This is a genomic window from Bacillus sp. PK3-067, from assembly GCF_056738645.1.
On record NZ_CP096491.1, the window covers coordinates 1 to 230,686 of the forward strand.

Annotated in this window: 172 protein-coding genes, 22 pseudogenes and 3 riboswitches (1 of these 197 cut by a window edge); of the genes and pseudogenes, 110 read left to right on the top strand and 84 right to left on the bottom strand. The window is 31.7% G+C overall.

Features of this window, described 5'->3' with window-relative positions; translation table 11 throughout:
• The first annotated feature begins 4,992 nt into the window (after positions 1-4,992).
• On the top strand, positions 4,993-6,180 hold the full coding sequence (locus M1D73_RS27910) for a ParM/StbA family protein (protein WP_000157618.1): 1,188 nt from the start codon (positions 4,993-4,995) through the stop codon (positions 6,178-6,180).
• Between the two features lies 1 nt (position 6,181).
• Entirely contained in the window at positions 6,182-6,619 is a 438-nt protein-coding gene (locus tag M1D73_RS27915; RefSeq protein WP_061660634.1) for a hypothetical protein, read from the top strand.
• 69 nt (positions 6,620-6,688) lie between these two features.
• Here M1D73_RS27915 and M1D73_RS27920 read toward each other — a convergent pair whose 3' ends face one another.
• Positions 6,689-8,356, bottom strand: a complete 1,668-nt coding sequence (locus tag M1D73_RS27920) for a helix-turn-helix domain-containing protein (RefSeq protein ID WP_349917453.1) — start codon at positions 8,354-8,356, stop codon at positions 6,689-6,691.
• Between the two features lie 1,102 nt (positions 8,357-9,458).
• Between M1D73_RS27920 and M1D73_RS27925 the strand changes: the two genes are divergently transcribed.
• From M1D73_RS27925 to M1D73_RS27945, 5 genes are all read left to right on the top strand, one after another.
• Positions 9,459-11,150 carry a hypothetical protein gene (locus M1D73_RS27925; RefSeq protein WP_098212959.1) on the top strand — a complete coding sequence of 564 codons (1,692 nt, stop codon included), beginning with the start codon at positions 9,459-9,461 and terminating at the stop codon, positions 11,148-11,150.
• Between the two features lie 1,119 nt (positions 11,151-12,269).
• A complete protein-coding gene (locus tag M1D73_RS27930; RefSeq protein WP_098212958.1) occupies positions 12,270-12,578 on the top strand; it encodes a hypothetical protein in 309 nt (102 codons plus the stop codon).
• 251 nt (positions 12,579-12,829) lie between these two features.
• Positions 12,830-15,427, top strand: coding sequence for a bifunctional acetaldehyde-CoA/alcohol dehydrogenase (gene adhE / locus M1D73_RS27935; protein ID WP_349917503.1), 2,598 nt, complete (start codon positions 12,830-12,832; stop codon positions 15,425-15,427).
• A 180-nt stretch (positions 15,428-15,607) separates the two neighbouring features.
• Positions 15,608-15,769: an aspartyl-phosphate phosphatase Spo0E family protein gene (locus tag M1D73_RS27940; RefSeq protein ID WP_098212957.1), complete on the top strand. Its 162-nt coding sequence runs from the start codon at positions 15,608-15,610 to the stop codon at positions 15,767-15,769.
• Between the two features lie 218 nt (positions 15,770-15,987).
• Positions 15,988-17,106 carry a TIGR04053 family radical SAM/SPASM domain-containing protein gene (locus tag M1D73_RS27945; protein ID WP_142292992.1) on the top strand — a complete coding sequence of 373 codons (1,119 nt, stop codon included), beginning with the start codon at positions 15,988-15,990 and terminating at the stop codon, positions 17,104-17,106.
• Positions 17,107-17,226: 120 nt separating this feature from the next.
• On the opposite strand, the gene nrdG is transcribed toward M1D73_RS27945, so the two are convergent.
• Both nrdG and M1D73_RS27955 read right to left on the bottom strand, forming a co-directional pair.
• Positions 17,227-17,676: an anaerobic ribonucleoside-triphosphate reductase activating protein gene (gene nrdG, locus M1D73_RS27950; RefSeq protein ID WP_098212956.1), complete on the bottom strand. Its 450-nt coding sequence runs from the start codon at positions 17,674-17,676 to the stop codon at positions 17,227-17,229.
• Positions 17,673-19,538, bottom strand: a complete 1,866-nt coding sequence (locus tag M1D73_RS27955) for an anaerobic ribonucleoside triphosphate reductase (RefSeq protein ID WP_098212955.1) — start codon at positions 19,536-19,538, stop codon at positions 17,673-17,675. Before M1D73_RS27955 ends, nrdG begins: the two co-directional genes overlap by 4 nt.
• A gap of 542 nt (positions 19,539-20,080) precedes the next feature.
• On the opposite strand from M1D73_RS27955, the gene M1D73_RS27960 reads away from it, so the two are divergent.
• The 6 genes from M1D73_RS27960 (at position 20,081) to M1D73_RS27985 (ending at position 25,494) form a co-directional block, all read left to right on the top strand.
• Positions 20,081-20,806 (top strand): YwiC-like family protein, encoded by a 726-nt coding sequence (locus M1D73_RS27960; protein ID WP_098212954.1) that lies wholly within the window; start codon positions 20,081-20,083, stop codon positions 20,804-20,806.
• 112 nt (positions 20,807-20,918) lie between these two features.
• Positions 20,919-21,626, top strand: coding sequence for a class I SAM-dependent methyltransferase (locus M1D73_RS27965; RefSeq protein ID WP_098212953.1), 708 nt, complete (start codon positions 20,919-20,921; stop codon positions 21,624-21,626).
• Positions 21,627-21,771: 145 nt separating this feature from the next.
• On the top strand, positions 21,772-23,007 hold the full coding sequence (locus tag M1D73_RS27970) for an FprA family A-type flavoprotein (RefSeq protein WP_349917455.1): 1,236 nt from the start codon (positions 21,772-21,774) through the stop codon (positions 23,005-23,007).
• A 21-nt stretch (positions 23,008-23,028) separates the two neighbouring features.
• Complete coding sequence (locus M1D73_RS27975) at positions 23,029-24,243, top strand: NAD(P)/FAD-dependent oxidoreductase (RefSeq protein WP_098212951.1); 1,215 nt, start codon at positions 23,029-23,031, stop codon at positions 24,241-24,243.
• 25 nt (positions 24,244-24,268) lie between these two features.
• Complete coding sequence (gene rd / locus M1D73_RS27980) at positions 24,269-24,433, top strand: rubredoxin (RefSeq protein ID WP_000759867.1); 165 nt, start codon at positions 24,269-24,271, stop codon at positions 24,431-24,433.
• 353 nt (positions 24,434-24,786) lie between these two features.
• On the top strand, positions 24,787-25,494 hold the full coding sequence (locus M1D73_RS27985; RefSeq protein ID WP_098212950.1) for a Crp/Fnr family transcriptional regulator: 708 nt from the start codon (positions 24,787-24,789) through the stop codon (positions 25,492-25,494).
• Between the two features lie 339 nt (positions 25,495-25,833).
• On the opposite strand, the gene M1D73_RS27990 is transcribed toward M1D73_RS27985, so the two are convergent.
• Positions 25,834-26,766 carry an FAD-dependent oxidoreductase gene (locus tag M1D73_RS27990; protein ID WP_098212949.1) on the bottom strand — a complete coding sequence of 311 codons (933 nt, stop codon included), beginning with the start codon at positions 26,764-26,766 and terminating at the stop codon, positions 25,834-25,836.
• 629 nt (positions 26,767-27,395) lie between these two features.
• Here M1D73_RS27990 and M1D73_RS27995 point away from each other — a divergent pair.
• The 3 genes from M1D73_RS27995 to M1D73_RS28005 all read left to right on the top strand — a co-directional run bounded on the left by M1D73_RS27995 (position 27,396) and on the right by M1D73_RS28005 (position 31,600).
• Positions 27,396-28,244, top strand: a complete 849-nt coding sequence (locus M1D73_RS27995) for a formate/nitrite transporter family protein (RefSeq protein ID WP_349917456.1) — start codon at positions 27,396-27,398, stop codon at positions 28,242-28,244.
• 787 nt (positions 28,245-29,031) lie between these two features.
• On the top strand, positions 29,032-29,976 hold the full coding sequence (locus tag M1D73_RS28000; RefSeq protein WP_098212948.1) for an L-lactate dehydrogenase: 945 nt from the start codon (positions 29,032-29,034) through the stop codon (positions 29,974-29,976).
• A 571-nt stretch (positions 29,977-30,547) separates the two neighbouring features.
• Complete coding sequence (locus M1D73_RS28005; RefSeq protein ID WP_349917457.1) at positions 30,548-31,600, top strand: Fic family protein; 1,053 nt, start codon at positions 30,548-30,550, stop codon at positions 31,598-31,600.
• A 175-nt stretch (positions 31,601-31,775) separates the two neighbouring features.
• Here M1D73_RS28005 and M1D73_RS28010 read toward each other — a convergent pair whose 3' ends face one another.
• Positions 31,776-33,131 (bottom strand): APC family permease, encoded by a 1,356-nt coding sequence (locus M1D73_RS28010; protein ID WP_349917458.1) that lies wholly within the window; start codon positions 33,129-33,131, stop codon positions 31,776-31,778.
• A 663-nt stretch (positions 33,132-33,794) separates the two neighbouring features.
• Here M1D73_RS28010 and ald (M1D73_RS28015) point away from each other — a divergent pair.
• From ald (M1D73_RS28015) to scfB, 10 genes are all read left to right on the top strand, one after another.
• On the top strand, positions 33,795-34,907 hold the full coding sequence (ald, locus tag M1D73_RS28015; protein WP_016083477.1) for an alanine dehydrogenase: 1,113 nt from the start codon (positions 33,795-33,797) through the stop codon (positions 34,905-34,907).
• The gene (gene tdcB, locus M1D73_RS28020) at positions 34,904-35,905 is read left to right on the top strand and encodes a bifunctional threonine ammonia-lyase/L-serine ammonia-lyase TdcB (protein WP_100655249.1); all 1,002 of its coding nucleotides are present in this window, start codon (positions 34,904-34,906) and stop codon (positions 35,903-35,905) included. The genes ald (M1D73_RS28015) and tdcB (M1D73_RS28020) overlap by 4 nt, the downstream gene beginning before the upstream one ends.
• Positions 35,906-35,998: 93 nt before the next feature.
• On the top strand, positions 35,999-37,381 hold the full coding sequence (locus tag M1D73_RS28025; RefSeq protein ID WP_349917460.1) for an amino acid permease: 1,383 nt from the start codon (positions 35,999-36,001) through the stop codon (positions 37,379-37,381).
• Between the two features lie 435 nt (positions 37,382-37,816).
• Complete coding sequence (locus M1D73_RS28030) at positions 37,817-38,842, top strand: alpha/beta hydrolase (RefSeq protein ID WP_349917461.1); 1,026 nt, start codon at positions 37,817-37,819, stop codon at positions 38,840-38,842.
• A 558-nt stretch (positions 38,843-39,400) separates the two neighbouring features.
• The gene (locus M1D73_RS28035) at positions 39,401-41,641 is read left to right on the top strand and encodes a M60 family metallopeptidase (RefSeq protein WP_349917462.1); all 2,241 of its coding nucleotides are present in this window, start codon (positions 39,401-39,403) and stop codon (positions 41,639-41,641) included.
• 132 nt (positions 41,642-41,773) lie between these two features.
• Positions 41,774-44,140: a putative mucin/carbohydrate-binding domain-containing protein gene (locus M1D73_RS28040; protein WP_349917463.1), complete on the top strand. Its 2,367-nt coding sequence runs from the start codon at positions 41,774-41,776 to the stop codon at positions 44,138-44,140.
• A 104-nt stretch (positions 44,141-44,244) separates the two neighbouring features.
• Positions 44,245-46,563, top strand: a complete 2,319-nt coding sequence (locus tag M1D73_RS28045) for a putative mucin/carbohydrate-binding domain-containing protein (protein ID WP_481158047.1) — start codon at positions 44,245-44,247, stop codon at positions 46,561-46,563.
• 674 nt (positions 46,564-47,237) lie between these two features.
• Complete coding sequence (gene scfA, locus M1D73_RS28050; RefSeq protein WP_000821352.1) at positions 47,238-47,387, top strand: six-cysteine ranthipeptide SCIFF; 150 nt, start codon at positions 47,238-47,240, stop codon at positions 47,385-47,387.
• 232 nt (positions 47,388-47,619) lie between these two features.
• Complete coding sequence (gene tnpB, locus M1D73_RS28055; RefSeq protein WP_349917466.1) at positions 47,620-48,741, top strand: IS200/IS605 family element RNA-guided endonuclease TnpB; 1,122 nt, start codon at positions 47,620-47,622, stop codon at positions 48,739-48,741.
• Positions 48,742-48,840: 99 nt separating this feature from the next.
• Positions 48,841-50,247, top strand: coding sequence for a thioether cross-link-forming SCIFF peptide maturase (scfB, locus tag M1D73_RS28060; RefSeq protein ID WP_349917467.1), 1,407 nt, complete (start codon positions 48,841-48,843; stop codon positions 50,245-50,247).
• A gap of 144 nt (positions 50,248-50,391) precedes the next feature.
• Here the strand turns inward: scfB and M1D73_RS28065 are convergent, their stop codons facing one another.
• The gene (locus tag M1D73_RS28065; RefSeq protein ID WP_349917468.1) at positions 50,392-50,787 is read right to left on the bottom strand and encodes a DUF3221 domain-containing protein; all 396 of its coding nucleotides are present in this window, start codon (positions 50,785-50,787) and stop codon (positions 50,392-50,394) included.
• A 313-nt stretch (positions 50,788-51,100) separates the two neighbouring features.
• Between M1D73_RS28065 and M1D73_RS28070 the strand changes: the two genes are divergently transcribed.
• A complete protein-coding gene (locus M1D73_RS28070) occupies positions 51,101-52,006 on the top strand; it encodes an Rpn family recombination-promoting nuclease/putative transposase (RefSeq protein ID WP_000167466.1) in 906 nt (301 codons plus the stop codon).
• A gap of 144 nt (positions 52,007-52,150) precedes the next feature.
• Here the strand turns inward: M1D73_RS28070 and M1D73_RS28075 are convergent, their stop codons facing one another.
• From M1D73_RS28075 to M1D73_RS28090, 4 genes are all read right to left on the bottom strand, one after another.
• Complete coding sequence (locus M1D73_RS28075) at positions 52,151-53,125, bottom strand: NAD(P)H-dependent flavin oxidoreductase (protein WP_271044396.1); 975 nt, start codon at positions 53,123-53,125, stop codon at positions 52,151-52,153.
• A 444-nt stretch (positions 53,126-53,569) separates the two neighbouring features.
• Positions 53,570-53,800 carry a helix-turn-helix domain-containing protein gene (locus M1D73_RS28080; protein WP_000467334.1) on the bottom strand — a complete coding sequence of 77 codons (231 nt, stop codon included), beginning with the start codon at positions 53,798-53,800 and terminating at the stop codon, positions 53,570-53,572.
• Positions 53,801-55,239: 1,439 nt separating this feature from the next.
• Positions 55,240-56,718, bottom strand: coding sequence for a sensor histidine kinase (locus M1D73_RS28085; RefSeq protein WP_271044395.1), 1,479 nt, complete (start codon positions 56,716-56,718; stop codon positions 55,240-55,242).
• A gap of 13 nt (positions 56,719-56,731) precedes the next feature.
• Positions 56,732-57,397: a response regulator transcription factor gene (locus M1D73_RS28090; RefSeq protein ID WP_271044394.1), complete on the bottom strand. Its 666-nt coding sequence runs from the start codon at positions 57,395-57,397 to the stop codon at positions 56,732-56,734.
• Between the two features lie 163 nt (positions 57,398-57,560).
• Here M1D73_RS28090 and M1D73_RS28095 point away from each other — a divergent pair, with 163 nt between their 5' ends.
• The 4 genes from M1D73_RS28095 (at position 57,561) to M1D73_RS28110 (ending at position 62,148) form a co-directional block, all read left to right on the top strand.
• Positions 57,561-57,737, top strand: a complete 177-nt coding sequence (locus M1D73_RS28095) for a hypothetical protein (protein ID WP_271044393.1) — start codon at positions 57,561-57,563, stop codon at positions 57,735-57,737.
• 599 nt (positions 57,738-58,336) lie between these two features.
• The gene (locus M1D73_RS28100) at positions 58,337-59,530 is read left to right on the top strand and encodes a S1C family serine protease (RefSeq protein WP_271044392.1); all 1,194 of its coding nucleotides are present in this window, start codon (positions 58,337-58,339) and stop codon (positions 59,528-59,530) included.
• A 489-nt stretch (positions 59,531-60,019) separates the two neighbouring features.
• Positions 60,020-61,450, top strand: a complete 1,431-nt coding sequence (locus M1D73_RS28105) for an ABC transporter permease (RefSeq protein WP_271044391.1) — start codon at positions 60,020-60,022, stop codon at positions 61,448-61,450.
• A gap of 11 nt (positions 61,451-61,461) precedes the next feature.
• Positions 61,462-62,148, top strand: coding sequence for an ABC transporter ATP-binding protein (locus M1D73_RS28110; protein WP_271044390.1), 687 nt, complete (start codon positions 61,462-61,464; stop codon positions 62,146-62,148).
• Between the two features lie 153 nt (positions 62,149-62,301).
• Here the strand turns inward: M1D73_RS28110 and M1D73_RS28115 are convergent, their stop codons facing one another.
• Together M1D73_RS28115 and M1D73_RS28120 are read right to left on the bottom strand one after the other, a co-directional pair.
• On the bottom strand, positions 62,302-62,574 hold the full coding sequence (locus M1D73_RS28115) for an HU family DNA-binding protein (protein WP_016083288.1): 273 nt from the start codon (positions 62,572-62,574) through the stop codon (positions 62,302-62,304).
• 391 nt (positions 62,575-62,965) lie between these two features.
• Positions 62,966-63,208, bottom strand: a complete 243-nt coding sequence (locus M1D73_RS28120) for a hypothetical protein (RefSeq protein WP_016083289.1) — start codon at positions 63,206-63,208, stop codon at positions 62,966-62,968.
• Positions 63,209-63,485: 277 nt separating this feature from the next.
• Here M1D73_RS28120 and tnpB (M1D73_RS28125) point away from each other — a divergent pair, with 277 nt between their 5' ends.
• Complete coding sequence (gene tnpB / locus M1D73_RS28125; protein WP_271044389.1) at positions 63,486-64,607, top strand: IS200/IS605 family element RNA-guided endonuclease TnpB; 1,122 nt, start codon at positions 63,486-63,488, stop codon at positions 64,605-64,607.
• Positions 64,608-64,833: 226 nt separating this feature from the next.
• Here tnpB (M1D73_RS28125) and M1D73_RS28130 read toward each other — a convergent pair whose 3' ends face one another.
• The 8 genes from M1D73_RS28130 to M1D73_RS28165 form a co-directional block, all read right to left on the bottom strand.
• Entirely contained in the window at positions 64,834-66,249 is a 1,416-nt protein-coding gene (locus tag M1D73_RS28130; RefSeq protein WP_271044388.1) for a phosphatidylinositol-specific phospholipase C, read from the bottom strand.
• Positions 66,250-66,979: 730 nt separating this feature from the next.
• Positions 66,980-67,543, bottom strand: a complete 564-nt coding sequence (locus tag M1D73_RS28135; protein ID WP_166572517.1) for a methyltransferase — start codon at positions 67,541-67,543, stop codon at positions 66,980-66,982.
• A gap of 1,168 nt (positions 67,544-68,711) precedes the next feature.
• Positions 68,712-69,359: an ABC-2 transporter permease gene (locus M1D73_RS28140; protein WP_271044387.1), complete on the bottom strand. Its 648-nt coding sequence runs from the start codon at positions 69,357-69,359 to the stop codon at positions 68,712-68,714.
• The gene (locus M1D73_RS28145; protein ID WP_086401849.1) at positions 69,349-70,215 is read right to left on the bottom strand and encodes an ABC transporter ATP-binding protein; all 867 of its coding nucleotides are present in this window, start codon (positions 70,213-70,215) and stop codon (positions 69,349-69,351) included. The genes M1D73_RS28140 and M1D73_RS28145 overlap by 11 nt, the downstream gene beginning before the upstream one ends.
• Positions 70,212-70,595: a GntR family transcriptional regulator gene (locus M1D73_RS28150; protein ID WP_000691660.1), complete on the bottom strand. Its 384-nt coding sequence runs from the start codon at positions 70,593-70,595 to the stop codon at positions 70,212-70,214. Before M1D73_RS28150 ends, M1D73_RS28145 begins: the two co-directional genes overlap by 4 nt.
• A gap of 699 nt (positions 70,596-71,294) precedes the next feature.
• On the bottom strand, positions 71,295-72,290 hold the full coding sequence (locus M1D73_RS28155; RefSeq protein WP_086401850.1) for a DUF4046 domain-containing protein: 996 nt from the start codon (positions 72,288-72,290) through the stop codon (positions 71,295-71,297).
• 261 nt (positions 72,291-72,551) lie between these two features.
• A complete protein-coding gene (locus M1D73_RS28160) occupies positions 72,552-74,555 on the bottom strand; it encodes a fibronectin type III domain-containing protein (protein ID WP_086401851.1) in 2,004 nt (667 codons plus the stop codon).
• 943 nt (positions 74,556-75,498) lie between these two features.
• Positions 75,499-76,629: a glycerol dehydrogenase gene (locus M1D73_RS28165; RefSeq protein ID WP_166572516.1), complete on the bottom strand. Its 1,131-nt coding sequence runs from the start codon at positions 76,627-76,629 to the stop codon at positions 75,499-75,501.
• Between the two features lie 513 nt (positions 76,630-77,142).
• On the opposite strand from M1D73_RS28165, the gene M1D73_RS28170 reads away from it, so the two are divergent.
• From M1D73_RS28170 to M1D73_RS28215, 10 genes are all read left to right on the top strand, one after another.
• On the top strand, positions 77,143-77,526 hold the full coding sequence (locus M1D73_RS28170; RefSeq protein WP_086401853.1) for a sigma 54-interacting transcriptional regulator: 384 nt from the start codon (positions 77,143-77,145) through the stop codon (positions 77,524-77,526).
• A gap of 93 nt (positions 77,527-77,619) precedes the next feature.
• On the top strand, positions 77,620-78,618 hold the full coding sequence (gene dhaK, locus M1D73_RS28175; RefSeq protein ID WP_086401854.1) for a dihydroxyacetone kinase subunit DhaK: 999 nt from the start codon (positions 77,620-77,622) through the stop codon (positions 78,616-78,618).
• A gap of 10 nt (positions 78,619-78,628) precedes the next feature.
• Positions 78,629-79,282 (top strand): dihydroxyacetone kinase subunit DhaL, encoded by a 654-nt coding sequence (dhaL, locus tag M1D73_RS28180; RefSeq protein WP_086401855.1) that lies wholly within the window; start codon positions 78,629-78,631, stop codon positions 79,280-79,282.
• 371 nt (positions 79,283-79,653) lie between these two features.
• Complete coding sequence (locus tag M1D73_RS28185; protein WP_086401856.1) at positions 79,654-79,905, top strand: HPr family phosphocarrier protein; 252 nt, start codon at positions 79,654-79,656, stop codon at positions 79,903-79,905.
• A 17-nt stretch (positions 79,906-79,922) separates the two neighbouring features.
• Positions 79,923-80,627, top strand: coding sequence for an MIP/aquaporin family protein (locus tag M1D73_RS28190; protein ID WP_243341271.1), 705 nt, complete (start codon positions 79,923-79,925; stop codon positions 80,625-80,627).
• Between the two features lie 1,201 nt (positions 80,628-81,828).
• A complete protein-coding gene (locus tag M1D73_RS28195; protein WP_086401859.1) occupies positions 81,829-82,815 on the top strand; it encodes a mannose/fructose/sorbose PTS transporter subunit IIA in 987 nt (328 codons plus the stop codon).
• Between the two features lie 35 nt (positions 82,816-82,850).
• Positions 82,851-83,651, top strand: a complete 801-nt coding sequence (locus tag M1D73_RS28200) for a PTS mannose/fructose/sorbose transporter subunit IIC (RefSeq protein WP_000103758.1) — start codon at positions 82,851-82,853, stop codon at positions 83,649-83,651.
• 21 nt (positions 83,652-83,672) lie between these two features.
• The gene (locus tag M1D73_RS28205) at positions 83,673-84,584 is read left to right on the top strand and encodes a PTS system mannose/fructose/sorbose family transporter subunit IID (protein WP_086401860.1); all 912 of its coding nucleotides are present in this window, start codon (positions 83,673-83,675) and stop codon (positions 84,582-84,584) included.
• Between the two features lie 200 nt (positions 84,585-84,784).
• Entirely contained in the window at positions 84,785-85,162 is a 378-nt protein-coding gene (locus M1D73_RS28210; RefSeq protein WP_086401861.1) for a DUF956 family protein, read from the top strand.
• Positions 85,163-85,944: 782 nt separating this feature from the next.
• The gene (locus M1D73_RS28215; protein WP_086401863.1) at positions 85,945-87,558 is read left to right on the top strand and encodes an S-layer homology domain-containing protein; all 1,614 of its coding nucleotides are present in this window, start codon (positions 85,945-85,947) and stop codon (positions 87,556-87,558) included.
• 287 nt (positions 87,559-87,845) lie between these two features.
• Here M1D73_RS28215 and M1D73_RS28220 read toward each other — a convergent pair.
• A pseudogene (locus M1D73_RS28220) lies at positions 87,846-88,025 on the bottom strand (LD-carboxypeptidase); the annotation flags it as partial.
• 246 nt (positions 88,026-88,271) lie between these two features.
• The gene (blaIII, locus tag M1D73_RS28225; RefSeq protein WP_243341274.1) at positions 88,272-89,222 is read right to left on the bottom strand and encodes a class A beta-lactamase BlaIII; all 951 of its coding nucleotides are present in this window, start codon (positions 89,220-89,222) and stop codon (positions 88,272-88,274) included.
• Positions 89,223-89,979: 757 nt separating this feature from the next.
• Here blaIII and M1D73_RS28230 point away from each other — a divergent pair.
• From M1D73_RS28230 to M1D73_RS28245, 4 genes and pseudogenes are all read left to right on the top strand, one after another.
• On the top strand, positions 89,980-90,363 hold the full coding sequence (locus tag M1D73_RS28230; protein WP_166572514.1) for an alpha-ketoglutarate permease: 384 nt from the start codon (positions 89,980-89,982) through the stop codon (positions 90,361-90,363).
• A gap of 242 nt (positions 90,364-90,605) precedes the next feature.
• Positions 90,606-90,739, top strand: a pseudogene (locus M1D73_RS28235) (histidine kinase); the annotation flags it as partial.
• 829 nt (positions 90,740-91,568) lie between these two features.
• On the top strand, positions 91,569-91,751 hold the full coding sequence (locus M1D73_RS28240) for a hypothetical protein (RefSeq protein ID WP_166572513.1): 183 nt from the start codon (positions 91,569-91,571) through the stop codon (positions 91,749-91,751).
• A gap of 197 nt (positions 91,752-91,948) precedes the next feature.
• Positions 91,949-92,374: pseudogene (locus tag M1D73_RS28245) on the top strand (Rpn family recombination-promoting nuclease/putative transposase); the annotation flags it as partial.
• Between the two features lie 35 nt (positions 92,375-92,409).
• On the opposite strand, the gene M1D73_RS28250 reads toward M1D73_RS28245, so the two are convergent.
• Positions 92,410-93,327 carry an endonuclease/exonuclease/phosphatase family protein gene (locus M1D73_RS28250; protein ID WP_243341275.1) on the bottom strand — a complete coding sequence of 306 codons (918 nt, stop codon included), beginning with the start codon at positions 93,325-93,327 and terminating at the stop codon, positions 92,410-92,412.
• 658 nt (positions 93,328-93,985) lie between these two features.
• On the opposite strand from M1D73_RS28250, the gene M1D73_RS28255 reads away from it, so the two are divergent.
• The 4 genes from M1D73_RS28255 (at position 93,986) to M1D73_RS28270 (ending at position 99,384) form a co-directional block, all read left to right on the top strand.
• Positions 93,986-95,728 carry a patatin-like phospholipase family protein gene (locus M1D73_RS28255; protein WP_243341277.1) on the top strand — a complete coding sequence of 581 codons (1,743 nt, stop codon included), beginning with the start codon at positions 93,986-93,988 and terminating at the stop codon, positions 95,726-95,728.
• A gap of 561 nt (positions 95,729-96,289) precedes the next feature.
• A complete protein-coding gene (locus M1D73_RS28260) occupies positions 96,290-97,300 on the top strand; it encodes a S8 family peptidase (protein ID WP_166572511.1) in 1,011 nt (336 codons plus the stop codon).
• A gap of 336 nt (positions 97,301-97,636) precedes the next feature.
• Positions 97,637-98,341 (top strand): DUF2278 family protein, encoded by a 705-nt coding sequence (locus M1D73_RS28265; protein ID WP_166572510.1) that lies wholly within the window; start codon positions 97,637-97,639, stop codon positions 98,339-98,341.
• Positions 98,342-98,676: 335 nt separating this feature from the next.
• Positions 98,677-99,384 (top strand): hypothetical protein, encoded by a 708-nt coding sequence (locus M1D73_RS28270; protein WP_166572509.1) that lies wholly within the window; start codon positions 98,677-98,679, stop codon positions 99,382-99,384.
• A 332-nt stretch (positions 99,385-99,716) separates the two neighbouring features.
• On the opposite strand, the gene M1D73_RS28275 is transcribed toward M1D73_RS28270, so the two are convergent.
• A complete protein-coding gene (locus M1D73_RS28275) occupies positions 99,717-100,316 on the bottom strand; it encodes an HD domain-containing protein (RefSeq protein ID WP_208105327.1) in 600 nt (199 codons plus the stop codon).
• 227 nt (positions 100,317-100,543) lie between these two features.
• On the opposite strand from M1D73_RS28275, the gene M1D73_RS28280 reads away from it, so the two are divergent.
• The 6 genes and pseudogenes from M1D73_RS28280 to M1D73_RS28305 all read left to right on the top strand — a co-directional run bounded on the left by M1D73_RS28280 (position 100,544) and on the right by M1D73_RS28305 (position 107,570).
• Positions 100,544-101,134: a TetR/AcrR family transcriptional regulator gene (locus tag M1D73_RS28280; RefSeq protein ID WP_166572508.1), complete on the top strand. Its 591-nt coding sequence runs from the start codon at positions 100,544-100,546 to the stop codon at positions 101,132-101,134.
• Positions 101,135-101,702: 568 nt separating this feature from the next.
• A pseudogene (locus M1D73_RS28285) lies at positions 101,703-102,647 on the top strand (metal ABC transporter substrate-binding protein); the annotation flags it as partial.
• Between the two features lie 27 nt (positions 102,648-102,674).
• Positions 102,675-103,304: pseudogene (locus M1D73_RS28290) on the top strand (metal-binding protein ZinT); the annotation flags it as partial.
• Between the two features lie 1,022 nt (positions 103,305-104,326).
• Positions 104,327-105,496, top strand: coding sequence for an RES domain-containing protein (locus M1D73_RS28295; RefSeq protein ID WP_243341280.1), 1,170 nt, complete (start codon positions 104,327-104,329; stop codon positions 105,494-105,496).
• Positions 105,497-105,931: 435 nt separating this feature from the next.
• On the top strand, positions 105,932-106,591 hold the full coding sequence (locus M1D73_RS28300; RefSeq protein WP_166572505.1) for a GntR family transcriptional regulator: 660 nt from the start codon (positions 105,932-105,934) through the stop codon (positions 106,589-106,591).
• 1 nt (position 106,592) lies between these two features.
• On the top strand, positions 106,593-107,570 hold the full coding sequence (locus M1D73_RS28305) for a DMT family transporter (protein WP_208105325.1): 978 nt from the start codon (positions 106,593-106,595) through the stop codon (positions 107,568-107,570).
• Positions 107,571-107,895: 325 nt separating this feature from the next.
• Here the strand turns inward: M1D73_RS28305 and M1D73_RS28310 are convergent, their stop codons facing one another.
• Together M1D73_RS28310 and M1D73_RS28315 are read right to left on the bottom strand one after the other, a co-directional pair.
• The gene (locus M1D73_RS28310) at positions 107,896-109,326 is read right to left on the bottom strand and encodes an IS4 family transposase (RefSeq protein ID WP_166572503.1); all 1,431 of its coding nucleotides are present in this window, start codon (positions 109,324-109,326) and stop codon (positions 107,896-107,898) included.
• Between the two features lie 139 nt (positions 109,327-109,465).
• On the bottom strand, positions 109,466-109,939 hold the full coding sequence (locus tag M1D73_RS28315; protein ID WP_166572502.1) for a DUF1203 domain-containing protein: 474 nt from the start codon (positions 109,937-109,939) through the stop codon (positions 109,466-109,468).
• Positions 109,940-110,831: 892 nt separating this feature from the next.
• On the opposite strand from M1D73_RS28315, the pseudogene M1D73_RS28320 reads away from it, so the two are divergent.
• The 6 genes and pseudogenes from M1D73_RS28320 to M1D73_RS28345 form a co-directional block, all read left to right on the top strand.
• Positions 110,832-111,305, top strand: a pseudogene (locus M1D73_RS28320) (enoyl-CoA hydratase/isomerase family protein); the annotation flags it as partial.
• Positions 111,306-111,471: 166 nt separating this feature from the next.
• Positions 111,472-111,750, top strand: a complete 279-nt coding sequence (locus tag M1D73_RS28325) for an AbrB/MazE/SpoVT family DNA-binding domain-containing protein (RefSeq protein WP_000648344.1) — start codon at positions 111,472-111,474, stop codon at positions 111,748-111,750.
• A 290-nt stretch (positions 111,751-112,040) separates the two neighbouring features.
• Positions 112,041-112,319 carry a transposase gene (locus M1D73_RS28330; RefSeq protein ID WP_166572501.1) on the top strand — a complete coding sequence of 93 codons (279 nt, stop codon included), beginning with the start codon at positions 112,041-112,043 and terminating at the stop codon, positions 112,317-112,319.
• A 78-nt stretch (positions 112,320-112,397) separates the two neighbouring features.
• Positions 112,398-112,586, top strand: a complete 189-nt coding sequence (hfq, locus tag M1D73_RS28335) for an RNA chaperone Hfq (RefSeq protein WP_166572500.1) — start codon at positions 112,398-112,400, stop codon at positions 112,584-112,586.
• A 261-nt stretch (positions 112,587-112,847) separates the two neighbouring features.
• Entirely contained in the window at positions 112,848-113,057 is a 210-nt protein-coding gene (locus tag M1D73_RS28340) for a hypothetical protein (protein WP_098212848.1), read from the top strand.
• 466 nt (positions 113,058-113,523) lie between these two features.
• Positions 113,524-113,697, top strand: a complete 174-nt coding sequence (locus M1D73_RS28345; protein WP_166572493.1) for a hypothetical protein — start codon at positions 113,524-113,526, stop codon at positions 113,695-113,697.
• A gap of 1,247 nt (positions 113,698-114,944) precedes the next feature.
• Here M1D73_RS28345 and M1D73_RS28350 read toward each other — a convergent pair.
• Positions 114,945-115,715 (bottom strand): class I SAM-dependent methyltransferase, encoded by a 771-nt coding sequence (locus M1D73_RS28350; protein WP_166572499.1) that lies wholly within the window; start codon positions 115,713-115,715, stop codon positions 114,945-114,947.
• Positions 115,716-116,093: 378 nt separating this feature from the next.
• Between M1D73_RS28350 and M1D73_RS28355 the strand changes: the two genes are divergently transcribed.
• Positions 116,094-116,342, top strand: coding sequence for a SunI/YnzG family protein (locus tag M1D73_RS28355; RefSeq protein ID WP_166572498.1), 249 nt, complete (start codon positions 116,094-116,096; stop codon positions 116,340-116,342).
• 226 nt (positions 116,343-116,568) lie between these two features.
• On the opposite strand, the gene M1D73_RS28360 is transcribed toward M1D73_RS28355, so the two are convergent.
• Entirely contained in the window at positions 116,569-117,729 is a 1,161-nt protein-coding gene (locus M1D73_RS28360; RefSeq protein WP_166572497.1) for a tyrosine-type recombinase/integrase, read from the bottom strand.
• 349 nt (positions 117,730-118,078) lie between these two features.
• Here M1D73_RS28360 and M1D73_RS28365 point away from each other — a divergent pair, with 349 nt between their 5' ends.
• Positions 118,079-119,056, top strand: coding sequence for a DNA-binding protein (locus M1D73_RS28365; protein ID WP_100655254.1), 978 nt, complete (start codon positions 118,079-118,081; stop codon positions 119,054-119,056).
• A 287-nt stretch (positions 119,057-119,343) separates the two neighbouring features.
• On the opposite strand, the gene M1D73_RS28370 is transcribed toward M1D73_RS28365, so the two are convergent.
• On the bottom strand, positions 119,344-120,390 hold the full coding sequence (locus tag M1D73_RS28370) for a Fic family protein (protein ID WP_100655255.1): 1,047 nt from the start codon (positions 120,388-120,390) through the stop codon (positions 119,344-119,346).
• 262 nt (positions 120,391-120,652) lie between these two features.
• Here M1D73_RS28370 and M1D73_RS28375 point away from each other — a divergent pair, with 262 nt between their 5' ends.
• The 16 genes from M1D73_RS28375 to rfbD all read left to right on the top strand — a co-directional run bounded on the left by M1D73_RS28375 (position 120,653) and on the right by rfbD (position 138,132).
• A complete protein-coding gene (locus tag M1D73_RS28375) occupies positions 120,653-121,675 on the top strand; it encodes a glycosyltransferase WbsX family protein (RefSeq protein WP_000848168.1) in 1,023 nt (340 codons plus the stop codon).
• 34 nt (positions 121,676-121,709) lie between these two features.
• Positions 121,710-122,657 (top strand): ABC transporter ATP-binding protein, encoded by a 948-nt coding sequence (locus M1D73_RS28380; protein ID WP_000129820.1) that lies wholly within the window; start codon positions 121,710-121,712, stop codon positions 122,655-122,657.
• Between the two features lie 19 nt (positions 122,658-122,676).
• Positions 122,677-123,834, top strand: a complete 1,158-nt coding sequence (locus M1D73_RS28385; RefSeq protein WP_000649290.1) for an ABC transporter permease — start codon at positions 122,677-122,679, stop codon at positions 123,832-123,834.
• A gap of 9 nt (positions 123,835-123,843) precedes the next feature.
• A complete protein-coding gene (locus M1D73_RS28390) occupies positions 123,844-124,263 on the top strand; it encodes an acyl-CoA thioesterase (RefSeq protein ID WP_065229867.1) in 420 nt (139 codons plus the stop codon).
• Complete coding sequence (locus tag M1D73_RS28395; protein ID WP_086401059.1) at positions 124,260-125,210, top strand: ACP S-malonyltransferase; 951 nt, start codon at positions 124,260-124,262, stop codon at positions 125,208-125,210. Before M1D73_RS28390 ends, M1D73_RS28395 begins: the two co-directional genes overlap by 4 nt.
• On the top strand, positions 125,203-125,949 hold the full coding sequence (gene fabG, locus M1D73_RS28400; protein WP_086401058.1) for a 3-oxoacyl-[acyl-carrier-protein] reductase: 747 nt from the start codon (positions 125,203-125,205) through the stop codon (positions 125,947-125,949). The genes M1D73_RS28395 and fabG overlap by 8 nt, the downstream gene beginning before the upstream one ends.
• A gap of 55 nt (positions 125,950-126,004) precedes the next feature.
• Complete coding sequence (locus M1D73_RS28405; protein WP_100655256.1) at positions 126,005-126,301, top strand: acyl carrier protein; 297 nt, start codon at positions 126,005-126,007, stop codon at positions 126,299-126,301.
• A complete protein-coding gene (fabZ, locus tag M1D73_RS28410; protein ID WP_100655257.1) occupies positions 126,298-126,783 on the top strand; it encodes a 3-hydroxyacyl-ACP dehydratase FabZ in 486 nt (161 codons plus the stop codon). Before M1D73_RS28405 ends, fabZ begins: the two co-directional genes overlap by 4 nt.
• A complete protein-coding gene (locus M1D73_RS28415; protein WP_100655258.1) occupies positions 126,780-129,896 on the top strand; it encodes a GNAT family N-acetyltransferase in 3,117 nt (1,038 codons plus the stop codon). Before fabZ ends, M1D73_RS28415 begins: the two co-directional genes overlap by 4 nt.
• Positions 129,893-131,197, top strand: coding sequence for a DUF6365 family protein (locus M1D73_RS28420; RefSeq protein ID WP_086401055.1), 1,305 nt, complete (start codon positions 129,893-129,895; stop codon positions 131,195-131,197). Before M1D73_RS28415 ends, M1D73_RS28420 begins: the two co-directional genes overlap by 4 nt.
• The gene (locus M1D73_RS28425; RefSeq protein WP_100655259.1) at positions 131,190-132,233 is read left to right on the top strand and encodes an aminomethyltransferase family protein; all 1,044 of its coding nucleotides are present in this window, start codon (positions 131,190-131,192) and stop codon (positions 132,231-132,233) included. The genes M1D73_RS28420 and M1D73_RS28425 overlap by 8 nt, the downstream gene beginning before the upstream one ends.
• Positions 132,234-132,245: 12 nt before the next feature.
• Positions 132,246-134,702, top strand: a complete 2,457-nt coding sequence (locus M1D73_RS28430; protein ID WP_100655260.1) for a beta-ketoacyl-[acyl-carrier-protein] synthase family protein — start codon at positions 132,246-132,248, stop codon at positions 134,700-134,702.
• A 124-nt stretch (positions 134,703-134,826) separates the two neighbouring features.
• On the top strand, positions 134,827-135,693 hold the full coding sequence (gene rfbA / locus M1D73_RS28435) for a glucose-1-phosphate thymidylyltransferase RfbA (RefSeq protein ID WP_100655261.1): 867 nt from the start codon (positions 134,827-134,829) through the stop codon (positions 135,691-135,693).
• A gap of 25 nt (positions 135,694-135,718) precedes the next feature.
• The gene (gene rfbC / locus M1D73_RS28440; RefSeq protein ID WP_100655262.1) at positions 135,719-136,285 is read left to right on the top strand and encodes a dTDP-4-dehydrorhamnose 3,5-epimerase; all 567 of its coding nucleotides are present in this window, start codon (positions 135,719-135,721) and stop codon (positions 136,283-136,285) included.
• Positions 136,282-137,238, top strand: a complete 957-nt coding sequence (gene rfbB, locus M1D73_RS28445; protein WP_086401050.1) for a dTDP-glucose 4,6-dehydratase — start codon at positions 136,282-136,284, stop codon at positions 137,236-137,238. Before rfbC ends, rfbB begins: the two co-directional genes overlap by 4 nt.
• A 45-nt stretch (positions 137,239-137,283) precedes the next feature.
• Positions 137,284-138,132: a dTDP-4-dehydrorhamnose reductase gene (rfbD, locus tag M1D73_RS28450; protein ID WP_086401049.1), complete on the top strand. Its 849-nt coding sequence runs from the start codon at positions 137,284-137,286 to the stop codon at positions 138,130-138,132.
• 271 nt (positions 138,133-138,403) lie between these two features.
• Here the strand turns inward: rfbD and M1D73_RS28455 are convergent.
• Positions 138,404-138,730, bottom strand: a pseudogene (locus tag M1D73_RS28455) (ATP-binding cassette domain-containing protein); the annotation flags it as partial.
• A gap of 76 nt (positions 138,731-138,806) precedes the next feature.
• Between M1D73_RS28455 and M1D73_RS28460 the strand changes: the two are divergent.
• From M1D73_RS28460 to cypX, 4 genes and pseudogenes are all read left to right on the top strand, one after another.
• Positions 138,807-138,971: pseudogene (locus tag M1D73_RS28460) on the top strand (YxeA family protein); the annotation flags it as partial.
• A gap of 274 nt (positions 138,972-139,245) precedes the next feature.
• The gene (locus tag M1D73_RS28465) at positions 139,246-140,976 is read left to right on the top strand and encodes a methyl-accepting chemotaxis protein (protein ID WP_100655263.1); all 1,731 of its coding nucleotides are present in this window, start codon (positions 139,246-139,248) and stop codon (positions 140,974-140,976) included.
• A 354-nt stretch (positions 140,977-141,330) separates the two neighbouring features.
• Positions 141,331-142,050: a tRNA-dependent cyclodipeptide synthase gene (locus tag M1D73_RS28470; RefSeq protein WP_086401047.1), complete on the top strand. Its 720-nt coding sequence runs from the start codon at positions 141,331-141,333 to the stop codon at positions 142,048-142,050.
• Between the two features lie 35 nt (positions 142,051-142,085).
• Positions 142,086-143,306: a pulcherriminic acid synthase gene (gene cypX, locus M1D73_RS28475; RefSeq protein ID WP_100655264.1), complete on the top strand. Its 1,221-nt coding sequence runs from the start codon at positions 142,086-142,088 to the stop codon at positions 143,304-143,306.
• Positions 143,307-143,429: 123 nt separating this feature from the next.
• On the opposite strand, the gene M1D73_RS28480 is transcribed toward cypX, so the two are convergent.
• Complete coding sequence (locus tag M1D73_RS28480; RefSeq protein WP_086401045.1) at positions 143,430-143,900, bottom strand: MarR family transcriptional regulator; 471 nt, start codon at positions 143,898-143,900, stop codon at positions 143,430-143,432.
• Between the two features lie 292 nt (positions 143,901-144,192).
• Between M1D73_RS28480 and M1D73_RS28485 the strand changes: the two genes are divergently transcribed.
• The 3 genes from M1D73_RS28485 (at position 144,193) to M1D73_RS28495 (ending at position 147,489) form a co-directional block, all read left to right on the top strand.
• The gene (locus M1D73_RS28485; protein WP_044585258.1) at positions 144,193-144,669 is read left to right on the top strand and encodes a MarR family transcriptional regulator; all 477 of its coding nucleotides are present in this window, start codon (positions 144,193-144,195) and stop codon (positions 144,667-144,669) included.
• 57 nt (positions 144,670-144,726) lie between these two features.
• Positions 144,727-145,941: an MFS transporter gene (locus M1D73_RS28490; RefSeq protein WP_086401044.1), complete on the top strand. Its 1,215-nt coding sequence runs from the start codon at positions 144,727-144,729 to the stop codon at positions 145,939-145,941.
• 603 nt (positions 145,942-146,544) lie between these two features.
• Positions 146,545-147,489, top strand: coding sequence for a nucleoside hydrolase (locus M1D73_RS28495; protein ID WP_086401043.1), 945 nt, complete (start codon positions 146,545-146,547; stop codon positions 147,487-147,489).
• A gap of 231 nt (positions 147,490-147,720) precedes the next feature.
• On the opposite strand, the pseudogene M1D73_RS28500 reads toward M1D73_RS28495, so the two are convergent.
• Positions 147,721-148,056, bottom strand: a pseudogene (locus M1D73_RS28500) (FAD-dependent monooxygenase); the annotation flags it as partial.
• Positions 148,057-148,063: 7 nt separating this feature from the next.
• On the opposite strand from M1D73_RS28500, the pseudogene M1D73_RS28505 reads away from it, so the two are divergent.
• Positions 148,064-148,990, top strand: a pseudogene (locus M1D73_RS28505) (serine hydrolase domain-containing protein); the annotation flags it as partial.
• A 218-nt stretch (positions 148,991-149,208) separates the two neighbouring features.
• Here the strand turns inward: M1D73_RS28505 and M1D73_RS28510 are convergent.
• Positions 149,209-150,336 (bottom strand): FtsW/RodA/SpoVE family cell cycle protein, encoded by a 1,128-nt coding sequence (locus tag M1D73_RS28510; RefSeq protein WP_086401041.1) that lies wholly within the window; start codon positions 150,334-150,336, stop codon positions 149,209-149,211.
• Positions 150,337-150,522: 186 nt separating this feature from the next.
• Positions 150,523-150,699: riboswitch (M-box (ykoK) riboswitch) on the bottom strand.
• Positions 150,700-151,204: 505 nt separating this feature from the next.
• Positions 151,205-151,370, top strand: a riboswitch (M-box (ykoK) riboswitch).
• A gap of 281 nt (positions 151,371-151,651) precedes the next feature.
• On the opposite strand from M1D73_RS28510, the gene mgtE reads away from it, so the two are divergent.
• A complete protein-coding gene (gene mgtE, locus M1D73_RS28515) occupies positions 151,652-152,980 on the top strand; it encodes a magnesium transporter (protein ID WP_481158041.1) in 1,329 nt (442 codons plus the stop codon).
• Positions 152,981-153,139: 159 nt separating this feature from the next.
• On the top strand, positions 153,140-154,234 hold the full coding sequence (locus M1D73_RS28520) for a phosphodiester glycosidase family protein (RefSeq protein WP_086401039.1): 1,095 nt from the start codon (positions 153,140-153,142) through the stop codon (positions 154,232-154,234).
• A 170-nt stretch (positions 154,235-154,404) separates the two neighbouring features.
• On the opposite strand, the gene xerS is transcribed toward M1D73_RS28520, so the two are convergent.
• The 15 genes and pseudogenes from xerS to M1D73_RS28595 all read right to left on the bottom strand — a co-directional run.
• Positions 154,405-155,481, bottom strand: coding sequence for a tyrosine recombinase XerS (gene xerS, locus M1D73_RS28525; RefSeq protein WP_086401038.1), 1,077 nt, complete (start codon positions 155,479-155,481; stop codon positions 154,405-154,407).
• Between the two features lie 952 nt (positions 155,482-156,433).
• Positions 156,434-157,021, bottom strand: a complete 588-nt coding sequence (folE, locus tag M1D73_RS28530) for a GTP cyclohydrolase I FolE (RefSeq protein WP_086401037.1) — start codon at positions 157,019-157,021, stop codon at positions 156,434-156,436.
• Between the two features lie 43 nt (positions 157,022-157,064).
• Positions 157,065-157,781 carry a 7-carboxy-7-deazaguanine synthase QueE gene (gene queE / locus M1D73_RS28535; RefSeq protein WP_086401036.1) on the bottom strand — a complete coding sequence of 239 codons (717 nt, stop codon included), beginning with the start codon at positions 157,779-157,781 and terminating at the stop codon, positions 157,065-157,067.
• A complete protein-coding gene (gene queD, locus M1D73_RS28540; protein WP_016513434.1) occupies positions 157,774-158,265 on the bottom strand; it encodes a 6-carboxytetrahydropterin synthase QueD in 492 nt (163 codons plus the stop codon). Before queD ends, queE begins: the two co-directional genes overlap by 8 nt.
• The gene (gene queC / locus M1D73_RS28545) at positions 158,265-158,930 is read right to left on the bottom strand and encodes a 7-cyano-7-deazaguanine synthase QueC (RefSeq protein ID WP_086401035.1); all 666 of its coding nucleotides are present in this window, start codon (positions 158,928-158,930) and stop codon (positions 158,265-158,267) included. The genes queD and queC overlap by 1 nt, the downstream gene beginning before the upstream one ends.
• A 12-nt stretch (positions 158,931-158,942) precedes the next feature.
• Positions 158,943-159,731 carry an ABC transporter permease gene (locus M1D73_RS28550; RefSeq protein ID WP_000621954.1) on the bottom strand — a complete coding sequence of 263 codons (789 nt, stop codon included), beginning with the start codon at positions 159,729-159,731 and terminating at the stop codon, positions 158,943-158,945.
• Positions 159,732-159,733: 2 nt separating this feature from the next.
• Positions 159,734-160,525, bottom strand: coding sequence for an ABC transporter permease (locus tag M1D73_RS28555; protein ID WP_016083415.1), 792 nt, complete (start codon positions 160,523-160,525; stop codon positions 159,734-159,736).
• Positions 160,522-161,520 (bottom strand): ABC transporter ATP-binding protein, encoded by a 999-nt coding sequence (locus M1D73_RS28560; RefSeq protein WP_086401034.1) that lies wholly within the window; start codon positions 161,518-161,520, stop codon positions 160,522-160,524. Before M1D73_RS28560 ends, M1D73_RS28555 begins: the two co-directional genes overlap by 4 nt.
• A 17-nt stretch (positions 161,521-161,537) precedes the next feature.
• Positions 161,538-162,194 (bottom strand): PIG-L deacetylase family protein, encoded by a 657-nt coding sequence (locus tag M1D73_RS28565; protein ID WP_016083417.1) that lies wholly within the window; start codon positions 162,192-162,194, stop codon positions 161,538-161,540.
• 131 nt (positions 162,195-162,325) lie between these two features.
• On the bottom strand, positions 162,326-163,120 hold the full coding sequence (locus M1D73_RS28570; RefSeq protein ID WP_086401033.1) for a class I SAM-dependent methyltransferase: 795 nt from the start codon (positions 163,118-163,120) through the stop codon (positions 162,326-162,328).
• A gap of 11 nt (positions 163,121-163,131) precedes the next feature.
• Complete coding sequence (locus tag M1D73_RS28575) at positions 163,132-163,911, bottom strand: glycosyltransferase family 2 protein (RefSeq protein ID WP_016083419.1); 780 nt, start codon at positions 163,909-163,911, stop codon at positions 163,132-163,134.
• Complete coding sequence (locus M1D73_RS28580) at positions 163,877-164,635, bottom strand: DUF5591 domain-containing protein (protein WP_016083420.1); 759 nt, start codon at positions 164,633-164,635, stop codon at positions 163,877-163,879. Before M1D73_RS28580 ends, M1D73_RS28575 begins: the two co-directional genes overlap by 35 nt.
• A 13-nt stretch (positions 164,636-164,648) precedes the next feature.
• Positions 164,649-166,316 (bottom strand): carbamoyltransferase family protein, encoded by a 1,668-nt coding sequence (locus tag M1D73_RS28585; protein WP_149287786.1) that lies wholly within the window; start codon positions 166,314-166,316, stop codon positions 164,649-164,651.
• A gap of 20 nt (positions 166,317-166,336) precedes the next feature.
• The gene (locus M1D73_RS28590; protein ID WP_349917488.1) at positions 166,337-167,371 is read right to left on the bottom strand and encodes a bis-aminopropyl spermidine synthase family protein; all 1,035 of its coding nucleotides are present in this window, start codon (positions 167,369-167,371) and stop codon (positions 166,337-166,339) included.
• 943 nt (positions 167,372-168,314) lie between these two features.
• Positions 168,315-168,484 (bottom strand): annotated as a pseudogene (locus M1D73_RS28595) (MFS transporter); the annotation flags it as partial.
• A gap of 132 nt (positions 168,485-168,616) precedes the next feature.
• Here M1D73_RS28595 and M1D73_RS28600 point away from each other — a divergent pair.
• Positions 168,617-168,982, top strand: coding sequence for a hypothetical protein (locus M1D73_RS28600; protein ID WP_481158042.1), 366 nt, complete (start codon positions 168,617-168,619; stop codon positions 168,980-168,982).
• Between the two features lie 874 nt (positions 168,983-169,856).
• Here the strand turns inward: M1D73_RS28600 and M1D73_RS28605 are convergent.
• Positions 169,857-170,096, bottom strand: coding sequence for a cupin domain-containing protein (locus tag M1D73_RS28605; protein WP_000997182.1), 240 nt, complete (start codon positions 170,094-170,096; stop codon positions 169,857-169,859).
• Between the two features lie 293 nt (positions 170,097-170,389).
• Positions 170,390-171,214: pseudogene (locus tag M1D73_RS28610) on the bottom strand (helix-turn-helix transcriptional regulator).
• An 84-nt stretch (positions 171,215-171,298) separates the two neighbouring features.
• Here M1D73_RS28610 and M1D73_RS28615 point away from each other — a divergent pair.
• Positions 171,299-171,924, top strand: a pseudogene (locus tag M1D73_RS28615) (aminotransferase-like domain-containing protein); the annotation flags it as partial.
• A gap of 121 nt (positions 171,925-172,045) precedes the next feature.
• Here M1D73_RS28615 and M1D73_RS28620 read toward each other — a convergent pair.
• From M1D73_RS28620 to M1D73_RS28635, 4 genes and pseudogenes are all read right to left on the bottom strand, one after another.
• Positions 172,046-173,956 carry a M56 family metallopeptidase gene (locus M1D73_RS28620; RefSeq protein WP_121868769.1) on the bottom strand — a complete coding sequence of 637 codons (1,911 nt, stop codon included), beginning with the start codon at positions 173,954-173,956 and terminating at the stop codon, positions 172,046-172,048.
• On the bottom strand, positions 173,956-174,357 hold the full coding sequence (locus M1D73_RS28625; RefSeq protein WP_086401812.1) for a BlaI/MecI/CopY family transcriptional regulator: 402 nt from the start codon (positions 174,355-174,357) through the stop codon (positions 173,956-173,958). Before M1D73_RS28625 ends, M1D73_RS28620 begins: the two co-directional genes overlap by 1 nt.
• 528 nt (positions 174,358-174,885) lie before the next feature.
• Positions 174,886-174,993: pseudogene (locus tag M1D73_RS28630) on the bottom strand (polysaccharide deacetylase); the annotation flags it as partial.
• Entirely contained in the window at positions 174,993-175,499 is a 507-nt protein-coding gene (locus M1D73_RS28635; RefSeq protein ID WP_121868770.1) for a DUF3902 family protein, read from the bottom strand. The gene M1D73_RS28635 and the pseudogene M1D73_RS28630, both read right to left, overlap by 1 nt.
• A gap of 269 nt (positions 175,500-175,768) precedes the next feature.
• Here M1D73_RS28635 and M1D73_RS28640 point away from each other — a divergent pair.
• A pseudogene (locus tag M1D73_RS28640) lies at positions 175,769-176,156 on the top strand (helix-turn-helix domain-containing protein); the annotation flags it as partial.
• 44 nt (positions 176,157-176,200) lie between these two features.
• On the opposite strand, the gene M1D73_RS28645 reads toward M1D73_RS28640, so the two are convergent.
• Both M1D73_RS28645 and M1D73_RS28650 read right to left on the bottom strand, forming a co-directional pair.
• Positions 176,201-177,022: a peptidoglycan-N-acetylglucosamine deacetylase gene (locus tag M1D73_RS28645; protein WP_086401810.1), complete on the bottom strand. Its 822-nt coding sequence runs from the start codon at positions 177,020-177,022 to the stop codon at positions 176,201-176,203.
• A 46-nt stretch (positions 177,023-177,068) separates the two neighbouring features.
• On the bottom strand, positions 177,069-177,572 hold the full coding sequence (locus tag M1D73_RS28650; protein ID WP_086401809.1) for a DUF3902 family protein: 504 nt from the start codon (positions 177,570-177,572) through the stop codon (positions 177,069-177,071).
• A gap of 654 nt (positions 177,573-178,226) precedes the next feature.
• Between M1D73_RS28650 and M1D73_RS28655 the strand changes: the two genes are divergently transcribed.
• Complete coding sequence (locus M1D73_RS28655) at positions 178,227-178,781, top strand: helix-turn-helix domain-containing protein (protein WP_086401808.1); 555 nt, start codon at positions 178,227-178,229, stop codon at positions 178,779-178,781.
• Positions 178,782-178,925: 144 nt separating this feature from the next.
• Here the strand turns inward: M1D73_RS28655 and M1D73_RS28660 are convergent, their stop codons facing one another.
• Positions 178,926-180,353, bottom strand: coding sequence for an S-layer homology domain-containing protein (locus tag M1D73_RS28660; protein ID WP_349917494.1), 1,428 nt, complete (start codon positions 180,351-180,353; stop codon positions 178,926-178,928).
• Positions 180,354-180,992: 639 nt separating this feature from the next.
• Here M1D73_RS28660 and M1D73_RS28665 point away from each other — a divergent pair.
• The gene (locus M1D73_RS28665; protein ID WP_100655271.1) at positions 180,993-182,741 is read left to right on the top strand and encodes an S-layer homology domain-containing protein; all 1,749 of its coding nucleotides are present in this window, start codon (positions 180,993-180,995) and stop codon (positions 182,739-182,741) included.
• Positions 182,742-183,029: 288 nt separating this feature from the next.
• On the opposite strand, the gene M1D73_RS28670 is transcribed toward M1D73_RS28665, so the two are convergent.
• Complete coding sequence (locus M1D73_RS28670; RefSeq protein WP_171053860.1) at positions 183,030-183,197, bottom strand: exosporium leader peptide-containing protein; 168 nt, start codon at positions 183,195-183,197, stop codon at positions 183,030-183,032.
• A gap of 235 nt (positions 183,198-183,432) precedes the next feature.
• Between M1D73_RS28670 and M1D73_RS28675 the strand changes: the two are divergent.
• Positions 183,433-183,765: pseudogene (locus M1D73_RS28675) on the top strand (phosphatidylinositol-specific phospholipase C); the annotation flags it as partial.
• A 194-nt stretch (positions 183,766-183,959) separates the two neighbouring features.
• Here the strand turns inward: M1D73_RS28675 and M1D73_RS28680 are convergent.
• Positions 183,960-185,336: a lytic polysaccharide monooxygenase gene (locus M1D73_RS28680; RefSeq protein WP_121868748.1), complete on the bottom strand. Its 1,377-nt coding sequence runs from the start codon at positions 185,334-185,336 to the stop codon at positions 183,960-183,962.
• A gap of 1,478 nt (positions 185,337-186,814) precedes the next feature.
• Between M1D73_RS28680 and M1D73_RS28685 the strand changes: the two genes are divergently transcribed.
• The 5 genes from M1D73_RS28685 (at position 186,815) to M1D73_RS28705 (ending at position 193,478) form a co-directional block, all read left to right on the top strand.
• Complete coding sequence (locus tag M1D73_RS28685; RefSeq protein WP_086401804.1) at positions 186,815-187,858, top strand: Fic family protein; 1,044 nt, start codon at positions 186,815-186,817, stop codon at positions 187,856-187,858.
• An 855-nt stretch (positions 187,859-188,713) separates the two neighbouring features.
• Complete coding sequence (locus tag M1D73_RS28690) at positions 188,714-190,207, top strand: spore germination protein (RefSeq protein ID WP_098212717.1); 1,494 nt, start codon at positions 188,714-188,716, stop codon at positions 190,205-190,207.
• 1 nt (position 190,208) lies between these two features.
• Entirely contained in the window at positions 190,209-191,312 is a 1,104-nt protein-coding gene (locus M1D73_RS28695) for a GerAB/ArcD/ProY family transporter (protein ID WP_098212716.1), read from the top strand.
• Entirely contained in the window at positions 191,309-192,436 is a 1,128-nt protein-coding gene (locus M1D73_RS28700; protein ID WP_098212715.1) for a Ger(x)C family spore germination protein, read from the top strand. Before M1D73_RS28695 ends, M1D73_RS28700 begins: the two co-directional genes overlap by 4 nt.
• A gap of 667 nt (positions 192,437-193,103) precedes the next feature.
• Positions 193,104-193,478: a hypothetical protein gene (locus M1D73_RS28705; RefSeq protein ID WP_086401800.1), complete on the top strand. Its 375-nt coding sequence runs from the start codon at positions 193,104-193,106 to the stop codon at positions 193,476-193,478.
• Between the two features lie 483 nt (positions 193,479-193,961).
• Here M1D73_RS28705 and M1D73_RS28710 read toward each other — a convergent pair whose 3' ends face one another.
• The 4 genes and pseudogenes from M1D73_RS28710 to M1D73_RS28725 all read right to left on the bottom strand — a co-directional run.
• Positions 193,962-194,225: a hypothetical protein gene (locus M1D73_RS28710; RefSeq protein ID WP_238599711.1), complete on the bottom strand. Its 264-nt coding sequence runs from the start codon at positions 194,223-194,225 to the stop codon at positions 193,962-193,964.
• Positions 194,226-195,245: 1,020 nt separating this feature from the next.
• On the bottom strand, positions 195,246-195,794 hold the full coding sequence (locus M1D73_RS28715; protein ID WP_086401798.1) for a fascin domain-containing protein: 549 nt from the start codon (positions 195,792-195,794) through the stop codon (positions 195,246-195,248).
• 771 nt (positions 195,795-196,565) lie between these two features.
• Positions 196,566-199,295 carry a putative bifunctional diguanylate cyclase/phosphodiesterase gene (locus tag M1D73_RS28720; RefSeq protein WP_481158043.1) on the bottom strand — a complete coding sequence of 910 codons (2,730 nt, stop codon included), beginning with the start codon at positions 199,293-199,295 and terminating at the stop codon, positions 196,566-196,568.
• Positions 199,296-199,731: 436 nt separating this feature from the next.
• Positions 199,732-199,893 (bottom strand): annotated as a pseudogene (locus M1D73_RS28725) (ArsR/SmtB family transcription factor); the annotation flags it as partial.
• An 848-nt stretch (positions 199,894-200,741) separates the two neighbouring features.
• Between M1D73_RS28725 and M1D73_RS28730 the strand changes: the two are divergent.
• A complete protein-coding gene (locus M1D73_RS28730) occupies positions 200,742-201,146 on the top strand; it encodes a DUF3221 domain-containing protein (protein WP_003254435.1) in 405 nt (134 codons plus the stop codon).
• Between the two features lie 890 nt (positions 201,147-202,036).
• Entirely contained in the window at positions 202,037-202,456 is a 420-nt protein-coding gene (locus tag M1D73_RS28735; protein WP_000709194.1) for a hypothetical protein, read from the top strand.
• Positions 202,457-202,525: 69 nt separating this feature from the next.
• On the opposite strand, the gene M1D73_RS28740 is transcribed toward M1D73_RS28735, so the two are convergent.
• From M1D73_RS28740 to M1D73_RS28750, 3 genes and pseudogenes are all read right to left on the bottom strand, one after another.
• Positions 202,526-202,741: an alpha/beta-type small acid-soluble spore protein gene (locus M1D73_RS28740; RefSeq protein ID WP_001167052.1), complete on the bottom strand. Its 216-nt coding sequence runs from the start codon at positions 202,739-202,741 to the stop codon at positions 202,526-202,528.
• A 153-nt stretch (positions 202,742-202,894) separates the two neighbouring features.
• Positions 202,895-203,097: pseudogene (locus M1D73_RS28745) on the bottom strand (methyl-accepting chemotaxis protein); the annotation flags it as partial.
• Positions 203,098-203,394: 297 nt separating this feature from the next.
• Complete coding sequence (locus M1D73_RS28750) at positions 203,395-204,174, bottom strand: hypothetical protein (RefSeq protein WP_098212711.1); 780 nt, start codon at positions 204,172-204,174, stop codon at positions 203,395-203,397.
• A 136-nt stretch (positions 204,175-204,310) separates the two neighbouring features.
• Here M1D73_RS28750 and M1D73_RS28755 point away from each other — a divergent pair, with 136 nt between their 5' ends.
• Positions 204,311-204,838 carry a matrixin family metalloprotease gene (locus M1D73_RS28755; protein WP_001011319.1) on the top strand — a complete coding sequence of 176 codons (528 nt, stop codon included), beginning with the start codon at positions 204,311-204,313 and terminating at the stop codon, positions 204,836-204,838.
• Positions 204,839-204,861: 23 nt separating this feature from the next.
• The gene (locus tag M1D73_RS28760) at positions 204,862-205,635 is read left to right on the top strand and encodes a cardiolipin synthase (protein ID WP_086400845.1); all 774 of its coding nucleotides are present in this window, start codon (positions 204,862-204,864) and stop codon (positions 205,633-205,635) included.
• Positions 205,636-206,232: 597 nt separating this feature from the next.
• On the opposite strand, the gene M1D73_RS28765 is transcribed toward M1D73_RS28760, so the two are convergent.
• Positions 206,233-207,891, bottom strand: coding sequence for a S8 family peptidase (locus M1D73_RS28765; protein ID WP_098212710.1), 1,659 nt, complete (start codon positions 207,889-207,891; stop codon positions 206,233-206,235).
• Positions 207,892-208,224: 333 nt separating this feature from the next.
• Here M1D73_RS28765 and M1D73_RS28770 point away from each other — a divergent pair.
• Positions 208,225-208,693: pseudogene (locus M1D73_RS28770) on the top strand (RsfA family transcriptional regulator).
• A gap of 172 nt (positions 208,694-208,865) precedes the next feature.
• On the opposite strand, the pseudogene M1D73_RS28775 reads toward M1D73_RS28770, so the two are convergent.
• From M1D73_RS28775 to M1D73_RS28810, 8 genes and pseudogenes are all read right to left on the bottom strand, one after another.
• Positions 208,866-209,042 (bottom strand): annotated as a pseudogene (locus M1D73_RS28775) (MDR family MFS transporter); the annotation flags it as partial.
• Positions 209,038-209,157: pseudogene (locus tag M1D73_RS28780) on the bottom strand (helix-turn-helix domain-containing protein); the annotation flags it as partial. The pseudogenes M1D73_RS28775 and M1D73_RS28780, both read right to left, overlap by 5 nt.
• Before the next feature lie 468 nt (positions 209,158-209,625).
• Entirely contained in the window at positions 209,626-210,603 is a 978-nt protein-coding gene (gene mmuM / locus M1D73_RS28785; RefSeq protein WP_098212708.1) for a homocysteine S-methyltransferase, read from the bottom strand.
• A complete protein-coding gene (mmuP, locus tag M1D73_RS28790; RefSeq protein WP_098212707.1) occupies positions 210,578-211,987 on the bottom strand; it encodes an S-methylmethionine permease in 1,410 nt (469 codons plus the stop codon). Before mmuP ends, mmuM begins: the two co-directional genes overlap by 26 nt.
• Positions 211,988-212,071: 84 nt before the next feature.
• Positions 212,072-212,179, bottom strand: a riboswitch (SAM riboswitch).
• A gap of 302 nt (positions 212,180-212,481) precedes the next feature.
• Positions 212,482-213,426, bottom strand: a complete 945-nt coding sequence (gene manA / locus M1D73_RS28795; protein ID WP_098212706.1) for a mannose-6-phosphate isomerase, class I — start codon at positions 213,424-213,426, stop codon at positions 212,482-212,484.
• A gap of 17 nt (positions 213,427-213,443) precedes the next feature.
• The gene (locus tag M1D73_RS28800) at positions 213,444-215,399 is read right to left on the bottom strand and encodes a fructose-specific PTS transporter subunit EIIC (protein ID WP_098212705.1); all 1,956 of its coding nucleotides are present in this window, start codon (positions 215,397-215,399) and stop codon (positions 213,444-213,446) included.
• Between the two features lie 150 nt (positions 215,400-215,549).
• Positions 215,550-217,496 carry a BglG family transcription antiterminator gene (locus M1D73_RS28805; RefSeq protein ID WP_481158044.1) on the bottom strand — a complete coding sequence of 649 codons (1,947 nt, stop codon included), beginning with the start codon at positions 217,494-217,496 and terminating at the stop codon, positions 215,550-215,552.
• 327 nt (positions 217,497-217,823) lie between these two features.
• Positions 217,824-218,273, bottom strand: coding sequence for an arginine repressor (locus M1D73_RS28810; RefSeq protein WP_098212703.1), 450 nt, complete (start codon positions 218,271-218,273; stop codon positions 217,824-217,826).
• Between the two features lie 333 nt (positions 218,274-218,606).
• Here M1D73_RS28810 and M1D73_RS28815 point away from each other — a divergent pair, with 333 nt between their 5' ends.
• The 3 genes and pseudogenes from M1D73_RS28815 to M1D73_RS28825 form a co-directional block, all read left to right on the top strand.
• A complete protein-coding gene (locus M1D73_RS28815; RefSeq protein ID WP_098212702.1) occupies positions 218,607-219,590 on the top strand; it encodes a glycerophosphodiester phosphodiesterase family protein in 984 nt (327 codons plus the stop codon).
• 642 nt (positions 219,591-220,232) lie between these two features.
• Positions 220,233-220,670: a hypothetical protein gene (locus tag M1D73_RS28820; RefSeq protein WP_121868756.1), complete on the top strand. Its 438-nt coding sequence runs from the start codon at positions 220,233-220,235 to the stop codon at positions 220,668-220,670.
• Positions 220,671-220,816: 146 nt separating this feature from the next.
• Positions 220,817-221,205 (top strand): annotated as a pseudogene (locus M1D73_RS28825) (IS4 family transposase); the annotation flags it as partial.
• Between the two features lie 265 nt (positions 221,206-221,470).
• On the opposite strand, the gene tdcB (M1D73_RS28830) reads toward M1D73_RS28825, so the two are convergent.
• From tdcB (M1D73_RS28830) to M1D73_RS28855, 6 genes are all read right to left on the bottom strand, one after another.
• Positions 221,471-222,472, bottom strand: coding sequence for a bifunctional threonine ammonia-lyase/L-serine ammonia-lyase TdcB (tdcB, locus tag M1D73_RS28830; RefSeq protein WP_100655272.1), 1,002 nt, complete (start codon positions 222,470-222,472; stop codon positions 221,471-221,473).
• On the bottom strand, positions 222,469-223,581 hold the full coding sequence (gene ald, locus M1D73_RS28835) for an alanine dehydrogenase (RefSeq protein WP_121868719.1): 1,113 nt from the start codon (positions 223,579-223,581) through the stop codon (positions 222,469-222,471). Before ald (M1D73_RS28835) ends, tdcB (M1D73_RS28830) begins: the two co-directional genes overlap by 4 nt.
• Positions 223,582-223,988: 407 nt before the next feature.
• Positions 223,989-224,114: a hypothetical protein gene (locus M1D73_RS28840; RefSeq protein WP_098213286.1), complete on the bottom strand. Its 126-nt coding sequence runs from the start codon at positions 224,112-224,114 to the stop codon at positions 223,989-223,991.
• A gap of 83 nt (positions 224,115-224,197) precedes the next feature.
• Positions 224,198-224,809, bottom strand: a complete 612-nt coding sequence (locus M1D73_RS28845) for a replication-relaxation family protein (protein WP_098213285.1) — start codon at positions 224,807-224,809, stop codon at positions 224,198-224,200.
• Positions 224,799-225,965, bottom strand: coding sequence for an FtsK/SpoIIIE domain-containing protein (locus M1D73_RS28850; RefSeq protein WP_098213284.1), 1,167 nt, complete (start codon positions 225,963-225,965; stop codon positions 224,799-224,801). The genes M1D73_RS28845 and M1D73_RS28850 overlap by 11 nt, the downstream gene beginning before the upstream one ends.
• Positions 225,966-225,977: 12 nt before the next feature.
• Positions 225,978-226,172: a hypothetical protein gene (locus M1D73_RS28855; RefSeq protein WP_016513385.1), complete on the bottom strand. Its 195-nt coding sequence runs from the start codon at positions 226,170-226,172 to the stop codon at positions 225,978-225,980.
• Between the two features lie 204 nt (positions 226,173-226,376).
• Between M1D73_RS28855 and M1D73_RS28860 the strand changes: the two genes are divergently transcribed.
• Positions 226,377-226,622: a helix-turn-helix domain-containing protein gene (locus M1D73_RS28860; protein WP_043308935.1), complete on the top strand. Its 246-nt coding sequence runs from the start codon at positions 226,377-226,379 to the stop codon at positions 226,620-226,622.
• Positions 226,623-226,739: 117 nt separating this feature from the next.
• On the opposite strand, the gene M1D73_RS28865 is transcribed toward M1D73_RS28860, so the two are convergent.
• The 3 genes from M1D73_RS28865 to M1D73_RS28875 all read right to left on the bottom strand — a co-directional run.
• A complete protein-coding gene (locus M1D73_RS28865; RefSeq protein ID WP_098213283.1) occupies positions 226,740-226,979 on the bottom strand; it encodes a hypothetical protein in 240 nt (79 codons plus the stop codon).
• 719 nt (positions 226,980-227,698) lie between these two features.
• A complete protein-coding gene (locus M1D73_RS28870; protein WP_086400833.1) occupies positions 227,699-229,678 on the bottom strand; it encodes a DUF3472 domain-containing protein in 1,980 nt (659 codons plus the stop codon).
• A gap of 332 nt (positions 229,679-230,010) precedes the next feature.
• Positions 230,011-230,686, bottom strand: the 3' portion of a protein-coding gene (locus M1D73_RS28875; RefSeq protein ID WP_098213282.1) for an arylamine N-acetyltransferase family protein. The gene runs 131 nt beyond the window's last position; the window shows 676 of its 807 coding nt (coding positions 132-807); its start codon lies beyond the right edge, outside the window — the gene reads right to left on this strand; it ends in the stop codon at positions 230,011-230,013.

Genomic DNA, 230,686 nt, shown 5'->3' on the forward strand with positions numbered 1-230,686 from the left:
CTACTGAATTAGAAACCGTTTGGCTTCTGTACTTAGGTATCCATTACCTCAAGGATACTAAGTACCCAGTTATCCAATATATTTTTCTTAACATATCTTATTGGACCTTTCTTATGGATTCCAAAAACTCTCTATATCGCTAATAAAAACATGTTAATCCTATTTCCTAAAATTAGTTAAGTGTTTACTTTGTCAATTTTTAGGGAAGATTGAAAAATCCTCTAATTTCTTAACCACATAATAAACCTGTATAGGAAACTCCATGCTTTTTCTAGTCTTCTTTAATTCATTTTGCCAGACTAAATTTTTTCATATAAATGTCATCAATCACAGCATTCATTATTATTAAATCCTATGCGTTATAAACGCTATTATTAAAGGCCATATCTTTACTTCTAAAGTTACATTATGTCGTCCTTAAAGGAAAATCACTATATTTATGCACTGAATCTCTAATGAACGCTATGCGTTCATTAGTTACAAAACGTTAAATTAACGTTTTGTAAGCGCTCATATCGTTTTTTTATTGTATTAAAATACTTGCCATCTAATATCCTTACAGATCGTTTCAAGTTCAAAACACTAAACACAGAAAATTTTCCATTCTTTAATTTGTTAGGCCGCTATCACATAGCTCCTAGGCCTTTTAGACGATTCTTATCGCTCTTATAATTTAAAACTTTGCTAATAAGATATGTACCACAGGAAGAACACGCCAATTAATGTCTATATTTCCGTAATCATACTTTGAACATAGTCTACTAACATCAACTATTTTTAATTTAGCAACTACTTTATTTCATACCACTTGCTTAAAATACTTTATGACATATATAGCATAGTCAGGGTCGTTATTATAACGTTCATTATTTAGTACAACCTAGAAACATACAGCTTTATTATGGACTATTAATTGATACACCCTATCAGATTTTATATATTGCTTTAACATAAATTATATCCTTTAAACAACTCAGGATATTGATATTAAAGAGGTAAACGCCAAAAAAACGGGTAGTGTTCACATGAAAAACTCTCAATAACACTTAAGTTAAAAAAGATTTTAGCATAATCACAACTACTTATCTCTTTGTCCTGCCTTATGGATTCCAAAGATACTTCATATATCTCCAGCCTACTTTAATAAATTTATCAGATTTTATTTGTTATATTAAGCTTAACATTAACTTAGGATAAATCTTAAGATTTGTAATAATAAAAAAGCACCATACCATCGCAGCGTTCATTATTACTAATTTATACGCGTTATCAACACTGTTAAATAAGACATATCTATCCTAAAGCCACATTATACGTTTAGATATAAATATATCTAAACGTATAATATTAATGTACCGAATTCCTTGTGAACGCATAGCGTTCACGTTTTACGAACCGTTAAATTAACGTTTCGTAAGCGTTCATTTTTTTATTCCTACAGTATTAAACATCTTGCGCCTCAAACAGCCTGTAAGGATGTTTGGAGACGCAAGATTACTAAATAAAAAGACACTCCATTTCTTATTTGTTAGGTGGCTATTCTCGTAATTCATATACTTTATAAATAAAATACTTCGTTCTTATGATTTAAACTTGTGTTAATACCTTTATCATAATGTGTGTTATAAGAATGAAACTCTCATGAACATCTATAACACGGCTAAAATTAGGAGATTTCTTGAAATACGCCCTTGGAAGATTATGCTTTGCTTCTTGCAAGTTGATCCCTGTTTAAAGAATTTAATACGATATATTTTTACTTCATTTAGTTGAAATTGTTTTTATAACATTTAGTACTAGTTATAAAAACAATATATTATATCATAAGAATTAAATAATATATAGAATACTAATTTATATATAGATATATTTTATTTTTATCATTCAAATGGAACAAAACATCATATGAATACTTATTTTATTTATTCATACATCTGTTAGTTATAACGCTCTTTAAATAACTCCTAACGTTGTAGTTAAGGGATTAGTCGGTAAAATAACGGATAGCGTTCACGTGAAAATAAACACTAAAATAACACTTTGATAACGTTTAGATTCTCCAAGAATCCCGATACCTTAAAATATTCACTTAACCTTTATAGATTATAGTTAGGATCAATAATTTAAATTTATAACGTCTTCGATTTGGTAACATCATTTAAAAGCATAGTTGCTTAAAAGTAGCATTCTCAAAATTATTGCATAAATTTTATCAATCTCTGACAAAGAATTATTTCCTCAAAAATGTGAACGGGGTAGGTGTATGCCAATTGACGTAAGCCAAAATGCTTGGCTTGTTATCATATAATTGTAGATATTGCTTTTTATGAATTCTTAAGATAGGATGTTGGTTGCAGAAAACTCATTGCAATTGTAAACTATCGTCCCATGTTTGACGAAATTATGAAAAACAGGATAAAACAGTAATCTCATATATTAAATAGATCGCAATATTGTTAAGAGGTCACAGTTTCACATAAATAGTATTCTCATATTAAATACATCCTATACAAAAAATTGTTAGTAGTGTTAAAAATATTTTCTGAGGGTTTCATGACCGTTTTTATAACGTTCATGAAACCCTCATTGTGTGATAGTAACTTTCGTTACACTCATAAATCCCATTATAAAATTTTTCTATTTTTTTATAATTATATTGTAAAGCTAGAAATGAATTGATTTATTTTTTAGTTAATCCTTGATTAATATATCTATTATGGAATATGCCATAATAATGAACAATTCATTCGTAAAACCTCTAAAATAAGTGCCTAAAGCATGCGATTAAATACAACTATAACTTTCACCTCATTACATTTTGCCTTCGACTCCAACGTTATTGAAATTATATCAGATACATCAAAAAATTATTGCCTTCTTTAGACTACATATGCCAGTTCAAAGTATCATTCGTTCTTCTGAAAAGAATACGTTTTGTTTTTATTAGCTAGTTTCTACTGTTGGAACAAATTTAGCTTTTTTATAAATAAAAAGACTTCTTTAATTCCTAATCCCACATCATTCTCAACAGAAGTACCAATTTTCATTAATTCTTTTATGTATCATTTAACAGTCGTACTAATTCATAGGCTTTGCAAACAGCGTTCCACTATAGATTATAGATATTTTTGTTTGATCACCTATTATAACCATATTTCCGTTCGTTTGTTTCTTTTGTAGAATTTTATTTTGTTTGGACTAGAGTAATTCATTTCAAAAAACATATGCTTATATCCATCGTACTTCTCTCCGGACTAAGATTTCTATCTTGAATCTCCTTATATAAAAAAAAGATTCTTTTAAATTACACTCATATTATCTCTTTACCAAAGCTTCTGCTCTATCCATCAAAAACATCCAATTAATTAATATGTAAATATGCAACTAAAAATTGATTCAAGTAGGCCCCATTACAAAATAACAACACCTAAATAACACTTCTAAAACGTTCATATAATAAAACTATTGTATTTAATGTAACTTAAGAAACTTAAATATATAATTTTGGTTAAAAAATTTGATGTCTTACCATAAAAATTTAGAGTTAATTTCAAAAATAAAACAAGAGCAATAAAGGTTATTCATTATCTATTTAAATATCTTACTTTTAAACTTTAAGCCAGCATTCCTGCGATTCTCCGTGAACGCATAGCGTTCACGGAGAATCAATTACTACATTCCTACTATAAACAGTAAAAGTATACCAACCAATCAGCAGCCTAGATATATAACCAATCCTAAATCATATTATATTAGTTGCTTCAGAAAGAAGTTTTATTTTTTAAGTATGTTACCAATGGATTTCCTAAAAAAACACCTTTTCAACATAGCTTTATATTGCCACTATGATCTAAGTATGTATGTAGAGACTACTTTGATATCTATGTGATTTTTTATATAGAAATACTTCAATTGAAATTCTTTACAGCCTATACAGACTTCTTTTTTTATTATTGAGCTCGAAAAATAAATTTATAGGTTTTATCATTACGTAAACCATTTTCTCTTTAAAACCACCTTTAAATGTTGCTATTACAATGTTTAACGCTTTAAAAACGCCTAGTGTTCATCTGGTAAGTTCGCCAGATAAACACCATAATAACGTTTGTTTAGCAAATATATATGAATCTGTAATTAATCCTGCTCAATTTTTATATTCAAATCAAATTTCATAGATTCTCTATTCTTTTAAAGGAGTGCTGCAGATACAAATAGAACATATACAACAAAAATACATATTGTAACTTGATATGTAGAGAATTAATTTGCATACTACTTTTTTAGTCTTTTAGTTATAGTTATCATCAAAATACCCAAAAACAAACTTATATAATAGAAATTTCAGTTTAAAACCGTCTTTCAATGCGTTACTACACCAAAAAACATCTAATCTTCCAATCTCATTTCTTTTATCAGCTATTTGTTTATAAAAAACATTGAAATCGTTGATTTAAAGGGGTTTAACGCATTAATAACGCCTAGCGTTCACATAATATCAAACACCAAAATAACACCTTTATAACGTTTATTCGGCTAACCATTTTAACTATTCAAGTATGTATAAGTCATATTCGTAATTAATCTTATTTGCATTCTAATTTTCTTCCTCCTGATTAAAATGTATACCTCATTCCACTAGATATCCCTTGGATTCCCAAAATATATCATCAATAGTCTATCCGTAAACCATAGAAACAACATGATATTTTAAAAGGCATCTTCGACAAACGTATTCCTCCCACCAATAACGCTTTTTATATTTTATAGATATTTAAAAGATATCTAATATATATCCAAAAAATACAAAGGACCAGAAATATCCTGAAATAACCCAACCCATCTCGATTTATTATCTAGTATATATTTATTTTATATCTTTTTTATATTTTTTTATTCATAAACCTTATAAAACCCTTGTTGTTAAAGGTTTTATAGGTTATAATATATTTATTAGATATAAATTAGAAATAAATTTCATAGAGGTGATGTATAATGGCAAGTTTAAAAGGCAAAACTCTTCATATAGACATAGAAGGTGATATTGGGAACGATTCATTTAAAGGTTACATCAATGGTGAATACATAAAAATGAAAAATGTATATCAAAGTGTTTACTCAATGCCTAATGTTACAGAGACAAACATCCAAAAAAACGTAGTTAATTTAGTAGATAATATGTTCGTGAATATTGCTAGTAAATCAATTCGAAGATCCGGGATGTATTTCATAGGAAATCGTGCGATGTTAACAGGTAAAAACCCTAAAAACATGAACATTAAAGTCGGTCAAAAATACAATGATGATTTACCACTAATTAATATGCTAGGATTAATCGCAAACAAATCAGTTCAACTTGAATGGGAACGAACAGAACAACTGCCACAATCAATCAATGTGACTGTTGACCTTATTTCAGCTATCCCAGCAAGCCAATGGACACCCGTAAACGCTAAACATTTAGAACAACGTTTTACTAATTCAAATCATGTTGTAGTGGTTTATGTAGGAGAAGAGCAGGTAACGGTGAGCTTAACATTTAATAGTGCAAACATTACACAAGAGGGTGTTCCTCCGTTATTTGCAATTCTTGAAGGGGAAGAGGAGATGTTTACTGATTTCACTAAACTATATGCAAAAAAACTTGAAATCAAAAAAATTGACGGCTCCTTCTTTAAAAACAAAAAGATTTTACATTCTGATATTGGGGATGGAACAACTGAGTATATCTATACAGTTGGCGTGAACCCTGTAATTGATGCTTGTAGCGGTGAAAGACGTGGTGTCGGTCATGCTACAGAAGAAGCTGTAAAATTATTAAATCAAGAACGTGGCACAAACATTAAACGCCAACAATTCTCTCAGATTCTTCAAGATATAGATCATAAATACCATGAAGAGGCAACAACACACTTTAATATTACAAAAGTGGAACAAGCTGAACTAATCCTAGAAGATACAGATGAAAAATATGTAAACAATACAGCCAGTGAAGCTGAAGTTTTATGTGTGTATGGTGGGGGAAGTATTACTTTTAAAGATGAATTATATAATCAATTATTAGAGTATTGTGAGCGAGTGGGAATGTACTTATTGTGGATTCCAGAGAAATACGCTGTAGATATGAATGCTAAGGGGATGCAAATTATCAAGAAAATTCTTTCTCGAAAAAAGGTGAAATAGTATGTCCGACAAAAAAAGAGAATCCTTCTTCTGGAACCTCAAGAAGATTGAGAATGAAGAATTCTTTAAATGGTTCGAGTCACAAAGCAATATAGCCGATTCTTTGTATAAACTTGTTTGCTATTTTATTGATAAACACGGATTACAAGACGTGGCTGATTATAAGATACAGCAACAAATGCAAAAAGAAATTTTACTTCAAGATAAAGACTTTTTAAATGATGTTAAGCGTATACTTTTAAATAATTCAAACCTTACTATTCAAAAAGAAAGCCAAGCAAATGAAGAAGAGGTAGCCGATTCAAATAGAATAATCTCATCTAATGAAAAAAATTCTACTTCTAAAGATACACATATAGAAAATGAATCAACAGCTGAAAAAGCGGTACTAAAAGATGAATATGAAGACCTGGATACAGCCAATTTATTTGGTAACTAATGTTATAAATCCATGATAAAAAAGAGTCCCTAAAATAGGGACTCTTTTTATCATGGATTTAAGCTTTTTCTACATCTTATCAATAATAATTTGTCTTTTATACCACTGATTTAATTTATCTTTAGCCATGCCTGAAAGGCGTTTTGTTTTCTTATTATAAAACCTAGAAAGGGTAGGTTGTGATATACCTATTTCTTTTGAAAGTTCTCGCATTGTAATATTTTTATTCATATGGAAGAATGATATTTTTTCTCTAATTGAATTTTCATAATCATCAATATCTAAAGTGTTATTTTCTATTTTCACTGGAGACTCTTCTTGTATGATTTCTACTGTTTTTTTCTTCGCTATTTTTTCTATTGAATTCATTAATTCTTTCGGCGGTAAAATTATTATACCTATCTGAGCATAATAGTTCTTAAACCAATTCTTCTTTGTTAACATTTCCTCTTTTAAATCTTCACTGTACTCCCAATGTGATATTACCTTTTCCTTCTCTAAATCAATAAGAACATTTTCTAACTGTTCACGAATACGATTTGGCTTTTGATTTTGATTTATACCCATGACAGCCAGTAATCCCTTATCTCCTCCTATAGAGTAAGGCCTTTTTAAACTAGAGAACATTTGACGAATTCTCCATTGCCAAGTTAAATAACGAATCAATCTCTTATGATATTTATGTCTATAACTATTATATTCTAACGCTTTTTTTGATAATAGTGCCGTTGTACTACTAGAACCATATAAATAACTTGATAAGAAGCTCCCTGGCTTAATCCTGCAAGATTCTATCCCCATATATTCGTTAGTGTTAGTATCTCTCCAGAGTACCACAGAATCTAATACAAAAAGCCTCTTTATAACTTCTCGCTTTACTTCATAATGTTTACCTGCTTCAGCTCGATCATTTAATACAACTACCTCATTATCATCATTTAAATAGATAAAAATACTTGCTAAGGCAGCAATACGTTTGGCAACCTTTATTTTATCTTCTGCTCGATAATATTCTGTATTATTAGCCTTTGCTTTAGGTATGCTACACATTTCTAATACCTGATTATATGAAAAATCTATGAATTCATCAGGAGACTTTGCCTCTTTTAACCACTGAATAGTAATTGCATCTAAACAGTCAGCAGTTAAATCATCCATATTACTCATTACACCATCAACCAATGTATTCCAACGAGCAGCTTCTTCAATATTTATTAATCTTAAATCTTCATCTTTATGTGAAGAAAGTTGTGCAACTCCACTACTATCTTTCGTTTCAATTGGATAAGATTTCAACTTTGTATTTTCATCTTCTTCAAATTGATTCTTTGCTATGCCATCTCTTAATTTATAATAAACCGCAGAATTATTCACTTCATAGTAATTCTCGTGCTCTAAACTTGTATTAGATTCCTTTGGTTCCTGCACAGTTTCATTGTTAGCTCTTGAAAACTCTTGCTCCACAAATAATCCTATCGCCACATCAATTTCAATTTGGTAAGCTTCTATGTTAGTGAATATTTCCAAAGAGGAGATTCCCTTTTTTTGTTGCTGTTCAAGCCACTGTACAAGCATTGAAAATGATGGGGAAAAATAGTCCGAAGTTACGATCCTACTAGTATCTTCTTTAACTTCTAAGTAATAAGCATTCCATTTATACCACAATTGTTCATTATGTTTATAGATAGGTGCTGATATTACTAATGCATCTTTAAACAATTGTAGAACATTATCCATATACATCCTTCTCCTTATTTAATTTACAATTGAGAATGATTTAAACTTAAATCTATATAGCCTTATGATGTTCCTATTCATGAAAATAAAAAAGAATACAGTAAGTTCTATCCAACCATCCTTTAGTGATAATCTAGCACGTATGCTTATAACCACTTCTTTTACTGATTATACAAGACTGTATCCATTTGGAAAAGGTAAGACGTTATAAGAAACCTAATATTTTTCAAGGAATTAGCTGAAACATGAAATTCTTTTGCGGTATCATGTCCCTTTTGATTAAACATGAAAAAGCTAGGTTATTCATGTTTAAAAATTGCCCTTGTATATATGGTAATACTCATTAAAGTTTGCATACAAAGTGAAAATTTATAGCGGTATCATGTCCCTTTTGACTAAAACATGAAAAAATCCTGTCTTAAATGTTTCATGAAATTAAACTATATATTTTTTTCATAATCTTTTTTACCCTTGATACAAAAGGGTTTCTTCTATATTCAAGGTATGAAACAAGAAAATTTATAGCGGTATCATGTCCCTTTCTTGTTTCATAAATCCTCCTAAACCCCTTATATACCATACATTTATACAACATCTTCTCAAATTTCAGGGAATTATAAAACATGAAAATTTATAGCGGTATCATGTCCCTTTCTATCTGAAAAGATGAATCACCCCTAGCGGTATCACGTTCCTTTTATAAATACCAAATTTCATATAAATCCCTTTAACATCAATGTTTATTGACGATTTTCATGTAAATTATAATAAATAGAAATATGAAAATCCACAGCTCTATCATGTCCCTTATATTTTTATGAAAATAAGCTTCCAACCCCATTAGAACAACGTTTATTAGCATTTTACAACTCATTTTCTTATTTATTCGGAACATGAAAATCCATAGTGATATCATGTCCATAAAAAAAATAGAACAAAACCCGAAACCCCTTGGTATGAAAGGGATTAACGTACATTTCATTTTTTCATGTTGGCTCTTAAAGGGGCCCATTTCATCAATTTTTGATTTGCTATAATTATAATCGGTATATTTTATATTGTACGGATAAGTATATTTTAATTTGTATAGGAGGTGAAAAAGATGAGCAAATCATTTGTTATTCGTAATCAACGTAGTCTAGATGGACAATCTACTAATGCGGTTATAGTTACATTAAAATCTTGGCAAGCACTTGTTGATGCATTAGAAGGAAAATACTATAGCTATAAAGATACATACCTTGAAGATATTATTAATCAAATGTCTTATGAAGAACGTATTGCGGATATCGATGGATTTGTTGCACAAGCAAAGCCATCTTTTTCACGTCATACTATTTCAAAAACAATGGGAAGAAAACATAAATTGTACGGTATTACAAATGCAGATCTTGAAGTATTCCTTTACCTACATAAAAAATGCTATACGAATGGTATTATTCCAAACGTAACAGTACATATGCTTTGGGAAGACTATAAGCGATACAAAGAAGAATTGGCATGTATACAGCATTCTCAATTCTATATTGCATTAAAAAAATTAAGCCTACATAACATTATTACGATTGAAAATGAATTAGATAGTCGATACACAATTAAAATAACTCATTTTATGAATGAAGAAACAGAAAAAGCAAATCCTTATGTTTACATTAGTCCTGTAGTCTTTACAAAAGCTTTCTTTGAACTTTCAGTAGCATCTAAGAAGCTATTCTTGGATATTGCTATGCAACAGCATAGAGAAACTACATTAAAACGTTCTTTAGACAAACAGGATGAAAGAGGTAATAAGACTCACTTTGGTGGGATGTACCGCTTTCTACATAAGAAGTATCCACATCAAATTCGTGCAGTTATGAAAGAACTAACGACTGTATTGCCTTGTACAGGAACTCCACTATTCAAAATCTGTAAACTACAAAAAGGGGTTCAAAACAAGAAAAAATACACGACTTTATTTTTATCTATTCATCCAGACTTCTTATGTGGAAAAGAATCAGGCGAACTACAGTATCGTGATCCTTTTACTCCAAAGGTTACGTATGCCCGTAAAGCCCGATTTATTGAATCTACACTACAAGAAATGCATATTGGGGAATTTACACGAGACATGAATAAATTTATTCATGTACTCAAAAATACCTGTCATCGACAAATCCGTAGTGTAATACATAGTTTGCGTGACATGATTGATCGCACTGAAAAATATCCAAGTAAGTTAGTATATACACTGAAAAAATTACTGAATCAAACATCACAGTATCATATTCTTGATACCGCAGCTAAAGAAGGGATTTATCCTCTTATTACACAGCACGTACCAGCAAAACAAAAAGAACAAGCTATATTTGATTTCGGATTGCATTTCTCTATGTACTCTCGCCGAAGCATCAAGAAGCTGTTCCGTAAAACATTTGAATTATTAAAGAACAAATTTGCCGTACCTGTTACAGAGGAATCTTACCATCGTAATTATCTAAGATATCAAGAAGAAACATTATTTAGAAAATACGCTTATGAACAAGGTGCAAATCTAAATGCTTATATGGCTTTAGAAATAGAAATGCGTGAACTTCTAAAAATAAAAGGACATAAAGAACGCTTTATTCCTAGTGATGTACGTGAATTGTTCATTGAAAAGATAGATAAATTACCAAAAGAAAAGCTAAGGGTAATTGAAGTACCTGGTAGCATAAATTTAATTACCTTTATACGTGCCTTGGAACAGCTGATACGTGCTGGAATTCAAGTAACATCAACTGAACAGGTATTAAAAGTAATGGAAGAAATGTAATCATTTTCAGCTCTCTATATTTGAAAAAAATCAAAGTAGAGGGCTATTCGTGTTGGCTCTATCATTCAAAGTCTTTCTATTAGATCCATTTATATACTTTTCTAAAAGATTCTATTGAAAATAGAATCTTTTTTTATGCACTTCTATACAATAAAAGTTATTCATCATTGTTAATTTCCACAATAGTAACTTGAAAAGGCATCCAATACCTATATAAATAGAGATTTTACTCTACATAAAATCATAAGAAAAATTATATTTTTAGTGGATATGTTTATAAAAAGTGTCATTTGTGAATAAAAATATCATACTATTGTTGCTATATAAGGGTTCTATAAGTAAATCTACTAAAATTCATCAAGTTTTATGTGATTAAATATGAATAACTGAATTAAGTGGATTAAATAATGATCATTGTGTATAGCTTGGGGACAAATGAATACAAATTGGGGACAAATATCGAGAATGTTTTCTTATTTACGAATGAATAAATATACTCACTTATGAATTATTTTTCTTCATTTTTTATGTAGGTATAGTGGTATTATTTTATGATTTTATGTAGAAAGGGTGGTACAACAAAGTCTATTTTTACACTCCCATTACATACCATTTATGATTTTTTACAGTAGGGCATGTTAAAAACATTGTCATAGCAAGCTTTATTCTATATTTTATGAACCTATAAAAGTTTTATCTTTATATTTTTAATATATATAAGATATATATTTATATAAGATTTTAAGGAAAGGGGGAATATTTTAGAGAGGATGGGGACAAACAATATATTTTTAAATAAAAAAATAATTTATATTATATATACTAATGTTTTCAAAATTTATTAATAAAAAGTTCTAACTACTATACGCATAAAATACTACTAGATAAATTATATATAAGTGTTAAGAGTCTTCTTTAGTAGAGTTATCACAACAAAGAGATTTACATACTATAACAAATTAATAGTCCTTTACAAAGAGATGAATTACTGTTGCTTTAGGAAATTAATAGTTATAAACTTATAGGCAAAGTCGAGATCCTCGCTATAAGTTTGTAAAAATAGAGTATAAATTTATTATACTCTATTAAATTTTTGATACATGAATAGGAGTGATATTTATGCAACTAAAAAATGTAACACCTATGGGATTAAATGATGATGTATTCAAAACAATTATTAATAAAACTGAAAATACATCTCCATCATTTTTTTTCATAAATCCGTCAGGTAATGTTGTCATACCAAAATATTTGAACAAGGATATATGTATGTATGCAGTTTTCGGTGAAACAATGGTTATAATTGATAATGAAATTGAGATATTAAGGCATCAACAAATATTGTATTTTAATGCTGAGGTGTACATTGAATTGAGAAATAATACAACTGAGAATGTAATTGTATATATTGATGGTGTAAATAAGTAGTTATTGATTATAATTATTATAAATATTTGTGAAATACTTCACAAAAAATACACAATAAAAAATAGTCATTTCATGTATAGTAGGAGTAGTTGAAAATTTCATATTATTATTTGTGAAATACTTCACATGATTTAAGCTTTTAATTAATAGGCAAGATGAAAACAATAAGTTCCAACATTTTAAATCTATTTTTATAGTGATCTGGAGGCTTTAATATGACAAACAAGACAGATGAAAAAGAAGTACAAGCAATGGTCAACGTAGTAATTAAAGATGAAAATGATGTACAAGAAGTTGTTAATACTTTAGTTGAAAATGGAAAAGAAGCACTAAAAGCACTAGAATCTTATACGCAAGAGCAAGTAGATCATATTGTTCATGAAATGGCACTATCTGGATTAGATCAACATATGCCATTAGCAAAAATGGCAGTTGAGGAAACTGGTCGAGGTGTGTATGAGGATAAATGTACAAAAAATATATTTGCGACTGAATATATTTGGCATAGCATAAAAAAAGATAAAACTGTAGGAATTATTCATGAAGATCCATATGAAGAAGTCATTGAAATTGCCGAACCAGTAGGTGTAGTTGCTGGTGTGACACCAGTAACGAATCCTACTTCAACTACTATGTTTAAAGCAATTATTGCAATGAAAACAAGAAATCCAATTATTTTCGCTTTTCATCCATCTGCTCAGCGATGCTCTGTTGCAGCGGCTAAAATATTAAGAGATGCTGCAATTAAAGCAGGGGCACCGGAGAATTGCATTCAATGGATCGAAAAACCTTCTGTTGAGGCAACAAAAAGATTAATGAACCATGAGGGGATTGCACTTGTTCTTGCAACCGGGGGTGCTGGAATGGTGAAATCAGCATATTCTACAGGGAAACCGGCCTTAGGAGTAGGACCTGGGAATGTACCTTGTTATTTAGAGAAATCAGCACATGTAAAACGAGCTGTAAATGATTTAATTTTATCAAAAACATTTGATAATGGTATGATTTGTGCTTCTGAACAAGCAATCATTGTAGATAAAGAAATCTATAATAGTGTAAAAAAAGAAATGCAAGACAACAATTGTTATTTTGTTACTGAAGAAGAGAGAATAAAATTAGAGAAGCTTGTTATTAATGAAAATACATGTGCAGTAAATAGTGATATCGTTGGGAAATCAGCACATTATATTGCATCATTAGTAGGCATTAAGGTACCAGAAGATACAAAAATACTTGTAGCTGAAATTAAGGGAGTGGGTGCAGAATATCCACTATCACGTGAAAAATTGAGCCCAGTATTAGCTTGTATCAAAGCAAATTCACGAGAAGAAGGATTGAAATACTGTGAAGAAATGTTAAATTTAGGTGGCTTAGGGCATTCAGCGGTTATTCATTCTACAAATAAAGAAGTACAAAAACAATTTGGTTTAAGAATGAAAGCTTGTCGCCTTATTGTAAATTCACCGTCAGCACAAGGTGGGATTGGTGATATATATAACGCATTTATTCCATCTTTAACATTAGGTTGTGGATCATACGGTAAAAATTCTGTTTCTCAAAACGTAACAGCTACACATTTAATAAATGTAAAGCGTTTGGCGAATAGAAAAAATAATATGCAATGGTTCAAATTACCACCTAAGGTTTTTTTTGAAAAACATGCGACACAATATTTAGCTAAGATGCCAAACATTTCACGAGCATTCATTGTAACGGATCCAGGAATGGTAGAACTGGGATATGTGGACACAGTTACACATTACTTACAACAGCATTTAAATGATGTAAAAATAGGTGTTTTCTCAGAGGTAGAACCAGATCCATCAGATGAAACAGTATTCAAGGGTGCTGAGATGATGAGAAGCTTCAAACCGGATGTAATTATTGCATTGGGCGGAGGTTCAGCAATGGATGCAGCAAAAGGAATGTGGCTATTTTATGAATATCCAGAAACAAAATTCTTTGGAATCAAACAAAAGTTTTTAGATATTAGAAAACGTACATGTAAATTTCCAACACTAGGGCAAAAAGCACAATTTGTTGCGATTCCAACAACATCAGGAACAGGGTCAGAAGTGACACCATTTGCGGTTATTACAGATAAAAAAAATAATATAAAATATCCACTTGCTGATTATGAATTAACACCAGATGTAGCGATTATTGATCCACAGTTTGTAATGACAGTGCCACCTCATGTAACAGCAGACACTGGAATGGATGTGTTAACACATGCAATTGAAGCATACGTGTCTATTATGGCAAATGACTATACAGATGGATTGGCTTTAAAAGCCATTGATCTAGTATTTAAATATTTACCGAGAGCATATAAAAATGGAAATGATGAAGAAGCACGTGAGAAAATGCATAATGCTTCTGCAATTGCAGGTATGGCTTTTGCAAATGCTTTTCTTGGTATTAATCATAGTTTGGCGCATAAGCTTGGACCAGAATTTCACATTCCACATGGACGCGCTAACGCAATCTTAATGCCGCATGTAATTCGCTATAATGCTATTAAGCCGAGAAAACATGCATTGTTCCCAAAATATGAGCATTTTGTGGCAGATGAACGTTATGCATATATTGCAAGAACATTGGGGCTGCCAGCAAGTACAGTGGAAGAAGGGGTAGAATCTCTTGTGCAAGCAATTATCAGCCTTGGAAAAGAATTGAATATTAATATGAGTATTGCAGGACAAGGAGTAAAACAAGAAGCATTTGAAAAAGTTGTGGATGTCTTATCAGAAAGAGCATTTGAAGATCAATGTACACCAGCAAATCCGAAACTTCCATTGATTTCAGAATTAAAAGAAGTATATAAACTAGCATATAAAGGTGTGTAATAAGTTAAGTAGATATAACTTTTTTAGTTCATAGATTTTGTATTTGATATTTGTAAATATATTGTATATGGGTGTTAAGGGGAAATAAATATTATAAAGAGCTGTGTTCTAAATAGAGCATCTAACAAAAATGCTGCCTAGATGACCTGTATGTAGGTAAGACGGGATTGTACAAAAACTATGTCTAATTATAAGAAGTTAAATCAAGTAATTGAAAAAAAAGAAGAATTAATATCGCTTGTTAAGCAGTATGGATTCACTCATGAAAAGGTAATTTGTTATAGTAGAGAATTGGATTTATTAATATATTATTTGATGAAATCTAATAGAAATAATAAGTAAATCAAATTTATATAAAAAAGAAATAAAATATAAATATTTAAGATATTTTTAAAATAAAAAGCACTCACCTATAAATAGGAGAGTGCTTTTTTATCTTAATTTCATCTATTTTGGTTATGGATTTTTAAATGCTAAAAACTTATGCGTGATAAATCTCACAACATAAATGCACATATAATTTTACAATATAGTATGTAAGTTGATGGGAGGCTTTCTTTTTGATAAATCGTGATTATAATAAAAACCCATTTATTGTAATATGGGAGTTAACAAGAGCATGTGAATTAAAATGTCTACATTGTCGTGCTGAAGCTCAGCATTATCGTGATCCTTTTGAGTTAACATTAGAAGAAGGAAAAAAACTAATTGATGATATATATGAAATGGATAATCCGATGCTGGTTTTTACTGGTGGGGATCCATTAATGCGTTCGGATATATATGATATTGCTGAATATGCGGTGAAGAAAGGTATTCGGGTTTCCATGACACCCAGTGCTACTCCAAAGGTTACTAAAGAAGCGATAAAAAAAGCAAAAGATGTTGGGATTGCTAGATGGGCATTTAGTATAGATGGACCAACAGCTGAAGTACACGATCATTTTAGGGGAACAGAGGGGTCATTTAAATTAACAATGGATGCAATTCATCATTTAAATGAATTAAAAATCCCTATTCAAATTAATACAGTTGTTTCTAATTATAATTTGAGTGTACTTAAAGATATGGCAAATTTAGTAGAAGAATTAGGTTGTGTGTTGTGGAGTGTATTTTTCTTAGTCCCAACAGGACGTGGTAAAGAGAAAGATATGATTTCACCAATTCAACATGAAAGAGTGTTCCGCTGGCTATACCAGCTAAGCAGAACTGTTTCTTTTGATATAAAAACCACAGCTGCTCAGCACTATAGACGCGTTGTTCTTCAAGAAAAAATGAAGGGAATTAAAAAGATAGATCAAATTATTCAATATAGAGATGTATTGATGGAAGGGATGACGGACGGAATTAATGAATTTGGACGCGCTCCAAAAGGAGTAAATGATGGAAATGGAGTTGTATTTATTTCTCATATTGGAGATGTATACCCAAGTGGGCTATTACCGATTAAAACCGGGAATATTAAATCAACACCGATAGCTGAAATTTATCGAAACTCTCCTGTTTTTCAAAGCCTTCGTAATCCAGACAATTATAAAGGCAAATGCGGTGTTTGTGAGTTTCGATATGTTTGTGGGGGATCTCGTTCTAGGGCATTTGCGATGACGGGGGATTACATGGAAAGCGAACCTTTTTGTGTATATGTTCCAAAAGCATTGCAAAAAAAGTGTAAGAATTGAGCATGGCCCTTTTTATAAATTTTTTTATTGTGTATTTCCAGTATTTATGAGCAAATACTTTCTGCTCATAAATATTGGATTAGTGATAACGAATAATCGAAAAAAGCAAGGGAATTATATTTATTTTAGGCGTATAATACGTTGATTTGAGCTTCCGCGAAATGGAAGAGTCAAATCTCTTTTTTCGATTTCAAATCTTCCATCAACTAAAACATCCCCATAATGTAACAGCTCAATCATATCTTTGTTTTGTGAATTCTGTATCTCTTCTAGTGTATAACCAGTGTAAATCCAAAGATTTTTGTTTAAGCTTTTTACAGCTTTTGCAACTTCTTTGACCTCGATAGTTTGAAAAAATGGGTCACCCCCTGAAAATGTTACATCAGTTAGAGGATTTTTGGAAATTTCTTTTATAATTTCTTTCACACTCATCTCGGTCCCATTATAAAGATTCCATGATTTGGGGTTATGGCAACCTAAACAATGATGCGGACAACCGGCAAAAAACACAACTGTCCGTAACCCTTCACCATCTACTACACTATCATGAATAATATTCATTACCTTCATTTATGTTTCACACGATCTGCTTCTTCACTACGCTTTGCATTGTTCCATTTTGACATGTCCCCTACAAGATATCCAGTAATACGGCGAATTCTTTCAATATGATGATCTTCTATATTTCCACAGCTAGGGCACTCATTTTCAATCACTCCATTATAGTCACAACATTTACAACGATCCACTGGGTGATTAATTGAACCATATCCTACTTCATACTGTGCCATTGCTTGAACAATCTGTTTTAAAGCCATTTGATTATGCGCTGCCGCCCCATCTAGTTCAATATACGTAATATGACCACCGTTGCAAAGAGCATGAAACGGTCCTTCTAAACGTATTTTATTAATTGCTTGAATAGGATAATAAACTGGAATATGAAATGAATTTGTATAGTAATCATGATCGGTTACACCTGTAATAGTTCCAAAATCAGCACGATCCTTTTTGATGAACTTCCCTGATAGTCCCTCGGCAGGAGTTGCAATTAAGGTAAAATTCAAGCAATGCTCTTTTGTTGCTTGGTCCATCTTATTTCTCATAAAGGTAACAATTTCTTTTCCAAGTTGCCATGAATCTTTATCTTCCCCATGGTGTTTTCCTGTTAAGGCAACCAAGCATTCCGCAAGTCCAATAAAACCAAGGCTCAATGTTCCTTGCTTTAAAATCTCAGTAACTGAGTCTTCTGGTTGTAGTTTTTCTCCATTGCGCCAAATCCCTTGTGAATATAGGAATTGAAAATCTCTTGCTTTTTTTGTACATTGATATGAATATCTTTCTAGCAATTGACGAATGCCAAGTTTGATATAATGATTTAACGATTTGAAAAATCCTTCTTTTGAATCATTTATTAAAGCCAATTTTACTAGATTAATAGAGGTAAATGATAGATTTCCTCTGCCAATTGCTGTCTCCTCACCATGAATATTAGACATCACACGAGTACGACACCCCATATAACATACTTCACTTTCTGGGTGCCCATTATAATACGCTGCATTAAATGGCGCATCTAAAAATGAAAAGTTAGGGAACAATCGCTTCGCTGTTGTTTCTAATGCAAGTTCAAATAAATCATAATTTGGATCTTTTTCTTCAAAATTTACACCTTTTTTTAACTTAAAAATTTGAATGGGGAAAATAGGCGTTTCGCTTTTTCCTAATCCCGCTTGTGTTGCCTGTAGTAATTGTTTAATTAATAGTCTTCCTTCCTTTGATGTGTCCGTTCCGTAATTAATTGAAATAAACGGAACTTGTCCACCACCACGGCTATGCATACTATTGGAATTATGAATAAATGCTTCACATGCTTGATATGTATCGTTTTCTGTTTCTCTCCATGCAAACACTTCGATTTGTTCCTTTGTTAGCGGATAGTCTATTAACTTTTTCTTGTTTTTTTCAAATGTTTTCCTCACATAGGGTGCTAAATCTATATCAAACATGGCAAGAGATTGCCCACCATGCTGCATATTTTGATTAGCTTGAAGAATAATAGACGAGAGTGCTAATGCACTTTTAATATCTTGTGGTTGTCTCATATGGCCATGTCCAGTGTGGAACCCTTTTTTCAGCAATTGTGCTAAAGGGATTTGTGAACACGTGGTTGTTCCTGTTGCATAAAAATCTAAATCGTGTGGGTATAAAATATTTTGATTAATAGCTTCTTTTACTTGTTTAGAAAGCAAATGTTCCCTTACATAAAGTTTTGCACTCTCTGATGCAAATGTTCCCATCATTCCCATTGGAGATCGACCATCAACATTTGCATTTTCTTGCATTAAGTCTTGATCGTTACTGTTTATAATTTTATCAAAAGTTGTCCATAAAGTATTTTTTTGCTGTTTTACATTGTCTGAGTTGTTCATCAAATTCACTCCCTCTCAATATATAGTGTCTGATATCGATAAATGATACTATATACAGTGCGTTTCTGCAATGGTACTAATAAATGAAGTATGTAATCTTTTCTGTTTAGAAGAGACTAAATCTAGAAGTTTATCGTATTACCTTGCTCATAAAAAATGAAAAGATATAGAATGATTCAATTATTTATAGATAAAAATTCTTTTGTTTTAGGTTCAAAGAGTGAGGATATCAATAGAGAGTAAAAACACACTGAACAATGTTTTATTTTATAAAATAAAAGGAATAAAAATAGAATGCAGTGATTTCACGCACAGTATTTTTTAAAAACATAGTTTATCTTATAAGAGAAGAGTGAGTATGAGAAATTCATTATATTTTACTATTTGGGATGCGTATTCCCTAAATTGGTGGAGTATGATTACCAGTGGGGGGATTCTCTCACTGGTAAAGTTTTTTATCTATAAATTTAATGATATATATGCTACTTATTATCATTCTTACGTAACATTTTGATAAAAAATTAAATGTGAGGTGTGGAAGAATGAAGTTAATTATTCCAAAGCAGCATGGAGCCTGGGGAATGCTGCTTATTCCATTTGTTTTAGGTATTTTAACTGGTAAATGGACATGGTATCATATACCTCTTTTTTTAGCGTGGTTTTTTGTGTATTTAGCTACATATCCCTTATTAATGTATGTAAAACAGCCGCGAAAGAAGTATTATTTATATTATTTTTTTCTTTACTTTGGTGAGGCTTGTATATGTGCAGCTATTGCTCTTAGTTATGAATGGCGTATAGTTTACTTTTCTATTATTATGCTCCCGTTTTTTTGTATAAACATTTATTTTTCTAGCAAAAAAAATGAACGAGCCTTATTAAATGATGTATGTGCAATTCTTTTGTTTTGTATAGGGGGCATTATAAGTTATTACTTCACAATGAAAACAGTCGATAAAAATATATTGATAATAGCGACTATAACATTTTTATATTTTATAGGAAGTACGTTTTATGTAAAAACAATGATACGTGAAAAAAAGAATCCAACGTATCGCATTCTGTCATGGTGGTACCATTTATTACTTGTGATTGTTACGCTTATTTTATCACCAACGATTACCATTATTTTTATCCCAAGTTTGATACGGTCTATAGTACTGTATGGAAGGAATATTTCAATCTTAAATGTGGGGATTTTAGAGAGTATAAATGCTATTTACGTTTTTATTACAACAATAATAGTATTTAAATATTTTGTCTCGTAAAGACTAATAATGATTCATATTGTTTATATTATATTCATATATTAATTAGTTCGGATTAATTGTTGTATTAATGTTTTCTCCAATCCTGGATGTAGAAAGGAATGTATAAATAATGACTTTTTACCAAAAATTAATGCCGTATTATGATGAAATTTTTCCAGAAAATGAAAAACAATTGAATTTTATTGCTTCATATTTACAAGAGGGGGACTCCGTAATTGATGTAGGTGCGGCAACAGGGAATGTGGCTAATGCATTAGTTGAAAAAGGAATGATTGTAACTGCGATGGAACCAGAGAAGAAAATGGCTGATAAAATTTCTGAGAAGGCTATAACCCATAAGGGAAGACTTTTTGTAAATACACTTAGAATGCAGCAAATAGACGATGTGCCTGGGATATTTGATGGTATTTATTGTATTGGAAATACGTTGGTTCATTTGGACAATGTACAGGAAATTACTGATTTCATTCAACGTTCTTTTAAAAAACTTAAGAAAAATGGAAAGTTCATAGTTCAAATTGTAAACTATGAAAAAGTATTAAATCAAAAAAATTTCATATTTCCAGTAATTAAGAAAGAACATTTCTCATTCAAACGAGATTATGTAATAGAGAGAAACAAGGTGCTATTTACTGTAACATTAAATACAAGTGGTGAAGAATTCTCAAATAGTATAGAGTTATATCCAATTACAAAAAAACAATTACTTCCCATATTAATAGATTGTGGATTTGAGTCAGTAGAAACTTACGCTAATTTTGATAAAAAAATATATTCACTTGATGGTCCTGCATTAGTAATTGTAGCAACAAAATAAATTAAAAAAACACCTGAGTAGAAAACTGTTACTCAGGTGTTTTTTTATTAATTTTTTAAAATGTGATTCTAGTCCTCTTTTAATTATAAAAAAGTTTATATAATTCAGTGGTAAATCGAATCTGATTGAGGAGGAATTGAGTTATATGGGCAAAGAAATTAAGTTAACTAAAGATATATATTGGGTAGGAAAAGTTGATAATAGAGAAGTTCCATTTCATCGTTTAATCTTAGCAAAAGGAACAACTTATAACGCGTACTTGCTAAAAACGGAAAAACCAACAGTGATTGATACAGTTGATATAGAGTTTGGAAGAGAATTTGTAGAATCATTAAGTAAATTAATTGATCCACAAGAAATTCAGTATATTGTAGTGAATCATACAGAACCCGACCATTCAGGGGGATTGGCAGCATTAGCATCAAGAGCTACTAATGCAACGATTGTATGTACAGAAATTGCAGTACCAGAAATACAAGAGATGTATAAGCTGCATAATCGAAAGTTTTTAATAGTAAAAGACGGTGATACATTAGATATTGGTGGAAAAACATTGAAATTTAAAGAAACGCCATATCTTCATACTGAAGAAACAATGATTACCTACTGTGTAGAGGATAAAATTTTATTTCCTTGTGATATTTTTAGTACTCATATAGCAAATGACGAGATTTTCAGTGATAAAGCGAATGTAGATATTACGGAAGATTTTATTGGCTATTATAATGCCATTATCCATCCACATAGAAGATATGTAAGAACATTAATAGAAGCTCTAAAAGATTTGGATGTACAAATGATTGCACCATCTCATGGCTACATTTTACGTCAGGATATACAGAAGTATATTAAATTATATGCGGATATGAGTAGAGATACGAATCAAGATAAGAAAGTAACAATTGTATATACAACAATTAAAAATAATACAAAAAAAGTAGCAAATATTATTAAAGAAACTTTAGAAGCAGATAATATTCATGTATCAGTATTTAACGTTGATAAATCAAAAAAATTAGAGGTTTTAAAGAGTATTCAAGAAGCAGATGCAGTCTTTATAGGATCTTCAACTAGATATGCAGATATGATTGGTAATTTAGAAGACATTTTAAAAGAAATGACAGAAATGAACCTAGAAGGGAAAATTGCAGCTTCATTCGGTTCATATGGTTGGAGTGGAGAGGCAATAGAGGTGATACAAGATTACCTCAATGAAACAAATATGAATGTACAAAGCACATCAAAAGTTATCAAATCTACAGGTATGACTCATGTTGAATTTCCTATTCGGATTAGATTCTCTCCAAGAGATGAGGGAAAAGTAAAGAAAATCCAACATGCAACAACATTTGTTACAGATTTATTATTGAGTTCTATTTAATAGAAAAATGGAGGTGAAAACATGGAAAAGAATTTTGTTATTATTGGAAGTGGTGTAGCCGCTGTAAATGCCGCTAAAACTATTAGAGAGTATGATAAAGGATCAAATATATTTATTTTTGGTGAAGAGCCATCACTACCGTATAAAAGAATTAAATTATCAAAGGATCTGTATTCAGATTTACACAATGAAAAAGTGTTAATTAAAAAGAAAAAGTGGTATCAAGATAATCACATATCAGTTTTTATAAATACAAAGGTGGTAAAAATTAATACAGATGAGCAATTTATTGTTACATCCAATGAAGCGGTATTTTCTTATCATAAACTATTAATTTGTACAGGAGCGAATAATAGAAGATTAGAGATAAATGGAATTAATAAAAAAAATATTTTTACTATTAGGGACATGAAAGAAGCAGATGAGCTTAAAAGTCATTTAGAGAACAAAGAAAGTGTTGTGACCATTGGTGGGGGTGTACAAGGGTTAGAAACAGCATGGTCTATTCTGAAAGCTGGTAAAAAGGTATCCATTGTAGAAGTAGCTCCTTTATTAATGAGAAGACAATTAGATACAAAATCTTCGCTTCTCTTGAAACGAAAAATTGAAAAGGAAGGGGTAAAGGTGTATTTAAATACTTCTATTGATTCTATTCTCGGGAAAGAATCTGTAACTGGCATAAAGATGAACGACAATTCTCAAATTAATTGTGATAGTATTGTTTACTCAATTGGCGTTACTCCGAACACTAAACTTGTACATGATACTGCTATTAAATTAAATAGAGGTATTGTTGTAGATGAGAAGATGAGAACAAATATAGACTCCGTATACGCTGCGGGAGATGTTGCAGAAGTAAATAATGAAATTGAAGGCTTATGGGGGACTGCCTTGGAACAAGGAAGAGTAGCAGGTAGTAATATGGTCTCTAAAACTGCCATTTATAAAAAAGAAATTCCAACCACTATTTTTAACGCATTCAATGTATCTTTATTTTCAATTGGAGTTGTTAATGAAGAGCAATGTGATAAAACAATTGTTGAAGAAGACGGTAAGGATAAGTATACAAGGTTATTTATTAAGGATAATAAAATAGTCGGTTTGATTTCATTAGAAGGAGTTGCTGCATCTATTCCTTACAAATCTGCGATTGAAAAGCATGTATCGTTAGAAGGAATAGATTTATTAAATACAAACATAAGTGAAATAATGAGCAAGTTAAAAGAAAAAATATAAAGCTGTACAAAAAGGAGAGGAAATCATGAAAAAATACATTTGTTTACCATGTGGATATATTTATAACCCAGAGGTAGGGGATCCAGATGAGGATATAGAACCAGGAACAAGTTTCGAAGATTTACCAGAGGACTGGGTTTGTCCTGTGTGCGGAGAAGATAAAAATCATTTTGCACCACTAGATGAATAAGAAGGAAAAAACAATGAGAATACTGCACAGTATTCTCATTGTTTTTTATATTTTTGAATGTGATTCTGGTCACAGAAATATTCTTTAAAAAATTCTATAATAATTATGTAGCAGATACTTATACCGATTCAGCCATTCTCGGTACACTCTATATGGCCCTGGCGCCACCCTTTCTCCTCAGGGACATATTTTTCTATGCCATATCAAAATATGTTTATGAGGATAGTGTATATCACTGTCTTCATAAACATATAGTTGTGATTTGGGTCACTGCAATATTTGATAAAAATGTCTATAATAACCTTGGATATCATTATATTTTTAATTCTATAGTTAGAGTAAGGTGAGAAAATATGGACGATAATCATAAAAAATCAAGAGAGCTTTGTCCAAGAAAAGTACTAATTTTTAAGACCCTTTCCGAAGAGGAAATTGGTAATATAGCTTCAATGACAAAACATAGGAAGTTTAAAAAGGGCCAGCCATTAATTCTTGAGGGAGATAAATCAGATACATTATTTATTATTAATAGTGGACAAGTAAAGCTATGTACATTAACTCTTCAAGGGAAAGAGCAAATATTGCATATACTAACAAGTGGTGAATCCTTTTGTGAATTAAATATATTTAATTATGATGAAAAAAGTAATTTTAGTGCATATGCTATAGAAGATACTCATATCTGTATGCTAAAAAAAGAAAATATGGATTATATAATGGAACGAAATCCAAGTATTGCATTAAAGTTGTTAAAAGTTGTCACAAAACGTTTAGCTAAGATAGAGAATTTAGTGCAAAATTTAGCTACAAACAATCCTGAAGTTAGAATTGCTCACATACTATTGGAGTTTTGTGATAAATATGGAAAAAGTACTGAGGATGGAATACTTATTAACTTGCCATTGACACGAGAGGAATTGGCAAATTATGCGGGTGTAACAAGAGAGACTATTAGTCGTAAATTGAATAAGTTTGAAAGTTTAGGACTCATGGCCTCTGTTGGAAATAAGAAAATAATAATAAAAAATCAGTTAGCTATTAGAAGACTTATCAGTTTCTGACAAAAGCCCCCTTTCTCAGAATATAAAAGAGGAGTTATTACAAATTAGCAAGTATTTTAATTGTATAAATTCTTAAAATCATTATATATGAGGAAATCACAAAAAAGGGAATATGTGTTACCAATCGGTTTAATTGATAAGGTATGGATTTTTTGAGCCACAAAATATCACATGCCTTATAATCAAACTTAATTTAATACGTAACGGGGTTGCAAATGTGTCAATATTAAAGTGTTCTCTTTAACACGTTTTCAAAGGTTTAAAACTCTTCTTAAACAATGATTAAGAAGAGTTTTTTAGATAAAAGTTATAAAGAATTAGTTTTAATTAACTAAGAAATTATGCAAAAAGAGTATTTGTCTGTACATTTGTTATATGCTCGGCTAATACAGTAGCTTGTGCATGGAGGGGGGCTGGAAATCCTAATGTAATCCCATTGTGTTCAGTGCATTCACCAATTGCATAAATTAATTTATCATTTGTTTGCATATGCTTATTAACAACTATGCCACGTTTAACATGTAAGCCAGCTTTTTCTGCTAAATGTGTATTAGGTCGCCTACCAATAGGTATTACAATTAAATCATATTTTTTAATAGTGCCATCTTCGAATTGAATCCCCTCTGCGTAGTCTGTACCTAGGATTTTAACCGTGTTTTTTTCCATGAGAAATTGAATTCCTTTTGCTTTTAGCTTGTTACATAGTGATGAACAATCCAATATATCTTGTTTTGCCATTAAGTGTGAACTGAAATGAACTACGTGGACGTCTATTCCAAAATCAAATAATTTTTGTGCAATTTTTAGACCGAGCATGCCATTGCCAATAATAATAGCTTTCTTTGCATGCTTCTTAATATTTAATAGAAATTGGATTTCTTCAGTTGTTCTAAGTTTATTTACTCCAAATAATTGTAGTCCTTTAACGGGAAAAATAAAAGCAGTAGATCCTGTTGCAATGATGAGTTTATCGTAGAAAACAATACGGCGTTTATCTGTAACAATGACCTCGTCCTCACGATCAATTTCTATTACTTTTTCGTTTGTAAAAAGCTTAATATTATGTTGTTTGTACCAATTATATTGCTTTTGTATTCTATTTTTAATATCTAAATTTAAAGAAATAGTGTTTATTTGATTGTAGAGAGGATAGAGTTCATCACTGAAAATAGAAATGCTATACATATTAGGATTTTGTATTAAAATCTGTTCAATACAACGTAAACTAGATATACTATTACCGATAATTACTAAGCGTTTTCGTTTTCTCATATCAATTTCTCCTTTTTATTGTGAAGTATTGAGCAATGATGTTCGTTCATATTATAACAATTTTAAAAAGCAGATTGCTTGATATATAGTTTATTTTAAAATATGTCACAAATTATCTTTATTCGGGTAATGAGATACAAAGATGATCCCATTAAACTCATAGGTTAGAGGCAAATTTTAAAAATGTTACTAAGATATTTCAGATGGAAAATGTTGAATATGTTTGCTGATAGTAGTATTTCTTCAATTTTTAAAGAATAACGCATACAAACACACTGTAACCTTATAATTAAAGCTTTTTTATGTATAAATGCGAATAATTTCCTGATAGGTCCCTATACAAGTAAGTAAAAATTAAGATGGAGTGTTTTTCCTAAACATGATAAATTAAAACTTTCTATACCAGATTAATTATTCTTTTATTCTATATTGACTAGGTATATTCGTGTATTATGCACCTTCTAGGATTTAGTGAATATAGCAGATTGCACATCATTTGAATCATTTTGTAAAGTGAGTATGTTTATTTTGTGAAATATTGAACAAAATCTTGAAAGTGAATATTGAAACATGTAGTTTATTCTTAGGATTATTTATAAAAACCATGAATTAAAGGAGTGTGTAATTTTATGTTAGAACAAGGGATAGCTGATGCTATAAAACTTGCACAAAAGAAGAAACAAATATTAGATATAACCCCAATACAATATTTTGTTCGTGCATTACTAGCCGGCATCTATATTGGATTTATTATAGTATTATGTTTTAAATTAGGGGATTTTTTTCACGTTGTAAATTCACCTGCAACTTATTTAAGTGCTTCTTTATTTTTTGGAATTGCACTTATATTAATAATATATGGTGGAGCGGAATTATTTACTGGGAATACAATGTATTTTACAATTTCGACCTTACGAAAAAAAACAACGGTCTCAGATACTTGTCGTAACTGGGGTGCTTGTTTTTTAGGTAATCTGGTAGGTGCAATATTTTTTGCGTTATTATTTTATGGTACTGGTATTTTTGATCAAATTGAATATGAACATTTGATAAGTAATGTTGTTGAAGTAAAAATGAATACACCGACAATACAGCTATTTTTCAAAGCTATTTTATGTAATTGGCTTGTTTGTCTAGCATGCTTCCTTCCTTCTCAAGTAAAAGGGGATACAGCAAAAATAATTGTTATGATGTTATTGGTTTTTACATTCTTTTTATCTGGATATGAACATAGCATTGCAAATTTATCGCTATTTGCAATCTCCCTGGTATCGCCACATCCCAATACTATTTCTTTTAGTGGGGCTATTTATAATTTAATTCCAGTTACAATTGGAAATATTATTGGTGGATCTGTATTTGTTGGCATGGTATATCATTATATAACCCAAAACAACCCTACAGCTGAACAGAAGGGCGATTTAGTTGAATCTCAATGTGAGGAAAACATCCCATTACAAACACAAATAAAAATTTGAGCTACTAATATAATCATTTTCGTATAAAAATAACATAATTATTTTGAATGTTATTTTTATATAAGTTGGCTTAATTAGCTGGAAATACCGTTTTAATAATTCTTTTAAATATATTTTTTTCTTTTATAAAATATATTATTTGTTTTTGTTAGACATATAAGGGAAGAGAAATATACAAAAAACATTCACAACTTATGTGACTTAAATTTGTTAATATAAAATGCAAGATCACATGTCAAATTTATTACAGAAAACTCTAAAAAATTAGTGGGGGGTTTATTAGAAAATGAATTTTGAAAAAGTTTATTTGGTATAGAAGTGCTTTTAGGGGGTTATTGCTAAAATAGGTGAGATAACCTTCGATATAAAAAATAAAAATTTGCAGTAATTAGATTTGAATGAAGATAATATAAGCATGAATGTCATTATGAGAAGTGATAATCAATTAATGAATCTTAATAAAAATGTAAGCGCTAACAATTTTATTTAACTAGATGTATAAACTAGATTTTCCACAGCATATCAATGAATCTTTGAAATATAGATAAAGAAAAATCATCTTATCTAGTGAAGCTATACATAATATTTTTTTGAGTTAAATAAGAAATAATGTTGGAGCAATATTTGCTGGAAATACATATGAAAAGGAATTTAAGTTTAACTATTTGGTATTGAACATTAATGTATTTCGAGTTCATTATTTGTTTATTCAAAATCAATTAAATCTCTTTTTATTAGAATAACAACAATGCACAAAAACATAACATAAATAGTGAGGGATCTATAAATGAATAAAAATATTAATCGTGTAGTTTTAATTGGTACAGGGGCCGTAGGGTGTAGTTATGCATATTGTATGATTAATCAGGGGTTGGCAGAAGAATTCGTTCTTGTAGATGTAAATGAAGCAAGAGCAGAAGGAGAAGCAATGGATTTAAGTCATGCAATTCCTTTTTCACCATCACCAACAAAAGTATGGAAGGGTAGCTGTGAGGACTGTAAAGATGCACAAATTGTTGTAATAACGGCCGGATTGCCACAGAGACCAGGTGAAACACGTTTAGACTTAGTTGAAAAAAATACTAAGATTTTTAAAGAAATTATACGTAATGTCATGTCAAGCGGATTCGATGGTATTTTCTTAATTGCAACAAATCCAGTGGACATTTTAACATATGTAACTTGGAAAGAATCTGGATTGCCGAAAGAACGCGTAATTGGTTCAGGTACAACACTTGATTCTGCACGTTTCCGTTACATGTTAGGAGAATATTTTGAGATCGATTCTCATAATGTTCATGCTTATATAATTGGTGAACATGGTGATACGGAGCTTCCGGTTTGGAGTCATGTGTCAGTGGGCGTTCAAAAGCTACAAACCATTTTAGAAAATAAAAGTCAGTATAATCAAAGTGACTTAGACGAAATTTTTGTTCGTTCACGTGATGCGGCCTATCATATAATTGAACGTAAGGGAGCAACCTGTTATGGAATTGGAATGTCTTTATTACGTATAACAAAGGCAATTCTACATCATGAAAATAGTGTATTAACAGTATCTGCATACCTTGAAAATGAATATGGTCATAATGATGTATATATAGGAGTTCCTGCTGTTATTAATCGCGAAGGTATTCGAGAAATTATAGAAATTGAGTTAAATGCGGAAGAAAAGTTTAACTTTAATCATTCTGTACATACATTAAAAGATACCATGTCACCAATACTATAAGATGAATTTATCGTATAAAATTATGTCGAATATATAAATACTTAGCAACAGTTTAAAGGTACCTAATCTAATATACTCAGAAAGCAAATAGTATAGAAAAAATGTTTGTTTAAATAGAAATAAAGTACTTTCATCTTGTAAAGAATCATTTTATAAACATTATTAAGAAATTAAGATTCTGTACGACATTAGTTCATAACATATCAAGATTGAACGTTTTTAGAAGCGACATAATTATTTATAGCTAAATATGTTATGATTTTCACAAAATGTTGATACCTTTTGTGCATAGTTTCCTTTAAGTCACTAAGGACAGATATATTTGATTAAATAAGAAGCACTTTTTTAGAAGTTTAAGGAAGTGCTTTTTTATTTGTTAATAAACATTAGAAATCTATTAAATTACATACATTTATGGAAGAGAGTGATTTCTATGTGCATCTGGCTATCGTTTGATTACATTCTTATTAGACGTTTATAAAATAACGAGCATACAGTAGGTAATGTGAAAATTAGGGGATAATGGAGCATACAAATTTGGTAATAAACCTTAGGGATAGGAGGGAACGAGATGAGAAATTTCTTTGAAGAAAAATATACAAATTTAGAATTTAAAAGAGAACTAATAAATATTATAAGTAAAATCAGTGAATATAAAGGAGCAATATCAGCATATCAAACTCAAAAACCAGAGATATTTAATCTTTTGGAAAAGAGTATATCACTGCAATATATTAAAACTTTTCCTAATATATATGAAAAGTTTACATTCTCAAATAAACAGTTAAAAAAATTAGTTGATCATCATGCTAGCCCTCAAACATTGGAAGAGGACGCTTTATTTTGTTATTGCAAAACATTAGAACTTGTGCAAAAAGAAAACCACAAATTACCTATTAAACCGCAAACAATTCAAGAATTGCACTTCCAATTAATGAATTATTCAACTTCTGAAAGTGGTAATTGGAGAAAAAGCGAACTTGTATTATCTTCTATTCCAAAGTTAAAAGATCAACTTAAATTACGTACAGTTGTTTTATATGATATGGTTCCGCAATATTTGTATCATCTATGCGAACAGTATAATGCATTAAGGGCTAAAGGGAATTTTCATCCGCTCCTACTAATTCCTCAATTTATCTTAAATTTCCTATGTATTTATCCATTTAATAAAGGAAATGGCAAGTTAGCAAAAATATTAATTCAATGGTTATTAATTGAAAGTGGATTTACATTTGTAAAATATACATGTATAGATAAATATTTCAAAGAATATGAATCAGATTATTATGATGCTCTGTATAAATCTGCAGCTCACTGGTATCAAGGCGATCATAATGTAGTTTTCTGGATGAAAATTTTTTTGGACATTGTTTTAGTTGCATATAAAGAATTATATTGTGTAATAAAAAATTGTATTAGCACTCATACTAAAAGAAAAAGAATTGAAAAATACATAGACAGACAAGATAATCCTTTTACTAAAGAAAATATTCGGAACATGTATCCAGACATAAGTGAAAGTACTATAAATAAAACATTACACGCTTTAAATTCACAGGGATACATTAAATTAGTTTCTAAAGGTAGAAATGCAACATGGATAAAGCATAAATTAACTTAGGGTAAAGAACTAGAACACTGGCAAATAATAAACAAGGAGAACCCAAAAAGGGTTCTCCTTGTTTATTATTTGTTAGACTAATGTATCTTTTAGAAGGATAAAGAAGTAAAATAGACTATTTATTAATTGCAATCTAATCATAAAATTTTGTATCACATCTTTAAGAAAGACTGGTCTACTCGTTATGATTTTCTAAACCAAATTGTCCCTTTTTACGCATAGTGTAATAAATAGGGAGGCCGAGTGCAGTTAGACCTATTCCACATAAAGCTAGCAGAGGTTGAGTGAATAAGGTATTAATAACAATGAACAATCCGCCAATAATAGCAACTAATGGTATAAAAGGATACAATGGAACTTTATAAGGTCGCACAAGTTCGGGTTCCCTTTTTCGTAAGATGAATACAGCAAGGAATGTCATTGTGTAGAATATCCATATTACAAATACCAACATATCAGTAAGAGTATTGAATCCGCCGACGGCCATCATAATAATTGAAATAAATAGCATAAATAGACCAGAATTATAAGGGACCCGACTAGTTTTAGATAATGTAGCAAACCATTTACTAAATGGTAGTTTGTTCTCAATAGCCATGGCATAAGGAATTCGCATTCCTGTCATAATATAACCATTAATCGTTCCAAATACGGAAATTAAAATGCCAATGGTAACTAGTTTTCCTCCCATAGCTCCAAAAAGAATTGTAGCTACTTGAGAAGCGGGTGTATCAGTACCTGCGAGCGATGTTGCAGACATGACCATTAGAAACGCGACATTAATTAATAAATAAACAACCATTACTGTTGATAATCCTAATACGATTGCTTTAGGCAAGTCTTTTTTAGGGTTTTTCATTTCTCCAGCAATATTCCCTACATGAATCCATCCATCATAGGCGAACATTGTTGCGAGTAAACCAGATCCAAGGGCAGATATCATAGATTTGTTCGGCCCTGCCTCAATTGGAAAAAGCTGAAAAGTAACGTCACTTTTGTGTAGTAAACCAAAAATAATAATTAATGCTAGTGGAAGCAATTTACATATAGTCGAAGCCATTTGGATACCGCCAGCCGCTTTAGCTCCTAAAAAGTTCATAAGAGTTACAAATGTTGCTGTGATAATTGCAATTGCGATAATTAGCATTTTGTGTTCATTAACATTTAGGCCAAATAAACTAATCGTTTGTGTCCCGAAAATAATAGCAAGAGCTGCAATATTTGCAGGGAAGTATATGACAGTTTGTGCCCAGCCAAGCAAGAAAGCAGTTAAGTTTCCATAAGTCCTCTTTAAATATGCCATCATCCCCCCCGTTTCAGGAATAGCGGCAGATAGTTCAGCAGCAGTTAGTCCTGCGCAAACGGTCAAGATACCACCAATTACCCATGCAAGTAATCCTAGGCTAGCTGTTCCTGTTACTCCATATAATGCAGTGGGCTTGAAAAATACTCCGGCGCCGATAACGGTACCAATAACTGTGGTTAATGCTGCAAAGAAACCAATATCCTTTTTTAGTTGTTGTTGTGACAAAATAATCACTCCCAATTAGAAAAATATATAAATTCTCTTATGAATTCTTTATCCTGTTTGTTAAATTATTTGATAGTATATCCTGTATCCATACAAATAGCCGCCCCTCATCCTTACCAGCTAGAGAATTTGAATACATTTCAGATACTAAATAAAAAAGAAATTAAACGTATAAGTAAAGAAAGTTTAATTTCGCCTCAAATCATGTGAAAATTTTCACATGATTTGAGGCGAGTAAAATTCCATGAATTATACATTAAAAGAAATTCTTTAATTTAACCCGAAACATGAAGTTAAAAACGAGATTTCTTTTATATGAATAATAAGGATAAACGAGGTATTTTAATATTTTGATATAGTAAAGTGGTAAATCGAAATTCAAAAGAGAAGATATATTCTTGTGAAGAATATCACAAAGTATTGAGGGATTCAATCATATTTTCGATATAAAATACAGAAAATCAACTAAATAAAACATTTTGTGAAATGTTTCACAAAATTGTTGACCTCTTATTTTTACTAATGGTATCTTGTAGGTGCAATCCAATGTTATAAATTAAATTATATTTGAAAAATATTGTAAGGATGAATATTTTGAATCTTATATTTATCTGACAATAATTAATTTAATTTATAACTCACTCTAAAAAAGGATGTGTAGATATGAAAATTGGTGTAGTGAAAGAGATAAAAAAAGGGGAAGCTCGTGTAGGGATGACTCCAGAAAATGTTCAAAAATTAGTTTCAGCTGGAAATGAAGTTTTAGTACAAAAAGATGCTGGATTAGGTTCTGGTTATACAAATGATGAATATATAAATGCAGGAGCAAGCATAGTAAATCAAGGCCAGGCATGGGATGTTGATATGGTAGTAAAGGTAAAAGAACCACTACCTGCAGAATACCATTACTTTAAAAAGGATCTAATTGTATGGGGCTTTTTACATCTGGCTGCGTCGAAAGAGTGTGTAGAAGCGATGAGAAAAGCTGGAACTACTGCGATTGCTGGTGAAACTATTAGTGAGGATGGAAATTTAGCATTATTAAAACCTATGAGTGCAATTGCTGGAAGACGTGCGGTATTTATGGGAGCTTATTATTTAGAGAAACAACATCAAGGAGAAGGGATTTTATTATCAGGTATTGAGGGAATCCCAGCCGGAAAAGTTGTAATCCTAGGTGGAGGGAATGCTGCAACTAATGCTTGTGATATGGCAATTGGAATTGGATGTAGTGTTACAATCCTAGAGGTTAATCAAGAAAGAATTGCATATTTAAGAAAGCAATACGCAACAGAAGAAGTAAATATAATTGAATCTAATACTGAAAATCTAGAGCGAACGATTAAAGAAGCAGATTTATTTATTTCAACAATTTTAATACCAGGATCTCGCCCTCCTAAAATTGTTAAAGAGTATATGGTTCAATCTATGAAGCCAGGAAGTGTCATTGTGGATATCGCAATAGATCAAGGTGGTACAGTAGAAACTATTGATCATTATACAACTCATGATAATCCTGTATTTATTAAACATGACGTAATTCATTATGCAGTACCAAATATGCCTGGTGCCACCCCACGTACTTCAACTATGGCGCTGGCAAATGGAAATATTGAGTATTTACTAGCAATTTCTAAAGATGGATTAGAAAATGCAATTCAAAATAAATCATCATTAGCATCTGGGGTAAATGTATATAAAGGTATTATTACCTATGAAAATTTAGGTATGACGCTAGGTTTGGACTTTAAACAATTGAAAGAAGTGTTAGTATGATTACCAAAAACGTATTGTTAGATATCACTGACATTAAAAAAGCCAAAGAAATTCTTGATGTAAATGCCCGAAAAACACCTTTGGTTAAATCTTTCTATTTAACTAGTAAAACCGGTGGAGAAATTTATTTAAAGTTGGAAAACATGCAGTTAACAGGTTCATTCAAGTTTCGTGGTGCATTTAATAAAATTTCTCAACTTACAAATGAAGAAAAAGAACGTGGTGTAATCGCCTGCTCAGCTGGAAATCATGCACAAGGTGTCGCATTATCTTCTCATTTACTTGGAATCAAAAGTAAAATTGTGATGCCAACCTCTGCACCGCAAGCTAAAGTGGATGCGACGAGAGGATATGGTTCGGAAGTTATTTTATACGGTGATACGTTTGATGATGCAAAAGCGAAATGTGAAGAGATTATAAAAGAAACAGGGGAAACATACCTACATCCATATGATGATGTAGAAGTAATGGCTGGTCAAGGGACAATTGGGTTAGATATTCTGGATGATATGTGGGATGTTGATACTGTTATTGTACCTATTGGTGGAGGAGGAATTATTTCAGGGATTGCTGTAGCACTGAAATCATTTAATCCTTCCATTAATATTATTGGGGTTCAAGCTGATAATGTTCATGGAATGAAAGCTTCTTATGATGCGGGGAGAATTTTGGAACACTATCAAGCACCAACAATAGCGGATGGTTGTGCAGTAAAAATACCTGGAAATTTAACCTTTGAAATTGTAAAAGACCTAGTAGATGAAATTGTAACTGTATCGGAAGAAGAATTAGAAGTAGCAATGAAAGACTTAATGCAACGCGGAAAAGCTGTCGTAGAAGGCGCGGGAGCATTAGCCACAGCCGCTCTTCTTGCAGGCAAAGTTGATAAATATGTACAGGGTAAAAAAGTAGTAGCGGTTATTTCAGGTGGCAATGTGGATTTAAAACGTATTTCAAGTGTATGTGAGCATTTCTTTGTTGCCAATGAGGTAAAATAACGATTGAATAATCTTATAAAATAAAATTATTTACTTAAGGGGAGCTAGGAGACGATATCTTAGCTCCTTTTTAAATAAATGGAGGCGTGTGTTATGGCCAACTTATTTAGGAAAAAATCAGTAAGGAAATTGTTGCAAGATAGTGAAAGTAAGACTTTGACAAAAACATTGGGCGCATTTGACCTTACCATGCTAGGGATAGGTGCAATAATTGGTACAGGAGTACTTGTATTAACTGGATTAGTAGCCGCAAGAGATGCGGGTCCAGCAGTTATTTTTTCATTTATGATTGCCGCAATTGTTTGTGGGTTTGCAGCCCTATGTTATGCGGAAATCGCATCTGCTCTTCCAGTCTCGGGTAGTGTATACACCTATTCATATGCGACGATTGGTGAGTTTGTAGCCCACTTAATGGGATGGACTTTATTGTATGTATATATAGTTACAACTGCCGCAGTAGCGGGTGGATGGACAGGCTATTTTCACAACTTAGTAAACGGATTTGGGATTGAGATACCAAGATCACTTTTAACAATTCCAACACAAGGTGGAATCGTTAACTTACCAGCAGTAATCATTACTTTGGTATTAACTTGGTTATTATCAAAAGGCACGAAAGAAAGTAAGCGAGTGAATAACGCAATGGTATTAATAAAAATTGGTATTGTTGTTTTATTCATTTCAGTTGGTATATTTTACGTAAAACCAGAAAACTGGATTCCGTTTGCACCTTATGGTATAAGCGGAATCTTTGCCGGAGGAGCTGCAGTATTTTTTGCCTTTTTAGGATTTGATGCGTTAGCAACGTCTGCTGAAGAAGTAAAAAATCCACAACGTGATTTACCGATTGGTATTATTGCTTCGCTAGTTATTTGTACAATTATTTATGTTATAGTTTGCCTTGTTATGACTGGTATGGTTTCTTATAAGGAATTAGATGTACCAGAAGCAATGGCCTACGTATTAGAAGTTGTAGGACAAGATAAAGTAGCGGGTATAATCGCAGTTGGAGCTGTAGTTGGTATTATGGCTGTAATTTTCGCTTACATTTATGCAACAACACGTGTATTCTTTGCGATGAGTCGTGACGGTTTATTACCAAAATCGTTTGCGAAAATTAATAAGAAGACAGAAGCACCAGTATTCTCAACTTGGTTAACAGGTATTGGTAGTGCTTTAATTGCTGGATTTATCGATTTAAAAGAACTATCGAATTTAGCGAATATTGGAGCGTTATTAACATTTGCGATGGTTGGTGTGTCAGTTATTATTCTTCGTAAAACACATCCAAATTTAAAACGTGGTTTCATGGTACCACTGGTACCAATCTTACCGATTATTTCAATAACATGTTGCTTATTTTTAATGGTAAATCTTCCTTTAAAAACTTGGGTTTATTTCGGTATTTGGTTATTTATAGGGGTAATAGTATATTTTATGTATTCTAAAAGACATAGTCAATTAAACAAACTATAAATGAGATATATCAGAGACAAAGGGTACCATGCCCTACATGTTTGGACAAGTTGGATTCTTCTCATTTGGGATGTACCTTTTCTTTTTATAAAAAATTTAATCAAAAGAACTTGAAAGTTTATGTTATACGTAAAAAAACGAATCTATTTTTAAAATAGATTCGTTTTTTTAGGGACATTCCATATTTAAAAGATGCTTGGTTAATATCCGCTTATATTTTTCCTTTGGGATAGTGAAAATTCTTAAATCTATGAGCAAGAAATCTATCTAAACGCTATCAAGGTGATATTTTGAAATAACAAATAGATATAAAGTACAAAGCATGTACACAATAAGAACAAATAACCTTTTGTATACAAATACACATCAGGAAGCAAAAATATATTTATTTTCTTGTATAGTTAGTTACTAAAAACGAATGGAGAGTATGTGTTTATGAAAATAAACCAGTCAAACCTTAAAGGGGTATGGAAAAAAAGAATATTAATATTTCTTTTGATTGTTTTCGGATTGATTATTGCAGGAGTTAGTTATTGGAACCTTTCACCTACTCCAAAAGCGTTTCTCATAAAAAAAGCATTTGAAGGTGGAATGTTTGTTCAATCGGATAATTATCAAAACGCTTTAAAAGAAACAAAAATTGTTAAGGACATCAATTATAATTCTAAATTTCCCGATGGTATGTTAGACATTATTTATCCGAAAAACCATACTGACAAAACACCTGTTATTTTTTGGGTTCATGGGGGTGGATTTGTAGGTGGGGATAAATCCGATATCACTGGTTATGCAGTAGAATTGGCTGCTAAGGGGTATGCAGTAATAAATATAAATTATGCTCTTGCACCTAAGATGAAATATCCTACACCAGTATTCCAACTTGGTGAGGCTTATGAATATATAAAAGAAAATGCAAAGAAATATAATTTAAAACTTGAACAGGTTTATTTTGCAGGAGATTCTGCTGGAGCACAAATATCTGGACAATTCGTTAATATTCAAACATCTGCCAATTATGCAAGGTTAACTAAAATTGATCCTGTTGTTGAGCCTGCTACAATTAAAGGTACTTTACTATTTTGTGGTCCATATAATATGCCTGCATTAGCTAAAATGGAAACAACTAAAGAAGTACAAGATTTTATGCGTACCACTGGTTGGGCTTACTTTGGGAAAAAGGATTTTGAAACATTACCTGAAATAGAAATTGCTTCTATCATTAAACACGTTACAAAAGATTATCCACCAACATTTATTACAGATGGAAATACTGCATCATTCGAAGATCAAGCCAAAGCACTAGCGTCTGAGTTAGAAAGTAAAGGAGTACCTATAGAAAAACTCTTCTTTGATAAAAATATTTCTGGTGAGTTGGCTCATGAATTTCAATTTAAAATGAACACACCAGCAGGGCGAGAAACTTTTAATAAAGTTCTTGAATTTTTAAATGAAAATAAATAGTTTGCCTAAAATCGAATACAAAAGTTCAATCATCATTTTAAATTATAAGAACTACGCTATCTTTTTTGTGGAATCCTAGGAAAAGATAGCGTTTTTTCTCTTAATAACTTACAAAATTAAACTGAAATAGAAAAAAGGAATGAATTATTCGGATGATAGTAAATGTCTTAGTGATTTCAATGTATATATAACAAATCAGTTTATATTTATTTCCTTGATAGGATTTTACATAATATTAAATTTTTGTGAATTATTAATCTGAAAATAATTTGATTTAAAGTATTATTCATACGAAATGAATACCTTTATGTAATTTATTTGATTTATAAGATAGTTAAGAATAACAAATAAAAACATAAAAGCTCATTATTGATTGATATTTTATAAAGTTGTATTAATATGTGTCATAAAATAATATCAAAATATAATCATAAATAGAATAAGGGAGGACTATGTAAAAAAGTAATAAATACAAGTTCATGAACTGTTTTTGCACGTAAGTACATGCTAAAGAAACCAAAACTATTAAATTTATTAAGGAAATGAGAGGGAGATACTATGGGGAATAAATCAAAGCATAAAACTAAAAGAATACTTGTAGCTACTGCAACATTAACTATAATTGCTTCTGGAATGGCTTCTTCATCAGATGTCTTTGCAGAGGAAACGCAACAGCAAAAAAGTTTATCGACATCACTGCAAAGTGAAAAGTCAGTTAAATCAGAAAATAGAACATTTACAGTCCCAGGAAAAGGGGATGTTGAGGTACTGAAACAACAGGAGAGAAAAAGTATGGCATTTAGTCCATATGAACCAACGGGTTTATATGCAAAGCCAAATGAACAAATAACGATTAATGTAGAAGGTAATCAAGATATTCAAGCATACATTGGAACGTATTCGTATGATGCTTCTTGGAGAGAAGATTCTAAGATAAAATCATTTACATTAAAACCTGGTGTAAACACAATCCAATCTCCAAATGGGGGGCTGATTTATTTTTATAATAAACAGCAAGGTGGTACCATTCGAACAACAATTACAATAGGTGGAACGACTACTCCTTTCTTTGAACTAGGAGAGCATACGAAACAAGATTTAATAAACATGCTGGACCAGTATCCTAATGCACATGCAGTGGAGTTAAAGGGAGAACGTGTATTAATTACGGCCAGCCCTGCACGTGTTAAGAAATATTTGTTGGGTTCTAATACAGATCCTGTAGAACTCTTAAAAAAGATGGATGAAGCTACTCGAATTCAAGACAAAGTAGCTGGATTATCTGAAGAACAAGTAGATAAACATTATGTTCATTACGTAGAAGAAAATCATTCTCCCGATTATTATATGTATGCAACTTCTTATCGAACCGCATATGTAGGAGATGCAATCCAATACGTGTTAGATATTAATAAATTTGTAACAGATGGATGGGGTCCTTGGCATGAGGCAGGACATTTGAGACAACAATCACCCTGGAAGTTTTATAATATGACAGAAGTACAAAATAATATATACAGCCTTTCTGTAGAAAAAGCATTTAATCAACCATCCAACTTAGAGAAAAGTGGAGTTTATCCAAAAGCGTTTCAATATCTAGAACAAACGGATAAAAATTATGACGAAATTAGTGATGTTTTTGTAAAACTTGTTATGCTTTGGCAACTACAGTTAGCGTATGGAGAGGATTTCTATCCTAAATTGCATCAATTGTATAGAGACATGCCTTCAAGTGAACTTCCACAAACTGATGAAAATAAAAAACAATTATTTATGATTTCAGCATCAAAAGTAGCCAAACAAAATTTGATTCCTTTCTTTGAGAAGTGGGGATTACGTCCAAATAACGATACCATTCAAAAAGTAGCTGCATTAGGATATCCAATTTTAACAGCAGAGATTTGGAAGGGTACGGATTCTAATCCAATTAAGCCAGATATGTCTAATGTAAACAATATTTTAGAAGGAAACCAGTTTGAATGGTCACTAAAAGGAATTGGTGATTTCGAGTTTGCTAAAATTAATTTCAATAAATCGACAGAAGAAATGCAAGTGGACTTAAAAGCAGGCGTACCGCATCATTATTTTAATGAAACATATGCGAGTATTAAAGTACAAAATGCATCAGGGAGAGTAGTATACAATAAAGACATTTATGGAAATAAACAACAAAATGCTGAATCGCAAAAAGTTTCAGTCAAAGTAGGAGATTATATAGAGTTAACACATCTAGAAGGTGTGCATAGAGCTACTCTCACAAATGTAGATAATAGTAAACAAGAGAGCTTTGGAAAAAAAGTAATATACGAAGTTACAAAGGAAGGTCTGAAGAAAGTAAATCAAATTGTTAATCCGAAACCGGACACAGAAGCTCCAACACAGCCACAAGGATTATATGCAAGCAACCTTACTTCTAACAGTGTAGAGCTAAAATGGAATTCTTCTACAGATAATGTAGGTGTAAAAGAATATCAGGTATTACGCGATGGACAATTGATTCAAACGGTACAAGGAACGACGTTTACTGATCAAAACTTAACAGTTAATAAGGAATATAAATATGCAGTGAAGGCTGTAGATGCAGCTGGAAATACATCAATCCAAAGTGAAATTCTTCTTGTAAAAACCAAAGATCAAAATGTATCTTATGAAAAATGGGATCCAAAGAAGGCATATACAAAGGGCGATAAAGTAGAACATCAAGGGACAGTGTATGAAGCTGTTCAAAATCATCAAGGAAATGGTGACCCGAATTGGATATTTGCACTATCGTTATGGAAAACCATTACAATCAATTAATATGTAAGAATCAGATGTGAAGATAGAACAACATCCAGTAATTTAAAGAATTACTGGATGTTATTTGAATTTTGATAGATTTCTCTACTAAGTTATTATTCAATAATAAAAATTAGAAAAGGATGTAGATTAGTGATTAGTCAGAAAACGAAGAAAAGATTTAATAAAGTTATTATAATGACCGCAGCATGTAGCATGTTTTCTATGTTTGGAACGTCTATTTTACACACTAAAGCTGCAACACATTCAGCTGCTCCAGCAGTTTATGTGAGTCCCCAAAATATACCTGCCTCAGATATTATTAGTATAGACTGGTCACCAGTTCAGACACCACCTTATACGTACTGGGCTGTACACAACTGGAATGCAGGTGGTGAAGCTGGAGGATATGCTGGTTTTCAACAACAAAGTGGGTTTGATGAAAATGGAAAACGTACTTTACATTTTGCCTTATGGGATCCAATTTCCTCTAAAGAAGCAATAAAGGCCGAATACTTATCTCCGAATTCGCAAGCCGGACCCTTTGGAGGAGAAGGTACAGGAATGAAGGTTCAAACAACTTATGGTTGGAAAGACTACAATTGGTACACAATGACAATGCGTTCATGGCAAGAAAATGGTCATACTAAATTTGGACAATGGATGAAAGATGTAACAAAGAATAAATGGCATCAAATTGCAATTATGGACTTTCCGGTTGCTAATGTTGCATTTAATCATGGATTAGGAATGTTTCAAGAAGACTGGGCTGATAGTGGACAGAATGTTCGAGAAGCGCGCCTGAAAAATGGTTATAGCCGAAAATTAGTTGATAAACAATGGAGTTCTTGGAATAATCAAAGTATTTCTGGAACGCATGATAACACTTATCAATATGATGGGGGATCTACTTCAGAATATGTATGGGTCAAAGCAGGAGGTAATACGCAGTCTACTATTGGGTCAGGAAAAACATTCACGTTAAATCAACCTAGCCAACCTGAAATAGGAAAACTAGATTATGATATAAAGTCTATGTATTATGAAAATGAAAAATTAAATATATCTTGGCAACTAAAAGATAGTAGTACACCTCAATTTAAGGGGAAAATTGAAATTTATAATAATGAAAATATGACGGGCCAACCTATTAACGTAATTGATGGCATTAAATCTTATCAAAATGGAATCAGTCAATCTATATCATTACCAACAAATGCTTATGCAAAAATTGGATTAACGGATATATTTGATCAAACTGTGGAAAAAAAGGTGCAAATCAAAAATGAATCTCTAAACATTTTAGAAGGGGATAAATTTGCATGGTCGATGAAGGGTATAGGAGATTTTGAATTTGCAAAACTTGATTTAAATAAATCAACAGAAGAAATGCAAATTGATCTAAAAGCAGGTGTACCACATGACTACTTTGATAGTACATATGCAAGTATTAAAGTGCAAAACACATCAGGTAAAGTGGTATATAACAAAGAGATTTATGGAAACAACCCGCAAAATGCTGAATCGCAAAAAGTTCCAGTTAAAGTAGGCGATTATATAGAGTTAACACATCTAGAAGGTGTACATAGAGCTACTCTTACAAATGTAGATAATAGTAAACAAGAGAGCTTTGGAAAAAAAGCTATATACGAAGTTACAAAGGAAGGCCTGAAGAAAGTAGAAAAAATGCCAGAAGCAACAATTTTAGAAGGAAACAAGTTTGCATGGTCATTAAAAGGATATAGTGATAGAGAAATTGCAAAAGTAGATTATGATAAAACGGTAGAAGAGATGAAGGTAAAACTAGAAGCAGGTGTACCACATTCCTATTTTGCTAGTACGTATGCGAGTATTAAGGTCCAGAATTCTTCTGGTAACGTTCTGTACAATAAAGAGATCGTAGGAAATAAACAACAAAATGCTGAAAGCCAAAATGTGCCCGTCAAGGTAGGGGATTACATTGAATTTACCCATATAGAAGGAGAAGCAACAAAGGAAAAAACGCGAGCAACTTTAACTAACCTTGAAAATAACAAAAATGAAACCATTGGAAAAACGGCAAGATATCAAGTTACAAAAGAAGGCCTGAAGAAAGTAGAAAAAATGCCAGAAACAACAGTTTTAGATGGAAATCAATTTACTTGGTCTCTAAAAGGATATAGTGATAGAGAAATTGCAAAAGTAGACTATAACAAAACAACAGAAAAAATGCAGATTAAATTAGAAGCGGGTATACCACATTCCTATTTTACCGATACGTATGCAAGCATTAAAGTCCAGAATTCATCCGGTAATATTTTGTACAATAAAGAAATTTTAGGAAATAGACAACAAGCTGCTGAGAGCCAAACTGTACCCGTCAAAGTAGGGGATTGTATTGAGTTTACTCATATAGAGGGAGAAACACAAAAGGAAAAGACACGTGCCACACTTACTAATCTTGAGAATAGTAAGCAGGAATATATAGGGAAGAAAAAAATATATCAGGTTACCTCTATGGGATTAGTAATAAAGTCATAGATTTCATTACAAAACTTAAATTATTAATTTATATATTATATAAAAATCTTAACTATTATACGTATTAAAAAATTTTCAACAGAAAATAGATTGGCGGGTATAGTATGAACATATTCAAAGGGTTTCTAATTTCATCAATTGCAATGACCACATTTGTAGGAACAGATCTAATCCTACAAAATGATAGTATTCATAATAAAGTTTACGCTGAATCTTATAATGTCACATACAAAGAAAGAGATTCACAGGAAGAAAGATTAATTGTAAAGTTTAAAAATCAAATTGACTTACCTTATGAAGATGGTATTGAGAAACGAATAAAAAATGGAGATTATGATAACAATTTAAAGAAGTTATTTTCCGAAAATACAGAACTTACTTTGAATCGTCTGTTCTCATCTGTAAATCCAATAGAGATTCAAAAGTTATCAGTACAATCTAAATCAGTTGCTAATGAATCAGCTAATAATTTATTAAATTATTATATTGTACAAGCTCCTAATAACATAGAAATAGAATTATTACTGAAAAAATTTGAAACATCTCCTCTCGTAGAGGAGGCTTATATACAAGAAAAACAAATTTTGACACCCCCTGAAATACAGTTACCAAATTTATCTGTTAATCCGTACGATGATCCTAGATTTAAAAATCAAGGATATCTTGAAGCGGCACCAAAGGGAATTAATGCCTCGCATGCTTGGAGCATTAAAGGTGGTGACGGGAAGGATACAACTTTTGTGGATATGGAATATGGATGGTTATTGAACCATGAGGATTTAGTTAATAAAAATATTAAGCTTATGTCGGGACAAAATATAAGCCAGCATAGAGCTCATGGGACTTCTGTATTAGGAATTGTTTCATCTGAAGATAATCAAATTGGAAATATTGGAATTGCACCAAAAGCAAATGTAAAAGTAATATCCCAGATCAGGGATAATGGAATTTATAATACAGCGGATGCTATTTTAAGTGCTGTACATAATTTACAAGCGGGAGATATTCTTTTATTAGAGGCACAAGCTTCGTATGATGGATATGGGGATAAATATTTACCTGTAGAAGTACATCCAGATATTTTTGATGCAATTCGTGTTGGTGCAGATAAAGGGATTATTATTATAGAAGCTGGCGCAAATGGTTCAAACGACTTAGATAATTTTAAAGATCGTAATGGAAAAAAAATCTTAAATCGAAATAGTCCAGACTTCAAAGATTCAGGTGCTATTATGGTTGGGGCGGGATCATCAACTGTTCCACATAAACGTTTATGGTTTTCAAATTATGGAAGCCGATTAGATGTATATGGATGGGGAGAAAATGTTGATACAACATCAGCAAATCCAAGTCAAAATACTACAAATTTATATACATCAACATTTGGTGGAACATCAAGTGCTTCACCAATTATTGCTGGAGCAGCAACTTCGATTCAAGGTATTGCTAAAGAACATCGAGGTTCTCCTTATACACCAGCCGAATTAAGAAATATCTTAAGTAATCCAAATACAGGAACAAAATCTCAAGATCCGTGGAATGATAGAATAGGTGTTTTACCTGATCTAAAATCTATATTAGATAACTTAGGTTTTAATTCAGATATACCAAACTCTTCTAGTATTTTAGAAGGAAAGCAGTTTGCATGGTCGCTGAAAGGGATTGGAGATTTTGAATTTGCAAAAGTAAATTTAAATAAATCAACAGAAGAAATGCAAATTGATTTAAAAGCAGGTGTACCACATAACTACTTTGATAGTACATATGCAAGTATTAAAGTGCAAAACACATCAGGTAAAGTGGTCTATAACAAAGACATTTATGGAAACAAACAACAAAATGCTGAATCGAAAAAAGTTTCAGTCAAAGTAGGAGATTATATTGAGTTAACACATCTAGAAGGTGTGCATAGAGCTACTCTCACAAATGTAGATAATAGTAAACAAGAGAGTTTTGGAAAAAAAGCCATGTACGAGGTTACAAAAGAAGGCCTGAAGAAAGTAGAGAAAATGCCAGAAACAACAGTTTTAGATGGAAATCAATTTGCGTGGTCTTTAAAGGGATATAATGATCGAGAAATCGCAAAAGTAGAGTATAACAAAGCAACAGAAAAAATGCAGATTAAATTAGAAGCGGGTATACCCCATTCCTATTTTACTAGTACGTATGCAAGCATTAAAGTTCAAAACTCATCGGGCGATATTTTGTATAATAAAGAAATTGTAGGAAATAGACAACAAGCTGCTGAAAACCAAACCGTTCCCGTCAAAGTAGGAGATTATATTGAGTTTACTCATATAGAGGGAGAAGCACAAAAGGAAAAGACACGTGCCACACTTACAAATCTTGAGAATAGTAAACAGGAATTTGTGGGTAAGAAAAAAACATATCAAGTTACTCCTACGGGATTATTAATAAAATAGATTAAAAGGATGTCTAAAAAAATAGAATTTTTTTGGACATCTTTTTTATTAGTAAAAAAGCATTAATTATTGATAGTGATGTATGATGAATTCTATAGGCCTATTAAATATTATATATATCTATACATAATCAAAAAATCAAGTTATAACTAATGTTCCAAGGATCGACACATCTATTTTTGTTTAATCATGTTATACTTTTCACAAGTGAAACGCTACAATATCAAACCCTAGTTTTATGACATCCTTCTGTTGCCACAGTCTATAAAAGGTCAATTCCATTGGGGTTGACTTTTTATAGTTGTAGCAGAAAGCTATAAACGTCCATATTTTTTTATAGGATAAACGTTGTAATTTCACGTACCGTACTTATGAATATATAAATAATTACAACAAACATTAGTCTATATGTAGCTTTTATGGTATATAACTTTTAAATAGATAATATTTGATATTCTCGTAATATTTTAAATTATGGTTAAAAGAAAAGACAGTAAAAGTAGTTTGTTAATACATAAAGTTATTGGTAATATTTAGTGGTTAATTGAAGTGTTGTTAAAAGCATGAATAGAATTAATACACCAAAATTGAAGAACTAAGGCATATCATTGTGAATATTTTCACAATGATATGCCTTAGTTCTTCAAAATTATTTCAAAAGGAGGTTATAGGTAATGAAAAGAATTATAACACTGAGCACTTGTAAACTGCAAGATACTATAAAACATGGTGGATGTGGTGCATGTCAGACATCTTGTCAGTCCGCTTGTAAAACCTCATGTGGAGTTGCAAATCAAAAGTGTGAAAATACAATAAATAGATAGGAAACAAGTAGTATTGTACGCAGTTATATTTTATCATTTTAGCCAAGAAGACTCCTTCCTCAAGGAGCGTGAAGGATCACAGCCCAGTGAGTAGGTGGGAGATGAACTGGCTTCGAACAAGGGATGGCAGGAAGCCATCTTAATTGTTCAACTTACAGAAAGTTTTACTCCACTACCTATCGAATGTACGTTTGGTATATAATAGTCATATACCGAAATGGAGGTGAATCAAATGATAATTAATAAAGCCTATAAGTTTCGTATCTATCCAAATCAAGCACAAGCAATTCTAATTAACCAAACGATAGGTTGTTCTCGCTTTGTATTCAATCATTTCCTATCCCTATGGGATCACGCATACAAAGAGACTGGAAAAGGTTTAACATATGGTACATGCTCTGCCAAACTTCCTGCCATGAAGAAAGAGTTTGTTTGGCTCAAAGAAGTGGATAGTATTGCGATTCAGTCGTCTGTTCGCAACCTTGCGGATGCATATACACGATTTTTCAAAAAACAAAATAGTGCCCCGCGTTTCAAATCCAAGAAGAATAACGTACAATCTTATACCACAAAACAAACAAATGAAAATATTGCCATTGTAGGGAACAAAATAAAGTTGCCGAAACTAGGCCTTGTTCGATTTGCCAAAAGTCGCGAAGTAGAGGGACGTATTGTAAATGCGACTGTTAGACAAAACCCTTCTGGTAGATATTTTGTGTCACTATTAGTTGAAACAGAAGTACAAGAACTTCCGAAAACACATTCTTACATTGGGATAGATGTAGGACTAAAAGATTTTGCTATTTTGTCAGATGGAACACACTATGAAAATCCGAAGTTTTTCCGATCATTAGAAGATAAGTTGGCGAAAGCACAGCGTGTTCTTTCTAGAAGAATGAAAGGATCTTCTCGCTGGAATAAACAACGAGTCAAGGTAGCTAGAATTCATGAATACATATTAAATGCTAGAAAAGATTACTTAGACAAAATCTCAACTGAAATCATCAAAAGCCACGATGTTATCGGTATAGAGGATTTGCAAGTATCGAATATGTTAAAGAATCATAAGTTAGCAAAAGCAATTAGTGAAGTATCTTGGTCACAGTTTCGAACCATGTTGGAATATAAAGCAAAATGGTATGGCAAACAAGTCATTGTCGTATCGAAAACATTTGCTTCCAGCCAATTATGTTCTTGTTGTGGATATCAAAATAAAGACGTTAAAAATCTAAACCTACGTGAATGGGACTGTCCTTCTTGTCGTACACAACATGATAGGGATATTAACGCAAGTATCAATCTAAAGAATGAAGCGATAAGGATTCTAACCGCAAGGACTGCGGGGTTAGCTTAATCAATTAGAGTTCGATAGAACTCTTTACTTAGGAATCCCTCACTTCTAAACGAAGTGAAAGTGGGGGTAGTTCAAGAAAAAGGAGTTTGATTATCCAGTATGATTCATCAATATAAATTAAATGGATACAATATTGTATTAGATACTTATAGCGGGTCGGTACATGTTGTTGACGATCTTGCTTATGAAATAATTATGCTATATGAGAATACTACTATGGAAGAAATCTTGTCAACGATACAAGAAAAGTATAAATATGATTTCCACGTTTCCGAGAAGGAAATTCGAGAAACAATTGCGGATATTGAAGAACTAAAAAGAGATGGGAAGCTTTTTACCGATGATGATTATAAGGATCTTTCAATTGATTTGATAAATCGTCCTACTTATGTGAAGGCTCTTTGCCTTAATGTCGCGCATACATGTAATCTGTCGTGTGAATACTGCTTTGCTAGCCAAGGAAAATACAATGGAAATAGGGCCATCATGAGTTATGAAGTTGGAAAAAGAGCCATCGATTTTCTATTAGAAAACTCAGGTAATCATCGAAATCTCGATGTTGATTTTTTTGGTGGGGAGCCACTCATGGCGTGGAAGACTGTCAAACAGATTGTCGTCTATGCAAGAAATAAAGAAAAAGAGTACAAAAAAACCTTTCGTTTTACCTTTACTACAAATGGTATGCTGCTTAATGATGAAATTACTGACTTCTTGAATCAGGAAATGCACAATGTTGTATTAAGCCTTGATGGAAGAAAAAAAGTTCATGATTATCTACGTAAAACTGTCAATGGAAAGGGTAGCTACAATCATATTGTTCCAAAGTTTCAGGAATTTGTTGAGAAGCGTGGAGATAAAGAATATTATGTACGTGGAACCTATACCCATAATAATGTCGATTTTACTAATGATATTTATCACATCGCTGATCTAGGTTTTAATAAGATATCAATGGAACCAGTTATCTGTAATCCAAGAGAACCATATGCGCTCGGTGAAGAAGATCTTTTGGAAATTTACAATCAATATGAAATTCTCTCGAAGGAAATGCTAAACCGTGAGGAAAAAGGAAGCGGTTTTACTTTCTATCATTACATGCTTGACCTTTCAGAAGGTCCATGCGTTCAAAAAAGAATTTCTGGTTGTGGTTCTGGGACTGAATACCTTGCTATTACCCCATGGGGGGAGATATTTCCTTGTCATCAGTTTGTTGGAGAAGAAGAATATAGTATGGGGAATATCTGGGATGGCATTACAAAAACAGAGATACAGTCTCAATTTAAGAAGAGTAATTGCTATTCAAAACCGGAATGTCAGGAATGTTGGGCACAGCTTTACTGTAGCGGCGGTTGCTCAGCTAATACAATACATGCAACGGGTTCCCTTAAGGGAACACATGAGTTCAGCTGTAAAATCTTCCGCAAGAGGATAGAATGTTCTATGATGGTTAAAGTAGCTCAATCCATTAGAGCTATGAAGAAGGAAGAACAAGCCATAGTTCAGTAAATACAAAAGTGCACAAGCGTTGTTATAGCATAAATTTATAAAGATAGTTACAAACAAAAATTCTTTAGTCCAATTTAGAATAAATGAGTTTAAAAGAAGATAGCCATTTGTAATGGCTATCTTCTTTTATAAAAAATATATAATTTATTCAATTATTTTTTCGATAACAGGCATAACAGCGATTGGTGGAATAGAGTAAGTCCATCCTACGGAAAATATATTTAGTTTTTCACCTACGCTATAGTTATCTTTGCTAGTAATAGGAACACGTAAAATTTTATTCTGAGAAGCTAATTCCCACCAATTATTTTGATAAGAAAGTGCCTCCTCTTTTGTATTAGTGTCAGCTACAACCAAATAATTATCATCTGTTGAAATAACATATCCAGTGAAAGGTATCTGCATTCTTACTTGTTCTTCCTTAATAGGAGTAGGATTACTTATAGAATCTGCCGAAGTAGGAGTTAATCCGAAAGCTAATCCACATCCTAGCGTCAGAGTGGTAACCCCTGCTACTAATTTTTGTTTTTTTGAAAACATAATATAAATCCCCCTTATATTTTATCCGTACACCATCACCTTTCTATTTTTTATATAGAATGCCTTTTTAAATCCCTAGATTTAACAATTATGTCACAAATAATCCATTGTTTTTTTGAATGGGTATTATTTAAAGATAATATATGTTATAATTTACCAAATTAACTATTAATTGTACCTTTATCTTCTAGTGAATATATATTTTTGAAAAGAATGATAGCGTTATCTTTTGTAAATGTTCCTATTTGCATGATTACCTAATTTTTATGTACAATAAAGAAAAGAGAGTTTTTTAGACAGGAAGAGGAAAGTCATGACCAAGTCATTAGTAAATTTACGAATTGATTTTGCTTTTAAGCAATTATTTGGGACAAGTGGTAGTGAGGATATTCTTATCACATTTTTAAATGCCATGTTAAAGAATTCATTAGAATCACCTATTATGTCACTACAATTAGAGGATCCACATTTACATCGAGAACACGAGGATGATAAATTATCAATTTTAGATGTCTCAGCCACATTAGACACAGGTACTAAAGTAAACGTAGAAATTCAGCTGAATAATAATCACGACATGATTAAACGAAGTTTGTATTACTGGGGTAAATTATATACTTCACAGTTACAAAAAGGGATGCCTTACAGCTCTCTTAGTAAAACAATTACTATTAATTTGTTAAACTTCGTACTTTTTCCCGAATATGAGGAATTTCATACAACGGGAAAGCTATGGAATGTACAACAGCAAAAGCAGTTTAGTGATGATATAGAGATTCATGTTATAGAACTTCCTAAATTAATGGAACAATGGCGGGAAGAGAAAGTTAATCCGTGGGAAGATTCATTTGTTCGTTGGCTGTTATTACTTCCGGCAAATGAAGATGAACACTTAACTCAAACATTGGAGGACATTGCGATGAATCAAGATCCGATTTTACAAAAAGCAATGAATAAGTGGGAGCGAATGAGTCAAGATTCGACTTTCCGACAAGCCTATGAAGCGAGGGAAAAAACCCTAATGGATGAAGCTGCAAAGTTTGCTCACGCAGAGGAGCAAGGAATCAAAAAAGGTATTGAAAAGGGTATTGAAGAAGGAAAAAAAGCCGAACGTATACAATTGGTATGTGGTATGTATAAAAACGGAATGTCTGTAGAGGATATTGCGAAATTTACGAAGTTACCTATAGAAGAAATAAGAGAAATTATCCAATTATAAATAAAAAAGAACACCTACAGCATTTGTAGGTGTTCTTTTTTATGACCAATAATGTCCAGAGTATAATTATTAGTTGATGTATCGTCAGGAAAATAAAAATTTTCAACATTAAATATTTTTTAAAGAACTTACATGGATTCTACCTTAGATACATGCTCTATATTCCATCATAATATTGTTAATAATTGTTTGAACGGGCAAAATCTCTTTGACTTCATTTACTCGTGCACCTGCGAAAACAAGACCATTTTCACAATCACCATCCATAGAGTTTATCAAAGAATCTAGCGTGCAGAAACGATAAGAACAGTTTTTTAAGCAATTTATACACTTTTTTATTTTTATCTTTTTATTATTATCAGCTATTAATTTAGTAAAGTTATTTTTAACCGCACGACCTTGGAGTCCGACAGTTGTTTTGACTAATATAGTATCTTCTAATCGAGCATTTATATATTTTTCCTTAAAGGATAGTGGTGCGTCACACTCATTACTTGCAACGAATCTTGTACCCATTTGCACACCAGATGCACCCATTTTTAAGGCATGCGCAATATCTTTTCCAGTCATAATTCCTCCAGCAGCAATTACGGGAATTTCGACTGCTGCAACTACTTCCGGTAATATATCGAATAAAGGTCGATCGGTACCCAGATGTCCTCCTGCTTCATGACCCTCTACTACAACAGCGGCCGCACCCAAGCGTTCAGATAATCTAGCGAGTTTGGCTGAGGATACTATTGAAATAACTGGTATGTCGGCATTTTTTCCCCAAGTATACATATCTCGTGAAATACCAGCACCAGATATGATGAAATCAACTTTTTCCTCAATAGCTGCTTTCATTTTTTCAGCAAAATCATTCATTGCAAAAAGGACATTTACTCCAATATAACCAGTATTCCGGATCTTTTCTTTCGCCTTCCTAATATGCATTCTCATTTCATCTATGGAAATACCAGTTCCTGATATAATCCCAATTCCTCCAGCATTTGCAACTGCAGATGCAAGTTTACTTAATGAAATGCCTACGCCCATTCCTCCCTGCATAATTGGGACCTTTGGCATCATATGACCGATTTTTAATTGTGGAAAGTTCAAGTAAATACCCCATTTCATTAATGTTATTAGAGTAAATCTGTTAAACCCTCTCAGTTTAACACAGTGCTTGGAACAAACACTAGGAAATCAATACCTACTACTAGTAGTTTATAATGTTTTTTGCTGATTTTCACAAAATGTTCGAATAGTGCGCTATAAACTTTAGAATAATATCAAATGTATATTTAGGATTCTGGATAAAAAAACAATGAAATTTAGATTTTCTAATAAAAAATGTCTTTAAAGAATTGATTTGTCAAAAATGAAGTGGGATGTAATCATTAATTATTTTGAGTGGGGATATGAACAGAGCTAAATAGAAATTTATATCCTTTTTAATAAAAGGATTTTTTGTATTATAAGTGTTAAATAATCATTAGTTATAAAGGGAAAAATCTATGTTTTTAGTAATCTACATAATTGGATTAGAGACAATTAGATGTGCAGTACATTTTAGAGGTATTAAATATCAATATTCCAAAAATCTTGATAATCAATATGCTTATCAAATTTTTTTAGTATTCTAATGATTTTAGTTGCAGATGTTAAAGTGGGAATACGATCCTTTTTATTTGCTAAATCACTTATCAGAGATTTACTTAATCCAGTTCTTTGTACAAGCCATTGTTGTTTGATTCCTCTGTGATCTAAATACTCACCAAATGGAGTCCTTTTTTTTCCTAGACCAAACATAAAGAATCCCTCCTAATTAAGAATGACGTATAAATAGCTTGTACAAAATTCCATAAATTTAAACTTTTGTCCATAAATATGGAATTATAATTTAGAACAAAGCATAGAATAATATAAATAAAATGAAAAAATATGGAATAATTTTGAGGAATCTAGCATTCATAGTAATAGCTACAAGTTGCTGATACACTATCCTAATGGCAACTTGTTGCAAAGGGTATTACTAAAATAAAAAAATCTGAAACTCCTTACGTCAGAAGGATCTTCAGATTTTTTCTTTTTTAGATCTTTAATTTATAGATACGTATTTTATATATAATTATGCATAATATGGCGAATGAGTAAAATGGATCATCTGCTTATATAGTTTGATTGACCTTGTCACTAAGCATATAAATCTGTTTTAGATATGATGAAAGGAAATAATAACAAAAAATGTGAAATTCGAAATCAGTCATATCTGGTCTAGTATACTTATAACTTTCTACCCAGCTGCTAAGTTACCAGTTTGTAGTGAAAAAAGTACAGTCGGCCAGTTTGTGTAACAAAAAATATTTCTATCCCGTTTACAAATGGTTCATTAATATATAATTCAGGGATCATACTTATATTACAACCACTATGAATACTTTTTTGTTTCATAAATACTCTTCGGTTAATACACTTGCAAGTGTATTATTTTTGATCTTTATGTGTCAAATGAATAATGTTTTTATTTGAATTTTCTTCATGCATTTGTATAAGAACCAGATCATTATAACAGTTCTCACAATAGTAATCAGTTTCTTCATAGGGTAAAAATGTAAAAGGGTGAGTGCCTTTTTTTCTATTACAGCAATTACAAATCACAATAATTCCCATCATATATACCTCTTTATAAAATATAATGTTTTATTTATAGAATAGATTAACTGGCTCATTCCCTTACCCCTTTACTTATAAGCTTTCTTCAAATGATTTATAAGTGAATCGAATTGCGACCTTATTCTAACGGGAAAATAATTCTTATAATAAAGAATACACTATTTATTCTGTTTTTTAACATCGACTTTCTAATGAATAAAAACATTTCTATATTAACAGAAATGTTTTTATACAAATAAATTGTGTATTGAATGCATATTAGTTACTTTTTCACTGATATGACTAGGCTTGTAGGATTCATATTATTTTTTAATAGATGCTCTACATGCAAAATACCAAAAAAGCCCGTCAACGCCAAACTTACTGTCAGTGTGAAAGGATAATAGGTCTTATTGCCGCGGTAAAGCTAATTATAATAAAACAACTTTATTATTTTTCAAAGAATTTTAATGTAATTTAAACAACTTTAATATCTCTGTACCCCATATTATGTTTGGGTTGCCATACCCAACATAATATGAAAAATCTCAATCTCATTTTTATAGGATGAAATGAGATTGAGACTCTTTTGTTGTTTATTTGCTGGATAATGGAATGGTAACTAAAAATTCTACGCCTTGTTTGGTATTATTTATAGAATACGTGATAAAAAGGGATTCAAAAATTTGTTTTACAATATATAATCCTAAGCCACTCCCTCCCGTATTTCGATTTCTTGACTTTTCGATTCGATAAAATGGTTTGAAAATATGTTGTATATCTTCTTCTTTTATTTTGACACCTGTATTGATAACTCGCATTTGGATGTTGTTTTGTTTAGAATCCTTTGTTAACTTTATATAGACTTTTTCGTTATACGGTGAATACATAATCGCATTATGAATGATGTTTTTACAAGCTTTTTCTAAAAGAACATAATCCGTATAAACAAAAATATCAAGATCAACTTCTTTTATTATTTGAATGCCTTTTTGAGAAGCAAAAAATTCGAGTTTTTTTGTGATTGTATCTATTGATTTGGAAAGATTTACTTCTTCCACTTGAAGTTTAAAGGTATGTTGTTCTAATTTTGACATGCTTAAAATTTCGCGAACCAGTTGTTCCAGACTTTCAATTATTTGATAATTTTTCTTTAAATACTGGTCACGATTTTGATAAGGGCCGATATTATATATCATCCCTTCTAAGTATCCTTTCATAACAGTAAGAGGAGTTTTTAATTCATGTGCTACAATAGCAAAGAATTCCCTTCGCTTTGTTTCTAATTCTCTTTCTTTTTCAATATCACTTTTTAATTGCTGATTCGCTTTTTGTAAATCAAAAATTGCCTGTTGTAAATTTATGGACATATCATTCAAGCTATTGGACAATTCCCCTAATTCATCCATAGAACGAACCTCAATTTTTTCGGAGAAATCCAAGTTTGCCATCTTTTGTGCACCTTTATTAATATAAATAAGTGGCTTAGTAATAAACCTTGAATAGAGATAAGCACTTCCTAAACCAATAACCAGTACAATGATACTAATATAGGGTAGAAAACGTACCAAGACCTGTGAAGCTTCATCGATTGGTTGAAATGTTGCGAACACCACAAGTGTTAAGTTAACATCTTGGAATTGTATTGGCTTGGTAGCCTCATATGAATTACGAGATTGAGCCAAACCCTTTATTGGTACTGTTGTAATAAAACCTTTTGCTGGAGTACCCCCCTGAACAGTACTCCCCCGAACAGTACCCTCTTGTATAGTACTCCCTTGAACAGTACTTTGAAGAAAGGGATAATAAATAATCCTTCCCTCATTATCTTGAAGGTATATCACTGCATTATTTTTTTGTGAGTATTGATCAACAAGTGGTGTTGCATTTTGAAGCGTAAGATCTTTAGATTTATCAATTATTTCTTCGATTCCCGTTTGAAGCTGATCTGTTTTGTATTTCTCATAAAATTTAGGGAGAAAGAAGTATAAAGTTACATAAATTAAGGTTGCAAAGGCTAATAAAATGAGGGATGTAGTCATAAAGAGTTTATAGGTAATTCTTTTCATCTTCATGATTTTTACAATCCTATTCATCGATTTTATAACCAATGCCCTTTACTGTTTTAATATAAGGTGTATCTAATTTTTTTCGTATGTTTTTTATATGCGTATCAATCATTCGTGTGTCTCCGGCATACTCATATCCCCAAATTTTTTCTACGATATTTTCTCTTGTGAGTACCTTTTTTTCATTTTGAATTAGTAGTTGTAAAATTTCAAATTCCTTTGTCGTTAGGGGAACTTCAATTTTATTTACATATACTTTATATGCATCGCTATCCACATGTAGTTCTCTAAATACAAAATGATTATCTGTACTTTGATTATTACTTCTTCGCAGTACTGCTTCGACTCGTCTCATCAAAACATGAAAAGAAAAAGGTTTCGTAATATAATCATCGATTCCAAGATCAAATCCTTTCATTTGATCTTGTTCTTCTTCTAGCGCAGTTAGCATAATAATTGGTATATTTGACTGATTTCGAATCATTTTGGCAACTTCAAATCCATTCAGGTTTGGCATCATCACATCTAGAAGAATTAAATCGAAGGATTGCTTATTAAATTGTTTCATGCCCTCTAATCCATCTGATGCAACTATAACTTTATACTGTTGTGTCATTAAAAATTGTTTGATTAATTCTTGTATTTCTTGATCATCTTCTACCACCAGAATGTGATAGTTCTTCATAATATCACCTCTTGTAGTCATTATAACCTTCCAATCTGGAGTTGATGTGGAGAAGTATTAGAAACAATATAAAAACTTCACAAGAAAACTATATGTATTTCAAATTAGCTCCAGATGCATGAGATAGTTTATATACATAACAAGACAGAGGGAGGTAATTAAGATGTCACTAGAAGCAAACATCATTCTTTCTTTATTAGATGTACAACTGTGGATGGCCCCTCATTCGAATAATAGACGCATAAAAGAGAAAAAACAAAAATTGAAACCAGCACCGGGCTTAAACAAATACACAAGTTTAAATAATAGAAAGCTATATAAGTCTAGTGAACAAAAATAGGGAGGATTAAATTGATTCTCTCTATTTTTGTATTCCATAATTAGGTACTGAAAATCTTTACTATAACTCTAGATTAGCTCCATATAGAATACAGATTAAGTTTGTATGATACATGTACCAAATAGAAAGGAATGATACATGATGTTGACGACTTACACAATCTATCAAATTTTATCCCTTCCTTCTTATTTACACACAAACCTATTACCATCCATTCTCACGAGAATGCTAGAATCTAAGTTTATAACAAAAGAATAAATAAGCTAATGGATGTTTATTTTCCTTTGTTTCCACTTTTTGCAAAACACCTGTATAAACACGTATCCTACTTTGTACATTGAATACTCTATTTGTTGAGAGCCAAATAGGCTCTTTTTTTAGAGACAAGCTCAAAGTGGGTTTGAATATCGTCATACATATATTCATAGGAAATTTCAAATATAATGTTACCCCTACGAAAAAACAGTTGATTTATGTTTAAACATGCCTAAAGGTGAAATTTTCATTTTTTGAAATGTTGATTCTTAAATATTTCATTCATAAATTGGATTTCAAATATTAAGATAAAAACATTCAATTGTAAATTAAAGGAGAAAGGGATGTTCATAATGGGACACGATGATACAAATCAAACAGAAAGCAATAGGCGTAAAGTCTATAAAAAAACAGGGTATTTTTTCACAGGAATAATTGGTGCAGTGATTGGTGCAATTACCATTGGATTGGCCACTCCTTATATATATGAAATCAAAGGAAGTGCAGATCAACCTCCTAAGCACAACGAAGTAAATCAGGCTACGCCGATCTCTTACAAACCAGAAGATGTGAGCAATCCTCAAAATATGATTGAATCTGCAAAAGAAGTTGTCGTAGGTGTCATTAACTATAAACAAAATGCAGATTCATTTAATGGGCAAGTTCAATCAGAAGAAGCTGGTTCGGGATCAGGGGTCATATATAAAAAAAACGGCAATAAGGCTTTCATTGTTACAAATAATCATGTGATAGACGGTGCGAATAAAGTAGAAGTGAAATTGAATAATGGTAAAAAAGTTCCCGCTAAAGTAGTAGGGACAGATCCATTATTAGATTTAGCAGTATTAGAAATTGATGGGGCAGATGTAAAAAGAGTCGCAACACTTGGAGACTCAGAAAAAATTCGTACAGGGGAAACGGTAATAGCTATTGGGAATCCATTGGGGTTAGAAGGTAGTGTAACAAAGGGGATTATTAGTAGTAAGGAACGAGAAATACCTGTTAGTACTCTTGGAGATCAACAAGTTGATTGGCAAGCACAGGTAATTCAAACAGATGCAGCTATTAATCCTGGGAATAGTGGGGGAGCTTTGTTTAATGAACAGGGTGAAGTCATTGGAATTAATTCGAGTAAAATTGCACAACAAGCTGTTGAAGGAATTGGATTTGCAATTCCGATTCATATAGCCAATACGATCCTAGAGTCTCTTGAGAAAGATGGAACAGTTAAACGTCCGATGATGGGTGTACAGTTATTAGATGTGGAGAAAATGACAGATTCTGCACGCAATCAATTAAAGTTACCAAAAGAGATATCAAATGGTGCAGTATTGCGGAATATCTCATACCAATCACCAGCAGAAAAAGGTGGATTGCAACAATATGATGTTGTGATTGCATTAGATGGACAAAAAATAGAAAATCTCGTTCAATTCCGAAAATATTTATATGAAAAGAAAAAGTTGGGGGATACAATTAAAGTAACAGTTTATCGAAATGGTGAAAAACTAATAAAAAACGTGAAATTAGCGGATTAAACAAGTGCCGCTTAAAACTATAGCCACCTTTCGGTGGTTTTTTAATATGTATTTTTCGTGTGGGTACTAGATATATCAGAGGTGGTAGATGCCATGAGGCAAAAAGAATGCCCACATTGTTATTCCGTGTAGGAGGCTAATTTTTCTAGCGATAGTATCTCATCTTGTACTGTATGGGTCATAAATAAAGGGAGTTATCCCGTGTTTGTATTCCTTCCTCAAGTTAATTGGTTGGTGACTAATATTTTATACCTATTATTATTATTATTCCGTTTGTCCTCATTTCACATTAAATGGACTGACTCTTTACCAATGTTCAAAATCGATTACATATTTTAATTTGTGTTCCAGCTTTTCTTGACTATATTAACAAATCACTACATATGCACTCCAGATAAACCCTAATATCTTTAGATAATCTACTGAATATCTTCATATAAACTCCAGATAGTGTATTTAGAATAACAACTATCAAGGAGGTTAGGAAAAATGAATTTTATAAAACGCGCAATTCTCAGTATGAAAAAAAGGATAGGAACATCGTTAATTTTGATGGCGGTCTTTCTGATTGTTACAAATTTAGTATTGGCAGGATTCACAATTCAAAATGCATCAAAAAAAGCTGCGGATGCAGCAAGAAAAAAACTAGGCGCAGATGTCACTTTAGGTCTTGATTTTGATAAATTAGGTCAACAAGCTAGGGAAACTGGAGAGATGCCTAAACCACCAAAGCTCAACACAAAAGAAGCAGATCGATTAGCGAAGTCCAAGTATGTAAAAGATTATAACTACATAACCAATACTTTCGGAATTTCGGATGGATTTAAACTAGTAGGTGCTTCAGAAGGTGAAGAAGGAAAAGGTAAAGCAGGAATGGTGGCAGTAGCAGGTGGATCAGGTTCGGGTACAGAAATAGATATGAATTCTTCTCTTGTGATGGAAGGAGTTCGCAAAACTGCATTACACGAAAGTTTTAAAAATGGAAAAAGTAAAATCATTGATGGAAAACCAATTACAGAACAGGTAAAAGATCAAAATGTAACTTTAATGGAAAAACGATTAGCGGAACAAAACAATTTAAAAGTAGGAGATAAGGTAAAAATTCAATCAGGGGATAAGAAGAAAACTCTCGAATTTGAAATTATTGGTATTTATGAAACGAATGAGAAGCCAATGGGTGAACATGCCCCTCCTATGATGGACCCAGCTAATAAGCTATATATGCCTTATTCTGCATTGAAAAAATTAGAAACAGATGACGGTATGGGTAGTGGTATTCAAATCGTGTATTTCTTGAACGATCCACAAAACATTGATTCATTTAAAAAAGAAGCAAAGAAATTTGATATTGATTTTAATTATTTTAAGTTAGACGCAAATGATTCGTTGTACAAACAAATGATTGGCCCTATCGAAAATATTTCATCTACTTCTCAAATGATTATTTATATTGTATCAATTGCAGGTGCGATTATATTAGGGTTAATTATTATGTTATCGATTAAAACACGTCGTAAGGAAATGGGGATTCTATTGTCCATTGGAGAGAAAAAGTGGAAGCTGATGGCACAGTTCGTAGTAGAAGTAGTATGTATCGCTATTTTAGCATTTGGATTATCCATAACAACAGGAACTAAAGTTTCTCAATATATAGGAGATAATTTACTTTCAAGTGAAATTGCTACAGCAGACGAAGAAACAGACACCTCTCAAAATGGAACTGTAATGGTGGCTGGACCAGGTGGTACTGTACAAAATCAAAAAGAGAATCCAATTGATAAAATTAATGTAAGTGTAACAGGAGAAGACGTAGGGAAAATGGGGGGGATTGGACTAGCTATTGCTATATTAGCAACACTTCTTCCTGCATTATCTATTCTACGCTTAAATCCAAAACAAATTCTTTTAAAAGATGAATAAGGAGGCTCGATATGGAGACAATTTTACAATTTAAAAACTTAGATTATTATTATGAAAGTAATGGAAAAAAAGTAACAATACTAGATAATGTGAATTTTTCTTTTCAAAAAGGGCATTTTTACACAATTTTAGGACCATCTGGATCTGGTAAAACCACAACTCTAAGCTTAGGTTGTGGGCTGGATATACCTAAAAATGGTTATGTACTGTATAATGGCAAGGATATTCGAAAAATAGGTTTGGATCGATACCGTAATCAAAATGTATCTGTAATTTTCCAATCTTATAATTTGATTACCTATATGACTGCTCTTCAAAATGTCCTAACAGCAATGGAAATTACAGGTGTGAAGGTACAAAATAAAAAAGCAAGAGCATTAGAATTATTAGAAAAGGTAGGAATCACAGAAGTAGAAGCTAAGCGAAATGTCTTACAACTAAGCGGCGGGCAACAACAACGTGTAGCAATTGCTCGAGCACTATCTTGTAATGTTGATTTACTGATTGCAGATGAGCCGACAGGAAACCTTGATGAAGAAACAGCAAATGATATCATTAATTTGTTCCAGGGGCTAGCGCATCAAGAAGGGAAATGTGTAATTGTTGTAACGCATTCCCAAGAAGTTGCAAAAAAATCGGATCGAGCTGTTTATTTAAATAAGAAAAAATTAGCAGTAAAAGATGCATCTAGCATCTAAAAAACAAATTCTATGATTAGAAGAGTTTGCAGGGTATGGAAATCGTGAAAATGATAAAAAATTAGTTAATTATTTTCCGAAAAAATATATGATTAATCTAAAAAGGAATGGAGATAAAAATCTCCATTCTTTTTTAGATAGATAATTTAATCCTTATTTAACAGCCTCTTTTAAAGCTTTCCCAGCTTTAAATGCAGGTACTTTTCCTCCTGGGATATGCATTTCTTCGCCCGTTTGGGGATTGCGCCCAGTACGTGCAGAACGCTCACGTACTTCAAATGTACCAAATCCAATTAACTGTACGGATTCCTCTTTTTGAAGAGATTGTGTAATTTGATCTAGGATAGCTTGTACAGATGCGGTAGCATCTTTTTTAGTAAGTGATGTTTTCTCAGATACTTGGTTAATTAGTTCTGTTTTATTCATTATGAACCTCCATTAAATAATTTTTGTTAATTTAATTTTATAGTATAGTATGTTTTCAAGAAAGGGTAAATTTTATATAAATTATAATATTAAAAGGTTGAAGATACTTTTACAGTTTTGTATAGGGGGATTAGGTATGTTTACTTTTAAATCTATACTATATAAATAGTTAAATAAGGGGAATTGTATTGTAGAGAAGATACAGGCTACCCATTTGCATAATTTTAAACTAGAAATAAAAATTAATTAATTGAAGTAGTATCACTTAACTATAGATTTAAGAGCAAATAGACCCAAACAAAAAAATCACACCTTTTAATTAAAAGTGTGTGAATTTCTTGTTTTGGGTGCTTAAAATTTTTAAGTCAATGATTAAACGTCGGAAATTAAGTTATATATTAGACTTCTCAGCAATATTAAACATATATGGCGTAAAGATTAAAAAGAAACCCAATATCACCATCAAAGAATTTAATGAAAATAAAGAAGAGTTGTTAATGAAAGATGATCCAAAAATAATTACAAAAGTCATACCAGTTCCACGCAAAATAGATTTAAAAGAAACAGAATTTGTCATCATTTCAAATGATTTCAATTGCAAATTTTGAATTGATTTAGCTACTTTGGTTTTCATGTTCAATCCTTCTTTCTAAAAAATAAGGTATATACTATATTCATTGTATTCCTGGGTGTTTTGAAATTCAAATTTTTATCATTTTAGCCAAGAAGACTCCTTCCTCAAGGAGCGTGAAGGGTCACAGTCCAGTGAGTAGGTGGGAGATGAATTGGCTTCGAACAAGGGATGGCAGGAAGCCATCTTAATTGTTCAATTTACAGAAAGTTTTACTCCACCACCTATCGAATGTATGTTTGGTATATAATAGTCATATACCGAAATGGAGGTGAATCAAATGATAATTAATAAAGCTTATAAGTTTCGTATCTATCCAAATCAAGCACAAGCAATGTTAATCAACAAAACGATAGGTTGTTCTCGCTTTGTATTCAATCATTTCCTATCCCTATGGGATCACGCATACAAAGAGACTGGAAAAGGTTTAACATATGGTACATGCTCTGCCAAACTTCCTGCCATGAAGAAAGAGTTTGTTTGGCTCAAAGAAGTGGATAGTATTGCGATTCAGTCGTCTGTTCGCAACCTTGCGGATGCATATACACGATTTTTCAAAAAACAAAATAGTGCCCCGCGTTTCAAATCCAAGAAGAATAACGTACAATCTTATACCACAAAACAAACAAATGAAAATATTGCCGTTGTAGGGAACAAAATAAAGTTGCCGAAACTAGGCCTTGTTCGATTTGCCAAAAGTCGCGAAGTAGAGGGACGTATTGTAAATGCGACTGTTAGACGAAACCCTTCTGGTAGATATTTTGTGTCACTATTAGTTGAAACAGAAGTACAAGAACTTCCGAAAACACATTCTTACATTGGGATAGATGTAGGACTAAAAGATTTCGCCATTTTGTCAGATGGAACACCCTATGAAAATCCGAAGTTTTTCCGATCATTAGAAGATAAGTTGGCGAAAGCACAGCGTGTTCTTTCTAGAAGAATGAAAGGATCTTCTCGCTGGAATAAACAACGAGTCAAGGTAGCTAGAATTCATGAATACATATTAAATGCTAGAAAAGATTACTTAGACAAAATCTCAACTGAAATCATCAAAAGCCACGATGTTATCGGTATAGAGGATTTGCAAGTATCGAATATGTTAAAGAATCATAAGTTAGCAAAAGCAATTAGTGAAGTATCTTGGTCACAGTTTCGAACCAGGTTGGAATATAAAGCAAAATGGTATGGCAAACAAGTCATTGTCGTATCGAAAACATTTGCTTCCAGCCAATTATGTTCTTGTTGTGGATATCAAAATAAAGACGTTAAAAATCTAAACCTACGTGAATGGGACTGTCCTTCTTGTCGTACACACCATGATAGGGATATTAACGCAAGTATCAATCTAAAGAATGAAGCGATAAGGCTTCTAACCGCAAGGACTGCGGGGTTAGCCTAATCAATTAGAGTTCGATAGAACTCTTTACTTAGGAATCCCCCACTTCTAAACGAAGTGAAAGTGGGGGTAGTTCAAAATCCTAAAGATATGTCACATGAAATTTTTTTAAGTTCACTGGATTCTTTATTTCCTTTAATATAGCATACCTGGAGAGAATGCTCTTTTGATACATAAGGTAATTGAACTTCTTAAGCCGACGGAGGGATAAAGAAATCCTTTAAAAAATTTAATTGGTGATAGCATATACTTTTACTGTAAATGGGTGATTCACACCACTTGGATTTGCGATATAATATTTAGAATTTGTATCTGCTGCAGTCCTGGACTCATTTGAAATATTGCTCCAACTAACACGATCTAGACCCAGAGAAACATCGACCATAATATTGAAAGAGATACTGTCAGAAGTCTCTCCCTGGGTAGGCTCAATAATCCATTTTAAACCGATTGTCCCTGGGGGTAAATTATTTATACTAAAGTTTTGGCTGGATCGGTTCTTTTCTCCAGGCAATGGCTTAGAGTCAGAAGAAATTTGGGAAATTAATATCTCTTTTTCATTAACGTTTATCCCATTTAATTTAATGATGCTATCTATTAAACCTGGACCTGGAAAATCAGCTGCAATGATACCAGAATGTCTGATCCCATCTTGTAGTATGAAATCTGTCCCCATTGTATTCATTCCACCATAAAATACTTGACCATTTGTATCACGAGGGAAGTCTTTCCATTCATTTGTTGTGTTTTTTTGGATTAACTGTGGGTTACTACCAGTATCTCTATTTTCTTTTCCACTTGCAACAAACCAAGGATAATAATTATTCCATAATGCTGTAGCGCCACCTGTACCACTAAAATGGTTGAGATAGATATGATTATTGTTAGAGTCGTTATTTGCCTTTAGAAGCTGGTTTTTTACTGTACTCCATTTCTCATACATTCCATCCGCTCCAGCGCTAACTTCAAAATTATCTTGGATATTTAATGATTCATAATTAATTCCGTATTCTTCAACTGCTGAGAAGTTTTGTAGTATTACAATTTTTCCGCGGATATCTCCTAACTTAGGGTTATTTCTTTCTGAAAATGGCACAGAATTAGGTTCCCAAAAATAGGACACATTACGGTCTTTATAACTTTTAAATATCTCCTCGAATGACTGTGAGCCGTTCTCTGGATCAGTTTCCTCTTTTAAGCGCATTAAAATTGTTTCTTGAGGGTTTTCTCTTAAAAATTGGATTGTTTCTTTTAATACATCTTCAAACATTGCTTTTTGATTCACAATACCATGCTGCATGGCAAAAGAATTTTTTACACGTTTAACACGCATGTCTACATACCGTATTCCTGCATTGAACTGCTGAGGTAGGGGCATTGTTTGATTTCTTGTCAAATTCTCATCAATAAAACTCGCTCCATGTAAAGCCATTGAACCATGAGTACCTGGAATAGATAATTCGCTTATTCTTTTCGTATCTTCTAATTTTGACATCCAGTTTGGATTTCGATAACCTAAATCGGACTCATAGGAATAACCTGGATGTCTATCAGCAAATACTATTGAAGTTGTACATAAACTCGCTAGTGTAAAATAAGTAAGAATCCCAAATTTTAAATGTTTTATTATCTTTATTTTCTTCATTATATTTCTCCTAATCTTAAACAGATAAGCCTTATATAATAATTTAGGTGATTTTACCATATGCATGAAGTCCAGCATGAGAATAATAGACTGTATTAATTTAAAAATTTAGTTTTTATAAATAGTGCCAAATTTATAATAGGTAACAAAAGGTTTATAAAGTTAAAAAGAAAGTAAGTCAAATAAAATAATATGTTAGCTACCATCAGAGTTACTATTGTCATTTACTTTAAAATATTGTGCCAGCTTTAAAATCTAGAGAGGGATATTCTCATTTAGATTTGCTCAAAAGCCATTGTGCACTGGGAACATAAATTTAGAAATGTAATCATACAAGGGTGGGAAGGCCAAAATAATCATGTGTAAGTTTAGTGAAATGATGTCAAAGTATATTATCATACTTCATGTACTTTATAGGTCATACAATTCAAATCTAATATTATACAAAGAAAACAGAAGTCTTAAACTAGACGTCTGTTTCCCGAAGTACAATGAATTATTGAAATTAGTAATATTTACATAATTATTAATGTAAATTAACGTAGATTTTTTTGTTAAGGTATTATGTGCCAAAATTATATGAATTCCATATCTGAGAGCAAAAGACTTTTGGGGAGAGTCTCTCTCTTATTACTGCATTAAAGTTAGAAATGGATTTGTTACATATAATATCATTTTAGAAAAACTTACGAATAATACTTCTCTGTAATCCTAAATAATGCCTATAAGCTTATTTCTCATTAAAGCTTAAACTAACTGCAGTAGCAATAGATTGTCCTGCATGTTCCCAACTACCATCGATAACTTTTCCAAGTTGTTGACCGAGTGAGGTTAAATCATTTGGATTAACAGGAATTCCGTTATATGCAGCAAGAATTGATAAAAGTGGAGCTACAATTGGTGTCCAACCCCCTCTATCAATATGGAATTCGAACCCTGTTACCTCACCATCTTTTTTTGTGAATTTATAGTAAAGTTGATCATCTGGACGGAAGCTTAAATGATGAGAGATTTGTCCGTATACATCTTTACCAGCTGTACCTCGATCCACAACTTCAATTTCTTTTACATTAAATTCATGCTCAAATACTTTTATTTTTTTTACTTCGGGACCATTTAATGCAGCTTGAACAGCCGTTTCTAGGTTACTTTGTGCAAATGGTTGAATACTAACTTGTGATTCCTGTTGTTGGATAGGAGCAACTGTCTCAGCAGCAAATACTGATGTTGTAGGTAATGCAGCTGTAGCTAATGTTGCAGCCAGAGCAGTTGCTGTAATGATTTGCTTCTTCATAATTTTACTTCCTCCTTTTTAATGTATGATAATAAACTATAAATTACTGACAGATAAATTATTTCTATACATAAATAGAAAAACATTATTGTGGGTAATGGAAGTTAGTCTGACAGATAATTTATATCATAATAGTATCAATATGCACTTGATTTCTCAATTTTCAGTCAATGTATTCAATACTAACCAATTTTAAGTAAGTTTTAGAGGGTAAATCTCTAATAGCAATCTAGAAACATGGCAATATTAGAGTGAAAATGAAATGATAATCATAAAATATTCAATTAATATCAAAAAAAATATAAAATATTTCACATATATTTTTAGGTTATTTGATTTTATTGTAATGTGCAGAATGATAAATGTTTATGTAAGTTAAAAATCAAGAATATTAAGGTGATGGTTAAAATTAACGAAATGTTCAAGGTTTCAATCTCAAAATATGAATATTAGTTATATAATCATTTTAAGGGGACAATTCACCCTTCCTCTAATGTTGTTGTTTACAAGTTTATAGTTCCAATGTGTTGAAGATACGATAAAAATAACTTGTAATTATATATTACAAGTTATTTTTGTTTCGATTTTTTTGATAGATACCTTAACTTGTTATGTTTTTCATTTTTTATTAAGAGAACGGTAGAATTCTATAGGAAGTATATGTACATTATCGTAAAATAAATAGTAATTTGTTTATAAACTAAGTGATTCTTAATCGTATTCTAATAGCAAAAGGAAAGACCAACTAAAAATATAGTTGGTCTTTCCTTTAAGTTGGTGTAAAAACAAATAAATAAAAGATAGGTGAGAATTAATGCTGCTAAGCAGTATTGATTCTGAATTAACTATAACACACTTCCTAAGAAGTAGTTGTGTCGGTTGATTGAACATTCATCCTTCCTTTTTTATCAAATAAATATATAAAATACATCACTTAATTGATAAGGGATGCATTTTAATAGAGACATAGATCAATGCTCTAGTTTAGAAAGTAAATAACGAAATGTTTGAAGTGACAGATACCTGTTAACATCGATGTATCTACCAGCTTTCTTAGTAGGCTTTGTCAGTAGTTCCTACGCTGAGAACTGAAGTATCTTGTGCGTTGACGTAACCTCGATAAGTATGGGGCGATAAAACATATTTTTTAAAATGCCCCTTAAACTAATTATAAATCTTTTTTTGCATATATCTTTAGTGAAATTATCATTGATATAATGCCAATAACTATTGAAATGAGACAAGGCATCCATGCCATGATAATTGATGGGAATGGAAGAGGGAGTGTAAAATTCAGATGGCTCAACTGAATTTCTTTTATAAGAGTAGGAGCTACAAAAGGTGTCAAAAAGACAACAATAAAAGAAATCATTCTTGTTTTATCAAAACCAAATTTAAATTGGAAAGGGAGTAGTATTCCAAACAAAATACTAACAACTAAGAATGTTATTCCGAGAGCGTTTATACTAAGATTCTCGATACCAGATGGTATAATAATTGAAGTTATCATTCGAATAATTGAGGCACAAAGAAAAACTACCAATAGAAAGAGATATTTTGCTTTTACAAAGGCACTTCTAGTATATGGTGTTGCACAAAGTAGAGTTGCTCCTTTGTATTGGTCTTCGAACTTGGATATTGTACCAAACAAAATATGCTCCATAAAAACTACTGTTAAAAGAAAACTAATAAGTCCACCATCGTTGAGGTGTAACTGAGTAGAAAGATAGATTGGTGCAATAGCTGCGAAAACGAGTAAAATAGAAAAATATCTTTTTACTAATAGTATGTCTTTTACAACAAGATTAATAAGCATATGTATTTCCTCCAATATAAGAAAGCATTATATCTTCTATAGTTGGTCTTTCCATCAAAACACCAGGCATATGCCGGCACACATCATCTATTTTATGAGTAATCCCTTCAAATCCATATTTAGTTTGACTCAAATTCAAAAAGAGTTTTTCTGTTTGATTATTAATCAATTGATTATCACCTTTTACTAATGCATGTGTTTCCACTAGTGCATCTTTTTCTTCATCAATTAATATTTGACCATCATCTATCAAAATAATCATGTCTGCTATTTTATCTAGATCTGAGGTAATATGAGTAGAAAAAAAGACACTCTTTCCTGGTTCTTTCATAAAATCTAGAAGTATGTCTATTAGTTCACTTCGAACCAATGGATCAAGTCCACTTGTGGGTTCATCCATTATTAATAGATCTGCGTGGTGGGATAAAGCTAGAGAAACTGCAAATTTCATTCGCATTCCTTTGGAGAGGGTAGAAATTTTTTGTCCTAGATTTAAATTAAATCGTTTAATATACTTTAAAAAAACTTGCTCATCCCATTCAGTATAGGAAGGGGCGATTACATTCTTCATTTCTTTTAATGTTAATTCATCGTAAAAGTACCCTTCGTCTAACACGACACCAATTTTATTTTTGGATTTTCGTTCATGTTTATCTATATCCTTTTCTAAAAAACTAATTTTACCCGAATCTTTGAGTACGAGCCCGAGGATAGCTTTAATAGTAGTAGTTTTCCCAGAACCATTAGTACCAATAAAACCAGTTATACAGTCCTGGTTAAGTGAAAATGTCACGTCTTTTAATGAAAAATTCTCATAAGCTTTGTTTAGATTCTTCACTTCTAACACTGCATTCATTCTTCATTTTCCTCCTTTAAGATTAAATCTAACATCGAATAGAGTTCCTCATTATGGATTCCAATACTTCGAGCCATTTTGCACACTTCTGTCAATTTTACTTCAACCATATGACGCTTAGATTCCATTAATAATTCCAAGTTTGTAGATGCTACATAAGTACCTTTTCCAACCCTGGTAACGATAAAACCTTCGGATTCTAGTTCCGCATAAACTCTTTTTGTGGTTAACATACTTACATGTAAATCATTAGCCAATACACGGATTGATGGTAATTGTTCACCTTCCGTCAATTCATTATTAAATATAGAATCTTTAATTTGTTCCTTTATTTGTTGATATAAAGGTTGATTTGATGCATTATTTAAAATAATTTTCATTTAAATACCTCTCCATCGACAAGTGTGACTGTGTATGATGCACACCATACACACCATACACAGTTAAGATTATAAGTTATTGAAAATGGTTTAACAAGTTATCTTGTTATAAAGTTCACAAAATTTTCATTTTAGAAAAATTTATAACGGAATTCTCATATAAATTTCTTACTTTTTTTATTAATATAATGCTAAAATCTTAAGTTTTAGATACTGGAGCAGAGGAGATTAAATGGTGGAATTATATTAATGACTTGTAAGACATATGAAAAGGAGTAATAAATATGTGAAAATGGGGGTTAAGGATAGATAAAAACAAACTATTGCTTCATTGCTGAAGTTTCTAGCTTGTTTTCATCTATAAAACTTTGTTTTTTAAAATATTTCTAGTGAACCTTTCAAGAATGAAAGGAATTGAAAAGTAGAGATAAGATAATTGATGTGTAAAATAAAAGAGAAGAAATAAGATAACTATCGCTAATAGCCTAATCACTTTAAAAATAAATAGAATTTTTTTTGCTTGCATAAATATCCTCCTCTAAAACCTTAAATTCATTTTTAAACCAGTAGCATTTTTTACTGTTTTTCTATTGTTATTAATCGTGCCAATTAGTTATTAGATATTTCTCCCATCAAGAAAATATAGTTTGCTGTTTATCAAGTTAAGCTTTCATTTTAATTAAGTTATGTCTAATAATATTAAGCTTTATTTATATATCCTCTGAATGAACTTTTTATATATTTATTTGGATATAAATCATTAATCATTGCATATGGGCTTCCATTCCAGTATCTTACTACAGGTGTCCATAGTCTATGACTTTTAAGCCACTGCATTGTGTATTGCTGTAATAATTGATTATCTGTCAGCTTTTCTTTTTCTTCAATTGTCCACCGTAATGCATCTAGCGCTTTTTCTCTCGTCCAAAAACCACTTGGTGTCATCTTAAATTCCCATTCTTTAAATTGATTTGGATATAAATCATTAATCATTGCATATGGACTATCATTCCAATATAATTGACAGGCTCCACGCAATCCTGATTGGGCTAACCATTTATTTTCATATATATTCTTCAATTGATCCAGATTTAATTTTTCTTTTTCTTCAATTGTCCATTTTAGTGCTTGTAATGTTTTTTCTTTCGTCCAAAACTTATTAGGAGCCTTATTAAATTCCCATTCTTTAAATCGATTTGGATATAAATCATTAATCATCGCATACGGGCTTCCATTCCAAATCACCCTTAGAGGTGCACTTAGTCGATGTTCAATTAACCATTTTTGCCCATAAATTTGTAAGAGTTTTTGTGGTGGTAATTTCTCCTTTTCTTCAATTAACCATTTTAATAATTGTAGGGCCTTTTCTTTCGTCCAAAAATTTAATGGTGTCATTCTAAATTCCCATTCTTTAAATTGATTCGGATATAAATCATTAATCATCGCATATGGACTATTATTATATTTGTGCTTCAATACACCACGTAATCGATACTTTGCAATCAATTTGTTATTCCAATTCTGTTTTATCTCTTCTTGATTCCAATTCAAAATTTTTGTTACTAAATACTTTGTTACTCTTCTGGCCAATTGATTATTTCCATCTAATTTCCAAGTATTTGGTGGAAATCTATTTCTTTTTCCATCTAATATCTCCTGATAGATGTCCTCTATAGTGTTAGTGTTCGTCTGCATCTTACAACCTTCTTTAATTGTATATATAGTTAAATAGATTTTAATGTTAGGACTTTCGTCCGAACTATTAAAAATGTAAACTCTGTCTTAACTTAGAAAATATGATGCTTAATCAAATCATAGTAATGTAAAATAAGAATTACCTATAGAAAATATATAGTCTAGGGCAAATGAAAGAATAGATTTGTAAAATATAATTTTCAATTCATAAAAGACATCAATCTGAAAAGAAAGATGTCTTTTATTTAATAGTATTACGGTTTATTTAATTACTTTCCATAAAGCTAATGAGAAAATCCAATTTGGATCACCGTATCCTTGATAACTTTGAACTGCTTCATAAATTTTACCTTGATGTTCTACTCTATCTCCTTTTTTATATGCAGCATACGAATCCCATGCCTTATACTCAGAAGAGGGGGTATCTTTTGTTGTGATTTTGATTTCATTACTCGCAACTGAAACTTTTCCTTGAGTATCTATAGCTTTTACCATATATCTATATTCTGTACTAGCCAGTAAATTTTCATCTGTATAGTAAGTTGAAGGACTTGTAGCTATTTTCGTACCGTTACGATAAATCTCATATTCTTTTATACCAACATTACTTATGGATTTTTCCCATATTAAATGAACACTGTTTGTAGTAGTTTCTGATGCTTGTAATCCTGTTGGAGCTGTTGGAGCTATTTGTTCTGGATTCTCTTCCTTTGTTGTAACTGAAATTTCATTGCTACTTTTTGACTTATTTCCTGCTGCATCTGTAGCTTTAATTGTATAATTATATTTTGTATTGGCTTGTAATCCCGCATCTTCATAACGTGTTGTTTTTGTTGTTCCTACTTTTTTTCCATCACGATAAACTTCATATTCTTTCACACCAATATTATCTGTGGAAGCCTCCCACTGTAGCTCAACAGTTGTTGTTGTTTTACTAACAGAGCGTAGGTTAGAAGGAGCTGTTGGAGCGATTACGTCAATTTCAGTACTACTATTAAAAGCAGAAAATAGTTTAGAAAAGGCACCGTCGTCTACATCGGGTAATCCAGAAGCATCTCCAGTTGCCTGACCGATTTGCCAACTTTCAGTAGCTTTTTTATCACGATACACTGACCACATACTAATTTCCCCAATCCCTTTTTCTTTGGCAAATTGGAACAATTCTTTTGCATTATTTAATGTGAAAGTTTCATTTTGAGTATCGTTTTTTCCTATCATAGGTGTAACAGCAATCATTTTCCAAATGTCAGAATCTTTAATAGTACCTTTATATAAATTAGTTAATTGTCCATGCAAGCTATTAATAGCATCTATCGCAGCTTGTCCCATTTGTTGGTTTTGTTGTCCGTAATCCATAGTCATAATATTAACTGAATTTAAATCTACATCATGTTTTATAGCGCTTTGAATCACATTTAGTCCATCATTAGTTAGGCCATATGGCATTACTGGTAAGGTATAACCAATTTTTACATCTTTACCTTCAGCTTTTAATTCCTTTTGTAATAACGCAATTGCTTTTGATCTTCTTTCGATAGATTCTGGGTGAGCAACTAAGACGCCTTCAATATCAAAATCCATGTGTGTTAAATGTAATGTGTTAATTACACTTTTATAAGCATCTTTTAATTTATTCACATCTGTAATAGCTGCGGCAAGATCTGCACCTAATCCAGGTATATTACCAGCATTTGCTCCACCAAAAGATACTTTAACATCGCCACCTATTTTTCTAATTTGTTTAATTTGATCATCTAAGTTACCATCTCCAATAGGGGTATGACTTCCTCCCCATACTGGATTTCCATTTTTATCAGCCACTATAAACGAAAGCGTGAAGAAACTAGTATTTGTTTCTTGGGCATATTTTAATAGATTTTGAGGATTCATGCCGTTATCTACATATGGTGCAAAGACATGAGTTGGCCAAGTTATTCCTTCACCAAATAAATCATTTGGATCACTATTGTCAGGTATATATTCTGAACCAGTATATAATTCCCAACCGCTAAATTGTTGGGTAGGTAATGTGCCTGCATTTACCCAATATACAGAATGATAAATCTTACCTTCATATGTAACGTAAGATTCACCTGGATAATCTTTATTTTTATTCCAAAATGGCGCTACTTGTTGTTGAGCATTCACTATATTTTCTTGAGCGTAGGCAAACGTATGGTTAATGGCTTGGGATGTAGGAATAATCATAGTTAATGCAACAGCTGTTTTTGCTAGAGTACAAAATGGATGTTTTTTTCTAATCATAATAATATCTCCTCACTTCTAATTTATAATAAAAAAAAAGAAATTATATTAGGCATTATTAAAATTCTTTTAATATATATTATGAAGAATTATTGCCGTAACTTCCGATACTGATATTTTTATACGTGATGATTACCCTCATTTAGTAGGATAACAACTTACAAAAAATGAAACAAATTAGAGGGAAATATAATAATATTCATTCAAAAACAATATATTTCTTCTCATAAACTACAGGAAATCTAATTAAAATGTATATATATATACCATTTTTGTAAGGTGGGGATGAATAGTGAGCTAGAAGTAATATAAATGTACACAAAAGTGTCGATTCTAGTAATCTAGTTTGGCTGAAAAATTTTTATCTTGAGTACAAGAATAACTACTTTTATTACTAAATCTAAATGATTTGTTGTATTTTTTAGTAATAAAATGAGATTATTTTTTTAGGTTTTCTAAAATTTTCTTACTTTAGTTGAGTAGGTAAACTGGAAACAGCATAAATTAAGTCCATTAATTCTCCTACATTTTTTATGAATTATATCTTTTTAGTCTTCTCATAAAAACTATAGGATGTTTGAAAAATTGACACATAGATTTTTTGTTTTTATATGTTAAGATTAGTGTTGCTAACCTATTGTTTATAATAAAACAGCTTATTTTATTCTCAAAAGTATAGGACTAGAAAAAAACCTCATAAAAAAGAGGTTTTTTTTATTTCTATATTTATCTTTGGTGTGAAAATTCAGTTGCAAAATTATTTTTGACATAATGCTAGGATTCATTTAAATATTTCGTGCTCTTATATGTTGGATGAAGTCTTCAGATTATTTCATGATATACAATTTTAATGCTTATTTAGTTTTTAATATATAGTATTGTAATTTTGCTAAATTCTTAAAAGGACACATACAAAATTAAATAATGTGTAATATACACTTAATTAATTTTTGGGATTGTAATTTTGAACTGATTTTTTTAATTTATACTCAGTAGCATAAGCATCAGCAGCAATAATTGCATCAAAAACCATTTCTGGTGAAATTTCAAATGGCATATTATGTATAGTTTCACCATCTTGACAGGCAGCCTCAGCCACTTTCATCAATTCTTCTTTACTTGCATCACCTAGGTTCAGATCTTCAAGTGTAGTAGGTAAGCCAAGCTTGATACAGAAATCAATGTAGTTATATAGTTCTTCAGTTGTCCAAGATTCCAATGCCATTTGTACTAATGTGCCAAATGCAACCTTTTCTCCATGCATCAAATCATGAGTCTTATCATGTAAAACAGTAAAACCATTATGGATGGCATGAGCTGCAGCTAACCCCACACTTTCAAATCCAAGGCCACTAAGCAAGGTGTTTGCCTCTATTACGGCTTCAACTGCTGGAGTAACAGTTTTTTGTTTAACTGCTAAAATAGCAGCTTCTCCATATTGAAATAAGGTATCCCAACAGAGTTCTGCAATCTTAGCAGCTGCTAGGGTAGAGAGTCCTCCAGCCATAGCGGGTTTTCGTGATTCTAAATTTGCTTTAGCTTCAATCCATGTAGCCATTCCGTCTCCAATCCCAGCAGCTAAAAATCTGGATGGAGCTTGTGCAATGACTTGGGAATCTACTAAAATAATATCCGGATTTTTTAAATAAAATTTGTATTTCTCAAATACTCCATCATCAGAGTAAATAACAGAAAGAGAACTGGTTGGTGCATCTGTTGAGGCAATAGTGGGAACGCTTACAACTTTGGCCGAAAGCATTTCTCCTACCGCTTTTGCTGTGTCTACTGATTTACCACCACCAATACCAATGATTACATCAGCACCAAATTCTTTTCCTATTTTCTCAATTCTTGTAATTTCATTTTCAGAACTTTCACCATTAAAACCGACTTTTTCAAAGCTTAGATTTTGTTTATGAAAGCTTTCCATAACTTTTTCACCAACAAGATGCCAAACACATTCATCTGCAATAACTAATAAATTGGTTCCTAGAGGTTTTACATACTCTCCAATTTTTTCAATTACATTTCTTCCCTGAATATATTTTTGCGGGCTAATTAGGATACGTTCCATGATAATCACTCCTTGATTTTTTTGTAAGTAAGCTGAAAATCTAGCCTTGAATCTAATGTTATCAAAATTCTGAGTACAGAATTATGAATATTTTATGTATATTTTTCGTCTGTTATATGACGGATTAAAAGATAGTGTTATGATTATCAAAAATAAAATACTATTTCTTAAGAAAGATAAAATGGGAAAAATAGTATTTAAAACCTATATTATCAGGTTTTGTATAAAAAATCTTATTATATTATAGTTAGAGTTTTAATAATGAAAATAAAAATACATAAAATTCACTGGTTGAATTTTATGTATTTTTATGCATTTATTATTATAGAATAGGTTCTTATGATACAAAGGATTGAAATTAATATTCATACTACAAATGGTCCGCATGCCCGAGCCGTAGCTACATTTATAGCAAAATTGAGCGGAATACTTTTTACGATGAATCTATTTATGAAACACAATCATTATTAGACCAATTGACTCTTGAAAAGAATAACGTATTTAGAAAGTGAATTGTCGAAATATAAAAAACTAAACAACTCTTTTCCAGACATTATTAGTTATAGTGCCACTTTAATGAAGACGCTCTTTGTTGCGAATAAAGTGACAGAATTAGATTCTACGATTCTTATTACTGGAGAAAGTGAAACAGGAGAAGAATGTATAGCTAAAGTTATCCATAAAGCTGGTTTCAGAAAAGATAAGTCGTTTATTCTAGTAAATTGTGCGGCTATCTCCCCTAATTTAATTGAAAGTGAGCTATTTGAGCATGAAAAAGGAGTATTCACTGGAACATTTCACATGAGGAAAGGGAAATTTGAGCAAGCAAACATTGGAACAATCTTTTTAGATGAAATTGGAGGCTTAAAGCTAAATGTCCAAGTGAAATCATTATAGTTTTTTATAATAAAAGGGAATTGTAGGAGGGAATAAAACTAGAAAATTAATTGTTAGGGTACTAGCGGCGACTAATGGAAAGGAATAGATGCCATGAAAAAAATTATTAATAATCCAGAAAAAGTAGTTAGGGATATGATTGACGGAATGTTGTTTGCACATTCTGATAAACTACAAAATATGGCTGAAACAAATATAATTATTCGAGCTAATAGTCCATTTCAAGGAAAAGTGGCAATTGTCAGCGGAGGCGGGAGTGGCCATGAACCAGCGCATATAGGATTTGTTGGTAAAGGGATGCTTGATGCTGCTGTAATGGGCGAAATTTTTACTTCTCCTACACCAGACCAGATTTTGAAAGCGATTCAAAAGGTTCATACTGGAAGTGGGGTTTTGTTAATTGTAAAAAACTACTCAGGAGACATAATGAATTTTGAAATGGCTGCTGAAATGGCTGAAGCACAGGGAATCCCGATTGCTACAGTCATTGTTAATGATGATATTGCTATTAATAATAGTTCACACACTATGAGAAGAAGAGGAATTTCTGGAACAATATTTGTACATAAAATAGCTGGAGCAATGGCTGAGAAAGGTGCATCGCTTAAAGAAGTTGAAGATGTTGCAAATAAAGTAATTGCTAATATACGTAGTATGGGAATGGCATTAACAACGTGTACTATACCTGGATCTGATACAGTCGGTTATAAAATTGGTGAAAATGAAGTAGAGGTTGGTATAGGCATTCACGGTGAACCTGGAACACATCGTATTAGTATGATAGCAGCCAATGAAATGGCTGAACTCCTTTTAGAGCATATTTTAAGTGATATGCAATTGAAAATTGGTGACAAAGTTGCAGTAATGGTAAACGGCTTAGGTGGAACGCCGTTAATGGAATTATATATTTTAAATAAAATGATTAACACAATATTAAACAAAATTGGTATCGATATCTGTAAAACATATGTTGGGGAATACATGACAGCGATTGATATGGCCGGCTTTTCTATTACTTTATTAAAACTAGATGAACAATTAACTGCTTTGCTTAATGATCCAGCAAATACGACTAACTGGCGTGTACAATAGGAGGGCCAACATGTATATTACACCAAGACATATCATCAATTGGATGCAACTCACTGCAAAACAACTTGAGTATCAAAAAAAAAATCTAACGCAACTTGATCAATTTATAGGTGATGGAGATCATGGTATTAATATGAATAGAGGGTTTAAAGAGGTTGAAAAAAAGATATCATATACAGCTTATGATGATATTGGAAATGTATTTCATGATATTGGAATGATACTTATTTCAAAGGTTGGCGGTGCATCAGGGCCTTTATATGGAACAGCATTTTTAAGGGCTGGTAGTGTCTTGAAAGGGAAAAATAAAATTACAATCAATGAATTGGGGATTGCTTTTCAAGAATCTGTAGATGGCATCTGTCTAAGAGGAAAAACTCAGATAGGAGATAAAACAATGCTTGATGTTTGGGATCCTGTTTTGAAGTATATCCAAAGAAATGGAGAAAAAATAAAACCTATTGGTCTTATCATTTTTGCAAGAGAACAAATGGAAAAAACTAAGCCATTATTAGCTAAAAAAGGACGTGCTTCTTTTCTAGGAGAAAGGTCTATTGGTCATTTAGATCCAGGAGCAGTCTCATCTTTTATTATCTTTGAAACTCTATGTTTATCTCTTATAGGTGAAAAAGAAATTGTTAATGAACTTAGGGAGCAATTATGATGAGTAATGCAGGAATAGCTTTAGTTTCTAATGGTTATCTACTAGTTAAGAGATTTAAAAGCTTTACTCGTCCAATTAAGTTCCAGTGTTTTAATAGTTTCTGTAGGAGGAGTAGATAACGATGAAGGAGGTTGAAGCGTTAGATAAATTCAAGAGGCTATTTATAACGAATGAGTTGTAATTGTATTCCTAAATTTGGGAGGCGCTCTAATTAAGAGTGATTAAATCAAAATAGCAGATTCACCATGAATAGAGGGGCCTACGTAGCAGTTGTTGAATTAGGGATTGGCAAAATATTAGAAGAAATATATAAGATTTAAGGCTGTACTTGAAGCGAAAACCATTATAAAAATATAAAAGGAGCTAATCTTATGAGAATCGAAAGAAAATTAATTGTAACTCGTAAGGATGGAATTCATGCAAAATCAGCAAGTGAAATTGTAGATGGCTTAAGGGATTATGATTGTTCGGTTCAGTTTATATTTAAAGGTAAAAGAGTTAATGCAAAAAGTACTCTTCAATTAATCGATTTAGCAGTAAAAAGAGGAACAGAAATTCATGTACTTCTTGATGGGGAAGATGCTGATGATGCCCTTGTGTTTATACAATGGTTTTTGAAATAACAAAGGGGGTCATAAATATGTCTCCATTTATGGGGGAATTAATTGGAACCTTGGTTCTTATTTTATTAGGGAACGGCGTTGTAGCAGGTACTTTGCTGAAAAAATCCAAAGCACAAAATTCCGGATGGGTTGCAATTACTCTTGGCTGGGGATTAGCAGTTTCATTCGCTATATATATAGTAGATAACATAAGTGGTGCACAGTTGAATCCTGCAGTTACAATTGCTTTTGCTTGTATAGGGGTATTTCCTTGGAGTGAAGTTCCTTCCTATATTGGTGCACAGTTGATTGGGGCTTTTTTAGGTTCAATATTTGTCTGGCTCCAGTATTTCCCGCATTGGAAAGAAACTAAAAATCAAGAAATTATATTATCGGTGTTTTCTACAAGCCCTGCAATAAAAAGTTGGCCTTCCAATTTGTTAAGTGAAATTATTGGCACTGCGGTATTTGTATTTTCAATTTTAGCTATAAGTCATAATAAAGTTACAGATGGACTACTTCCAATAATAATAGGAGCGCTAATAGTATCTATAGGTTTATCTCTTGGTGGAACAACTGGATTTGCTTTAAATCCAGCTCGAGATTTTGGCCCAAGACTAGCACATCAAATCTTACCAATATGTAATAAAGGCTCTTCGAATTGGGGATACGCATGGATTCCCATAATTGGTAGTACCATAGGAGGAATCATAGGAGCTATATGTTTTCAATTGATTTATTAAGCAATTAATATATTAAACTTCAATTAGAAATTAATTAGTTAACCCCGTTTACTATCGATCATATAATGCAAAGGGGTATTTAAGTAAAAAATGTATGCTAAAAAAATCACTATATATTTCTTATAATGTGGAATTTTTTTATTCATAAAATGTTCAATTTATATCCATTGTGAAAAAGTTCACAATGGATATAATGAATATATAACGGTTGTAGAGGATGATATTGGTTTTATTTTTTTGAGAACTGATAAACGAGCTGCTTTTATCTTGTTATATTCATGTGTTTTTTTACAAATAATATTATTATTTGATACATACTCTCTTTAAAGTTGAGCAAATATCCAATCTAACCAAGATCAAAAACACCAATGCCAAATATTCTTTTGCGACGAATCGACTCTTTTATCAAATTTCTGTCTCCAACTATAAACTGTTTTCTAGATAGCTATCTTTAGCCAACTTCTGACTCGTAAGAAGGGGTTATTGTTTTTTTGTTTGCTATTTTATATGCAGGCGATATAAATCATCTTATCAGATAGAACGGCAATGTTTTTAGTAAATGGAATCGATTTCATTATACGAATAACAGTGCTTTTCTTTAGTTGGGAAAAGGAGCAATGTGTATACTCTGTCATTCTATTGAACTTTTGGTAAGTAACATATGCGTAATAAAAACTTACATGGTATTTTTATCATTCGAAAGAACTTTAAATTGTTTTCTGTCATGTTCGTTTGCATTGATAATCATGTTTTTCGAGATAAACGCTTTCCTTATCAATGAGGCAATTCGCAAATGGAGTTTTACTCCTATTTTGGTTTGACGCAATTCAGTCTATTTATAGTTGTTTAGGTTTAGAGTAAGTGTATTTGAAACAATGATTTTCAACGGTATGTTTTTTTATATTTTGAAAGCGTTTTCTTATAGTGGGTTATTTTATAAGATTATGAACCTTTTACTTAAGAAATTATGTGTTTTAAGTAATGATTTGAAAAATGATGAATTGGAGATTCACAAACTGATTTTTAGTAGTAAAGAAAATTTTATAAAAGAAGTGAGATTTAAATAGCCTAGGAGGTGGTTTTCTCAAAGATAGAAAAAGTTAGTTTTTAATAGTTAAAGATTGATGAAATGAAGAAGAAAAGTTGTGTTGGTTGCGTCAATTCAGAAAAAATTAGGATGAAATATTTAGGAGGTAGAGAGATGGTAGGAATTATCCTAGCAAGCCATGGTCAATTTGCTGAAGGCATTTTACAATCTGGCGCAATGATTTTTGGAGATCAAGAGAACGTTAAGGCAGTTACCTTAATGCCAAACGAAGGGCCAGACGATTTGAGAGCAAAAATGGAAGCAGCAATTGCATCTTTTGATAATCAAGATGAGGTATTATTTTTAGTCGATCTATGGGGCGGTACTCCATTCAATCAAGCTAATGGCTTGTATGAAGGGCACAAAGACAATTGGGCAATCGTTGCTGGTTTGAACTTACCTATGGTGATTGAAGCTTATGCATCCCGTTTATCAATTACGTCTGCTCAAGAAATCGCAGCACATATCGTTAAAACAGCGAAGGAAGGGGTCAGAATTAAACCTGAAGAGCTGGAACCCAAAGAAAATACTGATATTGCAGTTGCTAAAGATGGAAAAGCAAAAGGCAGACTAGCTCCCGGTACAGTAGTTGGTGATGGGAAAATCAAGTTCGTTTTAATCCGTGTGGATTCTCGTTTATTGCATGGTCAGGTAGCGACTGCATGGACAAAGTCTACACAACCAAATCGTATTATCGTAGTTTCGGATGCAGTGTCTAAAGACGATCTTCGTAAAAAATTAATCGAACAGGCGGCACCACCAGGGGTTAAGGCCAATGTTATTCCAATCAGCAAAATGATTGAAGTTGAAAAAGATCCCCGTTTTGGTAATACCAATGCACTGGTATTATTTGAAAACCCACTAGATGTCCTGAGAGTTATAGAGGGTGGTGTGGATATTAAAGAAGTTAACGTTGGTTCTATGGCTCATTCAACTGGAAAGGTTGTTGTTAATAAGGTTCTTTCTATGGGAAGAGAAGATGTTGAGGCTTTCGAGAAAATGAAAGCAAAAGGCATTCATTTTGATGTACGTAAAGTACCTAATGATTCTCGTGCAAACATGGAAGATATTCTAAAAAAAGCGAAGGTTGAATTATCGTAGTTACATAGCAAATTTAAATGAAATGGGGGATCATAATGTCTACTATAGAAATAATTTTAGTGATACTAATTGCATTTCTAGCCGGTATGGAAGGAATATTAGATGAATTTCAATTCCATCAACCACTAGTGGCATGTACACTAATCGGTTTAGTAACAGGTAACCTGGAGGCTGGTATAGTTCTTGGCGGTACACTTCAAATGATTGCACTTGGATGGGCAAATATTGGAGCAGCCGTAGCGCCAGATGCTGCATTGGCATCAGTTGCATCAGCAATCATTTTAGTATTAGGTGGACAAGGTGTTAGTGGTGTTGCATCAGCAATCGCAGTAGCAGTACCACTTGCAGTAGCAGGACTTTTCTTAACAATGATTGTTCGTACACTTGCTGTTCCTATTGTACACATGATGGATACGGCAGCTGAAGAAGGAAATATAAAAAAAATTGAAGTGTTGCACATCGCTGCGGTGTGTTTACAAGGTATCCGAATTGCGATTCCTGCCGGAGCACTTTTATTTATCCCTGCACAAAGCGTTCAAGGATTTTTGGAATCAATGCCTGCATGGTTAACTGATGGGATGGCTATTGGTGGCGGAATGGTTGTTGCTGTTGGTTATGCATTAGTTATTAATATGATGGCAACAAAAGAAGTATGGCCATTCTTCATTATCGGTTTCGTAATAGCTGCGATCTCTCAATTAACACTTATTGCTCTTGGTGCATTGGGTGTGGCTTTAGCTCTTATTTATTTGAGTCTTTCTAAAATGGGTGGTTCTTCAAATGGTGGTGGAGGTAACTCTGGTGACCCGCTTGACGATATCTTAAACGATTATTAATTCAGGAGGAGGAGAAGACAAATGGCAGAAAAAATACAATTAACAAAAAGAGATCGTTTAGCCGTTGCATGGCGATCTACATTTATTCAGGGCTCTTGGAACTATGAACGTATGCAAAATGGTGGTTGGGCCTTCTCGATGATTCCAGCGATTAAAAAGTTATATAAATCAAAAGAAGATCGAAAAGCAGCATTAAAACGTCACTTGGAATTCTTCAATACACATCCTTATATTGCTTCACCAATTCTAGGAGTTACATTAGCACTTGAAGAAGAACGTGCTAATGGTGCAGAAGTTGATGATGTGGCAATTCAGGGGGTTAAAGTTGGGATGATGGGTCCTTTAGCCGGTGTTGGTGATCCGGTATTTTGGTTTACTTTACGTCCGATGTTAGGTGCTTTAGGAGCATCATTAGCAATGGGGGGGAATATCCTTGGGCCAATCCTTTTCTTCTTAGCTTGGAATCTGGTTCGTTGGGGATTTATGTGGTATACACAAGAATTTGGTTATAAAGCTGGTTCTAAAATCACTGATGATCTTTCAGGTGGATTATTACAAGATATTACAAAAGGTGCATCTATCCTTGGTATGTTTGTACTTGCAGCCTTGGTGGAACGGTGGGTATCAATTAAATTCAAGCCAGTTGTATCTGAAGTTCAGTTAGATAAAGGTGCGTATGTTGAGTGGGCCAAACTTCCTGGAAATGGTGAAGGGATTCGTCAATCTTTTGAACAAGTAAACTCAGGAATGGCACTGTCACCTACGAAAGTAACTACCTTGCAAGATAACTTAGATCAATTGATTCCTGGTCTAGCTGCATTACTTCTGACATTCTTCTGCATGTGGTTGTTGAAGAAAAAAGTCAGCCCAATTGTTATTATTCTTTCATTATTCGTAGTTGGGGTAGTTGGTCACGTAATCGGACTTTTATAATTTAAGCTCCTCACGTTTTCAATTCTTAAGATATATTATTTAGGAATTGTTGAGATTGAGGTGTAGATTAGTAGCCTGTGAATTGATAATAGTTCGTATAAAAAAGTGGCTGGGGATTATCGTTTCAGCCACTTTTTGTATTGATCTAATTGTTTGAAGTTACGAATTATAAATAGGATAAATGAAATGGAGCGGATATGATGGTTCAATCAATTAATACAAGTGTAGATTTAGTAATAGATGCTACCGCTTTTACGGGACTTACGGACTATGGGAAAATTATGATTGGTGATAAAGGGTTTGAATTTTATAATTCTCGTGATACGAGTAAATTTATTCAGATTCCGTGGGAGGAGGTAGATTACGTTATAGCTTCTGTAATGTTTAAGGGGAAATGGATTCCACGTTATGCTATTGAAACCAAGAGAAATGGAATCTTCACCTTTTCTTCTAAGGAACCTAAGAAAGTTCTCCGGGCCATACGAGAATATGTAGATCCAGGTCATATGGCACAATCTCTAAGTTTCTATGATGTTATTAAACGTGGTCTTAAATCGCTAGGTAAAAAGAAATATTGAACTACTCACCACTTAACGTCCTTACGGACTTTTTGAAGTGGGAGATTCCTGCGAACACCGGTGTATCCACCAGCTATCTTAGCAGGCTCTACCCGTAGTCCCTACGGTGAGAACATAAGTATTTTGTACGTTAACGCACCACACTCCCTACTTTAGCTTGGTTTTCGCAACTTCGGTAAGCATGGAGTGATAGAACGTTGAAGATTTTACGGTTGCAACGTTTTTCTGCAACCAACCTCATATCTTCAGTTTTCGAAGAGCAATCTGTACAAGTAAATGATAACAAACATGTTGGCTTATGCCAACCGACATTCATGTCCCACCTAAAATTGTTGTTTCACACCTTCACATTTTTGAGGAAGGAGTCTCCTGTCGGAAAACGATAAAATGAAAAAAAGGGGTATATTTGTTATATAGGAGCTAACATGGTTTTGGTGTAAAAATAGATTAACTGATTATGCTCCTTTTTAGAGTCATACTATCAGTATGTTCAAGATTAAGGTATTAGTTGTAAGAGCCTTGGGATTGTTGCACCAGAACCGTTTTATACATTAAAGGATATTTATGTTTTTTAATTATATTTTTGCAATCGTGCTGTGTTATAATTCTGAAATACTGATATATCTAGTAGGACTTATAGATTTCAGTTTATCATATGAAATGAAAAATTAAGCCATTATTTTTGAGGTTCAGGCTACCATTATTCAGACTATTATTCACACTAAAAGAAGTACAAGGAGGAAGGTATATCTACTAAAATAGTGAGGTATACCAAATTCAAAATGAATATTAAATTTAATAAAAAAGTAGTAGCATTCACGGCAGGATTAACGGTATTATCTTCACCATTGGTATCGATTGCAGAGGAACAACAATCAGTAAACAATAAGCAATCTACAAGCCTTCAAGTGCAAGGTAACACAGACCAACTTCAAACAACAGATGAACAGGCTTTAAAAAGTATTGAAGCTAGTTTTGAAGGGGTAGACGGGCGTGGTGGAGGTACTGTCGACAATAAGAAAGTAGATAGTCTTCAACGTTCAGAAGGTATTCATGAAGAAACAGGTACATTAACGGTTCCTAACAATTCAAACAGAACAAAACGTAGTCTGTCTCCCATATCACCTAGCACCTCTAGTACTATAAACGGTGTTCCATTCACGGAATGGATTGTCCCACCAGGTAACGATAATATTCGTCCTCAAAACTACATGAGTCCAAAGTACATTACAATTCATGAGACTGATAATACAAGTGTAGGAGCAGGTGCTAGAAACCACGCTCAATACCTATATAACCAAGCAGTAGGCAACACAGACCGAGCTGCATCGTGGCATTTTACAGTAGACGATAAAGAGATTTATCAACATCTACCATTAAACGAGAACGGATGGCACGCAGGAGACGGTAATGGTCCAGGTAATAGAGAATCTATTGCAATTGAAATCGCAGTTAATAGTGACGGAAACTACAGTAAAGCGGTAGATAACGCTAAGAAACTTGTAGCTTATTTAATGAAAGAAACTGGTGTACCGTTAAACAACATTGTAAAACACCAAAAATGGAGTGGTAAAATCTGTCCTGCTAACATGATTAATAATGGCCAATGGGATGCATTCGTAAATGGAGTTGGTGGGTATTATAATAACCTTTATCAACCAAAAGATGACATTACAGGAGGCTGGTATGAAGAAGCTATTCGAGAGTTAAATAGAAGAGGTATTATGATAGGGGAAGGAAACGGAGTTTTCGCACCCAATAGAGCGATAACAAGAGCCGAATTTGCTCAATTAATCTCTAAATCTCTAAACCTGCCAGCTGGAGATGCTTCATTTAAAGACCTAAACGATGCAAACTCAACTTTACGAGATGGTATTAAACGTACTGCAAGTGCAGGCATCATTCAAGGTAGAGGAGATGGTTATTTTGACCCAAACACACCTATTACACGAGAAGAATCAGCAATTATTGTAAACAAGGCTTTACAGTATAAAGGTATATGGGGACCAGTTGTAAACCTACCATTCTCAGACAAAGACCAAATTATTTATAAAGAAGACGTACAAAGACTGTATGGCCTAGGTATTGTAAGAGGTAAGGGGGACAATCAATACGACCCTAAAGGAACAACAACTCGTGGTGAAACAGCAACATTCATTCTAAATATGCTACAAGTAATTGAAAATGGTAGTGTTGAAAAGGTAATTGGAACGGCTCAAATTAATGGTATTGGGGTAAATGTTCGAAGCGGATCAGGTACAAACTATTCTATTGTTAGAAAGACAAGTAAAGGTGAGAAAGTTACAGTATATGAAGAAAAGAACGGCTGGCTAAGAATTGGAACAGGTCAGTGGATTTATTATGACTCTAGTTATATTGACTATAACAGATTATAAAAGACTTAATAGTTAAAAGAACAAATCATATTTGGATATATAATTTACTCTCAGGTTGTGAAGAAGACTTTCTCCACAACCTGTTTTTATGCCTGGCCCCCTTTACTTACCAATACTGATAAAAAGAGGAGAAGGAAGGATTTATTATAATGCTGGCATCGGTAAATCAATGAGATTCTTTTCTTTAATTTTCCTTTTGGAACATAGTTTTTTATTAGCTTGATGGATATGAGGTCCCGCCAGCATTTTGGAAAAAAAACGCTAAGAAAATTTTAATATCAATAGATTTAATTAATCCATTCTTCAAGAATTGTTAATGTTCTATTTGTTGCATCCATCTCTATTTTGAAATCCATTGGGACAGTTAACATCGGGTGAGTATGGCAACAATCAAATTCTGCAATAAAGGGTATGTAACTCCCCTTTAGAACCTCTAATAGAATCTCAGATGGTTTTTTATTTGTACCCAGTTATGTATGAGGCTTTGGTGTGTTTTATTTTCGTTTGGGAACAATTAATTTCTTAAGTCAGTACGTATATGAGGTGCCCCTATAAGAAAAATATCTGTCTAAATTGAAAAGTTTTTTAGTTGTAACGGTTAATTTTTTGAATTGCTTCCGTAACATTAAATGGTCAATTTTTTGTAACATACCTAAAAAAACCGTCACAGTAATGTGACGGAAACATGGAAAAGTATTAATGTATTACTATTATTATTTATTTGTAGCTTTTAAAATATTTAAAACAGTTTTGGTTGCATCTGCAATAAGTTTATCATCGTATTCAGCATCTTCTTTATCATGATTAGAGAGGATGGCAAGAACAATTGGTTTTTTATTTGGTGGCCAAATAACTGCAATATCATTCCTTGTTCCATAAGAACCTGCACCTGTTTTATCAGCTACTTCCCATCCTTTTGGTACGCCCGCACGAATTAATTTATCCCCAGTCGTATTTCTTTTCATCCAATCTACTAATAGTTCACGTTTCTCAGATGGTAGTACAGTTCCTAATGTAAAAGACTGAAGTGTCTTAGCGATTGCTTTTGGTGTACTCGTATCATGTGTTTCTCCTGGATTTACTTCATTTAATTCAGGTTCAAATCGCTCGGAAATAGTAACAGTATCACCAATTTCCCTCAAGATTTTTTCAAATGCAGATGGACCACCTAATTTTTTAAGAATTAAATTATGTGCTGTACTGTCACTATATCGAACAGAAGCATCTGCAAGTTCTTTTAATGTCATTCCTGTATCCACATGCTTTTCAGTAATTGGATTATAATTAGAAAGGTCTTCACGCGTATACGTAATCCTTTCATCAAGAGCTTCTATTGAGTTCTGGCGTAAAAGAGCGCCCACTGCTAATGATTTAGATGTAGAGGCAAATGCAAAACGATCATCTGATCGATAAGAAACAGTTTGATTCGTACCAGTATCCAGTGCATAAATACCAAGCTTGGCATCATATTCTTTTTCAAGTTTAGCAAAAGAATTATCACCAGTATTTTCTTGTTTAATTGGATTTGTTTGTTTCGTTTGTTTAGGTGATTCAGATGGAGTATTACTATTGGAACAGCCTATTAGTGTTACACATGAAAGTAATACGACAGATACAATCTTTTTGTAATGTGTAATGTTAAAGAACTTGCTTAATATGAACATAAATTTTCAACCTCTTTCAAGAATATATGGTTTTTTCCTAGGTTTTTCATACTGATGTAAGTAAAGAGAATATGGGGTAACAATACTTCTACAGCTAAAATTTTATAGCTCAAAGCACATGCAAGATGTTTATATGATTGATAAGCTATTGTTTAAGTTATTCCTTCTTCAATCTGACTTGCAATGCTTTACCTGTAAAAGGATTAAGCTTGTATCTCTTAAATACTCATCCTTCTTTTGCATCCTTTTCCTTTTCAAAATAAAAAGTCCTTTCATATTTTTGTAATACTTAAAAATAGATTTCAAACGGGATTTATTATATCTAAATTGAACATCTAATTTTAGGTACACATTTAATAGACAATCTAAGTAATAAAATTGTTCCACTTTAATTTTAGGAAGAACTTGATGCTTAAATAAAATGGAAGTAAATTTTTAGCCAAAAGTTTACTTCCAAATTAGAAAAGATTAGGTCCTCAATAGGCTTTACCCCAGCCATAAACCTGACGATTAAAAACAAAGGGTAATTCAACTATCAAACTCATATAAAATTTTAATATTGTCTAAGCATCCATTAGGATATACAATTGATCATCTATTTTTCTTTACATAATCTCCAGATACAGTCCATATTAACTATAGATTCTTGCCTTATGCTAAATGTAATCAAAAAGCAAGTAGATAAAGATAATGAATAAAACATTAACTCTAGATACTTTTTTGATGAATATTACAAATAAACAGGAGGTAATGAAAAATGGTTAAAACATTATTAGCAGGTGTATTTTTAAGTACAGGATTATTAGCGGGTGGTGCAATTGGTGCAGATGATGCGAAAACGGACAATTTAAAGTCAAATGAAAATTCAAATCAAGTAATTACACAGAGTGCAGATGGAACAACGTCTTCCTCACAAAACTTTGATTTACCTAAAGATGCAGTGCCAGCATCTAAAGGAGATGTAAAAACTGTTGAAAAATCAAAAGGTACAGGTACAGATTCTCAAGAAGGAAAAATGGTAGAAACAAAAGAAGGTACAGAATCACAACCTGGAAAACATGCAAAAACTGTTGAAAAATCAGAAGGTACAGGTACGGATTCTCAACAAGGAAAAATGGTACCAACAAATGAAGAAAATTAAATAATATATAGTTATAACAAAGAGCATCCAAAAAGGGATGCTCTTTTTATATTATAGGGATTAACTAGTTTTACTCAACATAAGCAGTAGGAGGAATTGAGGATTAGAACATAGGGTACTGTTTCTTCAAATTGTGGTGTTTAGAGCAATAGTTTTGGTGGTAACGTTACAATACAAACAGTTTGTTAGAAATTTTTTGATTTACATAGACTCTAGATAGACTACATATAAACTTCAGATACTTGTTTTATGATACGAGTAATCAAACAAAAAAAAGGGGGGGGTTACAACAGTATTAACAGGGCACTCTTTTAAGTACAGGAGATTATTAGTAGATGGAGAAAATGTTGAAGATGTACAGACAGATAAAAACATATTCCATATAAATAAAATGAATTGTAAGAATGCACCATTCTTCTCTATTTACCTATACGTATATTTTTCATCATTTATTATAAAATGCATATTGATTTAAATCATTTTGTTCAAAATATTAAATCGGTATTTTGGGGGATTTATCATAGCTTTATATTTTACTTTTCTAAATTCACGTAATTTTCAAATATAAAAGTGCGTATGTTAGAATTTGGTGTATAATAAAATCAACTCGTGGTTATAGTGTTTTCTCCGATTCAAATTTAACTTTTTTACATTATCTAAAAAAGAACTTGTAGGGATTCCTACAAGTTCTTTTTGTTTTTCTGACTCTACTCCTATATGAATTAGCTACCAATAAAAGAATTCTTTAATATTTTAAAGAGTTTTTTTAAAATATTTTTAAATTGCTATTAAAATATAAACTCAAAATGATTATGATGTGAGATAGCTAAATTTTAGCTGCAATTGCTTTAATAGTTAATCATGGAAAGGAGGATTTTTATATCATGCAAAAATCTATAAAGGCTTTTTACCTTAAAATTAAATTTGGGGGTTCAAAATGATTATCAACTATTCTTTATAGAAGTTCCACCAACAAAACGCCAATTTCGTACGCTAAGGAATTTTCAAGGAACACAACTTGATTTTACTGCATATTAAACAAAAATAGAAAAAAACCATAAAAAAGTTAAATATTAGCGGCTTTTTATTAATTAGGATCATTAAACTTATTGTTTTTCATGTTATGATAAATTCCAATTGATATGTAATTGATCGAATTGCTCGCTTTTCTCTGATATTTTTTGTAGAGAAAGGAGGGGAGGAAGATGGGACTAATAGAACTATGTGATTACTTATCCGATTTATTACATGATCCTATACAGGGGTTTTTGACAATAATTTTAACAGCATACGGAGAACGACTAGCAGATAATATTAAAAGTAGATCAAATAAAAGAACTGCACCTAGAGCCGGGAAGCATAAGGGCAGTTCTAAACGAAAAAAATAATATATTTTAGCAACCGATTAATTTACATTATCAGTTACCAAGAGAGATGCGCCAACATCTCTCTTTTCTTATAATTATTACTCAAGTATTACTGGTAATACTTAATTGAAAGTATAACAAAAACATACTTAGAAGTAAAAAAGTGATTTTTCGGAGAAAAGTGGCCATTTTGATAAGCTAAGTGCAATATCAAGACAAAGCGAATGCCATATAGTTCGCTCCATAAAACAATTACAATTAATTTGTTAAATTTCGTTATGTTTTCTGAATACGAGGCATTCCATACAACAGGAATTCTATGGAATCAACAACAACAGAAGGTATTAAGTGATGACATAGAAATTCATATTGTAGAGATCCCAAAACTCATGCAACAGTGGCGTAATGAACAAGTAAATCCCTGGGAAGATTCCTTTGTTCGTTGGGTATTACTACTACCAGCGAATGAAGATGAACACTTAACCCAAACATTGGAGGATATTGCGATGAACCAAGACCCTATTTTACAAAAAGCAATGAATAAATGGGAACGTATGAATCAAGATTTTTCTTTCCGACAAGCGTATGAAGCAAAGGAAAAATCCCTTATAGATGAGGCCGATAAGTTCGCTCATGCAGAGAACTGTCATTGCAGCATTTACATCTTTTATAATGAGTATTAATTTTCTTTGAATTTTATAGTGGCAACTACTTGAGCATGATCAGATTGTGTCTTATTTTCAATATCATCACATTTTAAATGCCTGTCAAACACCGTATATTCACTTACTCGACCAATGTATTCTTTATTTTTCTCATTAAGTGAATTAGATACAAAAATAAAGTCTAATACATTTCCTAATTTTCCATAATAATGTGTAGGCAATCTTTTTTGTCCGCTTTGATTTGGAGCTAAGTCAAAAGCATCATAAAGTTTATAATCGTAGACAATCGGTTGTTTCTCGATAGGGATTTGTGTATCTCCTATTTTTGAAAGTTTTTCTCTATTTGTTAATGCTTCTATAGGAATAGAGTGTTCATCATCATTGAAATCACCAAGTAAGATAATTGGAAGTTCCTTATTACTGTGTAGAGTTTCTGATATTTCATGATATAAGATTGCTGCTTCCGTCCCCCGTTGTAGTAAAGATGCTACATGCCCCATTGAACGTGCACGTAAAGTTTCTAGTATTTGACTATCCCATATTTCACTTGGATTATAAACGATATCTTTCATGGCTGGTTTTTTTGATTTTAAATGTGAAACATAACAAACGATATCCCTAGAGCTATCAATACGTATCGTAGCTTTTATAGGAATTCGACTGAATTTGAAAGTTTTTCCTAAGGGGATTTCTTCGGTAATGGAATCGGGAACTTTAACTGGACTTACTAAGAGTATTGGATATTTTGAAGCTATAGCAACTACGGGTTTTATAAATACTAATGGTTCATTTATATCTGTAACAGGAGATTCTACTGTTGTAAAATGAGTAAACCCTATTTCCTCAACTAAGTTTTTCAAAGCATTTGTACTGAATACTTCTTGGAAACCAATAACATCGCAATTCATGTCTGATATTTGTTTTTTATCCATTCTTTTTTCATTAACCACTCATCAGCTAAATAGGAGCTATCTCGCTCATACCATGCGAAAGGAGGTTCAACAAATTGAAATAAATTAAATGTCCCACAGCGAATTTGCATAAGCTTTCACCTTCTTTAGTTATGTAATTTGTAATACCGACATGTGTTAGCAGAAAGCATATTCCGTAATAAAGGGTATGTTAATAGTATGGAAAACCTCTAATATTTTTTATTGATATCATTATCTTTAATTTACACATGTTTGCTGAAAAATACACTCGGAATTTTATACAGCTTGTATGCGTATAATTCATTCAATAGGAATCCCCTAGTATAAAATTATTTGAACTAAGAGAACTTAAAAAGGAATCAGAATTTTAGATAACTAGCTATTTTTATGCCCGAAAACATTTCGATTTCGAGTCAGACCAATCGATGCTATGAACATAGCATTGACTGAAGAAATTCTTTTAAAAATTGTTCTACCCATTCGGTATACAGAAACCCAACGATACACGAGATGAACGGAGCATTACACGAGAGTCAGTAGCTAAGCTAAACCCTCCAGAAAATTGATGTGTTCATAGCATAAAAATTATAAAAAAAGAAAACATAAATTTTAGTTATTAATATTGAAGTTTTAAAGAAAGAAAAAGGTGACTTTGGTTATGAAAGAGGAAAATAATAAAAAATTAGGACTTGCCCTTTCTGGTGGGGGATTTAGAGCATCTTTCTATCATATTGGAGTACTCGCAAGGTTGGCTGATTTGGGGTTACTTCGTTCTGTTGAATTAATTTCTACGGTTTCAGGTGGCTCTATTATTGGCGCGCTTTATTACCTTCATTTAAAAAAACTACTGGAAGAAAAGAGAGATGTTGAAATTAAAGATGAAGACTACCAGACGATTGTTGCAAAAATTGAAGTTGATTTTCTAAGAGTAGTCCAAAAGAATTTGCGTTTAAGAACCTTTCTTAATCCAGTAAAAAATATAAAAATGATTCTTCCTAATTACTCACGAAGTGATCATATTGGAGAGCTTTATGATAAATTTTTATACAGAAAAGTTCTTGATACAAATAACACCAAGCCTATAAAAATGAAGGAGTTAATTATCAAACCCTGCTGTGAGAGTAATTCTTTTCACCCACTTAAGGATAATGAAAATAGAAGTGCAAAAGTACCAATACTTCTTATTAATGCAACTATCTTAAATAATGGACATAACTGGTGTTTTAGTGCTTCGGATATGGGCGAAACACAAATTGACCAATCTAGAAAAAAATTTGATAAAAACTTTCGACTAAAAAGAATAGAATCGTATGATGACATATACAAACACGAAGATTTTGAATTGGGTGTAGCCGTTGCCGCTTCGGCCTGTGTGCCTGGAATTTTTGCCCCTCTTGCTATTAGTAATCTTTATGATGAGAAGGTACGATTACAATTAGTTGATGGCGGTGTCCACGATAATCAAGGAATTAGAGGATTACTAGATAAACGCTTAAATTGCACACATTTTATATTAAGTGATGCATCAGCACAATTAAAAGATGAAAGGGAGCCTAATGTACAGATATCCAATGTAATCAAACGTTCAAATAGTATACTATCGGACAACCTACGAGAACAGCAATTGTCCAATATAATTAAGGAACATTCAGATAATGTTGCCCTAGTACATTTAAAGAAGGGATTGCCCGTAAAGGAAGTTTCCTACTTTGATGAGAGACACAATCTTAAAGAAGAATCGAAACTTTATAACACGGAACAAACCTGCGAGAATTTCGGGGTCAATACAGATGTTCAAAACCTCCTTTCTGGTATTAGAACAGATTTGGACTCTTTTTCAGAAGTAGAAGCTTTTTCTTTAATGCTTAACGGCTATAGAATAAGTCAATATGAATTGGATAAAGTAAATATAAAAAATTTTGTTACAAATACTGCATTAAAAGAGGAAAGATATCAATTCTTTAAGATGGATTCTTGGATTTCATCACCTGTTATTGATTCTTATTATAAAAATCTCCTTGAAACTGCAAGCAAACGATTTTTTAAGGCTATTAGATTAAATTTGTTGGTAAAGTTTATAACTATTTTATTGGTTGTACTTATATGTGGAACTATTATAAGTACTTTCGGTTCAAAGTTTATTTACTGGGCAAATGAATCAATATCAAAAGGTCAATTATTATTATTGATTCTCCTTTTCATCACCCTCTTTATTGTATACAAAGGATTAAAATTTTTTTCACAAAGAATTCTTTCTGTATGGTTCTTGATAAACCTGTTACCATTTCTTCTTGTATCTTTAACAGGGTTTGTATTTATTGGACTTTATCTAATCACTTTTGATCGACTATTTCTATACTTAGGTAGTTTTAAAGTATTAAAAAAGGTAAAAATAAAGTGAAAAATATAAAGATAAATTGAAGTCGTAGAAAAACCGGTTCTAACATTTGAAACCGGTTTTTCTATATCTATTTGAGTATTTTGCACGTTTTTCACTCCAAAAGCTATAAAAACTCTAAGGGCATAAAAAAATTCCCCCTAAATATAGAAATTTTTGAAGTGATTAAACTTCGAAAATCTTGAAGGAGGAATTCACTTTCTATATTCTACAAGAAAGTCTATGTCTCTTTAAAGAACTACAACATTGTATAGTTTTGATATCCTCTTCAAGCTCATTACTTTTAATGTTGAAATTGTACCTATTGCTATTAAGCCGTTCTTATTCGCATCACAAACTAATGATATTTTTAAAAAGTGGATTTAATCCCATTCTGATACAAATAACTGAAGGTTAAAAAACCTTTATCTATTAACTGCCATTGAATAATTCTCCTATTATTATTTTGGTTTAACCATACTACGATGCCTTAAATCCTTTTATTTTTTCTTCCAAATATCTAGAATAAATATAATTTAAATGAGTATGCTAATTGATGTTTGTTAATAAAAGGAGGTATTTACAATGACTACTTATCGACTAGCACCTTATACAATTGAACCAGCAGACGACAGAGCAGAAAAAACACCACCAGGAGTGGAGATGATTAAAGCTCCTGAAGTTTGGGATGATAGTATGCAGGGTAAAGGTATCGTAGTTGCTATTTTAGACACAGGATGTGATAAAAATCATCCTGATTTACAAAATCGTATTCTTTTTGGGAAAAATACTACAGAACATGGTGATGAGTCTGATTTTTCCGATATCGCCGACCATGGTACTCATGTTGCAGGAACAATTGCAGCAAATGGGACAGGGATTTTTGGAGTTGCTCCTCAAGCAAGACTTGCTATTTATAGAGTGTTCACTCCAACTGAAGATCCTAATCGCCCTGCAGCATTTAATGAACATATAATTGCAGCGATTAAAGACTGCATCAAGTGGAATCAAGAACATAATAAAAAAGATCACATTCGTATTATAAATATGTCGCTTGGTGGTCCACGTCCTGATGAAAATCTTCATAAAGCTATACAAGAAGCGGTTAAGAATGAAATTTTAGTTATTTGTGCTGCTGGGAACGAAGGGGATCCCCGTAGCGGTGGAGATTCTAGCGCTGCGAAAGATGAGTATGGTTATCCAGCTAGGCATCCAGAGGTTATATCTGTTGCAGCAATTAAATTAGATCGTTCATTTGTACCTTTTTCAAACACAAACCTAGATAATGATTTAACAGCTCCTGGATTCGGTATTTTATCGACTGTTCCTAAAAATAAGGATAATAGCGATGGAGTTAAAGATGGTTATGCTACATTTAACGGAACTTCTATGGCAGCACCGCATGTATCAGGAGCCGCAGCGCTTATTATTAAGCAATGTGAAACTGACTTTGGACGAACTTTAACCGAAACTGAAATTTATGCTCAACTTATCAAACGTACAGTCTCATTAGGACTTGACCGTAGAATCGAAGGTAATGGATTATTAGATTTAACAGAGGGTTATAGAACTTTCCCAAATAGAAATCAATTATAAAGTTAAATTTGGTGGAAAAGCTGCTTCACAATAACGTGAAGTAGCTTTTTTGCACAAGTACCTTGTTATAGCACCCTTACAAGTGTATGTTAGCAAGCATGTTGGCTTATACCAACCGACATTCATCTTCCATCTAAAATTGGTGTTTCACACCTTCACATTTTTGAGGAAGAAGTCTTCTGTCGGAAAACGATAAAAGATTATGATCATACACAAATAAATGCTGAAAATTGATTATATATATTTCTTTAAAGTTCCAAGACACAAAAAGAATATATATATAAACTTTTCGCAAACAATAACTTGAGTGAGAATTTATCATTAGGAGGTACAACTATGCCTGTAGAACATTATGGCGTATTAAAAGGAATTGCAATTGACAAAGAAGAGGAAAGAGATGATTTAGAATCTCCTCATTACCAGATTCTTATGATTGGTGAAGAAAATGTAAAATATCGCATTGCTGTTAATGTACAATCTATTGCTGAGCAACCAGAACTTTTATATTTAGTAGATGAAGAATTTGATGCATCAGCAATTACAATTCTTCCTACCATGGATAATGGCTTTAAATCAATTGATGAAAATAATAAAGAAATCGCACTAGATTATATACGTAGCCAATTATTTGATCCCGCTAAGATGAAAACATTACCTTCTGATCTCAAAGGTAAAAATAATGATTTACACGATTTATTTAATAAGTACATCCCAAAAGCTATAAATGAAGAAGCAACAATATATATCTACGGCTCAAAATTTTCTAATAAGCGAGAAAAAAAAGATAAAGTTTTTGGTTTCAAACCAGTAAAGGGTATGCATAATGTCCATATGAACCAAGGAAATGAAGATAAACCTCCAGGAATAAAAGATCACGCAGGAGATAACGGGATATACCATGATGGAGGGATTTTAATCCAGTATAACGACAATCACTGGGTTGCTATCTTTTTAGCTTTTCAATCGCAATCATGGTGTACAGATGATCGTGGTTTTCCAACAGAATTTTGTGATCATACACAAGCTAACATTGAAAATTAAATATTTTAAATAAAAACCAAGTAATTATACTTGGTTTTTATTATGAAGATGATAAGTTATCTATTTTAGACTTATTAACATCTAGATAACTGAACACAAGTTATTATCGAAATTTAATTACAACCATTTTCAAACGAGAAAGCTCATCGCTTTTAGGCATGGGATAATAATGAGGTTGAATCCAAATTACCATATAGTTTTCTAGTTACACTTAATAAATATGAAAACGATTCGTTTTTTTTTGAATTTGTACCCTAAAAATACCATCATAAAAATATGTTTTATTTTGAATTTTTGATAAAATTAGGATATTAATATAAAATGGGGTGTTCAGTATGTTGGATACAACTACAAATTTTCAAAAGTTAGTTTACTGTGATTTGGATAGATATTTAAATGACTCATCAAAAAAATTATCTGATTATCCTAAAATTCAAAAGGTTATTCGGGCGCACAAACAGAAATTGTGGAGTTTTGGAAGTTTTTTCGAAGAAATTTTGAAGAAATACTCCTCTGAAGATATCTCTTCGAAAATAAATAATCAATGTTTTACAAAGCCGTTTTTCTACGGAGAAAGGAAAGAATTGGGTTACTATTACTTAACTTGGGATATTCCAAAATTAAAAGAACTCATTCGAGAAAACGAAATTATTCCAAACACACTCATTGTAGACAACTTTTTAGATGAAGCACTAAATAATGATGTGAATTTAAATACAATTGATATGAATAGAGAAAATAATGAACCTATTATAATAGCCCAGCACCCTGTCGCAAATAACAATTACAAGGGAGTCATTATCGATGGAAACCATCGCATTGCTAGAGCTTATAAAAAAGGGAATCATCAAATCTTAGCATATGTTTTACCTTTATTTGTTCATATGAAGGGCATGCTTTTAGATCTAGATGTATTTCTTTTTAAATTAGCTTATAACTTCGACTTAATTACTAAATTCGTAGATCACATGTATGTAGTATCAGATGAGAACTTAAAAAAAGAATTGCATGATACATTGTTTAAAGTTTTGTATAAAATATAGTTGCTTTTACTCGGGGTACCGGCAGCATTTTTGAAAAAAACCACGCTAAGAGTATGCAAGGTTTTATACAGTTTTTGGGCTAAAACAGTAACAAACGAGAAACCTAAAACCGCGCCATAATAGGAATGTATAAAAAGATGAAGAGCTTTATAGAAAATAAAAAGGTGGATTCCTTCTGAGAGTAAGGATTCCACCTTTTTCCTTGCTACCGATAATGAATTTTACGTCAACTAGCCTCTTTTGAAGAGGTTAGTTTTTTGCATAGCGTGTTTTTTCCCGTTTTGCGGTCTGTACCCCTTCCTAAGCTCCATGACATTCTAATTCTTTATTCTCTAATCTTTAAAAGGAGCATTCATCACCCAATCTGAAAACCCCATACGAAGCATAGAAGAACTCAAATTATTTGACTGTTGCTGTGTATTTTTTAGATTGGAATCATATTTAATAAGTTCAATCATAGATTTTTTGAAACCTAATCGAGGATAAACCTCAATTATAAAATTGAATGTTTCCTCCGGAATATCTTCTATACGTAAACCAACTACATCCATTCCCGCCCCGAAATGAACTAAAGCAATCTCTGGTTGTTTTTCTTTAGCAATTTCCGAGGTGTGTAGAATAATAGCTTCACGTACTACATCAATTTTATCTTGTGAAAAACCATGGGAATGAAGGAATTTTTCTGCATGATCAGCACCTTCATATTCAAATGAATGTTTACAACATACATACTCTGTAAGACCAACATCATGTAAGATAGAAGCAAGATAAAATAACTCCTGATCATATTTAAATCCATATTTTTTTCCCAATGCATCACCAAAAGCATATGTCCGTAAACAATGATTATAAAGAAATTCTGGAGAAATCTCGTAAATCAATTGGGTAGCTTCTTTTGCTACTTTACTATCTGGAATAATAATGTTACGCATAATTTCCTCCTTAGTTTTAATTGTTTTTTAATAAATCCATGTCAGATATCAATAGCATGATAAGAATGTTACGTGCTAATCAAATACTAACTCTCTCACCCTCTCCTTTTAGAAACTCTACTCTCACCTTAAAAGAGACTGAACGGTCTCTTTTAAGGTAACTTATTATATGTTAATGTACAACTAAAACATATTACAATTTTTCAACAATAATAATGGAGGATATTATGCAAAAAGGTGAACAAACACGAAGAAACATTGTTTTAAAATCGGCAGAACTGTTTAATCAAAAAGGATATGCTGGCTGTTCGATGAATGACATTATGGAGGCTACAGGGCTACAAAAAGGGGGGATTTATCGTAATTTTAAAAGTAAAGATGAGATTGCTTTAGAGGCATTTGAATATGCGATTGATACTGTCTCTCAACATTTTTCTGAGGCGATACGCAATGCTAACACAACATTAGAAAAGGTTGGTGCTTTTTTTAATGTATATGAAGATGTAATAAATAATCCACCAATAAAAGGGGGATGTCCTTTGCTGAATACTGCTGTAGACAGTGATGATACGAATCTACTGTTAAGGGAAAAGGCACTTGAAGTTTTCTATACATTTCTTAATATGATTGAAGGGATTATAGTAGAAGGGATTCAGAACAAGGAGTTAAAACCGGATATCGATACAAAGGCGGTAGCTTCCTTTATTATCGCAACCCTAGAGGGAAGTATTATGGCCAGCAAGCTAGAAAGGGATATTAAACATGTTACTTATAGTAAGCAACACGTGCTGCGTTATTTGTTTATGCTAAAAATTTAGCTCACTTTATATTTTAAGAAACAACGGGCTTTTCACTTAATGGCGATGAGACTGTATTTGAAATAGAAAGATACTCTAATGAGAATAAAATCTATGCTAAAATCCATTTTTTATATGTATCTCACCTAAATTCCTTAAAAAGCTGATTATCCCTTAGCGTTTAGGAAATCGGCTTTTTCTATGTGAAAAATTGCTTAGCGTATGAAATTCGCATTTTGTTGGTGCTACCCTATGCCCATCAACTTAAGAATTCAGAATTACCCCAAAACGAAAAAATGAGCTTTTTTGCTACAAGTTAGCACAAAATTTCGTTCTGGGGGCATTTACCTTTCTTAGCTTGATATAACGATGTGACAGGCAAAAAAAAATACTAAAAACTAATACCATTTTTTTTATAAGTTTATAAAAAAGGTAAATCGTAATGATTATTATTTATTGCGAATTTCAAAAAGATGTATTATACTAGGTTCGCAAACTAAAACGTAATCATTCCGTTTTGTATCAGAACGATATTTTCTTCATAGAATTGGAGGAAATAAACTTGTAAAAAAGAAAAGAGGAGAATTTCATGCCAAAAAAATTAACTATGTTTTCATGCCTACTTATTTTCACTTTAATTTTTGCTGGATGTTCTAATAAAAAAGAAAGTGCAGTAAAAAAAGATGAGAAACTTTCTGTTTATACAACTATTTTCCCACTTGCTGATTTCGCAAAAAAAATTGGTGGAGACTATGTAAATATTGAAGCAATTTACCCTCCTGGTGCAGATTCTCATACATTTGAACCAAGCCAAAAACAAACAGTGAAAGTTGCAAAAGCTGATTTATTCATTTATAACGGTGCAGAATTAGAACCGTTTGCTGAAAAAATGGAAAAAACCTTACAAAAAGAAAATGTTAAAATTGTAAATGCATCAAAAGGAATCGAACTGCGTGCCGCAACCGAAGATGAACATCATGATCATGGAGATGGACATAAAGAAGCTGAACATCATCACGATAAAGACCCACACGTGTGGTTAGATCCTATACTAGCGATGAAACAAGCTGAAAAAGTCAAAAATGCTCTTGTAGAATTACAGCCTGATCATAAACAAGAATTCGAAAAGAATTTTGCAGCACTTCAAAATAAATTTACAGATTTAGACGATCGATTTAAAACTGCTGTAGCAAATGCAAAAACGAAAGAAATTTTAGTTTCTCATGCTGCCTATGGCTATTGGGAACAACGCTATGGTTTGAAACAAATTCCTATTTCTGGTATTTCAGCTTCTGATGAACCATCTCAAAAAAAACTTGCTGAAATTACAAAAACAGTTAAAGAATACGGTCTAAAATACATTTTATTCGAAACGTTTTCTACTCCAAAAGTAGCATCAGTTATTCAGAAAGAAACTGGTACAAAAATTTTACGCTTAAATCACCTTGCTACTATTTCTGAAGACGATGCGAAGAATAATAAAGATTACTTCACTTTAATGGAAGAAAACGTGAATACTTTAAAAGAAGCAACACAATTCGCATCAGTTGCAGAAAAGCCTTCTGAAAAGCAAGAGCAAACAACTGAAATTCATACACATGAAAATGAACACAATCACAGTCATAATCATAGTCATGCTTATGACAAAGCAACAGAAAGAATTTATGAAGGATATTTTGAAGACAACCAAGTGAAGGATCGACCACTCTCCGATTGGAAAGGAGACTGGCAATCGGTATATCCATATTTACAAGATGGAACGCTTGATGAGGTATTTGCATACAAAGCGAAACATAAAGGTAAAATGTCAGCCAAAGAATATAAGGAGTATTATAATGAAGGATATCAAACAGAGGTAAACCGTATCGTGATTCAAGGAGATACTGTAACATTCTACAAAAACAAAGAAGAAAATTCTGGTAAGTATATCTATGATGGATACAAAATTTTGACATATGATGCAGGGAATAGAGGTGTAAGATACATATTTAAACTAGCAGAAAAAACAGAAGGAGTTCCTCAGTATATTCAATTTAGTGATCATGGTATTTATCCGAATAAAGCTGATCACTACCACTTGTATTGGGGTGACAATCGTGAAGCTTTATTGGATGAAGTCATACACTGGCCTACCTACTACCCATCGGATATGAATGGACATGATATTGCGCACGAGATGATGGCGCATTAAATTAGGAGTCACGATAATTATTTCTTTAAACAATATATAAAATTCAAAGGTTATCAATCTAGCAGAAAAAACAGAAGGAGTTCCTCAGTATATTCAATTTAGTGATCATGCTATTTATCTGAATAAGGGGTACACTTCACTTTTAGTAATGGCTTTTTTGTGGGTAATGAAGATCAAACACTAAATTGAAACACAATCCATTACGCATTCATTGAAAGGTTGACCGCTTGCATTAATTATTTTAGCATAGTTTGATCCAATTGAATGTTCCAATCTAGTGAACTTTCAAATTTCAATTAATTTAAAATATAGCATGGGTTTGTATTGTAAAGGAGCTAAAGTAGGGAAAGATATGTCTCTAAAAAAGTAATAAATTTACTTATATTAACTTAAAAAGTTTCGTACTATACATTTTAAATCATCATTTAGACACTAAAAATTTGGTTATGCCTCATTTCTTCCTTATGGGAAACATTAACTATGTGTTATCATTCCTAACATTATTACAACCATTAAAACTTAGTTGTGTTAATATTTATAGTATAAAAAGTACATATTTAGCTATATAAGTGAGATGAGTAATTAGTTTATTGATAAAGATACTTAAGAAATATGTTTACTATTACTGAAAAGAATAAACACATAAGAGGGAAGAAGGTATATCAAAATTTAAATGGAGAATCTAGTTATCCGATTGGCCAATTAGTGAAGATGGATTTGGATATGCCAAAACCGGTTAATTACTTTGGTGTTAATTCAAAAAGTGAATTAGAATCACAATTATTTAAATCGGCATCCGATTAGGAAGTATTTATAATTACAGATGTAAAAGATTCTGGTTTAAATTCCACTGTTATACTAAATGAATTCCTTGAAGTACCTATTTTCAGGATTATGAGAGGTGGGGCATACGAGTATCTCTTTAAATTTATAGAAAGAGGTGCTAATTAATTAGTAAAGAGTAAGGAGCACTACAGAGGATACTAAAATTAATAAATAATGGAGTAAGTAAAGGAGGAGATATGGTGGATATAAAAAATAAACTGAAAGAAGAATATGAAAGATCTTTTCTGATTCTACAAAACTATCAGTTACCCATTATTATTAGAGAAGACTTTCAATATCTTCCCACTTTAAAAGCATTATTAGGTCAATATCTAAAGCAAATCAAAAATAGCTTCCTAATAGATCAAGAAACAAAAATGAAGACTGAAGATAACATAGAAGATATATTAAAAGCAATTGAAGTCTACTACGATGCTAATATATATGAAGCAAGAAAGATAATTTATAATATGCTAAGTAGATATAAAGATGATGATTATATAATATCTAATTTAGATGATTCGCCTGCCTTAAGGGGCGTTACACGGTTTTCTACAAATAGCTACTTTGATCAAATAGCAGCTGCCCCGCTATCATTTTTTAGAGCTAGGGTTAGTAAGAAGGAGTTTAGTAGAAAAGACTTTTTACATATCCCATTTAATAAAAGGGGATTAGTATCCACACAACGGTTTAGTATCGCTGGGGTTCCTTGTATGTATTTTGGAGCTACTTCATATGTATGTTGGCTAGAGTTAAATAAACCAAGATATGATGAGTTACATATTTCATCTTATACGTTGCCCAAAGAATTAAGAGTATTAAACTTAGCTATTACCCAAGGTATAGTTAGTGGATTTACAATGGGAAATGAACATAAAGAATATGCTATGAGTATGATAGAGTTATTTCCACTTGTAATGGCAACATCTTTTAAAGTCATTGAAGGGGACCGAGTATTTAAAAGTGAGTATATTGTTTCTCAACTGATTATGCAATGTTTAACGGAGCTAGGTGTGGAAGGGGTGGCGTATATCTCTAAGCAAATTGAACATAATGATTTGTCAATCCAGTTAGGTAATGAGAATTTCCCTACGTGTGTAAATTTAGCTATACCGATGAAAAACAATAAGAATGATCAATACAGTGAATTAGCAAAAAAAATTCCACTTACAGAACCGATAAAAATAGATAAATGTATCAGTCTAATTCAGAATACTTCTTTCAATAAACAGGTTGTAGCTTATCCAAATCTGTTTGATAGTCAACTCACGCAGAGTGGAGTACGTAGGGATTATAAAACATTAGAATTTAGTGAGATAGATGATTTTTTAGTCAATCAAAAACATGTATCTTATAATAACCTTTAGAAAATTACAACTGTGAATTTAGATTATATAAGTAATACTTAAAATTAGTCTATAATATAATTTTTCTGTTGCAGATTCTACAAAAAACTCCCCACTATTAAGGGGAGTTTTTTGCTTTAGGGGTAGTGTAAAACCTAAGCTTGATAGCGATGGGGTCCCGCCAACAAAACGCGAATTTCATACGCTAAGGAATTATTAAGGTAAAAAACTTTGCTTTACCGTACTTTAAGAAGGTTTCATAAACCATATTTTGTATTTGATATGGTACTTTGTTTTTAGGAATGAGTTTTGGAACTGTTTTTTGACTACGTTTCTATTAGTTTCATTAAAAATTAATAAAGTTTCAAAAAGGTCGTTTTTAGAACTTGATAATGGAGTATATTTTATTGAAAAATTATAGTTGACCATAAAACCAATATCCGATATATTGGTTTTATGAAAAAAGATATTATTACACCCATTAAACGTATGTCATTTAGAGATGAAGTATATCTAACTTTGAAAAAAGCAATCGTTACATTAGAGCTGCAACCGGAGCAACGTTTAAATGACAAAGAGTTAGCAGAAGAATTTGGAATTAGCCGTACTCCAGTTAGAGAGGCGTTGAAGCGTCTTGAGGATGAAGGACTTGTTGAATCTATTCCTGGTTCAGTTACTCGTGTTGCACCATTAAATATTGAGGAGGCGAAACACGCATTTACTGTGGTAGCAGTTTTACACTCGTTAGCTGCTCGTTTAGCAGTACCATTGTTAAAAGAGTCGGATATTCAGGAATTAGAGTTTAGTAATAAGGCTTTACTATTATCTATTGAGAAAAAAGATATTATAAAAGCAATTGAAGCTGACGAGTTATTCCACAATGTTTTTTTAGATGTGGCAGGAAATCCTGAAATCATCCGTGCGTTAGAACGAAGTATATCTAAGATTCAACGTCTCGAAATTTCTCAGTTCACTTCTATAAATGGTCTAAAGTCAGTAGAACAACATCAGCAAATTATAGAGGCTTGCAAAAATAAAGATAAAGAAACAACAGCGCATCTTGTAGAACAAAACTGGTTAAGTCTTGAGAAATTAATGACTTATGAGGCAGATTGAGATGAGAAATTTACGCCCTATATTTTTAGGTATATGTGCTGCTTTCTTTTTTGCTTTCACATTTATATTAAATCGAGCAATGGAATTATCAGGTGGTAGCTGGATATGGAGTGCTTCATTAAGGTTTATTTTTATGCTTCCATTCCTTTTACTTCTTGTTATGAGTCGAAAAAAATTAAAAATATTATTACAAGTTATGAGAGAGGATTTAAGTGCATGGTTTTTATGGAGTTTTGTAGGTTTTGGTCTATTTTATGCTCCATTATGTTTTGCTGCTGCACATGCACCAGGATGGATTATTGCGGGAACATGGCAAGTTACTATTATATCAGGATCTTTGTTAGCTCCTCTTTTTATCCAAACTTATCAAACACCAGATGGAATTATTAAGAAAAGAGGAAAAATTCCAATCAAGGGTATGAGTATGTCATTAATTATTCTTCTTGGTATTTTCCTTATGCAAATGGAACAAGCAAAATCGCTTGCTGTAAAAGATATTATGTTAGGTATTATCCCTGTTATTGTGGCTTCTTTTGCTTATCCACTCGGGAATCGTAAGATGATGGAGGTTTGTGGAGATCGTCTAGATACTTATCAACGTGTCCTTGGAATGACATTAGCTAGCTTACCGTTTTGGTTTTTACTATCCTTGTACGGTCTTTTTACAGCAGGAATACCGAGTAAGGAGCAAACTATGCAATCTATTTTAGTTGCTATGTGCTCTGGTGTAATTGCAACTATCTTATTTTTTAAAGCTACTGATATGGTTAAAGGAGATATGCAGAAACTTGCAACCGTTGAAGCAACACAATCTATGGAGGTGCTTTTTGCTGTTATTGGAGAACTAATCTTATTACATTCTTCATTCCCCTCTATTTTATCTTGGTGTGGCATGTTTGTAATAATGCTAGGAATGATAGTCCACAGTTATGTTTCCCATAAAGGTGAAACAGTGCATAAACAAAATATTAGTGCTTAATTGATATTTTAAAATGTACAGTATGCCCCCTTTTCTAGTTAGTAAAAGTAATTGTATTATTATAAGTTTTATGTCAGAAATTGATTAAGTAATAGAATATGAACAAAAGTCGATGCCCTTAATTTATAGGGAAATCGGCTTTTTCTTTATAAAAATTTTGCTTAGCCTACGAGATTCTCGTTTTGATGGTGCTACCCCATTGCTATCAAGCTAAGAAAATATAACATCACTTATAGTAGAGGTTATTTCTTTTTTCTAGAGGATACATGTAGAGAATTTAAAGATATGCATACCAAATAAACCCTAACGGGTTTCATTTTTTGAATTAAGCCGCTTGATTATTAGACATGGTACAATTGTAAACGACTCCTAATATATCAAAGACTGTTTTCTTCTCATATCGATGAGATTTTCTCCCGTTTTGCTGTAGGAGGTTGAACAGGCGAATGAGAATCTTTGATAGTTCTTGGGTGTCTTTCTGTGTAGCTTGATAAATAAGAAGAAAATAATCTTTAATCATATATATGGCCTTATATTCACTCAGTTCTCGTTTCTTTTTCATAAGAAGTAATTGTCGCATTTGAAACATAGTAGACGAACAGAGTAGAATGGCAATCAGTTGCCCATACAAATGGCATTCCAATCGTTCTCGTTTTATCTTTTTACAATGATGAATATGAAAGAATGATTTCCATGTTTTAAATAAAATCTCAATTTGCCAACGTAAAGAGTACCAATCATGTACTTGTCCCATCGGGACAATATCTGTAGAGATATTGGTCATGTATACATTGATACCGCTAAGTCGTTTACTACGAGCAGAATACTTCATTCCTTTCTTTTTTTCCTTTACAGTTTGATCCTGTAATCGTTTTTGTTGTTGTTCTTTTGTTAATCGATGAACAATCACACGAGTTGATACTTTATCCGTCATTCCTACATAAGCATCGGATATTTCATATGTTTGACCTGGCCGAAGAGAATTCATTAAGACCTCCATATCTAGCTGAATATACTCCGTACCTTTTTTGATTCTTCCATCTTGAAAATAATCAGGGTTGGGATTTTTTTGATAAATACGTGTGTTGGATTTAATACGAGAGATATAATAAGCCTTTTTATCTTGTATATGTTGAAGATCTTTTAAGTGAAAATACCCTAAATCTCGGATACACAAATCATTCGCTGTTACAGTTGGGACACACAGAGAGCCATAGGTTCGATCATGTTGTTTACCTGGATCTGTATGGATATGTAGGAATTGTCCGCTTAATAGATCATATTCAAGTTGAATTTTCATCCCAGCAGTATGGCTACATCCTCCCGCCCCAGGGTAAATGGATGAAAATATATCTGGAAGCTGAAATGCAGTTGAATCTAAAATACGAATACGCTTGAAAACAGAGGTGTATGGAGAAGAAATTCGCATAGATGAAGTTAGTTTTTTATTTAAAAGGTTAGTCAATACGTGTTGTAAAAATTGAACGGCTGATTTATTAAACCTTTGATTCAGTCCTTCCGGACTGATGAGTACTTCTGTAGATACCTCTAAACAGCTAGATAACTGAGTTAAAGAGGTTGTAGCGATATTTTGACTCATCCATATACATAAAGCCACTAAATCTTTTGCTTGGTACTTACTGGTTCGTTGTACGAAACCAACATCTCGAGCAAGATCCCGTAAGGTATTTGGCGATAAAAAACTTTGAATCTCTTGAGCAAATAGTTGTAATTCATCAGATACAGAAATAGACATACAAAAACGCCATCCTTTCCTATGATTCTACAAAAAGAATAGCGTATTTTTTAATTTTAGGGAGGATTTTGTTGAATTAGCCTAATAGCGATTGGGGGTATCCCTTATAGGCTAATAGAAGTTTGCATTTTCAATTTTTTCACACTCTATTAACAAGGCAGTTATAGCATCCTGGTTTAGCGTTAAGAATGTGAATATATTCTACTTCTTTATTATCAAAAATTTCATCTATATTTTCTCTTAAATTTACACCTTCTGTAACCCTTGCTTCTACAATCATTGAGTCAGCATTATAGCCACGTATAGATAGATACCTATGATGTAACATAAGCGGAATTTCATTTACATCTAGCTTAGCGGTAGTTGCTCCCTTTCGTATAAATATAGGACCACTTGCTTTATAAGGCGAATTAACACTATGATATTGGTAATTCAGTAAGATTACCTCTTCTCCTACCTCTGCATCCTTCAAACTTATCCTGCAAGGATATCCAGGATTTTCATTTGCTATTATTTTGACTGCCCCGATACTTTTTAATACTTCTTCACTCATTAGAAATAGGTTATTAAATTCCTTCTCTTGTAACGCAACGATTTGAAAGTTATTTCTCATATTCTATCTCTCCTTAATTAGTTGTTATAAAGCATTTCACTAATGATGCAACCACTAAAATTCATAAAACTTGTTCAATAATCCTGCACGTTTATTGAAGATTGAATTTTCATAATCTTTATAGTAAGTTTAACATAAAATTTCACAGGAACCTCTAAAAAAATCATAAGGATGATTGCCCAGTTTATTAATATCGTTTATCGGTTAAACCTAGTTTCTGAATTGGCGTTGACCTTGTCTTTTTAGATACTTTAGTAGCCAAACAGAAGTTGTAGTACGTTCTAAAATATATATTTTTTGTTATAAGTTAACACAAAATTTCGTTCTGGGGGTACTATAAAATTTTAGCTTGATAGCGATGTGGTGCTACCCCATTAAGAAAACAGCTCATCCCCAAAACGATAAAATAAGATGTCTTGTTACAAGAGGGGTTAAAATTTCATTTTGAGATGCTACAAAATTTTAACTTGATGGGCATGAATCTGAACCCTTAAAAAAATGTGATGTTTAGAAGAAAGGCGCGACATTTTAAAAGGGAATTTGTGAAATTTAACCCCCTTAAGTATTTTTTCCTAAAGAGGATTTTTATGTCCAAAGAAGAACATTTTATATTGAAAGCGGTCCAAAGAGGGCTGTGGGATAGGTTCTGTGTCTGAGTATTAGTCGTGGTTAAAAATGCAAGATGTTTCGCCACAAGGGCATCCTACGAGATTAAATTGATGAATAAAAAACTTTTTGAATTATGCAGTATATTCTAAATATAATCTCATTTATGAACGAGCAATCAGTCGGTGATGACATTTCAGTAAAAATCCTCTCTTAATGTTATAAAAGAAGTGATAGAAATTAGTATCCTTTTGTGTCTGCACACTAAACTATTGGAGGGATTAAAATGTTAAACAAAAGTGCCGTCCTCTACACTGAGGAAAATGGTATTGCAAGAATTACATTAAACAGACCGGAATCACTAAATGCGTTAATCCGAGATGTTCTTGAGCAACTTTCCTCCGTCTTGGACCGGGCTAAAACTAATTCAAGTGTAAAAGCATTGATAATTATCGGTACCGGAGAAAAGGCATTTTCCGCAGGTGCTAACATTCAGTTTCTCAATAAAGCCACTCCACTAGAAGTACGGGATTTAGCTCAGTTGGCTGTTACGGTTACTCATAAAATCGAGTCATTAGGAAAAGTGGTTGTTGTTGCCATCAATGGATTTGCACTAGGAGGTGGACTTGAGTTAGCTGAATCCTGTACGATTCGTATTTGTGCTAATCATGCTAGATTAGGACATCCTGAAGTCCGTATTGGAGCTATTGCCGGATTTGGAGGAACTACGAGATTGCCCAGATTTATAGGTAAGGGGCGTGTAGGATGGAAGAAGGTCGTATTTCCTTTCAGCAAGGGTTTAAAGAATTTCTTATAATGATGGTCTGTTTTTGGTTCATTATGTTTCTCATGTATGGTGAAAGCCTGTTACAATAGTAAAGAATAACTTGGGTACAAATTGATAATGAAATGGGGAAATATGCTGGATGAAAGCAACCGGAGTAACTAGAAAAGTGGATGAATTAGGGCGTATAGTAATTCCAAAGGAACTTAGAAATACGCTTGGGATTAAAGAAAAATCACCATTAGAGATTTTTGTAGAAGGGGAAGACATTATTTTACAGAAGTATCAGCCTGGTCATGTTTGTGCATTAACAGGAGAAGTGTCAAATCGTAACATAGCCCTAGCAAAGGGTAAGATATCATTAAGTCCAGAAGGTGCAGAACTATTAATAAAAGAAATAGAACAGTATCTTGTAAAATAAGTGCTCCTTTCAAGGGGCTTTTTTTGTAAGGGAAATATATAATTTCACGTACCGTAATGTTTAATAAAAAACAAACCATATAATCAATAGTCTACATTAAATTTTGTGTCTAATTCATCCGCTTAATGAATTCGATCTCGTCTGTTTTGGATACTATTTTATGTGAAATAGAGATAGTTTTTTTATTTCGTATAGATTTCTTGCGAAATATGTACCTAGAGCAGTATTTCAATTTAAATGTGATACGATAGTGATATATTCGTTTTGCTAGTAAAAGGGGATGAGTGTCGATGAAAAACCACATAAAAGTAAATGGAAAAATACTTCAAACAAATAAAAAATGGTCACATCTCAAGCAAAGACAACATATTTCTAATTGGTTACGTAGAGAATATACACAGTTTGTAAAAACACATTATAGAAAACCTAAAAAGTATGAACATGATGAGATTCTTCATGAAGTAATGAATCAAATACAGGAACGTGAAATTTGGATTCCTAATGGTGAAGTAAAAAGATATTATTTAAGCAAAATAGGAAAATCGTTTAGAAAAATAGAAAGTGAATAGGAATCACAAATATCCAACAGTGAAAAGCAGCAGGTATTAGAAGAAAAGTAAATACAAACAAACCAGGGGGCGCATTTCATGTTTAATTTACAAGAAGATATGTATGAACAATTGAAAGAGAAAAAAGGGGCAGTTACAGTATTTTTAAAGAATGGCGTTCCAGTACGTGGAAAGATTCTTGCAACGGATAAATTTACCGTTCTTATGATAGTTCATGGTAAGCAACAACTAGTCTACAAGCAAGCTATTTCCACAATTCTTAAGTAATTCTTGTTCCTTTTTCGAGGGAAGAGGAAAAAACACAAAAAATAGAAGATTGAGATCAATCTTCTTCAAAAAAAGGAAAAGATGACAGATTACTACTCCAACTCTTAATCAATTATATATAAGTTTATAGGAATATTCAATTCGTTCTGAATTTTCTCAACAAATTCGTCTTATTTTTAAATTATAATATAAGTAATTCTTTTTATTATTATATTTTTGTTCTTTTCTGTTGCAGAATCCTTATTATGAGGATTCCTTTTTTTGTATCAAAAATCTACAAAGAAAAAAGATAAGATTGGGAATACAATCTTATCTTTAGCACAAGGAGTAAACAAAAGGAATAACCATCATATTGAGATAGGCCCAAATCAAAGACAACCCTCATTTATTGAAGTGGGGAATTCAGGATTCGGTATTATTAAAGAATATAATGAAGGCAAAGTGGAATCTAAAGACCCAGGAAGTAATTAATAAAATATAACTTTTTCTAATAAGTCAACAACCAGTTCCTTAACATATAAGAAACCGGTTAATTTATATACAAGTATAGAAGTCTAATTTTCTTTATTTACACTTGCGTACTTATTTGAGTACGGTGCTGAATTTAATTTTTGTTTTTTTACTTATATGCGACTATTATCCCGATGATGAGCAATCCACAGTTGTAGATCTAATAAAGAAAGAATAATGTTTGTTTCAAGTGACATCTTGATTAGCTCTTTCTAGTGTTATTAAGTTATATACTATCGTATGCACCTGAAGCTGATATGAAGTAAAGATAATTTTCCTATGAAGTTTTTTATGTCTCCACACATAAACTCCAGATAGTAAGGCTATAATGACTACCAAAGAAAAGCTTCCTTTGTACAAAAAATTTCACCGTATTTTTTGTACAAAAACCTCATATATTTAAGCATAATTTATTGGGAGGTTGATTATGAGCATGTATTTAAAAATACAAGAAAGTGCGAAGCGTATAAATGAATTGACTAAGCATCAAAAGAAACTAGAGCGCGAAAAAAATATATTAAAAAATGAGTTTTATAGATTGTTGAAAGAAAATAAAAAATACAAGGATACTCCCGAAGAGATAAGAACATTGGATAATTAGTCTCAATTTAAAGTTTCATTTAAATTTTAGTCAACTGCAGAAGTATGAAAATAGTTTAACTTCAGTACTTGGTTAGCTATAAGTATTTTGATACTATATTTATTCGTAAATTTGACACAGCCTTTTATGATATATACATGTTATACTTAATTGCATAGTAAATAAATTGTATCCCAGTACATTACTTACTATTACTAGTACCCGAAAAACCTTAATATGATACGGTAAAAGGCCTCTTTTCAACGAGAAAAGAGGCCTTTTTTCATTAATATTTAGTTAAGTATATGCTATGAATTAAAAAGGAAACTTTATATTAATTTACATTTCTTTCATAGAGTTAAGATAAGGATCATATATTATAACAACATGTTACATTGAAAGGGTGAATAGATGATTTCATCGTATTCGGTAAGTTATATTTTAGTCACGGGTAATACTGCTATAAAAAAGGTAGCCAAAGTTCATGCATCCTCAGAAGTTTTTGCTGTTAATAAGATTAAAAGAGAATTAGAACGTAGGTTTTCACAGCCAACAAAAATTGAAGTTTTTCCGGTTTAATAAAACGGTATAAAAAGAGGAATCACTCTTTGTTTTCTTATTAATTAATTTGTAATTATTATGGACTAAACCTCATATTTTTTAATTAAATTTCCAACTACATTTAAAAAGAGTTCTATTATTTTATTTCCATCAAGCTAACACTTTGATTATCAGTTTACCTATAAATTAGCCGTAGGTTAATTATTAACCCATAAACTTTGCCAGGAATTTTAATAAGAAGCATAAAGGTAACTAGAATATCAATAAAACCTTCACTGAAAGATAGCGCCAACAATAACCAAATTTCTTTCGCTAATCCTATAAATAAAAAGTCGATTTCCTATACGTTAAGAAATCGACTTTTTAGTGAGTAACTTAATTTCTTTATTAGACACGAGCTTGGTTAAAGTAAATTCAAAATATCTTTTGGTTTATTTAATACAAAATCAGCTTTTTCAAAACCTTCTCACCTGAAATTGATTTTACATAATCTTAGCTTGATAGCGATGTGGCGCTACTTCTATATAAAGTGCTTCACTACGTTACGTTTGAAAAATTCATATTTAATTACCAAACACACTAAATGCTTAAATAGGTCTACGTCCGCTCACTAATAAAAATACATAGAGTTACATCACTTTGTTAAATAAAGTTAATACCCTTATTTAGAAAACTCTTCAATACTTTCGTAAGCAATTAATACCCTTTTACTTTTTGCCACTCAAAATCATTGCATTTCCTAATACTTTTTTATTTAATAAAAGCTTTGGTAATTTCATTTCTTCAGCAAGCTTGTAGCTATTCAATTTAGATATATCGAGTTTCTCTAGGTTATTTAAGAACTCTTCTGTATCCCCAAATATTTTTTCATCCATAAATAAATCTAAGAAGATAAATTCACCACCAGGTTTTAATACACTTATAGCCTCTTTAATTAATTCTATTTTATTGTTTGTATCTTTCACTTCATGAAATGTTAGGCAACTTACAACTATATCAAATGCATCATCCTGCAAAGGGAGCGCAGCGGCACTTGCTTTAAAAAAATTAACCCTATCAGATACACCTTCTATTTTAGCATTCTGTTGACATTGATCTTGTGAGTATTCCCAATTCTTCCCCCAATAATCAATTCCAGTTAAAAAGGATTTAGGAAAAGTCATTGCAAGTTTAATAATCAATGACCCACTACCTGTTCCAATATCTAATATTTTTCCTTCTCCATCCCAATTCAATTTTTTAACAATTAAATCATGTATTTTTGATTGGTAATCCTCTCCGAATGCTGCGAATTGGTAAGTAGAATAAGAAAGTATAAACGTTATATAAATAAAAGGCATCGCTATAACCCCTGATAGGATTCGCAGATAGAAAGTAATAGGCAATAATGTTATCAATAGAAGAATTATTGAGCTTATCAAAAATACAATCAGTTTTTTCATTCGAATCCAAGTCTGATATTTAGTTTTTTTTCTCATTAGCACCATTCCTGTATATTTTTCACATATGGTTTATTCGTTATAAGATACTTTTATCTATCCTCTCCTATAAGATTATTTTTAAACTATTAACAAATAATTGGTTATAGGTTTTAAGCAATGCTAAAGCCACTTCAACTCATTTTCATAGCATTTAATATTATGAATAATATCATCATAATTTAGATTATTGGAAGACTCAACTCAAAAAAATTTGCAAATTAGCCCTAGGTTGTAACTAAATCTAAAAATCTTTGTACTAGTATTACCTATTTACACAATGGCTGAGTGAATATATATGAAATTGGCTGGTTTCTATTCTGAATATATACTCTATTATATAGATAAATACAAATAGATTAGGGAGTTACTAGTAATATGAAAGAAATAGAAATTATAAAATCAATCGAAAAAATAACCATTACATGGCAAGGTGCAACAATTAATATTCCATTAAAAGATATAATTGAGGTTAATAAAAATAATACGTTAAAAAATACTGACAAAGCAGTAGAAATTGGTAATAAATTTAAAAATTCAGAAGCAATCTTTATTAGAACAAAAAAATTGAATTATATATTATTTACAACTAATAAATTAACACTTCTAAATGAAATCAAGTTTTAAATTATGAAAAATTCTGGTGAGAATTTTTCTAATTATTTTATAAAAGGGTATACTAAATTACACAAAATACAACCTATTTATAGGGATACTTGGCGAATTAATAATGAACATTTATGTGAAGAAATAAAGGAAAACAGACAATAAATCGATTCTAATTATATAAAAAATACATAACTATAAGTGGTGTTATTGAATCGATTTAATATTTAATTTATAGAGGTTCAATTTAAAATTCATCTTCCAAAATTAAATTCCCGGCATCATTATCTTTCGTCAATCGCTGATTTAAATAATTTTCTTTCGTAGTACGATCATTTTTATGACCTACTGCAGCTGCGATAATATGAGGTGGTAATTCTTTGTAATCATATAAGTACTGTACATAAAAATGTCTAAAGAAGTGGGGAGTAATTCCCATATTCTCTGTAAAGGGTAGCTGAGTATCCTTAATGATTTTAGAAATATATTGTGACAAATAATTCTCTCTATAAGCAGTATGGTTTTTAGTTTGAAATACTGTTCCACCATTTCTATTTCCAATGTCTATAGGTAATCTTCTCCGCATTCGAAATGCGACAATCCGATTGAAAATCTCCTTATTAATGGAAACAATCCGCTCATTATCTCCCTTTGTATCAACCTTTAAATAATATCGTCCTCGTATAGTATCATACTCAAGATCTTCCCACTTTGCATGTGCGACTTCTGCAACACGTAACCCTGTGGTAGCTAGAACTGACAATAAAGCGTAATTGATTTCATTGTCCTTGTAGTAATGAAGCAATTGTTTTACTTCCTCATATGATAACTCCCGTTTAGGTTTATGTTGTTTATTTACAGTTGTACTTAGTATCTCAACATGTAGAGGATCCTGAATATATTGGATTTCATATAGCCATTTCAAATATGAACGAATAACACCAAGCTTTCTACTAACTGTAGATGGCTTGTATTTATCTTTTGACTGATAGGAGGTTGCCTCTTGAGATAACCATTTTTGATAATTACGGATATGCCGTTTCCTAAGATTTCTCCATACTTGACCAAATTTATAATCCTTTACATCTTTCTGTAGAAATTCCTCACTTTGTCTAATAAAGAAATAAAACTGACTTAAATCACGTGCATATAGAATTCTTGATGCATCCTTGATTCGTTTTTCTTGGTCAAAATGTGTTTGTCGATTCAAGTAGTAGTACAGTATTTCTTCATCTGAAAATCCTTCATATGTATATGAATCTTCTCTTTCGTTATTTTCCTTTTTTAATTCCGCTTCATTTATATAATCAGGATTCCATAATGTAATTAGATTTGTAAAATTTTGTTTTTGTTTCTCTATGTTATTTAAAGAAATATCACTATGAATAATATCTATTTCAAATTTCAATGTTATTCAATCCTTTATAAATTTCTTTTATATTAAATATTATAACGTAATTATTTAGAAATTAAATTATATATTAAGATTAAATTTTACAAAGCTATAAATAAATAATGACTATAGAAAATCTCCCATTTTCTATAGTCATTATTTAATTTTAAAAATAATGTTTTTATTATATAGTTTAATATTGTATAAAATTAAATTTAAAAAGAAAGTTAAATTAGACATTAATCTAATTTACAATCTAAAATATATATCGATATATGTTATAATTTATTTAAAATGTAAATTATATAAATTTTAATTTACATAATATTATTATGTGAATTACGAGGTGTGAGGAGGAATTAGAATGATTAGCGCATATGAAATGACTATGACTACAAATGAAGTAAAAGATTATTTAGATATAAGTCACTTTATTTTTAATAATTTAATGAAGCAAGGAAAGCTAACACCAATCAATAAGGATACGTGGCGTTTAGATGGTAGTTTTTTATTTAGTAGAGAAGAAGTAGAAAAAGTAAAAGAAGAACGTAAAATTGAGGGGATTACTTTATATCAAGCAAGTAAAGAGTTTCATATTAGTATGAATCAGCTTGAAAAATGGATAGAAGAAGGAAAGTTAGTTTATTTTTTAATAGAACATCGTAATCGACAAACGAAATTTGTGAAGGAGGAGGATGTTCGTGAACTTGTTCAGCAAGTAGAACAAGTTAATCATATATATACATTTTCGCAGAAATATAATGTAGTATTATTTCAAAAGTTTGTAAAAGGCAATACATTGGCACGTGTTATTTCTATTCCAAAACGTGGTGATATTATAGTTCTTGATGAATTTGGAACTAATATGACACTAAGTGAGGCATTAAAAGCAGGATATGAGTCCGCTTATAAACTGTCGGATAAACCTAGAAGTCATCATCAAAGGTTTGTTAAGTTTCGTTTTCCTAAATCTGCGCAATTACGAAACAATATTTTTCACATAATCGATAATATATTACAGTACGTATCTCCAAGAAATATAAAGATTTTAGAAGAAGAAACATTTTGGTATTTTGAGATTCGTCAATCATTAATTACATTACCACCAGGAATTCAAATGGAATGGATTGAGGAGTTAACGCCTTATATAATAGAAGGGAAAATTGTTCCAAGAATGAATCATAGCGTATATTTGGATAGTAATACAGTAACGAAGTCGGTCATACTTACAAGTAAGGAATACAAATACTTGAAAGAAATTACAAATGAAACAAATAGCTCTATTGAAGAATTTATAGCCATTGCTATTAGAGACAAAATTAATCAGCACTTACTTAAGTGAAATCGAATTTTTTAATGAATAAAAGCTAAACGTTCCTATTACTAAAATAATAGTGGTGATATAAAATCTGAATGTCTAGTTTGTATATCTTAAATACTTCCTATAAAGTCTGTTATCAGACTTTCGGAAGTATAGAGGAAAAATACAAAAATAGTTGTATGAATAGTGTAGCGACAAATTCTCTCTATATGTATTATGTAAAAATATCTATTGTGTATGTGAAATAAATTTATATATATGTTTTAATCATTAATGTTAGAAAATTACCCTATATTTTTTGATATTATTTATATTTTTGTTTTAGTCCAAACTGCATTACGGCCTTTTGATATTAGTTTAATTAATTTTTCTTCTTGTAAACAAGCAAATGCTTTATTGATTGTGCTTGGTGAAACATCTGAAAATACCATTCGTATTGCTTCTTTTGTAAAAGGTAGTTCTTGTTTTAATATATACTCTTTAATTTTATAGCTTTTGTTCCCTTTCAGTTGGTAACTTGTAATATGTACGTCTAGTTCTTTATATGCTTCTAGAATAATATGTAATAGACATTTTAATATAAAGGATACATTGTGTTCTTGAAAATGCCAATTTGCTGAAGATTTATATAAGGCATCATAATAATCTCTCTCGTATTTTTTTATTATTTTATCTAGTGAAATATATTTCACTAGTGAATGTTTACTTTGTAATAGTAATAAAGATATAAGTAGACGTACCATTCTTCCATTTCCAGATTCAAAAGGAAAAATACATATAAAATTAAGTACAAAATTACAAATTAAAAGTAGTGGATCAATATCTTTTTGATTTAATAAATAATTGTATTCCTCACATAAATTTTTTACTGCTTCTGGAATTTCTTTAATCGTTAAAGGACGATAGCAATAAAATGAGAAATTAAGTTGCTCATGTTCTTCAAGTAAGATGTCCTGTTTTCGCCACGTTCCACTATCCGAAGTAGCATATTTAAAAAGTTGAAAATGTATTTCTAAGATTGTGCTTGGATCAATAGTAAGCCTTTCATAGTTATTATGAATGAGTGATAGCGCATCAACGTAACAAGATATTTCATCTTCAATCATTGTTTTTGGCGACAGATCATATATAATTAATTCTTTTAACCTTTTATTTGTTATTTTTAAGTTTTTATACATTGCGACAAAATCTTTGGTATGCTGAAGCTGAGTAGATTTTTGCAACTTTTCTAATGTACATGGAAATTCCTTCTCATAGACCTCCAATCTCCCTTGGTATTGCTTTATTTTTCCAATTAGGCTTGCTACATCTAAATTTATCAATAAATTTGTGAATTTTTCGCCAAAAAACGACATATTTTTCCCCTCCTATCATATAAAACTATACAATACTTAACTGGATTTAAAGTGTTTTTTTGAATAATTTTCTAAAAAAAATTAAAAATATAGTTTTTTATGTGTGAAAATTATAATAATTAGGGTCTTTTTGCCTTATTTTGTGACAAGATTTAACATCAGATTAAATAGTTTCGTGTTAAAAAGCAGAGTTTTATATTGTGTAATTGCTTTTTATCAATAAGTACGTAACTGCATATGGGGAAGGGGGAAGTCCTTACTAATGAAGACTATTGCTTTTTACTTACCACAATTTTATGAAATACCTGAAAACGATTTATGGTGGGGAAAGGGTTTTACAGAATGGACCAATGTAAAAAAAGCAAAACCACGTTTTCTGGGACACTATCAGCCTAGGGCTCCATTAAGGGATTATTATTACAATTTGTTAGATTTAGATGTACATAAGTGGCAGATAAATTTAGCAAAACAGTATGGTTTAGATGGTTTTTGCTATTATCACTATTGGTTCAAAGGGAAAAAATTACTAGAAAAACCAATAGAATTGAGAAATCAATGTAAGGAGATTGATTTCCCATATTGCTTATGTTGGGCAAATGAATCTTGGACAAGATCATGGGATGGAAAAGACCAAGAAGTATTAATGCGACAAGAATATGGGGATGAGTCTGATTGGAAAGAACACTTTAATTATCTTTTGCCATTCTTTAAAAACAAAAACTATTTAAATATTAAAGATAAACCGATATTTGTAATTTACCGACCAGCTTCTATACCAAACCTAAATAAAATGTTGAGTCTATGGAATGAATGGGCTCAATCTGAAGGGCTTCTGGGGATACACTTTGTAGAAATGTTAACAATTTTTGAAGATAAATCAGATTTTCTTTTTGATGCTGCTATAGAGTTTGAACCTATGTACACTTTAAAAAAACTAATAGGTAATACAACTTCACTACATCAAGAAAAAAAAGATTTTCACTTAAGTTATGATTTTGTATGGAAAAGAATATTAAACCGTCAAATTAAAGAACGTGAAAACATATATAAAGGGGCATTTGTAGATTGGGATAACTCTCCAAGGAAAAAAGAAAGCGCTTTAATTGTGAAAGGGGCTAATCCCGATAAGTTTAAGAAGTATCTTTTACAACATAGTAAGGACACTGACTTTTTATTTATTAATGCTTGGAATGAGTGGGCAGAAGGCACATACCTAGAACCAGATGAAAAGTATGGATATAAATACCTTGAAGCTTTAATGGAGATAAAGAAGAGTCACTTCTAATAAATTGTAACAGCAAGAAGAAGGGGGAAACATTATGACTGATATAAATACTATGATTTCCATTCGATACATTAAGAAATCATATGGAGATTATACAGTTATTAAGAATTTAAGCATAGATATCCGTAAAGGTGAAATTATAGGATTACTAGGACCGAATGGAGCTGGGAAGACAACACTTATATCGATTTTATCTACTCTTACTCTGCCAGATGAAGGGTATGGTACAGTATGTAACTACGACTTGTATACTGAACGGAATAAGATTAAAAAAAATGTGAGTGTAGTACCTCAAGATTTAGCGCTATACCCGACTTTAACTGCATATGATAATTTATCTTTTTATGCCGATTTATATGGATTAAAGGGAAATAGGAAAAAAAGCCGCATAAAAGAAGCTTTGCAATTCGCACAGCTTGAGGATTGGGCACATAAGAGAATTGATACATTTTCAGGTGGTATGAAAAGAAGAATTAATTTAGTGATCGGTTTGTTAAATAAGCCAAAAGTTATTTTCTTAGACGAACCAACAGTGGGAATTGATCCGCAATCAAGAAACCATATTTTTAATTGTATTCGCCATCTCGTAGAAGAACTAGGAATCACTGTCATATATACAACTCATCATATGGAAGAAGCTGAGATGTTATGCCATCGTGTAGCAATTTATGATAAGGGTGAAATATTAGATATTGACACCCCAAAAAATTTAATAACAAAGTATGGGGAAAATTATTTAGAGATTGTAATATCAAATATTCCAGAAGAATTTATACATAAAACAAAAATGATTGTTGATGTGAAGTCCTGCACTTTGGTAGATAAAAAAGTCATCATTCAATGTGTAGATAGCTTTAATGTTACAAGAGAAGTTATGAAATTAATTCAAAAATATAATTTAAAAATCGAATTATTTAATGTTAAAAATTCTAATTTAGAAAATGTATTTTTACATTTAACGGGCAAAAATTTAAGGTCTTAAATGAAAGGAGATGGTAAAAATGAAAGCTTGGTATATAGCTAAGAAAGATTTACTTATTCTTTTAAAGGATATCCCTGGTCTAATCTATTTATTTATTACACCTATTATAGTTATTGCAGTTGCTAGTTTTGCATTATCAAATGTATTTGATAGTAAGACGGAAAAATTCAAGATTCCTATAGTAGTAAATGATAATGGAGAACTTTCTAAAAGGGTTATTGAGGAATTGAAAAAAATCCCTGCCCTTGAGATAGAAGAAACTTATGAACTAAATGGTAAAAAGAAAGCATATACAGAAGAACAAGTGAAAAAGGAAGTTCAAACTAAAAAAGCAGCAATCGTAATTCCTAAGGATTTCACACAAAATGTATATTCAGGGACAGAGGCCAAAGTCATCATCATAGAAGATGAAGTTGATCGCATTATTCCAAGTGTTGTTTCAAATGCTGTAACTCAAATTGTATCAGAAATACAAAGAGATATGACTAAAGAGATTGTAAAACAAGCCTCTGCCCAAATGGAAGTAAATGTGAAAGTAGAGTTTAAAAAATTAGCATCAGATAATGAACATAAACCCACTCCATTTGAATCTAATGTACCAGGATATGCCGTTATGTTTGTACTTTTAGGTACTGCAGCAGCTGCAGGTGCATTAGTAGAAGAGAGAGAGAATGGAACGTTAAGAAAAATTCTTACTTTACCTATTAATACATTATCAATCATTTTTGGAAAGATGCTCTCATGCTTTATAACAGCTATTGTTCAATGTGCAGTCCTTTTTAGCGTAGGACATTTTGTATTTGGAATGTGGCTAGGGAAAAGTGTATTAGGAATTATATTGCTAGTGATATGTACTGCATTTGCAGCTTCAAGCCTGGCAATTTTATTAGCTTCTATATGTCAAACAAGATCACAAGCAAATGGTATTTCTATTTTAATCGTGTTAACTATGTCTGCTTTGGGTGGATCTTGGTGGCCACTTTATATAGAGCCTGAATGGATGCAAAACCTAGCGCATATTACGATTACAGCTTGGGCAATGGGAGGCTTTAACGATTTATTAGTATATAACAAAGAGTTCTCCTCTGTTCTTATTCCATCCGCTGCATTAATTGGTATGGGAATTTTATTTTTAACAATCTCCATACAAAAATTTCGACGTTCTTATGAAAAGTAGGTGAAATAAGTGTACTTAGTAAAAAATGAGGTGAATGTTCGTTTTGGGGAATGCGATCCTATGGGAATTGCTCACCATTCTCATTATTTTCATTGGTTTGAGCTAGGTAGGTTTCAAATGCTAGATATGACTGGTATAAACCAGTATTTAAAACAGGAAAAATTGTATTTTCCAATTATTGATATAAGATGTACCTACAAAAAATCAGCTCGTTTTCAAGACGACTTAATTGTAGAAACCTACCTTAAGAATGAAAGTAAAGTTTATATAGAATTTGTTTATAAATTATTCCGCAAGAGATGCCGAGTTTTGTTAGCGGAGGGATTTTCAAAACACGTTTTAACACGGTCGAATGATCAATTAATCAGTAGATTACCAGAAGAAATTTTAGAAAAGCTTCATTTTGAAAATAGCGGGGGTGTCATATGATTACATTTATTTTTCCAGGACAAGGGTCTCAATCCGTAGGGATGTGTAAAGGGTATTTAGATAAATACCCAAACATATTTGTCCCATTATTTGAGGAAGCAAATGATACGCTAGGATTTGATTTAAAGCAACTATGTTTATATGGGCCAAGTGAAAAATTAATAGAAACCAGTGTTACTCAACCAGCTATTCTTACGGTAAGCACAGGGTTATCAAGAATTTTACATTTGCACGGTATAAGGCCATCTAAAGTAGCTGGGCATAGCTTAGGGCAATTCTCCGCACTGGTAGAAGCAGGATCTTTACAATTCCAGGATGCACTATCAATTGTACGGAAGCGTGGTCAGCTGATGAGTAATGTAAAGCAAGAGGGGTGTATGTTAGGAATTGTATCGAACACATATCAAACATTATTTGAAGTTGTAGAGGAATCTAAACAATATGAAATTGATATTGCTGCCTATAATTCCCCTACACAGGTTGTATTTTCTGGTGAGAGTAAGAGCATTCTTAAATTTCAAAAGGTACTAGATCAAAAAAATGGTATAAAAACTAAAATACTCTCAACTAGTCATGCATTTCACTCACGTTTAATGGGAGAAATGGTTCTTGAGTTTAAGGAGTATTTAAATTTATTTTCGTTAAAAAATGCTCAAATACCAATTGTTTTAAACTGTTCAGGAAAACCAACTACAGATAGAATCAATATTTTACAAGATATAGAAAGACAATGCGTAGATCCAGTTATGTGGCAAGACACTATCTACACTTTATTGAATAATGGTACGAAACACTTTATAGAAGTAGGTCCCGGAAATACGTTAACCAAGTTATGTCGCTCCTTTAAACAGAACATATCTGTATCCTCTACAGAAACACCGATGTATTTAAAAAGAAGTCTTACTATGATAGAGAAAGAATTTAAGGAGGAACGGGTCTATGTTTAATGGAAACGAAGTGGCGTTAGTTATCGGAGGATCAAGAGGCATTGGTAAAGCAATAACAATGGACCTAGCCAATCAGGGCTTAACTGTTTACTTTACGTTTCAAAGTAATCAAAAATCAGCAAATGAAATAGCCAACACTATAGAAGCAAAAGGTGGAAAGGCATTTCCTATGCATGTAGATATTACAAATGAAGATTCTATTCATAAATTGTTTCAACACATACGCTCAAAGGAAAAAAGAATAGATATTTTAGTAAATAATGCAGGAGTTATAAATGATGGATTTGCTGCAATGATGAGTGAGGAAAAGTGGGATCATGTGGTTGATCTGAATTTAAAAGGAACATTTCTTTGTTGCCGACAAGCATTAAGAATAATGATGAGACAGAAAAGAGGTTCTATTGTAAATATCACGTCGACAAGTGGAATAACGGGTGCAAGAGGTCAATGTAATTACTCAGCCTCAAAGGGTGGAGTTATTTCCTTAACCAAGACTTTAGCATTAGAAGGTGGGGCATACGGGATTAGGGTTAATGCTGTTGCACCTGGTTTTATACAAACAGATATGACAAAAGGAATGGATCAACAGACATTAAAAAGGATGTTAGAACTAGTGCCGCTTGGCAGAATTGGGGATCCTAAAGAGGTAGCACATCTAACAACATTTTTATCCTCTAATTATGCAAGTTATATCACTGGGAAAGTTTTTACAGTGGATGGTGGATTAGTTAATGGCTAAACAATAGATGATTAAATGACGAATTTTTAGTTAAACAAGGAAATGGGGAAAACAGATGTTTACGTATGTAGAAACAAAAATTATTGCTGAAAAAAGAAAACAATTAACTACTAGAATTAAAGAAATTATAACTGAGAGATTAGATTTAGAAATCGAACCATATTTCATTACTGATGATCAGCCATTATTCGGAAGAGGCTTAGGAGTTGACTCCTTGGATGCATTAGAGCTATTTCTGGCAATTGAAGAGGAATTTGGCGTTGCAGTGTATGACGAGAATATGGCAGTACTGGGTTCTATTAATAAAATTGCTGATTTTATTGAAGAAAATAGGGAGGATGATGTGCAGTGAGACCGGTATTAAATGCAGATCAAATTCGAAATATCTTACCGCATAAATGGCCATTCCTTTTCTTAGATAAAGTTATTCAACTTGAGCCAGGAAAGAGTGGAATTGGTATTAAAAATGTAACTGTAAGCGAACCTTTTTTTGAAGGGCACTTTCCAGATGAATCAATTATGCCTGGAGTGTTAATTATTGAAGCTTTGGCACAAATGACGGCTGTTGTTTATGTTACAGGAGAACTAGCAAAAATAGATGCACATGGCGCATGTTCACCTAAAATAGATCCAAGTTCATATGTGGGTTATTTAGTTTCTGTACGTAATATGAAATTTTTAAAACCTGTAGTACCAGGAGACCAGCTAGAATTACATGTCCAAATCGGAAGATCACTTGGGGGAATCTCACAAGTGGAAATCACTGCTTATGTAGATAAAAAGAAAGTTGCTACTGGTAGTATTCAAGTTTCTAAAAGAGTTGAGGAAATATGATCCATGGTATAGATGTTCAAGTTCGTGAGTGTACAGAGGCAGACAGTGAGAAGTTAGCGCACTTTTATAATAAATATCAATATGGCCCCATTAAATATGGGTATCCCTTAAATAAGCAAGACATCAAGCAATTATTTCGAGAGCGGAAGATACAGTTATATTTAATTGCTGAATATGAAAATGAAATTATAGCTAGCTTATTATTTTCTAGTTTATCAGGTCAAAGAGCCGCAACTTCAGATGGAACCTGGGCAGGATTCTTTTTAATCCATCCAGAATTTCGTTCGGGAAATATACCAGATAAATTATTTGCCTATGCAATTAAAAATCTTATTCAACAAGATATTAATTATATTGATACAGAAGTGAATCCCGAAGATAAAGTAGCCATGGCACTCTATAAAAGAGTGGGGTTATATCAAACAAGTAGGTCGTATATAGATTATGATGGCTACTTAAATTTAAGAAGCTATTTACCTTATGTAATTAATTATCTGTTAGATGCATTTAAACCAATTATTTCAAAAAGTGACCAAGATATATGGCTATCTAGAGGTTGGAAAACAGTTAGGGGATTGAAATCCCTACGTTCTATTCAGAGTAACGCCATAACAAGAAATGGAATTGAAGTTGTAAAGTATGCTATTAATCTTGGAGCAAAAGATGTGAACTGTTGGGTTGATATAAAAAGTGAAAAAATTACTGAGGTAGAAACAGAACAAGTAAGATTCACTAGTTATATTTTAGAAGGAAACAATTTAATTGTTGGAGAGAAGGTTCATATCTGTTATGTATATAAAAATCATTTTTCAAATCCTATTGAAGCTAGTATTACATCGAAGATAGGCGACGATTACTTAATTGATTTACAGAAAACTTTTTATCCAAATATAAAGTACGAGTGGGAAGAAGTTATAACAGTTACTAAGGAAATTGAGGGGGAACTTGTTACTAAGTTACAAGCAAAAGAACTAGAACTAACTGTTCATTTTGGAGTAACCATAGCAAATCCGTTAGAAGTAAATGTTGCTAATCATCCTAAGTTAATTAATGGAAAAGAATCTGCATGTATCGTTAATGTGAAAAATAATTCTTTAGATAGATTAATTTACAAATTATTTATCCAACAAGGAAACCCTAAAATACTAGATTTCAAACTGCTAGAAAAACACCAAATTTGTATTATAGAGCCGGGTGAAGTAAAGAAACATCCTATTTTATTGAATCCCCAAGAAATTGGTATCACTAATATGACATTTTCGGCTGTTAGTCATCAAAATAAAAGTATTGGGGAAATAAAGGCCATAATTCCGGTTCATACGCTTGGGAGAAATCATGTTTATGAAACAGAAGAATACTTGGTTCTAGAAAATATGTATATAACCGTACAAATAAGTAAAAGTACTGGTTGTTTATATATATATGACCTTAGAAAGCAGCAATTATTAGTAAAAGAAGCATGGCCAGATTTAGATTACCCATTTTTAAATGCAGTAAAAGAACCGAAAGTAAATGAGCTGTCATGGGCAATAAAATCTGATTCATGTTTTGAAATCATTCATAAGGCCACAAAATTAAAGAGAAGCATTCGTTTTTTGTCAGATAAGATAGTTCAAATAAAAGATTTTGCACAAGAAGGAAAATATATAAAGATATACCCTTGGTGCATGTTATATGATGCGAAGATGACGGTACCATTAAAGAGTGGGTTAGTTTCTAAACCTATGGTATATGGTGAGTATCCATATGCACTACATGACTATGAATTTGTAAACCAATTCGATCTACCTAGTCATCCAGACATGTATGAGCGAAATTATACATTGTTTGAATCGCAAAATATTAATATTGGATTCATATGGAAAGGAAATGTAGAGCGTATCCTATTTGGATTAAGATGGATGCCAGCGGTAATATTTACACGGAATGATAAAGAAAAATGTATAACAAAAACGCACTATTACACTTTATGTTCTCGTGATAGCAAAGATGAAGTAGAAGAAATCTATAACGATATTACTAGTCATACATCCAAATTTATATCTAATAAGATTCCGTACTCAATTGAGACTGACCAATTTCATATTATAAATGAAAACGGGGAATTTTATATTCACGGAAGCCTAAAAAACTTATTTTCTTCCATATTAAAGGGGAAATTAACATTGGTTTTCCCTCAGATACCTTACGAACAACATTTGTTTATACAAGACATTGATTCCATAAGCAATTTTGATTTTGAATTTAATGGGAAGGTTAAATGGTCAAAAGCGCATTATGCCACACTTACGTATCAAGATGACTTGAATGGAAATACGATAACTAAAAATATATATCTTTTCCCTAAAGGAAGAAATGAATTGACATATAACGAAAAAAAGCAGGAATATTTAGTTCAGAATAACGTACTAGACATAATGATTAAGGTAAACCAAAGTAGTAAAATAACAGAATTTATGTATAAAGATAAAAAGATTTTAAAAGAGAAATCAGCATTAAATTCTTATAATTTTTTACCTGGTTTGATGATACCAACGGTTCAATCTTGTACTTCAGATTGTAGGGAAGATTTGAGTATTAATTCCATACATCTCAAGAACAGTGCCAATTCGGTAGTAGTAAAAGAAAATACATACAGGGAATTCATTCATCAGATTTTCTGTCAATCTAATGAATCGAAAGTTGGATATACAACTGTATTTGATTTACCAATTTTACAAATACAAATGAAAAATCTACAAAAAGAGAAGATGAAAGCTAGTGTCTTTCATTTATTCTGGGAGAAAAAAGGGAAAACAAAAATTAAAAAGATTTATTATTGGCAGAACGGAGAGCAAAATACATTAATACCAAATGACAAACAAAGAAAGATTTACTTAGATAAGAAGGTAATTCTCGAATTATCTAATGGGTTATACGTATCTATTTTAGCACTATCTCATAATACAAAATGCTTTATATACGAGTGGCCAAAGAAAGGTATACAAATTGGTATATATGATAATCAGAACGAATTTTATGATGCAGATATTCGCTTTAATATTGCAGTTGGAGAAACTTTACTTGATAGTGAATACTTTTCGCAAATTTTATTAGAGGGGAATATGACATGAAAGTATTGTTTATTGCACCTAGTCACTTTAGCATTGGTGAGTTGCACAATGCCTTATGTCTAGCGAAACAAATTGAAGAGGATGGAGAAGTATATTTTTTAACAAGTGAAAAATTCTTATGGTATGCCAGTAAATCTGTAGCAAATGTTAGATCACTAACAAAGGGGCTAAAACAAAAAGAGGTTATAAAACAAATCAATAATTCATTTCAACCTGATGCTATTGTTTTAGCTGATTACCATAATTTATTTTTAGAGTCTCCAATTATTGATCTTGATTATCTATTAAACCTACACATACCTTGTTTTTCTATTGATTCTTTAGCTTGGGGTAGTGAGGATCGATTATTAGAAAATAAACTTTTTAAAAATGCAAATTACAATAGCTTAAAGAAAAGGTCATTGATAGAACTACCTAAAATCCCCTCTCAATTTAAGCTAATTAGAACTTGTCCAGTGAATAGTTATAAACAAGATAGTGAGAATATTACTTCTGTCAAATTATATAAAGATGCTTTACAAATAGATGAAGAAATAAGAATGAAAATAAGAACACAACTAGGTTGTAGGGAACAAGATAAATTAATTATGATTGCGAAATCATCATGGGCCAACCTATTAGTAAAAATGAGGCTCATGGAGAAGAAACAGTACAATGATGCAAGGTTTAGTTATGAATATATATTACAAGAACTATTAAGCCTATATCTTCAGGATTTTCCAAGTGATACATGTATTAAATTAATTGGGGTTTCAGATGAGACCAAATTTGTTTCTATGAAAAATGGAGGAAAAATAGAATTTGTTTCACTACCGTTTCTTCATTTGGAAGAATATGAGCAACTAATATTATCATGTGATTTATTTATCACCGATAATATTACATCCTGCTCAATGGGAAAAGCGGTATTTGGAAAAATACCTGTAATTAGTCTGGTAAACCATATGGAATATGAAGAATTAAAGACTCAAAGAGATAGCCATAATCCTACCTTAAGAAGCATTATAGAAAAATGGAATTATATACTACCTAATGGACTTTATCCATTTCTTGTATTTCCAAATGGATGGCATAAAGAATTAGCGCCATTGATGGAGCAAAATGATTATTTTAAATGTGTGCATACTTGTGAAATGTTTGATTTAAAAGAAACTAGTCAAACCATATTTAATATGCTGTATAGCAAAACGGAGATTGATAAATTAAAGAAAATGCAACAACTGTATATAAATAATGTATGTAATCAACCGACAATTAAAGATGTGATAAAGAGAGAATTGGGGGCGCTTAATCATGAGTAATCAAATTAATGTACAAGAAGAAACTAATGAAGCATATGATGCAGTACGTAACGGAATTGGTGTAATAGATTTATCAGCAACAGGAAGAATTGTTGTAAAAGGGGAGGACCATGTAGAGTTCCTAGATCGTTTAGTTACGAAAGATATTATGTTTATGGAAGAAGAAACTACACTCTTTACCTTATTGTTACAAGAAGATGGGACTGTAATTGATATTATTAATCTGTTTAAAAATGAGGATTCTATTACAGTTATTACTACACCGCATAAAAAGGACACTGTACTAGCTTGGTTAGAAGATCAAAAGACGAATGGCATTGAGATTATAGATATAAGTCAAACACATTCTCTCCTTGGATTTGAAGGCCCTTATGCATGGAGATTAGCTCAACAATTTTTAGATTTCGAAATATCATCACTACCATTTCAATCATTTGTGTTAAATCAATTATTTGGAAAGGAAATTCTATTGGCAAGAACAGGTGTAACAGCAGAGTATGGTTATCAATTATTGTTTGAAAAATACTTGGAACCAATAGTGGTTGAAACCATAAATTCTTTTAAAGATGACGATATTAACTTGAAAAAAGTGGATTGGGAAACATTAGAGACGTTAATGTTAGAAATTCGACATCCATATTTTGAATTTAAACATTTAGAAGAACTAAATATTTTCGAAGCTAGTTTAGAATGGTTTATTGATTTTTATAAAGATGAATTTTATGGAAGAGAATCCTTAGAACAGCAATCGGAAGCTGGATTTAATAAAAGAATTGTGGGATTCACGACAGGAATAGAGAGTCAAATTACAGTTAATGATGAGATTTTTATAGAAGAACAATTAATTGGTAAAGTTATTGAACTTAAAGAAAGTCCTGTATTAAACATGAGACTCGGGATTGCTTTATTAGAGGAACCATTTGCTGTTTCAGGAATTGGATTTTATGTGAAAAATAAAGAAAATGCTTTATATGAGGCACATACTCAGTCCTCACCATATATTCTACCTAAATCATGGTCAATCAAAATACTGTAAAGGTGATGGCATATGAACACGAATAATCAACGAATCGTCGTAACTGGCATGGGAATTATTTGTTCAAACGGAAATAGTGTAAAAGAATTTTGGGATAATATCAAATCTGGGAAATCTGGTATTAAAGTAATCCAAAATATCGATATGGCTGAAATGGTAACAGATTATGGTGGAGAGATTGAAAACCTTCAGTTAGATGATTACTTCTTTAATGATGAAATAAAGGATATGGATCGCTGTGGAAAATTAGGTGTCATGGCGGCAAGAGAAGCGGTAGAAAACGCAAAATTAAAAATAGAAAACTTTAATCCATACCGAATTGGAATATCATTAGGCACATCTTTAGGAGGCATGTTGAGCGGGGAAGAATTTCATAATCAGTGGATTAAAGATGGAATTGAAAAAGCAGATGAAACGTTACTTTTTAAGTATCCAATCCATACGCCCTGTGACAATATTACGCGAGACTTAAAAATAAAAGGGCCAAAAATGATTATTTCGAATGCATGTGCCGCTGGTACAAATTCAATTGGATTTGCGCTGGATACAATTCGAAATAACAAAGCAGATATCATGATAACCGGTGGTGTAGATCCCTTATCTAAATTGTCAATGAGTGGTTTTAATAGTTTACAAGCACTAGCACCAACGCCACCATCGCCCTATAGCAAGAGTAATGGCGTGGTAATCGGAGAAGGTGCAGCTATTCTTGTTTTGGAATCCTTAGATCATGCGGTTAAAAGAGGTGCAAATATCCTAGCTGAACTAGTGGATTACGATTTATCTTCAGATGCATATCATCAGACGGCACCAGATCCTGGCGGGGAAGGTGCTTTGAGATCCATGCAAGGTGCTTTAAAGAAAGCCAATATAGATGCTAAGGAAGTAAGCTATATCAATGGACATGGTACAGGTACACCAGCAAATGATGTATCAGAGCCAAAAGCAATTCGTACATTAATTACTGAAAATAAGACACCAGTTTCTTCAACTAAATCAATGATAGGACATATGTTAGGAGCCGCAGGGGCGGCGGAAGCAGTAACAAGTATTCTTGCTATTCAACATGGATATTTACCTCCAACTATAAACTTTGAAGTTGAAAGTCAAAAGTTTAATCTAGATTTTGTACCTAACATAGGTAGGGTAAGTGATTTGAGTTATGTACTATCAAATTCATTTGCTTTCGGTGGAAACAATGCAAGTATCTTATTCTGTAAGTACAATGAGAACCTTGAGTTATCAGCAGCAAAGGAAAAGCTAATTAAAGAAAAAAAAGTCGTAATTACTGGTGTAGGGGGACTTGCTGGGAATTCTTCAAACCTTCAAGAAATTAAAGATTGTATGTTTAAGGGAAAGAGTGGTACCTCAAAGATTAAACAGTGGAACGACAATCCTAAGTGCATACAAGCCGGAAAAATACCAGAACAAAACTATCGAAGGCTAATACATCCTAATTTATTAAGGAAGATGGATTCAATTAGCAAACATGCAGTATTATCAGTGAAAATGGCTATAGAGAACGGGAACTTAAAGATAGATAAAAATAATAGGGACAAGATAGGAATTATTTTTGCTACTGGTACAGGACCAGTTGGAACGGTAGAATCATTTAACCGGATTATTATCCAAGAGGGTGTTAAGGCCGCCAATGCTAAATTATTTCCAAACACAGTTATGAACGCAGCAGCTGGACATATTTCATTAAACTTTAAAATAAAAGGGCCTACTTCAACTATTTCATGTGGCGGGGTTTCTGGTATTAGTGCACTATACTATGCCTATGCCATGATTCAATCTAGTGATTATGACACATTCATTGTGGTAACGGCAGATGAAGTAAATAATCCAATAATAGAGGGACACTCAAAAATAAAAAGATACTTAACAACTGAGAATATAAGTCCTTTTGATTGTAATAATAGCGGTACCATACTTGGTGAAGGGAGCGTTGCCTTTATTGTAGAAAGTGAGGAGGCAGCGTTAAAAAGAAATAGTAATATTTTAGCTGAAATTAAAGGTTTTGGGTTAACATCTGATGATAGTAAAATAGGGGATTTAAATCATCTAGGAAAGGCATGGGAGGAATCTATGCGTTTAGCAATGAAAGAGGCGATGATTTCTCCAGGAGAGATAGAATATATTTGTGCAGCTGCCAATGGTCATACATATTTTGACCATATTGAAGAGAGAGTTATAGAACGTACATTCGGAAAAGGAGCTCCTGTTAGTGCCACAAAATCTATCTTTGGGGAAACTCATGCAACTGCAGGCCTTCTTTCTCTCATTAGTGTTATATGTGCATTTGATGGTGAAATACCAGCTACGCAAAATGTAAAGAGTCATAGAGGAAGAATAGATCTCGTCACAGAAAATCCTCGTAAGGCTCCGGTGCGCAATGCCTTAATTAGTACATATTCTTATGGTGGTAATTATAATTCTGTTGTAATAGGAAAATATTTAAATTAATTATTTATGTAGGAGGCCACTTTTATTAGGTATGTATCGGTCTCCTGCATAATAAGCTATATAGTTTTTAAAGCTTAAGCTCTTAATTGATCATATCAGAAAAACTATGAAGGAGCACAATGCCATGAAAGGTATCATTCTTGCAGGTGGGAACGGTACTAGATTGTACCCCCTTACCCAAATTATATCGAAGCAATTATTACCTATCTATGATAAACCCATGATTTATTATCCTTTATCAGTACTAATGTTGGCGGGTATAAGAGAGATACTAATTATTTCAACGCCACAAGATATTAATAAATTTGAGCAAATGTTAGGTGATGGTTCAAAATATGGAATTACCCTTTCATATACTGTTCAGCCTTATCCAGAAGGTATAGCACAAGCATTTATTATAGCAGAAGAATTTATTGGAAATGATAATGTAGCTTTAATTCTTGGCGATAATATCTTTTATGGTCATGGACTAACAGAATTACTAGAAAAGGCTGTTAAGAAGACTAGAGGAGCTACAGTTTTTGGTTATTATGTCAATGATCCAGAGCGCTTTGGGGTAGTAGAGTTTGATTCTAAAAAGCATGTGATTGATATCATGGAAAAGCCAAAGGAACCAAAATCAAACTATGCAGTAACTGGCCTGTATTTTTATGATAAACGTGTGATAGAAATAGCAAAAAATATTAAACCATCTAATCGTGGGGAATTAGAGATAACAGATATAAACAAAGAATATCTTGAAATGGGAGAATTAGAAGTTGAATTATTGGGAAGAGGCTATGCATGGCTGGATACAGGTACACACGAATCATTATTAGCAGCGGCACAATTTATAGAGACAATTGAGAAAAGACAGAGTTTAAAAGTAGCTTGTTTAGAAGAAATTGCATTTAAAAAGAAATATATAACCAAGCAGCAACTATTAAAAATGGCAAATTCGGTAAAGGAAAATCAATACAGCCAATATTTACTAAGGGTTGCCCATCAATAGCATTTAAATGAATGGAGAGAGAAGAATGCGTAAAATTCATACAGCATTAGATGGTGTTTTTATTATAGAGCTTGATAAATGCAGTGACAAACGCGGTTACTTCATAGAAACATGTAATAAGAAAAAATTTGAACTTTTAGATTTACATGGAGACTTTGTACAAGATAATCAATCATTATCTGTTCATACAGGCACGATACGTGGGCTGCATTATCAGTTGAATCCTAAAGCACAAATGAAGGTAGTAAGCTGCATTTCTGGCTCTATTTATGATGTAGTGGTAGATATCCGAAAGGGCTCTCCAACGTATGGGCGATGGTTCGGAACAATTTTAAGTGAGTATAATAACCGTCTACTTACCGTTCCTAAAGGGTTTGCACATGGTTTTTGTACTACAGAACCTAATACTATTGTCCAGTATAAAGTAGATGAGTATTATTCACCTAACCATGAAGGCGGAATTCTATGGAATGATGAAACGATAGGGATTTTTTGGCCAACTAATCAACCAGTTTTATCAGAGAAAGATAGAAAACTACCTAGATTAAAAGATACTAATATCAACTTTGTTTATGGAGATGATTTTAATTGAAATTATTAATAACGGGTGGGGCAGGATTTATTGGTAGTAATTTTATTCGGTATATGTTAAACAAATATCCTCAATACCAAATTGTAAATGTAGATTTATTAACATATGCAGGAAATTTATCTAATTTAAAGGAAATATCACTAAATCAAAATTATAAATTCATCAAAGGGGATATTTCAAATGAGATATTCATAGATAAGTTATTTAAAAAAGAGAAATTTGATTATGTATTAAATTTCGCAGCAGAATCTCACGTTGATAGAAGTATTAAAACTCCCCATATCTTTGTCCAAACTAACATATTAGGTACACAAGCCTTATTACACTCAGCATATAAAACAAAAGTGAAAAAGTTTGTACAAATTTCTACAGATGAAGTATATGGGACATTATCTCAAACGGGTGCATTTACAGAACATACAATAATAGCTCCTAATAGTCCTTATAGTGCAAGTAAAGCCAGTGCAGACTTAATGGTACGAGCGTATCATGAGACATTCGGTTTACCTATGAATATAACTCGTTGTTCCAATAATTATGGTCCCTATCAGTTCACGGAAAAATTAATACCATTAACAATAACTCATGCTTTAAATAATAAAGATATTCCTCTATACGGTGATGGATTACATATAAGAGATTGGCTTCATGTAGAGGATCACTGTGTAGCTATTGATTTAGTTCTTCATGGTGGAACAGACGGGCACATATATAATATCGGAGGAGATAATGAATACACAAATCTGGATATAGTACAAAAAATACTCAAATTCCTCAATAAAAGTCAATCGCAAATTACATTTATCATAGATCGCTTAGGACATGATCGACGTTACGCTATGGATGCTACTAAGTTGAAAGAAGAATTAGGTTGGAAACCACACTATCTATTTGATGCTGGACTCACTCAAACAATTAAGTGGTATATAGATAACCCTTCTTGGTGGGGATAAATTTTATTAGCTAAAAATTACATAAGTTAAACGAGGAATTTTAAAATGAAGATACTGATAACGGGAGTAGATGGGCAACTTGGACAAACTTTAATACAAGTACTCAGCAGAACACGTCATGAACTATATTGTGTGAATCGAACCAAGTTAGATATTACAAACAAAATAAGGGTTTGCTCTTATATTGACAGAGTAAAGCCAGATGTAATTATACACTGTGCAGCATTTACAAATGTAGATAGGGCAGAGAGAGATAAAGGTTTGGCATATGAAGTAAATGTATTAGGTACCAAATATATTGCTCAGGCTGCAGGGAGAATCAAGTGTAAATTTGTATATATTAGTACGGATTATGTATTTGATGGCGAAAAGCATACACCATACAATCTAGAAGATCGTCCTAATCCATTAAATATATATGGAGAAACGAAATTGGCTGGAGAACATTTAGTAAAAAAATACACGAAGAATCATTTTATTATTAGAACGTCCTGGATATTTGGAAAGGGTGATGGTCACTTTATTGCTAAGATAGGAAAAATAGCAAGTCTATATGATGAAGTACGTGTAGTATCAGACCAATTTGGCTCACCTACCTATGCAATAGATTTAGCAAACTTTATTGAGGAGTTAATAGAGACAGATCAATTTGGATTATATCATGTGACAAATGAAGGAGTATGTTCGTGGTATGAGTTTGCAGTTGAATTTTTTAAAGACTTCAATACAGAGATTAATATAATTCCTTTAACGACGGAGGAATTCCCGCAAACAGCCAACAGACCTAAATATTCAGTGTTAAGCAAAGATTGCATTATCCTGAATGGATTAAAACCATTAAGACATTGGAAAGAAGCATTAAAAGAGTATAAGGACCAACTTAATAGTAGATAATCACTTTAATTTATATAAAATTAGCAAGTAAATATAGCTTTATTCTTTTAGTAACTTTCCTTTTAATTATTTTGAAATTTGGCGTTTACTAAGTATTAACTGTAAAATAAAAAACCACTCCCTTAAGTAGTGGTTTTTTATTTTACAACTATACATTAAATCGTAACAAAAGCCATTATACATTCGCTGAAAGATTAACAGTACATTTACTATTTTAGCATATTTACACTCAAATAAATGTTCCAATCTAGTGAACTTTTAAATTTCATTCGATCCCTTTGGATAAGGTAGAAATTTTATGTTTTAGATTTAAAGTAAACGGTTTTATGTAATCTTGAAAAACGGGTTCATCCCAATCAGTATAGGAAGGAGCAATGATATTTTTCATTTCTTTCAATGTTAATTCATCATAAAAATATCCCTCATCTAGCACAATACCAATTTTGTTTTTAGACTTTCTTTCATATTTAATCATTTATTTTTCTGAAAAATAAATTTTTACGGAATATTTTAAAATCAGATCGAGGATTACTTTGATTGTAGTAGTTTTACCAGAACCATTGATACCGATAAATCCTGTTATACAGTCGTTATTAATTGTAAAAGTAACATCTTTTAATGAGAAATTTTCGTAAGATTTATTTTAATTATTTACTTCTAACATAACATTTTTAAAATTAGTAGACTCTGAGAAGGAAGGTAAAGAAAAGGAATTAGAATTTTTCGCACAAAAGTACCTTCGTGAAGATGCTTTTCTTCTAGTATATTATTCTGAAGAAAAAGGAGTGAAATCTTGGGAAGAAGTAAAAAGGGGTACCACCCCATCGCCATCAAGCTAAGAAAAGAAAACTACCCCAAAAACGAAATTTTGTGCTGACTTGTAATAATAAAGCTCATTTTTTTCTTTTTGGGGAGATCTGTTTTCTTAAGTTGATGGGCATAGGGGGATACCCCTTGATGGCCAAATGGCGAAATATTTTACTGGAAAATTTTATTTTTATTACTTTTTTAAATTATTTATATTTATATATTTTAAAAATAAATATCGTATATTCCAGATTATTATTATACAATATATCAACTGAACTATATATAAGAATGGAGAGTTTTTAGTTGAAATTATTGAGAAACAGTAAGGTTGGTACAAAACTAAACATACTAATAGGCATATCAAGTATTGCCTGTATAGTATTATCCCTAATAGGATTTTGGGGATTAGAAAGAGGAAAGAGTGCTTCTTCTAATATGTATGAAGATAATTTAAAATCAGTTGATTGGATAGGAACGATAGAATCTAACTTTTATCACGTTAATATGAATTTTATGGAAATAATGGTATCCAAAGATGAAAAAAGAATGAACGATTTGATAAAAGAAATGGATGGAATTCGTAAAGAAAATGATCAGTTATTAAAGCTGTTCGAAACTAAAGTTATTTCTAATAAAGAAAAAGAGCTATTTAGCAAATTTCAGGAAGAGTTTCATGAATTAAGAAAAAAGATGAAAAAGGCACAAGAATTAGGGAAAGCTAATAATGAAGAAGCCTACACTTATTATCTAAAAGAAATCGAACCTAATATGCAAAAAACAATTCAGTCCATTCGTGAACTAATTGTATATAACAGTAATAATGCAGAGCAGTTACAACAAGTTAATAATAACAGTGCTCAAAATACAATGATAATGTTTGTAGTCCTTTCAATTTTAGCAATTATCATAGTAATATTCATCGGATATCTTATCAGGTTAACTATACGACAACCACTATTATTATTGCAAAATGATATGAAGAAAGTAGCTGCAGGTAATTTAACAATACGTACTTCTTATAAAGCAAATAATGAGATAGGAAATATTGTACAGTCTTTTAATAGTATGTTAGATAATCTACAACAATTAATTGCAAGTGTTAAATCGACAACACAAGAAGTTATTTCTTCTACAGATGGTGTTTTACAAGATACAAAGCGAGCATCTAATATTTCGAATGAGGTTGTTCAGACGATTTCTGAAGTAAAAGAAAAAATAGCAGGACAGGTAACTAGTATTCAAGAGAGTTCATCTTCAATGGATGAAATAACAATTGGTGTGCAAACAGTAGCTGAGTCTTCAGCTGTAGTTGCTGAGGTAGCAGTAACTACTACAGAACAAATACACATTGGTAGTGATGTGATAAAGCACTCAATTCTTCAAATGAACAGTGTTCATGATGTCGTGGAGGAAACATCAAAAGTAATAGATAGACTTGTTACACGTACACAACAGATTGATACAGCCTTGGATGCAATTACTAATATTGCCGAGCAAACTAACCTTCTTGCCTTAAATGCTGCTATTGAAGCAGCACGTGCTGGAGAGAATGGGAAAGGGTTTGCAGTGGTTGCAGCAGAAGTTAGGGATTTGGCTGAAAAGTCTAAAGAATCCGCTAATGAAATTAACCATTTAGTCAAATCTATTCAACAAGATACTCAAGACACAGTTCATGTCATGCAAAAAGGAGAACAAAAGGCAGCAGAAGGAAAGGAAGCAGCCCACCAAGCAGATCAAACATTCTCATCTATTATGAGAGATATTGACAAAATCACAAGTCAATTTCAAGAAGTCTCTGCAGCAACAGAGGAGATGTCTGCCGGTACAGAAGAAGTAAATGCGTCTCTTTCACTAGTATCTGATACTTCAACACAAATAGAAAGAGAAACAATTCAAACAGTACAATCAATTCAATTACAAGCAGTTTCAATTCAAGAAATTTCAAATCAATCTAACAAGATGAAAGAAAAGGTGAATGCATTAACAGAATTGCTTTCTAAATTTATTATTGAAGAGCAAAAAAACGAGAAATAAAATATATAATAAAGAAGTACAGGTCCTTAATTAAGGACCTGTACTTCTTTATTATGACTAACTGTAAGTTGTGAAATAAATTTCTATTGTGTAAACAATTGTGAACAGAATTTTAATTTTTTGTTTTATTTATTTTTTCTGAATAATACATATTGACAAAACAATAGTAGCAATATAGAATTGGTTTTGTTCACCGGTGAACATTATACGGGGTTTTTTGTTAGTATTATTTTTATTCAACATTTCTAACATCAAGATATTCTATCTCTTTTTTTATGTAGTTTGAAATATTATTGGTTACTTAAAATCAATAAAACAGTTTATATTGATAAAATTATTTAAAGGGATGATTGTATGACGAATGCTATAGCGGTAAGAAATGTACGAAAGTTTAGTTCTCAACCCTTATCTACTAATTGTGCTGAAATATTAAAACGTAGTAAGCATGCAATAATAGGTATTAGTCCGTTTAATAGTAGATTTTCTGATGAATATATTAATAGACTCATTGAATGGGCATTACATACTTTTGATGATGTTAGTGTTTTATTAGCTGGAAAAGAAGCTGCAAATTTACTTGAGGCTCTAGGAACTCCAAAAGGTAAAGCGGAAAGAAAAGTTAGGAAAGAAGTATCTCGAAATAGAAGATCAGCTGAAAAGGCACTTAAAGAGCATGGTGGTAATGTAAATGCTATCCATACTTTTTCTGATTTTAATGACAACAATGCATATAGCTGCATGAGGGCAGAAGCAGAACATATTTTTTTAAGCGAAACTGATTTTCGAAATGCTTGCTTAGAAATGTCACATGCAGCCATTTTAGGTAGGGCAAGGGGTACTAATATAGATATTGATCAAATATCAAATGACATGCTAAATATTGCAGTAGAATATGTAATTGCAGAACTCCCATTTTTCATTGGCGGAGCTGAAATTTTAGGAGCTCAAGAAGCTGTACTTATTTATCATAAACCATGGGAGCTTGGTGAACAGATAGTTCGAAATGATTTTTCTATCAAGATGAAACCAAATCAAGGATATTTAATGGTTCAAGAATCGGAAGATATATCTTAGCAAATAGTAAGTATCCAATACAAGGGGGAAGTAATATGTCAAATACTATGCAAACGGTAAATATATTAACAGAGGAATTTCAAGAAAATCCATATAAGTATTTTTCATACCTACGTCAGAATGACCCAGTACATTATGAACCTGAGATTGATAGTTATTTTATTAGTAGATATCAAGATGTCCGTAATATATTGAATGATACTGAAACATTTACAACAAAATCATTAGCTGAACGTGCTGAACCAGTAATGCGTGGACCAGTATTAGCACAAATGCGTGGAAAAGAGCATGTAGCGAAAAGAAAAATTGTTTTAAGAAGTTTTATGGGAGATGCTTTACAAAAATTAATGCCTTTAATTAAAAAGAATGCAGAAGATTTACTATTTCCACACCTTCCAAATGGAAAGATAGATTTAATTAATGATTTTGGCAGAACATTTGCTGTTTATGTAACAATGGATATGATTGGATTAGATAAGAAAGATCATAAGAAGATAGGAGAATGGCATAGTGGTGTAGCTGATTTTATTACTAGTATAAATCAACCACCAGAGGCAAAAAAACATTCTCTTTGGTGCAGTGAACAGTTAGCTAATTATTTAGAACCAATTATTAAAGAACGACGATTAAACCCACAGGAAGATTTAATTTCTAAATTATGCAGTGCAAAATATGAAGGAATAGCTATGACTGATACTGATATTCTAGCATTGATTTTAAATATATTATTAGCTGCAACAGAACCTGGTGATAAGACTCTTGCTTTATTAATTTATAATTTAATTAACCAACCGAAACAACTACAAGATGTATTAAGTGATCGTTCATTAGTGCCATTAGCTATTGCAGAAACTTTACGTTACAATCCACCAGTGCAATTGATCCCACGTCAATTGTCAAAAGATACGGAAATAAGTGGTATACAAATACCCAAAGGAACTACGGTATTTTGTATGATTGGTGCAGCGAACCGTGACCCTAATGCATTTGAAAGACCTGATGAATTCAACATTTATCGTCCGGATCTTGATATTAAAAAGGCATTTAGTGGTGCTGCAAGACATCTTGCATTCGGATCAGGTATTCATAATTGCGTAGGGGCAGCGTTTGCGAAATCAGAAATTGAAATAGTTGTAAATGTAGTCTTAGATAATATGAAAAATATTAAATTAGAAGAAGATTTTCAATATGTTGAAAAAGGACTTTATACACGTGGACCTATTTCCATGCCTATTCTTTTTGATAAGTTAGTTTAAAAAAACATGGCTATTTTAGTTATTAATATAATTCAATTTTTACTAAGGGGCTAAAACCCCTTAGTTTTTCTATTTTTATGAGAAGGTCATCATATATACCTTCTAAGCTAATATAACAAAAAATTAAATATATTGTTTCCATGCTTCTAAAAATTTTGTTACAACTTGTAACTCGGAATCATTAAATTGTTGGAATAACGCACTGTAACGCTCATGTGCAATTTTGTGTAATTTTTTATGAACAATGGCTAACTGTATTCCCTTATCAGTTAAAGTATAAAAGATTTCCTTCTTATTATCTGTATTTTGATGCGTCAATAAAATTTTATTATCAATAAGAACGCGAATAGCTTTAGAGATGGTTGCTTTAGAAATATTAAGTTCCATAGATAGTAGAGTGTTATTCATTTGTTGTCTACTCTCATGAATAACCGAAACAATATGTAGTTGTGTTAGAGTCCAATTTTTATTTATATTTTCATATTCACTAACTAATTCTTTTATCATCTCTTGAGATGCATATTTTTTCTTTTCTCTTGTTATGACAAAGTCTTCAATAGCTTTTAAGGTTTGTTTATGGACAAAATTTGTCATAATAATTTCCCCTATCTAGAATTATTGTTTACCGGTTAACAATATAAAGTTTACCAGTAAACAATAACTAGGTCAACAATTTAAAAAAAGGACTTTTATGCATTGAAACTTACTCTTTAATATAATACGACTTTATTAGGGTAAATTATGAAAAATAGATACATTAAAGGTTCTTACATAATTAGTTAAATTCCAATTTAGCAATTGACAATTGCTAAACGAGGATATAAAATCAAAATAGTTTACCGGTAAACAAAAAATAAAATAGACAAAGAAGGGTAGAAACATTTAAATGAATAAGGGCATAAAACAGAAAATTTACGATAATTATCTACATTTGTTACATCTCAATGAACAAAAGGCAGATAAGGATATTGAGACTTTTTTTAAGCAAGCAAAAATGGAAGAAATAGAACATGTACCGACAAATATGACAAGTATACACGTAATTGCCTGTATTGGTGAGAATCAACCAATAAATAATATTACAATTGCAAGGAAAATGAATTTATCTAAAGCGAATATCACAAAAATTAACACCAAATTAATAAAGGAAAATTTAATCACTCGTTTTCAGTCAGTTGATAACAAAAAGGAGGTATATTATCAACTTACTCCGGCAGGACAATCACTTTGTGAATTACATCAGAAAATTCATGACCAGAAAGAAAATGAATTTTATCAGTTCGTTGATTCATTTTCTGAAATTGAACAAAACGCAATATTGAAGTTTTTACAAAATATAAACGATAAAATGTTGGGGAAATAAATTTTTTATAACTTAAATATATTAGCTAATTATTAATAATCTTTTAGGAGGGATAGCATGAACCGTGTTAAATCAAGTGCTTCTTTTCTTTTATATTTGTTGTGTATTAGTGCTTTTTTCGCTTCTTTAAATCAAAATATATATTCTCCAATAATCCCCATAATTCGGGATTCATTCCAAGTATCTATAACGATGGTTAACCTTTCCGTTTCCATATTTATTTTTATTACGGCAATTATGCAAATTGTTTTTGGTTCTATAATTGATTTTAAAGGTGCTAGGACTATTCTTATTCCGAGTATTATTTTAACAATTATAGCGAGTATTGGTTGTGCAATTACAAGTAACTTTACAGTATTTTTAATATGTAGAATTTTACAGGCTGTAGGGACAGCTGCAATACCACTTATTGCTGCAACTACAATTGGTACTGTATTTCAAGAAGAACAACGAGGAAGTGCAATGGGTACATATCAAACCATGTTATCCATTGCACCTGCTGTTGCACCAGTGCTAGGAGGATTTATTGGGGAAAAATATAATTACCCAGGTGTTTTCTGGCTACTTGTAGCAGTATCTGTAATTCTATTTATAACTAATTGGATATACTTCCCTAAGGATCGTGTAGGAAGTAAAAAAGAATTGAGTGGGAAAACACTTATATTTCACTATGCTTCTATATTTAAAAGCAAAGTGGGCAGTTCCATATTAATATTAAGTTTCTTTGCATTTTTTCTTTATTTCTCCTTCCTTGTTTACTTACCAATCTTATTAACTGATCATTATCAATTAAGTTTACAGGTAGTGGGTTTACTTTACTTACCAATGGCTATTAGTTTAATAATTGGCAGCATGACTTTTAAAACAATTCAATCAAAAATTTCACAAAAAAAGCTTTTTATAGCTGGAAATGTAGTATTAGCTTTGAGCGTTATACTATTTGCTGTGACACACTCGAAAACTTTAATTGGCGTAACAGTTGCTTTAATTCTTCACGGAATATCAATTGGTATCCTTACTCCTTTATTTGCTACTATGATTGCAAATGAATTTGAACATAATAGAGGAAGTGCAATGGGAATGTTTAACTTTATTAGATATATGGGAATGGCTGTAGGACCTATTGTTTCGGGGGTATTATTAGCACATTTCAATCCTACAGTTGTATTTGCTCTTTTTGGCGGATTTTTTATCTTTCTCTCTTTTGGTATGCTTATACGGATTAGTAAGAAATCTATTAAAATTGTACCAAAACAAGAAAATCTAAAATAAGAAAATGATTCCATCATAAAGAATTAATAGTATATAAACTATACAGTTAAATTATTATCCATAGTAAAATTAAGGTAAACTAAAAGTTGATCTTATTCATAATAAAAGATGAAATATATTGTTTCTTTTGTAATTTTGAATAAGGTAATTAGAAATTTCAATAAGAGAAATTATATTTAGTTAAGTAATAAAAAAGTGTAGAAGGGTTTTATTTCTACGCTTTTTTATTTTGGGGTATTTCGGAATTCTTAGGTTGACGGGTATGTGGTGCTACCCCATCGCTATAAAGCTAAGATTTTGCACTACCCATATAGCGAAAAATACGTTTTCCTTACCTATAATTCTACAGAAAGAATAATCTATTTTATTCATTTTGAGGACCAAATAATGAGTAGAGGATATCAGAAAAAGCTTGTTAAGGTTAGTAATTCCATACTATTTCATTTCATACAAAAGGAATTTGCTCATTATTAACGAAAGTGTATGTTAACTAGATGAATTCATTCATATATCGTACTACAAATAAACATGAGAACAATCTTATCTTACGATAAATAAGTATAATACGTTTTGAAAACTAGTAAATTTAAGGAGCAATATTGTATGGGGAAAAAAGTACTGTTTTTTGGGGATTTCGGAATTGACGATACGATAGCTATCATATATGCGCATTTAACAGATAAAATTGATGTTATAGGAATTGTTGCAGACTATGGGAACGTACCTAAAGCTGAAGTTGTTAGAAATGTTCGCTTTTTACTTAAAAGTGTAGGTAAAGAATATATAAAAGTTTTTGGTGGGGCGGAGCATTCCATGTCTTCAGAAGCAGAAACTTTTTATCCAGAAGTTCACGGTAAATTTGGAATAGGTCCCATTCATCCAGAACTAGAGATTCAGACATTTGAGAATTTTTTTGAGGTTCTCACACTTATTAAGCAGCATAAAAATGAACTTATTATCGTAAATACCGGACGGCTAACTTCACTTGCAACTTTATTTCTCCTTTATGGTGATGTGATGGAATATGTACATTCTTATTATATTATGGGAGGAGCTTTTCTATATCCAGGAAATGTTACTCCAATTGCTGAAGCTAACTTTTATGGCGATCCTGGAGCAGCCAATATTGTAATGAGATATGCAAAGAATCTATCAATTTATCCTTTGAATGTTACACAATCAGCTATTGTAACACCGGAAATGGTCAATTATATCCACTCTAAAGGGAAAACTAAATTTTTAAAGCCTCTTTTAGACTATTACTATTATCAATTTTATCAAAAAAAAGTTCCTGGAATACAAGGTAGCCCGGTTCATGATGCACTTACTTTAATTGCAACTAATCGTGATGATATTTTTATGTACCATCAATCGGCAGTGACAGTTAATGTACTTGATACTGTAAGAGGACAAAGTATAGGAGATTTTAGATCTACCTTTGAACCAGAAACATTCGGTGACCGTCCAAAACATAGGATTGCAATACAAATGAATTATGAACAGTTTTTTAAGGAGTTTATGACTGTAATGACTGGCGACCTATTTTAATTAAAAACCTTATATATACGGAGATGTTTTCCTATCAAGCTAGCAAAACATCCCCATGTCCATCAAGCTAAGATTTAAAGTACTCTCTAAATGGAAATTTTGTGTTTTTATCGTTTTGGGGTAACTTGTTTTCTTAAGTTGATGGTCATGTGGTGCTACCCCAATAATAAATCGAAATCTCTTGATTAAATAAAAATGAATTCGGTTTCATTACTGTATAGTACAAAATTATTTTAAATCTTTTAAAGTATGACCACGTTTAATGTCTACACCTAATTCTAGCGCACGCTCTTCTAATATTTCTTCTGTAATAGATTGGGGGATAAAAAGCGTATATGGAAAATCAGTATCTAAATTTTTAAAGTTTAATCTTGTATCTAAGGTAGCAAAATGGCTGGTATCTGATTTCTTACCTCTAGATAAAAATCGATTTTCAATACCTCTCATAGCCATTAATTCTAAGGAGCGAGGGTGAAGTGTGAGTGCTCTAGAATTTCTTATCCGATTTAATCTTCTCTCTAAAACGACAACTTTTACACCTTGAATAGCTAATTCCCATGTTGTCATAAGTCCAACTTATAAAGGTGCGGTTGGCTTAGCTTCTATAGAGAAAAATTCACCTATAAACACAAAAAATATTTTTAATATTGCTTCAGTTTCTAAGCAATTCTCAGCATTTTCTATATTACTCTTAGAACAAGAGAGGAAATTGAGTTTAGATGATTCAATTGTAAAATTTGTCCCTTCTGTAGGTGCATATGCTGAACCTGTAACATTGAGACATCTAATTCATCACACTGGTGGACTAGTTGATTATATGGAATTGGCTCAAGCAGAAAATATAAAATTTACTGATATATTAACTGTGGAAGAATCGCTAAAGCACCTTAAAAATCATCAAATTGCAATATTCCCAGTTGGCACAAAATTTGAGTATAGCAATACAGGATATTTTTTATTGTCACTAGTGGTAGAGAAGGTAAGTGGCAAGTCCCTACGTCAGTTTGCAAAGGAACGTATTTTTGATCCTTTACACATGAAAGACACAACGATTGTGGATTGCTACCCAACTACTATTTCAATTGCTAGAGGGTATTCAAAGAATGAACAAGGAGCATATATGGTCTATGAAAGCCCTTGGGAACATACAGGGGATGGAGCAGTTCATACAAATGTTGAAGATCTTGTAAGATGGGGAGAGAATTTAACTACAGGTACTGTTGGTGGAAATGACCTTGTTAAAAGGATGAGCGAAATAGGTCCAAAAATTTCTCCAACTGGAGAGACGATTATTGACAATGAAGATTATGCTTTTGGGCTAAGGCTTGCGGAAGGTTTTAACTGTAAATACTTAGAACATTCAGGAAGCTGGGCAGGCTATCGTTCACACTTCATGAGGTTTCCACAAGTATCTTTGTCTGTTGTGGTACTAAGTAACTATGATGAATTTGACTCTAAAAAATATGCTAATGAAATAGCAGAAATTGTTTTGGAAAAGTAAAAAATAGGGCGTAGAAGACAGTATCTAGATTTGGTTAACCTCACGTTGTTTTAGGTTTAATTGATTATGAGAACGGAAGGCAGGCATATATTTATGCCTGTCTTTTTCGTATTAAAAGGAACATAAATATTAATACAGTTAAAAATAAATTAGAAATTCTTTAAATATAGATAAATTAATGAGGTCAGATTTTAAGTTTTTTAATTAAAATATTAAAATTATATATAATGATTATCAAACTTAATTTTATTAAAAATTGAAATATTAATTAATATTCCTACCGATATTAAATTGACCATTAAAGAACTTCCACCAAAACTTACAAATGGAAATGGAGTACCTGTAAGAGGAAATAGTCCCGTAATACCACCTAAATTTACAACAGATTGCATACCAATCATACATCCTATACCAATTGCTATAAAACTGCCGAATGGATCTACACATAATTGTGCAATTTTTAAGGAGCGAAGTACTATAGTCCAAACTCCAACCAATAGAATAAATACACCAATAAATCCTAGTTCTTCAGAAACTATTGCCATTATAAAATCAGTATGTGGTTCCGGAAGATAACCTGTTTTTTGTATGCTATTTCCAAATCCACGACCAGTGATTCCTCCAGAGCCAATGGAAATAAAAGAATTTACAAGCTGGTATCCATTTCCTTGCGCATCAAGAAAGGGATTGAAAATCGTAGTAATACGTGTCTTTTGAACTTCTGACAAACTATATTGAATCAAGAAATATAAAATAGGTAACCACAAAATAGAACTGATGATAGTTCTTTTGATTAGTAGATTTATATTTATTCCTGAGCAAAGAAATATGCTAAAACCTATACCTAATATTAAAAGTGCAGATCCTAAATTTGGTTGTTTAAAGATAAGAAAAAAAATTGTAGCTAAAAAAAATAAAAGTTTTCCGATACCACTCCAGTTATTTTTAGCTTGTTCTTGTCGTAATGCAAAAAAACGGGCTGTTACAAGTATTGTTCCTAATTTAAGAAATTCAGCTGGCTGTATTCCAAAGATCCATGATTGAGCATTATTTACCACTTTTCCTTTCCATAAAACCATAATTAATAAAAAAATCCCCCCAACCATAATACAGATTGAGACTATTCGTTTTTTCCATATTTCATATGGGAGTAAAGCACAAACTATTAACCCTATTGTTCCTAAAAGTAGCTTTGTTAATTGAGAATCAACAAAATGTCTACTGTTATAACCGTAATGTTGGACAGCGACAATGGAGCTTGCACTATACATCATGATAATACCTAAAGTACATGTTATGAATAGAGGAAGGAGCAATAGATAATCGAGTTTTAATATTTTTTTCATTTTAATATCCTCCTGATCTAAAACAAAACATAATATTACATTTGCTAATGAATAGAATCTTGTTCTCGTCAATTACTAAAAATGACTTTTGTTTAGGAAGATTCTATCGCTTACTCCCTGTTTTTTTACGCAAAAATCCCCCTAGTATGTAACTAGAGGGATTCAAAATGGCATGACTAAATAAGGCTTTTGTCCCCCTAGTAGAGCTTTGGCACTATACAACGTAAAGTAATGAAAATTCATTACTTAGCTATCTTAAGAAGAGCCTTAATCCGACAATTCCTGTTCTACCCATTGGCGTCTTTCGACATTTTTGGGCAATAGCCTGTGTTTGCATAGGAGCCTCACCTAACAGGTTAAGCAATATAAATTTTATGTGTTTGTTTCGTGTAGCAAGCATAAATATATTTTTTTTGCTTGTCAAGCAACCATATTGCTAATTTTATTTGTTTTATTGCTTTATAGTCCTTTGAGAAATGATTTGAAAAAATGTATGTAATCATTCCGTATAAGTACATATTTTTGACTTGTAGTGTATTGTTTGATTAAGTAGTTTAACCATATAAATTTGATAAACAGTAAAGAAGATTTTAATCATAAAAGAAGATTTTTTTATGAATGTTCTTTTGATATACAGAATGACTAATTATTCATCTTTTGTTATAAAGTTGGAATTTGATTAAAAACAATAAAATTCATATGTTTTATAACGTTTCTTCGAATTAAATCTATTTGAATTCTATGTTTTTAAGGGCAATTTTAAATTTATAATAAAATATAATTTCATTTTCTATAAACATTTTTTTATAAATGGAATTGAAAGTCAGTTGACAAATATTAAATTCTGGTTTAAATTTTGAAGTAATTCAATAAACTTTGTTAGGTGAGGCTCCTGTATAGAGAAACGCTGCTGCCCAAAAATGTCGAGAGACGCCAATGGGTCAACAGGAACGGTCGGATTAAGGCCCTTCTTAATGTAGCTGGTTATAAAAACCTATGCTATACAGTGCTAAAACTCAACGAGGGAGTGGTATACGATTTGATAGAAAGGCACCTCTGTGATTTTGGTAGAGCTGTCTTAATAATCATTTATTTGTATTGTGAAAAAACCTTTACTCCTTTTTGAGTAAAGGTTTTTCTGTTTAATTTTATTTATTTTTATCTTGTCTATATTCAAAAAGGAGGTAATTCTAGCTAATGAATTGATTGCAATGTCACTATTATTGCTCTAATAAAAAATTAAAGACAGATAAAATAAAACAAAACCACTCATGAAACTCTAGAGTCTCCCTTAGCAATATGAGGAGGAGTTAACATGAAGAAATTATTAAAGGAATTACTTATAACCAAAAATAACTTGGATGAAGAGAAAGTTTTACGTCATGCATCGTATGATATTGCGCAAGAAGTAAAACAGTTTTCAATTGAAGATCGAGTCATATTGCTAGATACGATTCCTGTATTAAAAAGCTCTAAAATTCTTCAATATATGAGTGCAGAAGAAAAATATAATATCTTAATTCACTTATCTGAAAACAAAGCTAAAAAGTTACTAAATTTACAACCGATTGATGAATTAGTAGATTTGCTGTTAGCGGTTCATCCGGAAAAACAGGCTAAATTAATGGCGTATCTAGATAAAATCACAAAACATAACGTGAAAAAATTGATGACTTTCAAACCTGAAACGGCAGGAAGTCTTGTAACAAGTGATTTTGTTGCAGTTAGAGGAAATTGGTCAGTAAAAATGACATTGAAGTACATTAGGGAACATTCTAAAAATGTAGAATCAATATCTTATAGTTATGTTCTTGATAGTCATGGTCATCTTGAGGGAATCGTTTCCATACATGAGTTATTACTAGCAGCAGATGAAGAGATATTATCTACTATCATGATTCAAGAGATAATTTCAGTACACGCTGAAGTTGACCAGCAAGAAGTTGTAAAAAAGCTACTGAATTATAATTTAGCAGCAATACCTGTCACAACAGCAAATAATAAAATGATTGGTATTATAACATTTGATGACGTAATGAATGTTATGGAATCAGAAGCTACAGAAGATATTCAAAAGTTAGGTGGAAGTGAACCATTGAATCAATCTTACTTTGAAGCTAGCATTTGGAGCATTTTCTTAAAACGTCTACCATGGTTATTACTTCTTTTTGTTGCTGAGGCATATACAGGTACAGTATTAAAGTATTTTGAAGACGAAATTGAAACTATAGTTGCCCTTGCTTTCTTTGTTCCATTATTAGTAGGTACTGGAGGGAATACAGGAACACAGGTTGTAGCAACAATTACTCGTGCAATTGGTATTGGAGAGATGAAATTTAAAGACATTTTCCGTGTAATGAAAAAGGAATTTGCAATTGGTATGCTTCTTGGACTTGCACTTGGGATAGCTGGGCTCACTCGTGCTTATATGTTAGGAGTTGGAACAGAAGTTGCACAAGTTGTAGCAATTACTTTATTATTTATTGTTATTTGGGCTTCTCTTGTAGCAGCTGTTTTACCCTTGATTTTAAGGAAATTAAAACTAGATCCTGCAGTTGTTTCAGGTCCATTTATTACAACATTTGTTGACGGAACAGGATTAGTAATTTATTTCATGGTTGCAAAAACGTTATTAAATTTGTAAGTATACACTTAAATAAATACGAAATGTAAATTAAGTATTTTGCATCGCTTGCTAAGACTTAGTGGGGAACTCGGGAATAAGGAAAATAAACACTTTTGTCTTTATTAAAAAATATTTTAAAGGATTCATTGAATGTAATTAATACCGGAGGATAAAACTATGAAACATCTAAGAAAAATCTTCAAACGAATTTTGCTCCTATTTTCTATTTTCATGCTTATTGGCATAGGAATATTATTTGGTACTAGTTATGGCCGAGAGCTTCGTATAACAATCGCTGGGAGTATACTAACTTCTCAACATCCGCAATATGCGAAATATACATTCCTATCCCAAAAGGAACTAGATAAACTGCAAGATAGAATTAATCATCCGAAATGGTCAAACAGTGATGAGCATATTTATAAAAAAATAGCAGGAAAAAGATTAGAAGAATTAAAAAATCAGCCATTAGAAATTGATGTAGAAACAATTAAAAGCAATAAAGATAGTCGTTTTCTTTTCGAAGGAAGGTTAGTTACCATTAGCAATCCCTTCAATGTTAAACTTGTTAGCCATCAAGGAACACAGGGCGCTAACAGGGGAGAAAAAATTAGTGTAATGGCAAAACGTAATCATGCACTTGTTGCTGTGAATGCAAGTGGATTTGCAGATGAAACAGGAAGGGGTGGAGGAAATGTTGCAACTGGCATAGTAATAGAAAATGGGAAAGCTATTGATACAAATATAGATAGAAATACCTCTACAATTATTACCGGTTTAACAAAGTTTGGGCAAATGATAACAGGAAATTATTCTACCCAACAACTTCTGGATAAACAAATCGTTTCAGCAGCAGGATTTATGCCACAGTTAATTGTAAATGGAGAAAAAATGATTACAGAAGGAGACGGTGGTTGGGGTTCTGCTCCGCGAAGTATTATGGCCCAAAAAGAAGATGGTACAATTATGTTTCTAGTCATTGACGGTAGACAGACGCATAGTATAGGGGCTACGTTAAAAGAGTGTCAAGATATTCTATATGAAAAAGGAGCTATAAATGCAATGGCTATGGATGGAGGTTCTTCTGCTACGCTATATTTAGGAGGAAAGGTTATAAATTCACCTTCTACATTATCACATGAAGATCGTTATTTACCGAATGCTTGGGTGGTAACATCAAATCCGAAACAGAAAATAAATATGACGATAGATGGAGAAAAACTAGATTCCGAAACATTCGATAAATTTGATACAAATATTATATCTCATTAAATAGTAATAAGAAGCAAATGTAAATATGAAATAAATTAATTAATGTATAATTTATATTACGTATTTTTTATATAATAAAAATATATTTCAAGCGAAATATATATAATATTTAAACCCTTGTTTTGGTAGGGAAAAGAATAAGGGTTCAGCAATACAAAATTGCTAAACCCTTATTCTTTATTTTTTCCTATTCTACCTAAACTATCTTTAATAGTTGTTTCCCCAAGTTGAGTATATAACAAGGCGGTATCTTGACTGGTATGCCCAAGCTGCTGCATCACTTGTAACGAGTCTTTTTCTTCCATATATAACTTATTTGCCAATGTATGTCGTAATTTATGAGGAGACATTCTTTTTCCATAAGCCTTAGTATATTTTTCTACTATATCCTGAATAGCCCTAACTGAAAGAGGCTGTGCAGTATGTTTATACTTTGATAGAAATACATTCTTTAATTCTTTCCCTGGAGCGTATTTGTTATCTCTGATTTCCATATACTTTTCAAGATCATTCAATGCAATTGGAGTAATCCATACTGAATCTTCTTTATTTCCTTTGCGGATTACATCAATTAGTCTTTCTTTTAGGTTTATATCCTCCATACGAAGATCGGCTAATTCGCTTACACGAATACCACTACCAAGAAAGAGGGAAAGGATAGCTACATCACGCTCCTTATCTCTTAGGAAATAGAATAACTGATGTTTTGTTAAAGATTTTTCATGCTCATACTTAACATAATTTAAAAACTCTTGATCATCATCATTATGAAATATTTTAGATCTCATGCGTTTTGCACGGGCATTTAATGTTTCTTTATCTTTATGTATTTCGATTTTAGCCATTACATTTCTATAAAAATAGCATTCTCCATCTTCATTTTCTGATAGGGAGGTGAGGTACTTAAATAAAGACTTTAAGGCCGAAATTTTTCTGTTAACAGAGGAATTCTGCATGTTTTGTTGTAGTTTTAGAAACCTCATAAAGTTCTCAACATCTTTTTTCTTTAAATTCTCCAAATCAGAGAAGGATATGTCTTTAATGGGCTTAAATTCAATAATTTGTTCAGATAATAGCCAATTAAAGAAAACTCTAAAATCATATACATAATTCAGTAGGGTGGAAGGAGAGGCATCATGTAATTCTTTGTACTCCACAAATTCTTCTATGTAAAAGGGCATTTCATTTAAATTTTCGTATAATTTCTTACGATGTACGGATTTTTGACGTTGTTTGCTGTAATCCATAAAAATCACCTCATATATACTATAACAGAAAAGATACACGAACACAAGTTCGCATTAAATTCAATTTTTACACAGACTTATTTACATAATTAAATTATGAGATACTAAAATATACTCGAAATTAAATAAGGATAGTGTAGTCATTCTAATAAAATTATAGATAAGCACGCGATAAATCTTTATTAAGCTATAAAAATTAGTACAAAAATCACATTCACAGGTGTGCAAAATAAAACAATTTATATATATAAACTCATACAAAATGAATACACGAAAAATTTTTAACAGTTGTTATAAAATACGAATTGGTTAATTTAATCATGATTATAAGGAGTTAAATAGATCAACATAAGAAAAACTTTTAAAAATTTAAATGTAATTTACTATAAAAATTTTGCGATGAGTAATTTAGTATTTGATAATTTCTATATAAAATATGAATTATATGGACAGATACTAATTACAGAGATTCTTGCTAACGAGCTCGAAATCCCTAAATACTGTATTAGATTTTTATTTATATATCTTATTGTTCGTAAAAACGGTATTTCGTGCGAACTTATAAATATTAGAAAAATAGTAGCTTTACTATCACCTTCCTATTGTTAATAAGCCCTTATTTGTTTTCTAGCTAGTGCTTCAATTACATCTTTAATATCTTTCTCAAGGGATCTTACTGAATATCATGAAATCATACTCTCACCCTTTCATATATCAATTATATTTAGGATATATACTCAAAAAATACAAAGTGATATTGTGAGCAGAATGAAAAATATAAAAAAGTTAATTTAGAAAAAGCACTGCGAAAGTCTTCAGCAATGCCTTTTGATTAGACGTACTTTGATAATGAACGTCTGTTTTCTTCTATTCGTTTGCTCATGAATAGAAGAAAAATTATTATTTAACATAGTTTCTGTATGCTCTTTTTTAGCATAATAACGATATAATTCTATCTCTCTATCAATTTTAAAGTTTCACTTCGAAGTGCACTATTATCTTTAAATATTCCTTTATAGGATGAAGTTATAGTCATTGAACCAGGTTTTTTCACACCTCTCATTGTCATACACATATGCTCAGCTTCAATTACTACAATTACTCCTTTTGGCTTTAAAGTTTCAAAAATTACATTAGCTAATTCATTAGTTATTCTTTCCTGCAACTGTGGTCTTTTGCATATAGTTTCTAAAGCTCTAGCTAACTTGCTTAACCCAGTTACTTTCCCATTATTAGGAATATAACCTATATGGGCACTTCCAAAAAAAGGTACCAAATGATGTTCACACATAGAATAGAACGGAATTTCTTTGACTAATACCAATTCTTCATGATTTTCATTAAATATTTTTAATAAGTGTTCAGAAGGGTTTTGACCTAAACCTTGAAAAACTTCCTTATACATTTTTGCTACTCGCTTTGGGGTTTCCAAAATACCTTCCCTATTAATATCTTCTCCAATTGCTTCAAGAATCATTTTTACTGCTACTTCAATTTTGTCAGTATCTATTTCTACACTTTGGATTGTCTTTAAGCTCATATATTATCTCCACCTTATTAATTTATTCTTAACATGCTCTTATTTATACGCCTCGTTTATTTCCCCATACTAGCGCGTGAAGTTGAGGTAATATTTTTGCATCATTCATTTCTTTACACTGTACAGCTTTTTCAATCAATCTTTCATATTTCAGTAATAAATTTTTAATAAGCGCTGCATCATCCATCGTTTTCGTATCATCGTTACCAACTTGTAAAAAAAATGGTACATGCGGATATCGCTTATGTACCTTTACTGCATATTCAAAATCGTAATCTTCAAATACAACTACTTTTAAACTAATATCTTTTCTTTCTAATTTACGAATAATAGAATCTAACATTATAAAATCTGTTTTCATCTTTGAACTTGGTGGTTTAGGCGAAATTGTCACTTCTTCAATTTGAAGTAACCATTCTTGCCACTTACTCCCTTGCGTCTCAATTGCTGTACGAATTCCATTCTCTTTTAATACAGTAAGAAGAAACTGAATATTTTTCAACAAAACAGGATTCCCACCTGAAATTGTAACGTGAGAAAAATTTTCTCCACCAATTTCAACAAGTTCATTCCAAATTTCTTCTGGAGCCATTTGTCTAACTTGTTGTTTTGCTGAGCCATCCCATGTAAAGGCTGAATCGCACCAAGAGCAGCTATAGTCACAACCTGCTGTGCGAATGAACATCGTTTTTTGTCCGATAACCATTCCTTCTCCTTGAATGGTTGGGCCAAATATCTCCAACACAGGAATCTTACTCATCAAGTATCCACTCCCGTCTTACTTCTGCATAACTCGTTGGTGTTTCAAAGAGACGTACGAATTCGACACGAGCTCCTTTATATTCTTCTGCTCGATACCCTTTTGTTAATGCTTCCGCCATCTTTTCATAAATCCAGACAACCATATTTTCCGCAGTCGTATTCATCACTGGTAATGTCTCATTTAAATAGCGATGATCTAAATAAATTTCGATTTCATTTTTCCAAATTTCTTTTATATCTCCAAAATCAATTGCAATTCCAATATCATTTACATATCCACTAATCCCAAATACAACTTTATATGTGTGACCATGTAAATTTTTGCATTTTCCTTCATAACAGTGCAAATGGTGTGCTGCATCAAATGTAAATTCCTTGCTGACCATTACTCTTTTATTATGGTATTTTAATTGCTCAAGCTGAATATCCTTGTCCATTTTTTGCAAATTTTCTACAATGCGAAACCCGAAAAAGTTTTCCATTATTTATTCCCCCCTTTGCGTTCTTGTAGATACGTATCTAACCCTGCTTTACGAAGTTGACATGCTGGACATTCACCGCAACCATCACCTATGATTCCGTTATAACATGTTAATGTTTTTTCTCTAATAAACTCGAATGCGCCAAGTTCATCTGATAATTTCCATGTGTCTGCTTTATCGATCCACATAATTGGTGTATGAATGACAAATGGATAATCCATAGATAAATTTAATGTAACATTTAACGATTTCACAAACACGTCACGGCAATCTGGATAACCACTAAAATCAGTTTCACATACACCCGTTACAATATGACGTGCTCCAACTTGTTTTGCTAATACAGCAGCAAATGATAAGAATAGTAAATTCCGCCCATCTACAAATGTCGATGGTAATTCACCTTCTTCTTGTGTAATCTCCATATCTATTCTTGTTAACGCACTTGGAGCTAGCTGATTTAGTAGGCTCATATCTATCACTGTATGTTTAATGCCAAGCTCGTTCGCAATTTCCGCTGCACAATCAATTTCTAACTTATGGCGTTGATTGTAGTTAAATGTTACAGCTTCCACCTCCGCAAACTGTTGCATTGCCCAAAATAAACATGTTGTGCTATCTTGTCCACCGCTAAAAACAACTATTGCTTTATCATTAGAGTACATTTTATTCTCCCCTTAACTACTTGCACTGTTATAATATCTTAAGGCAAACTTCCAAAAATAAATTGAAATAATAAAAAATCCAATAGAATAACCTATTAACATGAATACATCGTTTAGTTCTAATCGATTAATTAAAGCATAAGTTGGAATATTACTAACAATAACAATAGGGAAAATAAATAAAAAAACAAATCGACTTATTCCTTTATATAAGGAAGATGGGTATCTAAGTAATGTCATAGTACCAAGAAATAACTCATGCATACCTTCAACTTTGGTTAACCATATAGATAAAGTCATTAAAATAAACCACATAGAATACGAGAGTATAATCCCTAAAAACAATAGACCCAAGAAAGAAAATCCATTTACAATACTAACACTCTCTCCCTTTTGTAATAATGCATAACTAATTAACAGTATGGCTGGTAAACAGTTCCCTAAATTCCCTAAATCAAGCTTTCTTAATGAAACTAGAAATTGACTATTAATAGGTTTAAACAATATCTGATCTAAACTTCCTTGGTTAACTAAACTCGGTATATACGGTAGATTATTAATAAAAAGAGTAAACATCAAAGATTTTATCAACTCACTTGTTCCAATTAACAAATAAATATCATTTGTATTCCAACCATTAATATTACCAAAACTATCAAATATACTATTAAAGAATACTAATGTAACAATGAACCAAACAACGCTATCTACTATATTTAAAAAAAAGTTAACTCTATACATCATAATATTACTTAAATTAATTTTAAGAATTGCTTTTAACATTTTTAAATATCTAATCATATTTATGCACCAACAGATTCATATTTATTTAACCCCTTCTTCCAAAGTACTCTAATAAGGACATAGAAAACTAAAGACCATATCACTTGTGAAATTAATCCATTTACAATTTCAGCGCTACTTAAATTTCCTAAATATACATTTACCGGAAAGTGAATTAAGTATGAAAAAGGTAAAAACTGAGTTATTGTATTTAACGGAGCTGGTAAAAATTCAAGTGGAATAAGCGATCCAGATAATAATTCTAATACTATATCTACAGTAAAGAAAAAGGATGATATCTCTACAAAGTAAAATGAGAAGAGCGATATCAAATAATAAATCATATAATATAGTATTAATGCTCCTACTATTGAAAGAATGAACAGGAAAGTATATTTTAAGGTTGGCAAAAGGAAATAATCCCTGTTCAGGAATATTATCGGTATTATCGGTATCACTGACATCACTAAATGAATAATTTTGTTACCTAAATTATGACTAAACCAATATCCAAAATATGAAAATGGTTTTATAAGATATTTTGATAATTCACCGGATTGTATTTCATCATTTATCGACCAGTGCATTTCAGGAATTAGCAAAAGTTCAATTAACTTAGCAATTATTACATAAGTAATCATCATTTCAAGAGTATAACCTTGAATATTGCTTTGTGTTTCAAAGAGGGAATGCCACAATAGTATTAAAGCCACAAGCGGTATTAAACCAAAAATCATATATAATACAACATTCATGCGATACTGAAAAACCGCTTGAAATGAAAGCATCATTGGTTTTAAATACTTCTTCATACTGTTATTTTCACTCCAGTCGATTCCATTGAATAAATATCTTCAATGAGGTCTTGTGATGACATTTCAGTCAAATTGTAGTCAATAACATTGAACTCTTTTAATATGCTAGAAATGGTCTCGTTCACTAACTTTTCTTGCACTTTTATTGTTACACTAAATTCATCCGACTCTTTAACTTCTCCATATTTCTTAAGATCTTGAGAATCTATTTCATTTTCAAAGCTAAGATATATATATTTATAACTCTTAATTTCTTCTTTTATTTTTTGGAAATTGTTATTAAAAACAACTTCTCCATTCTTCAATATTATTAATTCTTCACATAACTCATATATATCCGGGAAATAATGACTGGTTATTACAACTGTTGTATTTCTTTCTTTGCAATAATTTTTAAGGAAATTCCTGATATTCTTTTGAGCGAGAAAATCTAATCCAATAGTCGGTTCATCTAAAAATAATATCTTAGGTGAGTGTAAGATTGATGCAATTAACTCACATTTCATTCTCTCTCCTAACGATAGATTCCTTACTGGCGATTTAAGAATTTCTAATACCCCAAGATTTTTAGCTAATTCATCTACATTCTTTTTAAACTCTGTATCAGACAGTTCATATATTTCTTTATGTAATAAAAATGTTTCGTAAGGGGAAAGATCCCACCATAGCTGATTTTTTTGACCTAAAACAACACCAATAGACTTTAAAAAATCTTTCTTCTTATCATGGGGGTTAAATCCATTTACCAAGATTGTCCCGGAAGTAGGTTTAATTAACCCAACCATGGCTTTCATTAAGGTAGACTTACCAGCACCATTCGCGCCAATAAGCCCTATTATTTTACCTTCTTTTACTTTAAATGACACATCACTTAAAGCAGTAACCTTGACTTTTTCTCTTTTAAATAAACTTTTAAAAGAGTTTATTAATCCTTCTTCAATTTTTACTCTTTCAAAAGTTTTTGATACGTTTTCAATTTCAATCATATCCATCTTCTCTCTCCTTTTTACTACTTACTTACCACTCTAAAAACTTCTGCAAATTGCACTCCTGCCTGCATACCCCTATAAGAATTTAGCCCTAAAACTCCATCAACCAAATTTAATGTTTTAAGTTGGGATTCATATTTTTTAATTGATGCTTTTTTCAGTTCAATAAACCTGGTAATATCTTTTACAACCTGATAGTTTTTCATGGGAGTCCATACTTCATACTGTAAACACATCGGAGCACAATTCTCTTTTAAGAACCCTGATTGACACAGAAATATTGCTTCTGATACAACTTCATTTACTATCCGATGATCCCTATCACTTTCCATATCATGAGGAAAATAAATAAAATTAGGCTTATATTTTGAGATTTCATGAATAATTTCTTCCACAAAATCTAAAGAATACACAAGTGATCTGTCTTGTTTCTTTAAAAATTTAACATTTTCTTTTTCTATCCCTAATGTATTACAAGCATTTATACACTCGTTCTCTCTATTTGAAATAATTTCATTTAAATCCCCTCTCCCCCCAGATAAATCTCCTTTTGTAATTATTATTACTTTTACATGTTCACCCTTACTAATAGCTTGAGCAATTGTTCCACCACAGCCAATGACTTCATCGTCATGGTGTGGCGCTATAACTAAATGTTTTTTTACAATACCCTTCACTCAGCATCACCTTTATTGAACAGGTAAATTACTTACCTATTATTTAAATTAAAAATTATCTACTCTGGAGTAAACTAACTGGATACATTTTATTTCCACTAGAAAAATATAATTTTTAAGAGCGTCTATTTTCATTGTATATCGTTAAAATTTTCCCCTTGCTGCCTACACTCGTACACCATAAATTCACTATTCCTTCCAAAAGGATTTTTATTGTAATCACCATAAAAATTTTTTATATTGAATCCTTCTATCTCTAAGAGATACTGCATTTCGGATGGTAAAGTATATTTTGCAAGAAATTTAAAATTTTTTTCACTTAAAAAATTATCTGCTATATCATAAACCTCAAAATAACAAGTGGTTTCAACTATTTGCTTATAATGATCTGCTTTTACGACATCCCATGATTTAATTTTATATTTTTTAAAATTCTCTCCTTTAATAGGACTATTTCCCCCATCACTCACTCTCTTAGAATAAGGAAGAATAGTTGGAGGTGTAATAATATCGAAAACAAAAATCCCGCTTTCTTTTAATAGTAATTTAATGTTCCTAAGAGCTAATTTTTGTTGTGACGATGTAAGTAAATATTCAAATACACCACCAGACATAAATATAAAATCAAATTTTCTTTCAGACTTAAAATCTGTAGCAGAAGAAACCTTAAATTCTATTTTATCCTTAATATTTGGCATCTCCTCTAACTTCTTACTGGCTTTTTCAATCATTCCTGCTGATATATCAACACTAGTTACATTCGCACCTTTTTCAGCAAGAATAAAAGACAATCTACCAGTACCGCACCCCAAATCTAAAACTTCATCATTTGGTTTTACCAAACCACTGTAAAAATCAAAAATACCATCAGGTTCTGGGATGATAATGTCGTACAATTCAGAAATTTCATCGTATTGTTGCTTCATTGTTTTCCTCCTTAATTCATTTCTTTTCTATATCCCCTATAAAAGGCAAGCTGCCAAAAGATGAGATAGAAAGCAGTTAAATAACCGTATTTTTTTTTGATATACTTATATGAGTTAATAATGGACTTCATTTTATTTTTAGGTTCATAATAACCATCTTTTTTGTGTAAAACCCCACGTGCATGACCTACACCATAATTAAATGAACTTTTCAAATCTTGCTTAATGCTTAACTCTGGATGAATAATTCTTGCTTTATCATCATATAAAATCTTAAGATTTGCAGATTTAACTCTAATATCAAAATCATAATCCTCTGTCCAAGATAAATTCTCATCAAAATAATATCCATTTACCTTCGCTAAGATTTCTTTATTAAATGCCAATGGAGGTGAATATGCATTTTTTTTGCAAGTATGAATATGTCTTGCGCGTGCAATTATTTTTCCAATTTTGCTGTTAAAAGAAAACATCACCCTTCCTTTAGCCAAAGGTCCTGCATCTAATAATTTGAATAATTTATTGATGGTACCTGGCATAAAAACACAATCTGAATCCATAATTAACACATTATCTTTACTAGAAATTTCAATTCCATAATTATAAGCTTTTGCTAAATTAGGTGTAGGTAATTCCCCAATTACTGCATTGCTAGAATAAGCGATTTTTTTTACTTCTTCTGTTGCACCATTTAAGACAACGACAACCTCTACATTTTCATCAATACTTTTTAAACACTTTCCCAATCTAACATCATTATAAGCTGGTATTACAATTGATAGATTCAACATATCTACTCACCTTATTTAAACAATTATCCATACTACTCAAAACTTCATCTAAACAATAAAATTCCCCTGAATCCTTTAACTCGACTAATTTATCTTTATTATTTCTATATGTTTCTATATCTGGGGTTAAAAGAAAAGTAATTCCTAGATCCATACAAATATCTTTAATTACAGGAGCCATTGAATATTTTTTTACCGGTATACCATATTGTACTACTACATCGTATGAATTTGATTCTAGGTAGCTCCTAATTCTTTGTATCAATTTATCCCTATATTCTTTCATTAATTCTTCATAAATTACTGGATCCTCAATGTCATCCATCCAATCGTACGCACAAAAAGTAGGATTCATTTGGTATTCATATGGTATAATTCCCGCATTTGATAGAATAATTGGATGAACCATTGGGTATTTATTTGTAACTTCTCTAATTTTTTTACCAATATATGAAAAATCATATGGTTTAGCCCAAGAACAAACTTGTAAAAAAGCAATTCTTTTCCCTTGAGGCTTTTCGTAATATTCCCCACAAAAATATTCCTGCCATGTATTGAACTCTTCGTGATGAATATACTTTGAGCAAGCTCCTCGTTTAAAAATTGTTTCCTCTTTTATTAAATCTAATAGTATATATTCCGGGTAGTTAGGATAACCTTTTTTATTAAGTACCAAATCCTTTACCCTTTCATCCTGTAGATTAGAATAATTTCTATTTCTCAAAATCTCTCCTCCTTTATTTAAGAATTAAAAATGAACCTAATAAAAGGGCATCCATCTCTGATCCATAAAATGACCTAATAGCATCACTTGGGTTACATATAATTGGTTCTTTTCCTACATTAAACGATGTATTCATAACTGCTGGAATTCCTGTTTTTTGGTAAAAGTTATAGATTGTTTCATAATAATCAGAATTCATTTCCCTTGTAACTACTTGAGCTCTTGTTGACCCATCAACATGAACTATTGCTGGAACTAAATGACGTACCTCTTTTTTAACAGTAGAATTTAACAGCATATAAGGGTTATTTATTTTTTCTTCCAATACTACAGAAGCGTTTTCATCTATGATGCTAGGAGCCAATGGTCTCCATTGCTCTCTTTTCTTAATAGTATTTACTTTATTTAACATATCCCTATTCTGAGGGTTAGCTATTATGCTTCTATTTCCTAAAGCTCTAGGACCGAACTCCATCTTTCCAGAAAATCTTCCTATTATCTTATTTTGAATTAATAACTCGGAGCATTTATCATATTTATTAGAACCTAATTCTATATATGATAAATTATATTTTTTTAATATATTTAAGATACTAGAATCAGGAAATTCCGGACCAGAATATACATGATTTTCAGTGAACATAGGCGCTATACCATTTTCGGCAAGAAACCATGTAGCTGCTCCAATACTTACCCCACTATCTGAAGCACCTGGTTGAATGAACAAATTATTCACTTCTGGTAAATCAGCTATAATTCTATTCGCTATACAATTTAATGCTACTCCTCCCGAAAGACACAAATTATCTATTCCAGTTAGATTAACAGCTTTTTTTACAAGCTTAACAATTGCTCTTTCCAAGGCTGCCTGACCTGAGGCTGCAATATTTTTATATTCCATTACTGATGAATTCATTAATAGTATTGAATCTATTGGATTATATTCATAACTAATATAATTAGGAGCTATCTTTGTTATACTATTAATAACTTTTATCCAATCTTTTAATACTGAAAAATATTTACCATTCATACTAACTGGATTTTTATTTGGTTTCAAAGGATTTTCTAGTATTTCAGGAAATTCAAATATTTCGTCCCCATATGAAGATAGGCCCATTAACTTCCCTTCATTATGCCTCCCTAAACCTGAGAATACAGTTAATGCTTCATAAAAAATACCTAAAGAATGTTCCAATGGGTATTTTTCTAGTACTTCTATTGTATTACCTTTTCCTTTTGCTATAGTTATTGACTCATCTTCTCCACTTCCATCAATAACTATTATGGTAGCTTCATTAAATCCCGAACTAAAGAACGCACCAGAAGCATGTGCCAAATGATGAGAACACATATGGATTTGAGGATCTTTATCTCTCTTAAAAATTCCCTTCGGAAAAATCTTTTCAAGACATTCTTCTTTGTTAAGCTTCTTTGAATACTTTTCAAAATATAGTTGTTCTACATTCCATCCCATAACAATATGATCTACTTCATTTGGAGTAATTTTAGCTTCCTTTAAACAATAAGCTATTGAATTATATGGAATTTTATCTAATGCCTTTTTTTGACGAATAAACCTTTCTTCTTCAGCTGCAGCAATTAATTTACCATTATAAAATAAACACGCACTTGCATCATGAACATCAAAGTCCCATCCATTGACTCCTAAAACATACATTATTTTACCTCGCAGTTATTTTATATTTTTCTTCTAATCTCATAATATTCTTGCGGAAAGAGGATTGGTTTATCTATTAATCGTACAAAAACCAACATGTCTGTTTGGATATATAAATTATGGAATGTATCTTGAGAAAAACCAATGCCATCTAAGTCTTCTTTTATTAATTCTTCATCAATGTAAGGCTCTTCAGCCACTTTATAAGAACTTAAATCGTGAATAATTTCTTTTAAATAAAAGCCTAAAGATGTCAAAAAATTCTGTAAATAAACAACCCTATTACCTAATCTTTTAACACTTATATTTAAAAAAATTAAATCACCCTTTTGACCTTTTAATAATTCATTAGCTCTATTTAACCACAAATCTAACCCTCTACCATCATCTATAGGGTCACAATGTATTGCATCATACTTATTCCTTAAATCTTCTATAACTTCATTTCTAACATCAAAATTATAAAAATTAATATCATTACTTTCGTTATCTAAATATTCAATTAATTCTTCGTCAATATCTCCTACACTTATTTCTCTGTTTTTATATTGTTCAAGGGCCAAACTTGTATAATCATCGTCTCCGCAAAAAAAGATATTTTTATTAGATGATAACTCTTGATTTATTATTTCAGCTCTCCTCAGTGAACTATCCCAAGTAGCTTTAAATTGAGCATAATTTTTTTTGTTTATTTTATTCGTATATACTGTATTAAGAAAAGCGGTTGGTTCATATAAAATACTACTTGTTAAATCTTGTGAAAACCTTATTTTATTTTCTATAATTTCAACTAAATTTCTTTCTTTTAATACTTTTAATAATCTTAAAGCCAAACTTAAAGTCCCAGTTATTTTGATTAGATCATCTAAAGTATCTACAGTATTAATGGATTTCCAAATTATAAATTCAAATTGTTTTTCACTAATTTCATACCATTTTTTCCAAAAATTCAAAAGTACCCCTCTGTTTTTTAATTTTGGTACTTTATCTAACTCTTCTTCATAGTCTAATTCAATAAATCTTTCATATAATAAAATAATCTTATTTTCTTTCATACTGTATACCCTACCTTAAAAAAAGTTACATATACAGTTAAACTGCATATGTAACCTCCTTATTTTAAAACTTAACCTAATGTCTTGCCTGCACGAATTAGTAAATCCTCTTCATCTAATTCAAGATCTTCAAGCTCTAACATTTCTTCATGAATATATTCCTTTTCCATTTCACATTCCCCCTTTTATAGATAATTTTGTATTCCAGATGTTTGTAACAGAGCTGCACAACCAATATTAGCATAAAAGTAGAATTTTCTGATTAATAAAAAAATTGTATTTATAGATAAAATTTATTCAGAAAATTAAGTTAAATTTTTCCTGATAAAACAATACTAGGAAGAATTATGGGTATTTATTTTATTTAAGTTTTTATATTAGGATTTTTTAAAAACCCAGTATAGAGCCTTTTCTTAGAGATTTTTGTCGATTTTTCTTTTTATAAATTTTTCAAAAAATGTTTATTTTCGTGGGTTATTGGGGGAGATCTATTTTATGGGGGCCAAGACAAAAAGAGGCTATATAATAACTTATATAGTTTTAAAACACGCCACTTTATAAACCTTTTTTAGTTTTATCAAAATTATAAAATGGTTCTCTTTCTCTTTGGACTATACATATTCTATTCTTATAGAAGAACAAATGAAAAAAGTCACATTTTTGCCCAGTTCGGCTTATTATCCGGAAGAATTAGAAAATCATCATTTGAGATTAAGTTATTCTTATATGAGTGAAAAAGAATTAAAAGAGGGTGTTAAAGTTTTATGTCATATATTCCATTTGGTTATTTCAACGAAGACAACTCATGACAATTCACCATTCTTTTAATTACAGTAAGGCGGCAGAGGATTTATAGTTCAATAAATCTATTCAATCTTAAAAAAATAGCAATGTGTCATAGGTGCCATCGCTAATCTATGAGGTAAGTTCACTTTCCCTCCTTACCCGCAGATACTCCAATAAAAACTTTTGAAACAGCTTTTGGCGCTTCTTCTTTGCTAACTGAGTTAGCAGCCATTGTAAAACCAGCTGAAAAATAGAAGGAATTATTCGAACAATAATTGCAATGGTAAAGTTAGTTGTAAATATCGATAAAATATTGAATGTTACAAAAAATAATTATAACAAAGTATATAGACTGCACTCAGCCTTTTATGTTTCCTATTTGTAGCACCTTTTTTGTGCGCAATCGAACGCTTGTACGTTATAATAGTATTTAATTTGTATATTCGAAATGATAAATATATGGAGTTACGTAAAGTTATAGCAACACTTCTATTTCCAATGCTACACTTGTCTGCATGTTCAACATTAACGGCAGAGGAGTACTTGGATGCTGTATCAAAAGAAGAGGTTGATGTTAGCGGAGGGATAGAAAAAGGGAATGACAAATCTCTATCGGTTGCTGAAAGAAAAGAGAACATTGACAAACGCCTCTCTCTTTTAGAAGATTCTAAGAAACTATCCGCCCCTTCTGAATGGAAAGACGCACACAAAGAATACGTTAAAAAATTGGAGCTAGAGATTGAAAACCTTGAAAAGGCGAAAAAAAAACTTAGTCGTACATCATCTATATTTGATGACTATAGTGATAAAGACAAAGAAATATAAGATAAATATGACAAGTTATTTCTTGAAAAGTTAGGAGTTGATGCTCGCGAAAAACTTTATAAGAAAAATCTTGATTTACGTAGAGTATCAAGAGAAGAATACATTAAAGTATATCAAAAAGAAATAAAAGAATTTCTTGAGTGCTTTAAAGACGCGCAAGTTCCTACAGTTGATGGTAAAGTAGATCATCTTGCGGTCATGGACCTTGTGAACAAGGCTAGAGGGCATCTAACAAACATAATAGCTATAGTTCCGCCTAAAGAGTTAGATGAGGCAGCGGAAAAGTTTAAAGAAGCAAATAAAGAGTTTATGGAAAAAGTAAAAACTTCATCGTAAGTACTGCGGCTTCTTCCGTTTTCGATAAGCTATAGGGTTGTCTGCATTAGATTTGTACAGTGTGAGGTTGAAGGAAAGAATACACCTTCTTACAAGCATTCCTATAATTATAAAAAGGATAACTCCATTTTGATGAGATATTGCTCAAAACTGTTCGTTAAATAAGGATTTAACGTGAAGATGAAATTTGTAGTTGAAGTTTATTTTGTCCCCTCCTGTACTGTAGAAAGACATTAAAATGGATGCTTTTTAGACAAGAAAGTGGGTACTTTTTTATAAAGGAATTTGCTTTAATTATATGTACGTACATTTTCACCCTGATTTTCAATAGCAAATCTATTAATTAAAAGTGATCTTTATTTTAGATATTAGAATAGGAATACTGGCGAATTAATAAGGAAAAGGTTACTGCATAATATTTCTATAACAGGCTATCAATTAAAGATGCATGCTTTATTCCATAATAGAGCATTTAAATCCTAACTTCTCGATTGTATCTACACTTTCTTATCTGCCAACGAAACATTAGATACAATTATCAATCCATTTCCCTTTTAGGCTCTACCAACATGATATGGGATTCCTTTTCAGTGAAAGGTTTATGCTCAACGCCTCTCGGGACAATAAACATCTCGCCTTTAGAAATTTTCACCTGTCCATCACGAAAATCGATGAACATCTCCCCTTCAAGCACAATAAATAGCTTATCTGTATTAGGATGCTCATGCCATATAAAATCTCCATTAGCTTTAAAAAGCTGAATTTGATCGTCATTCATTTCACCAATCACTTGTGGATACCAATAATCGTTAATTTTAGATAACTCGTCATTTAGTTTAATAGGTTGGTAATGGATAATAATCCCTCCTCACTTTCAAATTCCACTATATTACAGTAATATAAGTAAAAAAATCGTTATTACGCTTAAAAAGAAAATGCTCCGGCCAGAACTTTTCATTCAGATAGTACAAAGGAGTGATTTCAATGAAAGTACTTTCAATCCAATGTTTCCTTTAACTCTCCATAAGTATAGAACAGTGATTTTCAAATAAGAATGGACCCCTGTTGACATTAGTATGGATTATTGATGAACTTCTCGCGATATTTAGTAGGCGAAATGCCAACTCGCTTCTTGAAAACTCTACTAAAATAAAAAGGGTCTGCGATTCCAACAGCCTGCGCAATTTGTTGTACAGGCACATCACTTGTACATAACATTTTTTGAGCCATCTTTATACGATAGTTCAATAAATATTCTGCTGCCCCCATACCTGCATGCTTTCTAAACACGTAAGAAAGACGATTTCGATTAACATTATTTTGTTCTGTAAGTGTATGAATTGTAATATCTTTATAATAGTATTTACGAACGTAACTAGATATTCGTTCGAATAAAGTATGCGACTCATAATTGCTTTCTCTATTGAAAACACTTAATAAAGCTTCATTCAACGCTTCGCGAAACAGCATTTCGGTCTGAAACATCGAAATGCCTCCACGCTGATTATATACATCCCAAAGACGCATAAGTAATTCGGACGAGGAGATTGTCCTGTTAATAATTCAAAATGCTGATGAGTAAAGCCAGAGTCTTCTCGTTCTGAATTGCTTATCCGATATAAAAACAAGAATATATTCCCAGTTTATTTCACCAAGCATTCTATGGGCTAATGTCATTTTTGCACCCCCATGTATAACTTTTCCTGGGGAGAGGGTATACGGTGTACCATTAAATTGAAATTGCGTCTTCCCTGCAAGTGGGAATACAAATCCTGGGAAAGAATCTGTAGACTCAGCACAAGGCACACCTGGATTTTTAGTATAACGATATACTCTTTCTACTTGGAAAGGATTATTGGTAAGATACTCTGCTAACTCACTCACGTCCAACTTCACAATGCACGCCTCATTTCAATAATAGTTTTCTTGTAATTCGCGAGATTAATTGGTGTACATTCTGGGCAACGCTAAACTAAAAATAGTACATACTTAAAATCTCATGGCATAAAAGCATCACCTGATTCTATTCTTATCGTTTCAGGTGCTCTACAAGCTCTAGATCTTATATCTGTAGGTTTATTGAAACCTGGATCGACAGCTTTATTAGAAAGGTCATCTTACCTTTATTTCTTACATGTATTTCAATCTGCCGGTATGGATTTTTCAGGATTCCCCATAACCCATAGATAATGAGGGCATAATAACAAAGTCAATTTTAAATCAAACGCAAAAATCTCAGCAAAATATTCTATACACTATTCCATCTTTTCATAATCCTACGGGATTTATTATGTTAGATTCTAGAAAATCTGAGCTTTTAAAGGTTTGCAAAGAAGAAAGAATCCCCATTTATTTATAGAGAATTATGGATTGATAAGGAACCTCCTCTTGCCTTAAAAGCAAAAGACATGCATGGTCTGGTACTTTATCTTGGAAGTCTTTCAAAAATCCTCACTCCAGGATTACGAATTGGATGGATTGTAGGTCCACAATCTGTTATTAATTGTCTAGCTGATATCAAGATGCAATCTGATTACGGATCGAGCACTTTATCCCAACGTGTTGCATTTAAATGGATGAGTAGTGGCTTATATCAAGAACATTTATCATAATTTTCAATAGTATTTCATCAATAAATAGAGAATTTTTTTCTGTACAGCTGCGTAGAATGATTCTACCTAAAATAAAAAATAGAGTCTCAAGACTGGGATCTTGAGACTCTATTTTTTATTTTAGACAGGAAACCATAATTTTCTCTAGTTCTTCTTTACTTAAATTATCTGCAAGAATTGTGACTTGATAAGCGCTATTCTTTCCTTTTGCAGGAACAATCATCCTCATTACTTTAAATTTAGCCTTTGTATTTTCAGATAAACTTATTTTTGTCCCGACTAATTCATAATTAGTTATCTTTTCACTACTCCCCACTACCTCGTTCAACGAATTTTCTCCTTGATCTCTAACTGCAGATTGATACACCATATATACGGAATCTTCATTTCGATATTCATAAACAATAGTGGGATCCATTTTTTTAATAGCCAACGGTGTTTGAACATCTTCTCCACTTAGTTTATACCCTTTTACTACATACGTTGGTTTCTTAATTTGAAAATCAAGATATTCCTGTGCTTCCTTTTTAGTCAAATTAAAGTGTGAATAAATTTTCTGTCTAAATGGTCCTATTTCTTCATCATTTTTCTCATATTTCTTTTGTTCTTCTGGGTCTAACTTGTCAGGACTTCCTACTAATTTTACTTTTTTACCTAAAGTATATGCCTCTGTTTCTAAATCAATAAATCGCTTAAATTCTTCTTTCGTAAACAGATTTTGCGCCACTCCAACTTCTGTAAGTAAAGTATTATATTCTCCTTCTGAAACAAAAAATTCTGCCTCTGCCTGTTCTTTTGTACCAATCATTTTTTCTACAATTGGCTGTATAGAAATATCAGGTTGTGTTTTTAATTCTTTCATATTATCTTTTACTTCTATTTGTTGTTTCTCAGAATTTTTCGGTATATCAGCACGGGCATTTAATAAGGATACAGATGATACAGCAATAACTGCCACAGCCCCTAGCGCAGACCAGCGATATGATTTTTTTTGGAATTTTTTAATCATTAGAATTCTCCTTTTTAACATTCTTTTGTTTTTACTAAAATTAGCCACACCGGGTCCTTGATAATAACCTGAGTAATGTTCCAAAAGACTAATAATAGTATGGCCATATGCAATTTGTTCCTCTGAATCTATACATGTAAGAGCTAATGCATCGCATGCTAATTCTTGATCTTCCCGCATACATGAGTAGGCATACCAAAGAATAGGATTAAACCAATTTAAAATGAGTAAGCCATGCATTAGCCAGTTCACACCAACATCTCTTCGCTTGATATGAGCTAATTCATGATGAAAAATATACCGTAATTGTTGTTCCTCTAATATTTCCATATGTACTGTTGACAACAGCAACTTAGGCCGAATAAATCCTAACACTGTTGGACTGGAAACCTTTCCAGATACAAGTAGAGGAATCTCTTGTCGAACAGACATAGATTGCTTACACTCTTCAAAAATCTGGACAATCTTTTCATCTGTAATAACTGGTTGTTTTTTTATGTAAAGTAATAAACGCCTGTTCATAATAAATGTAGCAAAGCTTAGAAGAATAAAGCCAGTAAGCCAGATGTATATACAGATTGTATAGAATGGAACCGTCCCATCATCCTGCTTTTCATTATTGTGTGTTTGTGTCTTGTTTGCCTGATTAGTTTGTGTTGAACTTGAGGTATAAGTATCTTCTTTTGTAAGAACCTTTGTATCGTCTATACCTTTCAATTCTTGCATACGTTCTTTTGAAGGAAAAATAGCTACAGGGGTTCGGCTAGAAATGAATGCATCATTATTCTTGTAAGTAAGAACAGAATAGATACTATAGGAACTATCTGGCGACCAAGGTAATACAAGTCTTATTATTAATATAATCCATAGCATATATTGCCAACGTGGAGTTAATTTATTTCTAAATAACACCTTGATACATAAGATTAGGACCACTAATATACTAGCCATAATAGAGGTCTCTATCAACCAATCAAAAAAATGAGGCAGATAGACATTTATAAACATTCCTATCATTATGATCTATCCTTCCTCTGATTTTCCTCAGTTTTTTCATCCAGGATACGTTTAAGCTCGTTAATGTCTTCTGAAGACAACTTTTCTTCTTTCAAGAAATTTACCAGTAATGGTTTAAATGCTGCACCATAGAAACGTTTAAGCAAAGATTTTGTTTCTACTTGTAAATAACTATCTTGCGAAACCAAAGGATAATAAGCGTACATACGTCCTTTATCTTGATGGTAAGTAACTGCTTCTTTGTGAACTAATCGATTAATTAGTGTTCGAATCGTTTTGGGTTTCCAATCCATATTCTTCTCCAATTCTTCAATCACTTCATTTGCCGTTTGTGGAGATTTTGACCACAGTACTTTCATTACTTCTAACTCCGCTTCTGAAATTTTAGGTAATTCTTTCATTCGTTTAAATTACACCTCCCTCGGATTACATTTGTAATCCATGACTGAATATTACACTTGTAATCTTTTGTTGTCAATCTTATTTTATATTTGTAGAATTCCCTCCTATGCGCATCAACATAAGAACGAAAAAATTAACATAAGTATAGACTTTCATATCTTCCTAATGAGACAAGAAAGTAGATCTTTAATAAATATTTTTTGTTACTAATATAGATTTGAATTTACACTTCACACTTAATTATTATTTGCTATTTTTACAAAGTTTCCACATTGGTGTCTTCATATTAAGAAGTCCCCACTTTCATGTCACAATATACGGAAAAGAAAGTGGGGACTAAATGAACTAGATTTATTGGTAATTAAATATAGTATGCTAGAAAAGTAGGAACTTCAATTTCTAACGAAAAAGAACACAGTAAAAAAAGCGTGTTTTCATTTATTTATCTAAACACGCTCTTACGAATATATAAACCCTATATAAATTGCCAATTCCATTCTGAGTTTCTTTTAACTAAAACATATTTTTTATATTCGGTTATCATGCCAGAAGTTTATTGGAAAATCATTATTCTCATTATAAGCTTCAAGTTCATAACCTTTTTCTTTTAACCCTTTTATAATTTGTGGAGATGCTACCATCCTGCACTTGCATTCATACCAGATCCCATAAAAGTAATAAATAGCGGCCATAATAACGGCCATAACGTAAGAAGTATATTTACAAGTATAAGTATACTATATACCCCAGGGAAATTATGATTTTTACAATTTACCAATACTAAAATCACTAATAATATTATGGGGATTAAATATAAAAATAGCATTATAAACCAATACCATGTCATTAAAGTAAGACTCAAAGGTCCTAATATCATGTGTACAACTCCGAATGCTATTCCTAATGCCCCAAAACTAAAGGTTGTAATGATTGTTTTTACAAGCACTTTAGTGAATTTTGAGTCGTACGTTTTTCTGCTATATAGACCTATCAGAATGTACAACGATAGATATGCCATTAATACACCTATCCAAGTCAATAACCAGTCTGCATCTAACATAAAGAAGACAAACAGCGACCAACACACTCCTACTATTGAAAAAACAAGGGAAAGAATTATATTTTTTAAAACTGGTTTCATGTTCATTTCACATCCTTTAAAAACTTAAGAATACATTATTAGCTTATATTCTTCTTTTTCTACCGCTTTACTATAGTCTGTTGTATATTCAATAACAGTAATCCCTTTACTTCTAAGTAGATTCTTTTCAAACGTTCTGCATCAGTTGACAGTTTGAAAATTAATAATAATTAATTTTAATTAAATATATATTAACATTATATTAAGTGTAAGTAAATAAAATTAATTTTAATTTAATATACATAACTCTTCTAATGGCTATTATTTATATGAATAATATTAATGTTGTTCAAAAAATTATGGCATTTCGAAAAGGTGCAGGATTAAATAGTAAACGTTTAGCTGAAGTAGCGGATACAACATTTCCATGTTAAGTAAGATTGAGTAATGAATCACGAATCCCCCCCCTTACAAACACTAAAGTTAATTTCTGTAGCATTCACTATTCCTTTATTTAATTTTTTCTTGGAAGATACTAATACAGAAGAATTAGTTGTAAGAGCGGATCAAAGAAAAAAATAACTTTCCCTGAAAGCGTTAATGTTTCGTATGAGTTATTCTCTCCTAATTTAGATGGATCACTGCACTGGAACTGGCTTTAATATGAATCTGCTACCTCAAACCGCTTCATCTCAAGTAAAACTATATCTAAATGAATTGCCAATTCCATTCTGAGTTTCTTTTAACTAATACATATCTTTTTATATACGATTATCATGCCAGAAGTTTATTGGAAAATGATTATTCTCATTATAAGCTTCAAATTCATACCCTTTTTCTTTTAATCCTTTTATAATAGCTGGAACTGCCGCGACAGATTGTGGATGAATATCATGCATTAAAACAATTTCCTTTGAAGACGTCGCACCTGCTAAGACATTTTGAACAATTTTTGCAGCTGCTACATCAACAGTTAATTTATTGTATTTCCAATCTAAAGAATCAATTGTCCAATCCCATACTTTTAAATTATTTCCCACTACTTGATTTCGAAGTGATTCATTTAATCCAGGCATTGATCCATATGGTGGACGTGTTAATTTCGGTGTGTTTCCAATAACATTTCTTATTAAAGATTGATCCTCTTTCATTTCCTTAACATATTCTTGATTGGTATATAGCTTTTTAAAATCATGTGTCATGCTATGCATGCCAACATAGTGGTTCTCTACATGTTCTTGTTTCACTAAATCTGGGAACCTTTTCACATTGTTGCCTATTAAAAAGAATGTTGCTTTCACATTATTTTTCTTTAATACATCTAATAGGTTAGCTGTATATTTTCCTGGTCCATCATCAAAAGTTAAATATACAACTTTTCTTTCTTTACCATCAAAACGATTAGGTATCGATTTTTTCAATTCATTTTTAGGTAGACTGCTCACTTGTTGAACACTGTTTACCTCTTTCGTATTTACCAACTTTGGATTCGTAATAGATTGAAACATGTAATACCCTATTGCTACTAATGTAATGGCCAACAATACACTTATAATTCTTTTTTTCTTAAGCTTAATTTTCATATTATAATCTTCTTTCTATCGTATTAATAATCTGTATAGGTAAAAGTTAGTGTCCTGCACTAGCGTTCATGGCATTTCCTATAATAGTTAGAATTACTGGAAATAATACTGGTCCTAAGGTAAGGAAAATGTTTAAAAGTATAATAAATTTATATAGTAAGCTATAATTTTTACTATTACTGTTTTCGAATACTAGGATGAATAATGTTATTATAGTAATTAAATGTAGTAATAACATTATCAACCAATAATACATCATTATAGTAAGATTCGCCTTTTCTAATAGTTGGCATGTTATCCCTATTATTATTCCTAATACTGTAGCATTAAAGGAAATAAACAAAATTCTTTTTAGTATTCTAGGTAATGTTTTGTGATCCACAGTTTTATTATATAAGCCTATTAAAATACCTAAAGATAGATATGCTAGTACTAGGCCTACCCAATCCCATATCCAATCTTGACCTCCCATTAAATTAAACAAAAGCGAAATGCTTCCTCCTACTGCAAGAATCAAGGAGATTATAATGTTAGTTAAAGCTGATTTCATAAGGTTTCACTTCCTAAAAATTTTTATATTAAAGCAATGGTGTTTACTCATATATTGTCATTTACTTATTAGAACTGCTTTTTAATTAACTGAGAATCTGTTTGATAGTGTTCTTTCTTTACTTTTTTGGAATCATACTTCCTCCTGTTCCCTATACAATTTGTGTAGCTTGATTCAATTTATGTTTTAAATCATTATTTTGTAAAGAGTCTCTTCCCCACTTTATGCAATTTAATAGGTCTAATCATTCTTGCTAAAGCCGATGATCTTAGTTAGATATTCTCTTTACCACTAATTCTTTTAAGAGCTTATATAAATGATTATCATTAACTGTATATGCTCAACTTAAAAATGGTTCTATTGCTTTCCCTACAAACCCAGATTCTATTCCAAGTGCCAGTCCATCCGCTATTGTATTGTCAATCCAAAAGTCTTATACAGAAATTTCATCATATAATCAGGTCATCATACTTAATAGTTCATATCGAGAATAAGTATCAATCATTTCTTGTCTTATTTACTATTCTTACAACTATGCAGGCGCTTGAAAATTAATCATAATTTATTATAATTAAGTACATATTAACAACATGTTTAGTTTAAGTGAAAATAATTAATTTTAATTTATTCACTTATTTAAAGGGGATTACGGATATGAACAATATTAATATTGGTGAAAAAATTAGGGTTTTTAGAAAAGGTGCCGGATTAACTAGTAAACGGTTAGCTGAATTATCTGATATAACACCTTCCATGTTAAGTCAGATTGAGAAAGGAATTACGAATCCATCCTTACAAACACTAAAACTAATTTCTTTGGCATTAAATATTCCTTTATTTAATTTTTTCTTAGAAGATACCAATACAGAAGAATTAGTTGTAAGAGCTAATCAAAGAAAAAAAATAACTTTCCCTGAAAGCGGCAATGTTTCGTATGAGTTATTATCACCTAATTTAGATGGATCACTGGAATTCGCTTTAATGAATCTGTTACCTCAAACCGCTTCTTCTATGGAGCCTATGGCACATAAAGGTGAAGAAATAGCATTTGTTATGGAAGGCCAAGTAAAACTATATCTAAATGATGCGGTTCTACTTCTTAATCCAGGTGATAGTGTTAAAATCCCACCATATGCAAAACATAAATGGGAAAACACCTCTTTGCATAAAGTCACTGTTATATTTGGAGTAACCCCACCATCTTTTTAATTTCAAATACTAGCGCATAAAAGTTAGAGAAAATAATTCTCTAACTTTTTTGTATACATAACTGTATTAAAAAAATAAAAACTTGTCTCATAATTATTCGAGATTAAAATCTAAAAGATTAAGAGCAGTTAGAGACCTTTCTAATTACATACTTAATTTACTTTTTAATATCCAGTATTTTCCTACGTTATTTTCAAAAGAGAATTCTACCCATCCATTTGGATCTTCACGATAAATAAAGATGTTTGTTCCATGAATTACTGTACCAACTCTATTTTCCTCGACTGCTACATCTGATTTGCTTTTAATTTTTAAGTTAAATGGATAAGGTACATGGTAATAAGCAGCTGTTGATACAACATTTGCTGTTGTCCCATCTTCATACATGTTATATGGAATGTTATTAGATAACGCTTCAACATCTAATGTTTCAGGATTCTTTGGTAATTTTTTTGCAGAGGTATAGTCTTCCGCACGGAAAGGTTTAATACGTTCCATAATATTTGCAATTTTTCCAGCCCACCCTTTGTCTGATGCATATTTTACGTTCATACCAGCTAATGTTGGTCCATTATAATGCATGCCATCTTCTTCTAAATATCTTTCTCGTACATAATTGGCATTATAAGCTATACTGTCGCCGTAGGTTGGTAAATATTTGGCATATTTAAACGGATCCTTATCATACGCACGCAACCCAAATAAATTGTGTTTTCGATATGCAATTTCTGATTTTCCATATCCAGACTCTAAAATTGCATGTGCCGCTAAATACTGTGCATTCACACCATATTTATTTTGCGCATCAATAAAATCTTGTCCATGTCCCATTAATGGACTATCCGAATGGTATTGTGCAATAAAACTATCAATCTCTTGGGCAGTAATATTAGAAGCCACTGTTAAGTTTAAATCTTCATATGATGTAGCAGTAATGATTTCTTTGTCTTTTAAACCATTATTTTGATTTTGTTGCAACATATCCGTTTTAGCAGTAAGTTGAGCGGCCTCAGCGCGTGTTATAGACCTATTTGGTTGCCAGCCGTTATCAGTGCCATTAGAAATTTTTAAATCAATTAAAATATTGGCATACTTTTCTCCCCAATGCCCTTTTAGATCCTCAAATTTACTTTGGTCATTTTCATGTGCTGTACTTTGTAATTTATAAGCATTTACTAGCATCGTTGCCATGGCAGCGCGAGTTACTTTACCAGTTGGATTGAAGATACCATTCCCTTCTCCTTTAATAATGCCAGCTTTTTCAGCTGCAGCAATATATGGAGTAGCCCAATGGTTTTGTGAATCTTTAAAGGATGGTTTTGCATCGAAGTCAATTTCTATCCCTAAAGCTTTTGTCATAATTTTTGTGGCCGAAGCTCTGTCTAATGAATCATGAGAACCAAAAGTGCCATCTGGATAACCATTCAATACCTGTTTATTAACTAAATAATTAACGGATTTGTCCGCCCATGCTGGAACATCTGGGAACTTATGAGTATTCGCAAATGTATTAGATGAGTAGGATAGTAGACTTCCTACAATAATTCCTGTAGTAATTAACTTGGATTTCATAAAATATTCTCCTTCTAAATCTTAATTTCTATCCATTTTCATGCATTTAATTTACCTTATTCCTTTATTAAGAAGTAATAATAAAAAATTGCAATAAATGTGGGTGAGATTATTGAATAATTAACTATATTGTTAATGGATAATATATATAAGGAGTTGCATAAAAAAAGGTTCTTTACCCAGCAAAGTATATAGAGAAAAGGTATTCTATCAATATGTATCTTTTAAAATTTTTTAAGCATAACATACATTTGGTTCAGTTACCTGTATATAGATGTCAATTAACAAATATAAGTTTATATTTAACTTTTTTAATTAAATTCAAGTTAATTTTGTATACTTATTAAACTAGTATACAAAATTGAAAATCAATCTCAATTAATCTCGATTAATTATAGTTAAGTATAGATTAATACGTCAATACTTTATTAATTTTTATTAAATAAAATTAATTTATATTGTTTTTAAAAGTAAACATTAAACATTTTTGTTAAAGTTATTCATTGACACTCGTGTACATAAGTAACTATAATCGTTACACCGAATTGAATAGATGTCAGCATCATTACAAACATATAAATATAAAAATAAAAAATCTCAATTTGGTAATACAATAGATTGGTAGAGGTGTATATTTTTATGAAACGCAAATTAATCACAACAGGTATCCTTGCAGGAGCTATATTATCTTATTCTTCTAATATTTTAGCGGATACTCACAAATTTTCTGATGTTCCAAAGTGGGCAGAGCAATCTGTCAATTACTTAGTGGATAAACAAGTCTTAATTGGTTATCCAGATGGCACTTTTGGCTCAAACGTTACGTTAGATCGAGCTTCCGCTGCAACAATTATAACAAAAGCTTTAGGAATAGAAATTGATCCCAAAGCCAAACCTTCTTTTACAGACTCTCAAGACCACTGGGGCGCTCCGTATATTGCTGCAGCTGAAAAAGCTGGCATTATTAAAGGAGAAGGGAATGGCATCTTCAATCCAACTGGTAAAGTAACTCGCGCTGCCATGGCAACGATGCTAGTAAATGCTTATAAATTACAAAGTACAGCACATGATAATGGCCAAAGTAAATTTGAGGATCTAAAAGGGCATTGGGGAGAAAAGTATGCCAATATTTTAATTGATTTAAAAATTTCTAATGGCACTGATAACGGCTGGCAACCAAATAGATTCATAACACGAGCTGAAGCTGCTCAACTTACTGCTAAAACAGATATGTTTTCTAAAGAAATAAAAGATAAATTGAGAGAAAAAGTCAACAGTAAGGATATGGATATCAATAGTAAAGAAGGTGAGTCAATTTCAATAGAAAATCGCTCTTTAACTACTGAGACAGCTGTTTCAACACAAAATAAAAAAGAACAAATTCTACTAAATCAACACAAAAAACATTCTGGTAAAGTAACTGCTAAAACAGAAAAGTCTTTAATTATTTCTGATGGAAATACAAGTTTAGATGCTATAGTTTCTTCCCCTGAAATCCTTAAAGATATTCAAATTGGAGATACCGTTTCTATTTATGCACCTATTTTTATAGATGGTCTTGTATTTGGTCAGCCCGATACAGCTAACTATGCAATTGTTCAAAAAGAAAATGAAGAAAACGTGCTAAAAAAACAATATAAAATGCACACTGGAAATGTAATCAATAAATCAAGTGACGCTATTGAAATTTCTAGTGAGGATTCGACTGTTAGTGCTATCGTTTCCCCTGAAATCTTACAGGATATAAATATTGGAGATACCGTTTCTATTTATGGGGCATATTTTATGAATAATATGGCAACTGGTGAATTATCCGCTAAAGCTCCTATCATCGAAAAGTTGGCAAGTAAGACAGTTACTCCTAATACAGGCATGAATAAATCGAAGTCGATATCAGAAGTCGATAAAAAAGAAAAAGCTTTACTAAATCAACACAAAAAACGTTCTGGTAAAGTAACTGCTAAAACAGAAAAGTCCTTAATTATTTCTGATGGAAATACAAGTTTAGATGCTATAGTTTCTTCCCCTGAAATCCTTAAAGATATTCAAATTGGAGATACCGTTACTATTTATGCACCTATTTTTATAGATGGTCTTGTATTTGGCCAGCCCGATACAGCTAACTATGCAATTGTTCAAAAAGAAAATGAAGAAAACGTGCTAAAAAAACAATATAAAATGCACACTGGAAATGTAATCAATAGATCAAGTGACGCTATTGAAATTTCTAGTGAGGATTCGACTATTAGTGCTATCGTTTCCCCTGAAATCTTACAGGATATAAATATTGGAGATACCGTTACTATTTATGGAGCATATTTTATGAATAATATGGCAACTGGTGAATTATCCGCTAAAGCCCCAATCGTCGAAAAGGTGGAAAAATAAGCAATAGGTTTCAAATGGGAAAATCCCCATACCAATAAGTATATAGATGCTATTGAACTAACATCTATGACTGTGTTATTTATTAAAAATCGATATAAATTTGCTTTTTCTAAAGCTAAAACAAGAAGCTTCTTGTCTTTTGTATAAGTGAAATACTTTCGTGGGTATTTTATTATAAGCTAAGTAGTTTAGAGTTTAATGTCCTGTTAATGAAACATGAAAGTACTTACAAAATTTATGGTAATGGCTATTTATCAGCGTTTGTTCATGTGATTTTAGTTTAAACTTTCACTTTGACGTATTTGTTATAACATTTGTTATTTGTATTGTCCCAACAGGTCCCATTCCCGTCATTCCCGTTGGGAAGGTAATCCCGGGTAGTGGTGAGAAAGTTGCTCCTATAAATCTAAGATCTATAAAACATTTGGGATTAGACGATTTTCCGAACCGATTCAAATCAACACCTCCTTTCTTTCAAGATTCATTAAATATAAAATGAATTAATTGGTTAAAATAATAAAAAACACTTTTTTATTTTCATATGAAAACTCTGATTAAATCATTCATACTCTTAAAAAGCCACACATATTATCAAGTACTCTTTTAGAGTAAAAGTCTTGAGCTAATTAAATTTGTCAGCTTTTCATACATTGAACAAATAAGGTATGGCCAATTTATAATCAATTATACTTCGAATGAAAAAGAGATATTAATTTCGCAAATTCCATTCGAATCTAGTCCTTTATCTGGACAAAAAATCGTTCTAATCAAAACTATAATTGATAATTTACCTGTAGGGACTAAAGAATTAAAATGGGTTATTGAGCCTTCAGAGAAAGATCATCCTTCTACTATCTCTTTCAATGTAATGATTGATGTTTCCTTAGGTACCGATTCTATTCGTTGGAAAAATATTTCACATGGATCTAGGACTGAGGCTTACACAAATACTAAATATTATATCGCAAGTCCAATTGGTACCACTAGCAAATTCACTGTAAAAATATACGCTATTACAAATTAGAAAATAAAAGAATCCCATTGGACTTCCTTTTTGATGGAATACCATTGGGATTCTTTTCTGCTTTCATTTTGTAAACATTAGGACGGTGATTAAATTTATTAGTATATCATTTAAACCATTAAGGGATTTATATTTGGAACGAACCTTTACTTTCAAAGAAAAATCCAAAAATGTTAACTACATTTTCCCACTTATCATTTATTCAAAACTGGCTTCCAAAGCGATAGGGAAAAAATCCAATTTGTGTCACCATTGCCTTGATAATCTTGAACTGCTTCATACACTTTTCCCTCATGTACTACTCTATCACCTTTTGTATATGCTTTTCTTGCATCCCATTTTTCATATGTTGAATTCTCTGAATTTGTTATTACATTTAATACATCACTTCTACTAGATTCATTTCCAGCTAAATCCACCGCCGTCACTACATATTTATACGATGTATTAGCCTTTAATTCTTTATCCATAAAGGATGTATTATCCGTTGTACCAATTTTATTCATAACTCCAAAGCTTTCTCTATATACAATATAATGGTCTACGCCTACATTATCTTCAGACGGACTCCACATCAAGTCAACAGTTGTTGCTGTTGTACTCATACTATGTAATCCTTTCGGTTGAGTCGGAGCTTCTATATCTGGGATTTCATTTGTTGTCTTAACCTTTATTTCTTCACTTTCTTTTGATATGTTTCCAGCAGAGTCTAACGCCTTTATTGTATAGGTATATTCCGTATTTGCTTTTAGTTTTTTATCAATAAATGTTGTACCTGGTACCGTATCAATTACTTCCCCATTGCGTAACACTTGATATTCCTTTACACCTATATTATCCGTAGAAGCCTTCCATGTTAGTGCAACACTATTGGCAGTAACCTTAGACGCATTTAATTCAGTTGGTTGACTTGGAGCTACTGTATCGGGAGTTTCATTATTTACTAGATTTACATCAATTACATTATAAAACGCATTTGACGTATCTGATACATCCCATACAGCTAAAATAACATGATAACCATTGCGATCAGTTGGTACATTAATTGTATGTGTTATATTATTTGATGCGGCAGAACCATCATGTTTCACAGTTCCAATTGGTTCTAATTCAGCACGTGTTAATGGTTTATTAGGATCCCATCCCTTTTTTGTAATGTAATAATGCCATTTACTTGTAGGATGTGCAGCTGTATATTTCCATGTAAAGGTATTTGCTCCACCCTTAATCGTGTTTTTGAACCAGCGATTTGATGTTTGTTGGTCAAGAATTCCTCCAAACAGTCCTCCTGCCGAAGCGATTTTTCCATCAATCGGTCCCCCATCTGGGAATCCTTTAGGTGCTTCTAGGCTTTGAGGTTCGTACATTATATTTCCACAATTTAAATTCAATGCTCCATAATTCTGACTACATAAACCAGCACGGCTACTTGGCTTTTCAACAAATCCATGTGCATAAGCACTTTGAGGAATCATAGTAATAGCCGTTACCCCTGCAGCTAAAACACAAGCACCAATTCCTTTTTTACTTTTTCTTAATCTTTCAAATTTAGATGTAAGTTTCAAATTCATTCTTGTCCCCTCAATATATTATTGTTATTGTTATCGCTAATATAATAGCAATATAAAGATAAACCAACAAATTACTAATAAATATACTAATACCTCTCATACATTGGTACGTTTATTATTATTTTTAATCTCATATAAAAATAAAATAAATACAATAAGTCTATTTGGTAACATTATGTATTAATAGAGGAATGAAAACTTCACTTAATTTCACAAAAAATTCAAATATTAATTTAAAGAATTATATTTAACCTTATGTAAAAAATATACTTTTAAAGTAAAAAAGTCAGGAAGGAACTGACAATATCAGTTTCTTCCTGACTTCACATTCCTATTATATAACTTGCAAATAAGTCATTTCTAAAGCTAAATTCACACATATTTTCTAAACCTTAAAAAACACAATAAATACTCTACTTATATTCACATTGTTAATGCACACAAATCCTTTAATCTTAGACATTTACTCCTATAACCACATAACTACTTTAATTTATATATTGATTTGCTTAAGGATGTTCAAACTCATATATTAAAATTATCAGGCAGAATGAACTACCCACCACTTGGCAAAACATAAAGTGGGAGCTTCTCAGTTACACAACGAAATTAACCTTTCGTTTTCCTGATCGTTTGTCCAACTTAACTTTATAGTCCTTTTTAATAGTCATCTCCTACCCTGTTAATCCTTATTTTAAACAAATCATCAAGAGATTGATTATGTAAGATAAGAAAGAGAATTAAAAACCCAATTTCTCCCATAACATTCTAACAATTTATTGTATTATTTTTACCTAATAAGGTACAGAAGCAAAGGAAAAAACTTCAGTATGCTTGAGGCTTAATACTAACGTTTTTAGAGTGAAACGTTTAAAGGGTACATTACTGAATTTTTATTAAATGTTCCTGTACCTAATATTTAAATTAACTTATGTCAAACTATTTTACAATACAAGTGTTTAACGTTACATATTTCTATATTTAATGGTACATTTCATCAACATACCTCCCCTAATCTTTATGCTAAATATAGAAAATTAAGCTCATTAGGATTTATTTTTGGAATTCTCATCATACCAAATGAATAGATTAGGCACATAACTGTCACAAATTAATAGTTTATTTTTTTCATCCATGAAAACTTTATTACCACTTCAATATTTACTTTTAAACTAAAACACATCTATAGCTACTTAATAATCCTATAAATACTCTTTCAAAAGTGTCGATAGTTTTATATTTTATATTTTTTTATTGTACATTTGTACATTTGATGTTAGGATTATGCCTATTAAAATTGAATCCTAACGATTCTTCTTTATAATTCCTATATTTTTATTAACAAATAAAAATATAGATTCTAAAACATGATCAAAATTAGAACAAAATTGTCGTTATTTTATAATGAGGTCATGAAATACCTTTAGAATGGAATGATATATGCAACAACGTGTTAAGGGGTTACAGGGGGAACAAAAATGAGAGATTTTTTTGATGATAAGTATAAAAATATTGAATTAAAAAGGAGGTTACTCAATTTAATAAGTGAAATTAGCGAATTCAAAGGAAAATTAGCTGCTTATCAGGAACAAAATCCTGACATATTTAATAGTTTAGAAAAAACTATACCACTACATTACATAAAAAATTTCACTACTATTTTTGAGGATATAAAAGTTCCTAATAAAAGATTAAAAGAACTTATTTTAGATGATATAGTACCACAAAACATTTCAGAAGATGCTATTTTTTGTTATTATCAAACACTTTCTTTTGTACATAAAAACTCCTGTACTTTATCAATTAATCCAGCAACTATACAGGAATTACATTTTCAACTAATACATTACCTTACCTCTGACAGTGCCAAATGGCGTGAAAAACCTTTTATTATTCCAGGTATTCCTGAGCATGGAATGCACTTGAATAGTTACCGCATTCTTCCGTATGAACTCATTCCACAGTTTATGGAGCAATTATGTGATCAATACAACTCATTAAATACTAGTAAGGAGCTACATTCACTTTTATTAATAGCTCGTTTTATATTAAATTTTTATTGCATAGTCCCTTTCAATCAAGGTAATGGTAGGCTAGCATTTATGTTAATGCAGTTGCTGCTAATTAAGAGTGGACATACATTTGTAAAATATGTATGTTTGGATAAGTATATTAAGAAAAACGAATCTGAATATTACAATTCAATTTATAAATCTTCGGTAAATTGGTACTGCGAGGAACACAATAGTAGCTTTTGGTTAAAAACGTTTTTAACTATTATTTTAGAGGCTTACAAAGATCTGCATAACACTGTTCTTGATTCTATATGTAAACATACTAAAGTCGAGAGAATTCAGGATTTTATACTTAAACAAAAACAACCCTTTACTAAGGAAAGTATTCGTAACAGATATCCAGACATTGCAGAGAGTACAATTAGTAAGGCTTTAAACTCCTTGCAATTATTTGGCCATATTAAGCTAGTTACAAAAGGAAGAAACGCAAAGTGGACTAAAGTTTGACCTTACTTTTAAAACTTTTACGGTTCAAAAATTCAATTATAACGTTATCAATAGTTTTTATGACTTTGAGCTCAAAGTCATGGAATTTCATTTTAATGTTAGGCTATTATTATTACTTTAGTTATATCTAATTATTACAAAACATCTTATAGGAAAAGGTACGCTTCCCTCCACCTTTTCCTATAAAAATATGAGATATCAACGTAGAAATTTTGTCGAAAAAAGTCGCATTTTAATGTTTTTTCTTTATTTCCTGGTTGTAAACGTTTCAATTTCATGTTACCATCTTAATCAAACAATAGATGGTAATAAAAATGCAAGTATTTCTTTCCCTTAGAAACATATAAACGTACGGTAATCTCAAGAAAATAAGGTCAAAGCAATATTTGATACCTACCAAAATAACTAATAGGAATTTTGCGCGTATATTTTTCTGTTAATTCAGAAAAAACATTTTGTCCCTAAACAAAATTTATTAGCGCAAACTTTAATTACACTAGAACACCCAAATAAATGTAATATCTTTTTAATTGAACATTAAGATATAAAAAAAGAATTATTCCTACAAAATTCAGCTGATGAACTTAAAGACTTCTAAATTACTACCTTAAACGCCATCTATTGTTGACAATCTATTTACCAACTATGAAAAAGAGCCTATCAAGGGTTCTTTTTTGTTATAATCATTCAAATTTCAATTCTATCTTGATACTTAGATTCCCCCACAAATCACCTCTACTTTTTTGCTCTCAATTATTAATTTTCGTTCCCAATTTGTTTAAATTTGTGAATAAAATTCCATCTTATAAAAATAATAAATACAACTAATCGTTATATATTAAAGAGGTGTCAATTTTGTCTTTAAATGAAAAGATCTTAGAAACTAAAACAGATAAAAACATTGAAAAGATCCAAACAAGTAACTTAAAAGAACTTAAAATTACATTAGATAACATCTTTGATATTAGTGCAGATTTAATTGAACACCCTTTGCAATTAAAAACAAATACGAATATTCTACTATATTACTTTGAAGGCCTTACTGATGGTGTTGCTTTAAAGGGCAATGTTGTTACACCATTATTACAAGAAGTAAATGAAGACAGTCAAATATTTAATTCTAATATTATCGCTACCCATACCAAAATAGTATATACATGGAATGAAATTAAAGAAGGATTACTTGAAGGTCAATGTGTACTATTTATGGAAGGTGAAAATCGTTCACTTCTAATAAATACAAAAGGCTGGGCAGAGAGAGCAATTCAAGAACCAATTTCAGAAGTTACTATTAAAGGATCGCATGATGGATTTATTGAGAATGCCACAAAAAATATAGGCTTAATACGTCGATATCTTCCTTCTGCAGAGTTAAAAATCAAAAAGCTGACGATTGGAGAACGAGCAACTTCCGTTGTTTATTTAATTTATTTAGGTGACGTTGCGAATGCAGATGTAGTTCAAGAAATAGAAAACCGAATCTGTAGAATTAAAACAGATGCGGTATTAGGCATTGGTGAACTATCTAATTTTACAAAGGATCAAAATTGGTCTCCTTTTCCACAGGCTTATTTAAGCGAACGCCCAGATGCTATTTCAAATCATATACTGGATGGAAAAGTAGCGGTGTTAATGGATAGATCCCCTGGCGCAATGATTGTTCCAATGAATTTAATTGGATTTTTTCAAACCCCAGATGACTATAATATACATTGGATCATTGCATCGTTTTTTCGTTTATTACGATTTGCAGGATTTATTATAGCGATTTTTTTACCAGCATTTTATATAGCTATAGTCTCTTTTCACTTTGAAATCATTCCTATAGATTTATACACTTCTATTGCAACGTCAAGAGTCAAAGTCCCTTTCACTCCCTTATTGGAAGCTTTTATAATGGAAATCACACTAGAAATGCTACGTGAGGCTGGTATTCGGTTACCGCAACCTATTGGACAAACTATTGGAATTGTTGGAGGGATTGTAATCGGACAGGCGGCTGTTCAAGCTGGTCTTGTTAGTAACGTTATGGTTATTATCGTATCTATTACAGCCATTGCTTCATTTATTGTTTCTAATTATGATTTATCAAGCTCTATACGCCTTATTCGTTTTCCAATGATGTTATTGGCTTACTTTTATGGGATTGTAGGTATTGTTAGTGGATTAATGCTCTTATTTGCTCATTTTGTTTCACTAACTTCATATGGTTCACCATATGGATTGCCAATCGCGCCATTTCGTCTCCAAGAGTTAAAAGATTCTTTTGTAAGATTTCCTATTTCTATGCTTACCAGCCGCTCGAGTACAGGGCAGCCGAAACAAAGAAAGAAAAAAGAAGGTGGTTAACATGGGGAATCTTAAATTCAAAAATATAACTTTATTCGAATTTATTATTTTCATCCATTCGCTGCAACTTGCATCTGGTATGTTAATAATGCCAAGCCCACTTGCTACTACTGCTGGTACAGATGGCTGGATTTCAATCATTCTTGGATGGATGGTTACTTCTATAATCGGTGTATTTATTATATTAATGTTACAAAAAAATCCCAACAAAAATTTCACACAAATCTTAAAAACATACTTTGGTAAATGGCTAGGGACGATTCTTTTTCTTTTATATGCCTGTTATCTATTTTTTGCTGCCTTTAATACTTTATTAAAGGCAACTGATATTGTAAAAGTGTGGATATTCCCTTCCATTCCCACTTATCAAATCACCATATTATTATTATTGCCTTTTATTATTTTAGCCCTGAGTGGGTTAAGGGCTCTTACTAGTTATTCTATGCTTGTTTTCTTCTTCACTACTTGGACGCCATTACTTCTTCTTTTTTCATTAAAGAGTATGTATGCTCCTTTACACCTACTACCTATTTTTAAAGATGGTATATACCCTATTGTAAAAGCAACGAAAGAAACCATTACCCCTTATGCTGGTTTAGAAATTGCATATTTTATTTATCCGTTCTTACAAAAAAAACAACAAGCTATTAAGGGACTACTAATTGCGAATACTGGAACCATGTTTTTCTACCTATATGTGACTATTCTTTCTTATATATACTTTACTCCAGAGGGGATAAAAGACGTAATTTGGCCAGTATTTCATCTGTTAAAAGGGGTTCGTTTTTCCTTCATAGAACGATTAGAAATTATATATATTGCTTACTATTTAATTGTATTTTCCACTACAATATATCCATATTTATTTTTCAGTTTTGATTCTGTGACCATTTCACTTCAAAAAAACGCTCGCAATTGGGCGCTGTTTGGTTTTATGGTATTAATTGTCGGCTTATTTATTTTTCTAAATCCCAATGTGGATCAATATTTGTTTATATATTCTCTTATGGATATCTTAAATGTCGTTTTCTTTATTGTATTACCCATCTTATTTTTCGTTTACAGTATTCTTTTTACTTGGATTACTAGGAGGAAACAACTTTGATTCGAAAATGGATATGGATTGTAATTTGTTGTGTGTATATTATTGGTTGTGGTCAGAGAATTCCTCTTGAGAAGGTTTCATTAATCCTGTTAATTGGCTTGGATAGAACCCCTAATGGAGACATAAAAGTTGGAACAAGCATACCACTCTTTCATCATAAACAGTCAAAAAGTACTATAGAACATTGGACACAAGCATCAACTGTATATACTGGATTCAGTAAGATAGATACGAAGTTAACAGGCTTTATGACAGCTTCCAAAGCTGAAATCATTTTAATTGGGAAAAAATTAGCGCAAGAAGCAAATTGGTTGCAGGAGCTTGATTCTTCTTACCGTGATCCTTACGCTACCATTAATGCTAAAGTGGTACTTGTAGATGGACCTGCAGAAGAAATTTTTAAAATTCACAAGCCTAGTAAACCATCACTTTCATCTTATATAAATGGTGTAATTGAATCATCCATTCAAAATAACCAATCCGTCTCTTCTACAATTCAACAATTAATGAGAGAACAAAATGAAGAAGGAATGACGCAAATTATTCCAGTTATAAAAAAAACAAAGAATGAAATTGACACGATAGGAATTGCACTTTTAGATCGACAAGGAAAATTTTTAACTCGTATCCCTAAAAAAGATGTTAAGTTCTTCAATCTTATAAATAAGTCAAAAAATACAGGCCGGATGATACTACACCTTGCGCTTCCTCCTAAAAACTCCAACAAAAAAACAAACACTTCCATCTTCCTACAGAATGCGACAAGGAAGATAGATGTTAATTTTAAAAACGGGAAGTTTGTATTTAATCTCGATATAAACGCTAATGTAGCGTTAGTAGAAAAAACCAATGCGAATTTAATTAAGGAGCATTATGATAACAAAAAAAACATAAATAATTTAGAAAACGCTATTGAAAAAGAGATTAATAAGGAATTACAAAATATGTTGGATGAAATACAGCAGAATAAAATTGATCCAATCGGATTATCCCTATATGCTAGAGCTTTTCAATATAAAGAATGGAAAAAAGTAAAAGGAGATTGGTTACAAGCGTTAGCAGAGGCTAAAATAAATGTAAAGACACACGTCAAAATAAAAGATACTGGGACCATTAGAAATTAATCTAGCATTTAATAGCATTCCTCAAAGGAATCACATATTGTTTTAGTGATTCCTTTGAGAGAATAATGCTTTGCTTTAACGAAAAGACAGTATATGCAATTATTCATTTATTTGTTCTAGTTATGAAAATATCTATTCTTGTCAAAAATGCTCAGTTCAAAGAAAAAATTCCTGTCTTCTTCTAATTATCCTCTCCGAAAAGGAAACAAGGGAAAGTTTCGATAATTATGTTTTACTTTAACAATTTTATAACTATCCCCTTCTTGTAGCTACTCTACTAAAACTTCTGATTATATATTGAATCTCTGTTTTACTTTCTCCACTGGTGATTCATAAAAGCTCAAAAAGAGAATTCACTTTTCAAATCCAACCTATTGAATCAATTATTGTCTAATGATACCACACCATCTTTATCAACTCATTTTAGAATATTTGAACAATAATTTTATATACAAGCTCTGCATAAATTATTCATTTTCATTTATATAAGGCCTACATTTTTACTTCTGATAAATTATCAAATATTGAATTATTATACACAAACCTAAAAACACGAGGTATTTTGTAGAATTTTGTCTATCAATATGTATGTACACCCTTATGTAGTGGATATAGACTGTGAGGTGTAAGGAGGTACCTTACAAAATAATGAAAAGGAGATTATAAAATGATTAGATTAACAAAAGTCTCAAAGTTAGCATTTGCAACATTAATTGTGGGAAGTAGTTTAAGCGTTTTTATGTCGTCACACAGTGTACAGGCTGACATCTTAGATCATAATTACCAAGACACTCAAAAATTCATACCACCTTCTAGTGCTAGGCAAACATTGGAACAAAAAAACAATATTGTTCCAGAATCAAAAGTTATTAAAAACCATTATGTAAAATATTCTAAAGCACATTTCCAAACTAAAGAAAGTATACCAAAAGAGATTTATTATTCTTCAGAAGGCTTTAAGGGCTATATACAAGCAAGTACCATTTGGGATATGGGAGATCATTTCGCAACGCTATATTCCGGAACCGTTATTCGATGTTAGACTTTTAATCCCTTCTCTCCCAATGCTTATAATGATCAATAGCTCACTGCCAATAAGTAATATCTATTCTTCAAAAAATAAACCACAAAATCTTTTGATTTCATGGTTTATCAAATATAAAGATAATGCTAAATATATACTCTAACATTACCTTCCCCAAAGTTAATTATAGAGTATTTTCTCAAAAAAGACACTCTTGTAGTGTCTTTTTTATATTATTTTGATTTACTCCCATCTTACTTTTGTTAAACTCATATATGTAATAATACATATTTTTTAGATTGTATATTATGATATACTCTCATTGTGAGCTGATACATAATTTCTTTAGATTGGAAAACTAAAACCTCGTTTACCCAATTTTCGGGCGCCTTATGGCGCGTCTTTTTTTTGCTATTGAAGTAAAAAAAAGACCGTAATATCATTGTTAAAAAAATTGTATACTTTAACAAGAATTCCAACTACTAACCTTATTTTTTGCGGCTATTTATTTGTTTCAACATAATAATTTTTCATCTTGTATATGCAATAGACAATGATAGCTAAACTCCAACTGAAACCATAATAATCATGTGTGTAGAAGTCATAACCTGCCTTAATACCTTTTTCCATTATAACTAACGTAAATCCTAACGACACCCACTTGTTAATTTTCATCTTAATATAGGTTATCGCTATAATGATTAAAAATAAAATATTTGTAAGGTAGTTTATCATTAGCTCATATTTTTGAATGTATACTGCCATTATACAAGCAACGATATTACTCGCAATGCCCAAGATTACATATTTTTTCAGTTCAGATTATGTTAAAATTTTTTAAGTTGTTTATTTCATATTTGAATTATGGTTTCATATCTAATTCAGAAATATCTGAGCTGTACCTCAAAAGAAAAGACATTCAAAAAGTGTCTTTTCTTCTTTTAATTTAAAAAACATTTTTCTTTTTCAGGAAGATTCAACTATTCCACTAACCTAAACCTCTTATTTAAAGACAATTTGATCATGGTGCTCAAGATTTTCCATCTATATCAACATGTAAATTGTTCACTTCCAAATCATATTTCTATCAATATATTTGCTTTCTAAAAGATTTTCTGTCTTGTTCTTAATTTTGTCAAAATCCTCATATAGCTACAGAAAACATATATGCTATTATGTTTTTAAGAAATTATGTGTTCCCTTAACTCTTTATCCGGCACTGTATTTTTTACAGGGTCTTTGTTTATTTTATTTACTTTCGGCTTATAAGAGTTAATACACACTCCATTTCAATTAGAATAGTTTATATATTAGTGAGACTTTGAAATGATAAATCTATTAGCTTTTTTGACAATTGTAATCTAATACTAGATTTCTAGATGTATACTACACTAAACATCAGTTAACACTATATACATATTGTTAACTATCTTAATTGAATATTAGTAATAGTAAGTATAAAGATTATCAATTTACTATATCTTACATTTATGTAAAAGTAGATGTATGTTAAGCTTTTTCAAAATCTTTCCCCTAATAAAGATTTGAAGTAGCATTTCATGATTCTCCTTACTGTTAATATGCCTTGAAAAAGAACCCAATAGGGTTCTTTTTCTTCTCATTACATCCTCAGTAATTATTTATTTAACATACAAAAAGGACTGACAATTACTTGCAATCCTTTTTACACCTTAATATACACTTGTGTTAAGTACTTAACTCTTTATTTGGCATGCATATGAACTAAACCAGTCATTATTATTTATATATAAAACAATTCAAAATTTAGAAATACACAATAACAAATCTTTCCCAACTTCCAGCTACATAACTATTAGCAGTTAATTCTCTACCACCATTTGCTGATATAAATCTACCATTACTTAACGCTTGTAATACATATATCCTATTGTCTCCACCATTATATAAGATAAATTTTTCCCATGCTCCAATTGATGTACGATCTGCTACTACTCTACCATTTGGCTCAAACGAAACGTACTTTCCATTACTTTTTGCTTTTAAAGCAAACGTATATAATTCCCCAGTCGGAATTAATTCGAATTTCTCCCATTCATTAACTGCACTACGATTTGCTACCACATTTCCCGATGGCTCAGCAGACACATATTGTAAATTTGCAGCTTGTATAGCAACAGTCCAGCTTCCATTAAATAGATTCACACCTTTTAGTGAACTTACATTTGATTGGTTGGCTGCCAATGCATCATTTGATGGGGTTATCATCATTATCATTAAAACCATTGGCAACACCATTAAAACTAACTTTTTAAAGATATTATTACCATTTGCATGAGTTATGAACCTCTTCATTCCTATTCCTCCCTTTATATTTAGCACTAATATACATTATACCAAATATGTAAAATTATGTAATAGAAGAGATTCTTTATCAACAAATACCTTATTATTCTGTTTCTTTTTTCTCAAATATATAACATCTAAACATCACTCGGTTCTCAAACATATTTTTAAAATTAATTTCGCTTTATTTTAAATAAAAGCCAAATATCCCGTTCATAATCAACGACTAAGCATCTAACTAATAATTTGAATGTTTTTCATGTTAATCTATTGAATTTTCCTTACATAATGAATTTGTTCATATAGTTACCCTTCTTTGCGATACTCTTAATAGTATGCATTGTTATAGTTAATAATCATTATATAAAAATTCTATAATACTATATAAGTAAAGACTATTTATACAATGGAGGTTTACACTATGAAGAATCTACTAGAGTTTCTTACCCATCCATTTATTCAATATCCATCCTTGCCAATATTCAATATTTATGCGTCGAGAAAACATTAACACACATGAATAATTAGCTGATATATGAATAGGTGAATGGCATTGCCACGAAGGATAAAACAAAATGTTTATTGAGTATAATCTTAAATAACTATCAATAAAAATACTTTTAGAATTAGCCCTAATACAAGGAATATAGATATTTATTTTACTTTCAAAGGCTGAAACCTTGCTGAATAGCTACTGAAAATAAACATAAGAAAGACGTTCTAGTCCATATGGATTAGAACGTCTTTTCACTTTACTTCATACAAATACTGATTTTTCACTTATTTATTTTGCATTGCACTTAAAAAATCGATAAATTCATCTTCATTTACAGGTTTACTGTAGTAATATCCCTGAATTAGATAACACGCATTACGTTGTAAGACTGTTAATTGTTCTTTCGTTTCTACCCCTTCTGCTATCACTTTCATGTTTAAAGTATGAGCTAGCGAAATAATGGTTTGTATAATTTCATCTCCATCAGTAGAAGTTCCGATCCTATTAACAAATTCTCTTGGAATTTTTAAAGTATCAATTGGATAAAGAGGCAGATACGCTAGTGAAGAATAACCTGTACCAAAATCGTCAATTGATAAATGTACACCATATGATTTTAATGCTTTTAGCTTCGATAAGGTTTCTTTTTCATCTACCATTGCTATTCGCTCTGTTAATTCCAAATCAATAGAATTAGCAGGTACTCCTATCTCTTCTATAGTAGATATCATTGTTTCAACAAAATCTTTCTGTTCAAACTCTATAGCTGATAAATTTATCCCCATCTTTAGATTTGAAAAACCCGCGGAATGCCATTCTTTCAGTTGTAGACACGCTTTCTGTAACGTCCACTTCCCAATTGAAATAATCTGCGCCGTTTCTTCTGCGATAGGTATAAACTCAAAAGGAGAAATTAGCCCAAGTTCTGGATGTTGCCAACGTATTAAAGCCTCTGCACCAATAACCTTACCTACCTTACTATCAATTTGTGGTTGATACAATAAAAACAACTCATTATTTTCAATTGCATTTGGTAAATCCTGTTCTAATCGTAATCGACGGGTTACTTTTTGAGATAATGTCTCGTCATACATACAAACAGCATTGTTACCTTTTTCCTTCGCGCTATACATGGCGATATCAGCGTGTTGTAAAAGTGTAGTAGTATTTATTCCTCCAAATGGATATACTGCTATTCCTATACTAAGAGATAAGTAAAAACTATGCTGATTTACTACAAATGGTTCTTCAGTTATACGAAATAGAGTTTTACACAAATCCAATAGCTGTTGCTCTGTTTGGTTCTGGACAATGATCGCAAACTCATCACCACCTATTCTTGCTAGAGGAATAGTCGGTGACAGACATGTCCTAAAACGTTTGGCAACTTCTTTTAACACCTTGTCACCAATCGAATGACCAAGTGTATCATTAATGGTCTTAAAACGATTTAAATCAATATACAGGAGCCCAAACTTATCCTGTGTTTTTTGTGCACGCTTAATGGATCTATCTAATTCTTGTTGGAAGAATATACGATTTCCAATCTCCGTCACCGTATCATGGAATGCAAGATAATTTATCTCATCCTGTTGTTGTTTCATCCTCGTTATGTCTTTTACCATTACATAGCTCCCAAAGGTTTGTCCTTCTATCATAATAGGAACTATAGTGACATACCAAAAGAGTATATCCTTCTCATTGTTATTTTTCACACGTAACTGTAGCGAAGAAGAACTACATCGTTTCCCTTTCTTTATAGCTGCTTCCAATTCAGATTTATCTTCATCTAAAAAAATAGAGAAGCACTCTTTCCCTATTAATGTAGCACTTTCTTTTCCTAATAACATACTTCCAGCCTGGTTTATATTTAATACGATACCGTTTGAATCAATCGTTAAAATAGGATCCGGATGATACTCATATAATGACTTAAATCTCTCTTGATTTTTTACCAAATCATTAGATTTATTTATTAATTCCCTTGTTCTCTGAGATACTGTTTGTTCTAATTGATTATTAAACACTTTTAATGTTTTAGTTAACTCTTTGTTTTGCATTCGTACGATTGTATGACGAATCAGTACAAATACAAAAGCAATACAATTTCCCGTAATCAATGTAGCTGAAGAAGTTTGCTCTTTCAAAGTAAAGCCAATTAAGATTGCAACTGCAAGATAAGGGAATATACCAAGAAGTTTCTCTCCAAATGTCGGATTAATAATAAAATAATTTCTTTTAGAAGAAGTATTCTTTGGGATTGTAGCAGCAATAGCAATAAATAATAGGAAAACTCTATACAAACACCTTAAAAATATAACTGAACGCTCTGACAAATCATCCTGTAAGTAGAAATACAAGTAGTCCGTAATAGCCAATCCAGTTAATACTAGGATAAAAATAAACAATTTACTTTTTGCATTGAAAATAGCAGGTCGAAAGATTAGTGTAACTCCAAGTAATAGAAGCAATAAATCTATAATCGGAAAAATAAATGAGAGAAAAACATCTCCAATTGATAAGAATAAGATATTTGCAGATGGTTTATTAAATAGGTACCACTCTAATGTAAAAATAGCAGTAACAACAATGCATAAATCACAAAGTAAATACGCTTTCTCCCATTTGTTACATTCCATTATAATTTTATAAAAGAACGCAAAGAGAAAGAAAAATAAGAAAAACAACAAAAATACATCAGAGATATTAAAATTTTGGATTGGTAATTCTACATTAAGTACTTGAAAAGCAGATATGAAATTCCCTATCAAGAAACACCCTATCGCAATAGTAATACAAACCCAGAATACTCCTAACTTAATTTTTCTGGATAATATAGAATACAGTAATGAGATAAATACAGTAGTTTCAACAACTAAAGATGATAGCCGGATATTAAAATCCGATACGAAATAAAGACTCGGAAAAATAAATAAAAATATAAAGCAAAAACTTATATAAGCTATTAAAGCCAATAGCAATACATAAAATTGCACATATGCATGTTTACGCAATGGACTCCACCTTCTTGAGATTTTTCTATACGTTTATTAAGAAATGTCTTGATAGTGGCACAACTCCTACTAATTAAAATGTGTGCTACCTATTATCCATATTATGACCTTTTTAAAAGATTTCTTTCTACATACAACAGCCTTATTAACTTTTTGTAGATTTTTACAATTTTTAATACTGAGAATTCGAAATAGGATACATTGAAAAATGTAATTTTTTTAAGCATTTTCGCATCGTAAATTTGGATAGCACAACTTATCTACTCTTTAAATATGAGATAAAATCTAATTCTCTATTGGATTATAGTTAACCTCTAACTGTAACCATTATAGTTACAACTTAGATTCATGTCAATTTCATATTCCCTCCTTTTTAATGGACAAAAAGCATGACATATTTTTGAACTATCCCCGCTTTCACTTCGTTTAGAAGAGGAGGGATTCTTAATATTTCCGTTAACTGTGTAACATTACACATTTTATGGTGCATAAATTCATTTACAATTTTTAATCGAACAGGATGTGCCATTACTTTTAATACATCTACATCGTCTTCGTGGATTTCAGCTAGATTTCTTTCAGATATTAATGTTATCATTTCGCATTCTCCTTTATTATTAATTTATATTTTCCTTTTATTCTCAAAATTAATACTTATAGCTGATTACCATTTGTCCTGTTGAGAAAATATATTCTCCTTTTAAAACAAAAAGGACACCAATTCATTAAAACAATTTTTACTGCTTTAATGAATTGATGCCCTCTAATTTTTTGATCAGAATATATCTTGTTTTAAAGGATATTTTCAATTCCTTTTTCTCACATCTAGTAAAAAATTTGTATTTTCTTTAAAATCAATATGAAGAATATTCTTCAAATCCTGAAATCATAAGTTTGCGGCAAACTTATGATTCCTATCACATTCCACATCAATCAAGATAATTAACACTATCAATGTAGTACTAACTATTTTAATTGAATATTAGTAATAGTTAGTCTAAATATTATCAATTCACTTTATATTACATATATGTAAAAATAATAACATGATAAGCTTTTTCAAATTTTTCTCCTGATAAAGATTTGAAATTAGCATTTCAATACTCTCCTTACTGTTAATATGCCTAGAAAAAGAACCCTATGGGGTTCTTTTTCTGTTCATTCCCAAAAATCTCATAAAAAAAAGAAGAGGGATATCTCCCCTCTTCACCAATAAAATCGAACATATTTACAATTAAGGAAGGGCATACATTCATCAAGAGACGAAATGAACGATAATAGTTCACCTAGTGAATTATAACACAAAATCAATTCCATTAATAGCTAATATTAACATTTATGGAATTAATTTTGACATAATTGTTAATGATCTTAATATTAAAAGGCTTTATATGTATGTAAATTGAAAGTAGATAGTGTAAGAATAAAATATAAGGGGGATATACCATGTTTAACAAAAAACAAACATTCGTAACAACGGTAACAGCTTTAACACTAGGATGTGGATTTACATTCGGATTAACACCGGCCTTTGCAGATTCTAACAAGATTTCCGCCAATAATATTCCTGTTCATACTATTCAGAACCAAGAACAAGAACCTTTTACCGGATATGTCATTTCAGTAGAGAACAATTATTTAGTAGTTGCTGCTACGTCTACAAAAGATGAAGCTCTTGCTTATCAACATGATTGGTGGGATCTAGTTTCTCAAAATAAGATTTTAAGGGTCCCTATTTCAGATGGTGAAAACTATACATTAGGCGAGAAATTAAATGTATATGCAGCTGCATGGACTAAATCTCTACCACCAATAGCTGTTATGCCTACAATTGAAAAAGTATTTCAGTAGGTAATATTTCAATAATTAAGCTATCCCATATAAAAAGGAGTCGAATAATGACTCCTTTTTATATTCTTTTTTTACGTTTCCCTGGATTCCTTACCTTCTCGTACCCCTAATATTTAATAAAATGCTTATTTCTCACTAGCTAATGCAATTTTCATCTTAGAAATTATTCCTCATTTTACTTATTTGAATCCTTATCATAGTTTTGAATGATCTCTATTATAAAAAACGCATCCCACCTACATTTATCTATACAAATTTAAGAAATAAATAATTCAAAAATAAAAATACTATAACAAAGAATGTCCATTTGTTTCTTTTCGTTGATTTTCCAACGTGTTGTATTTAAGAAAATAAGGAAATACCTGACATGGTAAATAAAAAAATTGATAATAATCAATCATCTGTAATACCCCATCCATACAAAAATAAGAAGTCTCTTTTTAAGAGACTTCTTATTTCTAATACAAACGACATACATAGGATAAATATACACAATATTATCGGGATGGTGTGCTTTGTTGCCCCTTTATCATAACACACAATATCTCATTTTTGTTTAATAATCCCAATTTATAAAACTTTATCAACATTAAAATATTCCATTTAAAGCAAATGAACAAAAATAGCCCCAACAAAATATTCACTTATAGGATTAGCATATGTAAAAAGTGGCTAACATCCCATTTATAGTTTTTAAAATTTATCACCCCTTCCTTTTAAAGAATACTTAAAATATTGGATATATTACCTTATATCGACATCTTATGTATGCAAAATTACATATCAAACCCAATTGAAAATAATTCTCGTTGTAACTATAATAGTTTCAAGGGGTGGCATTTTCACTTCCTTTTCAAATCTCAAAATATATTAAAGGAGGAACTAACATTATGAAAAAAGCTATTTTAGCAGGAGCACTAGGAATTGCAGTACTATCAGGCATGAATTTACCAGGAGCAGAGGCACTAAAAGCGAGTGCGGCAACTACGAATTTAGAAATTCAAGAAGTTACAAAATATTACTCTATGAATTCCTATGAAGTTTCTCAAAAAGAATCATTTAATCTTAGTAAAGGGGAAGAACTTACAGTCTTTGTACAAAATTCCGGGTTCCCCATTTCTTATACAGTCTTTGATGCAGATAATCAAGTAATTGGCACATACAATGCTAATTCACCATATGGTCGCGTATTCAAAGCACAAAAAGACGGTAATATTTCTGTTCAATTTCAAGCAGGAGTAAATTCTTCTTACATGAAGAAAATGAATTTTACAGCTAAATTTGCAGTTTCTAAACTTAACCAACAATAAAAAATTTAACGATCATCTTTAAAAGCAAATTAAAAAGGTATATCCCTTCAATGGGATATACCTTTAACTTTAGTGAATTTTATATTGACCAGATAACTGCTCTTGCGCCATACGCACTAGACGTTTTGTAATTTCTCCACCTACTGAACCATTTGCTCTTGACGTTGAATCTGGTCCAAGTGTAACACCAAACTCCTGAGCAATTTCATACTTCATTTGCTCAATTGCACTTGCTGCCGCTGCCACCAAAATCTCGTTTGAATTATTATTTTCTCGTATTTGCATTTCTAACACACCTCCATTTAATTGGTAATATCATGCTCTATTTCCAATTAAATATGCAAAATTTATATTTATTTAAGTAAGCATGTGATTTACATTATTAAATTCAAAGTAAAAAAAGTTTTTTCAATAAAATTAATCTGATATTTATTAATTTTATTGAATTTTAAACTCTCTAATTAATTCTTTAACTCTTGTGATAGCCAACTGAATGATGTTGATAGTTCTCCACTTTCTTGTACATACATTTCTTGCTCTTTCATACTAGTCTCTACATTACTACTGCTATCCAAATATGTATTGGAAATATGTAATAATTCATTTACAATCTGAACAATGTTATAAATTATATTTAGTATTTGTTAACGGCCAGAGGAACGAAATAGGTATGAAAAAGTAGCTAATTTGCTAGAATGCCCAAATAGTATTTATTTTAGTGTGCTTATTGGTGAAGAATGGAGACTGGTTTTAATTTAATTTTTTTCGAAAATAAAAAAGAGACCTATTTATTAGATCTCTTTTTTACTTTATCCCAGCTTAATTATTCTATTTTCTTACTTAAAAATCTAATATCCCCATAACTTCTTTTGCAAATAGTTTAAATCTACGCAAATTCTATTCTTTAATGCAGGGCAGATTTATAGCCCGTGAAAATGTTATTTCATTTTTGAAGACCCTTTTACAAAATCCTTAATATCCTTTAATTTTTTTCCACTAATATTATCTTTGATGATTGAAGATATTTCATTTTCAATATAAAAAGTTTTCTCTTTAACCTTTACCTCAAATTTATATTTATATTTATTTTTATTCCAATCTATTAGATTGCTTTTTAGTTGCGCAATATCCCTTAAATCAAACTGAATCATAAAAGGTTCTACAGCTGGATAAAAATGTCCAAGTTTACTATTTTCCTTTAAAAAAACTATATATGTGTCACCAGATTTAGGTTTTATATACAATGGATCTTTATTTTTCACTTTTTTTGTAAACACTTTCGTAGCACCTTTCAGAATTATTCCATTTTCATCAATAACTTCATTACTTTCCTCTAATACGAGGCTTTCTGAGTATCTATGGTTTATTAAAATTTTATTCTCTACGGAGTCCCCTTTTAAAATTTCTTTAACATGAAAATTAAACAGATGGCCTTCGACATCTTCATCTTGAATCTCATATGATGAATTGTTTGCCATATTCCATTTAGAGTGTAAACCTTTATATTTACCTAGTACAATTACATCTGCTTCTTCTACCATTTCACTTAAATAATTTGTAGTTTTGAATGTCTTACTTAATACTATAGTTTCAGAATTTGATGAAACATTAGACACTTCTGCTATATCTGTATTTGACCAAATTGTTTTACCAATAATAATTAAAAAAGTAAATATTAATAAACATAGATTCCATTTTATTACTTTATGTTTATACATTATAATAACGTCTCCTTAAAAGATATTTTATACCATTTTCTCAATATAAATATTCTGAATCTTTAAAAAATATTAATTCAAAACAAGATAATGATGCTATAATTCTCTTGTTAAAAATAATCTTTGGAGGGATAATATGAATTTTAGAAAAGGAATTACTGCATTTTTATTAGGTAGTGTATTTGTCTTTTCCAGCGTTGGAGTTTCAGAAGCTTATGTAAAAGAAGGATGGAAGCTACCTTCAAAATCAGCTACATATAAGTGGGGAGACAGATTAGACGATGGCTCCAGTATCATTAAATCTGGTTGGCAAGCTGCAGATTCAGCCTGGTACACTGCTTCTCGTATTAACTTTACAGTTTCTTCTTCTTCAGTGAACAAATTAAACTCTTGGTTTGAAAGTTCCTCTACTTATTATGGAAGAATGAACACAACTTATAATACATCCACTAAAAAAGTAACAAAATTCGCTGGTGATATTAATGCAGGGAATACAAATATTACAAAATCTAATGTTGCTAAAAGTACAGGAGTACATGAGTTTGGTCATGCAATAGGAATAGGTCACAACAGTGGCACTTCAATTATGAACAGCAATCGTAATCGTACTACTATGCATGTCCCTCAAACTGACGATAAAAATGGTGTGAATGCAATCTATTAACAGAAAAAGGAGAGGATTTCTTAATGTTAAGTAAAAAATCAAAAACTATAGTAATTGCAATTCCTTTAGCTGCAGTGATTGGTTTAGGAGGATATTCAACATATAATAGTCACTTCTCCAATATTGCTGGCGAAGATAAGAATGCTGAAACTGTCATTCTCAGTAAAGATTTCCCTGCTACAAGTGATTTAAATCAAATGATTAATGAAGCCGATCTAGTTGTAATTGGTGAATATGGAGGTCTTGACTCTAAGTGGAATATGGCACGTAATCCAAATAATCCATCGGAAGAGGACAAAGAAAATTATGTTGAAGGACATCTATATAATTTCAATATTTCCGAAACAATTAAAGGTGTGAATGAAAATAAACAAATAAAAATCAACCATCGTTTTGCTGAAACAGTTAAGCTTGAAGATTCTAATGCAGTAGTTGCACCAGATGGCACAGTTACAAAACAAGCTACTAAGGTAACTACTAAAGAGGTTCAAAATAAGGATCCTTTATATATCGAGCCTAAAGTTAATAAAAAATATATGATGTTTTTGAAGAAAGATCAATTATTTGGAAACTACTACGGAGCAATTGAACCATTTGCAATTACTTTTGATGAAAATAACAAAGCTGACCTTCAAACAAACATAGAAACTATTAATGAAAGTAAAATGTCTTCCAAGGCAGAAATTGCAGGTAAAACAATTGTATTAAAAAATGAAATACATGAAACTATTACTGACAATATTAGTGGTAAGACCCTTAATGAATTAAAAGATCAAGTAAAACAAAATGCTAAGTAATAACCATAACTTATAATAATTTATCCTAATTCATACTATAGTAAAAATTAATTTATTAAAGTTGTCATAAATTAAATACAAACTATCTTGAACTACTCCTACTTCCACATCGTTTAGAATTTTTGGATGAATGTCATGAAATAATAAAAAGAAAGGGCTTATCTTTAAGTAATACTTAACATAAGCACCTCCTTTTCTATCTAATTATTTAAACACATTCGTTTCCATCACTCTATACAGCAATTTCTATAACAATGGATTACCTATCTCAAATAGTGAAAACTACAATTAGTTGAAAAATTAAACATTTATGCAGTTTTTTGGACTGCACTATTACCAGCAATTGCCGTTATGCATATAATTGAAAAAATAGTTCATTTCTAAATTTATAATGAGGCTACACTGAATAATATATAAATGTAGATATAAGACACTTCACTACACTAAAAATATATCCAGAAGTACTTTCCTCCTCATATGGTTGAAAGTACAGCAGATAGGCTCTTATACTATTACACATAAGAGCCTATCTGACTAGTATTATTAACAACTATTTTTATAAAAGTCTTTCATACTAAATAAAAGATATTTCTACAATTATTCTGGGAAAATGAAGCTAGAGTTCCCTTCACCATTAGCTGAATCCTCTTTTGGGAATGTAATAGTAGATCCTTCATTTTCTTTATTTTCTTTATTTCCTTTATTTATTTCTTGCTCCTCAGGAAATACAATGGAAGAATCATTACCTAAGTTTGGTGAAAAACCTAGTTTAGATAAAATAGCTTTTAAGTCAGGTAAAACACCAATTTTGTCAGAGATTGGATCGTTAGATTTCGTTCCAGTACTAGAATCACTTAAAATATCCCTAAGCTGTCTTGGTGTATATACTCTCCCCTGATTATTTTTTGCAATTCCTTGAATTGATGCTGCAGCACCAGCAATAATAGGCGATGCACTAGATGTTCCAGCAAAACTAGATGTATATAGATTTGTTATAAAATCACTTGGTTTAGCATCTGTAGTATCTACTGCATTCCCCCATCCATACACATCCACTCTACTACCATAATTAGAGAAATATGAACGTTTATGAGGAACCCTTGCAGAAGCTGCCCCAACCATAATTGCCCCTGAATCTTTAAAATCAGGACTATTACGATTTAAAACTTGTTTACCATTATGGTCTCTAAATTGATCCAAATCATTTCCGCCGTTTGCACCTGCTTCAATAATAATTATTCCCTTATTTGCTCCTATACGAATTGCATCAAATATGTCTGGTTTTACTTCCACTGGAAAATAGTTCTTATCTCCATATCCATCGTAAGTTGCTTGTGCCTCTAGTAAAAGAATATCTCCAGCTTGCATATTGTTAACCGCACTTAAAATAGCATCAGCTGTATTATAATTTCCGTTATCCCTAATCTGGGATACAACCTTTACCTTAGCCTTTGGTGCAATCCCAATTCCACCTATGTTATTATCCTCTGCAGAAACAATTCCCAATACTGAGGTACCATGATCATGGTGTTCACTCTTATTCTGTCCGGACATCAATTCAATCTTTTGATTCACTAAATCTTCATGACTTAATAACCAACCATACTCCATATCTACGAAAGTAGTTCCTTTTCCGTCCCCACCATTTATACTCCAAGCATAAGGTGCATTAATTCCTAATGGTGCTGGTTCAAGGTAACCTTGTCTTGTAAGTCTAGGCTCATCATATGGATTAACAGATAAATTTGGTAAACGCTCTTCAGGTGGCGTTTCTTCTTCCTGTAAATACGCCGTTTCAATAAGAGATGATTTCTCAAACTTTGCAAGTAAGGCTTGTACATCAATATCACCTTGGTTTTCTACAATATAATAGTTTAGCAAATTGGAAGAAATATGTTCGGAGTCGTTTATTTCTCTACCTAAATTTTTAATTTCTTTAGGATTTAAAGAACTAAAAAGTCGATTTATAGTTACATTTGGGTATTCGTTTAAAATTCCAATTAATCCAGGATCTTGTTTTTCTTCTTTAATGAATTTTTCTATTCCATCCTGATATGGCAAATTTGCCTCATTTTTAAATTTTAAAATTAATTGTTTCGTAACTTGCTTATGTACAGTAGAATTCAATTGCTTATTTGAATAATTGTAACTAGTCGCATAGGCAACTTCTGATTTATCACTTGGAAGTAGTCCACCCACCCCATTAAATGCTGTTAACGCAATTGAAGAAACTATAATTTTTTTAAAAATTTTCAAAATGTGCACCTCTTTTAATTTATATATGATTATAAAATGCTTTATATGGCCTTAATTCTTTTTATATAAACTTCTTATATTTCCAACTCCGCTCATTTTTTAATATTTGCTTAAACATCATTAATACAACTACTTCATACCATCAAACCTATTAATTTAGCTGCATAACTGTAACAATTATAGTTACACCCATAACAAATAGTCAATCTAATTTTTTATGCAATTTCGCATTTTAAATAATACATACTTCTAATTATTTTAGGATAAGTTAAACTTCTATCATTTTAAGTAATTGCATATATGTAATATAAAGCATGTAAAGGAGGTCAAAACGTGGTAATCTCAAGGCAAGACTCCTGGACTAACGATAACGATTTACTTCTCGCATCAACAGTACTCCAGAATATTCGCAACGGTGGAACATAGTTAGCTGCATTCAAGGAAGTAGCAAAGCTACTAAACCGGACACCTGGAGCTTGTGGATTTCGCTGGAATTCATACGTGAGAAAACAATACCAAGAGGAAATACAACAAGCAAAACAAAATTGAGAAGTAGGAAACAATATTTCTCCCTCTCAACAAAAAAAAAGAAACATACTCTTTATCTATGACATTAGATGATATTATTCTCTTTCTACAAAATTATAAAAAAACATATGACTTTACAAACTTGCAAAGTCAAATAAAAAATTTAGAGACAGAAAATCATTCCCTTCTACAACGTGTAACTATGTACGAAGAAGAGTATCGTATGTTACTTAATCATATTAATAAGACAAGAAGTCTAGTTGAAATTAATTAAATAAAGTAGCAAATTACTTTTATACACTTAAGTCGTCACCTAAAAAACTCACTATATATAAATTAAGTTTAAACACTAATAAATAAAGTGCACGTTTAGTATTAATAAACGTGCACTTTATTTAATCCTTAAAACATAAAATTAAATTTTCAACTCATTAACAATATTAAAATTAAGATGTTTGTTTTATAGGTATTTCTTTACTTCTATTCTCAATAAGTCTATCTAATAGTAAGTAAACAAATCCAGAAATAATACAACCCACACCTAAGATTGTAAATAATATATACCCTAAAAGCTAATCCAGTAATACACCACCTAGAAGAGGTCCAAATACATTACCTGTGATCCCATAAGAATAGGAAATGATTGAATACAAAGCGAGAACACCCAATCGTTTTGTTGATTAGAATTGCTTGTGCTTGATTTGGATAGATACGAAACTTATAGGCTTTATTAATCATTATTTGATTCACCTCCATTTCGGCATATGACTACCATAAACCAAACATACGTTCGATAGGTAGTGAAGTAATACTTTCTATATGTCGAACAATTAAGATGGCTTCCTGCCATTCCTTGTTCGAAGCCAATTCATCTCCCACCTACTTACTGGACTGTGACCCTTCACGCCCTTGAGGAAGGAGTCTTCTTGACTAAAATGATAAATGGTCCCCTTCACCTTCAATTGGATCGACTACATCTTCATTAAAAGATTCAACATGTTATCTACCATATCTATTAAACTAGCGGTTTTTATTTTCCCTAATTCCTTTCCCTACCTAAGGTACCCAAAAGTCCACTGGATTCCCGAGGCTACCATCTACATTTTTGTCTCTGAAAAGACATTTTGTGCCACTAGACGTAACTGTAGATTCCTGAACAAGCTAAATCATGAAAATACACACAAAGATAGATTATCATCCATTACATTACTGTTTTGCTTCGTTCGAATAGAAAAACTCGGAAGAACGCCACTTGTTCGATATCTCCTCAATATGATAAGGTGTCGTTCTGCAGCATCCACCTATTAAACGTGCACCTGCTTGGTACCATTCTTCCGTTTGTATATTCAACGCGTTACATTGTTCATGACCATACCATGTTTTTGTTTCTGGATTATAAATTTCACCAGAGTTTGGATAAACAATAATCGGTTTTTTGGTGTTTGCCCTCAACCCTTGGATTGCACCAGTCACAATGGTTACTGGCGCACAATTGATGCCTATCGCTACAATTTGTTCACTTTTCTCAAAAGCTCGTGCACACTCCACGAGTTTCTTACCTTCACTAATCTCTTTCTCATTTTTTAGCGAAAAGGAAAGCCACGCATATGTTTCTGGAAACTCGCGCAATAATGTATCTAATACTCTTGCTTCTTGCAGGGAAGGGATCGTTTCAAATGCCAATAGATCTGCACCTGCTTCGATTAACGCAGACATTCTCGAACGGTGAAAGTCTGCTAATGTGTTATCTGTCACACCATAGTTGCCTACATACTCTGAACCATCTGCAAGGTAAGCCCCGTACGGACCAACTGATGCAACAACCAAGGGTTTAGGCCTATTCGTTTGCGTATTTTCCTTCCAAAAATCATCTCTTGCCCTTCTTGCAAGTAACACCGTTTTCTTAATTAATTCTAAAGCTTCCTGTTCTTGTATTCCACGCGCGAAAAAACCACTAATAGTAGCTTGATAGCTTGCTGTTATGGCACAGTCCGCTCCAGCACGAAAATAGTCCAAATGAACCTGATAAATTAGCTCCGGATTTTCTAGTAACACACGTGCCGACCAAAGAGGATCGTTCAAATTACATCCATGCGCCTCCAATTCTGTAGCTAATGCTCCGTCAAGAAGCATAATGGAATGTTGGGATAAAATATCATCAATAGGGTTGATTTTGTTCGACATAATCTACGCCCCTCTTTTTTAGATTTTTTGTTAGATAATAACTTCCATAGCAAAACAAAATAAACGGTATGCCGCAATATAAGGCAATTCTCTGTGTTGGATCGAATGCAATTCCAATACACGATGCCAGACAAAGGATAAAAGAAGCAATTGGTACTAATGGATATAGTGGTGTGCGATAAATCAAGTCCTTCTCAGAATTTCCTTCTTTCAAAAATTGTCTGCGAAATAGGAACTGAGAAGCACTAATACTCATCCAAACTACAACTACTGCTAGACCGGAAATGGAAACAAGTACGATATAGACAGTATCTGGTGCCACAATACTCGAGAGCAAAGCCAAAGCTCCACCTACCATGCTGAAAATGACGGCGTTGATTGGAACACCTTGCTTCGTCATTTTTCCAAAAATCGGCGATATCATATTCTTATTAGCAAGCGACCAAAGCATTCTAGAAGAGGCATAAAGGCCTGAGTTTGCCGCAGATAAAATGGCTGTTAAGATAACGAAATTCATTATGTCAGCTGAATATGGCACCCCAATTCGTTCTAGAACTGCAACAAAAGGGCTCTCTAATACCCCCGCATCGGAAATAGGCAATAACGCAGATAAAACAACAATCGTTCCTACAAAAAAGATGATCAATCTCCACAGAGTAGTTCGAATTGCCTTCGGTATCATTTTTTCCGGGTTCGCTGTTTCTCCAGCTGCAATACCTATTAATTCTGTTCCCGAAAAAGCAAAATTAACCGCAAGCATGGTCATCATAATAGCCGTAGCACCATGGGGAAATAAACCTCCACTTGTAAAATTAGAAAAGAATGGTGCAGCTTTTGAATGAGTCATCGGAAGAAACCCTAGCATTGCCGCTACTCCTAAAACAATAAAAATCGCAATAGCTATAACCTTTATTGTTGAAAACCAAAATTCGGATTCGGCAAAAAATTTAACAGTCAGGACATTTAATACAAAGATCAAAATGGCAAAAAGAGCACTCCATACCCAAACATTAATTGATGGAAACCATCGCTTCATAAGTAATCCTGCGGCTGTAAATTCAGAACCTAAAGCAACAGTCCAAGTTAACCAATACAACCAGGCTACTGTATACCCTGTACCCGGTCCAATGTATTTAACTGCATAACTATGAAATGCGCCCGTTTCAGGCATATGTACGGAAAGTTCTCCTAAACATAGCATAACTAGATAAACCACTAGCGCACCAACCAGATAGGATAGAATTGTTCCAAATGGGCCAGCTTGTTGAATAGTGTAACCCGAACTTAAGAATAAGCCAGTTCCAATCACCCCACCAAGTGATAGCATGACTAAATGACGTGCTTGCATTTTCCTTTGAAATTCTTGCCCATTTTTGTTCTCCATTTCTACTCTCCTTTAGTTATTACCCAGAAAAAACAAAAAACGCACTCTAAAAAAGAGGGCGCTACTGACAAATAAAAACGGAAGCTCTCATCTATCAGGATTATCACCCGCTGGAATTAGCACAGTGTCTACTTAAGCAGACCTGTTGCTGAGGTTTCATAAGGCCAGTCCCTCCACCTCTCTGGATAAGAAATATTTTTTTATAACCTTATCAATCCATTCAATAACTGTCAAGATAATTCTGTTTTTTAAAAAAATTATCTATTATAGAAATACAAAAATAGATTATTACTATAACTGCAACCCACTCCTTCTTGGGTATTATTTAAAAATCGAACATACAAAATCTCATTTATTTATGATACGGTTCACAAGCACTTCCTCAAAACTTGATGCACTTCACACAAATTAACCAGATCCGTAAAATCAGGAACTGGTTAATTTGTGTTTAAATAATATTTTCTATAATCTTTATATAAAAATTATAAAATTTATCATATACTTGAAACAATACATATAGAGTTACCTACCAAATCGTAACCTCCAAAGTAATTAGGTATTATAAAGTGGTCTCCTTTTTTAAAGAAATAGTGCTCACCTTCTTTAATTAACTCACCTTCTCCCTGTATTACACTAACAAGAAGGAAGGCCTTTTGTTGTTCCAAACTAGCTGATCCATCTAACTCCCATTTTTCCACTGAAAAATACGGGCATTTAATAAAATTAGTAATACTCAAATCATCTACTTTTTCATGTTTAACCGTTAACTGATTCGATATAAATGGAGCTTCTATTACATCAATGCTCCTTTCAAGATGCAGATCACGTAAATTGCCATCAGGATCTCTTCTATCATAATCATATAATCTATAGGTAGTATCAGAGTTTTGTTGTGTTTCTAATACTAAAATCTCTTTACCAATTGCATGGACAGTTCCACTCGGCACATAGAAGAAATCTCCAGGTTTCACCTTCACACGATGTAGCAGTTGGTTCCACTCTTTTTGTTCAATCATAGACATTAATTCTTCTTTTGTTTTCGCGTAATGCCCATATATAATTTCTGCGTCTTTTGTGGAATCGATTACATACCAGCATTCTGTTTTTCCTAGTTCTCCATTCTCATGCACGCTAGCATATTCATTATTAGGATGAACTTGAACAGATAGATCTTGATTGGCATCCAAAATTTTTGTAAGAAGAGGGAAACGCTCCCCCTCCATATTTCCAAATAAATCTCGATGGTTATCCCACAATTCACCCAAAGATAGCCCTTTATACTTTCCGTTCTTAACAATACTTTGTCCATGTTGATGTGCAGCAAAAGCCCAACACTCTCCAGTTTGATTTGATGGAATCTCATATCCAAAAGAAGTTAAATGTGTTCCACCCCAAATTCTTTCTTTAAAAACAGGTGCAAAAAATAATGGTTCAGTCATGATTTAAATCCCCCATTCTATGCTATTTCATCTAGTAGTTTGTATGCTTCTGCTTTTGTTTGAACAGATAATAACCGCTCTCTAAAACTGTCATCCATAAGTTTTCGAGAAAGCATTTGAAGGATTTTTAAATGTTCATTCCCTTCATTTCCTTTTGGTACCGCAATCATAAATATTAACTTCGCTTCCGTTCCATCAAGGCTTTTCCAATCTATGCCCGATTGTTTAATTCCAAATACCACACTCGGTTTCCTTACGGCAACTGATTTCCCATGTGGAATCGCAATGTTTATGCCAATACCTGTAGTACTTTCTTGCTCACGGTTCATAATAGCCTGTTTAAATTCTGTCACTGAATGTAATGCACCTACATGCTTTAATTTTTGAATCATTTCATCAATGATGTCATCTCTTGTTTCCCCTTTTAAGTCCGTTTCAATCAATTCTAAACTTGTAATATCTGTTAATTTTTTTATCTCTACCTTATCTACTTGTTCGCCTCTTGCTTGAGTTTCTTGTTCCAGTTGTTGCACTTCTATTGTTGCTGAAACTTCTTTTATTTGTTCATTTTCTTGTTTTTCTAACTTTGAAACGTCTTTTTTCAATACATTTACTACAACAGCTGTCACAATAGAGCCTACAATTACAGCCACAAAAAACATAAATACATTATCTACTGCCCCTAACACTGCAACAATTGGACCACCATGTGCTACTCTGTCTCCTACATGACCGATCATCGCAATTACAGCACCCGTCATCGAACCTGCCATTATACTTGGAATAACCCGAAGTGGATCTTGTGCTGCAAAGGGAATTGCACCTTCCGTAATACCAAATAACCCCATTGTAAATGATGCTTTACCCATTTCTCTCTCTGAATCTTGGAATTTCCCCTTACCTATGAAGGTAGCAAGTCCCATCCCGATTGGTGGAATACAAATTGCTGCAGCAATTGGACCCATAATTTCATAGTTTCCTTCTCCAATCATTGCTGAACCAAATAAGAATGCTACTTTATTGACCGGACCACCCATATCAAATGAAATCATTGCCCCTAAAATTAATGCTAAGAGAATTGAACTTGACCCTTGCATACCTGCTAACCAAGCTGTTAATGATACGAAAACTTGTGCGACAGGGGCACCAATAATAAATACAAATGCTAAACCTACAATAAGAGAAGTAAATACCGGAATAATAATAATCGGCATAATTGGTTGAATCGCTTTTGGAACTTTTAATTTTTTGATTCCTAACGCTATGTAACCAGCTAAGAAACCAGCGATAATACCACCAAGAAAACCAGCACCACTTTCACTTCCGTAAAAGCTTCCTGTTGCTGCAATATATCCACCAATCATACCAGGAACAAGTCCAGGTTTATCCGCTATACTATATGCAATATATCCAGCTAGTATTGGAACCATGAACGTAAATGATGCACCACCAATTTGTTCAATAGTTTTCCAGAAAGAACCCTCCGGAATCACTAAACCCCCAGGTGTTTTTTCTCCCCCAAGTGTTAACGCAATAGCAATTAATAATCCCCCGACTACGATAAATGGAACCATAAAAGATACACCATTCATTAAATGACGATATATCGGATTTTGCTTTCTTTCCTGATGGTTACTTTCTACTATTTTTGACTGTGAATGATAAATAGGTACATTCCCGCTGATTACTTTCTGAATTAATTCTCCTGGTTTACGAATACCATCTTGCACTCCGACAACCAACAATTTTTTTCCTATAAATCTATCTTTATTTACGACTCTATCTGCAGCTATAATAATGCCGTCTGCTTCGCGAATATCTTGTTCAGTCAACTCATTTTCTATCCCTATTCCACCTTGAGTTTCAATTTTCATTTGGACTCCTAATTTATCCGCTGTTTTTTGCAAATTTTCAGCTGCCATATAAGTATGAGCAATCCCATTCGGACACGATGTAACCGCTAACAATTTCATTCTTAATCCTCCTTACACTTCTTACTAAGCGCCTACACTTACTATAAATCAATATTACGACGTCAAAAATTTCATTTTTTACCGTAACTTCCGGAAAAATATAATTTTTACCAAAGCATACAACAGGTTATTTGACCCTCCACTTTTCGGTTAATTATGTAAAAAGGACAAAAATTTCATTACATTTGTTTCTTTCGTAAGCTTTTGAATAAAGGATGGTTGCTCACTTATAAAGGATAGTTCCTGAAACAATTGTTTCGTTACCTCTTGTCCATCACTTTTAACTGCTAGCATAAATACAAGTGATACCTTCTCTGCTCCCCAATCAATTGGTTCCTTTAATGTAGCGATTGCAATTACTGACTCTTGAATAAATTTTGGATTGCCATGTGGAATTGCGATTCCTGCCCCAATCGTTGTTGCTGACATTTTTTCTCTTATGATTGCATTTTCTGCATACTCTTTATCTACATACCCCTTACTATGCAAAGCATAAGCTAACTTTTCAATTAGCTCATATGGGTGCTGTATATCCTGTTGTAAAAACACTAAAAATGGAGATGTATAATTGAACATAACAAAGTCTTTTGGTTCTTTATAACTTGGCTCATCATAATTTTGTATAAAGTCCCCTAGCTTCTTTTCTTCTGGCCCCTCTAATAATGGGGATACTACTATATGAGGAATATTTAATCTTGAAAGAGTAGTAGTTGAAATAACGAGATCCACATCACGATGTTTCATTATATAACTTTGTAAATCAGCTTTTGAAATACAGTCCATCACATGGATATGACGAAATTTACGCTCGATTTTTGTACGTAACAACTGCGACATGCCAATGCCCATATGGCAAACAATAATTACATTTTTAGATTTTTCCTGGTGATTTAACCGTTCAACAGATGCTTCAAAGTGTAGAGTAAGATAAGCCGCTTCTTCTTCTGGAATATATATATTTAGAGATTCATTTATCTCTTCTAATACTTGTATCAATACATTAAACACATAGGGATACATTCTTTTTATATCGTGTAACATCGGATTAGAGACAGAAAGATCATAGCTTAAGCGATTCAATGCCGTATATAGATGAATCGTTAACCCTTCAATTAAAATTTTGTCTTTACTGAAATCAATTTCATACAACTGCGACATACGTTTAACTAATTGCTGTATAACTATAGAAAGAATTGGATTACTTTCAGTAAGTGTGCTATCCTGCATTGGTTTATCTTGATAACGGATTTTCCCACCTAAAATATGAGCTGTTAAATACGTAACTTCTTCTTCTGAAAAACGGACTGAAAAAACACATTCCAACTGTTTTAAAAATTCCAATGTCCATATATATTCTTTTGTTTCTTTCAGTATTTTAATTTCCTTTTCAGCATTTAAAATAGGTTGTTTAAGTTTCATTCTCCGTACCATGAGCAATGTATGCACTAATAAACTTTCAAATGTATCATCTGTAAAAAACAATGCATTTCGTTTTTGTAACGCTTTCAATTCGTTCGTAACAAATTCAACCTCATGATATTGAAATTGTTCTTTAATAAATTGATTCGTAAGATCAGAATTACGAATCAAATCTGATAATCTAGCCAATGCTCTTCTTTTTTTCTTTTCATTCCCATCAATAATAAGCCCAACTCGCTGTTTTGAAACAATGGTTAAATCAAAATGATGTAACCATTTTTCAATTCTATCTAGATCTTTTTTTATAGTCGTTCGACTTACAAAATATTGGGATGCCATTTCCTGTGCAGTAACTGCCTTTACATTCATTAATAAGTTGTATGCAATTTGTAGAATTCTTTCTTCATCTGATTCATACTTTGTGCGATTATGAATACAATAAAGTTTATTAAACAAGTCCACCTTTTCATATTCCTCAATCTCTAAGTACACACCTAATCCCGGTTTCCTAACAAGAATCGCACTTGAATAATTTTCAAGGTGCTCCTCAATTATTTTAAAGTCATTACGAATTGTTTTTTCAGAGCAATTCACCTTATCCGCAAGGTCTTGTACTAATGAATAATTGTTAGATTCAGATAATAGTAGAAATAAAATTTCTTTTTGTCTTGTATTCATAAATTTCACCTATCTCTTATATCTTTCTATGTCATATGCATTACTTTACAAGATACTTTTACCCTCTCTTATAACTAGCAATTTCGATTAATTGTATTTACTTTCAAATTTTAGCTACCTTACGTTAAAAATTCTTATTTAGAATTAATTATTTTTCTCGATACTCCAACATCATTTCTATATTAAGTATCTTCAGCAACTAAGAAGACAATTAATTTCAATATACCGTAAAGTATCCCAATTAAAAGTTTAATTTATTACCAAGGCTCCGGAAAAGCTGCTTTATTTCTGTAACGAAATAAAATCCTGTATTAGTAGTTTTTTTATCTACATAATTAATTTTAATCTCTCTTCTAGAATCTCCCTATCTGATTGTGATTTTGAAATTACAAGACATGTATCATTCCCACAAATACACCCTACTTTTTCTTTCCAGTCTACAGAGTCTAATAACACCCCTATAACATGTGCATTACCCGGTAAAGTTTTAATAATGGTTAATTGATTTATATAATCAACCTTTACGACAACTTCTCCCAATTTTTTCTTTAACATCATATCAGTTTGTATATTATCTCCTTTGAAGTTTTTATATGTAGTTAAACCGTTTGAAGAAACAGTCTTTATTATATTTAATTCGCGAATATCTCGCGAAATAGTAGCTTGTGTTACAATTTCCCCTTTTTTTGCTAACAGCTCTACTAACTTTTCTTGTGTATCTATTTCATGCTCTCTCACCGCTTGTTTAATTAGCCTTTGTCTTTTCTCTTTTCTCATAAAAGACGCCCCTTATATCGTTATACTTTTATTATATCTTCCTATAAATTTTATTCGAAAGAGGAAAAGGGGAATGTTGCGGAAACGTTCATAGTTTTGAGTACTTTACGCCCCTATAGGAGCCCACCACAGATCCATTAACTTAAGGATGTAGAATCTAGATAAAAAAGAATTATCTTTATTCGCTGAAAAGTTATATTGATATATAAGTACTAACCTTCAATTACCAATTCTATCCATTGCAATAAAATAAAATAGGTTGTAACATCTACCAGTATTTAAATGACGAACATTGTCTACAGCATTTCAACTAATAATTAAGAGGAGCATACAATGAATAAAATAAAAAGGTTACTAAAACGTAAAACGACTTGGATAATTCTTATCCTATTCGTTTTTGTTTATGTAAATAACAGTTCTTTTTTTGCTGAGAGGACCGATGGGACTCCTCTTCTTCTTGCTCACCGAGGGCTTTCACAAACATTTAGCATGGAGGGGATTGAGGGTGATACATGTACAGCTGAACGTATAAATAAACCTGAATATCCTTATTTAGAAAATACAATTCCATCTATGGAAGCGGCATTTAAAGCTGGGGCTGATTTAGTAGAGTTTGATGTTCAACCAACTAAAGATAATAATTTTGTTATTTTTCATGACTGGACTCTTGATTGCCGTACTAATGGTAAAGGTGTTACAAGAGATTTTACAACAAAAGAATTACAAGCACTTGATATTGGTTACGGTTATACAGCTGATGGTGGTAAAACATTCCCATTTCGTGGCCAAGGAATTAATCTTATGCCAACACTTGATGAAGTACTTAACCATTTTCCAAATCGCTCTTTTCTTATTCATATTAAAAGTGATGATGAAAATGAAGGAATCCAATTGGCTGCTTACCTTAAGAAACTACCAGAAAAACGCCTTGAGCAACTAACTGTATATGGTGGCGATAAACCAATTGCTGCGATAAAAGAGCGCATCCCTAGTTTACGATCAATGTCTAAAGCAACCATGAAAAAGGATCTTCTTACTTATATGGCGTTAGGATGGACTGGTTACATGCCTTCAAGCCTGAAGCATGGGGAGTTACATATACCAGACAAAGTAGCTCCTTGGCTTTGGGGATGGCCAAATCGTTTTCTTAATCGAATGGATAAAGCTGATACTCGAGTTATCGTTGTAGGAGGAAATGGATTTGGATTTTCAAGTGGATTTGATTCGCTTGAAGATATAAAACGTCTTCCTGACGATTATACAGGTGGAATTTGGACAAACCGCATTGATAAAATAGCGCCTGTATTTCAAAAATAAAAGATGATATAACAATCGAAGTTTTTTCATATGTTTAACCATTTATATTTTAAAAGAAGACTTATTAATAATGATGAAGTTTTATACACCGATAAACACCGCTGATAACCTCCATTATTTATAGGAAATCAGGGGTGTTTTTTGGATGAATACAACTCACTGTAATTCAAACCGAAGTACGACAACAATAAAAGAATCACCTGCTATATGTAAAAAATGAGCTAAATCCACATTAGTAACTCATTGTAGATAAATTATTAACCTTGCAATACCCTCTTAAATTTAATTATAGGGGTACCGCCACATTTCTATTAAGCTAAGGCTTTCATATAACCCCTAAATGAAAAAACACAATCTATTCTTTCTATAAAAACATAAGAATAGATTGTATTTTTTATGTCTAACTTTATATTTAATATTCAAATGTATTTCAGTCCTATAGGTTTCCTACATGGAAGAATAGAATTTTATCTAGTTATAGTGACTTTTAAGCATTGCAAAATAGGATTTGTATATTTGTATAATACTCTATTCAGTTTAAAAGAAATTTATATTATACTTGTAATAAATGGATATGTGATATAACAATATGAAATGAACTTTCATATTAAATTTATCAAAAAAGAAAGAGGACAATGAGAGATGAAAATCAGTTCAAACATAAATAACAGGTTTTATCCTTTAAATACTAAAGTTTTAAATAATAAATCTCTAAGTACTACAACTTCACGTATAGTAAACAATAATCAAAAATATATTTCTGAAAGTGAGACTAGGGATAATCAACTTTCCAAAAAAAATATAGAGCAACATATCAATAACAAATATAATGCAATTAACTCACAGGGTCTCAGTATATTTGAATTTCTTAAAATGTTATTGGATAAAGGGGTACCTATGTCAATAATTACAGAAATATTAGTGGGGATGTTAGAGGGGCATAGTAAGAAGAATGAAGAAGCGGAGAAAGGAATAGAAAAAGGAACGGAGAAAGAATTGGTAAAAGGATTAGAAAAGGGAACAGAGAAAGAATTAGTAAAAGGATTAGAAAAAGAGGTAAGTAATATTCAAAAAGAATAACAATTTTTAGATTTTTTATCTTATCAAGTATTCAAAATCCTTTTTAAATACCTACTTTTCTTTTGATTATTTTTCTTTAAAGTGTAAAAATACGCTATTCTTTCTGTAGAATTATGGGAAAGGATGGCGTTTTTTATGTCTGTTTCGAGATTTTATTTAAAACATGGAAATCATTCTTTCATATTCATCATTGTAAAAAGATAAAACGAGAAAGATTGTAATGCCATTTGTATGGGCAACTGATCGCTATACTACTCTGTTCTTCCACTATGTTTCAAATGCGTCAATTACTTCTTATAAAAAAGAAACGAGAACTGAGTGAATATAAGGGGCCGTATATATGATTAAAGATTATTTTTTCTTATTAATCAAGCCCTACAGAAAGACACCCAAGAACTATCCAAGATTTTCATTCGCCTTTTCAACCCCCTACAACAAAATGGGTGAAAATCTCATCGATATGAGGAAAAAAACAGTCTTTGATATATTAGGTGTCGTTTACAATCGTACCATGTCTGATAATCAAGCGGCTTAATTCCCAAAAATGAAACCCGTTAGGGTTTATTTCGTATGCAAATCTTTCAATTCCCTACACGTAGCCTTTAAAAAAGAAGCAACCTCTACTATGATTGACGTTGTATGAGCTTAGCTTGATAGCGATGTAGCGGTACCCTCTGTATAAGAGTTTGTTTTTAAACAATTCTGCCTCAATAGTATCCTAATATTACAAAAAAGAACTAAGATGTTTCATCCTAGCTCTTTTTTAGCAATATCAACTTATTGTATACATTCCTCAATCATTATTTTACTTCATTGGCAACAAAGAAATGCTCACATACACTTGAAATACGTTTTAAATCCACATTACCACCTGAAATAACCGCTACTACTTTTTTACCCTGTACATATTTATCAACTTTACCTGCAAGAAGAGCGGCTGTAGCTAATGCTCCCGCACCTTCTACGACAGCCTTTCCGCGTTGCAGTAAGTCTTTCATCGCTACTTCTAATTCTTCTTCTGATACAGTTACAATTTCATCTACTAAGTTTTTTACAATATCAAAGGTTAAATTTCCAGGTATTTTAACTGCACAACCGTCCGCTATTGTTGGAGCTTTATAATGTGATACAATTTCTCCAGCATCGTAAGAAGCTTTCATACCGTGTACGTTTTCAGCTTGAACTCCAATAATATTAATGGAGGGATTAAATGATTTCAGTGCTACAGCAATTCCTGAAATAATTCCTCCTCCACCAATAGGTACGATAACAGTATCAACATCCCACATATCATCCAGAATATCTAACCCAATTGTCCCTTGACCAGCCATTACTTCTACATCATCATATGGATGTAGGTATGTTTCGCCTGTTTCTTTGATAATCTCTTCACATTTCGCTTTTGCATCATCAAACGTATCACCGTATAAAATAACTTCCGAACCATATCCTCTCGTCGCATCCACCTTAGCTTGCGGTGCAGAGGTTGGCATCACAATTTTGCTTTTAATTTTAAGTAAATGAGAAGATAATGCAACACCTTGTGCATGATTTCCAGCTGAACAAGCGATTACACCACGTTCTTTTTCTTCATTTGTTAGTTGGGAAATTTTATTAAATGCACCACGAAACTTGAATGAACCTGTTAACTGCATATTTTCCAACTTCAAATAAATTTCTCCACCGGTTTTACTGGTTAAATAGAAAGATTTAACCAAAGGCGTTTTTCTAGCATTTCCATCTAAAATTTTTTGTGCTTTTTTTATATTCCCAATGTTGAGTGGTAAAATTTCATTACTCATATTAACACTTCTTTCAATGGCTTATAATCTAACTCTAGTGTTGCACCTAAATTCTCATAAGTTATCGTGCCCTTGTAAATATTAATCCCCGTCCCTAAAGCCGGTTTATTTTGGATTGCATTCTCTAATCCATTTTTAGCTATTTCTAGTAAATACTCAATATTTCCATTTGCCAACGCCATAGTAGAAGTACGTGGAGTAGCACCAGGCATATTTGGCACTGCATAATGGATTACATCATGTTTAATAAATATAGGGTTATCATGAGTTGTATAATGATCGACTGTCTCTACCGTACCACCTTGATCTATTGCGATATCCACAATGACACTTCCTGGCTTCATAGATTGAACCATATACTCTTTAACAATTTTAGGAGGGCGAGATCCTGGTATTAAAATTGTTGAAATAAATAAATCTGCTTCTTTAATCGTTCGCTCTAGATTTTCAGTATTAGATTCAATTATATTTACTTCTTCTGTTGCGTATTGCTTTCTTAAATATGCAATTCTTTCTTGATTAACCTCTAGGATTGTAACACTACATCCAATTCCAATTGCCATATCACAGGCATTAGTTGCAGCATTTCCTCCACCTAAAATAACTACATTTCCGGCAGGGATTCCCTCAATACCTGATAATAAAATCCCTTCTCCTTGATGTTGTTTTTCTAAATAATATGCTCCCATAAATACAGCACGACGCCCAGCAATTGCACTCATTGGCTTTAATAATGTCAAAACACCATCTTCGCTAATTGTTTCTCCTGCAATTGCAGTAGTACCAGCATTTCTCATTGCTTCTACGCATTCTTTCGACGCAGCCAAATGTAAAAAACCCCAAATTATAAGATCTTTTTTAAAGTAACGATATTCTTCAGGTAATGGTTCTTTTACTTTAACTACCATATCGACTTCCCAAGCTTCTCCTTGTGCTACTAAATTTGCACCTGCGCTTGTATATTCATCATTTGTATATCCTGATCCAATACCTGCATCTTTTTCTACTAAGATTTGATGCCCTTCTTCAACTAACTTCCGAACATTTTCAGGGGTCATTCCTACACGTGCTTCTCCCTTTTTTATCTCTTTAACAACTCCAATTCTCACTTCTAACACATCCTTTTATAAGCAATATAATACCTAGGATTAAAAAAGTAATACATGAATTTACCAAACTTATTATGTCCATTCATGTTATTTTTATCGCCTAACTAGCTTTTAAGGTAGAAAACATTCAATATCAATTATTGTTATAAGGATATGTAAACATTTTGAAATCCTAGGGCATATTTCTCCTTCCAAAAGTATCTGGAATTGATTCGGCGACTAAAGAGACGATGCACTGAAAGTAACTATGTCCCTTGAAGGTTCACAAACACTACTTAAAAACGCCTAATCAAGCGATTCTACAAAATAAAAGATAGAGATTGATATCAATTATGATATGGTATTGATGAGATTCGAATCGGTAATAAATAGATTCCTAAAAATACTTCTATTACTACAAAAACCTTTTAACCATTTAGTGTTATAGAAATACCACTAAGGAATATATATACTGAAATTGTTGCGATAACAGCATTGCTACTTGTATTAATAACAGAAACTGTATTAGAGTTCACGTTGGCAAAATAATACATGAACTAATTCAGTCAATGATGACCCCATAAACGTAGATGTAAATTAAGAAACCTCTTTAGAGAAAAAAACTAATTAGGGACTGTTAATGTGCTTTTACAGCAAGGCTATTCAAGAAATTACTAATTGAAGAAGCTTGAAAAATACGTAGGCTAAACGAGCTGATATTATAATATTTTTCAGTAATTATAAGTATTGATGGAAAGAATTTAGATTCTTTTGGCTGCCAAGATTCGTTATGCCATTCCTGACTGTGGAAGTATAATTCATACCTATTTATTTTATCTTGCATAACTTTTTTGCTGTAAACTGACCTCTGGACTTCAATGAAAAATGGAGATCTACGCCAAATTGTAAATGCATCAGGTTCCATGAATTCTTTACCGTACTTTGGCTCCACTTTAAACAGTTTAGGTTTTTCATAATAGATAAGCTGTTTATACACATCTAATATGCCTAGAAAGTGGGGAATCTTTTGGCTAGTTTTGCGAAGTGTGCTGGATTGAGGGAAGTAAATGTATGGCTGTTGCGAGATATTGGCATCCACATGACCATCTCTTCTTAATCGCTTCATCACCGTATTACAGCATGTAACCGCGTTCTTTAATCCTTGAAAATGCAAATCAATAATGTCATCACGAGACATACATCTAAAACGCTTCAAATTGTTTAGTATGGCTTTGTCTCTATTCCTCATAATCTAACACCCCGAATAATTGATTTTCTTCTTGTGGTAGGTTTTGCAACTTTATATTCTCTTTCGGAACGCGATAAGGTTCAACTATCTTCTTGGCTTTACTTAATGCTAAATAAGGAGATTGTACTTTCTTTAATCCATTTAACTTTAATATCATTTGGCCAGATTGCTCCAAGCGTTCTGAACCAGGAGTACCCATAATATTACTGTTAATTGTACTATCACATTTAAAGCCCATTCTAACCGTCATATTGAGCTTTAACTTACCATCCAACACTTTTGCATCAGGTCGTTGCATACTTAGCATTAAAAAAACTCCAAGTGCCCTTCCGACTGCCGATATTTTTTCAACTATAGACATACATTCTTTTTCATCTTGCAACATGACCACTTCGTCGATAGCAAGTAAAATATATGGTTTCTGATTATCAGGATTTAATTTGTTGTATTCGTCAATATGATCTACTTCATACTCTTCCATCAATTTTCTACGTTCGCGTATTTCCTTCCACACTTTCTGCAGCATAATCTTCATTTCGATTTCTTCCATGCAAACCTCTTTTACGTGTTTCACCCTTCGCAAGAAATGAAATTCAGAATTCTTCAAATCACCCAGGTACAAATGTAATTTATCAGGAGACATATATTGAATGAGTGTAGACAGTACAACGCGTACCATGCTACTTTTTCCGCTCCCTGTCTCTCCTGCAATTAGAAGATGCGGCGTGTTTGAAGCAATCATGTCATACGTAATCATATTTCCAAATTGGTCACGGCCTACAATTACAGGAAGATGATGTTGTTTAAGTAATGGCTGCAACTTCTTATAACTGTAATTGTATGCTTGTAGCCCAGCATCCGAATGAAACACATTAAGTACAAATCTTTTAATATCACCTTCAATTGCTACATTACGCCCTAATATTTGTTGAAAGCAAAACCACTTCTTTTCAATGGTTTTCGGATCTAATCCGTTTGGAATGGTAAATATGTATCGAACCTTTTCTTTTGAGGAAGAAATATCATGTATCTTCGGGTAAATGGGTACTTTCCCACCTCGTGTTTGATGATCTACATATAAACCTGCCTTTACAAACACCTCTATAAGTCGATTCTTCAAAGTTTGTTTATGAAGCCAATCCTTTAAAATCCCCATGTAATTTCCTCCTTAAAACATCACCACAATTTGAATGAATACATAACCAATGAAACAAACTCCACCTATCCTTATTCCATGATATATTCCATCGCTTACAAGTTTCGCTGCTGCAACATAATCGTTTTTTACAAGATGCTTTTCTAACAGCGCCCCTCCAATTGTCGTTACTCCTAAAGCTCCTAAAGAGATAAATGTAGTTAACATATAAATTTCCCCTTTATAAACAGAATTTTGAATGTCGATGATACATGGACTTACAAACTTAGAAGTTTGGTAGAGGTATCTTGATAGCTACTTTGGTAGCAACCTTGATACATTTTATTGTGAATAGCTTGTACAATATGCAAATTTTTCTGTGCAATTGCGTATAGTTTTTTGCATTTCGGACAAGGATGATTAAAAAAGATTATGGAGGAGATTAACGTGTGGGGTAGAGGTATTGGGAGACATAGAACAAAGCTAGCTAAATTTTTAGCTAGCTACAATTACTCAATTCAGGATTTTTCTAAAGCTAGTAAGGTAAACAGAAATACATTAGGTCAACTGTGTAATGACAAGGATTATGTGCCATCACCAAATACAATGCAGAAAATAATGAAGATAGTTAGAAAACATGATTCTCGAAAACAAGTAACTGACTTTTGGCATATATAAAGAGAATAATCTCTTTATATATTATTCTTTATGCAGGCTTGATATTGATTTTTATAGGGATACGGTAGCGATTCCTTATAGGTATTTCCTTATTGCCCTCTCTTTCTCCAATAAATCTTAATTTATTTTTGGTAGTGGCAGATTGTTTTCTTTTATTAAATCATAAATAAATTTTTCTAGTACACTTTCAGCTGCTTCTCGCATTTGATTTGATGTTGAATCATTAAACACCTTTTCTATCTCTCTAAGTAGCTGTTTTAAAGAATGATTGTCCTTGCTATTTTCAAGGAATTCCCCACCTAATCCTTGAACAAAAGTACTAATAACAATTACCTTTTCCAATTTAGTTAGTTCCATCTCTATGCCTCCTAATCAGCTTATCATTCTCATCAAACGTGACATCTCCTCTAATTAATAAAGAGTTACCAAAAGTTTTGGTGTTATGACAAGATATGCATAGATATTTTCGAGTCTCATGATTTAAGGGTTATATATATCCTGTGACCTAATCTTAACGATATGCTCAGGAACTTTCCTAAATCGTATGTTTTTCATAATAGACAAGTAAAAGTCTATAAAAGTATTACTTTAAATTCAAATCACATGTTTGTTAGAGTCTATAAATCCACAATAGAGGTAAAAAATGAATTTATAGCTTCGTATTTTTTGGACAAATTTACCGGCTGAATTAACAGAAACTTTGTGTTACTCTGAACTTGTTGAATATCCCAATACATTCAACAATGCTCAAAATTGCATATTTACTATGCAACCATCCACCCAGATACCTTAGTTAATACTTCTCCCTAATTGTCGTTATTGCTAAGGTATCTTTTTAGATGCCCTGTGTGCAGGGCTTTTTCTCTCAGTGATAAAGTTATTTCCCTCTTTATATAATCAATTTTTTTAGTACACTTTCTTAATAAAATTCAGATTTGGTATTTTTACTACCATTTACTTTATATACAGATTTTAAGTTTTTAAGTTTTCCCCTTACAATTTTGAAATCTTCTGCTAAAATCTAAACATATTTTTGCGACCACCAAACGAATATATATAAATTAAGTAAAAGACTTTTATATCATTTTAAATGGTTGCCATAAAGATAGGGCAAATATCCAAGTAGGATCTCCATTTCCTTGATAGCTTTGAACCGCTTCATAAAATTTCCCTTGATACTCTACTTTATCTCCTTTTGTATATGCCTTTTTGGGATCCCATTTTTCATACGTTACATTTTGACTCTTTGTTGTTACTGGAAGGATATCGCTTTGAACCGAGATATTTCCAGCCGCATCTACAGCCTTTACAGTATATTTATATTCTTTATTAGCTGTAAGGTTTTGATCAGTAAACTGTGTTTCTTGTACAGTTTGAATCAATTGTCCATCGCGTAACACTTGATATTCTTTTACACCCACATTGTCTGTAGAAGGATTCCATTTTAACTCTACACTGTTTGTTGTAACATCACTTGCATATAATCCTAATGGCTGTGTAGGAGCTTCTGTGTCCGGTTTAGGAATAACAATTTGATTTACTTTCTTCAAACCATCCTTTGTAACTTCATATATTACTTTTTTATCAAAGCTTTCGCGTTTATTATTATCTAAATTTGTTAATATTGCTCTCTCTGCACCTTCTAGGTGTGTAAGTTCAATAAAATTTCCCACTTTTACTGGGACTGTTTTTGATTCAGCATTTTGCTGTTTATTCCCATAAACCTCTTTGTTATATACCACTTTACCTGATGTATCCTGTACTTTAATACTTGCATACGTACTATCAAAATAATTGTGTGGTGTACCTGCTATTAAACTAACTTGCAATTCTTCTGTTGATTTATTTAAATCAAGTTTTGCAAATTCAAAATCTCCTATACCCTTCATCGACCATGCAAACCGATCCCCTTCTAAAATGTTTGGAGATTCATTTTTGATTTTTACCTTTTTTTCCACAGTTTGATCAAATATATCTGTTAATATAATTTTTGCATAAGTATTTGTTGGTAATGATATAGATTGACTGATTCCATTTTGGTAAGATTTAATATCATTAATTACGTTAATCGGTTGGCCCGTCATATTTTCATTATTATAAATTTCAATTTTCCCCTTAAATTGAGGGGTACTACTATCTTTTAATTGCCAAGTTATATTTAATTTTTCATTTTCATAATACATAGACTTTACATCATAATCTAGTTTTCCTATTTCAGGTTGGCTAGGTTGATTTAACGTAAATGTTTTTCCTGTTCCAATAGTTGATCGAGAGTCTCCCCCAGCCTTAAACCAAAGATATTCTGAAGTAGCTCCCCCATCCCAATTATTATTCAATGGCTCTTGCCCCTCTATTGATTGAGTATTCCAAGATGTCCATTTTTTATCTGAGATATTTCTTCCATATCCATTTTTTACACGTGCCTCTCTTACATCTTGTCCATTACCAAGCCAGTCTTCTTGAAACAGCGTTTGTCCATAGTTAAATGTAACGTTAGGAACTGGAAAGTCCATAATCCCAATAAGCTTCCATTGGTTTTTTGAAACATCTTTTAACCACTGTCCAAATTTTGTGTGTCCATTCTCTTGCCAAGAACGCATTGTCATGCGATACCAATTATAATTCTTCCAATCATATGTCGTCTGAATTTTAAGACCTGTTCCTTCTCCACCAAAATTACTTGCAACTGATGTAGGGGATACATATTCTGCTTTTATTGCTTCCTTAGAAGAAATAGGATCCCAAACTGCAAAGTGTAAAGTACGCTTTCCATTTTCATCAAAACCGCTTTGTTGTTGGAATCCAGCATACCCACCAGCTTCTCCCCCCTGGTTCCAGTTATGTACAGCCCAATATGTATAAGGTGCTGTTTGAACAGGAGACCAGTCTATACTAATAATATCTGAAGAAACACTATTTTTAGGTGTAACATAAACTCCTGGAGCAGACGCCGCCTCTATGATAGAAATTGATGATCCAAACATCGAAAACACCGTACTAGCTGCTGTAATTGCTAGGATTTTTTTGACGCCATTTCTTGTTCTTTGATTAAACATAATTTTCCCTCTCCTCTTTCGTTATTAATAACTATTTAAAATAATATCTCTCTATATACAATTGAACAAATTTCCCATGAATGTAGTACTATTTTAATAAAATGGATATATTTGATGTTATTTTCACTGTTATTCCATAAGCATTTATAGTATTTCGTTATAAATTTAAGTTATATATCGCTGAATTTATCCTATTAACAATAGAAAAATTCATAAAAATAAAAATATTCCAGAACTTTTCAAGCACTTATTAATTAAAAACCCCCATTTTTCTACAAATGAGGGCATAATGCGTTGAAAATCTTATAGTTTACTTTCTACATCTTGCTTGTCTAAAAAATATTGAATTCATTTTTAAGTATTTGATGATATTGTTTCTCTGTTATTTCTTTTTTAATTTTCTTTCCATGCCGGGTTTCTGTAAAACTTTGCTTAGTAAGTGCAATATGCCCGTGTTCAATTAATTTGCAAATAATATTCGCCTTATTTACTGGGGATTCTGGATGCTCTATAACCATGTTTTGTATAGCATTCACTTTCTTTTCATTAATTGCATTTAAATAAAAAGCATAACCGATAGACCAGGTATCACTAAGATCAGAATCAAAAAAATGTGAAGTTTCTCCATTTTCCCCTTTTTTCATTTCTAATACATGCGTTCCTTTCTCCGTATTTTGTTTGCGAACACGATATTCGCCCGTTACAGAAGTAACACTGTCACCGTGAAAAGGAACAGGATGTAAAGGGAGATAGGATGCAAAACCGGCGTCTATAATATAGTTTTCATATTTGTGTTGTAAAACGATAAGTGCGTGGCCATCATCAGGGTTCCACTTTCTTGTTTTTGGATCATATAGAGTTCCAGCTATTCGATACACATTAAATCCACAATCACACAAAAAATAATATAATAAAGAATTAATTTCATAGCATAATCCGCCACGATTCTTTAAAAGCAGCTTTTCTTCAATATTTTCTCTAGAAAATTCTTTCATATTTTCTTCCATG

What these genes read in the sequence shown, in the direction of transcription:
- M1D73_RS27910 (WP_000157618.1), top strand. Translation starts at nt 4,993, where the DNA reads ATGGCAAGTTTAAAAGGCAAAACTCTTCATATAGACATAGAAGGTGAT.
- M1D73_RS27915 (WP_061660634.1), top strand. Translation starts at nt 6,182, where the DNA reads ATGTCCGACAAAAAAAGAGAATCCTTCTTCTGGAACCTCAAGAAGATT.
- M1D73_RS27920 (WP_349917453.1), bottom strand. Translation starts at nt 8,356, where the DNA reads ATGGATAATGTTCTACAATTGTTTAAAGATGCATTAGTAATATCAGCA.
- M1D73_RS27925 (WP_098212959.1), top strand. Translation starts at nt 9,459, where the DNA reads ATGAGCAAATCATTTGTTATTCGTAATCAACGTAGTCTAGATGGACAA.
- M1D73_RS27930 (WP_098212958.1), top strand. Translation starts at nt 12,270, where the DNA reads ATGCAACTAAAAAATGTAACACCTATGGGATTAAATGATGATGTATTC.
- adhE (WP_349917503.1), top strand. Translation starts at nt 12,830, where the DNA reads ATGGTCAACGTAGTAATTAAAGATGAAAATGATGTACAAGAAGTTGTT.
- M1D73_RS27940 (WP_098212957.1), top strand. Translation starts at nt 15,608, where the DNA reads ATGTCTAATTATAAGAAGTTAAATCAAGTAATTGAAAAAAAAGAAGAA.
- nrdG (WP_098212956.1), bottom strand. Translation starts at nt 17,676, where the DNA reads ATGAAGGTAATGAATATTATTCATGATAGTGTAGTAGATGGTGAAGGG.
- M1D73_RS27955 (WP_098212955.1), bottom strand. Translation starts at nt 19,538, where the DNA reads ATGAACAACTCAGACAATGTAAAACAGCAAAAAAATACTTTATGGACA.
- M1D73_RS27960 (WP_098212954.1), top strand. Translation starts at nt 20,081, where the DNA reads ATGAAGTTAATTATTCCAAAGCAGCATGGAGCCTGGGGAATGCTGCTT.
- M1D73_RS27965 (WP_098212953.1), top strand. Translation starts at nt 20,919, where the DNA reads ATGACTTTTTACCAAAAATTAATGCCGTATTATGATGAAATTTTTCCA.
- M1D73_RS27970 (WP_349917455.1), top strand. Translation starts at nt 21,772, where the DNA reads ATGGGCAAAGAAATTAAGTTAACTAAAGATATATATTGGGTAGGAAAA.
- M1D73_RS27975 (WP_098212951.1), top strand. Translation starts at nt 23,029, where the DNA reads ATGGAAAAGAATTTTGTTATTATTGGAAGTGGTGTAGCCGCTGTAAAT.
- rd (WP_000759867.1), top strand. Translation starts at nt 24,269, where the DNA reads ATGAAAAAATACATTTGTTTACCATGTGGATATATTTATAACCCAGAG.
- M1D73_RS27985 (WP_098212950.1), top strand. Translation starts at nt 24,787, where the DNA reads ATGGACGATAATCATAAAAAATCAAGAGAGCTTTGTCCAAGAAAAGTA.
- M1D73_RS27990 (WP_098212949.1), bottom strand. Translation starts at nt 26,766, where the DNA reads ATGAGAAAACGAAAACGCTTAGTAATTATCGGTAATAGTATATCTAGT.
- M1D73_RS27995 (WP_349917456.1), top strand. Translation starts at nt 27,396, where the DNA reads ATGTTAGAACAAGGGATAGCTGATGCTATAAAACTTGCACAAAAGAAG.
- M1D73_RS28000 (WP_098212948.1), top strand. Translation starts at nt 29,032, where the DNA reads ATGAATAAAAATATTAATCGTGTAGTTTTAATTGGTACAGGGGCCGTA.
- M1D73_RS28005 (WP_349917457.1), top strand. Translation starts at nt 30,548, where the DNA reads ATGAGAAATTTCTTTGAAGAAAAATATACAAATTTAGAATTTAAAAGA.
- ald (WP_016083477.1), top strand. Translation starts at nt 33,795, where the DNA reads ATGAAAATTGGTGTAGTGAAAGAGATAAAAAAAGGGGAAGCTCGTGTA.
- tdcB (WP_100655249.1), top strand. Translation starts at nt 34,904, where the DNA reads ATGATTACCAAAAACGTATTGTTAGATATCACTGACATTAAAAAAGCC.
- M1D73_RS28025 (WP_349917460.1), top strand. Translation starts at nt 35,999, where the DNA reads ATGGCCAACTTATTTAGGAAAAAATCAGTAAGGAAATTGTTGCAAGAT.
- M1D73_RS28030 (WP_349917461.1), top strand. Translation starts at nt 37,817, where the DNA reads ATGAAAATAAACCAGTCAAACCTTAAAGGGGTATGGAAAAAAAGAATA.
- M1D73_RS28035 (WP_349917462.1), top strand. Translation starts at nt 39,401, where the DNA reads ATGGGGAATAAATCAAAGCATAAAACTAAAAGAATACTTGTAGCTACT.
- M1D73_RS28045 (WP_481158047.1), top strand. Translation starts at nt 44,245, where the DNA reads ATGAACATATTCAAAGGGTTTCTAATTTCATCAATTGCAATGACCACA.
- scfA (WP_000821352.1), top strand. Translation starts at nt 47,238, where the DNA reads ATGAAAAGAATTATAACACTGAGCACTTGTAAACTGCAAGATACTATA.
- tnpB (WP_349917466.1), top strand. Translation starts at nt 47,620, where the DNA reads ATGATAATTAATAAAGCCTATAAGTTTCGTATCTATCCAAATCAAGCA.
- scfB (WP_349917467.1), top strand. Translation starts at nt 48,841, where the DNA reads ATGATTCATCAATATAAATTAAATGGATACAATATTGTATTAGATACT.
- M1D73_RS28065 (WP_349917468.1), bottom strand. Translation starts at nt 50,787, where the DNA reads ATGTTTTCAAAAAAACAAAAATTAGTAGCAGGGGTTACCACTCTGACG.
- M1D73_RS28070 (WP_000167466.1), top strand. Translation starts at nt 51,101, where the DNA reads ATGACCAAGTCATTAGTAAATTTACGAATTGATTTTGCTTTTAAGCAA.
- M1D73_RS28075 (WP_271044396.1), bottom strand. Translation starts at nt 53,125, where the DNA reads ATGAAATGGGGTATTTACTTGAACTTTCCACAATTAAAAATCGGTCAT.
- M1D73_RS28080 (WP_000467334.1), bottom strand. Translation starts at nt 53,800, where the DNA reads ATGTTTGGTCTAGGAAAAAAAAGGACTCCATTTGGTGAGTATTTAGAT.
- M1D73_RS28085 (WP_271044395.1), bottom strand. Translation starts at nt 56,718, where the DNA reads ATGAAGATGAAAAGAATTACCTATAAACTCTTTATGACTACATCCCTC.
- M1D73_RS28090 (WP_271044394.1), bottom strand. Translation starts at nt 57,397, where the DNA reads ATGAAGAACTATCACATTCTGGTGGTAGAAGATGATCAAGAAATACAA.
- M1D73_RS28095 (WP_271044393.1), top strand. Translation starts at nt 57,561, where the DNA reads ATGTCACTAGAAGCAAACATCATTCTTTCTTTATTAGATGTACAACTG.
- M1D73_RS28100 (WP_271044392.1), top strand. Translation starts at nt 58,337, where the DNA reads ATGTTCATAATGGGACACGATGATACAAATCAAACAGAAAGCAATAGG.
- M1D73_RS28105 (WP_271044391.1), top strand. Translation starts at nt 60,020, where the DNA reads ATGAATTTTATAAAACGCGCAATTCTCAGTATGAAAAAAAGGATAGGA.
- M1D73_RS28110 (WP_271044390.1), top strand. Translation starts at nt 61,462, where the DNA reads ATGGAGACAATTTTACAATTTAAAAACTTAGATTATTATTATGAAAGT.
- M1D73_RS28115 (WP_016083288.1), bottom strand. Translation starts at nt 62,574, where the DNA reads ATGAATAAAACAGAACTAATTAACCAAGTATCTGAGAAAACATCACTT.
- M1D73_RS28120 (WP_016083289.1), bottom strand. Translation starts at nt 63,208, where the DNA reads ATGAAAACCAAAGTAGCTAAATCAATTCAAAATTTGCAATTGAAATCA.
- tnpB (WP_271044389.1), top strand. Translation starts at nt 63,486, where the DNA reads ATGATAATTAATAAAGCTTATAAGTTTCGTATCTATCCAAATCAAGCA.
- M1D73_RS28130 (WP_271044388.1), bottom strand. Translation starts at nt 66,249, where the DNA reads ATGAAGAAAATAAAGATAATAAAACATTTAAAATTTGGGATTCTTACT.
- M1D73_RS28135 (WP_166572517.1), bottom strand. Translation starts at nt 67,543, where the DNA reads ATGAAGAAGCAAATCATTACAGCAACTGCTCTGGCTGCAACATTAGCT.
- M1D73_RS28140 (WP_271044387.1), bottom strand. Translation starts at nt 69,359, where the DNA reads ATGCTTATTAATCTTGTTGTAAAAGACATACTATTAGTAAAAAGATAT.
- M1D73_RS28145 (WP_086401849.1), bottom strand. Translation starts at nt 70,215, where the DNA reads ATGAATGCAGTGTTAGAAGTGAAGAATCTAAACAAAGCTTATGAGAAT.
- M1D73_RS28150 (WP_000691660.1), bottom strand. Translation starts at nt 70,595, where the DNA reads ATGAAAATTATTTTAAATAATGCATCAAATCAACCTTTATATCAACAA.
- M1D73_RS28155 (WP_086401850.1), bottom strand. Translation starts at nt 72,290, where the DNA reads ATGCAGACGAACACTAACACTATAGAGGACATCTATCAGGAGATATTA.
- M1D73_RS28160 (WP_086401851.1), bottom strand. Translation starts at nt 74,555, where the DNA reads ATGATTAGAAAAAAACATCCATTTTGTACTCTAGCAAAAACAGCTGTT.
- M1D73_RS28165 (WP_166572516.1), bottom strand. Translation starts at nt 76,629, where the DNA reads ATGGAACGTATCCTAATTAGCCCGCAAAAATATATTCAGGGAAGAAAT.
- dhaK (WP_086401854.1), top strand. Translation starts at nt 77,620, where the DNA reads ATGAAAAAAATTATTAATAATCCAGAAAAAGTAGTTAGGGATATGATT.
- dhaL (WP_086401855.1), top strand. Translation starts at nt 78,629, where the DNA reads ATGTATATTACACCAAGACATATCATCAATTGGATGCAACTCACTGCA.
- M1D73_RS28185 (WP_086401856.1), top strand. Translation starts at nt 79,654, where the DNA reads ATGAGAATCGAAAGAAAATTAATTGTAACTCGTAAGGATGGAATTCAT.
- M1D73_RS28190 (WP_243341271.1), top strand. Translation starts at nt 79,923, where the DNA reads ATGTCTCCATTTATGGGGGAATTAATTGGAACCTTGGTTCTTATTTTA.
- M1D73_RS28195 (WP_086401859.1), top strand. Translation starts at nt 81,829, where the DNA reads ATGGTAGGAATTATCCTAGCAAGCCATGGTCAATTTGCTGAAGGCATT.
- M1D73_RS28200 (WP_000103758.1), top strand. Translation starts at nt 82,851, where the DNA reads ATGTCTACTATAGAAATAATTTTAGTGATACTAATTGCATTTCTAGCC.
- M1D73_RS28205 (WP_086401860.1), top strand. Translation starts at nt 83,673, where the DNA reads ATGGCAGAAAAAATACAATTAACAAAAAGAGATCGTTTAGCCGTTGCA.
- M1D73_RS28210 (WP_086401861.1), top strand. Translation starts at nt 84,785, where the DNA reads ATGGTTCAATCAATTAATACAAGTGTAGATTTAGTAATAGATGCTACC.
- M1D73_RS28215 (WP_086401863.1), top strand. Translation starts at nt 85,945, where the DNA reads ATGAATATTAAATTTAATAAAAAAGTAGTAGCATTCACGGCAGGATTA.
- blaIII (WP_243341274.1), bottom strand. Translation starts at nt 89,222, where the DNA reads ATGTTCATATTAAGCAAGTTCTTTAACATTACACATTACAAAAAGATT.
- M1D73_RS28230 (WP_166572514.1), top strand. Translation starts at nt 89,980, where the DNA reads ATGGTTAAAACATTATTAGCAGGTGTATTTTTAAGTACAGGATTATTA.
- M1D73_RS28240 (WP_166572513.1), top strand. Translation starts at nt 91,569, where the DNA reads ATGGGACTAATAGAACTATGTGATTACTTATCCGATTTATTACATGAT.
- M1D73_RS28250 (WP_243341275.1), bottom strand. Translation starts at nt 93,327, where the DNA reads ATGGATAAAAAACAAATATCAGACATGAATTGCGATGTTATTGGTTTC.
- M1D73_RS28255 (WP_243341277.1), top strand. Translation starts at nt 93,986, where the DNA reads ATGAAAGAGGAAAATAATAAAAAATTAGGACTTGCCCTTTCTGGTGGG.
- M1D73_RS28260 (WP_166572511.1), top strand. Translation starts at nt 96,290, where the DNA reads ATGACTACTTATCGACTAGCACCTTATACAATTGAACCAGCAGACGAC.
- M1D73_RS28265 (WP_166572510.1), top strand. Translation starts at nt 97,637, where the DNA reads ATGCCTGTAGAACATTATGGCGTATTAAAAGGAATTGCAATTGACAAA.
- M1D73_RS28270 (WP_166572509.1), top strand. Translation starts at nt 98,677, where the DNA reads ATGTTGGATACAACTACAAATTTTCAAAAGTTAGTTTACTGTGATTTG.
- M1D73_RS28275 (WP_208105327.1), bottom strand. Translation starts at nt 100,316, where the DNA reads ATGCGTAACATTATTATTCCAGATAGTAAAGTAGCAAAAGAAGCTACC.
- M1D73_RS28280 (WP_166572508.1), top strand. Translation starts at nt 100,544, where the DNA reads ATGCAAAAAGGTGAACAAACACGAAGAAACATTGTTTTAAAATCGGCA.
- M1D73_RS28295 (WP_243341280.1), top strand. Translation starts at nt 104,327, where the DNA reads ATGGTGGATATAAAAAATAAACTGAAAGAAGAATATGAAAGATCTTTT.
- M1D73_RS28300 (WP_166572505.1), top strand. Translation starts at nt 105,932, where the DNA reads ATGAAAAAAGATATTATTACACCCATTAAACGTATGTCATTTAGAGAT.
- M1D73_RS28305 (WP_208105325.1), top strand. Translation starts at nt 106,593, where the DNA reads ATGAGAAATTTACGCCCTATATTTTTAGGTATATGTGCTGCTTTCTTT.
- M1D73_RS28310 (WP_166572503.1), bottom strand. Translation starts at nt 109,326, where the DNA reads ATGTCTATTTCTGTATCTGATGAATTACAACTATTTGCTCAAGAGATT.
- M1D73_RS28315 (WP_166572502.1), bottom strand. Translation starts at nt 109,939, where the DNA reads ATGAGAAATAACTTTCAAATCGTTGCGTTACAAGAGAAGGAATTTAAT.
- M1D73_RS28325 (WP_000648344.1), top strand. Translation starts at nt 111,472, where the DNA reads ATGAAAGCAACCGGAGTAACTAGAAAAGTGGATGAATTAGGGCGTATA.
- M1D73_RS28330 (WP_166572501.1), top strand. Translation starts at nt 112,041, where the DNA reads ATGAAAAACCACATAAAAGTAAATGGAAAAATACTTCAAACAAATAAA.
- hfq (WP_166572500.1), top strand. Translation starts at nt 112,398, where the DNA reads ATGTTTAATTTACAAGAAGATATGTATGAACAATTGAAAGAGAAAAAA.
- M1D73_RS28345 (WP_166572493.1), top strand. Translation starts at nt 113,524, where the DNA reads ATGAGCATGTATTTAAAAATACAAGAAAGTGCGAAGCGTATAAATGAA.
- M1D73_RS28350 (WP_166572499.1), bottom strand. Translation starts at nt 115,715, where the DNA reads ATGAGAAAAAAAACTAAATATCAGACTTGGATTCGAATGAAAAAACTG.
- M1D73_RS28355 (WP_166572498.1), top strand. Translation starts at nt 116,094, where the DNA reads ATGAAAGAAATAGAAATTATAAAATCAATCGAAAAAATAACCATTACA.
- M1D73_RS28365 (WP_100655254.1), top strand. Translation starts at nt 118,079, where the DNA reads ATGATTAGCGCATATGAAATGACTATGACTACAAATGAAGTAAAAGAT.
- M1D73_RS28370 (WP_100655255.1), bottom strand. Translation starts at nt 120,390, where the DNA reads ATGTCGTTTTTTGGCGAAAAATTCACAAATTTATTGATAAATTTAGAT.
- M1D73_RS28375 (WP_000848168.1), top strand. Translation starts at nt 120,653, where the DNA reads ATGAAGACTATTGCTTTTTACTTACCACAATTTTATGAAATACCTGAA.
- M1D73_RS28380 (WP_000129820.1), top strand. Translation starts at nt 121,710, where the DNA reads ATGACTGATATAAATACTATGATTTCCATTCGATACATTAAGAAATCA.
- M1D73_RS28385 (WP_000649290.1), top strand. Translation starts at nt 122,677, where the DNA reads ATGAAAGCTTGGTATATAGCTAAGAAAGATTTACTTATTCTTTTAAAG.
- M1D73_RS28395 (WP_086401059.1), top strand. Translation starts at nt 124,260, where the DNA reads ATGATTACATTTATTTTTCCAGGACAAGGGTCTCAATCCGTAGGGATG.
- fabG (WP_086401058.1), top strand. Translation starts at nt 125,203, where the DNA reads ATGTTTAATGGAAACGAAGTGGCGTTAGTTATCGGAGGATCAAGAGGC.
- M1D73_RS28405 (WP_100655256.1), top strand. Translation starts at nt 126,005, where the DNA reads ATGTTTACGTATGTAGAAACAAAAATTATTGCTGAAAAAAGAAAACAA.
- M1D73_RS28415 (WP_100655258.1), top strand. Translation starts at nt 126,780, where the DNA reads ATGATCCATGGTATAGATGTTCAAGTTCGTGAGTGTACAGAGGCAGAC.
- M1D73_RS28420 (WP_086401055.1), top strand. Translation starts at nt 129,893, where the DNA reads ATGAAAGTATTGTTTATTGCACCTAGTCACTTTAGCATTGGTGAGTTG.
- M1D73_RS28425 (WP_100655259.1), top strand. Translation starts at nt 131,190, where the DNA reads ATGAGTAATCAAATTAATGTACAAGAAGAAACTAATGAAGCATATGAT.
- M1D73_RS28430 (WP_100655260.1), top strand. Translation starts at nt 132,246, where the DNA reads ATGAACACGAATAATCAACGAATCGTCGTAACTGGCATGGGAATTATT.
- rfbA (WP_100655261.1), top strand. Translation starts at nt 134,827, where the DNA reads ATGAAAGGTATCATTCTTGCAGGTGGGAACGGTACTAGATTGTACCCC.
- rfbC (WP_100655262.1), top strand. Translation starts at nt 135,719, where the DNA reads ATGCGTAAAATTCATACAGCATTAGATGGTGTTTTTATTATAGAGCTT.
- rfbD (WP_086401049.1), top strand. Translation starts at nt 137,284, where the DNA reads ATGAAGATACTGATAACGGGAGTAGATGGGCAACTTGGACAAACTTTA.
- M1D73_RS28470 (WP_086401047.1), top strand. Translation starts at nt 141,331, where the DNA reads ATGACGAATGCTATAGCGGTAAGAAATGTACGAAAGTTTAGTTCTCAA.
- cypX (WP_100655264.1), top strand. Translation starts at nt 142,086, where the DNA reads ATGTCAAATACTATGCAAACGGTAAATATATTAACAGAGGAATTTCAA.
- M1D73_RS28480 (WP_086401045.1), bottom strand. Translation starts at nt 143,900, where the DNA reads ATGACAAATTTTGTCCATAAACAAACCTTAAAAGCTATTGAAGACTTT.
- M1D73_RS28485 (WP_044585258.1), top strand. Translation starts at nt 144,193, where the DNA reads ATGAATAAGGGCATAAAACAGAAAATTTACGATAATTATCTACATTTG.
- M1D73_RS28490 (WP_086401044.1), top strand. Translation starts at nt 144,727, where the DNA reads ATGAACCGTGTTAAATCAAGTGCTTCTTTTCTTTTATATTTGTTGTGT.
- M1D73_RS28495 (WP_086401043.1), top strand. Translation starts at nt 146,545, where the DNA reads ATGGGGAAAAAAGTACTGTTTTTTGGGGATTTCGGAATTGACGATACG.
- M1D73_RS28510 (WP_086401041.1), bottom strand. Translation starts at nt 150,336, where the DNA reads ATGAAAAAAATATTAAAACTCGATTATCTATTGCTCCTTCCTCTATTC.
- mgtE (WP_481158041.1), top strand. Translation starts at nt 151,652, where the DNA reads ATGAAGAAATTATTAAAGGAATTACTTATAACCAAAAATAACTTGGAT.
- M1D73_RS28520 (WP_086401039.1), top strand. Translation starts at nt 153,140, where the DNA reads ATGAAACATCTAAGAAAAATCTTCAAACGAATTTTGCTCCTATTTTCT.
- xerS (WP_086401038.1), bottom strand. Translation starts at nt 155,481, where the DNA reads ATGGATTACAGCAAACAACGTCAAAAATCCGTACATCGTAAGAAATTA.
- folE (WP_086401037.1), bottom strand. Translation starts at nt 157,021, where the DNA reads ATGAGCTTAAAGACAATCCAAAGTGTAGAAATAGATACTGACAAAATT.
- queE (WP_086401036.1), bottom strand. Translation starts at nt 157,781, where the DNA reads ATGAGTAAGATTCCTGTGTTGGAGATATTTGGCCCAACCATTCAAGGA.
- queD (WP_016513434.1), bottom strand. Translation starts at nt 158,265, where the DNA reads ATGGAAAACTTTTTCGGGTTTCGCATTGTAGAAAATTTGCAAAAAATG.
- queC (WP_086401035.1), bottom strand. Translation starts at nt 158,930, where the DNA reads ATGTACTCTAATGATAAAGCAATAGTTGTTTTTAGCGGTGGACAAGAT.
- M1D73_RS28550 (WP_000621954.1), bottom strand. Translation starts at nt 159,731, where the DNA reads ATGATTAGATATTTAAAAATGTTAAAAGCAATTCTTAAAATTAATTTA.
- M1D73_RS28555 (WP_016083415.1), bottom strand. Translation starts at nt 160,525, where the DNA reads ATGAAGAAGTATTTAAAACCAATGATGCTTTCATTTCAAGCGGTTTTT.
- M1D73_RS28560 (WP_086401034.1), bottom strand. Translation starts at nt 161,520, where the DNA reads ATGGATATGATTGAAATTGAAAACGTATCAAAAACTTTTGAAAGAGTA.
- M1D73_RS28570 (WP_086401033.1), bottom strand. Translation starts at nt 163,120, where the DNA reads ATGAAGCAACAATACGATGAAATTTCTGAATTGTACGACATTATCATC.
- M1D73_RS28575 (WP_016083419.1), bottom strand. Translation starts at nt 163,911, where the DNA reads ATGTTGAATCTATCAATTGTAATACCAGCTTATAATGATGTTAGATTG.
- M1D73_RS28585 (WP_149287786.1), bottom strand. Translation starts at nt 166,316, where the DNA reads ATGTATGTTTTAGGAGTCAATGGATGGGACTTTGATGTTCATGATGCA.
- M1D73_RS28590 (WP_349917488.1), bottom strand. Translation starts at nt 167,371, where the DNA reads ATGAAAGAAAATAAGATTATTTTATTATATGAAAGATTTATTGAATTA.
- M1D73_RS28600 (WP_481158042.1), top strand. Translation starts at nt 168,617, where the DNA reads ATGGAGTTACGTAAAGTTATAGCAACACTTCTATTTCCAATGCTACAC.
- M1D73_RS28605 (WP_000997182.1), bottom strand. Translation starts at nt 170,096, where the DNA reads ATGAATGACGATCAAATTCAGCTTTTTAAAGCTAATGGAGATTTTATA.
- M1D73_RS28620 (WP_121868769.1), bottom strand. Translation starts at nt 173,956, where the DNA reads ATGATAGGAATGTTTATAAATGTCTATCTGCCTCATTTTTTTGATTGG.
- M1D73_RS28625 (WP_086401812.1), bottom strand. Translation starts at nt 174,357, where the DNA reads ATGAAAGAATTACCTAAAATTTCAGAAGCGGAGTTAGAAGTAATGAAA.
- M1D73_RS28635 (WP_121868770.1), bottom strand. Translation starts at nt 175,499, where the DNA reads ATGAAACCAGTTTTAAAAAATATAATTCTTTCCCTTGTTTTTTCAATA.
- M1D73_RS28645 (WP_086401810.1), bottom strand. Translation starts at nt 177,022, where the DNA reads ATGAAAATTAAGCTTAAGAAAAAAAGAATTATAAGTGTATTGTTGGCC.
- M1D73_RS28650 (WP_086401809.1), bottom strand. Translation starts at nt 177,572, where the DNA reads ATGAAATCAGCTTTAACTAACATTATAATCTCCTTGATTCTTGCAGTA.
- M1D73_RS28655 (WP_086401808.1), top strand. Translation starts at nt 178,227, where the DNA reads ATGAACAATATTAATATTGGTGAAAAAATTAGGGTTTTTAGAAAAGGT.
- M1D73_RS28660 (WP_349917494.1), bottom strand. Translation starts at nt 180,353, where the DNA reads ATGAAATCCAAGTTAATTACTACAGGAATTATTGTAGGAAGTCTACTA.
- M1D73_RS28665 (WP_100655271.1), top strand. Translation starts at nt 180,993, where the DNA reads ATGAAACGCAAATTAATCACAACAGGTATCCTTGCAGGAGCTATATTA.
- M1D73_RS28680 (WP_121868748.1), bottom strand. Translation starts at nt 185,336, where the DNA reads ATGAATTTGAAACTTACATCTAAATTTGAAAGATTAAGAAAAAGTAAA.
- M1D73_RS28685 (WP_086401804.1), top strand. Translation starts at nt 186,815, where the DNA reads ATGAGAGATTTTTTTGATGATAAGTATAAAAATATTGAATTAAAAAGG.
- M1D73_RS28695 (WP_098212716.1), top strand. Translation starts at nt 190,209, where the DNA reads ATGGGGAATCTTAAATTCAAAAATATAACTTTATTCGAATTTATTATT.
- M1D73_RS28705 (WP_086401800.1), top strand. Translation starts at nt 193,104, where the DNA reads ATGATTAGATTAACAAAAGTCTCAAAGTTAGCATTTGCAACATTAATT.
- M1D73_RS28710 (WP_238599711.1), bottom strand. Translation starts at nt 194,225, where the DNA reads ATGGCAGTATACATTCAAAAATATGAGCTAATGATAAACTACCTTACA.
- M1D73_RS28715 (WP_086401798.1), bottom strand. Translation starts at nt 195,794, where the DNA reads ATGAAGAGGTTCATAACTCATGCAAATGGTAATAATATCTTTAAAAAG.
- M1D73_RS28730 (WP_003254435.1), top strand. Translation starts at nt 200,742, where the DNA reads ATGTTTAACAAAAAACAAACATTCGTAACAACGGTAACAGCTTTAACA.
- M1D73_RS28735 (WP_000709194.1), top strand. Translation starts at nt 202,037, where the DNA reads ATGAAAAAAGCTATTTTAGCAGGAGCACTAGGAATTGCAGTACTATCA.
- M1D73_RS28740 (WP_001167052.1), bottom strand. Translation starts at nt 202,741, where the DNA reads ATGCAAATACGAGAAAATAATAATTCAAACGAGATTTTGGTGGCAGCG.
- M1D73_RS28750 (WP_098212711.1), bottom strand. Translation starts at nt 204,174, where the DNA reads ATGTATAAACATAAAGTAATAAAATGGAATCTATGTTTATTAATATTT.
- M1D73_RS28755 (WP_001011319.1), top strand. Translation starts at nt 204,311, where the DNA reads ATGAATTTTAGAAAAGGAATTACTGCATTTTTATTAGGTAGTGTATTT.
- M1D73_RS28760 (WP_086400845.1), top strand. Translation starts at nt 204,862, where the DNA reads ATGTTAAGTAAAAAATCAAAAACTATAGTAATTGCAATTCCTTTAGCT.
- mmuM (WP_098212708.1), bottom strand. Translation starts at nt 210,603, where the DNA reads ATGTCGAACAAAATCAACCCTATTGATGATATTTTATCCCAACATTCC.
- mmuP (WP_098212707.1), bottom strand. Translation starts at nt 211,987, where the DNA reads ATGGAGAACAAAAATGGGCAAGAATTTCAAAGGAAAATGCAAGCACGT.
- manA (WP_098212706.1), bottom strand. Translation starts at nt 213,426, where the DNA reads ATGACTGAACCATTATTTTTTGCACCTGTTTTTAAAGAAAGAATTTGG.
- M1D73_RS28800 (WP_098212705.1), bottom strand. Translation starts at nt 215,399, where the DNA reads ATGAAATTGTTAGCGGTTACATCGTGTCCGAATGGGATTGCTCATACT.
- M1D73_RS28805 (WP_481158044.1), bottom strand. Translation starts at nt 217,496, where the DNA reads ATGAATACAAGACAAAAAGAAATTTTATTTCTACTATTATCTGAATCT.
- M1D73_RS28810 (WP_098212703.1), bottom strand. Translation starts at nt 218,273, where the DNA reads ATGAGAAAAGAGAAAAGACAAAGGCTAATTAAACAAGCGGTGAGAGAG.
- M1D73_RS28815 (WP_098212702.1), top strand. Translation starts at nt 218,607, where the DNA reads ATGAATAAAATAAAAAGGTTACTAAAACGTAAAACGACTTGGATAATT.
- M1D73_RS28820 (WP_121868756.1), top strand. Translation starts at nt 220,233, where the DNA reads ATGAAAATCAGTTCAAACATAAATAACAGGTTTTATCCTTTAAATACT.
- tdcB (WP_100655272.1), bottom strand. Translation starts at nt 222,472, where the DNA reads ATGAGTAATGAAATTTTACCACTCAACATTGGGAATATAAAAAAAGCA.
- M1D73_RS28840 (WP_098213286.1), bottom strand. Translation starts at nt 224,114, where the DNA reads ATGTATTATTTTGCCAACGTGAACTCTAATACAGTTTCTGTTATTAAT.
- M1D73_RS28845 (WP_098213285.1), bottom strand. Translation starts at nt 224,809, where the DNA reads ATGAGGAATAGAGACAAAGCCATACTAAACAATTTGAAGCGTTTTAGA.
- M1D73_RS28850 (WP_098213284.1), bottom strand. Translation starts at nt 225,965, where the DNA reads ATGGGGATTTTAAAGGATTGGCTTCATAAACAAACTTTGAAGAATCGA.
- M1D73_RS28855 (WP_016513385.1), bottom strand. Translation starts at nt 226,172, where the DNA reads ATGTTAACTACATTTATCTCTTTAGGAGCTTTAGGAGTAACGACAATT.
- M1D73_RS28860 (WP_043308935.1), top strand. Translation starts at nt 226,377, where the DNA reads ATGGAGGAGATTAACGTGTGGGGTAGAGGTATTGGGAGACATAGAACA.
- M1D73_RS28865 (WP_098213283.1), bottom strand. Translation starts at nt 226,979, where the DNA reads ATGGAACTAACTAAATTGGAAAAGGTAATTGTTATTAGTACTTTTGTT.
- M1D73_RS28870 (WP_086400833.1), bottom strand. Translation starts at nt 229,678, where the DNA reads ATGTTTAATCAAAGAACAAGAAATGGCGTCAAAAAAATCCTAGCAATT.